This is a genomic window from Klebsiella sp. GL120222-02 (genome assembly GCF_003097195.1).
GTDB lineage: Bacteria > Pseudomonadota > Gammaproteobacteria > Enterobacterales > Enterobacteriaceae > Klebsiella > Klebsiella variicola.
Genome location: NZ_QEQO01000007.1, coordinates 21812 through 249187, shown reverse-complemented (window position 1 = coordinate 249187; position 227376 = coordinate 21812). Strand labels below are relative to the sequence as shown.

At 57.2% G+C, this 227376-nt stretch carries 220 protein-coding genes, 7 tRNA genes, 9 pseudogenes and 1 riboswitch (1 of these 237 running past the window's edge); of the genes and pseudogenes, 102 read left to right on the top strand and 134 right to left on the bottom strand.

Going from position 1 to position 227376, the window contains the following annotated elements; translation table 11 throughout:
* The 5 genes and pseudogenes from N438_RS20635 to N438_RS20615 form a co-directional block, all read right to left on the bottom strand.
* Window positions 1-609, bottom strand: partial view of an endonuclease/exonuclease/phosphatase family protein gene (locus N438_RS20635; protein ID WP_116696451.1) — the 5' portion only. Its footprint begins 300 nt before the window's first position; the window shows 609 of its 909 coding nt (coding positions 1-609); it begins with the start codon at window positions 607-609; the stop codon falls past the left edge of the window.
* 119 nt (window positions 610-728) lie between these two features.
* Window positions 729-1353, bottom strand: a pseudogene (locus N438_RS20630) (replication endonuclease); the annotation flags it as partial.
* Window positions 1354-1751: 398 nt separating this feature from the next.
* Entirely contained in the window at window positions 1752-2510 is a 759-nt protein-coding gene (locus N438_RS20625; RefSeq protein ID WP_116696450.1) for a hypothetical protein, read from the bottom strand.
* A 68-nt stretch (window positions 2511-2578) separates the two neighbouring features.
* A pseudogene (locus N438_RS20620) lies at window positions 2579-3274 on the bottom strand (DNA adenine methylase).
* A gap of 73 nt (window positions 3275-3347) precedes the next feature.
* Window positions 3348-5657 carry a replication endonuclease gene (locus tag N438_RS20615; protein ID WP_116696486.1) on the bottom strand — a complete coding sequence of 770 codons (2310 nt, stop codon included), beginning with the start codon at window positions 5655-5657 and terminating at the stop codon, window positions 3348-3350.
* A gap of 78 nt (window positions 5658-5735) precedes the next feature.
* Here N438_RS20615 and N438_RS28340 point away from each other — a divergent pair, with 78 nt between their 5' ends.
* Window positions 5736-5915 carry a hypothetical protein gene (locus N438_RS28340; protein WP_165818809.1) on the top strand — a complete coding sequence of 60 codons (180 nt, stop codon included), beginning with the start codon at window positions 5736-5738 and terminating at the stop codon, window positions 5913-5915.
* 65 nt (window positions 5916-5980) lie between these two features.
* Here the strand turns inward: N438_RS28340 and N438_RS20605 are convergent, their stop codons facing one another.
* The 6 genes from N438_RS20605 to N438_RS20580 all read right to left on the bottom strand — a co-directional run bounded on the left by N438_RS20605 (window position 5981) and on the right by N438_RS20580 (window position 8027).
* Window positions 5981-6538 carry a 3'-5' exonuclease gene (locus N438_RS20605; RefSeq protein ID WP_116696448.1) on the bottom strand — a complete coding sequence of 186 codons (558 nt, stop codon included), beginning with the start codon at window positions 6536-6538 and terminating at the stop codon, window positions 5981-5983.
* Window positions 6538-6759: a hypothetical protein gene (locus N438_RS20600; protein ID WP_116696447.1), complete on the bottom strand. Its 222-nt coding sequence runs from the start codon at window positions 6757-6759 to the stop codon at window positions 6538-6540. The genes N438_RS20605 and N438_RS20600 overlap by 1 nt, the downstream gene beginning before the upstream one ends.
* 68 nt (window positions 6760-6827) lie before the next feature.
* Window positions 6828-7100 carry a hypothetical protein gene (locus N438_RS20595; RefSeq protein WP_116696446.1) on the bottom strand — a complete coding sequence of 91 codons (273 nt, stop codon included), beginning with the start codon at window positions 7098-7100 and terminating at the stop codon, window positions 6828-6830.
* A gap of 15 nt (window positions 7101-7115) precedes the next feature.
* Window positions 7116-7502: a hypothetical protein gene (locus N438_RS20590; protein ID WP_032414424.1), complete on the bottom strand. Its 387-nt coding sequence runs from the start codon at window positions 7500-7502 to the stop codon at window positions 7116-7118.
* A gap of 16 nt (window positions 7503-7518) precedes the next feature.
* Window positions 7519-7749, bottom strand: a complete 231-nt coding sequence (locus N438_RS20585) for a DUF4761 domain-containing protein (RefSeq protein WP_243414576.1) — start codon at window positions 7747-7749, stop codon at window positions 7519-7521.
* An 11-nt stretch (window positions 7750-7760) separates the two neighbouring features.
* Window positions 7761-8027 (bottom strand): hypothetical protein, encoded by a 267-nt coding sequence (locus tag N438_RS20580; protein WP_032737939.1) that lies wholly within the window; start codon window positions 8025-8027, stop codon window positions 7761-7763.
* Between the two features lie 81 nt (window positions 8028-8108).
* On the opposite strand from N438_RS20580, the gene N438_RS20575 reads away from it, so the two are divergent.
* From N438_RS20575 to N438_RS20565, 3 genes are all read left to right on the top strand, one after another.
* Window positions 8109-8408 carry a helix-turn-helix transcriptional regulator gene (locus N438_RS20575; RefSeq protein WP_032426921.1) on the top strand — a complete coding sequence of 100 codons (300 nt, stop codon included), beginning with the start codon at window positions 8109-8111 and terminating at the stop codon, window positions 8406-8408.
* A gap of 103 nt (window positions 8409-8511) precedes the next feature.
* Window positions 8512-9441 carry a tyrosine-type recombinase/integrase gene (locus tag N438_RS20570; protein WP_207786596.1) on the top strand — a complete coding sequence of 310 codons (930 nt, stop codon included), beginning with the start codon at window positions 8512-8514 and terminating at the stop codon, window positions 9439-9441.
* Between the two features lie 327 nt (window positions 9442-9768).
* Window positions 9769-10452 (top strand): hypothetical protein, encoded by a 684-nt coding sequence (locus N438_RS20565; RefSeq protein WP_116696444.1) that lies wholly within the window; start codon window positions 9769-9771, stop codon window positions 10450-10452.
* 291 nt (window positions 10453-10743) lie between these two features.
* On the opposite strand, the gene dadX is transcribed toward N438_RS20565, so the two are convergent.
* The 3 genes and pseudogenes from dadX to N438_RS28335 form a co-directional block, all read right to left on the bottom strand.
* Window positions 10744-11814, bottom strand: coding sequence for a catabolic alanine racemase DadX (dadX, locus tag N438_RS20560; RefSeq protein WP_008804310.1), 1071 nt, complete (start codon window positions 11812-11814; stop codon window positions 10744-10746).
* Between the two features lie 9 nt (window positions 11815-11823).
* Window positions 11824-13122, bottom strand: coding sequence for a D-amino acid dehydrogenase (locus N438_RS20555; RefSeq protein ID WP_008804309.1), 1299 nt, complete (start codon window positions 13120-13122; stop codon window positions 11824-11826).
* A gap of 98 nt (window positions 13123-13220) precedes the next feature.
* Window positions 13221-13367 (bottom strand): annotated as a pseudogene (locus N438_RS28335) (hypothetical protein); the annotation flags it as partial.
* A gap of 76 nt (window positions 13368-13443) precedes the next feature.
* Here N438_RS28335 and N438_RS20550 point away from each other — a divergent pair.
* Window positions 13444-14976, top strand: coding sequence for a SpoVR family protein (locus N438_RS20550; protein ID WP_004203310.1), 1533 nt, complete (start codon window positions 13444-13446; stop codon window positions 14974-14976).
* A gap of 74 nt (window positions 14977-15050) precedes the next feature.
* Here N438_RS20550 and fadR read toward each other — a convergent pair whose 3' ends face one another.
* Window positions 15051-15770 (bottom strand): fatty acid metabolism transcriptional regulator FadR, encoded by a 720-nt coding sequence (fadR, locus tag N438_RS20545; protein WP_012541278.1) that lies wholly within the window; start codon window positions 15768-15770, stop codon window positions 15051-15053.
* 248 nt (window positions 15771-16018) lie between these two features.
* Here fadR and nhaB point away from each other — a divergent pair, with 248 nt between their 5' ends.
* The 3 genes from nhaB to N438_RS20530 all read left to right on the top strand — a co-directional run bounded on the left by nhaB (window position 16019) and on the right by N438_RS20530 (window position 18723).
* Complete coding sequence (nhaB, locus tag N438_RS20540; protein ID WP_012541276.1) at window positions 16019-17569, top strand: sodium/proton antiporter NhaB; 1551 nt, start codon at window positions 16019-16021, stop codon at window positions 17567-17569.
* A 128-nt stretch (window positions 17570-17697) separates the two neighbouring features.
* Window positions 17698-18228, top strand: coding sequence for a disulfide bond formation protein DsbB (gene dsbB / locus N438_RS20535; protein WP_022065915.1), 531 nt, complete (start codon window positions 17698-17700; stop codon window positions 18226-18228).
* Window positions 18229-18378: 150 nt separating this feature from the next.
* Window positions 18379-18723 carry a DUF1971 domain-containing protein gene (locus tag N438_RS20530; RefSeq protein ID WP_012541275.1) on the top strand — a complete coding sequence of 115 codons (345 nt, stop codon included), beginning with the start codon at window positions 18379-18381 and terminating at the stop codon, window positions 18721-18723.
* Window positions 18724-18731: 8 nt separating this feature from the next.
* Here N438_RS20530 and N438_RS20525 read toward each other — a convergent pair whose 3' ends face one another.
* The 3 genes from N438_RS20525 to N438_RS20515 form a co-directional block, all read right to left on the bottom strand.
* Window positions 18732-19178, bottom strand: a complete 447-nt coding sequence (locus tag N438_RS20525; RefSeq protein WP_008804304.1) for a YcgN family cysteine cluster protein — start codon at window positions 19176-19178, stop codon at window positions 18732-18734.
* A gap of 94 nt (window positions 19179-19272) precedes the next feature.
* Window positions 19273-19932, bottom strand: coding sequence for a fumarylacetoacetate hydrolase family protein (locus N438_RS20520; RefSeq protein ID WP_012967776.1), 660 nt, complete (start codon window positions 19930-19932; stop codon window positions 19273-19275).
* A gap of 16 nt (window positions 19933-19948) precedes the next feature.
* Window positions 19949-20230: a YcgL domain-containing protein gene (locus N438_RS20515; protein WP_004203320.1), complete on the bottom strand. Its 282-nt coding sequence runs from the start codon at window positions 20228-20230 to the stop codon at window positions 19949-19951.
* Between the two features lie 126 nt (window positions 20231-20356).
* On the opposite strand from N438_RS20515, the gene minC reads away from it, so the two are divergent.
* The 3 genes from minC to minE are packed head-to-tail and all read left to right on the top strand — an operon-like array spanning window position 20357 to window position 22167.
* Window positions 20357-21058 carry a septum site-determining protein MinC gene (minC, locus tag N438_RS20510; protein ID WP_008804301.1) on the top strand — a complete coding sequence of 234 codons (702 nt, stop codon included), beginning with the start codon at window positions 20357-20359 and terminating at the stop codon, window positions 21056-21058.
* Window positions 21059-21081: 23 nt separating this feature from the next.
* A complete protein-coding gene (minD, locus tag N438_RS20505) occupies window positions 21082-21894 on the top strand; it encodes a septum site-determining protein MinD (RefSeq protein ID WP_008804300.1) in 813 nt (270 codons plus the stop codon).
* A gap of 3 nt (window positions 21895-21897) precedes the next feature.
* A complete protein-coding gene (gene minE, locus N438_RS20500; protein WP_004103270.1) occupies window positions 21898-22167 on the top strand; it encodes a cell division topological specificity factor MinE in 270 nt (89 codons plus the stop codon).
* A gap of 77 nt (window positions 22168-22244) precedes the next feature.
* On the opposite strand, the gene rnd is transcribed toward minE, so the two are convergent.
* From rnd to N438_RS20475, 5 genes are all read right to left on the bottom strand, one after another.
* Window positions 22245-23360: a ribonuclease D gene (gene rnd, locus N438_RS20495; protein ID WP_165818813.1), complete on the bottom strand. Its 1116-nt coding sequence runs from the start codon at window positions 23358-23360 to the stop codon at window positions 22245-22247.
* Between the two features lie 81 nt (window positions 23361-23441).
* Window positions 23442-25127: a long-chain-fatty-acid--CoA ligase FadD gene (fadD, locus tag N438_RS20490; RefSeq protein ID WP_012541274.1), complete on the bottom strand. Its 1686-nt coding sequence runs from the start codon at window positions 25125-25127 to the stop codon at window positions 23442-23444.
* Window positions 25128-25332: 205 nt separating this feature from the next.
* Window positions 25333-25914, bottom strand: coding sequence for a Slp family lipoprotein (locus N438_RS20485; protein ID WP_008804297.1), 582 nt, complete (start codon window positions 25912-25914; stop codon window positions 25333-25335).
* Window positions 25915-25952: 38 nt separating this feature from the next.
* The gene (gene tsaB / locus N438_RS20480) at window positions 25953-26648 is read right to left on the bottom strand and encodes a tRNA (adenosine(37)-N6)-threonylcarbamoyltransferase complex dimerization subunit type 1 TsaB (protein WP_008804296.1); all 696 of its coding nucleotides are present in this window, start codon (window positions 26646-26648) and stop codon (window positions 25953-25955) included.
* A 145-nt stretch (window positions 26649-26793) separates the two neighbouring features.
* Window positions 26794-28704 carry an ATP-dependent DNA helicase gene (locus N438_RS20475; protein WP_008804295.1) on the bottom strand — a complete coding sequence of 637 codons (1911 nt, stop codon included), beginning with the start codon at window positions 28702-28704 and terminating at the stop codon, window positions 26794-26796.
* Between the two features lie 131 nt (window positions 28705-28835).
* On the opposite strand from N438_RS20475, the gene N438_RS20470 reads away from it, so the two are divergent.
* Window positions 28836-29180: a RidA family protein gene (locus tag N438_RS20470; RefSeq protein WP_002910910.1), complete on the top strand. Its 345-nt coding sequence runs from the start codon at window positions 28836-28838 to the stop codon at window positions 29178-29180.
* Here the strand turns inward: N438_RS20470 and N438_RS20465 are convergent, their stop codons facing one another.
* Window positions 29181-29384: a YoaH family protein gene (locus tag N438_RS20465; protein ID WP_008804294.1), complete on the bottom strand. Its 204-nt coding sequence runs from the start codon at window positions 29382-29384 to the stop codon at window positions 29181-29183.
* Between the two features lie 88 nt (window positions 29385-29472).
* On the opposite strand from N438_RS20465, the gene pabB reads away from it, so the two are divergent.
* The 4 genes from pabB (at window position 29473) to N438_RS20445 (ending at window position 34691) form a co-directional block, all read left to right on the top strand.
* Window positions 29473-30828: an aminodeoxychorismate synthase component 1 gene (gene pabB / locus N438_RS20460; protein ID WP_110242672.1), complete on the top strand. Its 1356-nt coding sequence runs from the start codon at window positions 29473-29475 to the stop codon at window positions 30826-30828.
* A gap of 3 nt (window positions 30829-30831) precedes the next feature.
* Window positions 30832-31410, top strand: a complete 579-nt coding sequence (locus N438_RS20455; protein WP_008804292.1) for a CoA pyrophosphatase — start codon at window positions 30832-30834, stop codon at window positions 31408-31410.
* Between the two features lie 162 nt (window positions 31411-31572).
* Entirely contained in the window at window positions 31573-32937 is a 1365-nt protein-coding gene (gene sdaA, locus N438_RS20450) for an L-serine ammonia-lyase (RefSeq protein WP_004151445.1), read from the top strand.
* Between the two features lie 182 nt (window positions 32938-33119).
* Window positions 33120-34691, top strand: coding sequence for an EAL domain-containing protein (locus tag N438_RS20445; RefSeq protein WP_012967761.1), 1572 nt, complete (start codon window positions 33120-33122; stop codon window positions 34689-34691).
* A gap of 33 nt (window positions 34692-34724) precedes the next feature.
* Here N438_RS20445 and yoaE read toward each other — a convergent pair whose 3' ends face one another.
* On the bottom strand, window positions 34725-36284 hold the full coding sequence (gene yoaE, locus N438_RS20440; RefSeq protein WP_008804290.1) for a CNNM family cation transport protein YoaE: 1560 nt from the start codon (window positions 36282-36284) through the stop codon (window positions 34725-34727).
* 447 nt (window positions 36285-36731) lie between these two features.
* Here yoaE and manX point away from each other — a divergent pair, with 447 nt between their 5' ends.
* The 5 genes from manX to mntP all read left to right on the top strand — a co-directional run bounded on the left by manX (window position 36732) and on the right by mntP (window position 40930).
* Window positions 36732-37703, top strand: coding sequence for a PTS mannose transporter subunit IIAB (gene manX / locus N438_RS20435; RefSeq protein ID WP_008804289.1), 972 nt, complete (start codon window positions 36732-36734; stop codon window positions 37701-37703).
* A gap of 56 nt (window positions 37704-37759) precedes the next feature.
* Window positions 37760-38560, top strand: coding sequence for a PTS mannose/fructose/sorbose transporter subunit IIC (locus tag N438_RS20430; RefSeq protein ID WP_004203359.1), 801 nt, complete (start codon window positions 37760-37762; stop codon window positions 38558-38560).
* A gap of 12 nt (window positions 38561-38572) precedes the next feature.
* Window positions 38573-39424 (top strand): PTS mannose transporter subunit IID, encoded by an 852-nt coding sequence (locus tag N438_RS20425; RefSeq protein ID WP_004145526.1) that lies wholly within the window; start codon window positions 38573-38575, stop codon window positions 39422-39424.
* A 62-nt stretch (window positions 39425-39486) separates the two neighbouring features.
* Window positions 39487-39945, top strand: a complete 459-nt coding sequence (locus N438_RS20420; RefSeq protein ID WP_080895565.1) for a DUF986 family protein — start codon at window positions 39487-39489, stop codon at window positions 39943-39945.
* Window positions 39946-40143: 198 nt separating this feature from the next.
* A riboswitch (yybP-ykoY riboswitch) is annotated at window positions 40144-40246 on the top strand.
* Window positions 40247-40363: 117 nt separating this feature from the next.
* On the top strand, window positions 40364-40930 hold the full coding sequence (mntP, locus tag N438_RS20415; protein WP_008804287.1) for a manganese efflux pump MntP: 567 nt from the start codon (window positions 40364-40366) through the stop codon (window positions 40928-40930).
* Window positions 40931-40933: 3 nt separating this feature from the next.
* Here mntP and rlmA read toward each other — a convergent pair whose 3' ends face one another.
* The 7 genes and pseudogenes from rlmA to mgrB form a co-directional block, all read right to left on the bottom strand.
* Window positions 40934-41728 (bottom strand): 23S rRNA (guanine(745)-N(1))-methyltransferase, encoded by a 795-nt coding sequence (rlmA, locus tag N438_RS20410; RefSeq protein ID WP_012541271.1) that lies wholly within the window; start codon window positions 41726-41728, stop codon window positions 40934-40936.
* A gap of 60 nt (window positions 41729-41788) precedes the next feature.
* Window positions 41789-43537, bottom strand: coding sequence for a peptidoglycan glycosyltransferase FtsI (ftsI, locus tag N438_RS20405; RefSeq protein ID WP_008804285.1), 1749 nt, complete (start codon window positions 43535-43537; stop codon window positions 41789-41791).
* A 187-nt stretch (window positions 43538-43724) separates the two neighbouring features.
* A complete protein-coding gene (gene cspE, locus N438_RS20400) occupies window positions 43725-43934 on the bottom strand; it encodes a transcription antiterminator/RNA stability regulator CspE (protein WP_001062678.1) in 210 nt (69 codons plus the stop codon).
* A gap of 85 nt (window positions 43935-44019) precedes the next feature.
* Window positions 44020-44091: pseudogene (locus tag N438_RS20395) on the bottom strand (DUF2627 domain-containing protein); the annotation flags it as partial.
* Between the two features lie 97 nt (window positions 44092-44188).
* Window positions 44189-44398, bottom strand: coding sequence for a hypothetical protein (locus N438_RS28325; protein ID WP_165818808.1), 210 nt, complete (start codon window positions 44396-44398; stop codon window positions 44189-44191).
* 284 nt (window positions 44399-44682) lie between these two features.
* Complete coding sequence (locus N438_RS20380) at window positions 44683-44973, bottom strand: YebO family protein (protein ID WP_002911374.1); 291 nt, start codon at window positions 44971-44973, stop codon at window positions 44683-44685.
* A gap of 74 nt (window positions 44974-45047) precedes the next feature.
* A complete protein-coding gene (gene mgrB / locus N438_RS20375; RefSeq protein ID WP_002911375.1) occupies window positions 45048-45191 on the bottom strand; it encodes a PhoP/PhoQ regulator MgrB in 144 nt (47 codons plus the stop codon).
* Between the two features lie 159 nt (window positions 45192-45350).
* Here mgrB and N438_RS20370 point away from each other — a divergent pair, with 159 nt between their 5' ends.
* Window positions 45351-45590 (top strand): YobH family protein, encoded by a 240-nt coding sequence (locus tag N438_RS20370; RefSeq protein WP_008804283.1) that lies wholly within the window; start codon window positions 45351-45353, stop codon window positions 45588-45590.
* A gap of 58 nt (window positions 45591-45648) precedes the next feature.
* On the opposite strand, the gene kdgR is transcribed toward N438_RS20370, so the two are convergent.
* Entirely contained in the window at window positions 45649-46440 is a 792-nt protein-coding gene (gene kdgR / locus N438_RS20365; protein WP_008804282.1) for a DNA-binding transcriptional regulator KdgR, read from the bottom strand.
* A gap of 177 nt (window positions 46441-46617) precedes the next feature.
* On the opposite strand from kdgR, the gene N438_RS20355 reads away from it, so the two are divergent.
* Entirely contained in the window at window positions 46618-47988 is a 1371-nt protein-coding gene (locus tag N438_RS20355; RefSeq protein WP_032731027.1) for an MFS transporter, read from the top strand.
* A 69-nt stretch (window positions 47989-48057) separates the two neighbouring features.
* Here the strand turns inward: N438_RS20355 and htpX are convergent, their stop codons facing one another.
* From htpX to N438_RS20335, 4 genes and pseudogenes are all read right to left on the bottom strand, one after another.
* Window positions 48058-48942, bottom strand: a complete 885-nt coding sequence (htpX, locus tag N438_RS20350; protein ID WP_008804280.1) for a protease HtpX — start codon at window positions 48940-48942, stop codon at window positions 48058-48060.
* 235 nt (window positions 48943-49177) lie between these two features.
* A complete protein-coding gene (prc, locus tag N438_RS20345) occupies window positions 49178-51226 on the bottom strand; it encodes a carboxy terminal-processing peptidase (RefSeq protein WP_008804279.1) in 2049 nt (682 codons plus the stop codon).
* Between the two features lie 19 nt (window positions 51227-51245).
* Window positions 51246-51923: an RNA chaperone ProQ gene (proQ, locus tag N438_RS20340; protein WP_022066247.1), complete on the bottom strand. Its 678-nt coding sequence runs from the start codon at window positions 51921-51923 to the stop codon at window positions 51246-51248.
* Window positions 51924-52004: 81 nt separating this feature from the next.
* A pseudogene (locus N438_RS20335) lies at window positions 52005-52518 on the bottom strand (GAF domain-containing protein).
* A gap of 132 nt (window positions 52519-52650) precedes the next feature.
* Between N438_RS20335 and yebS the strand changes: the two are divergent.
* The 5 genes from yebS (at window position 52651) to N438_RS20310 (ending at window position 58743) form a co-directional block, all read left to right on the top strand.
* On the top strand, window positions 52651-53934 hold the full coding sequence (gene yebS, locus N438_RS20330) for a membrane integrity lipid transport subunit YebS (RefSeq protein ID WP_039103966.1): 1284 nt from the start codon (window positions 52651-52653) through the stop codon (window positions 53932-53934).
* Window positions 53903-56536 carry a PqiB family protein gene (locus N438_RS20325; protein ID WP_012967755.1) on the top strand — a complete coding sequence of 878 codons (2634 nt, stop codon included), beginning with the start codon at window positions 53903-53905 and terminating at the stop codon, window positions 56534-56536. The genes yebS and N438_RS20325 overlap by 32 nt, the downstream gene beginning before the upstream one ends.
* 129 nt (window positions 56537-56665) lie before the next feature.
* On the top strand, window positions 56666-58099 hold the full coding sequence (gene rsmF / locus N438_RS20320; protein ID WP_116696443.1) for a 16S rRNA (cytosine(1407)-C(5))-methyltransferase RsmF: 1434 nt from the start codon (window positions 56666-56668) through the stop codon (window positions 58097-58099).
* A gap of 115 nt (window positions 58100-58214) precedes the next feature.
* Window positions 58215-58454, top strand: a complete 240-nt coding sequence (locus tag N438_RS20315) for a YebV family protein (protein ID WP_002911393.1) — start codon at window positions 58215-58217, stop codon at window positions 58452-58454.
* 97 nt (window positions 58455-58551) lie between these two features.
* The gene (locus tag N438_RS20310; protein ID WP_002911395.1) at window positions 58552-58743 is read left to right on the top strand and encodes a YebW family protein; all 192 of its coding nucleotides are present in this window, start codon (window positions 58552-58554) and stop codon (window positions 58741-58743) included.
* On the opposite strand, the gene pphA is transcribed toward N438_RS20310, so the two are convergent.
* A complete protein-coding gene (gene pphA / locus N438_RS20305) occupies window positions 58740-59393 on the bottom strand; it encodes a protein-serine/threonine phosphatase (RefSeq protein ID WP_008804273.1) in 654 nt (217 codons plus the stop codon). The genes N438_RS20310 and pphA overlap by 4 nt on opposite strands.
* Before the next feature lie 155 nt (window positions 59394-59548).
* Between pphA and N438_RS20300 the strand changes: the two genes are divergently transcribed.
* Complete coding sequence (locus N438_RS20300) at window positions 59549-60517, top strand: VirK/YbjX family protein (RefSeq protein ID WP_162493241.1); 969 nt, start codon at window positions 59549-59551, stop codon at window positions 60515-60517.
* Window positions 60518-60620: 103 nt separating this feature from the next.
* Window positions 60621-60764: an Ecr family regulatory small membrane protein gene (locus N438_RS28320; RefSeq protein ID WP_142762221.1), complete on the top strand. Its 144-nt coding sequence runs from the start codon at window positions 60621-60623 to the stop codon at window positions 60762-60764.
* 644 nt (window positions 60765-61408) lie between these two features.
* Here N438_RS28320 and N438_RS20290 read toward each other — a convergent pair.
* Genes N438_RS20290 through yobA form a run of 3 tightly spaced genes read right to left on the bottom strand, consistent with a single transcriptional unit; the run spans window position 61409 to window position 63011 of the window.
* Window positions 61409-61747 (bottom strand): YebY family protein, encoded by a 339-nt coding sequence (locus N438_RS20290; protein WP_008804271.1) that lies wholly within the window; start codon window positions 61745-61747, stop codon window positions 61409-61411.
* A 16-nt stretch (window positions 61748-61763) separates the two neighbouring features.
* Complete coding sequence (copD, locus tag N438_RS20285) at window positions 61764-62633, bottom strand: copper homeostasis membrane protein CopD (protein WP_012541262.1); 870 nt, start codon at window positions 62631-62633, stop codon at window positions 61764-61766.
* Window positions 62634-62636: 3 nt separating this feature from the next.
* Window positions 62637-63011, bottom strand: a complete 375-nt coding sequence (yobA, locus tag N438_RS20280; RefSeq protein WP_012541261.1) for a CopC domain-containing protein YobA — start codon at window positions 63009-63011, stop codon at window positions 62637-62639.
* A gap of 113 nt (window positions 63012-63124) precedes the next feature.
* Between yobA and N438_RS20275 the strand changes: the two genes are divergently transcribed.
* Together N438_RS20275 and exoX are read left to right on the top strand one after the other, a co-directional pair.
* The gene (locus N438_RS20275; protein ID WP_012541260.1) at window positions 63125-63355 is read left to right on the top strand and encodes a DNA polymerase III subunit theta; all 231 of its coding nucleotides are present in this window, start codon (window positions 63125-63127) and stop codon (window positions 63353-63355) included.
* Between the two features lie 78 nt (window positions 63356-63433).
* The gene (gene exoX, locus N438_RS20270; RefSeq protein ID WP_012541259.1) at window positions 63434-64093 is read left to right on the top strand and encodes an exodeoxyribonuclease X; all 660 of its coding nucleotides are present in this window, start codon (window positions 63434-63436) and stop codon (window positions 64091-64093) included.
* A 3-nt stretch (window positions 64094-64096) separates the two neighbouring features.
* Here the strand turns inward: exoX and ptrB are convergent, their stop codons facing one another.
* The 3 genes from ptrB to N438_RS20255 all read right to left on the bottom strand — a co-directional run bounded on the left by ptrB (window position 64097) and on the right by N438_RS20255 (window position 67429).
* A complete protein-coding gene (gene ptrB / locus N438_RS20265) occupies window positions 64097-66157 on the bottom strand; it encodes an oligopeptidase B (RefSeq protein ID WP_012541258.1) in 2061 nt (686 codons plus the stop codon).
* Window positions 66158-66277: 120 nt separating this feature from the next.
* Window positions 66278-66940 (bottom strand): tellurite resistance TerB family protein, encoded by a 663-nt coding sequence (locus N438_RS20260; RefSeq protein WP_012541257.1) that lies wholly within the window; start codon window positions 66938-66940, stop codon window positions 66278-66280.
* Between the two features lie 141 nt (window positions 66941-67081).
* Entirely contained in the window at window positions 67082-67429 is a 348-nt protein-coding gene (locus N438_RS20255; protein ID WP_012967680.1) for a YebG family protein, read from the bottom strand.
* 135 nt (window positions 67430-67564) lie between these two features.
* On the opposite strand from N438_RS20255, the gene purT reads away from it, so the two are divergent.
* Window positions 67565-68743: a formate-dependent phosphoribosylglycinamide formyltransferase gene (gene purT, locus N438_RS20250; RefSeq protein ID WP_012541255.1), complete on the top strand. Its 1179-nt coding sequence runs from the start codon at window positions 67565-67567 to the stop codon at window positions 68741-68743.
* A gap of 57 nt (window positions 68744-68800) precedes the next feature.
* Here the strand turns inward: purT and N438_RS20245 are convergent, their stop codons facing one another.
* From N438_RS20245 to N438_RS20230, 4 genes are all read right to left on the bottom strand, one after another.
* The gene (locus N438_RS20245) at window positions 68801-69442 is read right to left on the bottom strand and encodes a bifunctional 4-hydroxy-2-oxoglutarate aldolase/2-dehydro-3-deoxy-phosphogluconate aldolase (RefSeq protein WP_116696442.1); all 642 of its coding nucleotides are present in this window, start codon (window positions 69440-69442) and stop codon (window positions 68801-68803) included.
* Between the two features lie 38 nt (window positions 69443-69480).
* Complete coding sequence (gene edd / locus N438_RS20240; protein ID WP_008804261.1) at window positions 69481-71292, bottom strand: phosphogluconate dehydratase; 1812 nt, start codon at window positions 71290-71292, stop codon at window positions 69481-69483.
* Between the two features lie 222 nt (window positions 71293-71514).
* Window positions 71515-72990, bottom strand: coding sequence for a glucose-6-phosphate dehydrogenase (gene zwf / locus N438_RS20235; protein WP_008804260.1), 1476 nt, complete (start codon window positions 72988-72990; stop codon window positions 71515-71517).
* Between the two features lie 10 nt (window positions 72991-73000).
* A complete protein-coding gene (locus N438_RS20230; RefSeq protein WP_004145554.1) occupies window positions 73001-73150 on the bottom strand; it encodes a hypothetical protein in 150 nt (49 codons plus the stop codon).
* A 159-nt stretch (window positions 73151-73309) separates the two neighbouring features.
* Between N438_RS20230 and N438_RS20220 the strand changes: the two genes are divergently transcribed.
* Window positions 73310-74215, top strand: coding sequence for a MurR/RpiR family transcriptional regulator (locus N438_RS20220; RefSeq protein WP_162493240.1), 906 nt, complete (start codon window positions 73310-73312; stop codon window positions 74213-74215).
* 125 nt (window positions 74216-74340) lie between these two features.
* Entirely contained in the window at window positions 74341-75783 is a 1443-nt protein-coding gene (gene pyk / locus N438_RS20215; RefSeq protein ID WP_002911440.1) for a pyruvate kinase, read from the top strand.
* 62 nt (window positions 75784-75845) lie between these two features.
* Here the strand turns inward: pyk and N438_RS20210 are convergent, their stop codons facing one another.
* Window positions 75846-77180, bottom strand: coding sequence for a 2-hydroxycarboxylate transporter family protein (locus N438_RS20210; protein ID WP_012967679.1), 1335 nt, complete (start codon window positions 77178-77180; stop codon window positions 75846-75848).
* A 419-nt stretch (window positions 77181-77599) separates the two neighbouring features.
* Here N438_RS20210 and N438_RS20205 point away from each other — a divergent pair, with 419 nt between their 5' ends.
* The 3 genes from N438_RS20205 to dcuR all read left to right on the top strand — a co-directional run bounded on the left by N438_RS20205 (window position 77600) and on the right by dcuR (window position 81075).
* Complete coding sequence (locus tag N438_RS20205) at window positions 77600-78547, top strand: AEC family transporter (protein ID WP_012541253.1); 948 nt, start codon at window positions 77600-77602, stop codon at window positions 78545-78547.
* 61 nt (window positions 78548-78608) lie between these two features.
* A complete protein-coding gene (locus N438_RS20200) occupies window positions 78609-80294 on the top strand; it encodes an NAD-dependent malic enzyme (RefSeq protein WP_116696441.1) in 1686 nt (561 codons plus the stop codon).
* A 64-nt stretch (window positions 80295-80358) separates the two neighbouring features.
* Window positions 80359-81075, top strand: a complete 717-nt coding sequence (dcuR, locus tag N438_RS20195) for a two-component system response regulator DcuR (RefSeq protein WP_008804254.1) — start codon at window positions 80359-80361, stop codon at window positions 81073-81075.
* A gap of 30 nt (window positions 81076-81105) precedes the next feature.
* On the opposite strand, the gene lpxM is transcribed toward dcuR, so the two are convergent.
* The 3 genes from lpxM to znuA form a co-directional block, all read right to left on the bottom strand.
* Entirely contained in the window at window positions 81106-82077 is a 972-nt protein-coding gene (gene lpxM / locus N438_RS20190; protein WP_008804253.1) for a lauroyl-Kdo(2)-lipid IV(A) myristoyltransferase, read from the bottom strand.
* A gap of 117 nt (window positions 82078-82194) precedes the next feature.
* Complete coding sequence (gene mepM / locus N438_RS20185; protein WP_012541251.1) at window positions 82195-83514, bottom strand: murein DD-endopeptidase MepM; 1320 nt, start codon at window positions 83512-83514, stop codon at window positions 82195-82197.
* A 15-nt stretch (window positions 83515-83529) separates the two neighbouring features.
* A complete protein-coding gene (gene znuA / locus N438_RS20180; protein WP_008804251.1) occupies window positions 83530-84474 on the bottom strand; it encodes a zinc ABC transporter substrate-binding protein ZnuA in 945 nt (314 codons plus the stop codon).
* A 77-nt stretch (window positions 84475-84551) separates the two neighbouring features.
* Here znuA and znuC point away from each other — a divergent pair, with 77 nt between their 5' ends.
* Window positions 84552-85304, top strand: coding sequence for a zinc ABC transporter ATP-binding protein ZnuC (gene znuC / locus N438_RS20175; RefSeq protein WP_008804250.1), 753 nt, complete (start codon window positions 84552-84554; stop codon window positions 85302-85304).
* Window positions 85304-86089: a zinc ABC transporter permease subunit ZnuB gene (gene znuB / locus N438_RS20170; RefSeq protein ID WP_008804249.1), complete on the top strand. Its 786-nt coding sequence runs from the start codon at window positions 85304-85306 to the stop codon at window positions 86087-86089. The genes znuC and znuB overlap by 1 nt, the downstream gene beginning before the upstream one ends.
* Window positions 86090-86152: 63 nt before the next feature.
* On the opposite strand, the gene ruvB is transcribed toward znuB, so the two are convergent.
* The 6 genes from ruvB to aspS form a co-directional block, all read right to left on the bottom strand.
* Window positions 86153-87163, bottom strand: coding sequence for a Holliday junction branch migration DNA helicase RuvB (gene ruvB / locus N438_RS20165; RefSeq protein ID WP_012541250.1), 1011 nt, complete (start codon window positions 87161-87163; stop codon window positions 86153-86155).
* Between the two features lie 8 nt (window positions 87164-87171).
* Window positions 87172-87783, bottom strand: coding sequence for a Holliday junction branch migration protein RuvA (gene ruvA / locus N438_RS20160; RefSeq protein ID WP_002911454.1), 612 nt, complete (start codon window positions 87781-87783; stop codon window positions 87172-87174).
* Window positions 87784-87862: 79 nt separating this feature from the next.
* Window positions 87863-88384, bottom strand: a complete 522-nt coding sequence (gene ruvC, locus N438_RS20155; protein ID WP_008804247.1) for a crossover junction endodeoxyribonuclease RuvC — start codon at window positions 88382-88384, stop codon at window positions 87863-87865.
* 34 nt (window positions 88385-88418) lie between these two features.
* A complete protein-coding gene (locus tag N438_RS20150; RefSeq protein WP_002911459.1) occupies window positions 88419-89159 on the bottom strand; it encodes a YebC/PmpR family DNA-binding transcriptional regulator in 741 nt (246 codons plus the stop codon).
* A 27-nt stretch (window positions 89160-89186) separates the two neighbouring features.
* Window positions 89187-89630, bottom strand: a complete 444-nt coding sequence (gene nudB, locus N438_RS20145) for a dihydroneopterin triphosphate diphosphatase (RefSeq protein ID WP_002911477.1) — start codon at window positions 89628-89630, stop codon at window positions 89187-89189.
* Between the two features lies 1 nt (window position 89631).
* Window positions 89632-91419, bottom strand: a complete 1788-nt coding sequence (gene aspS, locus N438_RS20140) for an aspartate--tRNA ligase (protein ID WP_116696440.1) — start codon at window positions 91417-91419, stop codon at window positions 89632-89634.
* Window positions 91420-91686: 267 nt separating this feature from the next.
* Between aspS and N438_RS20135 the strand changes: the two genes are divergently transcribed.
* Genes N438_RS20135 through cmoB form a run of 5 tightly spaced genes read left to right on the top strand, consistent with a single transcriptional unit; the run spans window position 91687 to window position 95300 of the window.
* A complete protein-coding gene (locus N438_RS20135; protein WP_008804245.1) occupies window positions 91687-92253 on the top strand; it encodes a hydrolase in 567 nt (188 codons plus the stop codon).
* Entirely contained in the window at window positions 92250-93068 is an 819-nt protein-coding gene (locus N438_RS20130; protein WP_116696439.1) for a DUF72 domain-containing protein, read from the top strand. The genes N438_RS20135 and N438_RS20130 overlap by 4 nt, the downstream gene beginning before the upstream one ends.
* A 52-nt stretch (window positions 93069-93120) precedes the next feature.
* Window positions 93121-93516 (top strand): MAPEG family protein, encoded by a 396-nt coding sequence (locus N438_RS20125; RefSeq protein WP_008804243.1) that lies wholly within the window; start codon window positions 93121-93123, stop codon window positions 93514-93516.
* 39 nt (window positions 93517-93555) lie between these two features.
* Window positions 93556-94299: a carboxy-S-adenosyl-L-methionine synthase CmoA gene (gene cmoA / locus N438_RS20120; protein WP_008804242.1), complete on the top strand. Its 744-nt coding sequence runs from the start codon at window positions 93556-93558 to the stop codon at window positions 94297-94299.
* Window positions 94296-95300, top strand: a complete 1005-nt coding sequence (gene cmoB, locus N438_RS20115) for a tRNA 5-methoxyuridine(34)/uridine 5-oxyacetic acid(34) synthase CmoB (protein ID WP_039103987.1) — start codon at window positions 94296-94298, stop codon at window positions 95298-95300. Before cmoA ends, cmoB begins: the two co-directional genes overlap by 4 nt.
* Window positions 95301-95381: 81 nt before the next feature.
* Here cmoB and cutC read toward each other — a convergent pair whose 3' ends face one another.
* Together cutC and N438_RS20105 are read right to left on the bottom strand one after the other, a co-directional pair.
* Window positions 95382-96125: a copper homeostasis protein CutC gene (gene cutC, locus N438_RS20110; RefSeq protein ID WP_039103988.1), complete on the bottom strand. Its 744-nt coding sequence runs from the start codon at window positions 96123-96125 to the stop codon at window positions 95382-95384.
* Window positions 96126-96201: 76 nt separating this feature from the next.
* Window positions 96202-96771 (bottom strand): VOC family protein, encoded by a 570-nt coding sequence (locus tag N438_RS20105; RefSeq protein ID WP_008804239.1) that lies wholly within the window; start codon window positions 96769-96771, stop codon window positions 96202-96204.
* A 235-nt stretch (window positions 96772-97006) separates the two neighbouring features.
* On the opposite strand from N438_RS20105, the gene argS reads away from it, so the two are divergent.
* Window positions 97007-98740, top strand: a complete 1734-nt coding sequence (gene argS / locus N438_RS20100; RefSeq protein ID WP_012541245.1) for an arginine--tRNA ligase — start codon at window positions 97007-97009, stop codon at window positions 98738-98740.
* 60 nt (window positions 98741-98800) lie between these two features.
* Here the strand turns inward: argS and N438_RS20095 are convergent, their stop codons facing one another.
* Both N438_RS20095 and N438_RS20090 read right to left on the bottom strand, forming a co-directional pair.
* Window positions 98801-99940: a glycoside hydrolase family 105 protein gene (locus tag N438_RS20095; RefSeq protein WP_032730728.1), complete on the bottom strand. Its 1140-nt coding sequence runs from the start codon at window positions 99938-99940 to the stop codon at window positions 98801-98803.
* Window positions 99941-99944: 4 nt separating this feature from the next.
* The gene (locus N438_RS20090; protein WP_008804236.1) at window positions 99945-101528 is read right to left on the bottom strand and encodes an MFS transporter; all 1584 of its coding nucleotides are present in this window, start codon (window positions 101526-101528) and stop codon (window positions 99945-99947) included.
* Window positions 101529-101880: 352 nt separating this feature from the next.
* Between N438_RS20090 and uspC the strand changes: the two genes are divergently transcribed.
* The gene (gene uspC, locus N438_RS20085; RefSeq protein ID WP_116696438.1) at window positions 101881-102309 is read left to right on the top strand and encodes a universal stress protein UspC; all 429 of its coding nucleotides are present in this window, start codon (window positions 101881-101883) and stop codon (window positions 102307-102309) included.
* 23 nt (window positions 102310-102332) lie between these two features.
* Here the strand turns inward: uspC and otsA are convergent, their stop codons facing one another.
* From otsA to N438_RS20060, 5 genes are all read right to left on the bottom strand, one after another.
* The gene (otsA, locus tag N438_RS20080; RefSeq protein ID WP_008804234.1) at window positions 102333-103757 is read right to left on the bottom strand and encodes an alpha,alpha-trehalose-phosphate synthase; all 1425 of its coding nucleotides are present in this window, start codon (window positions 103755-103757) and stop codon (window positions 102333-102335) included.
* Entirely contained in the window at window positions 103732-104520 is a 789-nt protein-coding gene (gene otsB, locus N438_RS20075) for a trehalose-phosphatase (protein WP_008804233.1), read from the bottom strand. Before otsB ends, otsA begins: the two co-directional genes overlap by 26 nt.
* A gap of 161 nt (window positions 104521-104681) precedes the next feature.
* Entirely contained in the window at window positions 104682-105662 is a 981-nt protein-coding gene (gene araH / locus N438_RS20070; RefSeq protein WP_004203438.1) for an L-arabinose ABC transporter permease AraH, read from the bottom strand.
* A 14-nt stretch (window positions 105663-105676) separates the two neighbouring features.
* Complete coding sequence (gene araG / locus N438_RS20065) at window positions 105677-107191, bottom strand: L-arabinose ABC transporter ATP-binding protein AraG (RefSeq protein WP_032730730.1); 1515 nt, start codon at window positions 107189-107191, stop codon at window positions 105677-105679.
* 60 nt (window positions 107192-107251) lie between these two features.
* Window positions 107252-108232 (bottom strand): arabinose ABC transporter substrate-binding protein, encoded by a 981-nt coding sequence (locus N438_RS20060; RefSeq protein WP_002911518.1) that lies wholly within the window; start codon window positions 108230-108232, stop codon window positions 107252-107254.
* Window positions 108233-108637: 405 nt separating this feature from the next.
* On the opposite strand from N438_RS20060, the pseudogene N438_RS28885 reads away from it, so the two are divergent.
* From N438_RS28885 to N438_RS20045, 3 genes and pseudogenes are all read left to right on the top strand, one after another.
* Window positions 108638-108734, top strand: a pseudogene (locus tag N438_RS28885) (hypothetical protein); the annotation flags it as partial.
* 387 nt (window positions 108735-109121) lie between these two features.
* Entirely contained in the window at window positions 109122-109631 is a 510-nt protein-coding gene (locus N438_RS20055) for a non-heme ferritin-like protein (protein ID WP_012541238.1), read from the top strand.
* 294 nt (window positions 109632-109925) lie between these two features.
* Window positions 109926-111437 carry an MFS transporter gene (locus tag N438_RS20045; RefSeq protein ID WP_165818812.1) on the top strand — a complete coding sequence of 504 codons (1512 nt, stop codon included), beginning with the start codon at window positions 109926-109928 and terminating at the stop codon, window positions 111435-111437.
* A 37-nt stretch (window positions 111438-111474) separates the two neighbouring features.
* Here the strand turns inward: N438_RS20045 and N438_RS20040 are convergent, their stop codons facing one another.
* Window positions 111475-111726, bottom strand: a complete 252-nt coding sequence (locus N438_RS20040; protein WP_002911524.1) for a DUF2766 family protein — start codon at window positions 111724-111726, stop codon at window positions 111475-111477.
* Between the two features lie 149 nt (window positions 111727-111875).
* Here N438_RS20040 and N438_RS20035 point away from each other — a divergent pair, with 149 nt between their 5' ends.
* Complete coding sequence (locus N438_RS20035) at window positions 111876-113300, top strand: MFS transporter (RefSeq protein ID WP_008804228.1); 1425 nt, start codon at window positions 111876-111878, stop codon at window positions 113298-113300.
* A 33-nt stretch (window positions 113301-113333) separates the two neighbouring features.
* Here N438_RS20035 and N438_RS20030 read toward each other — a convergent pair whose 3' ends face one another.
* Entirely contained in the window at window positions 113334-113972 is a 639-nt protein-coding gene (locus N438_RS20030) for an RpiB/LacA/LacB family sugar-phosphate isomerase (RefSeq protein ID WP_008804227.1), read from the bottom strand.
* Window positions 113973-114214: 242 nt separating this feature from the next.
* On the opposite strand from N438_RS20030, the pseudogene N438_RS28880 reads away from it, so the two are divergent.
* Window positions 114215-114325 (top strand): annotated as a pseudogene (locus N438_RS28880) (hypothetical protein); the annotation flags it as partial.
* A gap of 57 nt (window positions 114326-114382) precedes the next feature.
* Window positions 114383-114880, top strand: coding sequence for a non-heme ferritin (ftnA, locus tag N438_RS20020; protein WP_008804225.1), 498 nt, complete (start codon window positions 114383-114385; stop codon window positions 114878-114880).
* 36 nt (window positions 114881-114916) lie between these two features.
* Here ftnA and N438_RS20015 read toward each other — a convergent pair whose 3' ends face one another.
* Window positions 114917-115156: a YecH family metal-binding protein gene (locus tag N438_RS20015; protein ID WP_004200338.1), complete on the bottom strand. Its 240-nt coding sequence runs from the start codon at window positions 115154-115156 to the stop codon at window positions 114917-114919.
* A 190-nt stretch (window positions 115157-115346) separates the two neighbouring features.
* Here N438_RS20015 and tyrP point away from each other — a divergent pair, with 190 nt between their 5' ends.
* Window positions 115347-116558 carry a tyrosine transporter TyrP gene (gene tyrP, locus N438_RS20010; protein WP_012541234.1) on the top strand — a complete coding sequence of 404 codons (1212 nt, stop codon included), beginning with the start codon at window positions 115347-115349 and terminating at the stop codon, window positions 116556-116558.
* A gap of 25 nt (window positions 116559-116583) precedes the next feature.
* On the opposite strand, the gene N438_RS20005 is transcribed toward tyrP, so the two are convergent.
* Both N438_RS20005 and N438_RS20000 read right to left on the bottom strand, forming a co-directional pair.
* Entirely contained in the window at window positions 116584-117252 is a 669-nt protein-coding gene (locus N438_RS20005; protein WP_043875061.1) for a YecA family protein, read from the bottom strand.
* Window positions 117253-117336: 84 nt separating this feature from the next.
* Window positions 117337-118218, bottom strand: a complete 882-nt coding sequence (locus tag N438_RS20000; protein WP_116696436.1) for a dihydrodipicolinate synthase family protein — start codon at window positions 118216-118218, stop codon at window positions 117337-117339.
* A 329-nt stretch (window positions 118219-118547) separates the two neighbouring features.
* Between N438_RS20000 and N438_RS19995 the strand changes: the two genes are divergently transcribed.
* Complete coding sequence (locus N438_RS19995) at window positions 118548-119438, top strand: DUF1796 family putative cysteine peptidase (RefSeq protein WP_022066263.1); 891 nt, start codon at window positions 118548-118550, stop codon at window positions 119436-119438.
* Between the two features lie 264 nt (window positions 119439-119702).
* Here N438_RS19995 and N438_RS19990 read toward each other — a convergent pair.
* The 6 genes from N438_RS19990 to uvrY all read right to left on the bottom strand — a co-directional run bounded on the left by N438_RS19990 (window position 119703) and on the right by uvrY (window position 123234).
* Window positions 119703-119789 (bottom strand) — tRNA-Leu (locus N438_RS19990).
* A 13-nt stretch (window positions 119790-119802) separates the two neighbouring features.
* Window positions 119803-119876: transfer RNA gene (locus N438_RS19985), tRNA-Cys, on the bottom strand.
* A 40-nt stretch (window positions 119877-119916) separates the two neighbouring features.
* Window positions 119917-119992 (bottom strand) — tRNA-Gly (locus N438_RS19980).
* Window positions 119993-120142: 150 nt separating this feature from the next.
* A complete protein-coding gene (gene pgsA, locus N438_RS19975) occupies window positions 120143-120691 on the bottom strand; it encodes a CDP-diacylglycerol--glycerol-3-phosphate 3-phosphatidyltransferase (protein ID WP_008804219.1) in 549 nt (182 codons plus the stop codon).
* 57 nt (window positions 120692-120748) lie between these two features.
* Complete coding sequence (gene uvrC / locus N438_RS19970) at window positions 120749-122581, bottom strand: excinuclease ABC subunit UvrC (RefSeq protein ID WP_008804218.1); 1833 nt, start codon at window positions 122579-122581, stop codon at window positions 120749-120751.
* Complete coding sequence (gene uvrY / locus N438_RS19965; RefSeq protein ID WP_002911539.1) at window positions 122578-123234, bottom strand: UvrY/SirA/GacA family response regulator transcription factor; 657 nt, start codon at window positions 123232-123234, stop codon at window positions 122578-122580. Before uvrY ends, uvrC begins: the two co-directional genes overlap by 4 nt.
* Before the next feature lie 461 nt (window positions 123235-123695).
* Here uvrY and N438_RS19960 point away from each other — a divergent pair, with 461 nt between their 5' ends.
* Complete coding sequence (locus N438_RS19960; protein WP_004122104.1) at window positions 123696-123920, top strand: DUF2594 family protein; 225 nt, start codon at window positions 123696-123698, stop codon at window positions 123918-123920.
* Window positions 123921-123987: 67 nt separating this feature from the next.
* Here the strand turns inward: N438_RS19960 and sdiA are convergent, their stop codons facing one another.
* The 5 genes from sdiA to tcyJ all read right to left on the bottom strand — a co-directional run bounded on the left by sdiA (window position 123988) and on the right by tcyJ (window position 128344).
* Window positions 123988-124710: a transcriptional regulator SdiA gene (gene sdiA / locus N438_RS19955; RefSeq protein ID WP_008804217.1), complete on the bottom strand. Its 723-nt coding sequence runs from the start codon at window positions 124708-124710 to the stop codon at window positions 123988-123990.
* Window positions 124711-125028: 318 nt separating this feature from the next.
* Window positions 125029-125781 (bottom strand): L-cystine ABC transporter ATP-binding protein TcyN, encoded by a 753-nt coding sequence (gene tcyN / locus N438_RS19950; RefSeq protein WP_116696435.1) that lies wholly within the window; start codon window positions 125779-125781, stop codon window positions 125029-125031.
* On the bottom strand, window positions 125778-126446 hold the full coding sequence (gene tcyL, locus N438_RS19945; protein WP_012967662.1) for a cystine ABC transporter permease: 669 nt from the start codon (window positions 126444-126446) through the stop codon (window positions 125778-125780). Before tcyL ends, tcyN begins: the two co-directional genes overlap by 4 nt.
* A gap of 15 nt (window positions 126447-126461) precedes the next feature.
* Entirely contained in the window at window positions 126462-127448 is a 987-nt protein-coding gene (dcyD, locus tag N438_RS19940; protein ID WP_116696434.1) for a D-cysteine desulfhydrase, read from the bottom strand.
* Window positions 127449-127543: 95 nt separating this feature from the next.
* Complete coding sequence (gene tcyJ / locus N438_RS19935; RefSeq protein WP_008804213.1) at window positions 127544-128344, bottom strand: cystine ABC transporter substrate-binding protein; 801 nt, start codon at window positions 128342-128344, stop codon at window positions 127544-127546.
* Between the two features lie 200 nt (window positions 128345-128544).
* Here tcyJ and amyA point away from each other — a divergent pair, with 200 nt between their 5' ends.
* Entirely contained in the window at window positions 128545-130032 is a 1488-nt protein-coding gene (gene amyA, locus N438_RS19930; RefSeq protein ID WP_008804212.1) for an alpha-amylase, read from the top strand.
* A 46-nt stretch (window positions 130033-130078) separates the two neighbouring features.
* Here the strand turns inward: amyA and yedD are convergent, their stop codons facing one another.
* Entirely contained in the window at window positions 130079-130513 is a 435-nt protein-coding gene (gene yedD, locus N438_RS19925) for a lipoprotein YedD (protein ID WP_074423851.1), read from the bottom strand.
* Between the two features lie 371 nt (window positions 130514-130884).
* Here yedD and rcsA point away from each other — a divergent pair, with 371 nt between their 5' ends.
* Window positions 130885-131508, top strand: a complete 624-nt coding sequence (rcsA, locus tag N438_RS19920) for a transcriptional regulator RcsA (protein WP_008804210.1) — start codon at window positions 130885-130887, stop codon at window positions 131506-131508.
* Between the two features lie 32 nt (window positions 131509-131540).
* Here the strand turns inward: rcsA and dsrB are convergent, their stop codons facing one another.
* Entirely contained in the window at window positions 131541-131732 is a 192-nt protein-coding gene (gene dsrB, locus N438_RS19915; RefSeq protein ID WP_012541227.1) for a protein DsrB, read from the bottom strand.
* A 133-nt stretch (window positions 131733-131865) separates the two neighbouring features.
* Between dsrB and N438_RS19910 the strand changes: the two genes are divergently transcribed.
* Complete coding sequence (locus N438_RS19910; protein WP_032691215.1) at window positions 131866-132087, top strand: YodD family protein; 222 nt, start codon at window positions 131866-131868, stop codon at window positions 132085-132087.
* Between the two features lie 299 nt (window positions 132088-132386).
* Here the strand turns inward: N438_RS19910 and dgcQ are convergent, their stop codons facing one another.
* Together dgcQ and N438_RS19900 are read right to left on the bottom strand one after the other, a co-directional pair.
* Complete coding sequence (gene dgcQ, locus N438_RS19905) at window positions 132387-134066, bottom strand: cellulose biosynthesis regulator diguanylate cyclase DgcQ (RefSeq protein ID WP_032740364.1); 1680 nt, start codon at window positions 134064-134066, stop codon at window positions 132387-132389.
* 115 nt (window positions 134067-134181) lie between these two features.
* Window positions 134182-135093, bottom strand: coding sequence for a DUF808 domain-containing protein (locus tag N438_RS19900; protein WP_022065152.1), 912 nt, complete (start codon window positions 135091-135093; stop codon window positions 134182-134184).
* 182 nt (window positions 135094-135275) lie between these two features.
* Between N438_RS19900 and yedA the strand changes: the two genes are divergently transcribed.
* On the top strand, window positions 135276-136187 hold the full coding sequence (yedA, locus tag N438_RS19895) for a drug/metabolite exporter YedA (RefSeq protein WP_116696433.1): 912 nt from the start codon (window positions 135276-135278) through the stop codon (window positions 136185-136187).
* Here yedA and N438_RS19890 read toward each other — a convergent pair.
* The 4 genes from N438_RS19890 to drpB form a co-directional block, all read right to left on the bottom strand.
* Window positions 136162-136656, bottom strand: a complete 495-nt coding sequence (locus N438_RS19890) for a very short patch repair endonuclease (RefSeq protein WP_023340419.1) — start codon at window positions 136654-136656, stop codon at window positions 136162-136164. The genes yedA and N438_RS19890 overlap by 26 nt on opposite strands.
* Complete coding sequence (locus tag N438_RS19885) at window positions 136637-138037, bottom strand: DNA cytosine methyltransferase (RefSeq protein ID WP_165818811.1); 1401 nt, start codon at window positions 138035-138037, stop codon at window positions 136637-136639. Before N438_RS19885 ends, N438_RS19890 begins: the two co-directional genes overlap by 20 nt.
* A gap of 76 nt (window positions 138038-138113) precedes the next feature.
* Complete coding sequence (locus tag N438_RS19880) at window positions 138114-138821, bottom strand: phosphohydrolase (protein ID WP_116696432.1); 708 nt, start codon at window positions 138819-138821, stop codon at window positions 138114-138116.
* Window positions 138822-138863: 42 nt separating this feature from the next.
* Window positions 138864-139145: a cell division protein DrpB gene (gene drpB, locus N438_RS19875; RefSeq protein WP_008804201.1), complete on the bottom strand. Its 282-nt coding sequence runs from the start codon at window positions 139143-139145 to the stop codon at window positions 138864-138866.
* A 538-nt stretch (window positions 139146-139683) separates the two neighbouring features.
* Between drpB and ompC the strand changes: the two genes are divergently transcribed.
* Window positions 139684-140829: a porin OmpC gene (gene ompC, locus N438_RS19870; RefSeq protein ID WP_008804200.1), complete on the top strand. Its 1146-nt coding sequence runs from the start codon at window positions 139684-139686 to the stop codon at window positions 140827-140829.
* A 274-nt stretch (window positions 140830-141103) separates the two neighbouring features.
* On the opposite strand, the gene N438_RS19865 is transcribed toward ompC, so the two are convergent.
* Window positions 141104-141193, bottom strand: a tRNA-Ser gene (locus N438_RS19865).
* A 90-nt stretch (window positions 141194-141283) separates the two neighbouring features.
* Here N438_RS19865 and mtfA point away from each other — a divergent pair.
* A complete protein-coding gene (mtfA, locus tag N438_RS19860) occupies window positions 141284-142084 on the top strand; it encodes a DgsA anti-repressor MtfA (protein WP_165818807.1) in 801 nt (266 codons plus the stop codon).
* 358 nt (window positions 142085-142442) lie between these two features.
* On the opposite strand, the gene N438_RS19855 is transcribed toward mtfA, so the two are convergent.
* Genes N438_RS19855 through N438_RS19845 form a run of 3 tightly spaced genes read right to left on the bottom strand, consistent with a single transcriptional unit; the run spans window position 142443 to window position 146097 of the window.
* Window positions 142443-143654, bottom strand: a complete 1212-nt coding sequence (locus tag N438_RS19855; protein ID WP_060876548.1) for an aminotransferase class I/II-fold pyridoxal phosphate-dependent enzyme — start codon at window positions 143652-143654, stop codon at window positions 142443-142445.
* A 21-nt stretch (window positions 143655-143675) separates the two neighbouring features.
* On the bottom strand, window positions 143676-145007 hold the full coding sequence (locus N438_RS19850) for an LLM class flavin-dependent oxidoreductase (protein ID WP_101139466.1): 1332 nt from the start codon (window positions 145005-145007) through the stop codon (window positions 143676-143678).
* A 4-nt stretch (window positions 145008-145011) separates the two neighbouring features.
* Window positions 145012-146097 carry an iron-containing alcohol dehydrogenase family protein gene (locus N438_RS19845; protein ID WP_060876546.1) on the bottom strand — a complete coding sequence of 362 codons (1086 nt, stop codon included), beginning with the start codon at window positions 146095-146097 and terminating at the stop codon, window positions 145012-145014.
* A gap of 365 nt (window positions 146098-146462) precedes the next feature.
* Between N438_RS19845 and purB the strand changes: the two genes are divergently transcribed.
* From purB to N438_RS19825, 4 genes are all read left to right on the top strand, one after another.
* The gene (gene purB, locus N438_RS19840) at window positions 146463-147845 is read left to right on the top strand and encodes an adenylosuccinate lyase (RefSeq protein WP_012967652.1); all 1383 of its coding nucleotides are present in this window, start codon (window positions 146463-146465) and stop codon (window positions 147843-147845) included.
* Window positions 147842-148378 (top strand): GNAT family N-acetyltransferase, encoded by a 537-nt coding sequence (locus N438_RS19835; RefSeq protein WP_008804194.1) that lies wholly within the window; start codon window positions 147842-147844, stop codon window positions 148376-148378. The genes purB and N438_RS19835 overlap by 4 nt, the downstream gene beginning before the upstream one ends.
* Window positions 148379-149563, top strand: a complete 1185-nt coding sequence (locus tag N438_RS19830) for an amidohydrolase (RefSeq protein ID WP_012541199.1) — start codon at window positions 148379-148381, stop codon at window positions 149561-149563. It abuts the gene before it with no gap.
* A 167-nt stretch (window positions 149564-149730) separates the two neighbouring features.
* Window positions 149731-151074, top strand: a complete 1344-nt coding sequence (locus tag N438_RS19825) for an MmgE/PrpD family protein (RefSeq protein WP_110220120.1) — start codon at window positions 149731-149733, stop codon at window positions 151072-151074.
* On the opposite strand, the gene N438_RS19820 is transcribed toward N438_RS19825, so the two are convergent.
* The 5 genes from N438_RS19820 to N438_RS19800 all read right to left on the bottom strand — a co-directional run bounded on the left by N438_RS19820 (window position 151069) and on the right by N438_RS19800 (window position 155527).
* Window positions 151069-151830, bottom strand: a complete 762-nt coding sequence (locus tag N438_RS19820) for an amino acid ABC transporter ATP-binding protein (protein WP_008804191.1) — start codon at window positions 151828-151830, stop codon at window positions 151069-151071. The two genes, N438_RS19825 and N438_RS19820, sit on opposite strands and share 6 nt — an antisense overlap.
* Entirely contained in the window at window positions 151823-152761 is a 939-nt protein-coding gene (locus tag N438_RS19815) for an amino acid ABC transporter permease (protein ID WP_008804190.1), read from the bottom strand. The genes N438_RS19820 and N438_RS19815 overlap by 8 nt, the downstream gene beginning before the upstream one ends.
* Window positions 152758-153654, bottom strand: coding sequence for an ABC transporter substrate-binding protein (locus N438_RS19810; protein ID WP_008804189.1), 897 nt, complete (start codon window positions 153652-153654; stop codon window positions 152758-152760). The genes N438_RS19815 and N438_RS19810 overlap by 4 nt, the downstream gene beginning before the upstream one ends.
* Window positions 153655-154051: 397 nt before the next feature.
* Window positions 154052-155011, bottom strand: a complete 960-nt coding sequence (locus tag N438_RS19805; protein ID WP_008804188.1) for a zinc-binding alcohol dehydrogenase family protein — start codon at window positions 155009-155011, stop codon at window positions 154052-154054.
* A gap of 126 nt (window positions 155012-155137) precedes the next feature.
* On the bottom strand, window positions 155138-155527 hold the full coding sequence (locus tag N438_RS19800; protein ID WP_012541196.1) for a RidA family protein: 390 nt from the start codon (window positions 155525-155527) through the stop codon (window positions 155138-155140).
* Window positions 155528-155669: 142 nt separating this feature from the next.
* Between N438_RS19800 and N438_RS19795 the strand changes: the two genes are divergently transcribed.
* Together N438_RS19795 and N438_RS19790 are read left to right on the top strand one after the other, a co-directional pair.
* Window positions 155670-156590 carry a LysR family transcriptional regulator gene (locus tag N438_RS19795; RefSeq protein WP_116696430.1) on the top strand — a complete coding sequence of 307 codons (921 nt, stop codon included), beginning with the start codon at window positions 155670-155672 and terminating at the stop codon, window positions 156588-156590.
* 304 nt (window positions 156591-156894) lie between these two features.
* A complete protein-coding gene (locus tag N438_RS19790) occupies window positions 156895-157134 on the top strand; it encodes a hypothetical protein (RefSeq protein ID WP_048271876.1) in 240 nt (79 codons plus the stop codon).
* 198 nt (window positions 157135-157332) lie between these two features.
* On the opposite strand, the gene ldtA is transcribed toward N438_RS19790, so the two are convergent.
* From ldtA to nac, 3 genes are all read right to left on the bottom strand, one after another.
* The gene (gene ldtA, locus N438_RS19785; protein ID WP_032733302.1) at window positions 157333-158274 is read right to left on the bottom strand and encodes a L,D-transpeptidase; all 942 of its coding nucleotides are present in this window, start codon (window positions 158272-158274) and stop codon (window positions 157333-157335) included.
* A 77-nt stretch (window positions 158275-158351) separates the two neighbouring features.
* Window positions 158352-159302, bottom strand: a complete 951-nt coding sequence (cbl, locus tag N438_RS19780; RefSeq protein WP_004180456.1) for an HTH-type transcriptional regulator Cbl — start codon at window positions 159300-159302, stop codon at window positions 158352-158354.
* Between the two features lie 106 nt (window positions 159303-159408).
* A complete protein-coding gene (nac, locus tag N438_RS19775; protein WP_087731556.1) occupies window positions 159409-160326 on the bottom strand; it encodes a nitrogen assimilation transcriptional regulator NAC in 918 nt (305 codons plus the stop codon).
* 330 nt (window positions 160327-160656) lie between these two features.
* Between nac and N438_RS19770 the strand changes: the two genes are divergently transcribed.
* Window positions 160657-160732 (top strand) — tRNA-Asn (locus N438_RS19770).
* Window positions 160733-160805: 73 nt separating this feature from the next.
* On the opposite strand, the gene N438_RS19765 is transcribed toward N438_RS19770, so the two are convergent.
* The 8 genes from N438_RS19765 to N438_RS19730 form a co-directional block, all read right to left on the bottom strand.
* Window positions 160806-162296 (bottom strand): cysteine desulfurase, encoded by a 1491-nt coding sequence (locus tag N438_RS19765; RefSeq protein WP_116696429.1) that lies wholly within the window; start codon window positions 162294-162296, stop codon window positions 160806-160808.
* Entirely contained in the window at window positions 162283-163227 is a 945-nt protein-coding gene (locus N438_RS19760; protein WP_008804182.1) for a family 2A encapsulin nanocompartment shell protein, read from the bottom strand. The genes N438_RS19765 and N438_RS19760 overlap by 14 nt, the downstream gene beginning before the upstream one ends.
* A 37-nt stretch (window positions 163228-163264) precedes the next feature.
* Entirely contained in the window at window positions 163265-164440 is a 1176-nt protein-coding gene (gene moeB / locus N438_RS19755; protein WP_087731555.1) for a molybdopterin-synthase adenylyltransferase MoeB, read from the bottom strand.
* The gene (locus N438_RS19750) at window positions 164437-164727 is read right to left on the bottom strand and encodes a MoaD/ThiS family protein (protein WP_008804180.1); all 291 of its coding nucleotides are present in this window, start codon (window positions 164725-164727) and stop codon (window positions 164437-164439) included. Before N438_RS19750 ends, moeB begins: the two co-directional genes overlap by 4 nt.
* Window positions 164728-164786: 59 nt before the next feature.
* Window positions 164787-165215, bottom strand: coding sequence for a M67 family metallopeptidase (locus tag N438_RS19745; protein ID WP_012541140.1), 429 nt, complete (start codon window positions 165213-165215; stop codon window positions 164787-164789).
* Window positions 165208-166113, bottom strand: coding sequence for a cysteine synthase family protein (locus N438_RS19740; RefSeq protein ID WP_116696484.1), 906 nt, complete (start codon window positions 166111-166113; stop codon window positions 165208-165210). The genes N438_RS19745 and N438_RS19740 overlap by 8 nt, the downstream gene beginning before the upstream one ends.
* Before the next feature lie 63 nt (window positions 166114-166176).
* Window positions 166177-167133: a serine O-acetyltransferase EpsC gene (epsC, locus tag N438_RS19735; RefSeq protein WP_012967641.1), complete on the bottom strand. Its 957-nt coding sequence runs from the start codon at window positions 167131-167133 to the stop codon at window positions 166177-166179.
* 428 nt (window positions 167134-167561) lie between these two features.
* On the bottom strand, window positions 167562-169196 hold the full coding sequence (locus N438_RS19730) for a Na+/H+ antiporter (RefSeq protein ID WP_012541138.1): 1635 nt from the start codon (window positions 169194-169196) through the stop codon (window positions 167562-167564).
* A gap of 559 nt (window positions 169197-169755) precedes the next feature.
* Here N438_RS19730 and N438_RS19725 point away from each other — a divergent pair.
* The 3 genes and pseudogenes from N438_RS19725 to N438_RS19715 all read left to right on the top strand — a co-directional run bounded on the left by N438_RS19725 (window position 169756) and on the right by N438_RS19715 (window position 172485).
* A pseudogene (locus N438_RS19725) lies at window positions 169756-170581 on the top strand (TetR family transcriptional regulator C-terminal domain-containing protein).
* Window positions 170472-171434 (top strand): MDR family oxidoreductase, encoded by a 963-nt coding sequence (locus tag N438_RS19720; RefSeq protein ID WP_224224414.1) that lies wholly within the window; start codon window positions 170472-170474, stop codon window positions 171432-171434. Before N438_RS19725 ends, N438_RS19720 begins: the two are co-directional and overlap by 110 nt.
* Before the next feature lie 118 nt (window positions 171435-171552).
* Window positions 171553-172485 carry a nucleoside recognition domain-containing protein gene (locus tag N438_RS19715; RefSeq protein ID WP_048268585.1) on the top strand — a complete coding sequence of 311 codons (933 nt, stop codon included), beginning with the start codon at window positions 171553-171555 and terminating at the stop codon, window positions 172483-172485.
* Here N438_RS19715 and N438_RS19710 read toward each other — a convergent pair.
* Window positions 172396-174018 carry an alpha/beta hydrolase gene (locus N438_RS19710; RefSeq protein WP_048268586.1) on the bottom strand — a complete coding sequence of 541 codons (1623 nt, stop codon included), beginning with the start codon at window positions 174016-174018 and terminating at the stop codon, window positions 172396-172398. The two genes, N438_RS19715 and N438_RS19710, sit on opposite strands and share 90 nt — an antisense overlap.
* A gap of 270 nt (window positions 174019-174288) precedes the next feature.
* Between N438_RS19710 and pmrD the strand changes: the two genes are divergently transcribed.
* Entirely contained in the window at window positions 174289-174534 is a 246-nt protein-coding gene (gene pmrD / locus N438_RS19705) for a signal transduction protein PmrD (RefSeq protein WP_008804171.1), read from the top strand.
* Window positions 174535-174664: 130 nt separating this feature from the next.
* A complete protein-coding gene (locus N438_RS19700; RefSeq protein WP_008804170.1) occupies window positions 174665-176119 on the top strand; it encodes an AMP nucleosidase in 1455 nt (484 codons plus the stop codon).
* Between the two features lie 168 nt (window positions 176120-176287).
* Here the strand turns inward: N438_RS19700 and N438_RS19695 are convergent.
* Together N438_RS19695 and N438_RS19690 are read right to left on the bottom strand one after the other, a co-directional pair.
* A tRNA-Asn gene (locus tag N438_RS19695) sits at window positions 176288-176363 on the bottom strand.
* A gap of 128 nt (window positions 176364-176491) precedes the next feature.
* Window positions 176492-177928 (bottom strand): EmmdR/YeeO family multidrug/toxin efflux MATE transporter, encoded by a 1437-nt coding sequence (locus tag N438_RS19690; protein ID WP_044613538.1) that lies wholly within the window; start codon window positions 177926-177928, stop codon window positions 176492-176494.
* Between the two features lie 193 nt (window positions 177929-178121).
* Between N438_RS19690 and N438_RS19685 the strand changes: the two genes are divergently transcribed.
* Window positions 178122-178197, top strand: a tRNA-Asn gene (locus N438_RS19685).
* Window positions 178198-178250: 53 nt separating this feature from the next.
* Here the strand turns inward: N438_RS19685 and N438_RS19680 are convergent.
* Together N438_RS19680 and N438_RS19675 are read right to left on the bottom strand one after the other, a co-directional pair.
* Complete coding sequence (locus N438_RS19680; RefSeq protein ID WP_008804165.1) at window positions 178251-178583, bottom strand: type II toxin-antitoxin system PemK/MazF family toxin; 333 nt, start codon at window positions 178581-178583, stop codon at window positions 178251-178253.
* On the bottom strand, window positions 178584-178841 hold the full coding sequence (locus N438_RS19675) for an antitoxin (protein WP_012541132.1): 258 nt from the start codon (window positions 178839-178841) through the stop codon (window positions 178584-178586).
* Window positions 178842-179368: 527 nt separating this feature from the next.
* On the opposite strand from N438_RS19675, the gene N438_RS19665 reads away from it, so the two are divergent.
* Window positions 179369-180469, top strand: a complete 1101-nt coding sequence (locus N438_RS19665; RefSeq protein WP_116696428.1) for a phosphotransferase — start codon at window positions 179369-179371, stop codon at window positions 180467-180469.
* Here N438_RS19665 and N438_RS19660 read toward each other — a convergent pair.
* The 3 genes from N438_RS19660 to N438_RS19650 all read right to left on the bottom strand — a co-directional run bounded on the left by N438_RS19660 (window position 180466) and on the right by N438_RS19650 (window position 183232).
* Window positions 180466-181437, bottom strand: a complete 972-nt coding sequence (locus tag N438_RS19660; protein ID WP_012541130.1) for a sensor domain-containing diguanylate cyclase — start codon at window positions 181435-181437, stop codon at window positions 180466-180468. The genes N438_RS19665 and N438_RS19660 overlap by 4 nt on opposite strands.
* A 205-nt stretch (window positions 181438-181642) precedes the next feature.
* Window positions 181643-182479: an alpha/beta hydrolase gene (locus tag N438_RS19655; RefSeq protein WP_008804155.1), complete on the bottom strand. Its 837-nt coding sequence runs from the start codon at window positions 182477-182479 to the stop codon at window positions 181643-181645.
* A gap of 177 nt (window positions 182480-182656) precedes the next feature.
* Complete coding sequence (locus tag N438_RS19650) at window positions 182657-183232, bottom strand: hypothetical protein (protein WP_032733307.1); 576 nt, start codon at window positions 183230-183232, stop codon at window positions 182657-182659.
* A gap of 131 nt (window positions 183233-183363) precedes the next feature.
* Between N438_RS19650 and N438_RS19645 the strand changes: the two genes are divergently transcribed.
* Window positions 183364-184278, top strand: a complete 915-nt coding sequence (locus tag N438_RS19645; RefSeq protein ID WP_023297926.1) for a LysR substrate-binding domain-containing protein — start codon at window positions 183364-183366, stop codon at window positions 184276-184278.
* Window positions 184279-184283: 5 nt separating this feature from the next.
* Here the strand turns inward: N438_RS19645 and N438_RS19640 are convergent, their stop codons facing one another.
* A complete protein-coding gene (locus tag N438_RS19640; protein WP_016161436.1) occupies window positions 184284-184619 on the bottom strand; it encodes a DUF1869 domain-containing protein in 336 nt (111 codons plus the stop codon).
* A 6-nt stretch (window positions 184620-184625) separates the two neighbouring features.
* On the bottom strand, window positions 184626-184958 hold the full coding sequence (locus tag N438_RS19635) for a DUF1971 domain-containing protein (protein ID WP_008804152.1): 333 nt from the start codon (window positions 184956-184958) through the stop codon (window positions 184626-184628).
* A 97-nt stretch (window positions 184959-185055) separates the two neighbouring features.
* Here N438_RS19635 and N438_RS28620 point away from each other — a divergent pair.
* A pseudogene (locus N438_RS28620) lies at window positions 185056-185183 on the top strand (hypothetical protein).
* On the opposite strand, the gene N438_RS19630 reads toward N438_RS28620, so the two are convergent.
* Together N438_RS19630 and N438_RS19625 are read right to left on the bottom strand one after the other, a co-directional pair.
* Window positions 185180-187090: an EAL domain-containing protein gene (locus N438_RS19630; protein ID WP_012541126.1), complete on the bottom strand. Its 1911-nt coding sequence runs from the start codon at window positions 187088-187090 to the stop codon at window positions 185180-185182. The pseudogene N438_RS28620 and the gene N438_RS19630 sit on opposite strands and share 4 nt — an antisense overlap.
* A 10-nt stretch (window positions 187091-187100) precedes the next feature.
* Window positions 187101-187562: a molybdopterin-dependent oxidoreductase gene (locus tag N438_RS19625; RefSeq protein ID WP_008804150.1), complete on the bottom strand. Its 462-nt coding sequence runs from the start codon at window positions 187560-187562 to the stop codon at window positions 187101-187103.
* Between the two features lie 342 nt (window positions 187563-187904).
* On the opposite strand from N438_RS19625, the gene shiA reads away from it, so the two are divergent.
* Window positions 187905-189224, top strand: coding sequence for a shikimate transporter (shiA, locus tag N438_RS19615; protein WP_046622939.1), 1320 nt, complete (start codon window positions 187905-187907; stop codon window positions 189222-189224).
* A 46-nt stretch (window positions 189225-189270) separates the two neighbouring features.
* Window positions 189271-190011: a lipoate--protein ligase family protein gene (locus tag N438_RS19610; protein ID WP_116696427.1), complete on the top strand. Its 741-nt coding sequence runs from the start codon at window positions 189271-189273 to the stop codon at window positions 190009-190011.
* Here N438_RS19610 and N438_RS19605 read toward each other — a convergent pair.
* The gene (locus tag N438_RS19605) at window positions 189971-190927 is read right to left on the bottom strand and encodes a LysR family transcriptional regulator (protein ID WP_087653753.1); all 957 of its coding nucleotides are present in this window, start codon (window positions 190925-190927) and stop codon (window positions 189971-189973) included. The genes N438_RS19610 and N438_RS19605 overlap by 41 nt on opposite strands.
* A 115-nt stretch (window positions 190928-191042) precedes the next feature.
* Between N438_RS19605 and N438_RS19600 the strand changes: the two genes are divergently transcribed.
* Window positions 191043-191432, top strand: coding sequence for a tautomerase family protein (locus N438_RS19600; protein WP_032730768.1), 390 nt, complete (start codon window positions 191043-191045; stop codon window positions 191430-191432).
* Between the two features lie 21 nt (window positions 191433-191453).
* On the opposite strand, the gene N438_RS19595 is transcribed toward N438_RS19600, so the two are convergent.
* On the bottom strand, window positions 191454-192185 hold the full coding sequence (locus N438_RS19595; protein WP_038421492.1) for an HPP family protein: 732 nt from the start codon (window positions 192183-192185) through the stop codon (window positions 191454-191456).
* Window positions 192186-192385: 200 nt separating this feature from the next.
* On the opposite strand from N438_RS19595, the gene N438_RS19590 reads away from it, so the two are divergent.
* Window positions 192386-193495 carry an adenosylhomocysteinase gene (locus N438_RS19590; protein WP_023340482.1) on the top strand — a complete coding sequence of 370 codons (1110 nt, stop codon included), beginning with the start codon at window positions 192386-192388 and terminating at the stop codon, window positions 193493-193495.
* 45 nt (window positions 193496-193540) lie between these two features.
* Here the strand turns inward: N438_RS19590 and cobT are convergent, their stop codons facing one another.
* From cobT to dacD, 6 genes are all read right to left on the bottom strand, one after another.
* Window positions 193541-194608 carry a nicotinate-nucleotide--dimethylbenzimidazole phosphoribosyltransferase gene (gene cobT / locus N438_RS19585; protein WP_008804143.1) on the bottom strand — a complete coding sequence of 356 codons (1068 nt, stop codon included), beginning with the start codon at window positions 194606-194608 and terminating at the stop codon, window positions 193541-193543.
* 27 nt (window positions 194609-194635) lie between these two features.
* Complete coding sequence (gene cobS / locus N438_RS19580; protein ID WP_008804142.1) at window positions 194636-195376, bottom strand: adenosylcobinamide-GDP ribazoletransferase; 741 nt, start codon at window positions 195374-195376, stop codon at window positions 194636-194638.
* Window positions 195377-195688: 312 nt separating this feature from the next.
* Window positions 195689-196012 (bottom strand): DUF496 family protein, encoded by a 324-nt coding sequence (locus N438_RS19575; protein ID WP_002911883.1) that lies wholly within the window; start codon window positions 196010-196012, stop codon window positions 195689-195691.
* Between the two features lie 167 nt (window positions 196013-196179).
* Window positions 196180-197238, bottom strand: coding sequence for an FUSC family protein (locus tag N438_RS19570; RefSeq protein ID WP_004203544.1), 1059 nt, complete (start codon window positions 197236-197238; stop codon window positions 196180-196182).
* A 98-nt stretch (window positions 197239-197336) separates the two neighbouring features.
* Window positions 197337-197810, bottom strand: a complete 474-nt coding sequence (gene sbmC / locus N438_RS19565) for a DNA gyrase inhibitor SbmC (protein WP_012967620.1) — start codon at window positions 197808-197810, stop codon at window positions 197337-197339.
* A 176-nt stretch (window positions 197811-197986) separates the two neighbouring features.
* Window positions 197987-199150, bottom strand: coding sequence for a serine-type D-Ala-D-Ala carboxypeptidase DacD (gene dacD / locus N438_RS19560; protein WP_016161444.1), 1164 nt, complete (start codon window positions 199148-199150; stop codon window positions 197987-197989).
* A 180-nt stretch (window positions 199151-199330) separates the two neighbouring features.
* Between dacD and sbcB the strand changes: the two genes are divergently transcribed.
* On the top strand, window positions 199331-200755 hold the full coding sequence (gene sbcB, locus N438_RS19555) for an exodeoxyribonuclease I (RefSeq protein ID WP_023297932.1): 1425 nt from the start codon (window positions 199331-199333) through the stop codon (window positions 200753-200755).
* 105 nt (window positions 200756-200860) lie between these two features.
* Here sbcB and fusA read toward each other — a convergent pair whose 3' ends face one another.
* Window positions 200861-202963 carry an elongation factor G gene (fusA, locus tag N438_RS19550; RefSeq protein WP_008804137.1) on the bottom strand — a complete coding sequence of 701 codons (2103 nt, stop codon included), beginning with the start codon at window positions 202961-202963 and terminating at the stop codon, window positions 200861-200863.
* A 240-nt stretch (window positions 202964-203203) separates the two neighbouring features.
* On the opposite strand from fusA, the gene N438_RS19545 reads away from it, so the two are divergent.
* A complete protein-coding gene (locus N438_RS19545; protein ID WP_008804136.1) occupies window positions 203204-203512 on the top strand; it encodes a helix-turn-helix domain-containing protein in 309 nt (102 codons plus the stop codon).
* A 16-nt stretch (window positions 203513-203528) separates the two neighbouring features.
* Here the strand turns inward: N438_RS19545 and nifJ are convergent, their stop codons facing one another.
* Entirely contained in the window at window positions 203529-207044 is a 3516-nt protein-coding gene (nifJ, locus tag N438_RS19540) for a pyruvate:ferredoxin (flavodoxin) oxidoreductase (RefSeq protein ID WP_039104100.1), read from the bottom strand.
* Between the two features lie 403 nt (window positions 207045-207447).
* On the opposite strand from nifJ, the gene nifH reads away from it, so the two are divergent.
* The 14 genes from nifH to nifM all read left to right on the top strand — a co-directional run bounded on the left by nifH (window position 207448) and on the right by nifM (window position 221042).
* Window positions 207448-208329, top strand: coding sequence for a nitrogenase iron protein (gene nifH / locus N438_RS19535; RefSeq protein WP_004203553.1), 882 nt, complete (start codon window positions 207448-207450; stop codon window positions 208327-208329).
* 16 nt (window positions 208330-208345) lie between these two features.
* Window positions 208346-209794, top strand: coding sequence for a nitrogenase molybdenum-iron protein alpha chain (gene nifD, locus N438_RS19530; protein WP_012541112.1), 1449 nt, complete (start codon window positions 208346-208348; stop codon window positions 209792-209794).
* A 55-nt stretch (window positions 209795-209849) separates the two neighbouring features.
* Complete coding sequence (gene nifK, locus N438_RS19525; protein WP_116696426.1) at window positions 209850-211412, top strand: nitrogenase molybdenum-iron protein subunit beta; 1563 nt, start codon at window positions 209850-209852, stop codon at window positions 211410-211412.
* 39 nt (window positions 211413-211451) lie between these two features.
* On the top strand, window positions 211452-211670 hold the full coding sequence (nifT, locus tag N438_RS19520; protein WP_004203557.1) for a putative nitrogen fixation protein NifT: 219 nt from the start codon (window positions 211452-211454) through the stop codon (window positions 211668-211670).
* Window positions 211671-211680: 10 nt separating this feature from the next.
* Complete coding sequence (locus N438_RS19515; RefSeq protein WP_116696425.1) at window positions 211681-212343, top strand: NifB/NifX family molybdenum-iron cluster-binding protein; 663 nt, start codon at window positions 211681-211683, stop codon at window positions 212341-212343.
* A gap of 563 nt (window positions 212344-212906) precedes the next feature.
* Window positions 212907-214280: a nitrogenase iron-molybdenum cofactor biosynthesis protein NifE gene (gene nifE, locus N438_RS19510; RefSeq protein WP_046882231.1), complete on the top strand. Its 1374-nt coding sequence runs from the start codon at window positions 212907-212909 to the stop codon at window positions 214278-214280.
* Window positions 214281-214289: 9 nt separating this feature from the next.
* Entirely contained in the window at window positions 214290-215675 is a 1386-nt protein-coding gene (gene nifN, locus N438_RS19505; protein ID WP_080895606.1) for a nitrogenase iron-molybdenum cofactor biosynthesis protein NifN, read from the top strand.
* The gene (locus N438_RS19500) at window positions 215662-216132 is read left to right on the top strand and encodes a NifB/NifX family molybdenum-iron cluster-binding protein (RefSeq protein WP_008804129.1); all 471 of its coding nucleotides are present in this window, start codon (window positions 215662-215664) and stop codon (window positions 216130-216132) included. The genes nifN and N438_RS19500 overlap by 14 nt, the downstream gene beginning before the upstream one ends.
* Window positions 216133-216326: 194 nt before the next feature.
* On the top strand, window positions 216327-217166 hold the full coding sequence (nifU, locus tag N438_RS19495) for a Fe-S cluster assembly protein NifU (RefSeq protein ID WP_023340488.1): 840 nt from the start codon (window positions 216327-216329) through the stop codon (window positions 217164-217166).
* A 15-nt stretch (window positions 217167-217181) separates the two neighbouring features.
* On the top strand, window positions 217182-218384 hold the full coding sequence (nifS, locus tag N438_RS19490) for a cysteine desulfurase NifS (protein WP_046622954.1): 1203 nt from the start codon (window positions 217182-217184) through the stop codon (window positions 218382-218384).
* Window positions 218385-218399: 15 nt separating this feature from the next.
* Window positions 218400-219542, top strand: coding sequence for a homocitrate synthase (nifV, locus tag N438_RS19485; protein ID WP_032700998.1), 1143 nt, complete (start codon window positions 218400-218402; stop codon window positions 219540-219542).
* 2 nt (window positions 219543-219544) lie between these two features.
* A complete protein-coding gene (locus N438_RS19480) occupies window positions 219545-219802 on the top strand; it encodes a nitrogenase-stabilizing/protective protein NifW (RefSeq protein WP_008804125.1) in 258 nt (85 codons plus the stop codon).
* The gene (locus tag N438_RS19475) at window positions 219799-220242 is read left to right on the top strand and encodes a nitrogen fixation protein NifZ (RefSeq protein ID WP_012541106.1); all 444 of its coding nucleotides are present in this window, start codon (window positions 219799-219801) and stop codon (window positions 220240-220242) included. Before N438_RS19480 ends, N438_RS19475 begins: the two co-directional genes overlap by 4 nt.
* On the top strand, window positions 220242-221042 hold the full coding sequence (gene nifM, locus N438_RS19470) for a nitrogen fixation protein NifM (protein WP_012541105.1): 801 nt from the start codon (window positions 220242-220244) through the stop codon (window positions 221040-221042). The genes N438_RS19475 and nifM overlap by 1 nt, the downstream gene beginning before the upstream one ends.
* A gap of 22 nt (window positions 221043-221064) precedes the next feature.
* On the opposite strand, the gene N438_RS19465 is transcribed toward nifM, so the two are convergent.
* Complete coding sequence (locus N438_RS19465) at window positions 221065-221595, bottom strand: flavodoxin (protein ID WP_008804122.1); 531 nt, start codon at window positions 221593-221595, stop codon at window positions 221065-221067.
* A gap of 319 nt (window positions 221596-221914) precedes the next feature.
* Between N438_RS19465 and nifL the strand changes: the two genes are divergently transcribed.
* From nifL to N438_RS19445, 4 genes are all read left to right on the top strand, one after another.
* Entirely contained in the window at window positions 221915-223399 is a 1485-nt protein-coding gene (gene nifL, locus N438_RS19460; RefSeq protein ID WP_008804121.1) for a nitrogen fixation negative regulator NifL, read from the top strand.
* Window positions 223396-224970, top strand: a complete 1575-nt coding sequence (gene nifA, locus N438_RS19455) for a nif-specific transcriptional activator NifA (protein ID WP_064176174.1) — start codon at window positions 223396-223398, stop codon at window positions 224968-224970. Before nifL ends, nifA begins: the two co-directional genes overlap by 4 nt.
* A gap of 164 nt (window positions 224971-225134) precedes the next feature.
* Entirely contained in the window at window positions 225135-226541 is a 1407-nt protein-coding gene (gene nifB / locus N438_RS19450; protein WP_042948757.1) for a nitrogenase cofactor biosynthesis protein NifB, read from the top strand.
* Window positions 226541-227056, top strand: a complete 516-nt coding sequence (locus N438_RS19445; RefSeq protein ID WP_064142099.1) for a nitrogen fixation protein NifQ — start codon at window positions 226541-226543, stop codon at window positions 227054-227056. The genes nifB and N438_RS19445 overlap by 1 nt, the downstream gene beginning before the upstream one ends.
* Window positions 227057-227376: the final 320 nt, after the last annotated feature.

Below are 227376 nucleotides of genomic sequence, written 5' to 3'. Positions count from 1 at the left end.
AACAAGATTTATATCTCTGGAAGCACATAATATATCAGTCAAACTTTTATTAAACGGCTCCTCGTTAAAATCTCCAAGAATTATAACATTGTTTATTTTTCTTTGCTCAATGCTAGCAAACACAGCATCCCTTAGAGCAACACTAATATAGTGTTTTTTTGTAGAATCCTCATGATCGTACAATCGACTAGACCAGTGAACCAAATATAACGTAATCGGCTCACCAGTCTCTTTTATCGTGAAATCAATTTCTTGGCCTGCATAAATATTATTTGATATATATGGCTTGCTTATTATTTCGGAGTCGTTCAATTCAAATACGTTAGATTTATAAAAAACACACAAATCAAATTTTTTTCTTCCATCCCTCATTGTTCCATCATATACAGAAAAACCAAGTTCAGAGATCCATTGAAAAATGAAAGAAATATCATCTTTAGATACTTCACATAAACATAAAACGTCAATGTTTTTTTCTTGAATCAAGCGTAATAATGTAAAGACGACATAATTTTTATGATCATCGCTAGCAGTATTTTCTTTAGAATGTGGAGACATACTTGTGTTCCACCATGCGAAGGTGATTTTTTTCTTATTTCTTGATTCCATTGCAATAAATCCCCTAAGAAAAATATAACCACCGTACTTATCAAGCACTCACTTTAAGAAGGTTGCAAATAAACGTCAATAGTAAAATATGTGATTACAAGCTTCAATCTTGCATTTACCTATTTTGGTTTCACTGCTCTGCTCCAGCGCGTGACCAAGTCACGCACTGCCCTATATTCGGAAGTTGGTTTATCTTTCTCGCCGGCGCGCCACACCTTCACCTCGCGCAACCAGCCATTGTCCGCCGCAAGCAGGCCGCCACCGTGACGAACGCGGGTACCGCCAGCGACTGATCGCACAATCTCATCACTGACAAAAATCCGGCAGCTGCGCGCCGATGCTGGCGATCACCTCTTTGGAGATGCTGTTCTTTTGCGTCGATTCCTGTTACTGCGCCTGGCGCATTGCGGCTTCGGTCTTTTTCTTCTGATATTCCGAAACCGCCGCGGCGTAGTTATCCGCGCGCCGCTCTGCCTCGATCCGCAGCTGTTCACGCCAGCGGCATTCCGCCTCTTCCGGCGTCAGGCTCATATCTTTCGCGGCGGTAACTTTTGGCCCCCACGCCAGCGCGGTTTCGTCATCAACCGACGTGCACAGGCCGCGAGCGGTACTCGTGAAGGCTTGATCTGAGCTTTCCCGGGCGGATTTTCTGAGGCTGCTAGTGATTTCCTGTCTTTACTGGCGTGAATATCGCCTCAAAACATCGATATTCAGCGGAAGTTCTGTCACTGAACTGTCGTCAGGCGCGGTTTTATCAGCTGACACCGCCGTTTCTGACGGTGTGAGACGCTATTCACCTGCAGCCTCCTTCCTTCCCATGTCGGACAACCTGTATGTCTCAGAGTCCTATTCCAATCAAACGAAGCCAGAGACATTCTGGCGGGCCCTGAACAGAAATGACCCGCCTCGTCTTAAAGCTAAACATGTATCTTTCTCTACACTTTAGCGGTCCGCCCAGGTCCCGCCAGTGCTGGTTCTGGTTCTGGTTTAGTTTCAGTTTCAGTTTCAGTTTCAGTTTCAGTTTCAGTTTCAGTTTCTGCGTAGCAAAAATACAGCTTCAAAACCTTTGCACATTTATGCACTTTTCGTGACTTCAATGACTTTATTGTCTACTAACAAAGCGAATTGGCTTAATATCTTCACTACTTAACCTTGTCGACTCCATAAAATATATATTCAACATCACTAATTTTTCTTACCACTACATTTTTATCATCAATGATAAATACAAAGTCTTTTGTTAAAGCTAGCATTTTATGCGATGAACGCAGATCACCATTTTTTGTTATAACTTGTGCTTTAACTGTATTCTCATCTCTATATGCATTCATAATAGGTATGTAAAGTATTGACATAACTATTTGAAATGGTATCGGGGACATAAAAAACAAAAAAATAGCATGTTTTATCTTTTTTTTCCTTTGAATATTCCTCACAAAAGAAAACAATGATATCGCTGAAGAAAAAAGCGCAACAAAAATTGCATACAATGCTCCTACAAGATAGTTCTTTTGCTCATATGACAAGCCATCAATATTAAGAATCGGCATCACTAAAAAACTCGACAAAGTATAAAAAAACAACAATAAAACAGACCAAGCTAGGTAATAACTTGTACTCACATCTTTATATATTTTTTTTAGAAACCTGAAGACACCCAATGCCTTTCTCTTGATCAAATACAACAAGAAAAAAAAGAAAAACATAATACAATTAACTGTCACAAGCGTAAAAACGAGTAAGGGAACGGATCTCTGAAGCCCGTCAATATATGAGAAGTAATCATAAAAATTTATTCCAAAGTATTTCCAATAAGCATAATTATACAAATAACAGTACAAACCAATTGCCAAAGTTATTACCGCCACCCATTCTGTTATTTTAAAATTTTTACTTTCCATCTGGAATATACCTCCTCTATAAAATAGCTGTAATCAATATTATTTATTTAATGTGAAACTTACGAACATTACTCTTCCAAGGAGCTTTGGGCTACCATTATTGTCATCCTCTCTGCGGAAGGTAAAGAGGCAAACGTTCCCTTCCAGCGCTGCGCTTTTCGCTTAATCCGATAACGGTCATTTTAGTCCTTACCGGCGAATGCATGCGAGTACGTGGTATCCTCCTAGTACTTCATCCAGATCTTCTCCGTTCGCACTCCGCCGCGTGTCATTGCCTGAAATTCCTTGCTGCGCTAGCCCGGTAAGGCGTTGTCATAAACCGAAGGGGGATTGCCCGATACGATTACACTCACATTTTCAGGCATCGAGCAAAAGCAATGCAGCAGACGGCAATGATCGCCAACTGTGTTTTCATGCTGATAGCCCGCGGAGCTGCTGCGCTTTTCATGGAGATAAGGCGGATCAGAATAAATTAAGACGCGGCCGGCAGAGACGTAATCGAAACAACACAAGAACTCGACGGCATCGCCAGCATCAATAAACAGGGTGTCCGCCAGTCTATCCAGAAAATCAGGGTTGCCCTGATTAAACGCCTCGACGGTTTCCGGGTCAATATCGATCCCCCAATTATGCAGCGCTGGTAGCTTGCGCAGCATCACAGCGCCGCCGCCCAAGTGCATTTCAATGTAGGTATCATGCGGCGGCATTTCGGCAATGATTTTTTTATAAACACCGCTGGCCACTTTGCTTCCCAGATAGCTCATATTCGCCAAGCCTCAAAAAATAGCTCTGCAGCACCGCCAAGAATGACGGTACTCGATAGAATATCCAGCATGGTTATTTCTGGCGGTAGCGATGACTTACACCCAACCGGCTCAACCAGCTATTAATCTGCGTTTCTGCTGAAACCGGGATCTTACCTTTTACTCGGATCAAATCACCGGCACTGGTTGCGATGTAAAAGTGACTACCCAGCCGCACGCGATGACTGGCCATCAAGGCCAAAAGTTCTCCGGTACCCAAATCGAAGCCAACCGAACTTGCAAAATCACGGAGTTTTTCTGCCTGCGGTGAAAGCACCGGCATCTCCCACTCCGACGAAAGTCTCCACATCTGCCTTTTCTCCTTCTCTTCTGCTGCCTTCGCGCTAAGCCTGCGGCCAACATCTCTCTTTTCCTGTCTCGTCATCGCGTCAAAATCGATCATGCGATCCTCTCCGTCACCACCTGCGCCCGGGACGGGCGTACAGTTATTGACAGAACTCCGAGGGGCCGCTGCGCGGCCTTCTAAGGTCAAATTCTCGCCCGACGACGGCTTACACTTCGGAACAATTTTGTAATCAGCGGTGCGGGTAAAAATGATAGATTCACGGATTGTGAAGGGGCAATAGACGCCGGTGATTTTGGCGACCGTGTCACCATAATCATTGCCATCCTCGGTATATTCGTAATTGAGACGTACGCGCACACAGTCGCGAGATACCAACGGGCCGCCCTGGGCGTGGTTGTAGCCCGGCCAGTCCGACGCGTCAGCAGCTGCGCGGGCCTCTTCGATCTCGGGATGCAAAACCAGCTCGCGATTACCTAACCGGCGCAGCTCGCGCCAGGTAGTAACTGGCGCACCGCCGATCTGTTGAAACTGGCGGATATTCCAGCGCGATGCCCACGCACGCACGCGCTTTGCCATCTCTTTAACAGGCTGGCCAGATTCGTCGTCTAACTCGCCGTCCATGCCGTAGCCGTCGATATTTTTAGAGATGTACTTCGCGATATAGCCCGTTGCAGAGCCAAATTTTTCATCAATCGGCGTAACGGTAAACCGGTGCTCCTGCGCGCCCGGCTCGTTGCCGTCCTCTTTCAGGGCGTGCTTGCGGAAAACCGCCGTTGCAAACTCCACCTCTTCCGGGTGGAGAAACAGCAACAGATGCCAGTGTGGCGTTCCATCATGGTGCGGTTCAGCAACGCGAAAACCGAATGCGCGGATCCCCTCGCGTCCCCATTTCGCACGGACACGCGCCCACACTTTGCAGAGGTATTTCTGCGTCTGGCGCGGGCTGGCGTCGCGATATTTATCGTTGCGCCTGCCTGATTTTACGTGCGTGGAGTGATATCGAGACGGCGCAGTCAGCGTATAGAACATGCCAACCAGTCCCATTTCTTTTGCCATATCCTCAAAACCGCGCATGCGCACCATCAGCTCGGCGCGGGCGTTTTTGGGGTTGGATGTGCTGCTCATAACTTTATCAAGCAGCGAAGTGCGCTCGCCGGTGTCCTGGTCTTCCAGCTCCATGGCCTGAAGAAATTCAAAGTTTGCCTTTTTCTGGGCTATCCATTCTTTGAAGCAGGGATCTGAGCAGTACGGCGACGCCACTTTACTGACGTAGCCTGCGGCGATCATGAGGTGCTCACGCCAGCGATCATGTATCCGGCGGATTTTCCCTAACCACCACTTTTCTGACTGAAGGCGGGCAACAGCACGCAGGGCCTCTTCGGCTTCCAGCTCCTCTTCGCAATACCGGCCCCATGCAGGGATCGCGATATTGAGCGTCGTCGCCTTGCTAGCGATGTAGCCGTAAGCGTAAAGCGTGGAAAACTCCACATCGGCGTTTTTCTCGTACTGGAAATCAAACTCGCGCATAAACTCGCTTTTCATCAGATTTGCAAGCTTATAGGCCAGTCGTTTCAGGCGCTTTTTATCCGCCCAGGGCAATAGGTGAAAGTCATCACGAAGGGGAACAAGGATCGCCGGGAGCGCGCTTTGTGGCAAGTATTGGGCGTTAACCGCATCGACACGGCGTAACACATGGCGCTCAAACGTGCTGAACAGCCAGCGCACGGCCTCTTTTGGGTCCTGGTGCTCGAGGGATTCCAGGCGCAAAGAGAATCGCTTACGGATAAACGCTGGCAGAGCCTGAACCCGACGGCGCAGGTAGTGAGCGCGGCCTTTACGATCGAATGCTTCCCGCGCGGCACCCTCACGCGGGCGCATGGGGGTGTGATAGACCGTATCGACCAAATCCGCATAAGCGAGCGTCTTCCGCTCGCCTTCCGGGTTAAGATACTCAATTGCGGAATCTGCGGCGTCGCCGGGGTTAATGGCCTGTCGTTTGGCGTTCCAGTTCCATGCTAAAGCGGTAGTATCAGACATCATCCACCGCTTCCGCATTTTTTATGCTGACGGTCTTTGCTTCCCTCAGTGCATCCACTGCCCCCTGGATGTATTCAGGTGATCGGTTCATTTGTGGTATTCCTTGTTGTAGGTTTCGTGGGTCATAAGTCGCCACTGCTGGCCACCGTTCTTAGTGAGAAAGCGCCAGCGGCGGCCGATGCGAATTACGAGATAGGCATGCGGTTTAACGCGGGAAAAGTTGCGCTGACCGCGGGCGAAGCATTTCAGGGCGGCTAACGCCCTGTTGCAGACTGGCAGCGGTGCGCTACAAATGACGGAGAGACGCGGATGCATGGCGGACCTCACAGCGATTCAATGTGCGGAGAAGTCAAGCGCTGCCAGATCTCGCAAACTTGCTCGGCCTGATATCGCGCATCAGTCATGGTGTAACGCACCAGAGCGCGGCGCGCGTGGGGCGCGTAGCCGGTAGCAGCAGCGAGATCGAGAAGGGAGCGAATGCAGCGGAATTTTGTACCTTCGGGGAAGATTCCAGGAACTTCTGCGCGCTCAACTGCATACTGCAGTGAAACCAGCTTTTCCGGGGTATCCTTGAACCACACAAATAAACTATCGAACCGATGCTCGGTGTTGTCGGCAATAAAGCCCGCCAGGTCGCACATCACACCTTCTTCGGACTCTGTGGCACTCATTAATTCAGCGCGCCAGTGGGAATCCTTTTTCATCCACTCAAAAGCTGTATCAACGCTGACCAGGCCTGTCGCTATCCGGATATTGATTGGAGAGTAAAAGCTTTTCCCAATCTGACCCGTTGACGGCTCAAAGAACACGGCCTCGATAGCGAGCAAAGGTGAAGACTCTTTCTCGTTGATGATTATCAAATCGACCATTAAATGATTCATTATTTATTGCCCTCGCTGATTGTTAATTCGCGGCTATCAATCCACCGCTCGACTGATAAATAAATATCTTCCGGAGTAGCATTTTCCTTTTTCAGCTGGTCGACAAAAATACGCAGCAGGCCCAGCAGATGAGCGCGTTCATGCTTCCGCGCGTTGGTGCTGATTTCCACAAACTCTGGATCGCTTATTCCGCCATCCAGCTTTATTGACTTGATCGGCATACAACCTCCTAAAAAAGGCAAAAAGAATCCCCGACAAAATAAATGCCGTTATTTTTAACGTCGATTAATTAGTGGTTGGGTCGCGGTTTTCTTTTAATCTGTTTGAATAACCTTTCGTGCCAGTAATACAAAAAGTCGATAAACGTCATTCGCGCACGCTCATGATTACCGCGAATTGTTTTCTCCAGACCGTAAATAATTAAATCTATCGACGGGCTGTCAGCGGTGACATAGACGCGAGCGCCGTTCTTCAGGTGAACGGTGAAGCCCTGCTCTGCGCTTTCCACCGCTTCGCGTATCAGCATTTCACGTTCCCACGATGTTTTCTCTTCGGTAAACATGGCGGACTCCAATGATTAATAGAGGCGTGGGCGCTTCATCTGCGCTGACACCGTGGCCGACTGTTTCAGCTGCTGAAGCATTTCTGGTGTAACTTCCACTGTTACCGCCAGCGGCTTAAAAAACATCACTGTCTTGCTTGCTGCTTCCGGTTGCTCAGCATCCATAGATGACAGGTCGTATGGCTTCGGGATATCGCCATTAGTGATCGAGATAATGATGTTGCGGAGTTCTTCCAGTGTGGTTTCATCGTTTTCGCCCTGGAGCATGGCGAAGTGATAAAGGTGGGATACGCCGTGGCGTAAAAGTTGATGTGAATAATCGTGGTTCCATTCCAGAAACTCTTTATTGAAATGGAAGCATTGCAGTAGTGAGTTAATTTTGTCGGCGTATTCTCTTTTCATTTTCGACCTCGGCTAATTAATGAATAATGAAGCGGCTGTTATTAATAATCCGGTCTATCGTTTTACGTGCTTCCGATAACGCAAAATCAATCCCGAAAGAATCACCGTCTTTCATGATTTGATAACGCTTCTTGCCTACCCTGCGCGGTAATACGCGAATGGTGAAGCCGCAACAAATCCCGGCGTGCTTATTTATCCAGGTGACTTTAGGCAAGTTATCTCGCGTAATTCCGCTCCCTTTCTGCATGACTATCCCCTTTAGTTCATTGACTCAACAAAGCGTTCAGCTTTGTAGCGGGCGTTCATGTAGATGGCGAGCAAGTTTACTTCCCGCTTTGCTCGTGGGCGCGCCTGGATGATCGGTAAGCGGCCATCATCTGCGCGGTGCTGAACTGCTTTCAGCGTCAAACCGGTACGTTTTGCATAGTCGGCCAGGGACTCAGAAACACGATCGCCGAATGGGTAATCCCCCGGCAAATCCCTGATTTCAGGTGGCGTGGTAGCTCTTCTTGCGTTTCTTGCCATGTGTTATCCTGCCTTGTTTGGGTAGTTTGGGGTTTTATTGGTTCATTAACATGAACCAACTTTAGATCATAGGAATGAACCATGTCAAGCGAGCTAAGCGAGAAACTAAAGCTGATTAGGGAAGCTGAAAATTTAAGCCAGGCAAAATTTGCCGATTTAACAGGTATTTCCATAAGCACAATTAAGAAATATGAGGTTGGGATAATGGAGCCTGGTGGGGTAACACTGAGAAAAATCACAACTCACGAGGTCTTCAAAAAGTACACCTTGTGGCTAATGAGCGATGAAACCAATGAAGCATCCGGCCAGATAGCTCCGGCTCTCTCCCCTGATGGGCAAAACGGAACATTGAGCCGCCGAAGCGCGAAGAAGGTTGGCTAACTGCTTTAAATATAATGGAAAGATGGGGTAAGGGTGGGATCTATCATGAGAGGGGGATTTTCTGGTGAGCATTAAGTCTCTTAAAGATGGCTACATGGTTGACATGCGCCCGCAGGGTCGCGAAGGCCGTCGTATACGAAAAAAATTCGCCACTAAATCCGAAGCCCAGCAGTATGAGCGGTGGATCTTGTCTTCGCAGCATAACAAGGGCTGGCTAGACAAAGCTCCGGACAAGCGCCCATTCTCCGAACTCATCGAGTTATGGTGGCGCATCAAAGGCCAGACCATGAAATCAGGCGAAAGCACACGGCGTAAGCTTGAGCGTGTTAATGAGGCGATGGGCTTCCCCGCCACCGACAAGGTAAATAAAAACACCTGGGCTGATTATCGCGCTGGCCGGTACGCCGCAGGCATAAAGGCCAAGACGCTCAATCGCGAACAGGAAACGCTTTCTTCTCTGTTCGGTACGCTCATTGAGACCGGGAATTATCACCACGAAAACCCCTTTAAAGGCGTCTCACCGCTAAAAGTACACGCGCATGAAATGGGCTACCTGCTGAAGTCGCAGATTAACCAGCTTTTGACTACCCTGCCCGAGCCGGAAAACCTCGCGGCGCGATTAAGTCTGGCGACCGGCGCCCGCTGGGGTGAGGTCGTTAAACTAAGGCGAACACATCTTGCTCATTCAAAGGCGATATTTATTAACACCAAGAACAGCAAAAACAGAACCGTGCCTGTTAGTAATACGCTGTTTGAGGAGCTATGCGAGCGGGGAATGGGCGATATTTTTGCGGACGTGGATTACGAGCTGCTGCGCCGGACGATCAAGCAGGTTGCCCCGGACCTACCGGACGGCCAGGGGGTTCACGTTCTGCGGCATACCTTCGCCAGTCATTTCATGATGAACGGCGGCAATATTCTGACCCTGCAAAAAATACTGGGTCATTCGAACATACAGCAAACAATGGTTTACGCACATCTTGCGCCTGATTACTTACAAGATGCTGTGCGGTTTAACCCTCTGGAGAACTAACCGTTGAAACTAGACGATTTTCCGCCCTTTACTGATCGCGAGCTGACCCTAACCGAGCATGAGCTTACGAAAATTTTGCAGCAAATTACACCGGTATAGGGTATGACTGGCAATCAGCAGAGCATCATCAACAATGATGCTTGTGCATTATAATGGCGAAAAAGACGCTACCGAGTGGCCAGATGAAAATCATTATCGTTATACAGCATGTAACAGCCATGATAACGCTGGTTTCCTCAGGGCCGGAACTCCATTCCGGCTCTTCGCGCATTTCACTCTGGCTAGCGTTTTAGACGATTTCAAATCACCATGAAGGACAGTAATTGGATGAATGTAAAAATTCAAAAAATTCAGATAATTCAAATAAATATATACAATTTCAATGCATTTCCTCATGACCGAATTAGAGGACTAATCAGTGAGCTCAACGTTCACTATGAGAAAATAAATAACTACCTTGAGGCGAAGGTTTCGGGGGAAACACTAAATGTAGAAGTTATTAACTCCCTAGCAAAGTTAAAGGAAATTGACAGGCTTGCGCCATTACTAATTGATAGAAATCGTCATGTTAATGACTTTAAGTTGGGTGTGGATCTACTGAACTCTGTTATTGCACTTCTCGGAACAGATGCTGGGCATCAAAGCACTAAAAGTAATCTTTTGACTTTAGGCCGGTCTCTTCTCGGTAAGCTTTACAGCATTTCTTATGACGAGCTGCTTGATTCTGCTTTACGATATCAGTGGTTAAAAAGTAAAAATTTGGTTAAAAGCCACAACATCACTCGCTGGAGAACTAATAATGGCGACTATAATTCAGCTAGAATTAAGTTTGAGCCTTCAGATTTTGAGCTAGATGATTATTTTACTAGAAATCAACAAAGAATTTTTGAGTATATGGTTTTTGAAATGACTCCAGACAAACAAGAAAGCGATCCATTTTCAAATTTGCAACATGTTGATTTCTATCATTATCATACGTTATTAAGCCAGTTTGAAAAAAAACAAGGGTAGGCAAGGTATACACCTAGCTTTACGCTGTTACAAGCGTAAAGCCCGCTGTTCGCTCGAAGCAGGCTGTCAAATTTGATTGTGTGCTGCCAGTACAAACGATGCACTTAATGCGAATAGTCCCGATTGGTATCGGGGCTATTTTGTCTTCTGGGGCGATCCACAAAGTGTCCACGCCCGCCGAGTTAGGGCGGGTTTTGGTGGGTAGATTGAGGTTATCGAAAAGCCAGAATTTCAGTAACTTATTGAAATACTGGCATATGTGATCGGCGGAGTGATCCGCCCCGGAATAGGTTACAGGGTCACAACCGGCACCCGCGGCGCCAGGGCGCACATCAGCTCATAGCCGACGGTGCCGCTGCTGGCCGCCACGTCGTCGATTTTAATCTCTTTGCCCCACAGCTCGACCGGCGCGCCGATCCCGGCCTGCGGACAAGGCGTTAAATCGACCGCCAGCATATCCATCGATACGCGTCCAACGGTAGTGGTGCGTACGCCATCCACCAGCACCGGCGTGCCGCTCGGCGCCACCCGCGGATAGCCATCGGCATAGCCGCAGGCGACGATGCCGATCCGCTGCTCCTGGCTGGTGCGGTACAGGCCGCCATAGCCAATCGCCTCGCCGGGGCGCAGGTTCTGCACGCCGATGATTTCGCTGCGCAGCGTCATGACCGGCTTCAGCCCGGTGTTCGCGATGTCCTGCCACTGCCCGGAAGGCGACGCACCATACAACACGATGCCCGGACGCACCCAGTCAAAATGCGCTTCCGGATGCCAGAGGGTCGCCGCCGAGTTGGCCAGCGAGCGCGGGCAATTCAGCCCCTCCGCCGCCTGTTCAATACGGCGCATCGGCTCGACAATCCCCTGCGGGTTCTCCGCCTCCGCGAAGTGCGACATCAGCGTCATCTCGCCGACGTTGCTTATCGCCCGCAGCTGCTGCCAGACGGTATGCACCCGCTCCGGCATAAAGCCCAGCCGGTTCATACCGCTGTTCACCTTGAGATAGATATCCAGCGGCGCGCGCAGCTTCGCCTGCTGCAGCGCCTTAATCTGCCAGTTGCTGTGGACGCTGGTGGTTAAGCGATATTGATCGAGCACCGCCAGCTCATCGGCATGGAAGAAGCCCTCCAGCAGCAGGATCGGACCTTTCCAGCCCTGCTCGCGCAGCAGGATCGCCTCTTCCAGGTTGAGCAAGGCGAAACCATCCGCCCCGCTTAACGCACTCCATACGCGCGCCACGCCGTGGCCGTAGGCGTTGGCCTTGACCACCGCCCACAGGCGCGACCCAGGGGCCGCGCGACGCACTATCTGTAAATTCTGCCGCAAGGCCAGCAGGTCGATGCTGGCCACTACCGGACGGGTCATGCAAGCTCCTTAGTTGTGTGCGCCATGCAGATGCTGCGGACGCGCCGGGGTGAACCCGGGGCTGTAGCGGGCGACCGCCAGATCGTCGTAAGGGATCGCCGGCGTGCGCCCGGAGATCAGATCGCTGATAAGCTGCCCGGAGCCGCAGGCCATGGTCCAGCCAAGCGTGCCGTGGCCGGTGTTGAGCCACAGATTTTTATACGCCGTGCGGCCGACCACCGGCGTGCCGTCCGGTGTCATCGGCCGCAGGCCGGTCCAGAACGTCGCCTGCTCCACGTGGCCGCCGCGCGGGAACAGATCGCGCACCACCATCTCCAGGGTTTCGCGACGCGGCTGCAGCAGCGCTTTGTTAAAACCGACAATCTCGGCCATGCCGCCGACGCGAATGCGCTGATCGAAGCGGGTAATAGCGATTTTGTATGTTTCATCAAGGATAGTGGAAACCGGCGCGCCGTCCTCCTGGGCAATCGGAATGGTCAATGAGTAGCCTTTCAGGGGATAGACCGGTATATCCACCAGCCCTTTAAGCATCGCCGTTGAGTAGGAGCCGAAGGCCATCACATAGGCATCGCCCTTGATAATCTCATCGCCGCATTTCACCCCGGCAATGCGATCGCCCTCCTGTAGCAGGGCGTCCACTGCGGTGTTGAAGCGGAAAGTGACCCCGGCCTGTTCCGCCATTGCCGCCAGCCGGGTGGTAAACAGCTGGCAGTCGCCGGTTTCATCATTGGGCAGGCGCAGGCCGCCGGTCAGTTTATGGCTGACTTCCGCCAGCGCCGGCTCCACCTCCGCCAGCCGCTTCGCTTCCAGCAGCTGGTACGGCACGCCGGCGTCTTCCAGCACCGCGATGTCGCGGGTGGCATTTTCATACTGTTTGGCGGTCCGGAACAGCTGCAGCGTCCCGCCCTGACGCCCTTCATACTGAATGCCGGTGGTGTCGCGCAGCGCTTTCAGGCAGTCGCGGCTGTACTCCGCCAGGCGCACCATACGGCCTTTGTTCTCCATATAGTGGCGGGTGTCGCAGTTACGCAGCATCTGCCACATCCACTTCAGCTGGAACGACGTGCCGTCAAGACCGATCGCCAGCGGCGCATGGCGCTGAAACATCCATTTGATCGCCTTCAGCGGCACCCCCGGCGCCGCCCAGGGCGCCGCATAGCCGGGAGAAATCTGTCCGGCGTTGGCCGCGCTGGTCTCCTCTGCCGGACCAGGCTGACGGTCGATAACCGTCACCTCATGACCCGCCTGACTCAAATACCACGCGCTGGCTACCCCAACCACCCCACTTCCCAGTATGACGACACGCATAGCGACTCCGTAACAGTTAAAGAACAATCATCTAATTACAAATTGATAACTCAGTTGAAAATATTATTCAACATACGCTTTATTTATGGTGACTTAACTCACAGCAAACCGCACCAGCCCTGCGCTTCGAGATTTACGATCTCATGCTGCGCTTTATTTTTACCCAGCATTAAATTCTGTAAATAAGCGCAAAAAACGGCTTTGAGATGGGGAAATCGCGAAGAAAAGAAATTGTCTGACGATACAGTTTGCCATCCGGTGTTCTATGCTTGTTTAGAGGTTTTCCGTTCAGAGAAAACCAACAACAACGAGGGCGCGCTAATGGCTACGATTGACTCCATGAACAGGGACACCACCCGTTTAAGCGATGGACCCGACTGGACGTTCGAGTTACTGGAGACCTACCTGGCCGAAGTGGACCGGGTCGCCAAGCTCTATCGTCTTGATACCTACCCGCACCAGATCGAAGTCATTACTTCCGAGCAGATGATGGACGCCTACTCCAGCGTCGGCATGCCCATCAACTATCCGCACTGGTCGTTCGGCAAGAAATTCATTGAGACCGAGCAGGCCTATAAGCACGGCCAGCAGGGCCTGGCGTATGAGATAGTCATCAACTCCAACCCCTGTATCGCCTACCTGATGGAAGAAAACACCATCACCATGCAGGCGCTGGTCATGGCGCACGCCTGCTATGGGCACAACTCATTCTTTAAAAATAACTATCTGTTTCGCAGCTGGACCGACGCCAGCTCGATCATCGATTACCTGATCTTCGCCCGCAAATACATTACCGAGTGTGAAGAGCGCTATGGTGTCGACGAAGTGGAGAAACTCCTCGACTCCTGCCACGCGCTGATGAACTACGGCGTCGACCGCTATAAACGTCCGCAAAAAATCTCCTTGCAGGAGGAGAAAGCGCGGCAGAAAAGCCGGGAAGAGTATCTGCAAAGCCAGGTGAATATGCTGTGGCGCACCCTGCCGAAGCGCGAGGAAGAAAAAGCGATTGAGTCCGCCCGTCGCTACCCTTCCGAACCGCAGGAGAACCTGCTGTACTTTATGGAGAAGAACGCCCCGCTGCTCGAATCGTGGCAGCGCGAGATCCTGCGCATCGTGCGTAAAGTCAGCCAGTATTTCTACCCGCAGAAACAGACCCAGGTGATGAACGAGGGGTGGGCCACCTTCTGGCACTACACCATCCTCAACCATCTCTATGATGAAGGGAAAGTGACGGAGCGCTTTATGCTGGAGTTTCTCCATAGTCACACTAACGTGGTGTTCCAGCCGCCGTACAACAGTCCGTGGTATAGCGGGATTAACCCCTACGCGCTGGGCTTCGCCATGTTCCAGGACATCAAGCGCATCTGTCAGTCGCCCACCGAAGAGGACAAGTACTGGTTCCCGGATATCGCCGGCTCTGACTGGCTGGAAACATTGCATTTCGCGATGCGTGATTTCAAGGACGAGAGCTTTATCAGCCAGTTCCTGTCGCCGAAGATCATGCGCGATTTCCGCTTCTTTACCGTGCTCGACGACGATCACAACAATTATCTCGAGATCTCGGCGATCCACAACGAAGAGGGCTATCGCGAGATCCGCAACAAGCTCTCGGCGCAGTATAACCTCAGCAATCTTGAGCCGAACATCCAGGTATGGAACGTTGACCTGCGCGGCGACCGCTCGCTGACCTTGCGCTATGTGCCACACAACCGCGTCCCGCTGGACAAAGGCCGGCGCGAAGTGCTGAAACATGTGCATCGTCTGTGGGGATTCGATGTGCTGCTGGAGCAGCAGAACGCCGACGGCAGCATTGAGCTGCTGGACCGCTGCCCGGCACGCCCGAACGCGCTATAACATTGCGGGACGATGAAAACGACGAAGGGGGCCACTGGCCCCCTTATTGTGTTTATCGATCGCCAATATCCGGCTTAACGCATATTCATGGCTAAATCGCCGGGCAGCGATTTCTGCATCCGGTGCCAGATCTCCCCGCTGTCATGACCGTAGCGACGGACCAGCTCATACACCTGATCGTGCAGACCGCCTTCGCACACCTTCGCCAGCTGATGATAAAACCCCAGCGCCAGGCTGCGCGCTTCCGGGCTGGAGAAATAGTGGCGGCCGATGCGGGTATACAGCCCCTTCATGCCGTTGAGGATCAGACCGTAAATCGGGTTGCCGGAGGCAAACGCCAGACCGCGGAAGATATTGTAATCGAGGTCGGCAAAGGCGTCGGCGTGATCTTCCACTTCCCGGGCGCTGTCCAGTACCGCCAGCGCTTTATCCGGATGCTGACGGAACGCGGTGCGAATAAAAATCGTGGAAATATTGGTGCGTACGGAGAGCAGGTTATCAATCAGCTGCGGCACGCTGTCGTGATCGAGGCGCGCCAGCGTTTCGAGAATATTCAGCCCGGAGGTCTCCCAGAAGTTATTCACTTTGGTGGGCTTGCCATGCTGAATGGTCAACCAGCCGTCACGCGCCAGACGCTGCAACACTTCGCGCAGAGTGGTGCGGGTGACACCGATCAGCTCAGAAAGCTCGCGTTCAGCGGGGAGAATCGATCCAGGTGGGAAGCGGTTATTCCAGATGCTCTCAATGATATACTCTTCCGCGAAACCCGCAGGGCTCTGCGCCTTAATGACCATAATAATATTTCCATTACACATTGTTGCAATTGCACTCATCATACCAGAGCCGCTATAGCGCAGATAGCATCGCAAGTGAATTAAAAAGGGATCGCTGTTTCATTTTCCGTTTTTACTTTGCGCTTTTCCTTATCTCCCGTCACCGCCGCCGCGGTGCGAAGAAAGTTGCTTCTCATTTTGCTCAACTGATACTCTTGCCAATAGTTACGCACAAAATCATGTACTAATTGACGGGGAAGGATTCTGTCGTGGAAATTTCATATGGCCGCGCGCTGTGGCGCAATTTTCTTGGCCAGTCGCCGGACTGGTACAAGCTGGCATTAATCATTTTCTTAATCGTAAACCCGCTGGTGTTTGCCGTGGCGCCGTTTGTCGCCGGCTGGCTGCTGGTGGTTGAGTTTATCTTTACCCTCGCCATGGCGCTGAAGTGCTATCCGCTGCTGCCGGGCGGCCTGCTGGCCATTGAGGCGCTGCTGATCGGCATGACCAGCCCGGCGCATGTGCGGGAAGAGATCGCCGGCAACCTTGAAGTGCTGCTCCTGCTGATCTTCATGGTCGCGGGCATCTACTTTATGAAACAACTGCTGCTGTTCGTCTTCACGCGCCTGCTGCTGGGGATCCGCAGCAAGATGCTGCTGTCGCTGGCCTTCTGCCTGGCGGCCGCTTTCCTCTCCGCCTTTCTCGATGCGCTTACCGTGGTGGCGGTGGTGATTAGCGTCGCCGTTGGGTTCTACGGCATCTACCACCGCGTCGCTTCAGCTCGCCCTGATGATAACGATCTGCTGGACGACAGCCATATCGAGCAGCACTACCGCGAGGTGCTGGAGCAATTCCGCGGCTTTCTGCGCAGCCTGATGATGCACGCCGGCGTCGGGACCGCCCTCGGCGGAGTCATGACCATGGTTGGCGAACCGCAAAACCTGATTATCGCCAAAGCGGCGGGCTGGCATTTTGGCGAGTTCTTTATCCGCATGGCGCCCGTCACCGTGCCGGTGATGGTGTGTGGGCTGTTGACCTGCCTGCTGGTCGAAAAGTATCGCCTGTTTGGCTACGGCGAACCGCTGCCGCCCACGGTACGGAAGGTGCTGCAGGACTTTGACGACCGCAGCCGCGCCCAGCGCAGCCGTCAGGAGCAGCTGCGGCTGCTGGCCCAGGCGGTGATTGGTGTCTGGCTGATCGTCGCCCTCGCCTTTCATCTGGCCGAAGTCGGGCTCATTGGCCTGTCGGTGATCATCCTCGCCACCACGTTTTCCGGGGTGACCGATGAGCACGCCATTGGCAAGGCGTTCACCGAGGCGCTGCCCTTCACCGCGCTGCTGACGGTGTTCTTTGCCATTGTGGCGGTGATCATCGACCAGCAGCTGTTCACCCCGGTCATTGAGTTTGTGCTGCAGGCCTCGCCGCACGCGCAGCTGTCGCTCTTTTACCTGTTTAACGGCCTGCTGTCGTCCATTTCGGATAACGTTTTTGTCGGCACGGTCTACATTAACGAAGCGAAAACCGCCCTCGAACATGGCGTTATCAGCCTGCCGCAGTTTGAGATGCTGGCGGTGGCGATCAATACCGGCACCAACCTGCCGTCGGTCGCCACCCCCAACGGCCAGGCGGCATTCCTGTTCCTGCTGACCTCCGCGCTGGCGCCGCTTATCCGACTCTCCTATGGCCGCATGGTATGGATGGCGCTGCCCTACACTCTCGTACTGACGCTGGTCGGCCTGCTGTGCGTCGAGTTCACCTTGATGCCGGTCACCAACTGGCTACTGGCGCACGGCTGGGTGACCACGCCCACGCTGCCCTGACCCGATCCTGGCCCGGATTCATCCGGGCCATTCAATAACCCGTTACGTAATATTTTCTGCCGGGCCGCTGGCGTCGGTTCGGTTTTCGTTTACACTGCCATGATTTAGCATCTTCCAGGGAAATGATTATGTTGCAATATTTAAACCAGTGCTCAAGGGGACGCGGTGCCTGGCTCCTGATGGCATTAACCGCTTTTATTCTCGAACTCGTTGCGCTGTGGTTCCAGCATGTGATGCTGCTGCAGCCGTGTGTGATGTGTATTTACGAACGCTGCGCGCTGTTCGGCATCATGGGCGCGGGGCTGGTCGGCGCCATCGCCCCCAAAACGCCGCTGCGCTATGTCGCCATGGTGATCTGGTTGTACAGCTCAATACGTGGACTGCAGCTGGCGTGGGAGCATACGATGATCCAGCTGCACCCTTCGCCGTTCCAGACCTGTGATTTCGCCGCCCGCTTCCCAACCTGGCTGCCGCTGGATAAATGGCTGCCGCAGGTTTTCGTCGCGTCCGGCGACTGTTCAGTGCGTCAGTGGCAATTTCTGTCGCTGGAGATGCCGCAATGGCTGGTCGGTATTTTTGCTGCCTATCTGCTGGTCGCCATCCTGGTGATCATTGCTCAGCCTTTCAAAGCGAAAAAACGCGATCTGTTTGGCCGCTAAGCCGCTGCGAGTACCGCACACAATGAAACGCCCTGCGGGGCGTTTTTTTATGTCTGCTGCGCATCGTTGCATCGTTTCCTGCCTGTGGTTGACCACAGCCCCTAAAAGGTGCATATTAAATACATCTTTTAAAGCCCCACAGGAGCTCACATGTCATCTTTACTGATCCCCGCAGACTGGAAAGTTAAACGCTCCACCCCGTTCTTTACTAAAGAGAATGTCCCCGCCGCCCTGCTGAGCCATCACAACACCGCGGCCGGCGTCTTCGGTCAGCTGTGCGTCATGGAGGGAACGGTCACCTATTACGGTTTTGCCAATGCGCAGGCGACGGAGCCGGAAAAGAAAGTGGTCATTCATGCCGGACAGTTTGCCACCAGTCCGCCGCAGTACTGGCACCGCGTCGAACTCAGTGACGACGCCCGCTTCAATATTCACTTCTGGGTGGCCGAAGAAACCGACGGTGAAAACGGGCTGTTTCACGCGAAGAAAGCGTGATCCGGCGCTTAACGCGCCCTGTCAGGCAGATTGAGGATATGATCCTGCCAGTCGACGACGGTGGACTCGGGCACCGCAATATGGCGAACAGAGATGCGTTCGCCATGCATCGCCGCTTTTGAGCCGGTCAGCAGCGGATGCCAGGCCGGCAGCGATTTGCCCTCCGCCAGCAGGCGATAGGCGCAGGTCGGCGGCAGCCATTCGAAGGTTGGCAGGTTTTCGCGGGTAAGCTTGATGCAGTCTGGCTCGTACTCGAAGCGACGTTCGTAGTTACGGCACTGGCAGGTTTTGATATTAAGCTGACGGCAGGCGACGTTGGTGAAGTAGATCTCATCGGTGTCTTCATCCATCAGCTTGTGCAGGCAACACTGGCCGCAGCCGTCACACAGCGATTCCCACTCCGCATCGGTCATTTCATCCAGTGTTTTTTGTTGCCAGAAAGGTTGTTCGCTCATCGGAGTGTCCGTCGTTGCCAGTTAAGGGTGCACCTTATAACCAGTCTGGCACGCCGATGCAAGTTTTGCCGCCCCAAAAGGCGGCAAGCAGCGCTTACAGCACGCGGGTGGTGAGCGACAGGCCGTTGAAGCCAACTTCCAGTTCGTCACCGCTGTGCAGCGGCCCCACCCCTTCCGGGGTGCCGGTGAGGATCACATCCCCGGCTTTGAGGGTAAAGAAGCGCGACATATAGGCGATCAGCGGCACAATCTTATGGATCATGTCGGCTGTGGTTCCCTGCTGGCGCACTTCACCGTTAATCTTCAGGCTTAACGGCGTATTCTGCGGGTCGCCGTGGAACTCAGCGGCCGGGATAAAGCCGGAGATTGGACTGGCGTTATCGAAGCCTTTCGCCTTCTCCCACGGTTGCCCGGCCTTTTTCATCTTAGCCTGCAGGTCGCGCAGGGTGAGATCCAGCGCGACGCCATAGCCGGCGATCCCTTTCTGCACATGCTCTTCCGTCGCCTGACGCAGCGTGCTGCCGATCAGCACCGCCAGCTCGACTTCGTGGTGCACTGAGCCCAGCCCTTCAGGAAGCACCAACGGCTGACGGAGATCGCACAGCGCGGTCTCAGGTTTAATAAACAGCACCGGCTCTTCCGGCGTCGCACTGCCCATTTCCTTGATGTGTTTTGCATAATTACTGCCGACGCAAACCACTTTGCTCACTGGATAATCCAGAAGCGCACCCTGCCAGTTATGATGTTGGTACATTATTTTCCCTCGTGGGTTAATCGGATTGTTTCCCCTGTTCCGCCAGGTGTTTCTTTAGTAGATTTTCAGATGGCGGGGGAAGTTGCAGGTAATAGCCCTGCTCGCTCAACGCCTGTTTCACTTTTTCCAGGTCGGCGTTAACCAGCTTTTTGCGCCCATCCAGCGGCAGCAGCATCGCCATTTGCGGCGTGCCGAAGCCGCGCATTAGCTCGTCAGGAACGCGTGAGAAATCGTCTTTTTTTTCGACGTATAAATAGGTTTGTTCACGTTTAGTACTTCGATAGATCACACAAAACATAGTTTTACTCGGAATTAGACCCGTGGTCACTTGCCTCAATATATGAGTGACTATAACATGCCTTTTAGTCTTCGGAATATCACCGCACTTCTGCGGTTGATAAACAGCAAATTGAGTAAGGCCAGGATGTCAAATACGCCAATCGAACTTAAAGGCAGTAGCTTCACGTTATCTGTCGTTCATTTGCACGATGCAAATCCCGAGGTTATTCGTCAGGCGTTAGAAGACAAAATCGCCCAGGCTCCCGCCTTTTTACGCCATGCGCCGGTGGTGGTGAATATCGCCAGCGTGGAGGAGGAGGTCGAATGGCGCGCCATTAACGAGGCCATCGCCGCGACCGGTTTACGCATTATGGGCGTCAGCGGATGCAAAATCCCGCGCCTGAAAACCGAAATCGATCGCGCCGGGATCCCGTTATTAACCGAAGGGAAAGAGAAAGCCCCTCGTCCGGCACCGTCCGAACCCACCCCTCCGCCGCCGCCAGTTGCTAACCAGATCACAAAAACGCGTTTGATTGATCAGCCGGTACGTTCCGGTCAGCGCATTTATGCGCCACACTGTGATCTTATTGTTACAAATCATGTGAGTGCCGGTGCGGAACTTATCGCTGACGGCAATATCCATGTATATGGCATGATGCGAGGACGCGCGCTGGCAGGCGCCGGTGGCGACAGAGACGCCCAGATATTTTGTACCCACCTTGCGGCGGAGCTGGTCTCCATCGCCGGGGAATATTGGCTGAGCGATAACATCCCGGCCGAATTTTATGGCAAAGCGGCACGCCTGCGTTTAGGTGAAAGCGCTTTGACAGTTCAACCGTTGAATTAATCCCTTTTTAACAAGGAATTTCTATGGCACGCATTATTGTTGTGACTTCGGGTAAAGGGGGCGTTGGCAAGACCACCTCCAGCGCGGCCATCGCTACAGGTTTGGCCCAGAAGGGAAAGAAAACCGTCGTTATCGACTTCGACATCGGCCTGCGTAACCTCGATCTGATTATGGGCTGCGAACGTCGCGTCGTTTATGATTTCGTCAACGTCATCCAGGGCGATGCCACGTTGAACCAGGCGCTGATCAAAGATAAGCGTACGGAAAATCTCTACATTCTCCCGGCCTCTCAGACCCGGGATAAAGACGCCCTGACCCGCGAAGGCGTCGACAAAGTTCTCGAAGAACTGAAGAAAATGGACTTCGATTTCATCGTCTGTGATTCACCGGCAGGTATCGAAACCGGTGCGCTGATGGCGCTCTATTTTGCTGATGAAGCCATCATCACCACCAACCCGGAAGTCTCCTCCGTTCGCGACTCCGACCGTATCCTTGGCATTCTCGCTTCGAAATCCCGTCGTGCGGAAAATGGCGAAGAGCCGATCAAAGAGCATTTACTGCTGACCCGCTACAATCCAGGCCGCGTCAATAAAGGCGATATGCTGAGCATGGAAGACGTGCTGGAAATTCTGCGCATCAACCTGGTGGGCGTGATCCCGGAAGACCAGTCAGTCCTGCGCGCATCCAACCAGGGTGAGCCCGTGATTCTGGATGCCGCGTCGGACGCAGGCAAAGCCTATGCCGATACCGTTGAACGTCTGCTCGGAGAAGAACGCCCTTTCCGCTTCATTGAAGAAGAGAAGAAAGGATTCCTCAAACGCCTGTTCGGAGGATAAATTATGGCTTTACTCGACTTTTTTCTCTCGCGAAAAAAGAACACGGCTAATATTGCGAAAGAACGCCTGCAAATCATCGTCGCCGAGCGTCGCCGCGGCGACGCGGAGCCGCACTACCTGCCACAGTTGCGCAAAGATATTCTGGAAGTGATCTGTAAATACGTGCAGATCGACCCGGAGATGGTCAGCGTGCAGCTAGAGCAGCGGGATGGTGATATTTCGATTCTTGAGCTGAACGTGACCCTACCCGAAACGGAAGAGTCGAAACCCTGACCTGCTGTTCCATCCCGAAAAAAAACCGGCTACGCCCTGCGCTGCCGGTTTTTTAATGGCCTGAACCAGACCGCCCGCTAGCGCGGATAGTCGTTTAACAGCGACTTCAGCCGCCCGGCCATCAGTTCGCCACGCCAGCCGGAAATCAGCTCAGGCTCACCGGCTTGCGTTTTCAACTGCCAGTGCCAGTTCAGCAACTGGTTGATCTGCCGACGCGAGGCCAGCAGTTCCGCGCTCACGCCCTTGTCGGCGCTCACTTCCTGCACCAGCGCTTTAATATCTTTAAAGGCTTTACGGTATCCCGGCATGTCAATGAGGTTCTGCAGCGGCGCCGGCAGGGCCGATTCCGGCAGCGCCTGGGCTTTCTCGACCAGGCTAATCAACGTTTTGCCGTGGAAGCGAATTTCACTGCCGGACAACCCGAGGCTGTCGAGCTCGCCGAGGCTGGTGGGCATATAGCGCGCCACGCTCCACAGATGCTCTTCCCGCACCACAAAGTTCACCGCCAGGTCGCGCTCACGCGCTTTGCGCAGACGCCACTCTGCCAGCAGCTGCAGGCAGCCCAGCTGGCGGGTACGCAGCTGCCAGGCGTTGCCGATGTCGCGCCAGGCCTCGGCCGGGTCGACCACCTCCTGACGGCGCTGCTGCATCAGACGACATTCGTCCAGCGCCGCCGACAGCCAGCCTGCGCGGTCGGTCTCCGCCATTAATTGGCTGGCGATCGGCAACAGGTACCAGACGTCAGCTGCGGCATATTCACACTGACGCTCGGTCAGCGGGCGCGCCAGCCAGTCGGTGCGGGATTCACTTTTATCCAGCGCCACCCCGGAATACTCTTCCACCATAGAGGCAAAGCCCCAGGACATCGGGCGGCCGCAGAACGCCGCCAGGACCTGGGTGTCGATCAGCGGCTGCGGCATCAGGCTGAACGCATTGAGGAAGACTTCTAAATCTTCGCTGCCGGCATGCAGATATTTAGTCACATCCTGGTTGAGCAGCAGCTCGCGCATCGGCGCCCAGTCGCTAATCGTCAAGGGATCGATCAGAGAGACCTGGGTGCCGTCGAACAGCTGCAGCAGGCCCAGCTGCGGATAGTAGGTACGGGTACGGACAAATTCCGTATCCAGAGCGACGGCGGAGGCCGCGCTTGCCGCTTCGCACACAGCGCGCAGGCCATCGTCGGTGGTGATCATCTGATAGTTCAAAGCATACTCTCTTAACTTGCGCCCATAAAAAACGCCGGCGTAGCCGGCGTCAGGCGACTCATTCGTTACTTAGCCTTTATTGTCCACTTTAGCGCGCGCTTCGTCACGCAGTTCTCGCCGCAAAATTTTCCCGACATTGGATTTCGGCAGTTCGTCACGGAATTCCACCAACTTCGGCACTTTGTAGCCGGTGAGATGGCGGCGGCAGAACGTAATCAGCGCCTCTTCGGTTAATGCGGCCTCTTTCTTGACCACGAAAATCTTCACCGCTTCACCGCTGCTGCCGGACGGCACGCCGATGGCCGCCACTTCGAGGACGCCGCTGTGCTGCATAACCACATCTTCGATTTCATTCGGATAGACGTTAAAACCCGACACCAGGATCATATCTTTTTTCCGGTCAACGATGCGCAGGAATCCCTCTTCATCCATCACCGCGATATCCCCGGTGTGCAACCAGCCGTCTTTGATAATCTCATCCGTCGCGTCAGGACGCTGCCAGTAGCCCAGCATCACCTGCGGCCCCTTGATACAGAGCTCGCCCGGCTGACCCGGCGCCACTTCGTTATCGTCGTCGTCCACCAGTTTGGCTTCAGTGGAAGGCACCGGCAGGCCAATGCTGCCGCTGTGGTAGTCGATATCGTGCGGATTGACGCTGACCAGCGGCGAACACTCGGTCAGGCCGTAGCCCTCCAGCAGATATTGTCCGGTCAGTTTTACCCAGCGCTCGGCCACCGCCTGCTGCACCGGCATCCCACCGCCGGCGGAGAGGTGCAGCGAGGAGAAATCAAGCTGCTGGAACTCTTTGTTGTTCAGCAAGGCGTTGAACAGGGTATTGACCCCGGTCATGGCGGTAAAGGGATATTTCGCCAGCTCCTTCACCAGCCCGGGAATGTCGCGTGGGTTGGTGATCAGCAAATTTTGCCCGCCCAGTTCGATAAACAGCAGGCAGTTCATGGTCAGGGCGAAAATGTGATACAGCGGCAGCGCGGTCACCACGAACTCTTTGCCGCGATGCAGCAGCGGGCCGTAGGTGGCATTGACCTGCTCGAGGTTAGCCAGCATGTTGCGGTGGGTCAGCATCGCCCCTTTGGCCACGCCGGTGGTGCCCCCGGTGTACTGCAGAAACGCCAGATCTTCTGGAACGATCTCCGGCTTCACGTACTGCATGCGGTAGCCATGCTGCAGCGCGCTGCGAAACGAGATGGCATCCGGCAGGTGGTACTTCGGCACCAGGCGCTTGATGTACTTGACCACGAAGTTCACCAGCGTGCCTTTGGCGGTGGAGAGCTGGTCGCCCATTCGCGTCAGGATCACGTGCTTAACCTGAGTTTTCGCCACCACTTTTTCCAGGGTATGGGCAAAGTTGGAGACGATGACGATCGCCGCCGCGCCGCTGTCGTTGAGCTGATGCTCCAGTTCACGCGGGGTATACAAGGGGTTGACGTTAACCACGATCATCCCGGCGCGCAGGATGCCAAACAGAGCCACCGGATACTGCAGCAGGTTAGGCATCATCAGGGCCACGCGATCGCCCTTCTGTAATCCTAACCCCTCCTGAAGGTAAGCGGCAAAGGCGCGACTACGCTCTTCCAGCTTACGGTAGGTCATCACTTCACCCATATTGATAAACGCCGGTTGGTCAGCGTAGCGGGTGGTGGCATGCTCAAACAGTTCAACCAGGGATTGATAGCGGTCAGGGTTTATCTCCGCAGGAACATCTGCGGGATAACGGTTTAGCCAAACCTTTTTCACTGCATCACCTCTGAAATAGTTATTCGTCGTCATCACAGCCCCTGGTAAATACATTTTGTTAACATTATATTAACTCAGCGTACCAGTTTATTAATTAGGCAATGAGCAGGTTGCGAAGCGCGTCACTATTTTTTTTCTTATTCGACTGAAAACAAAGAAACAGCGGACCGGCCGCTGTTTCTTTGAACTAACATAAACAACAAAATCATTCGGTTACGACGTTTCTCACCTCAGCAGGGCCGGGGTTGTACCAGCCCCAGCCGCCATAGCCGTAACCCCAGGGGCGCGGACCCAGCATCCACGGATCGATGGGCTGCGGGGGCATCACCACCTGCTGCACCACGTTCCAGCGTTTGTAACCGATGGCGTTCATCAGCATAAATTTATACGGCGTGCTGCCCACTTTGCCGTCGACCACGCCGGCAATCGGCCCGACCACGGTGACCAGCTGGCCGCGGTAGTCGACCGGATCGAGGAAGCCGTTAACGTCGGCATAGATCCGCCCACGAGACGGTTCGCCCAGCACAGGCCGTGCGCCGCTGTCCAGCGGTACGGTGGCGATTTCTAAGCGGGTTTTACCCTGCTGGTTCTGCACATTGACCACTTTGCCGCCAAAGCGTGCTTCCTGGCCAACGTACAGCTGCGGGGCGTTCATCACCCGCACTAAATCCTGCTGCGGCGTAGGGCTGGTGCCTTTGATGGCATCCGGCACTGACACGCAGCCGCTTAGCGCAACGGCAACCGCCGCGGCTAACAGCCAGCGAACGCCCTGTTTTTGACCCGCCATGATGCGACTCCTTTTCTCAGTCTTCTTGTTACTGAGATTCACTCGCGGCCTGGAAGTTTCTTCCACGCCACCTCGTTTCGCAAATAAACCGGCTCCGCTTTCTCCACGGCCACGGTTTTCCCCGCCGCCAGCAGGTAACAGGCTAACGGCAGCATATCCTCCGCCGCCGGCAATTCAATTTCGCCGCTGCTTAAGGTCAGTCCGCTCGCTTTCGCCAGATCCGGCCACGCCTGCCAGCCGGTGCCGACGGTGGCCCATTCGCCGGAAAGCTGTGCCAGCCGTTCGGCTACCGCTTCCGGTTTGAGCACCGCTTCCGTCTCTTCGCCATGCCAGACGCCCTGCTCGTCACGCTGGTACTCGGCCCAGTAGACTTCGCCCATTCGCGCGTCAATGGCCGCCAGCACGCGGGTGGCGCCGGTTTTGCGCCAGGCGCCCTGCGCCATGGTGGCCAGCGTCGAAACGCCGATCATTGGCAGCTCAGCGCCCAGCGCCAGCCCCTGAGCGATACCGATGCCGATGCGCACGCCGGTAAAGCTACCCGGACCGCGGCCAAAGGCCAGCGCGTCCAGCTCGGTCAGCGTGGCGCCGCTCTCGGTGAGGACCTCCTGCACCAGCGGCAGGATACGTTGGGTATGTTCGCGGGGACAAATTTCGAAATGAGCACTAAGGGTGCCATCATTCCACAGCGCCGCGGAGCAGGCCTCTGTGGCGGTATCGATAGCCAAAATTCGCATGGGTGGTCACGCTCTCGTTACATAGTTCAGGCCTTCAGGCAGCCTGTTTTCCGGCAAACGGCCAACCCGCCGCCATGCCGCCCGAAGTCTATTGGGAACCGCTAATTAACAAAATGGCGCGCAGCTTAACACATTTTAGTGCGGATTACCTTGCCGGCGGCACGGCGAGGAAGCGCACCGCCCGGCGGATATCGCGGGTCCGCGGCGCGGGCGGCAGGCTGGCCAGGAACACCGCGCCGTAGGGGCGCATTACCAGCCGGTTGTCGCAGATCACCAGCACCCCGCGATCGTCGATATCGCGGATCAGACGCCCCACCCCCTGTTTGAGGGTGATGACGGCTTCCGGGAGCTGCACTTCATCGAACGGATCGCCGCCGCGCAGCCGGCAATCTTCCATGCGCGCTTTCAGCAGCGGGTCGTCCGGCGAAGTAAACGGCAGCTTATCGATGATCACCAGCGACAGCGCATCGCCGCGCACGTCGACCCCTTCCCAGAAGCTGCTGGTGGCCACCAGCAGGGCGTTGCCGGCGCTGACAAACTGCTGCAACAGCTGGCCTTTGCTGGTTTCCCCCTGCAGCAGCACCGGTAGCGTCATGGTGGCGCGGAACTGCTCCGCCAGATCGCGCATCATGGCGTGCGAGGTACACAGCATAAAGCAGCGACCGTCGTTGGCCTCGATCAGCGGCTTGAGCATCGCCGCCAGGTGGCGCGCCGCGCCAGGCTGGTTCGGCAGCGGCAGATTGCGCGGCACGCAGAGCAGCGCCTGATGTTGATAATCAAAGGGGCTCGGCAGCAGCAGGGACTGCGCCTCGTCGATCCCCAGCCGGGCAGTGAAGTGATGCAGATCGTCGTTGACTGACAGCGTCGCCGAGGTAAAGATCCAGCTTCCCGACTTCTGCGCCATCACCTCTTTAAACTTCTCGGCCACGGTCAACGGCGTAAGGGCGAGAGTAAAGTGGCGCGAGGTGCACTCATACCAGTAGCTGTAGCCCGGCTGGTTAATCTCTTTCAACCGCTTTAAGCGCCCGCGATAGAGGGTGGCGCGCTCAAAGGCGGCGTCGAGCAGCGCCGAGCGGCCCAGCGAAAGTTTGGCGACGTCATAGCATAGTTCGAGCGCGTCATCGAGCAGCAGCAGCGCGCGCTGAATGTGGCTATCCGCCAGCAGTTCGCGCAGGTTGCCGCGATAGCCGGGATCCCCCAGCTGCAGGCGAAAATCCTGAGCGCTTTGCGCCAGGCGGTCGGCGCATTTTTGCAACTGCTGGGTGTCTTTCAGTTCGGTGCGGTAGGCAATGGTGATGTCTTTCGCCAGATCCAGCAGCTGGCGGCTGGAGAGCGACTGACCAAAGTACTGACTGGCGATATCCGGCAGCTGATGGGCTTCATCGAAGATCATCACTTCCGCCTCGGGGATCAGCTCGGCAAAGCCGCTCTCTTTGACCACCATATCGGCCAGGAACAGGTGATGGTTGACCACCACCACGTCGGCGTCCATCGCTTTTTTACGCGCCTTCACCACGAAGCAATCTTTATACAGTGGGCAGTCGCTACCGAGACAGTTATCGTTGGTGCTGGTGACCAGCGGCCAGGCCTGGGAATCTTCCGCGACGCTGGCGCAGGTGCTGATATCGCCATCCTGGGTTTGATTCGACCAGGAGCGCAGGAGGATCACATCGCTGAGGGTTTGCACCGGCAGATCGCCGCCTGCCAGCGCCTGCTGCTCAAGACGTTCGAGACACAGGTAGTTGGAGCGCCCTTTGAGCAGCGCCAGTTTCCCGGTGAATTTGAGCGCTTTGGCGACGGTGGGCAGATCGCGGCTATAGAGCTGATCCTGCAGCGCTTTCGAGCCGGTGGAGATAATCACCTTTTTTTTCGCCCGCAGCGCAGGCGCCAGGTAAGCGTAGGTTTTACCGGTTCCGGTCCCCGCTTCCACCACCAGCGGTCGGGAGGCCTCAATCGCTTCGCTCACCGCTTTCGCCATCTGGCGCTGCGGTTCGCGCGGCTTAAATCCCGGTATGGCTTTGGCTAACTGGCCGTCTGCTGCAAAATCGTCGATCACATTGCCCCCTGGTTATTTGGACAGTGATTATGTCAGGGAGGACGGCGTTTCGCCAGTCCAGGTAGTGACGCGAGCGGAACATTATGGCAGTCTTGCCGCAGCCGAATGGAATGCTCAAAGAGGAAAAAGAAATGACAATTACGCGTATTGATGCCGAAGCCCGTTGGTCAGACGTGGTGATCCACAACCAGACCCTGTACTACACCGGCGTGCCGGCAAATCTTGATGCCGACGCCTTCGAGCAGACCGCCAATACCCTTGCGCAGATTGACGCGGTGCTGGAAAAACAGGGCAGCGACAAGTCGCGTATTCTTGACGCCACCATCTTCCTCGCCGATAAAAGCGACTTTGCGGCGATGAATAAAGCCTGGGACGCGTGGGTGGTGGCCGGTCACGCCCCGGTGCGCTGCACGGTGGAAGCGACGCTGATGAACCCGCAGTATAAAGTTGAGATCAAAATTATCGCCGCGGTGTAATTAGTCGTCCTCATCTTCGTCTTGATCTTCATCCTCATCTTCAAAGCGCGCGACGATCTGCTCGCCGGTATGCGTTGCGCGCAGTTCTTCCGCCACCAGGGCAATCGCCTGACCGCTGCTCATCCCCTGGGCCATTAGCTCATGGATACGTTCGACCGCTTTTTGCTGTTGCTCGTGGCTCAGCGAAGGTAAACCTGCAAACATCTTTTACTCCTGCTACATTGTGGGGCGTAATTATTTCACGCTGTCCCCGCCTACGCCAGAGGGACGGCAACGTTCAGGATCGAGAAAGATGTTGTCCCCCGCGATTATTACCCTGCCCTGGCGCCCGGATGCGGCCGAACACTATTTTGCGCCGTTAAGCGCCCTGCCCTGGGCGATGCTGCTGCATTCCGGCTTTGCCGACCATCCGCATAACCGCTTTGATATTCTGGTGGCTGCCCCGCGCGCCACGCTGCTGACGCGCGGTGAACAGACGTGGGTCGATGACGGCGAAACCGCTTTTGTCTCCGCGGAAGATCCGCTGCAACTGCTTCAACAGCAGTTGGATCGTCAGCCGTTCACGCCGCAGCCCCATGACGATCTGCCGTTTCTTGGCGGCGCGCTGGGGCTATTCGGGTACGATCTGGGCCGCCGCTTTGAGCGACTTCCAGCTCATGCCCAGGCCGATATCGCGCTGCCGGATATGGCGGTGGGGATCTATGACTGGGCGCTGATTGTCGACCATCAGCGCCAGCAAATTTCGCTGCTCAGCTATGACGATCCGCAGCAGCGCCTGCAGTGGCTGCAGGCGCAATCCCGTCCGGCGATGAAACCTTTCGCCCTGACCTCTGCCTGGCAGTCAAATATGAGCCGCCAGCAGTACGGCGAGAAATTTCGCCAGGTGCAGGCCTATCTGCACAGCGGCGACTGCTATCAGGTCAACCTCGCCCAGCGTTTTCAGGCCCGCTACGTCGGTGATGAATGGCAGGCTTTCCGCCAGTTGAACGTTGCCAACCGCGCCCCCTTTAGCGCCTTTATTCGCCTCGAGGAAGGGGCGATTTTAAGCCTGTCGCCGGAGCGATTTATTCAGTTGCGCCAGGGAGAGATCCAGACGCGCCCGATAAAAGGTACTCTGCCGCGGCTCGATTCGCCGCAGGAAGATGCGCGGCAGGCTGAGAAGCTGGCGAACTCCCCGAAAGACCGCGCCGAGAATTTAATGATTGTCGACCTGATGCGCAACGACATCGGCCGCGTCGCCGTGCCGGGCAGCGTGCGGGTCCCCGAGCTGTTCGTGGTGGAGCCGTTCCCGGCGGTCCATCATCTGGTCAGCACCATCACCGCCCGCTTACCGGCGACGCTGCATGCCAGCGATCTGCTGCGCGCCGCCTTCCCCGGGGGATCTATCACTGGCGCCCCGAAGGTCCGGGCGATGGAGATTATCGATGAACTGGAACCTCAGCGACGTAACGCCTGGTGCGGGAGCATTGGCTACCTGAGCTATTGCGGCAATATGGATACCAGCATCACCATTCGCACCCTGACGGCCTGGCAGGGGCAACTGTATTGCTCCGCTGGAGGCGGTATCGTCGCGGACAGCGAGGAAGATGCGGAATATCAGGAAACTTTTGATAAAGTTAATCGTATCCTGCACCAACTGGAGAACTAGACCATGGCGGACCACGCCCTCAATCTGGATGATTTTCTGTCCCGCTTCCAGCTGCTGCGCCCCCAGCCTTCGCGCCATGCGCTCAATCAGCGGCAGGCGGCGGTGCTGGTGCCGATCGTGCGCCGGCCGCAGCCCGGCCTGCTGCTGACCCAGCGTTCGCCGCTGCTGCGCAAGCACGCCGGTCAGGTCGCCTTTCCCGGCGGCGCGGTAGATAATACCGATGCGACGCTTATCGCCGCCGCCCTGCGCGAAGCCCAGGAAGAAGTCGCGATCCCCCCGGAAGCCGTCGAGGTGATCGGCGTTCTGCCGCCAGTGGACAGCGTCACCGGTTTTCAGGTGACGCCGGTGGTGGGTATTATCCCCCCCAATCTGCACTATCATGCCAGCCAGGACGAAGTCTCCGCAGTATTTGAGATGCCCCTCGCCGAAGCCCTGCGTCTGGGGCGCTACCATCCGCTCGACATCCACCGTCGGGGCAACGATCACCGCGTCTGGCTCTCCTGGTACCAGCATTATTTTGTCTGGGGAATGACCGCCGGGATCATTCGCGAGCTGGCGTTGCAGATAGGCGCTCGACCTTAGCTATACTGATTATGAGAGGGCGCTCTCACTATTAGTAAAATCGCGGTTATCCATTAGTTTAATTCATGTGAATAGTTCAACTGGCAGCGCGCTTCCCTCTTACACTATGCGCAGTTATTACATCGTTACCGCACCCGCGGTAACCCTGTCAGGAGTATTATCGTGATTAGTCTATTCGACATGTTCAAGGTGGGGATTGGTCCCTCATCTTCCCACACTGTTGGCCCGATGAAGGCCGGTAAACAGTTCGTCGATGACCTGGTCGAAAAAGGATTGCTTAATGCGGTGACCCGTGTGGCGGTTGACGTCTACGGCTCGCTGTCATTAACCGGCAAAGGCCACCATACGGACATCGCCATTATCATGGGACTGGCGGGCAATCAGCCCGATACGGTCGATATTGACGCGATCCCGGCATTTATCCGTGACGTCGAGGCGCGCGGCCGACTGCTGCTGGCCAACGGCCAGCACGAGGTCGACTTCCCGGCGGATGACGGCATGCGTTTTCGCAGCGACAACCTGCCGCTGCACGAAAACGGCATGACCATTCATGCCTGGGCCGGCGAGAAAGAGATCTACTGCAAGACCTATTACTCGATTGGCGGCGGCTTTATCGTCGATGAAGAGCACTTCGGCAAAGAAAACGCCAACGAATTGCAGGTGCCCTACCCGTTTAAATCGGCGCAGGAAATGCTGGCGTATTGTAAAGAGACCGGCCTGTCGCTCTCCGGGATGGTGATGCAAAACGAGCTGGCGCTGCACAGCAAAAAAGAGATCGAGGACTATTTCGCCAACGTCTGGCAGACCATGCGCGCCTGTATCGACCGTGGGATGAACACCGAAGGCGTGCTGCCTGGTCCGCTGCGCGTGCCGCGTCGCGCCTCGGCGCTGCGTCGTCTGCTGGTGGCCAGCGATAAGCTCTCCAGCGATCCGATGAACGTCGTTGACTGGGTCAATATGTTCGCACTGGCGGTCAATGAAGAGAACGCCGCCGGCGGTCGCGTGGTGACCGCGCCGACCAACGGCGCCTGCGGCATCGTTCCGGCGGTACTCGCCTATTACGACCACTTTATCGAATCCGTCAGCCCGGAAATTTATATCCGCTACTTTATGGCCTGCGGGGCGATCGGCGCGCTGTACAAGATGAATGCCTCCATTTCCGGAGCGGAAGTCGGCTGTCAGGGTGAAGTGGGCGTTGCCTGCTCGATGGCGGCGGCGGGCCTGGCTGAACTGCTCGGCGCCAGCCCGGAACAGGTTTGCGTGGCGGCGGAGATCGGCATGGAACACAACCTCGGCCTGACCTGCGACCCGGTCGCCGGCCAGGTGCAAGTGCCATGCATTGAACGTAACGCCATCGCCTCCGTCAAGGCAATCAACGCCGCGCGAATGGCGATGCGCCGTACCAGCGAACCGCGCGTCTCGCTCGACAAAGTGATCGAGACCATGTACGAAACCGGTAAAGACATGAACGCCAAGTACCGCGAAACCTCCCGCGGCGGCCTGGCGATTAAAGTTCAGTGTGACTAAACTGTTCGTCCCCCCCTGCGCCCGCAAAGCGCGCAGGGGGATAACTCTGGTGACTGAAATCTCCCTGATGCGCCTTCAACGGCGCATTTTCTTTTTTCTATACCTGGCGATATTCTGCCACTACAATTGCTCTATTAAATAAGCCACGCTTAACCACTCGTCCTGTCGACAGGGTGTCGCACATGCAGACTGCACAAAAAGTCATTACGGCCTATCGTCGCAAACGCATTATTGTCTGCCTGCTGGTAGCCCTGCTAACCCTGGGTACCACCTTAGCTATCCGATTTATTTCACAGCGTAGCGTAAATGAAGAGTACATTCGCACTGCCGCCAGCCAGCGGGTCACGGCGCTGGATAACATCCTGCGTCCACTGAGCGCAGAGCGGGCGACGCTACTCTCCCTGGTCGACAAACCCTGCATGGATATTCATCTTACGCTACGCAAAATGGCGGCCTCGCTGCAGACGGTCCGCTCCGTCGCGCTGGTGGCGTCAGGGATGATCTACTGTTCCAGTATCTTTGGGCAACGGCAGGCGGATCTGCACCAGCTGCAGCCCGCGCTTCCGGCTCACCACCCCTTACTGCTCTTTTCTACCGACAACTCACTGCTCAAAGGCACACCGGTGCTGATCCAGTGGTATCCAGCCTCGGAAAGCGGCTTCGACGGCGTGATGTTAATTGTCAATATCGAACTGCTGGGGACCTTAATTCTCAAAGAAAAATCGCCCCTGATCAGCGACGTCAGCCTGCAGGTCGGCGACCATTATTTTATCAGCGGCCTCGGCCTGATTGACAAAGCGCACGCCCCGCAGGCGTCAGTGATTTATCGCCAGCGCTCCACAGAATTTCCCTTTACCATCAACATTAACGGTCCGGGCGCCGCGACTATCGCGCTGGAGGAGCTGCCCGGTGAGCTGCCGCTGGCCCTCATCTTCAGCCTGTTGATGACCGGCATCGCCTGGCTGGCCACCGCCGGCAGAATGAGTTTCTCGCGAGAGATAAGTCTCGGCATCACTGCCCGGGAATTTACCCTCTGGTGCCAGCCGCTGCAGGATGCGCGCAGCGGACGCTGCTGCGGGGTGGAGATCCTGCTGCGCTGGAACAACCCCCGCCGCGGCGAGATTTCGCCCGAGGTATTTATTCCCATCGCCGAAGGGGACAATCTGATTATTCCCCTCACCCGCTATGTGATAGCCGAAACCGCCCGCCGCCTGGACGCCTTCCCCAGCGAGCCGCATTTTCATATCGCGATTAATGTCGCTGCCCGTCACTTTGCCCACGGTTTGCTGCTGCATGACCTGCACAATTACTGGTTTAGCGTCAATCCGGTACAACAGCTGGTGGTTGAACTCACCGAACGCGATGTCCTGCAGGATGGCGACCAGCACATGGCCGAACATTTGCATTTAAAAGGGGTCCAGCTGGCGATAGATGATTTTGGCACCGGTAACAGCTCGCTCTCGTGGCTGGAAAAACTGCGGCCGGACGTGCTGAAGATCGACCGCTCGTTTACCAGTTCCGTCGGGATAGACAGCGTCAATGCCACGGTGACGGATATCATTATAGCCCTCGCCGACCGTCTGAATATCGTTACCGTGGCCGAAGGGGTGGAGACGCTGGAGCAGGAAAGCTATCTCCGGGGCCACGGCGTCGATGTGCTGCAGGGATTTTATTATGCCCGGCCGATGCCGATAGAGGCGTTTCCGGCGTGGCTGGCAGACAGAGAGGGGCAGAAAAGCGAGGGGGGAGAATAGCTCGCCGGCCACAGGGGCCGACGAGCAGGGCAATTACTCTTCTTCGTCGCTCAGCGGACGGGTGACCACCGCGCGGACCAGGTCGACCCGGTAATCATTCGCTTCCACCACGGTAAACTGCAGCGGCGGTAGCGACACGGTGTCGCCAATGCGCGGGATATGGCCATTGACGGCGATCACCAACCCGGCCACCGTGGCAATATCCTCATCTTCATTGACCAGCGCATCCAGTCCAAGCGCCTGCTGCAGCGCATGCAGGTCGGTCGAGCCTTTGATCAGCCAGCCATCGCCGTCAATGACGATCTCCGGCGTCTCATCGGCATCCGGGAATTCACCGGCGATGGCTTCCAGGACGTCCAGCGGCGTCACCAGCCCCTGTACCATGCCAAACTCGTTGGTCACGATGACAAAGCTGCCGCGCGCGCGGCGCAGAACGCCGAGCAGATTGATCGGGTCCAGCGTTTCCGGGACGACAATCGCCGGGGAGGCAGAGGCCAGCGCCGCAACGTTTTCGCCCGCCTCAAGGGCCACCAGCAACTCTTTCGCCCGCACGATACCGATGATTTCATCCAGCTCTCCGCGGCAGACCGGGAACAGACTGTGCGGCGACGAGAGCAGCTGACGACGAATTTCGTCATCACTCTGTTCGGCGTCGACCCAGCTGATTTCACCGCGCGGGGTCATAATACCGCGCAGGGAGCGCTGGGCCAGCGTCAGCACGCCGTTAATCATGTAACGTTCTTCTTCGGCAAACGCCCCTTCCGGCACCGGTATGGCTGCCGGGCTGTCGGCGTCATGGCTGACGGAGGTCTGTTTCCGGCCGCCCATCAGGCGCAGGATCGCATCCGCGGTACGGGCACGCAGCGGCAGCGTCGACTGATGTCGGACAAAGTTGCGTCGCGCCACCTGGTTAAAGAACTCGATGATGATCGAGAAACCGATCGCCGCGTACAGATACCCTTTCGGAATATGGAAGCCAAACCCTTCCGCCACCAGGCTCAGGCCGATCATCAACAGGAAGCTCAGACAGAGCACCACCACCGTCGGGTGCTGGTTGACAAAGCGCGTCAATGGCTTCGACGCCAGCAGCATCATGATCATGGCGATCACCACCGCCGCCATCATCACCGGCAGATGGTTAACCATCCCGACCGCCGTGATCACCGCATCCAGAGAGAAGACGGCGTCCAGCACCACGATCTGCAGTACCACCACCCAGAAACTGGCATACCCTTTACCGTGACCGCTATCGTGCTGGCGGTTTTCCAGCCGCTCATGCAGTTCAGTCGTCGCCTTAAACAGCAAGAAGATCCCGCCGAGCAGCATGATAAGGTCGCGCCCGGAAAAGGAGAAATCAGCGATAGTAATCAGCGGCTTCGTCAGGGTCACCATCCAGGAGATCACCGACAGCAGCCCCAGGCGCATCACCAGCGCCAGCGAAAGGCCGATCAGTCGCGCTTTATCGCGCTGCTTCGGCGGCAGTTTGTCCGCCAGGATGGCAATAAACACCAGGTTGTCGATACCGAGCACAATCTCCAGAACGATAAGCGTCAACAGGCCAGCCCAGATTGAGGGATCCATTAACAATTCCATGTACGACTCCGGTTAGCGGCAAGCTGAGTCATCGCCATGTCATGCATGGGCGCGACAATAGGTGCTGAGAGAAAAGCGTGATGCGTGGAGGTGGCAACCAGGTGCCAGAAAGTGAAAAGACGTCGATGACGGTCCATACTGCGGGCTATGCCCTATACTCCTGAGTAATTAAACGGAAGTTAAACATAGCAAAATATAGATCGAAATTGGAAAAAATTTACCTGAATTTGCAATAACTAAGGCTATTTTTTGCGCTGCAAAATTATTACCAGGCGATGCCTGATTAACGGATCTTCATCACATTAATTATTTTTTCACTGTCTAAAATAATTCGCGGTAGTAACTATTTTCTATCTTACACCCTAACTGAATCGATTTTGTCCTCAAGAGTGATTCAGGATGTATCAAAGCAGATGATGCATTCACGATAATAAAAGGAGGTAGCAAGTGACGATTGCTATTGTAATAGGCACACATGGTTGGGCTGCAGAACAGCTGCTGAAAACAGCAGAGATGCTGTTGGGCGAGCAGGAAAACGTTGGCTGGATCGATTTCGTTCCGGGTGAAAACGCCGAAACGCTGATCGAGAAATACAATGCCCAGTTGGCAAAACTGGATACCAGTAAAGGCGTGCTATTTCTCGTCGATACATGGGGAGGCAGCCCGTTCAACGCTGCGAGCCGCATTGTCGTCGATAAAGAGCATTACGAAGTTATCGCTGGCGTCAACATCCCGATGCTGGTGGAAACCTTCATGGCCCGCGATGATGACCCTTCGTTTGATGAACTGGTCGCCTTAGCGGTGGAGACCGGTAGCGAAGGCGTGAAAGCGCTGAAGGCCAAACCGGTGGAAAAAGCGGCTCCCGCGCCAGCCCCTGCCGCGGCGCCAAAAGCCGCCGCGCCGGCCAAACCGATGGGCCCGAACGACTACATGGTGATTGGCCTCGCGCGCATTGACGACCGCCTGATCCATGGTCAGGTCGCCACCCGCTGGACCAAAGAGACCAACGTCACCCGCATCATCGTCGTCAGCGACGAAGTGGCCGCGGATACGGTGCGCAAAACCCTGCTGACCCAGGTTGCACCACCGGGCGTCACCGCCCACGTGGTGGACGTCGCCAAAATGATCCGCGTTTACAACAACCCGATGTACGCCGGGCAGCGCGTCATGCTGCTGTTTACTAACCCGACCGACGTTGAGCGTATCGTCGAGGGCGGCGTGAAAATCACCAGCGTCAACATCGGTGGTATGGCGTTCCGCCAGGGCAAAACCCAGGTTAACAACGCGATTTCGGTCGATGCCAAAGATATTGAGGCGTTTAACAAGCTGAACGCACGCGGTATCGAGCTGGAGGCACGTAAAGTGTCCACCGACCCGAAACTGAAAATGATGGATCTGATCGCCAAGGTTGATAAATAACCCGGCCGATCGCGCCCCAGTTTTCACTTTAAGACTTAATCAACAGGAGAAGTACAATGGAGATTACCCTTCTTCAGATTGTGCTGGTGTTCATCGTCGCGTGTATTGCGGGTATGGAGTCGGTGCTTGATGAATTTCAGTTCCATCGTCCTCTGGTCGCTTGTACGCTGATCGGTGCCGTTCTCGGCGATATGAAAACCGGTATTATCATCGGCGGTACGCTGGAAATGATCGCTCTGGGTTGGATGAACATCGGTGCGGCGGTTGCACCTGATGCCGCGCTGGCGTCCATTATTTCCACCGTTCTGGTTATTGCCGGCCATCAGAGCATCGGTGCCGGTATCGCGCTGGCTATCCCGCTGGCGGCGGCAGGCCAGGTGCTGACCATTATCGTTCGTACCATCACCGTAGCCTTCCAGCACGCGGCAGATAAAGCGGCGGAGAATGGCAACCTGACCGCCCTGTCGTGGTTGCACGTCTCGTCCTTGTTCCTGCAGGCGATGCGTATCGCTATCCCGGCCGTCATCGTCGCCATTTCCGTCGGTACCAGCGAAGTCCAGGGCCTGCTGAACGCGATCCCTGAAGTGGTCACCAGCGGTCTGAACATCGCCGGCGGTATGATCGTGGTTGTCGGTTATGCGATGGTCATCAACATGATGCGCGCAGGCTACCTGATGCCGTTCTTCTACCTCGGCTTCGTCACCGCCGCCTTCACCAACTTCAACCTGGTAGCCCTGGGTGTGATTGGTGCGGTCATGGCTATCCTCTACATCCAGCTGAGCCCGAAATATAACCGCGTCGCCGGTGCGCCGGCTCAGGCGGCTGGTAACAACGATCTCGATAACGAACTGGACTAACAGGTGAGCGAAATGGTTGATATGACTAAAAATACCACCGAGAAAAAACTCACTCAGAGTGATATTCGTGGCGTGTTCATTCGTTCTAACCTGTTCCAGGGGTCATGGAACTTCGAACGTATGCAGGCGCTGGGCTTCTGCTTCTCTATGGTTCCGGCAATCCGTCGCCTGTACCCGGAGAACAATGATGCGCGTAAGCAGGCGATTAAACGTCACCTTGAGTTCTTCAACACCCATCCTTACGTTGCCGCTCCGGTACTGGGCGTAACCCTGGCGATGGAAGAGCAGCGCGCCAATGGCGCAGAGATTGACGATGGCGCCATCAACGGCATCAAAGTCGGTCTGATGGGGCCGCTGGCCGGCGTCGGCGACCCGATCTTCTGGGGTACCGTGCGTCCTGTGTTCGCGGCCTTAGGCGCTGGGATCGCGATGAGCGGTAGCCTGCTCGGTCCTCTGCTGTTCTTTATCCTGTTCAACGCAGTGCGTCTGCTGACCCGTTACTATGGCGTCGCCTATGGTTACCGCAAAGGCGTGGACATCGTTAAAGATATGGGCGGCGGTTTCCTGCAGAAACTGACTGAGGGGGCGTCAATCCTCGGCCTGTTTGTCATGGGGGCTTTGGTTAACAAGTGGACGCACGTGAATATTCCGATGGTGGTGTCAAAAATCACCGGTTCTGACGGACAGGTTCACGTCACCACGGTGCAAACCATCCTCGACCAGTTGATGCCGGGCCTGGTACCGCTGCTGTTGACCTTCGCCTGTATGTGGCTGCTGCGCAAGAAAGTTAACCCACTGTGGATCATCGTTGGCTTCTTCGTCATCGGTATCGCGGGCTACGCTGTCGGCCTGCTGGGTCTGTAATTTCCAGGTTGTACGCCGGGGGCTTGCCCCCGGCTTTTTTTTATCAGGAGGAACGCAAAGCAATGACATTCACGGACCTGGTGATCATCCTGTTTATCCTTGCGCTACTGGCCTACGCGGTGTATGACCAGTTCATTATGCCGAGGCGGAACGGCCCGGTGCTGCTGGCCATCCCCCTGCTTCGCCGCAGCCGCGTTGACGGTCTGATCTTTGTCGGCCTCACCGCCATTCTGATCTATAACAACATTACCCAGCACGGCACCCCGATCACCACCTGGCTATTATCTGCCCTGGCGCTGATGGGTCTCTATTTATTCTGGATCCGTACGCCGAAAATCATTTTTAAACCGCGCGGCTTTTTCTTCGCCAACGTGTGGATAGAATATCAGCGAATTAAAGAGATGAATTTATCCGAGGACGGCGTGCTGGTGATGCAATTAGAGCAACGGCGGCTGCTTATTCGCGTACAAAATATCGACGACCTGGAGAAAATCTACAAACTTCTCGTTTCAACTCAATGATTTATAAATATAGCCAGCGCTATATTTTCCAGTTTCCCTCTGGAAAAACATATAGCCATGGCTATATTTCCCTGCCTCCTCTTCCCTTTTTTATTAACTATTTATTTACTTATAAATTCAAATGAAAATCGTTATCATTTGGTTATTAAAATAGCCGTCTTCTGTTATTGTTTTATATTCTAAAAATATGTTAAGGTTGCGCCCGTCGTTGGGGAGTAGCCGATTTCCTGTTTGCCAGGAAATGTACGTGTCAACATACTCGTTGCAAAACGTGGCACGTACGGGTTGAAGTGATTCAATCAGGCGAGACCATAGATACATCACTGCTGTACGTATTGCTCAGCCATTGAGCGGCTCCGCGTATATTTACTGGGGGCAGCGATGTGTCATATGGATTATCCCCGGTCAGGACACGCACATGAATTTATCCGCTACCATTCTTCTCGCCTTCGGCATGTCTATGGACGCCTTTGCAGCCTCTATCGGCAAGGGTGCCACCCTGCACAAACCTAAATTCTCAGAAGCCGTCCGCACCGGGCTGATTTTTGGCGTGATTGAAACCCTGACCCCGCTGGTTGGCTGGGGACTCGGCATGTTGGCCAGCCAGTTTGTCCTCGAGTGGAACCACTGGATTGCCTTTATTCTGCTGGTGTTTCTCGGCGGGCGAATGATCGTGGAAGGTGTTCGCGGCGACAGCGACGAGGCGTGCGACGCGCCTCGCCGTCATGGTTTCTGGCTGCTGGTCACCACCGCCTTCGCCACCAGCCTTGACGCGATGGCCGTTGGTGTGGGTCTGGCCTTCCTGCAGGTCAGCATTGTGACCACCGCACTGGCGATCGGCTGCGCGACGTTTCTTATGTCGACGCTGGGGATCATGGTCGGTCGCTTTATTGGCCCGCTGTTGGGCAAACGGGCCGAAATCCTCGGCGGTATTGTGCTGATTGGCATCGGCAGCGAAATCCTCTGGAGCCATTTCGCCGGTTAAGCCTTACGCCTCGCGCTGCCAGCAATGGATCATGAAGTCGGTCTGGCAGCCAAACGTCGCCTGCTGACGCAGCGCGGCGTGCACCTCAGGCTTAGCCCGCCACGCGAACGGCGTCATCTGCAGCAGCGCCTGCGCTTCACTTCCCGTCAGGGTCATCGGATAGGCCAGCTGCTGCTGAGCGTCCAGGCGGAATCCCGGCATCGCTTCCGTCTTCAGCTCATGCAGGCGTACCTCATCGTAAATCAGCCCTTTTAGCTCCAGCAGATGGCGGGGTCCCGGCGTGGCGGTGATCACCCATCCGCCAGGCCGCACCACCCGCGCCAGCTCTTCGGCGTTGCAGGGGGCGTAAATGCGCACTACCGCATCGAAGCTGTTATCAGAGAACGGCAGACGCTGGCTGGAGGCGACGCAAAAACTGACCTGCGGGTAGCGTTTTGCCGCCGCGCGGATCGCTGGCTTCGACACGTCCAGCCCCCAGCTATGGCTGGCGATGGTGGCAAACGCGTGGGTGTAATACCCTTCGCCACAGCCGATATCCAGTAAATCCGCAGGGGCGTAGTGCCGCAGCCGTTCGGCGATCGCCTCCCGTAGCGGCTGATAATGACCCGCATCCAGAAACGCCCGCCGGGCCTGCATCATCTCAGCGCTATCGCCGGGATCGCGCGACCGCTTGAACTGCACCGGTAGCAGATTGACGTACCCCTCTTTCGCCAGATCGAACTGGTGCCGCTGCGGGCAGGAATAGTGGTTGTCGCCGCGGCTTAACGGCGCGTGGCAAAGGGGGCAACTGTATGACATGACGGCTCCGGTGTTGCTAAAGGGCGAAAGTGTAGCGCTATTCGCCCCTGCAGACCACTGTTACAGCGCCGGCGCCAGCGGATGGCTGTCGTGCATCACGATCAGATTCTCCGCCCCTTGCGGCATGCCGTCCGGCATGACGTTCTCCAGCCGCAGGACATCCCCCATGATCTGGCTGAAGACCGGCGCGGACACCGCCCCGCCGTAATAGGAGCCATTACTCGGATCGTTCATCACCACCACCAGCGCAAACTGTGGACGACTGGCGGGCGCCACGCCGGCGGTGTAGGCCACATATTTATCGATATATTTGCCGTCCGGACCGATTTTCTTCGCCGTCCCGGTTTTTACCGCCACCCGGTAGTCGCGCACTGCCGCTTTGGTACCGCCTCCCCCCGGGAGCGCCACGCTCTCCATCATATGCTCTACGCTGTGAACGATGTTCTCCGGCATCACCCGCGTACCTATCACCGGCGGATCGATGCGGGTTATCGACAACGGTCGTTCAATACCGAAACCGCCGATAGTCGCGTAGACGTGCGCCAGCTGGAGCGGCGTCACCATTAACCCATAGCCGAAAGCGAAGGTAGCGCGATCCAGCTGCCCCCAGTAGCGACGATGCGGCATCAGCCCGGCGCTTTCCCCGGTCAATCCCAATCCGGTCGGCTCGCCGAACCCAAATGCCTGATAGGTATCAAGCAGATGCTGCACCGGCATAGCGAGCGAGAGATGCGACACGCCGGTATCACTGGATTTTTGCAGGATCCCGGTCAGACTCAGCTCCGGATAATAGCCCACATCGCGGATGCGGTGGCCGTCGAGGACAAACGGATGGGTGTCCACCACGCTATCCGGCTGGACAATCCCCTGCTGGAGCGCGGTCATGATCACCAGCGGTTTGACGGTCGACCCGGGTTCGAAGGTGTCGCTGATGGCGCGGTTGCGGAAATCATCCAGCGTCGCGCTGTCGCGATTGTTCGGATTGAAGTCCGGGTAGCTGGCCATCGCCAGAATCTCACCGGTATCAATTTTGATCAATACCGCCGCCCCGGATTCCGCCTTATTCCAGCGAACGGCATTATCCAGCGCATCTTCGGTCACCGTCTGCAGACGTTCATCAATACTTAGCTGCAGATTATGCGCCGGGACTGGCGGCACTTCGGTAATATTTTCAATAACATTGCCATGTTTATCTTTGCGCACCAGGCGTCGTCCGGGTTTGCCGGTCAGCTGGGCATTAAAGCTTTTCTCCACCCCTTCGATGCCCTGATTATCGACGTTGGTAAAGCCCAGCAGATTGGCAGCCACATGACCAGCCGGATAGAAACGTCGCGATTCATCGCGCAGATAGACGCCCGGGAGATGCAGTTTATCAATCCACTCCGCCTGCTCCGGATTGATCTGACGCGCCAGATAGAGAAAACGGGCGTGAGGATGACTTTGTACCCGTTGGGCCAGCTCACCGAGGTTGAGATGCAGTGCTTCGGCCATTGCCTGCCAGCGAGGACCATAACCAACCCCACCCTTCTCCATGGTGGTCTGCGGGTCGATCCAGATAGCGCTGACCGGTACGCTCACTGCCAGCGGTCGTCCTTCGCGGTCGCTAATCATGCCGCGCTCCACCGCCACAGGCTCTTCGCGCAGAGAACGCATGTCTTCTTGTTTTACCAGGTTATCGGGAGAGACAATTTGCAGCCAGCCCACGCGGGCCAACAGCAGTCCCAGACAACCAAGAATGGCCACACAGAGTAACCCGAAGCGAATCGGGGTAAAGCTGGCGGCGGACTTCATTTTTTTCTTTAGCACCATAGCTCCGGCATCATTTTGCAACCATCTGATTTAACAGAAAATTAGCAAAACAGACTGCTACACAATGCTAATAAAGTTGACTATTTGCAACAAGACGCGACGGAAGGGGGTAAAATGACACGCTTTGCAATAAAAACGCAAAAGCCCCGCGCAGGCGAGGCTTTTATACAAGAAGAGTGGTCTTGTATCAGATAGCAGTTACGTTAACTGCAGCCGGACCTTTCTGGCCGTCCTGAATTTCGAACTCAACGTTCTGGCCTTCAGCCAGAGTTTTGAAGCCGTTACCCTGGATAGCGGAGAAGTGTACGAACACGTCTTTGCTGCCATCAGCCGGAGTAATGAAACCAAAACCTTTAGACTCGTTGAACCACTTAACTTGACCTTTAATCTTTGCCATTTGCAAAATTCCTTAGACTGTTTTCTTCGCCTGCTGGCGTTTACATAGATAAAACTGACACATAACTGCATGAGGCACTAATTTAAGGTTCGGCAGAGAAGCGGTATTCAACGACAACGTGTTTACTCAGGACTTCTTTACTGAAAATGCCACACATAAACAGAACTGTACCTCGTTTAACCCGAAACGTGTTATCACATACTACGTAAATAATGGCAAGCCATTTTTAAACGTGTCACGATCGTTCGCACAAATTATAAGGTAATCATTTGATCGCCTGCACATTTATGCGTCTTTGCCGCTCCTGGCAAGGCGTTATAGCATTCGCTAATATCACCTGGTTGCTGCCTCATTACTGCAACTTTTTTACCATAGCTCAACAACTTCGCTTCGTCCAGGTATGTACGTATACGAACCGCCATGCTGACGGCGCTTCGCTGAAGGTGATGAATATTGATGCGCATAATTACTCATAACAGCAGACGAAAAATCGCTAAAGCCGTACCAGTGTAGTGATAATAAAACCTGTTAGTCGTCACGCTAAAAATAGAGCTAATTCTGCACCTTAATAATGAAAAAATGATGACAGTGTCACATTCCAGGGCAATAAACGCGGCGGGAATGACTTTATTTACAGCGTGTAAAAAAGGGAATAATGCGCGGGGAAAGGAATAATGGAATAAGAATAAGCTATTACTGCCAGCTATCATGCAGGTGCGCATCTTATGATGCACACCTGTGGAGGTACTTAGCGCTCTGCCACCAGGCGGATAAACTCATCCTCTCCTTTCGCCTTGCCTGCGACGGTCGGCTCGGCCACGTCCTCTTTTTCCGGCGCATTAGCTTCGCAAAGGCGACGTAACAGCGCATTCTGCCGCTTTTGCTGATCCAGCAGCGCTTGCAGCAGTTCTATCTGCTCGTTCGCCCGCGAACTGGCGCGGTTGACGAAGAACCATAACAACAGACCGACAAGCAGCAACGCGACGGATACAGCCAGCGAAGCCAGATTTAAGATCCCAGGATTTAGTAACTCACTCATTTCACCACCTCAAAGAGAAGGCGTTCATTCTACCACCCACACCGCAGAAGGAAATCAGTCGTCAGAAAAATGTCTTACCACGGGATGAATTTATTGATAGTGCAAATGCCGCTGAAAAACTGAACATCCTGGTCGCACATTACGTTAAGCATCTGAGTCCACAGCAACAGGCAGCCTGCTATGATGACTATCAGTAAAACCCACCGTAATTTTTTCACTCCACTCTCCGCATTAGTACTTTATCTCACCAGGATAACACGGCCTTCTTAAACCGCGGCTAACTGTAATACGAACGGCAAGTTTAGGAATCATCGACTTGTTTCAAAACGTGTTCGTGTCAAAATCACGGCAAGGATCATACAAATAATGAGGCATCAATGCGATTAATCATTCGTACTATTGTCGTCGTGGCTATCTTATGGATTGGCGTATTATTAAGCGGCTATGGCGTATTATTCCACAGTGAAGAAAACGTCGGTGGTCTGGGTCTTAAGTGTCAGTATCTCACCGCCCGCGGGGTCAGTACCGCACTTTATGTGCATTCCAATAGCGGTGTGATCGGCGTCAGTAACTGTCCCATTCTGCGCAAAAGCGCAACCGTGGTTGATAACGGTTAAAATCACTCCGGCGAGCGCGACAATAGCACCGCGCTCGCCGGATGTTTCAGCTACCGCGTCAGAACGGGTAGTCGTTGTATCCCATTTGCTCAGAAATCTTGCGCGCCGCCTGATGCAGCATCGCCACATATTCATGCAAACGTTCTTCTGAGAAACGTAGCGTCGGGAAAGAGATGCTCAGTCCGGCGATAACCACGCCGAAACGATCGAACACCGGTACCCCGATGCAGCGTAGTCCCTCTTCCTGCTCTTCGTTATCTTCGCCATATCCCTGCTCGCGTACGCCATCCAGCACCTTCAGCAGCGCTTCCGTGCTGGTGATGGTCCGCTCGGTGCTGCGTTTATACTCCACGCCCTCGAGGATCTGCTCCACTTCGCTGCGATCGCGCCACGCCAGCAGTACCTTACCAATCGCGGTACTGTACAGCGGATTGCGACGGCCGATACGCGAGTACATCCGCAGATTGTACATCGAGTCAATCTTGTGGATGTAGACGATGCTGTCTTCATCCAGCGCCCCGAGGTGAATAGTCTCTTTCGTCAGCCGGGAGAGTTCGCGCATCTGAATATCGGCGCTGCGTACCAGGTCGACGTTCTGCAGCGCACGAGCGCCCAGCTCGAACAGCTTGAGCGTGAGGGAGTATTTCTCTGACTCGCCTTCCTGCGCCACATAGCCCAGTGATTTCATGGTCTGTAAAAAGCGATAAACGGTGCTTTTCGACATCATGACGCGCTGGGACAGTTCGGTAATGCCAATTTCACGCTCTTCACCCAGCGCCTGTAAGATGCCAAAAACCTTCAATACCGAAGAGACAGAATCTGGCTGTTTATCCAAATCTGCACCTGCCATTTATCACCTCGCCGTAACTGTTTTATAAAATTTAGAACCGGTTTTTATTATAAATTCGCCGCCTCTGCGCCGCAATCATTCTTCTGCCACTTCGTTACAAATCTGCGACATACTGCGGAATAATCAATGCTAAACTCATCATTCAAAAAACCGTTTCATTTAAGACTTATATTCACCATGGATAAAAATTCTTCCGATGGCGTGCCGCTGCCGCAACGCTATGGCGCCATTCTGACCATCGTGCTGGGGCTGACCATGGCCGTGCTCGACGGGGCTATCGCCAACGTCGCGCTCCCGACCATCGCCAGCGATCTTAACGCCTCGCCGGCGGCGTCAATCTGGATCGTTAACGCCTACCAAATCGCCATTGTCATCGCCCTGCTACCGCTCTCTTTCCTCGGCGATATGGTCGGCTATCGCCGCATCTATAAGATAGGCCTGGTGGTGTTTATCTTTACCTCGCTGGCCTGCGCCCTGTCGCGCAGTCTCGACATGCTGACCTTCGCCCGCGTCGCCCAGGGGCTGGGCGGCGCCGCGCTGATGAGCGTGAACACCGCGTTGATCCGCCTGATTTATCCGCAGCGCTTTCTCGGCCGCGGCATGGGCATCAACTCCTTTGTCGTCGCCGTCTCTTCGGCGGCAGGCCCGACGATCGCCGCGGCGATCCTCTCCCTCGCCTCATGGCAATGGCTGTTTTTAATTAACGTTCCCCTCGGGATCGTCGCTTTTGTTCTGGCCATGCGCTTTCTGCCACCCAACAGCGCGCGCAGCAAAATCATCCGCTTCGATCTGCCGAGCGCCATCATGAACGCCCTCACCTTCGGGCTGCTGATCACTGCGCTCAGCGGGTTCGCCCAGGGACAGTCTGTTCAGCTGGTGCTGGCGGAAGTGGCCGCCATGCTGGTGGTGGGCTTTTTCTTCGTTCGCCGCCAGCTCAGCATGCCCGTCCCCCTGCTGCCGGTCGACCTGCTGCGCATCCCGCTCTTCTCACTCTCTATCTGCACCTCCATCTGCTCCTTCTGTGCGCAGATGCTGGCGATGGTCTCCCTGCCCTTCTTCCTGCAGACGATGATGGGGCGCAGCGAAGTGGAGACCGGCCTGCTGCTGACGCCGTGGCCGCTGGCGACCATGGTGATGGCGCCGCTGGCCGGTTATTTGATTGAGAAATGCCATGCGGGACTGCTGGGGGCCATTGGGCTGCTGGTTATGGCCTGCGGCCTGTTCGGCCTGGCGCTGCTGCCCGAGTCGCCTTCCGATCTGGATATTATCTGGCGTATGGCGCTGTGCGGCGCCGGTTTCGGGCTGTTTCAGTCGCCGAATAACCACACTATTGTCGCCTCGGCTCCGAGCCATCGTAGCGGTGGCGCCAGCGGGATGCTGGGTACCGCTCGCCTGCTCGGTCAGAGCACTGGCGCGGCGCTGGTCGCCCTGCTGTTCAACCTGCTCGGCAACAGCGGCACCCATACCGCCCTGCTGCTGGCCGGCATTCTGGCGACCGTTGCCGCACTGATTAGCGGTCTGCGCGTCACCCAGCCGCGCGCGGCCTGATAAACGGCGGCAAAAAAAATCCGCAGCTTTCGGGCTGCGGATTTTTATTTTTAGCGTCGAACCGACGGATTACTTCAGATACTCACCGCTACGCAGGGCTTCAATACGTTTATCCAGCGGCGGGTGAGTCATAAACAGCTCGCTCATGGATTTCGCTTTACCATTGATGCAGAACGCCATCATGCTGCTGGCTTCCTGTGGCTCATAGCTGGTTTTCAGACGCTGCAGGGCAGCAATCATCTTCTCGCGGCCCACCAGTCGCGCCGAGCCGGCGTCAGCGTGGAACTCGCGATGACGAGAGAACCACATGGTAATAATGCTGGCCAGAATACCGAACACCAGCTCCAGCACCGTGGCGACAGCGAAGTAGATCAGCGGGTTACCATTGCTGCTCTCCCCTTCATCTTCCCGGTTGCCGCCGAGGAAACCGGCCGCAATCTGGGCAATCACGCGCGAGATAAAGATAACGAAGGTGTTCACCACCCCCTGAATCAGCGTCATGGTCACCATATCGCCATTAGCGATATGGCTGATTTCATGGGCAATGACCGCTTCCGCTTCATCACGGCTCATGTTTTGTAGCAGCCCGGTGCTGACGGCGACCAGCGAGGCGTCGCGACGCGCGCCGGTAGCAAAAGCGTTAATATCAGGCGCGTGATAGATAGCAACCTGCGGCATGGCAATGCCCGCCTGCTGCGCCTGTTGGGCGACGGTGTGCATCAGCCAGCGTTCCGTTTCGTTGCGCGGCTGCTCGATCACTTCCCCACCCACAGACTTCAGGGCCATCCATTTCGACATCATCAGCGAAACGATAGAACCACCGAAGCCGAACAGCAGGGCCATAATCAACAGACCGGTCATGCTGCTGGATTGGATCCCCGTGAGGCTTAACACCAGCCCGAACACGACCATTACTGCCAGGTTCGTCAGCAGGAAAAGCGCGATTCGCATCATAATTTTCTTTTTACCTCAATTTAACAAAACGCACTATGCGATTACCCACATCGTATGGGTCAGGCTGCAATTTTCAACCATCAACCCCCGCTAAGTCACGATAAAAACACAACTTTACATTTTGTAGCATCTTGCTGACAGCGGCCGGGCAGGTTGACATTTTGTTAGTTGAGCTGAAAGGTGATGACAAAAGCACAAAATAAAACGGGCACCCTCTGAGGTGCCCGTTTGTTATTTATTTACTGGCTGGCGGTTCCACCGCCGGGCGCGCTTTTTCAAGATGCGCCAGGTCTACCGCGATATGGACCGTTTCATCAAGATACGGATCCGGCTCCTGGTAATCCTTCGGCAGGTCATCCAGTTTTTTCAGCAGCGGTTTGCCTTCGCGTTTCAGGCGATCGTTAATCCGCGCCAGACGAATCGCATCATCCTCTTCGTTCTCTTTCTCACGCTGGGCGTAGTTCAGAGAGACGATGTTACGCTTGTCCTTCATCGCGTTATAACGGGCAATATCCTTCATGATGTACTGGAACTCTGGATCCTGCGCGATACGCTCATCATGGCGCTTGAGCAGTTCCGGTCCAAACGGGGTCAGATCCCCGGACTTCACGTAGGTGGCTGCGTTGATACTATCCCACGGCAGCGCGTTGTCTTCATACTGCTCGCCGGTCTCACGATCTTCATTACCGGTTGGCATCATGATATCCGGCGTCACGCCTTTACGCTGCGTACTGCCGCCGTTAATACGGTAGAACTTCTGGATGGTGTACTGGACGGAACCTAACGCCGGCCAGTCCGGACGCAGCATCTGATCGTAGATACGATTCAACGAGCGATACTGCTGTACCGTCCCTTTACCGAAGGTCGGCTCGCCAACGATCAGCGCGCGGCCATAATCCTGCATCGCCGCGGCGAAGATTTCAGACGCCGAGGCGCTAAAGCGGTCAACCAGCACCACCAGCGGCCCTTTGTAATAGACCACGCCGTCGTTGTCGCTGTCTTCGCGGACCTTGCCATTGTTATCACGGACCTGCACTACCGGGCCGGACGGAATAAACAGACCCGAGAGCGATACCGCCTCGGTCAGCGCCCCGCCGCCGTTGCTGCGCAGATCAATGACGATGCTGCTGACGTTCTGTTTTTCCAGCTTCTGCAGTTGCACCTTCACATCATCGGTGAGACCAACGTAAAAGCCCGGAATATCCAGCACGCCGACTTTTTCTTTACCAACGGTTTTCACCGACATCTTCACCGCACGGTCTTCCAGACGGATCCGCTCGCGGGTCAGGGTCACGATACGCGTCTTGGCCCCTTTGCCTGCCGGCAGGATCTCAAGGCGCACTTTGCTGCCCTTCGGCCCTTTAATCAGCGCGACCACGTCATCCAGACGCCAGCCGATGACATCAACCATCGGCTTCCCGGTCTGGCCAACGCCAACGATACGGTCGCCGACGCTGATCGCTTTGCTCTTCGCGGCCGGACCGCCCGCCACCAGCGAATTGATGACGGTGTAGTCATCATCCATTTGCAGGACAGCGCCGATCCCCTCAAGAGAGAGGCTCATCTCAGTGTTGAACTGCTCGGTATTACGTGGAGACAGGTAGTTGGTGTGCGGGTCGATTTCGCGAGCGAAGGCGGTCATCGCCAGCGAGAAGACATCTTCGCTGTTGGTTTGCGCCAGACGACGGATCGCGAACTTATAGCGACGCGTTAAGGTGTCGCGGATCTCTTTATCGTCTTTGCCCGCCAGCTTCAGGCTTAACTGGTCAAACTTCACCTTGGCGTCCCACAGCGTGTTCAGCTCGGCCTCATCTTTTGGCCACGGCGCTTTGGAGCGATCAAGGTTAAAATTATCGTTGCCGGTAAAGTCCATCGGACGTTCCAGCACTTTGAGCGCATACTGATAGCGCTCAAAGCGACGCTGCTGCGCCAGGTTGTAAAGGTCGTAGAAGACGTCCAGTTTCCCGGTGCGCAGTTCGTCGCCGATTTGATCTTTTTTGGCCGCAAACTTCGCCACATCGCTGGCCAGCAGCACATTGTGGCTGTAGTCCAGCAGGTTCAGATAACGGTCAAAAATCTTTGCCGAGAAGGCGTTGTCGAGATCAAACTGACGGTAGTGAGAACGGGTAAAGCGCGACGTCACGCGCTCGCTCACCGTCGCGTGCTGCGGCTCTTCTTTCAGCACGGGTATTTGATCTGCACGGGTTATTTCATCAACAGCGAAAGCATGGCCTGCTATTGCCAGCAGGCCCGCAAGCGCGGTGATTTTAAAAAATGTGTTCATGCCTGGCCCGGCCTCCGTTTCAGAACACCAGGTGTTCTGCGCGTACAATCATTGACATACCAGAAGTCAGCTGTACACGAACGCCATCTTTGGTGATTTCCAGAACGGTGGCGTCCATTGCGTTATTGCCTGCTTTTACCTTCAGCGCCTGGCCGACGGTCAGAACGGAAACATCCGAAACCGGAGTATGACGCTCTTCACGCGGGGCTTTGGCCGCAACAGGACGCGGTTTACGCTGTTCAGCGCCTTCTTTACGACGCGGCTGCTGAGGACGTGGTTTACGCTCGCGGCGACCCCCTTCATCCTGCTGACCTGCGGCGGCGGCGGCTTCGCGTTTTTTCGCCTGCTGGGCAGCGCGCTGCGTCTGAACGCGAGCTTTCGCTTCTTCCAGCTGCTGGCGCGCATGGGCAATGTGCTGTTCTTCCAGTTCGCCGCACGGGTTGCCGTCCAGGTCAACGCGGATAGCGCCGGCTTTCACGCCGTACAGATAACGCCAGCTGGACGTATAGAGACGTAATGCAGCGCGAAGCTGGGTTTTGCTGAGGTTCATCTCACCACCCACTCGCTCAACGAGATCCTGAAAAATACCAATTTTCAGGGGGCGCGCTTCGCCTTCAGCGCTAAAGCACTGCGGGAAACGTTCGGCCAGAAAGGCGATAACTTCTTTACTGCTATTCAACTTAGGTTGATTTTCCATGAAATTTCCTGATTACAACGGACGTAGCCAACAAGCCGCAGGCATGAACAGGCGACATTATAATGACGTCCTCGCTAAATGCTACGTTATCCGTTGATTATCCCACGACACGGGTAAAGATTTTTTGATAATCAGTGGCCGCGATAAGTTTTTCCAGTTGCTCGACCAGCGTGCGCAACCCCTGCTCATCTTCAGCTGTGAAGCGGCCGTACGCCGTGCTGTCGATATCCAGCACGCCGATAATCTGGTCGTTCACGCGCAGGGGAAAGACAATTTCTGAATTACTGGCCGCATCGCAGGCAATGTGACCATCAAACGCATGCACGTCCTCTACGCGCTGGACCTGGGCTTGCGCCACCGCGGCGCCGCAGACGCCGCGACCAACCGGAATGCGCACACAGGCCAGTTTGCCCTGGAACGGCCCCAGTACCAGGGTATCGCCTTCCAGAAGATAGAAACCGGCCCAGTTGACCTCGCTCAGCCGCTCGAACAGCAGCGCGCTGGTATTGGCGATCATCGCCAGAAAACTGGTTTCACCTGCCATTAATGCCTGGAAATCGCGGTTCAGATCCGCGTAAAATTCTGTTTTGCTCATTATATCTTCACTTGGTTGTCTTACTGCCTGATACGTACAGCCTACTAAAATAAGCATTAAATGCGCTTAGGCTCAAGATGAATTCATTCATAGGTTAAGATAGTGGGATACATTCATTCCTGTACGTAATAAATGCCGATAAAAACACCAACGATTAAACCTGCGAAGAAGTTGGTCGTGCATGCCGTCAGCACACCGCTTCCCTATGCGCATTATCAGCGCTGTACGCAGTGTGACATGCTCTTTCGCTTACCGGTGCTTAAACGCAACCAAAGCGCCTGGTGCCCACGCTGCAACGCCAAGGTGCGCGATGGGCGCGACTGGTCGCTGACGCGTTTGGGCAGCATGGCCGTTGCGATGCTGCTGCTCATGCCTTTTGCCTGGTCGGAGCCTCTGCTGCGCCTGCACCTGCTGGGCGTGCGCATCGACGCCAACGTCCTGCAAGGGATCTGGCAGATGACCGCGCAGGGTGACCCGCTTACCGCCGCCATGGTGCTGTTTTGCGCGGTGGTCGCCCCGGTGCTGCTGGTGGTCTCGATTAGCTATCTCTGGCTGGGCAACGTGCTGGGGATGAACCTGCGCCCGGTGCTGCTGATGCTCGGCAAGCTCAAAGAGTGGGTGATGCTGGATATCTATCTGGTGGGTATTGGCGTCGCCACCATCAAGGTGCAGGATTACGCCTTTCTGCAGCCCGGCATCGGCCTGGTGGCGTTTATCTCGCTGACGCTGCTGAGCATCCTGACGCTTATTCACATGAACGTCGAAGAGCTGTGGGAGCGTTTCTATCCTGAACGGCCGGCGACCCGCGCCGATAACAATTTACAGGTGTGCACCGGCTGCCACTACACCGGCTACCGCGACGCGCGTGGCCGCTGCCGACGCTGCCACTCCCCGCTGCATCATCGCCGGCCGCAGAGCCTGCAGCGCAGCTGGGCGGCGCTGATTGCCTCGCTGATATTTCTCTTACCAGCCAACCTGCTGCCGATCTCGATCATCTATGTTAACGGTGCGCGCCAGGACGATACGATCCTTTCCGGGATCATCTCCCTTGCCAGCAGCAATATCGCCATCGCCGGAGTGGTATTTATCGCCAGTATTTTGGTGCCATTCACCAAAGTTATAGTGTTATTTACCCTATTGGTCAGCATACAATTCAAGTGCGAGCAAGGCTTGCGCACCCGCATCCTGCTGCTGCGGCTGATAACCTGGATTGGCCGCTGGTCGATGTTGGATCTGTTTGTTATTTCACTCACCATGTCGCTAATCAATCGCGATCAGCTCCTCGCTTTCACCATGGGGCCGGCGGCGGTTTACTTCGGCGGTGCGGTAATTTTAACTATTCTTGCAGTTGAATGGCTGGACAGCCGCTTACTTTGGGACGCACATGAGTCAGGAATCGCCCGCTTCGCAGACTGAAGCCAGAATAAAAACTAAACGCCGTATTTCGCCATTCTGGCTGTTGCCGGTCATCGCGCTGCTGATTGCCGCCTGGCTCATCTGGACCAGCTTTGACGACCGCGGATCGACGATTACCATCGATTTCCAGTCCGCTAACGGCATTGTGCCGGGGCGGACGCCTATCCGTTATCAGGGGGTCGAGGTCGGCACCGTCCAGGATATTAGCCTCAGTAAAGATCTGAGTAAGATTGAGGTTTCCGCCAGCATCAAACGCGATATGAAAGATGCGCTGCGCAAAGAGACCCAGTTCTGGCTGGTCACCCCAAAAGCCTCTCTGGCGGGGGTCTCCGGGCTGGATGCGCTGGTGGGCGGGAACTACATTGGCATGATGCCTGGCAAAGGTGAGCCCGAAGATCACTTCGTGGCCCTCGACACTCAGCCGAAATACCGCATCAACAACGGCGAGCTGATGATCCACCTGCAGGCGCCGGACCTTGGCTCCCTGAACAGCGGCTCGCTGGTCTATTTCCGCAAGATCCCGGTCGGGCGCGTGTATGATTTCACCCTGAATGCCAATAATCAGGGGGTCACCATCGATGTCCTGATCGAGCGCCGGTTTACCAACCTGGTGAAAAAAGGCAGCCGATTCTGGAACGTCTCCGGGATCAAAGCCGACGTCGGCCTGAGTGGGGCAAAAGTGCAGCTGGAGAACCTTTCTGCGCTAGTGAACGGCGCTATCGCCTTCGATTCACCTGCCGATTCGCAGGTTGCGGCGCAAAACGATGACTATCATCTGTACGAAGATCTGGCGCATAGCCAGCGCGGTGTGCTGGTCACCCTCGACCTGCCGGACGGCGATGGGCTGAAAGCAGGCTCGACGCCGCTGATGTATCAGGGGCTGGAAGTGGGTCAGTTAAGTAAGCTGAATCTTAACCCCGGCGGCAAAGTGACCGGCGAGATGACGGTCGACCCGAGCGTGGTGACGCTGCTGCGTGAGAAAACGCTGATTCAGATGAAGAAGCCGAAGATTTCCCTCGATAACCCCAGCGTCAGCGCCCTACTCACCGGCAATACCTTTGAACTGGTACCCGGTGAAGGCGAGCCGCGCAACCACTTCTCCGTCATGCCAGCAGATAAAGCGCTGCTGGAGGAGCCCAACGTCGCCACCGTCACGCTCTCGGCGCCGGAAAGCTACGGGATTGACGGCGGCCAACCGCTGGTGCTGCACGGAGTAAAAGTCGGCCAGGTGCTGGAGCGCAAACTGACGGCCAAAGGGGTGACCTTCCAGGTCGCGATTGCCCCCGAATACCGCGATCTCATTCGCGGTGACAGTAAGTTTGTGGTTAACAGCCGTCTGGATGTCAAAGTCGGACTCGATGGCGTGCAGGTGCTGGGGGCCAGCGCCAGCGAATGGGTTAATGGCGGGATCCGGGTCATTCCGGGAGAAAAAGGCGAAATGCAGAGCAGCTACCCGCTGTACGCCAACCTCGAAAAGGCCCAGGAAAACAGCCTGAGCGAAGTGCCGACCACGACCTTAAGCCTCTCAGCCGAGACCCTGCCTGACGTTCAGGCCGGCTCGGTGGTGCTGTATCGTAAATTCGCCGTCGGCGAGATCATCGCCGTCAAACCGCGCAAAGACGCTTTCGATATCGATTTGCATATCAAGCCGGAGTACCGCTACCTGCTGAGCAACAACAGCGTCTTCTGGGCCGAAGGGGGGGCGAAGGTCAAACTTGACGGCAACGGACTCACCGTTCAGGCCTCGCCGCTGGCGCGCGCCATTAAAGGGGCGATCAGTTTCGATAACCTCAATGGCAGCAGCGCCAACGCGCGGCTGAATAACAAACGTATCCTTTACGCTTCGGAAACGGCGGCGCGCGCCGTGGGCGGCCAGATCACCCTGCACGCGTTTGACGCCGGGAAGATGGCGGCCGGGATGCCGATTCGTTATCTCGGCATCGATATCGGTCAGATCCAGTCCCTGGAGCTGATCACCGCCAAAAACGAAGTGCAGGCGAAAGCGGTGCTCTACCCGGAATACGTCGGTACCTTCGCCCGGGCCGGGACCCGCTTCTCGGTGATCACCCCGCAAATCTCCGCCGCGGGCGTCGAGCATCTCGACACCCTGTTCCAGTCCTATATTAACGTTGAGCCGGGACGCGGGCCGGCGCGCCGCGACTTTGAGATCCAGGATACGACGATCAGCGACTCACGCTATATCGACGGCCTGAACATCGTGGTGGAAGCGCCGGAGGCGGGGTCGCTTGGCATCGGTACGCCGGTCCTGTTCCGCGGCCTTGAAGTGGGGACGGTCACTGGCCTGTCGCTGGGGTCAATGTCCGATCGGGTGATGGTGAAACTGCGTATCAGCAAGCGCTACCAGTATCTGGTACGCAATAACTCGGTGTTCTGGCTGGCCTCGGGTTACAGCCTCGACTTCGGCCTGGTTGGCGGCGTGGTGAAAACCGGGACCTTCAATCAGTTTATCCGCGGCGGGATCGCCTTTGCCACGCCGCCGGGTACGCCGCTGGCGCCGAAGGCCCAGGATGGCAAGCACTTCCTGCTGCTGGAGAGCGAGCCGAAAGAGTGGCGGGAATGGGGCACCGCCCTGCCGCAGTAACCCTCACAACGCCTTCTCCCGCACAGGCCAACGCCGGGGGCGGGAAGATAACCAAGCGCACGCCCCGGTGTCCTGCACCGGGGCGTTTGTGCTAAACTGCGCACCCTTTTTTTCTGTGGTGCGCTGCCTGTGGCTGAAAATACTGTCTATTTCCCTGAAGCGTTTCTCGCTCAAATGCGTGCGGCAATGCCCGCGCATCTCTCTTTCGACGACTTTATCGCCGCCTGCCAGCGCCCGCTACGCCGCAGTATTCGCGTCAACACGCTGAAAATCAGTGTGGCCGATTTTCTGTCTCTGGTCGCCCCGTATGGCTGGCAACTGACGCCGGTCCCCTGGTGTGAAGAGGGATTCTGGATCGAGCGGGACGGCGACGATGCCCTGCCGCTGGGCAGCACCGCCGAACATCTCAGCGGGCTGTTCTATATTCAGGAGGCAAGCTCGATGCTGCCGGTCGCCGCTCTGTTCGCCGATAACCCGCAGCCTGAACGGGTGATGGATGTTGCCGCCGCGCCGGGGTCTAAGACCACCCAGATTGCCGCCCGAATGGGTAACGCGGGCGGCATTCTGGCCAATGAGTTCTCCGCCAGCCGGGTGAAGGTGCTGCATGCCAACATCAGCCGCTGCGGCATCAGTAACGTCGCCCTGACTCACTTCGACGGCCGGGTTTTCGGCGCGGCCTTGCCCGAAACCTTCGATGCCATTCTGCTTGATGCCCCCTGTTCGGGCGAAGGCGTGGTGCGTAAAGATGCTGACGCACTGAAAAACTGGTCGCCGGAGAGCAACCTCGACATTGCCGCCACCCAGCGCGAACTTATCGACAGCGCCTTCCATGCCCTGCGTCCTGGCGGGACGTTGGTGTATTCGACCTGTACCCTGAATCGCGAGGAAAACCAGTCGGTTGTTCAGTGGCTGCTGTCCCGTTATCCGCAGGCGGTGGAGATCCTGCCGCTGGGAGATCTGTTTTCCGGCGCGGCCGATGCCTTAACCGCAGAAGGATTTTTGCACGTGTTCCCGCAGATCTACGATTGCGAAGGCTTCTTTGTCGCTCGCCTGCGCAAGACCGCGGCGATCGATCCGCTCCCGGCGCCAGGCTATAAGGTCGGCAAATTCCCGTTTACGCCGCTGAAGAGCCGGGAGGCCGCCGCGGTAACTGCCGCCGCCAGCGCTGTTGGCCTGGTGTGGGACGCAGGTCATACGCTGTGGCTGCGGGATAAAGAGCTGTGGCTGTTCCCGCAGGCTATGGAGCCCCTGTTTGGTCAGGTGCGTTTTTCACGCATCGGCGTACGCCTGGCAGAGGTGCACAATAAGGGGTACCGCTGGCAGCATGAGGCGGTTATCGCCTTTGCCGCGCCGCAGCGCGCCTTCGAGCTGACCCAGGAGGAAGCGGAGGAATGGTATCGCGGACGCGACGTCTATCCGCAGACCGCGCCGCAGCAGGATGAGGCCATCGTGACCTTCCAGGGTGTCCCGCTGGGTCTGGCCAAGCGCGTCGGCTCCCGTCTGAAGAATAGCTACCCGCGCGAACTGGTGCGCGATGGGAAACTTTTTGCCGGCAAGGTGTGACGCCGCGCAAAAAATGCGCACTTTTTGACTGGCGGTTTTCACCCCATTGACTACGCTGAAAAATGACGGCCTCAACTGGTCGTACCACAACTCAGCTGAAAAATGGGGTGAAGCGATGAGTAAAACCAATGTCCGCATCGGCGCGTTTGAGATAGACGATGCCGAACTGCACGGTGAACATCAGGGAGAGCGAACGTTAAGTATTCCCTGCAAATCCGATCCAGATTTATGTATGCAGCTTGACGCCTGGGATGCCGATACCAGCGTGCCCGCTATTCTCAATGGCGAACATTCCGTGCTCTACCGTAAACATTACGACCGCCAGTCTGATGCCTGGGTCATGCGCCTTGCCTGACTCAAATGAACCCGTCGCCTGAGACGGGTTATTTATTTCCCCGTCCCGCCGTCATCCCCTACACTAAAGAGTATGTGAACCCGAGCATGAGGCCTGGATGTTTGCCTTGGTGTTGTTTATTTGCTATCTGGATGGCGGCTGCGAGGACATTGTGGTTGACGTCTACCGCGAGGAAACGCAGTGCTTAGTGGCGATGGAGGATCAGCGGATCCGCCACGGCGGCTGCTATCCGATAGAAGATTTTATTGATGGCTTCTGGCAACCCGCCAGCGAATACAGCGATTTTTAACCTGCCGATTGCAGCGCCACCAGCGTCAGCGTTCCGCCAAACACGGCGCCCGTATCAATATAGTGTTGATTATCGCGTTCATAAGGCGTGCGAAGCGGCGTATGGCCAAACCAGAAATGGTCTGCTCCGGCGATGGCGCCATGACGTCCCGCCAGATGTTCGCTCAGGCGATGACGGCTCCATAACACCCGCTGGGGATCCACCGGCTGCTGCCAGCGATAGACTGGCGCCGGATAATCGGCATGGGCGATCACATGCCGGGCATCTGCACACCCAACTTCAATAATCAACGGTAGCCGCTGACAACGCGCTAACAGCCGGTCGGCTTCGGCCCGCTGCTGCGCGGTGCCCCGGCCATACCAGTCGCCGCCATTCATCTGCCAGAGTGCCATATCCCCGCTCTCCAGCGCCTCCAGCGCCATCTGTTCATGATTCCCCCGAACGGCCCTGAACCAGCGGCAGCGCAGCAGGCCGAGGCAGTCAGCGCTCTGCGGTCCGCGATCGATCAGATCGCCCACGGAAATGAGCAGATCGGCCCAGGGATCAAAGCGCAGCTGACGCAGGCGGCCCATCAGTAGCGCAAAGCAACCATGCAGATCGCCCATCAGCCAGATATTACGCCAGTCGCTACCATTAATACGTTGATACATATAATTACCTCTCTGCTGTAATTATAGGTAATTGCGCCGAATCCCCGTGATTTTTATTTACACCTCAATCGATTTTAAACAAACGGGAAATATAGTCGGCCAGAGGATTAAGCTTATCAGAAGCTCGCTTTAAAATAGGAGGAAATAACAACGAGGTGTTTATCGTGACAGACAATAGCCTGCATTCAACCAGCGTGCTTGCGCCGCGCTCGCATCTTATTGCCGATCTGGTGATGGGCAGACTAATACCTGCACCTATCTGGCGGCAGAAAAATTTTCGCCTTAAATTTCTGCTGCGTACGGCGTTATTTTATAGCCCCACCAAAGCAATGCTTGAGTCGCTTAGCGCCCGTGACGATTTTAATCAGCTTCTGACCGCGCAGGCGACCTTGCCGGGGAAAGTGCACCGTCAGTACCTGACGCGCGATCTTAACGCCTGGCAGAGGGCGATGGCGGTGATAAGTCATTATCGCTACATCGATACCCTGCAGGGGTCGCTGCTGGCGCATGCCATGACCGCGGTGAGCGAGGTCCCGCTGCTGACGCTGAACGGAAAAGACGACAGCCCGTTCACTCTCTCCGCCTCCTCAGCCGGGAAGGCTGAGCGCGAGGGCGAAACCACATTATGGCTACGCGACGGCGATCACACCCTGTTGGCCAGCGCAACCTTTAGCGTGACCTGGGACGGTGAAGCCTGGCAACTGGTCATCGGCGGCCTGCAGGGGCCACGGCGCCACGTTTCCCATGAGGTGATTAAGCAGGCCACTCGCGCCTGCTTCGGCCTGTTCCCGAAGCGCCTGCTGCTGGAGTTCATTTGGCTACTGGCCGCTCGCAGCGCTATCGAGTCGATTTATGGCGTCAGCGATAACGGCCATGTGTTCCGTGCCCTGCGCTATCGTCTGAGCAAGGGCCGCCATTTCCACGCCAGCTACGACGAGTTCTGGCAGTCCATCGATGGTAAGCCGGAAAGCGCGTGGCGCTGGCGGCTGCCGCAGCGTCTGGAACGAAAATCACTGGAGAGTATCGCCAGCAAAAAACGGGCCGAATACCGGCGTCGGTTCCAGCTGCTGGATCAGCTGGCTGAGCAGGTGGACATCCTGACGCAACCGCGTCATGGTGCGTAAATGTCGCTGCGGATAGCGCCGCGCTGACACGCGGCGTTTGCTTATTCGGTCGTTATTTCGCTACTATCATGGCCCCTGGCGCCATTGGATAGTGGTTGGCATGATGAGTAAAACCGAAATTTTCCTGCTGATTATTCTTGCGGTCATTCTGCTGGGCTGCGTATGGTTTATTTTTAGCGATGAAATTTGGCTTTTGCTCTGCTATCTCGAAAGTAAGATATATCCCACCTTTAACGTCCCTGAATAATTTTAGCCGCTGTAAATAGCGGCGCATTCGCTTATTATTTTTAGCGATACGGTCGTTCATTGATAGCTAATCGCATGAATTGCCAAACCTATTAGACTTTGCTTATTTTATTTGTCATACAAATGTGTATACTAGCAGGCTTCCGATGTTGGCCCGCCAGTTAACCTGCACGCCGGGCCTGGTTAGGTGCAGGTTTTTTCTTTTCTCTTTCCACCCCAGCTTCAGATCTCTCCTTCCCGACGCAACCCTTCCTCAGGATGCGATTTGTGTGTAAATGGATTGTGTATGCTAAAAACGGTGTGCTATAACGGGACATCCAGAGACCAGCCTGGGGTTTGACTGACATGATGTCGCTGGCTATTGCGAAAGCAGAAAGATACCGATAAAAAGAGACCGAATACGATTCCTGTATTCGGTCCAGGGAAATGGCTCTTGGGAGAGAGCCGTGCGCTAAAAGTTGGCATTAATGCAGGCTAAGTCGCCTTGCACTATAAGAATAGTTTAACGCGTCAGCTTTTCCAGTCCGTGGCCAATGTGGTCGTATAATTCCTGGGAAACGGCTGTCAGCCAGTAAAAAACCGCCACTGCCGTTATCCGGCAAGGGCGGTTTTTTTTATGCTATTACAGTAAGATAACGCGGAACGCTAGCAGAGCTTCTGCGCTCGCTCGATAAATGGCGCAAGGCTCATTTTTTGTCCCGGGTGCTGCGGATCGTCGATCTGGATCACCGAGATCGGCTGCGCGGTCGTCTTGCCGGCTTTAACCTGCTGTTCCGCGACGTCATTGAGCGGATACTGGACCAGCGTACTCGGGTTGATGGCGTAAAGCGCGTTACCCGGACGGCAGGTCAACATCACCTCTTCACGGTTGAACGCCCAACTCTCCTTCCCCACTTCAAAGCGGCTCACGGTGATAATTTGCGGCGCCGCCAGAGCAGCCCCGGAGCTTGCCAGTAACAACATGGTCAGAACAATTTTTTTCATGATTTTGCCAGTTAATTCAATAAGGTTCCCAGGTGGCAAACAGACTGACGGCCAGCAGCGCCAGCGCGCCCAGCCCTATCTCAGCCTGCGTGGTTCGCAGGATCAGGCTTTCCGCCCGCGAACCGCTTGCCGACATGCGCGGTACCAGAACATACCTGTTCACTAAGGCAATTACCACCATCCCGGCGACCAGCGCACATTTGATCAACAGCATGCGCCCCCAGGGCGAGGTTCCGATCACCGCCCCCTGAATCAACAGCGCATTGACCACGCCGCTGGCAAGGGTACCGGCCACCGCCAGATGTCCATAACGCGAAAAGCGCGCCATGGTATAGACCGCAGCCTGACGCCAGCGCCCCTGCGCCAGACGCAGGCAGTAGATGAAGGGCAACAGGCCGCCGAACCAGCTGGCGACGCAGAAGAGGTGGACGGCATGATTAGTCCGCTGCAGGGCGCCGAGTAAGCCATCGTGCATAGCAGCATGCCCAACCCCGGCGGAAAGCAGCAGCTGGGCCGCCAGCAGGGCCATCAGTTGCCTGGCGCCGTGATGGGGACGGATCCACACCACGGCGAGAGCAGTCAACGCCAGCAGGATCTGCCAGATCCACACCCCGCCGAAGCGGGTTCCCGCTACCGCCTGCCAAACGGCGGGCTGCCAGACATCCGCCCAGCCGTCGCCCATTATCCCCCCCTGCAGCAGATACAGCGCCACGGTTGAGAGCGCGCCAATCAACATCAGGGGGCGTAATAGCGGATAAAAGCGGTGCATCAGCACGCGCCTCAGCGGTACCGGCGCCCACCAGGCGCCATACAGCACGCAGCCAAAAGCCAACATCAGGGTGATAAAGTGCCCAAAACGCAGCGTGATATAGAGCCCGGTCAACATCGATCACTTCACGCTAAAAGTGTATTGCCCTTTGGTTTTATGGCCGTCAACCGAGACCACATGCCATGCTACGGTGTACTCCCCCGGAGACAACGTTTCCGCCAGGGGTAAGGTGACCTGAGCGGGGTTGTCAGCGCTGCGGGTCAGTTTACCGGCGGCTACCGCGTGCTGCTGCGGACCGGTGACGGTCACGCCGCTGAAGGCCGGTTCGATCCCTTCGGAGAAACTGAGCGTCAGCGTCTGAGGGGGCGCGGTCAGTTGGGCACCCGCGGCGGGGATCTGCTGTTGCAGGTGAGCATGGGCGAAGGCGCCTGCCGCGGTTAATATACCGGCAAACGCAACGGAGAGGCGCAACGCGCGTCCAGCGAGGAGTCGCATATTCGTCATTCCCTTTTGTTATGTCTGTAGGACAGAGAATAACCCTGTATAATGGCAGAGTCGAGCTAAGCGTCAGCGCCTCGACCGGGTTTACCAGCACACTGGAGTTAATAATGGAAAGAAATCTGGCCAAAATTTCGCAAGCTGAGATGGATAAGGTCAACGTCGATCTCGCCGCCGCCGGCGTCGCCTTTAAGGAGCGATACAACATGCCGGTGGTCGCTGATTTGGTCGAGCGTGAGCAGCCCGCCCATCTGCGCGACTGGTTCCGCGAACGACTGATCGCCCATCGGCTGGCCTCTGTCTCGCTTTCCCGACTGCCCTGGGAGCCGAAGCAGAAATAATGCGCGCCCGCCTGCTCCCCATCGGTTGGCAAGACCACCCAATTCCTTTACGCTTGTTGTTTTGCTCTGGAGCGAGCCATGCTGCGCGTCATTGATACCGAAACCTGCGGCCTGCAGGGGGGCATCGTCGAAATCGCCTCGGTCGATATTGTCGACGGGCGAATCACTAACCCGATGAGCCATCTGGTGCGTCCTGATCGGCCCATCACGCCGCAGGCGATGGCTATCCACCGTATAACGGAAGAGATGGTCGCCGATAAGCCGTGGATTGAAGAGATTATTCCGTATTATCTTGGCAGCCCCTGGTATGTCGCGCACAACGCCAGCTTTGACCGCCGGGTGTTACCGGAGATGAGCGGCGAGTGGATTTGTACCATGAAGCTGGCCCGCCGCCTGTGGCCGGGGATCAAATACAGCAATATGGGGTTATATAAATCACGTAAGCTGAATGTGGCGACCCCGCCGGGGCTGCATCACCACCGCGCGCTGTATGACTGCTATATCACCGCCGCGCTGCTGCTGGATATCATCAACGTTTCCGGCTGGACGCCTGACGAAATGGCCGATATCACCGGCCGCCCGGCGCTGCTCACCACCTTTACCTTCGGCAAATACCGGGGTAAAGCGGTGGCCGAAATTGCTGAAAACGACCCCGGCTACCTGCGCTGGTTATTCAACAATCTCGACCGGATGAGCCCCGAACTGCGTCTGACCCTCAAACACTACCTCGGGGAATAATCGTCACACAGCCGCTTTTCCCGGCAGTGTCCCCTGCGCCAGGGCAATGAAAAAGGCATACTCCAGGGCCACCCCTTCATAGCTTTTAAAGCGCCCGGATTTGCCGCCATGGCCGGAATCCATATCGGTACAGAGCAGCAGCAGGTTATCGTCGGTTTTCAGTTCCCGCAGTTTGGCCACCCATTTCGCCGGCTCCCAGTATTGCACCTGGGAATCGTGCAGTCCGGTGGTGACCAGCATATGCGGATAAGCCTGCGCCCGGACGCCGTCGTAGGGGCTGTAGCTTTTCATGTAGTGGTAATAGGTTTCATCCTGTGGATTCCCCCACTCTTCAAATTCCCCGGTGGTCAGTGGAATAGATTCATCCAGCATGGTGGTCACCACATCGACGAACGGCACCTGGGCTATCACGCCATGAAACAGCTCAGGACGTTCGTTAACGGCCACGCCCATCAGCATCCCGCCGGCGCTGCCCCCCATGCCATAGCAGAGCTGCGGATCGCCGTACCCCTGGGCCAGCAGCGCGTCACAGACGTCCAGATAGTCGTTGAAGGTATTTTTCTTACACAGAAATTTGCCGTCCTCATACCACTGCTGCCCCAGCTCGCCCCCGCCGCGGACATGGGCGATGGCGTAGACAAAGCCGCGGTTGAGCAGGCTCAGCCGGCTAGCGCTGAAATCGGCATCGATACTCTCGCCATACGAGCCGTAGCCATAGACCAGCAGCGGATTGCTCCCTTTGCGGAAATGGTCGCGATGGTAGACCAGCGAGACCGGAACCTCGACGCCATCGCGGGCGGTCACCCACAGGTGTTCGCTCTGGTAGCAGCTCGTGTCCAACCCCTTCACCTCCTGCTGCTTGATAACCCGCCGCTCGCCGGTATCCATGTCCAGTTCAAACAGGGTGTCTGGCGTGGTCATGGAGGAATACCCGTAGCGCAGGCGCGACGTTTCAGGTTCCGGATTATAGGCAAGCCAGGTGACATAGGCCGGATCGTCAAAGGCGATCCCTACCACCTCCCGGGTCTTGCGGTTAATTTGCCGCAGGCTGGTCAGGCCGCGCTGGCGCTCCTCGACGACCAGCCAGTCAGTAAACAGGGTAAATCCTTCGAGCATCACGTCGTGACGCGGTGGGATCAGCGTGGTCCACTGATCTTCATCGCGCAGCACAGTACGGTAGAGGCCAAAATTCTTCCCCTCGCGGTTGGATCGCAGATAGAACGCGTGCTGATAGTGATCGAGGCTGTATTCGTGATCTTTCCGCCGCGGCAGGAAGCAGACCGGCTCGGCGTCAGGCAGTTCGGCGTTGAGCAGTAATGCTTCACTGGTGGTGGCGCTGGAGAGATAAATCACCACGAACTGCTGGGAAGTGGTCTTATGTACGCTGACGTAGAAGGTCTCATCTTTTTCTTCATAGACCAGCACATCACTCTGCGCCGCGGTACCCACCGTGTGGCGCCAGACCTGATAAGGCAGCAGCGTGGTGGGATGTTTACGCACGTACCACACAAAGCGGGAATCATTGCTCCAGGCAAACCCGGAGGTAACATTTTCCAGGATCTCCGGGTACCATTCACCGCTGCTAAGGTTGCAGAAGCGCAGGCCATACTGGCGGCGGGAAAGATAATCCTCCGCCACCGCCATCAATTGGTTATTCGGCGCGACGCCCAGTCCGCCAAGGGTGTAGAACTCACTCTTCGCCGCCCGCTGGTTGCCGTCGAGCAGGATCTCCCACTCGTCCCACTCCTCTTTGAGCACCGACTGGCGCTGATAGATGGCGTATTCACAGCCCGGCTCGTAAACCTGACGGTAGCGAAAACCATTTTTACTGTAAGGGGCGGAGACTTCCCGTTGCGGAATGCGGTCGATAATTTCTTTCAGCAGACGTTCCTGCAGGCTGAGCTGCGAATCCATCACCCGCTTGCCATAGGCGTTCTCCGCGTGCAGGTACTCCAGCACGTCAGGTCGCGCGCGCTCATCGTCGCGCAGCCAGTAATAGTTATCGATGCGTGTATCGCCATGCAAGGTCATGGCGTGAGGGATCCGTTTGGCTTTAGGTGGCATGTTGTTCTTCTGCTGCTTTATCGTGACACAAGAGCATTCAGGTCACACGGCGGCGCCTGAATGATGACGTGTCTATAAGGGTGGCAAAAGACGCGGGCGATGCAAGCGAAACGTGATAATTTAGACGCTTAGCGCTTGTTTTTGTGACTGGATATCCTGTTCTATATCGGCCCGGACATCCTTTGGCAGTGACAAAGCGTCTCCCAGCGCGTTCAGATAACTGCGTTCCATAAAGTGGTCGATATCAATGACCGCGCAGCTGACGTAGTAGATCTCCAGTGCCTCCTGCGGATCAACGATGCCCTCCGCCAGACGCTGAGGATCCAGCGGTTGGGCCAGCGCCTGGTCGATCAGCACCCGGGCCTGAACGTCGATATTGGCCGCCCGCAGCTGGGCTTCAATATTAGCCCGTTCGTGGTCATCTATATGACCATCGCTCCTGGCGGCAAAAACCAGCGCGGTGATCAGTCGCACGCTGCGCGGATCAACGTCCGCCGGCACGGCAGCCGGCGTGTTCGCCCCGGGGACAGGCGCGTTTTGAGCGCGCATCTTCTGCTGATACTTGTTCCATAACACCGTACCCGCCACCGCCCCACCGCCAGCCAGCAGCGCGCTGGTGCCGTACTTCGCCAGCAGTTTGCGTGAGGATTTACTGGCCACCAGCAACCCGGCCAGCCCGCCAATCGCGCCGGGCAGCAGTGCGCTCCCTTTTGACGACTCGCCTGTCGATGACGCGCCCTGCTGCCCAAGCAGCGACTGCAGTTGATTAAGCCAGTTAGCCATGGTTTTCCTCTCAGGTGATAAAACACTGCTATCAGCCTAAACGACGCGATGTCAGGAAATGTTAGATCTGGCTAAAGATGCGCAAAGGTGGGCGCGGCAGACAAATCCCTGCCCAGCCAGGCCATAGCTGGCTGCCGCCAGTCAGGCCACTTTCGCCTTACGCGCTTTGGTCGCTGGCGCCGCGGCGTCTTCCGCTGGAGAAGCCTCTTCTGCCGCCGACGGCGCGGGTGAGTCGTGCGCGGACGCATCCTGCTCCGGCAATCGGCCGACGCGCAGGATATGCTGCAGCGCCTCTTTTCGCTCTGCCAGCCACATCGCCATGGTGTCACGCTGGGCGTCATCCATCTCCAGCGGCGATGCCACCAGCCAGTCATTCAGCACCTCTGCCAGATCGAGCATTTTGTCGTAAGCGTCGGCCTCTTTTTTGCTGGCAAAAGACATTTTTTCCTCACCTTCGCGGATCACAACATATTTAATTTCAACCGCCATGCTGCAGCCTCTCAATACTGTATTTTTATACAGTATAACAAATTTCCTCTCCGGACTCAACTCACGCGCGTAAAGACAGACGCAAACGTTTTCGTTTATAATCGGCAGCATCTTTTTTTACTGCGGAAGAGAGTTATGACTGTATTAGGCACCGCGCTGCGCCCGGCAGCCACCAAAGTAATGCTGTTAGGTTCCGGCGAGCTGGGCAAAGAAGTCGCTATTGAATGTCAGCGTCTGGGCATTGAAACTATCGCCGTCGACCGCTACCCCGATGCCCCGGCGATGCAGGTCGCCCACCGCGCCCATGTCATCAATATGCTGCATGGCGAGAGCCTGCGCGCTCTGATTGAACAGGAAAAACCCGATTACATCGTGCCGGAGATCGAAGCTATTGCTACCGATACCCTGGTTGAACTGGAACAGGCCGGGCAGAAAGTAGTCCCCACGGCGCGGGCGGCTAAGCTCACCATGAACCGCGAAGGCATTCGCCGCCTGGCGGCAGAAGAGCTGCAGCTCCCCACCTCCAGCTATCGCTTTGCCGACAGCGAAGAAGGCTTCCGCGCGGCGGTCACCGACATCGGTTTGCCGTGCATCGTCAAACCAGTGATGAGCTCCTCCGGCAAAGGTCAGAGCTTTATCCGCTCGGCTGACCAGCTCAGCGAAGCCTGGCGCTATGCGCAGCAAGGCGGCCGCGCCGGCGCCGGGCGGGTGATCGTCGAGGGGGTGGTGAATTTCGATTTCGAAATCACCCTGCTCACCGTCAGCGCCGTCGACGGCGTGCATTTCTGCGCCCCGGTTGGCCATCGCCAGGAAGACGGCGATTACCGTGAGTCCTGGCAACCGCAGCAGATGAGCGACCTGGCCCTCGAACGTGCCCAGGCCATCGCCCGCAAGGTAGTGCTGGCGCTGGGGGGTCATGGCCTGTTTGGCGTGGAACTGTTCGTATGCGGCGACGAGGTGATCTTCAGCGAAGTTTCCCCGCGCCCACACGACACCGGCATGGTAACGCTGATCTCGCAGGATCTCTCGGAATTCGCCCTGCACGTTCGTGCCTTTCTTGGACTGCCCGTCGGCGCTATCCGCCAGTATGGTCCGGCCGCTTCCGCAGTGATCCTTCCGCAGCTGACCAGTCAGAACGTCAGCTTTGGCCAGCTGCAATCGGCCGTCGGGGCTGGCCTGCAGCTGCGACTGTTCGGCAAGCCCGAGATTGACGGTACCCGCCGCCTGGGGGTGACCCTCGCCGTTGCCGATTCGGTTGAAGAGGCCGTAGCGCGGGCTAAAACCGCCGCCGCTGCGGTCATCGTCGAAGGCTAAAGACAAAAAAACCCGGTCGCGTTGCCGCTGACCGGGTTGTCGACCCTGAGGCGCGGTTTACTTCGCGCCTTCCACCGCTTCACGCGCCAGGGTGGTGATGCGATCGTAGTCGCCGGCCTCCAGCGCGTCGGCTGGCACCAGCCAGGAACCGCCGATGCACAGCACGCTATTCAGCGCCAGGTAGTCACGGTAGTTGGCCGGAGAAATACCGCCGGTCGGGCAGAAACGAATGTGGCCGAACGGACCAGCAATCGCCTGCAGGGCTTTCACGCCGCCGTTGGCTTCCGCCGGGAAGAATTTAAACTCTTTCAGACCATACTGCATACCCAGCATCAGCTCGGAAACCGTGCTGATCCCCGGGATCAGCGGAATGGTGCCGTCTTCGGTCGCCGCTTTCAGCAGGGATTCGGTCACTCCCGGGCTGATAGCGAACTGCGCGCCAGCTTCCGTTACCGCTTTCAGTTGCTCGACGTTGGTGACCGTGCCCGCGCCGACAATCGCGTCCGGCACTTCTTTAGCAATCGCGCGGATCGCTTCCAGGGCGCACTCGGTGCGCAGGGTGACTTCCAGCACGCGCACGCCGCCCGCGACCAGCGCTTTCGCCATCGGTACCGCATGCTCCAGCTTTTTCACCACGATAACCGGGACAACCGGACCGGAGGTGAGGATTGCTTCTGCTGTTGTTTTCCAGTTTTTCATCAGGATTTTCTCTCGCCAGATCTAGAAATAAAATCGTCTTAAAAAGTGATGCAGGTTGCGCCCTGCTCCGCGCCAGAGAGCTTCTCACGCAGCGCCCCAAACATCTCCCTACCGGTTCCCACGCGCGACGCGCTGAGGTCAGGGATATGCGGCTGACGCGCCGCCAGTTCGGCATCGTCCACCAGCAGCGTCAGTTCTCCCGTCTGCCCGTTCACGCGAATCACATCGCCATCGCGCACCTTCGCCAGCAACCCACCATCATAGGCTTCAGGCGTGACATGGATTGCTGACGGGACTTTACCGGAGGCGCCAGAGAGTCGGCCATCGGTCACCAGCGCTATTTTGAAACGGCGGTCCAATAATACACCAAGTGGCGGCATAAGTTTATGTAATTCTGGCATCCCGTTCGCTTTTGGCCCCTGATGACGGACCACCACCACACAATCTTTATCCAGCAGGCCCGCTTCAAAGGCCGGCAATACGTCGTGTTGGCTCTCGAACACCACCGCCGGCGCTTCGATCACCTGATTCTCCACCGGGACAGCCGAGGTTTTCATTACCGCGCGCCCCAGGTTGCCGCTCAGCACCTTGGTGCCGCCGTGACGGGAGAACGGTTTCTCGAAGGTCGCGATGACCTGATCGTCAAGCGGCGCTGTCGCCCCTTCACGCCAGTCCAGCTCGCCGTTGTTGAGCCACGGCTCCAGGGTATAACGCGACAGACCAAAGCCAGCGACGGTGTGAACATCCTCATGCAGCAGGCCGCCTTTCAGCAGCTCGCGCACCAGTACCGGAACGCCGCCCGCCGCCTGGAAGTGGTTGATATCCGCCGGGCCGTTGGGATAGAGGCGCGCCAGCAGCGGCACCACGTCTGACAGGTCAGAGAAATCGTCCCAGTTAATGATGATCCCCGCCGCGCGGGCCATCGCCACAAGGTGCATGGTATGGTTGGTAGAGCCACCGGTCGCCAGCAGCGCCACGATGCCGTTGACCACCACTTTTTCGTCGAACATTTTCCCCAGCGGCATCCACTCGTTGCCATTGCCGGTCATGCGGGTGACCTGGCGCGCGGCGGCGGCGGTCAGCGCGTCCCGCAGCGGGGCATCCGGATGGACAAAAGAGGAGCCCGGCAGCTGCATGCCCATAAACTCAACCACCATCTGGTTGGTGTTCGCCGTCCCGTAGAAAGTACAGGTTCCCGGCGCGTGGTACGAGGCAGCTTCAGACTCCAGCAGGGCCATACGATCCACTTTACCTTCCGCGTACAGCTGGCGAATGCGGACCTTCTCTTTATTAGCCAGGCCGCTGGCCATTGGGCCGGAGGGAATAAAGACCGACGGCAGATGGCCGAAAGAGAGTGCCGCCATGGTCAGGCCAGGAACAATTTTATCGCATACCCCGAGGTATAGCGCGCCGTCGAACATGTTATGCGACAGACCGATAGCGGCGGACATGGCGATCACTTCGCGGCTCAGCAATGAGAGCTCCATACCGTCCTGCCCCTGGGTTACGCCGTCGCACATTGCCGGCACGCCACCGGCCACCTGGCCGACCGCATTGGCGCTATGCAGCGCTTTACGGATGATGTCCGGATAGTGTTCGTAGGGCTGGTGAGCGGACAACATATCGTTGTAGGAGGTAATGATGGCGATATTGTTGCGCAACATGCTTTTCAGAGAGGCTTTGTCGTCAGCCTGACAGGCCGCGAAACCGTGAGCCAGATTGCCGCAGGCCAGTTGCGCACGATGCACGGTGTCGGTTTTGGCCTGGTTAATCCTTGCGAGGTAAGCCGCGCGGGTGTCACGCGACCGTTCGATAATGCGATTTGTTACCCGTAACATTGTCGAATTCATAAAGGCTCCTCAAATTTGTATCTGTCCGGCCGCTGCGTGATGACGTATTTTTGTGCTAAAGGCCACCAACACCAGCGCTCAGGGGCAAAATGTCTGAAAGCAGTGTAATAAAAAAAGCCCCGTGGGTGAATCCTCACGGGGCTTAAAAGATTAAAAAGCGTGCGACTTTCTGCGTCAGATCATGTTACCGGTAAAATAACCCTGACGGATTAGGCTGCGAGCTTACTCGAACTCGTTCCATGAGCGGCCGTCACGGGTGATCATCGCCACCGACGCAACCGGTCCCCAGGTCCCTGCCTGATATGGTTTCGGCGCATCGCGGTCGGCAGCCCAGGCTTCGGTGATGGAATCCACCCATTTCCACGCCTCTTCCACTTCATCACGGCGGACGAACAGCGCCTGGATACCGCGCATGGTCTCCAGCAGCAGACGCTCATAAGCATCGGCCAGGTGCGTCTGGTTGAAGGTCTCGGAGTAGCTCAGATCCAGCTTGGTGATCTGCAGATTATGCTTATGGTCGAGGCCCGGCACTTTGTTCAGCACCTGGATATCCACCCCTTCGTCCGGCTGCAGACGAATGGTCAGCTTGTTCTGCGGCAGCTCCTGCCAGGTCTCTTTAAACAGGTTCAGCTCCGGAGTTTTGAAGTAAACCACTACCTCAGAGCATTTGGTCGGTAGACGTTTGCCGGTGCGCAGATAGAACGGTACGCCGGCCCAGCGCCAGTTATCGATATCGACGCGGATAGCCACGAAGGTTTCGGTGTTACTGGTTTTGTTGGCGCCCTCTTCTTCCAGGTAGCCCGGCACTTTTTTGCCCTGGGCAAAGCCGGCGGTGTACTGGCCGCGAACGGTTTTCTCACGCACGTTGGAGCGATCAATGCGGCGCAGGGATTTCAGGACCTTGACCTTTTCATCACGGATGCTGTCGGCGCTGAGATCGGACGGCGGTGACATGGCAATCATGCAGAGGATCTGCAGCAGGTGGTTCTGGATCATGTCGCGCATCTGCCCGGCCTGGTCGAAGTAACCCCAGCGCCCTTCAATACCCACCTCTTCCGCGACGGTGATTTCGACATGGTCGATAGTGCGGCAGTCCCAGTTATTGACGAACAGAGAGTTGGCAAAGCGCAGCGCCAGCAGGTTGAGGACCGTCTCTTTACCGAGGTAGTGGTCGATACGGTAGACCTGGCACTCTTCAAAAAACTCGCCGACCTGGTCGTTGATTTCACGCGAGGTTTCCAGCGAGGTACCCAGCGGTTTTTCCATCACCACGCGCGCAGGCTTGGCATTGAGCTTCGCTTCGCCCAGACCTTTGCAGATCGCGCCAAAGGTGCTCGGCGGCATGGCGAAATAGTTGATGGTGACACGGTTCTGTTGATCCAGCATCTCACCCAGACGCGTGAAGCCGCTGGTGTCATTGACGTCAAGATTACAGAACTCCAGGCGTCCGCTCAGGGAATCCCACAAACCCTCATCAATTTTTTCCTTCATGAAGGTTTCCAGCGCTTCGCGCACGACTTTGGTGTAAGCCGCTTTATCCCAATCGGCACGGCCGACGCCAATGATGCGGGTGTCGGCGTGGATCTGGCCCGCTTTTTCAAGCTGATACAGGGAAGGCAACAATTTACGTCGCGCCAGGTCGCCCTTCGCGCCGAAAATGACCAGGTCGCATGCCTGGGCCGTTTGCGTTACCGCCATGTCATTCTCCTCAGTTGATAGTCTGGTGCTTCTGCCAGGCTATATTTGTAATTTTCTTACACTGCACTGTACTGTGTTTACGTATTTCCCGAAAGCCTTCCCCTTCGTTTGCGGCGGTAAAACCGCACAGGGTGAAAACATTCGGCGATGATTTGGGCATCTGGCTGATATTGTTCGTTGTTTGTACCTGTTTCAGGTCAGTAAAATACGACTCTGATCATGTAATGAAAAAAAACAACATTATTTCACGTCATTCCTCACCGCTTGCGCTTGCGGAGGGGTATATTCTTGCTAAAACGCCCGATGATTTCACCCATTAATGAAATCGTTTCCATTGATGAGCGCCCTGTTACTAATGAACATGCTGGAAAAAATCCAGTCCCGACTGGAACACCTTAGCAAATCTGAACGCAAAGTGGCGGAAGTGATCCTCGCCACCCCCGCGCAGGCCATTCATTCGAGCATCGCCGCCCTCGCCCTTGAGGCCGGGGTGAGCGAACCGACCGTCAATCGCTTCTGCCGCAGTCTCGAAACCCGCGGGTTTCCTGATTTTAAACTGCACCTTGCCCAGAGCCTCGCGCACGGCACGCTCTATGTTAACCGGAATGTTGATGAAGACGACAGCGTTGAGTCATACACGGGAAAAATATTCGAATCGGCCATGGCGAGTTTAGATCAGGTCCACCATTCTCTCGACATGTCGGCGGTGAATCGCGCGGTGGATCTGCTGACTCAGGCCAAAAAAATCGCCTTTTTCGGCCTCGGTTCCTCGGCGGCGGTCGCCCATGATGCGATGAACAAATTTTTCCGCTTTAACGTGCCGGTCATCTATTCCGACGACATTGTCCTGCAACGCATGAGCTGTATGAATTGCGATGACGATGATGTGGTGGTGATTATCTCACATACCGGAAGAACCAAGAGCCTGGTGGAGCTGGCGCAGCTGGCCCGTGAAAACGATGCCATGGTGATCGCCCTCACCTCCGCCGGTACCCCCCTGGCCCGGGAAGCCACGCTCGCCATCACCCTCGATGTCCCGGAAGATACCGACATCTATATGCCGATGGTCTCCCGTCTCGCCCAGCTGACCGTCATCGACGTATTGGCGACGGGGTTTACGCTGCGTCGAGGGGCAAAATTCAGAGATAACTTGAAGAGGGTCAAGGAAGCGCTGAAGGAATCGCGTTTTGATAAAGAACCGTTCGTACCCAGTGATAATCAATAAAAGTTGATAACAAGCAGTACCCCATTACACCTTCGATAACGATCCGGCTGTGCGACGTTGCAGGCTGGCGCTACCGAATCCATGTTCACGCAACACCAAAGTTGTATCAGTCAACGGAGTATTACATGTCCAGAAGGCTTCGCAGAACCAAAATCGTTACTACCTTAGGCCCAGCAACTGACCGCGATAACAACCTGGAAAAAGTTATCGCCGCGGGCGCAAACGTAGTGCGTATGAACTTCTCTCACGGCACCCCGGAAGATCATCAGCTCCGTGCCGACAAAGTGCGTGAGATTGCGGCAAAACTGGGCCGTCACGTGGCCATCCTCGGCGACCTCCAGGGACCAAAAATTCGCGTATCGACCTTCAAAGAAGGCAAAATTTTCCTCAACGTCGGCGATAAATTCCTGCTCGACGCTAACCTTGGTAAAGGTGAAGGCGACAAAGAGAAAGTCGGGATCGACTACAAAGGCCTGCCGGCGGATGTCGTGCCGGGCGATATCCTGCTGCTCGACGATGGTCGCGTGCAGCTGAAAGTCCTCGAAGTTCAGGGAATGAAAGTGTTTACTGAAGTGACCGTCGGCGGTCCGTTGTCTAACAACAAAGGGATCAACAAGCTGGGCGGCGGTCTGTCTGCCGAAGCGCTGACCGACAAAGACAAGGCTGATATCGTCACCGCCGCCAAAATCGGCGTCGACTACCTGGCGGTCTCTTTCCCGCGCTGCGGCGAAGACCTGAACTACGCCCGTCGCCTGGCGCGCGATGCCGGCTGCGATGCGAAAATCGTCGCCAAAGTTGAGCGTGCGGAAGCGGTCTGCGATCAGGATGCGATGGACGACGTGATCCTCGCCTCCGATGTGGTCATGGTTGCGCGCGGCGACCTCGGCGTCGAAATCGGCGATCCAGAGCTGGTGGGTATCCAGAAAGCGCTGATTCGTCGTGCCCGTCAGCTGAACCGTTCCGTCATTACCGCCACCCAGATGATGGAGTCGATGATCACCAACCCGATGCCGACTCGTGCTGAAGTGATGGACGTGGCCAACGCCGTGCTGGATGGTACCGATGCGGTGATGCTCTCTGCGGAAACCGCTGCCGGTCAGTACCCGTCGGAAACCGTGGCCGCGATGGCGCGCGTGTGTCTGGGCGCCGAAAAAATCCCCAGCCTCAACGTCTCCAAACACCGTCTGGACGTCCAGTTTGACAACGTAGAAGAAGCGATTGCTATGTCGGCGATGTATGCCGCCAACCACCTGAAAGGCATCACGGCCATCATCACCATGACCGAATCGGGCCGCACCGCGCTGATGACCTCGCGCATCAGCTCCGGTCTGCCGATTTTCGCCCTTTCCCGCCACGAGCGCACCCTGAACCTGACCGCACTCTACCGAGGGGTGACCCCGGTGTTCTTCGACAGCCAGAATGACGGGGTAGCCGCTGCGCACGATGCCGTCAATCTGCTGCGGGACAAAGGCTACCTGGTCTCTGGTGACCTTGTGGTCGTTACCCAGGGTGACGTGATGAGCACCATCGGCAGCACCAACACCACCCGTATCCTCACCGTCGAGTAAGCCTCGGTGTCGACCTGCCAGCGATGCGCTGGCAGGTTTTTTTTTGCCCACTATCTGGCAGATTACACCACCCAGCTCAACAACAGCGTCGCGGCGATCACCGTCGACGCCCCGCCGATCCGCGTCGCAATCTGGGCAAACGGCATCAACCCCATCCTGTTTGACGCCGAGAGGATGGCCACATCTCCGGTTCCTCCAAGGCCGCTATGACAGCTGGTCACGATAGCGGCTTCCACCGGATACATATTCAGGCGAGTAGCGATAAAGAAACCGCTCAGCGCCATGGCAATAACGATGGAGCCGCAAACCACGACGTAGCCAATGGAGAAGACCGAGACCACGCTCTCCAGCGGCACATACAGCATGCCCAGGCCGATCATCAGCGGCCACACCAGCGCGGCGGAGACAAACTTGTAGCAGCTATGCGCCCCCAGCTCCATCGCCGCCGGGATAACGTTGGTATATTTGCAGAAGACGGCCGCCAGAATCATCAGCACCGGCCCGGGAATATGCACTACCTTCTCCAGCAGACCACCGACGATGAAAAATGCACAAATCATCAGCAACCCGGCGCCCATCAGCTGAAAATCGGTGGGTTGGGTACTCTGATGTTGCGCAAAGACGCTATTATCGTCATGGCTGCGGATCAGCATCCCATTGCCGGAGAGCGCCGGACGACGTGCGCCCATGCGCGCCAGAAAACCAGCGCAGATAATGGCGAAAATATTCCCAACCACCGCGGCCGGTGCCAGCTGGGCAACATAGACATCAGGTGTTTGCCCGAGAATGGCCGAATAAGCCAGCGACAAAGGCAGGATCCCTTCGCCAATGCCGCCGCCGATAATCGGCACGATGATAAAAAAGAAGGTGTGGTAAATACTGTAGCCAAATAAGCTGCCCACCAGCAGGCCGGTTAATATTGCCGCCCCGGTCCCGGCCACCAGCGGGACAAACATACGCACCATCCCCTGAATCAGAATAGTGCGGTTCATTCCCAGAATACTCCCGACAACCAGACAGGCGATGACGAAATAGAGGAGATTGGCCTCCTTCATCAGCAAATGCACGGTATCGAGCGTATGGGCTTCAAACACGCCAAAGTAGACCAATACTGAGGGCATCATCAGGCACAATATGGCCGGCCCGCCAATGTCTTTTAGTACTGGCACCATGCGGCCAATCTTAGCCAGCGCGAATCCCAGGGTCATAATGACCGCCAGTCCGCCAATCATATTTTTCGGCAGCAGGCCCGCGCTCGCAGAGAGCGCGACGATCGCAGCGATACCAATAAAGAGCGTTAACGGTACGGCACCAACGTCGATATTGGATAAAAGTCGTGTCGATTGGCCGTTCGGTTGCGTTTTATCTATCGGGTGGTTGAGTGAATTATTTTCCATATTTTTACCTGAATGATAAGGAGGTAGCGTAGGGTAGTAACGCAATATTAAAATTTGCGTAGCAACATAAATGAAATAGCACTAAACACCGGCTCACCAAAATACACTCAAAACGGTAGCACAGGCGTTTAAAACAAAAAATGACAAACGGATTTCTTCTGTTGGCTTTGTGACTAAACTATAAAATTGATTTTAAGTAATTTAATTTATCGTCATAAAGCTAAAGTTTTCATCAATGGTGAAATTTAAATGCCTTAGATACAACCCCATGATTTAACCCTGTTTTCTTTATTTGTAAGTAAAGTATCCGAGACGAAATTATTTAAAGGCAGGCGACTGTGATGACTATCACCTTTTAAATATTACGGGATCGCTAGATTGGCGACACAACAACCCGATAAAATATGTCAGGACATCTTATGCCTTCACTACTCTTACAATCTCTTTTCCCATTGGTATTTATCATGCTGCTGGGATGGCTTAGCGGTAAACTAGGCTATACCCGGCGCGAGGATGCCTCCGTTCTGGCCACGGTGGTGATCCGCTTTGCGCTTCCGTTCCATCTTTTTATCGGCGCGTTAAATACCCATCCCGATAAAATTAAAAACTTCACCTTTATGGCGGTGTTAGTCATTGGCCTGATGGGGTCCTATTTTCTCACGCTGCTGATCTCACGCTATGTTTTCCGTCATGATATTAAAACCAGCGCGATTCAGTCGCTGGTTTGCGCCTTCCCCGATATGGCCTACTTTGGCGCGCCCGTGCTGGCGGTACTGATAGGTCCGGAGGGTTTTCTCGGCGTGCTTATCGGAAACCTGGTGACCAGCGTATTGATGATCCCCCTGACTATTATCCTGATTCGCATGGGAGACAAGCACCGGAGCGCGGATGAACCCCAGCTTCACGCCGGGCAGCTGATCCTGCAAAACCTACTGAAGGCCGTGAGAAACCCCATCGTCTGGATCCCAATTTCCGGCGTATTGCTCAGCCTGGCGGGAGTCCAGCTGCCACCTATGCTCAGTATGCCTATTGAAATGGTGGGTAAAATCGCCGGCGGTCTGTCACTGTTCGCCCTGGGACTGCTGTTTTACGGCGAACGCCCGACGGTCAATATTCAAACCTGTACCAATATCAGTATCAAAAATCTGATCCAACCGGCAATGATGGCCCTGGCCGGACTGGCCTTTGGGCTCAGTCATACCTTAATGCAACAGGTTATTATCATCGGCGCGACGCCTTCCGCCATCGCGGCAGGGATGTTTGCGCTGCGCAGCGATACCTATATTGAGCCGGCCTCATCCTCTATTTTGCTGGGTACCGCCATCGGCGTCGTCACCGAAGGCATCATGATTTATCTCATTTCGTAATCACGGAAATAAACACCAAGACATCAGGCAATGTTTTAATTTGATATTCAGGAGTCCTCCAATGTTAGCCACAGAAACCTTATACACTCCCTATAACGGTGCCGTCCTGCTGGAAAATCCGTTATTAAATAAAGGCCTTGCATTTACCGAAAGTGAACGCACAGCATTTAATCTTCAGGGACTGCTACCCCATAATGTTGAAACCATTGAAGAACAAACCGAGCGCGCATGGGGCCAGTTTTGCCAGTTCAAAAAGAGTATTTCGCGCCATATCTATCTCAGGAATATTCAGGATACTAACGAGACATTATTCTATAACCTGCTGCGCAGTCATATGAAAGAAACGCTGCCGGTGATCTATACCCCGACGGTGGGTGAAGCGTGTGAACATTTCTCAGAAATATATCGCCGGGGACGCGGTTTGTTTATTTCCTGGCCCAACCGTCACCAGATTGACGAAATGCTGCAGGGATTTTCCCGCAATGATATCAAAGTCATTGTCGTGACCGATGGCGAGCGCATTCTGGGGCTGGGCGACCAGGGGATTGGTGGCATGGGGATCCCCATTGGCAAACTCTCGTTATATACCGCCTGCGGGGGCATTCACCCGGCATCCACGCTGCCTATCATGCTAGATGTCGGCACCAACAACCCGCAGCATCTGGAGGATCCGCTGTATATGGGCTGGCGCCATCCGCGCATCAGCGACGAGCAGTACCTGGAGTTTATGGACATGTTTGTCCATGCCATTCAGCAACGTTGGCCGAATGTATTACTTCAGTTTGAAGACTTTGCCCAAAAGAATGCCACGCGACTGCTCAACCGCTATCGTCACCAGCTGTGCTGTTTTAACGATGATATCCAGGGCACCGCCGCCGTGACCTCAGGGACGCTGATCGCCGCCGCGGCCGCGGCCGGGACGCCGATCCGCGACCAGCGGGTAGTTTTCCTTGGCGGCGGTTCGGCCGGATGCGGCATTGCGGAAAAAATCATTGCGCTGATGGTGGATGATGGGCTTTCGCAGGAGGAAGCACGCCGCCGTATCTTTACGGTTGACCGCTTTGGCCTGCTGACGGATGAGATGCCCAATCTGCTCGATTTTCAGCGCGACCTCGTCACGCCGCGAGCCAGTATTGCCCACTGGGATACCGAGTCCGCCCAACTGTCGCTGATGGATGTCGTACGCAACGTCCACCCTACCGTACTGATTGGCGTGTCTGGCCAGCCGGGGTTATTTAGCGAAGAGATAGTGAAGGAGATGCATCGGCACTGCCCGCGTCCGATTATTATGGCGCTCTCTAACCCCACCTCCCGGGCCGAAGCCCAGCCGAAGGATTTGCTGGAGTGGACCCGGGGAAGCGCGCTGATCGCCACCGGCAGCCCGTTCGAACCCGTCTTCTACGACGGCAAAACCTACGATATCGCTCAGTGCAACAACGCCTATATTTTTCCCGGTCTGGGGCTGGGGATCCTCGCCAGTAAAGCGCAGCGCGTCACGGAAGCGATGCTGATCACCTGCAGTAAAACCCTGGCAGCCCACTCGCCTTTGGCGAGCCGTGAAACCGGTGCTTTACTGCCGCCGGTTGAAGAGATCGAAATGATTTCCCGGGCTATTGCCGCAGAGGTCGCTCGCGCCGCGCAGCGGGACGGCGTTGCGCCGCAGATTGACGAGGCACAGCTGGCGGCGAATATCGATAAAACCTTCTGGCGAGCGCGCTACACCGCCTATAAACGATCGTCATTCTGATCGTCATTGCTCCGCTCATCTTACGGGAGGCCGGCTGGCTTCCCGCCACACCGGGGAACCACGCATGTTCAATGTGCTGATCGTCGATGATGATCCCATGGTAGCCGACCTGAACCGGCTGTTTATCAGCCGGGTAGCTGATTTTCACTGCTGCGGGGTGGCGGCGACGATCGGCGACGCCAAAGCGATGCTAAGCCATCTGGCGCAGGTCGATCTACTGCTGCTGGATGTCTATATGCAACAGGAGAATGGCCTGGACCTGCTGCCGGCGCTTCGCGCAGATGGGCGGAATATTGACGTCATCATGATGACGTCTGCCGCCGATACGCTCACGCTACAAACGGCGCTGCACTATGGCGTGGTGGATTACCTGATTAAACCGTTTCAGTTTCCGCGCTTTGAGGAGGCCCTGCAGGCATGGCGCAAAAAGCGTGAGGTGACGCAGGCGAAATCCTGTTATGCCCAAGCGGATATCGACACCCTGCTGCGCCGCGGGATCCCGCAACAGGAAAGCGCCCGCCGCCTGCCGAAAGGGCTGACGCCGCAAACCCTTCGCCTGGTGTGCCAGTGGATTGACGACCATCAGGCGCGCGATTTTTCGACAAACGAGCTGGCGGCGGCGCTGCAGATATCCAGGGTGTCATGCCGTAAATACCTGATTTGGCTGGAGCAGATAAACGTGCTCTTCACGACCAATCACTACGGTATCACTGGCCGCCCGGAGTATCGCTACCGGCTTGTCGTCGAGAACCTGATGTTACTGACGCAATATAGCCAGTGAGCCAGGAACGCCCACTGGCTCTCTTTTAGACTACTTCTTTGGGAACAGCTCTTTGCGTTTGTAGGGCTCGATTTCACCCGGCTTGCGCGTTTTCAGCAGCTTCAGGATCCAGGTGTACTGCTCGGTGTGCGGCTTAACAAACACTTCCACTTCTTCGTTCATCCGCCGGGCGATCGTCGTATCGTCTGCGTCCAGCAGGTCGTCCATCGGCGGGCGGACCAGCACCGTCAGGCGATGCGTTTGGCCATCATAGACCGGAAACAGCGGTACGACGCGGGCGCGGCATACCTTCATTAAACGGCCAATCGCGGGCAGCGTCGCCTTGTAGGTGGCAAAGAAATCCACAAATTCACTGTGCTCAGCGCCGTGATCCTGATCGGGCAGATAGTAACCCCAGTAGCCCTGGCGCACCGACTGAATAAACGGTTTGATCCCGTCGTTGCGCGCGTGCATACGCCCGCCAAAACGACGGCGCACGGTATTCCACACGTAATCAAAGACCGGGTTACCCTGGTTGTGGAACATCGCCGCCATCTTCTGCCCACCGGAGGCCATCAGCATCGCCGGGATATCCACGCCCCAGGCATGCGGAACGAGGAAAATCACTTTCTCGTTATTACGCTGCATCTCGTCGATGATCTCTTTCCCCTGCCAGTCGACGCGGGCAAGGATTTTCTGCGGATCGCGCAGGCCCAGCTCGGCCATCATCACCATCGCCTGCGGCGCCGAGGCATACATGGCGTCGATGATCGCTTCCCGTTCGTGCTCGCTTTTTTCCGGAAAACAGTACAGCAAATTAATCTGCGCCCGGCGCCGCGAGCTTTTCGCCAAACGCCCTACGAAGCGGCCGAGTTTTCCGAGGATCGGATCGCGAAAGGAAGGCGGCGTCAGCGCGATGCCTGCGAAGGCAAAGACGCCCAGCCACGCGCCCCAGTAGCGCGGCAGTAAAAAGGATTTCTCAAACTTAGGGATAAACTCAATATTATTTTTTTTCGTTTCCATGCCCAATCCGCAGGTCGACTGCTTAATCAAGATAATGGGATAGTGTAGCGAGACGTTGGGTAACCTACAAAAGAAAAAGCCGGCGCCCTGGGGCACCGGCTTTCCACTGACCGGTGGTTAGTCAAACCGCAGCTGCGGGACGACCTCTTTGACCTGCGCCAGGTAATCGGTACGGTCGGAACCGCTCAGCCCTTCGGTACGCGGCAGCTTAGCCGTCAGCGGGTTGACCGCCTGCTGGTTGATCCACACTTCATAGTGCAGGTGCGGCCCGGTAGAACGGCCGGTATTCCCCGACAGCGCGATACGATCGCCGCGCTTCACTTTCTGCCCCGGTTTCACCAGCAGCTTACGCAGGTGCATATAGCGGGTGGTATAGGTGCGACCGTGGCGGATAGCAACATAATACCCGGCAGCGCCGCTGCGCTTGGCCACTACCACTTCGCCATCACCCACTGCCAGCACCGGCGTCCCCTGCGGCATCGCGAAATCGACGCCACGATGCGGCGCGACGCGCCCGGTGACCGGATTCAGACGACGCGGGTTAAAGTTAGAGGAAACGCGGAACTGACGCGCCGTCGGGAAGCGCATAAAGCCTTTCGCCAGCCCCGTCCCGTTACGATCGTAGAATTTGCCGTCTTCGGCACGGATAGCATAGTAATCCTTACCGTCGGAGCGCAAACGCACGCCCAGCAGCTGACTTTGCTCGCGCTTGCCGTCGAGCATTTCGCGCGACATCAATACCGAGAACTCGTCGCCTTTTTTCAGCTTACGGAAATCCATTTGCCACTGCATGGCCTTGATCACCGCGCTGATTTCGGTACTGGTCAGGCCGGCATCGCGCGCGCTGGAGACAAAGCTGGCGCCGACGGTGCCCTTCAGCACATTGTTGACCCAGTCGCCTTTCTGCAGCTCGCTGCTCATTTTAAAACCGTTGTCCACACGGGTATAAGTGCGGGTTTCGCGGCGGGACATCTCCCAGGTCAGGCTCTGCAGATCGCCGTCCGCGGTCAGGGTCCAGGAGAGCTGCTGGCCAATCTTCAGATTACGCAGCTCTTTATCGGCGGAGGAAAGCTGGGCGATATCGCCCATATCGATACCGTACTGGTTCAGGATGCTGCTGAGCGTATCGCCAGTCGACACCACATATTCATGACCGCCGGCATCGGTATCGGCCTTCTCGTCGAGTTCATCCTGAGGAATGGCTTCTTCTTCCTGCGGGGCCTGGTCGATCGGCTCGGAGGCTTCCGGCAGCAGGGAACGGATCTCGCTTTTTTCCAGTTCAATGGTTCTGACGATGGGGGCGGATTCCGGGTGGTAAATGTAGGGTCGCCAGACGGCGACCGCTAAGGTAAGAACGCTAAGCGACCCCAACATGACGCGATGAGGTCGTGGCAGATTGTTGAATGCCTGAGTGACAGCGCGGGCTATCTGTTGCACGTATTCACTTCCTCGTTAATCTCCTTTCAGGCAGCTCGAATACTGATTCGCCAGCTGGGTCAGGAATTGCGGGTAACTCGCTTTACCCAACGTAATTCCAGTACCCAGCGGATCCAGGGTTCCCATGCGCACAGACGTGCCCCGGGCAACAGCTTCGATAACCGCTGGCCTGAACTGTGGCTCAGCAAAAACGCACGTGGCCTTCTGCTCAACCAGTTGTGTTCTGATTTCGTGTAAACGCTGCGCACCAGGCTGTATTTCAGGGTTGACGGTAAAGTGCCCCAGCGAGGTCAAACCGTAGTGTTTTTCAAAGTAACCGTAGGCGTCATGAAAAACGAAATAGCCCTTCCCTTTCAGCGGTGCCAGCTCATTGCTAACCTGCTTGTCAGTCGCCGCCAGCGCGGCCTCGAACTGCTGCAGGTTGCTGTCGAGTTTGGCTCGACTCTGCGGCATAAGTTCTAATAATTTATCGTGGATTGCAACCGCCGAAAGCCGCGCTATCTCTGGGGATAACCACAGATGCATATTGTAAATACCGTGATGGTGATCGCCGTCACTTTTTTCTGCTGCGCCGTGGTCATGACCATCATGATCGTCATCGTCATCCGCCCCGGTCATCAGCAGCGGCTTCACCCCTTCCAGCTCCGCGATGGTCACCTTTTTATTCGCCGCAATGCTTTGCGTCGACCTATCCATAAAGGCTTCCATTTCCGGCCCAATCCATACCACTAAGTCTGCGTTCTGTAAGCGTTTTACATCAGAAGGCCGCAGTGAATAGTCATGCTCTGAGGCGCCGTCGGGCAATAGCACCTGAGTATCTGTCACCCCATCGGCGATGGCGGCTGCGATAAAGCCCAGCGGTTTCATGGAAGTCACTACGGCGGCGCTGGCCAGCGGAACCTGCGCGAACAAAAAAACAGCGCCAAGTCCAGCGCAAAGAAGCGTATTTTTATGTAACATAATGCGTCTAGTCATCGAAACGAGTGAATGTGATGTGATATTATAACATTCACTAGCTTGTGCAACCCTAAATTACTATGACAAACCTTGTTACGCTGGAAAATGTGTCGGTGGCCTTTGGCCAACGCCGCGTGCTGTCTGACATTTCGCTGGCACTCACGCCAGGCAAAATATTAACCCTGCTGGGCCCGAACGGCGCCGGTAAATCGACCCTTGTGCGAGTGGTTCTGGGGCTGGTAGCACCAACAGAGGGTGTCATCAAGCGGGAAGACCGCCTGCGGATTGGCTACGTGCCGCAGAAGCTGCATCTTGACGCCACGCTGCCGCTGACCGTCAGCCGCTTCCTGCGTTTGCGCCCAGGTACCCGCAAAGACGACATCCTGCCGGCACTGAAACGTGTGCAGGCCGGGCATCTGATCGACGCGCCGATGCAAAAACTCTCCGGCGGCGAAACCCAGCGCGTACTGCTGGCCCGCGCCCTGCTCAACCGCCCACAGCTGCTGGTGCTGGATGAACCGACCCAGGGTGTTGACGTCAATGGCCAGGTGGCGCTTTACGATCTTATCGACCAGCTGCGCCATGAACTGGACTGCGCAGTGCTGATGGTATCGCACGACCTGCATCTGGTGATGGCCAAAACCGACGAAGTCCTGTGCCTGAACCAGCATATCTGCTGCTCCGGCGCGCCGGAGGTGGTCTCCATGCATCCGGAGTTTATCTCCATGTTCGGCCCGCGCGGCGCGGAACAGCTGGGGATTTACCGCCACCACCATAATCACCGCCACGACCTTCAGGGGCGAATTGTACTGCGTCGGGGAAACAGCCGCTAATGATTGAACTTCTGTTACCTGGCTGGCTGGCCGGGATGATGCTGGCCTGCGCCGCCGGTCCGCTGGGCTCCTTTGTGGTCTGGCGCCGCATGTCCTATTTCGGCGACACGCTGGCGCATGCGTCGCTGCTCGGCGTCGCTTTTGGCTTATTACTTAACATCAATCCGTTTTATGCGGTGATCGCCGTGACTTTGCTGCTGGCCGGCGGGCTGGTGTGGCTGGAAAAACGCCCCCATCTGGCGATCGATACCCTGCTGGGCATCATGGCGCACAGCGCACTGTCGCTGGGGCTGGTGGTGGTCAGTCTGATGTCTAACGTCCGCGTCGATCTGATGGCGTACCTGTTCGGCGATCTGCTGGCAGTGACGCCGCAGGATTTGATTGCCATCGCCATTGGCGTAGTGATTGTGATTGGTATCCTGCTCTGGCAGTGGCGACCGCTGCTGGCGATGACCATCAGTCCGGATCTGGCGTTTGTCGATGGCGTGAAGCTGCAGCGCGTGAAGTTGCTGTTGATGCTGGTCACCGCTCTGACTATCGGCGTGGCGATGAAGTTCGTCGGCGCGCTGATCATCACTTCCCTGCTGATTATCCCGGCCGCCACCGCCCGCCGTTTTGCCCGCACGCCGGAGCAGATGGCCGCCGTGGCAGTGGGCGTGGGCATGCTGGCCGTTACCGGCGGGTTAACCTTCTCGGCCTTCTACGACACCCCGGCCGGGCCGTCGGTGGTGCTGTGCGCCGCCGTGCTGTTTATTCTCAGCATGACAAAAAAAGCCGCCAGCTGAAAATGAAAAAGCCCGGTCGCGCTGCTGACCGGGCCTCATAATGAACGACACATCCGTCGCGAACTAGGGCATTTCCGGCGGCGTGATCCCGAAATGATTCCAGGCGCGCACCGTCGCCATTCTTCCCCGTGGCGTACGCTGCAGAAAACCCTGCTGAATTAAGTAGGGCTCCAGCACATCTTCAATGGTTTCCCGCTCTTCGCCGATCGCGGCGGCGAGGTTATCCAGCCCCACCGGCCCACCAAAGAATTTATCTATCACCGCCAGCAGTAGTTTACGGTCCATATAGTCGAACCCTTCCGCATCGACATTCAGCATATCCAGCGCCTGGGCAGCAATGTCGGCAGAGATGCTGCCGTCGTGGCGCACTTCCGCGAAGTCGCGCACCCGGCGCAGCAGACGGTTGGCAATACGCGGCGTGCCGCGTGAACGACGGGCCACTTCCAGCGCGCCTTCGTCGCTCATCTCCAGCCCCATATGGCGGGCGCTGCGGCTGACGATATGCTGCAGATCGGGTATCTGATAGAACTCCAGACGCTGCACGATGCCAAAGCGGTCGCGCAGCGGCGAGGTCAATGAACCGGCCCGGGTGGTGGCGCCAATCAGGGTAAACGGCGGCAGATCGATTTTGATGGAGCGCGCCGCCGGACCTTCGCCAATCATAATATCCAGCTGATAGTCTTCCATCGCCGGGTAGAGCACCTCTTCCACCACCGGCGAGAGGCGATGGATCTCATCGATAAACAGCACGTCGTGCGGTTCGAGGTTGGTGAGCATCGCGGCGAGATCGCCCGCTTTCTCCAGTACCGGGCCGGAAGTGGTGCGCAGATTCACCCCCATCTCATTGGCGACAATGTTCGCCAGGGTGGTTTTCCCCAACCCAGGCGGGCCAAAAATCAGCAGGTGATCGAGGGCGTCGCCGCGCAGTTTCGCCGCCTGGATAAAGATCTCCATCTGGGAGCGCACCTGCGGCTGGCCGACATACTCTGCCAGCAATTTTGGGCGGATGGCGCGGTCAACGGCCTCTTCTGCGCCGCTGCTGTCTGCCGATACCAGCCGGTCTGCTTCAATCATCCCTTACCTCACAACGCGGCGCGCAGCGCTTCGCGGATTAGCGTTTCACTGTTGGCGTCCGGACGGGCAATCTTGCTTACCATCCGGCTGGCCTCCTGCGGTTTATAGCCCAGCGCGACCAGCGCGGCAACCGCTTCCTGTTCGGCATCATCTGCCGTCGGGCCTGCCGGCGAGGTCAGCACCAGATCGGCCGCCGGAGTGAACAGGTCGCCGTGCAGCCCTTTGAAGCGGTCTTTCATCTCGACGATCAGGCGTTCTGCGGTTTTTTTGCCAATCCCCGGCAGCTTCACCAGCGAGGCGACTTCTTCCCGCTCAACGGCATTGACGAACTGCTGCGCCGACATGCCGGAGAGGATCGCCAGCGCCAGCTTTGGCCCCACGCCGTTGGTTTTAATCAGCTCTTTAAACAGCGTACGTTCCTGTTTGTTGTTAAAACCATACAGCAGCTGGGCATCTTCACGCACCACAAAGTGGGTAAAGACTATCGCCTCCTGACCGGCCTCCGGCAGCTCATAGAAGCAGGTCATTGGCATATGCACTTCATAGCCGACGCCCGCCGTTTCCAGCAACACCAGCGGGGGTTGTTTTTCGAGAATGATGCCTCTGAGTCTGCCTATCACGTGGGGCTCCTGCGTTATGGTCTAAGTATCTGGCGGTATCATAAAAAAAGGCTGGATAGATATCCAGCCTGATTTGCGATTATCGTAAGCGCCCTCGCGCCAGATTGAGCCGGGTCTCGCTGACCTGAGCAACATTCTGGCTGATATGGCAATGGGTGATGGCAATCGCCAGCGCATCCGCCGCATCCGCTTGCGGATTGGCAGGCAGTTTGAGCAAGGTGCGCACCATGTGCTGAACCTGGCTCTTTTCGGCGCTGCCGATCCCGACAACGGTCTGCTTGACCTGACGGGCGGCGTATTCAAACACCGGCAGCGACTGATTGGTCGCTGCAACGATCGCCACTCCGCGCGCCTGCCCAAGCTTTAACGCCGAATCGGCGTTCTTCGCCATAAAGACCTGCTCAATGGCGAAATAGTCGGGCTGAAACTGGGTGATGATCTCCGTCACCCCGGCGTAGATCAGCTTCAGCCGCGACGGCAGATCGTCCACTTTGGTGCGGATGCATCCGCTGCCAAGGTAGCTCAACTGCCGTCCGACCTGGCGGATCACGCCATAACCGGTGACGCGCGACCCCGGGTCAATGCCGAGAATAATAGCCATCACGCGCCTCCGGTTAACCGTGGATGCGACTGCATCACAGGGTGGCCGCGACCTCGTCGGAGATCTCGCCGTTATGGTACACTTCCTGCACGTCGTCGCAGTCTTCCAGCATATCGATCAGACGCAGCAGCTTCGGCGCCGTCTCGGCATCCATATCCGCTTTGGTGGACGGGATCATCGAGACTTCGGCAGCGTCGGCTTTCAGGCCAGCGGCTTCCAGCGCGTCGCGCACGGCGCCCATCTCTTCCCACGCGGTGTAGACGTCGATGGCGCCGTCGTCATAGGTCACCACGTCTTCTGCGCCAGCTTCCAGCGCCGCTTCCATAATGGTGTCTTCATCGCCTTTCTCGAAGGAGATGACGCCTTTCTTGCTGAACAGGTAGGACACGGAGCCGTCGGTACCGAGGTTACCACCGGTTTTGGTGAAAGCGTGACGCACTTCCGCAACGGTACGGTTACGGTTGTCGGACAGACATTCCACCATTACCGCGGTACCGCCAGGGCCATAGCCTTCGTAAATGATGGTTTCCATGTTCGCGTCTTCATCACCGCCGACGCCGCGCGCGATGGCGCGGTTCAGGGTGTCGCGCGTCATGTTGTTAGACAGCGCTTTATCAACGGCCGCACGCAGGCGCGGGTTGGAAGCCGGATCGCCGCCGCCCAGACGCGCCGCAGTCACCAGCTCGCGAATGATTTTCGTAAAGATTTTACCGCGTTTAGCATCCTGTGCCGCTTTGCGGTGTTTGGTGTTGGCCCATTTACTATGACCTGCCATAAAAAACTCTCCAAAAAGCGCGCCCTTTCAGGCGGCGTTAATTACAAATTCTTCAATCGCCTGCCGGTTGCTCCACGACTTGGTCAGCGCAGCGGCTTCCGTCGCGCTGACCCAGCGGTAGGCCAGATGTTCGGTGAAGGTGATCTCCCGCTCATGAGGCAGCGCAAGACAGAACCAGAATTCTGTATTGCGCTCTACACCCGGCGCATAGCGATGACGCAAATGAGAAAATATCTCGAACTCCACCGTGCGCTGACAGTCAATTAAGGTCAGTTGCTCGCAGGCAACATCAATGGCGACCTCTTCCTTTACTTCACGCGCGGCGGCCTGCAGCGCGGTCTCTCCTGCTTCCAGGCTGCCGGTCACCGACTGCCAGAACGCGGGATCGTCACGCCGCTGTAACATCAGCACCCGTTTCGTATCTTCGGCGTAAATCACCACCAGCACCGAAACGGGCAGCTTAAATGACATATTACTTGTTCTCCAGAGACGCTTTCGCCTCTTTCTCCACAACCTGAATACCCAGTTCACCGAGCGCAGCCGGATTGGCGAAGCTTGGCGCTTCGGTCATCAGACAGGCCGCGGCGGTGGTTTTCGGGAAGGCGATAACGTCGCGGATGTTATCGGTACCGGTCAGCAGCATGGTCAGACGGTCAAGACCGAACGCCAGACCCGCGTGCGGCGGCGTACCGTATTTCAGCGCATCCAGCAGGAAGCCGAATTTTTCACGCTGCTCATGTTCATTAATGCCCAGAATACCAAATACGGTCTGCTGCATGTCGCCACGGTGAATACGTACAGAACCGCCGCCGACTTCATAACCGTTAATGACCATATCATAGGCGTTCGCTACGGCCTCTTCCGGCGCAGCTTTCAGCTCGTTCGCGGTCATATCTTTTGGCGAAGTGAACGGATGGTGCATCGCCGTCAGGCCGCCTTCGCCGTCGTCTTCGAACATCGGGAAGTCGATCACCCACAGCGGCGCCCATTTGCTCTCGTCAGTCAGGCTCAGGTCTTTACCGAGCTTCAGACGCAGCGCGCCCAGCGCGTCCGCCACCACTTTCTTGTTGTCGGCGCCGAAGAAGATCATATCGCCGTCCTGCGCGCCGGTGCGTTCGAGGATCGCTTCCACGATCTCAGCGGTGAGGAATTTCGCCACCGGGCTGTTGATCCCGTCCATGCCTTTCGCACGCTCGGTCACTTTAATATAGGCCAGCCCCTTCGCGCCGTAGATCTTCACAAAGTTGCCGTATTCGTCAATCAGCTTGCGGGTCAGAGAGGCACCGCCCGGGACGCGCAGGGCCGCCACGCGCCCTTTCGGATCGTTGGCCGGGCCGGCAAAGACCGCGAATTCGACGGACTTCAGCAGATCGGCAACGTCCACCAGCTCCATCGGGTTACGCAGATCCGGTTTATCGGAGCCATAGCGACGTTCGGCTTCGGCGAAGGTCATGATCGGGAAATCACCCAGGTCGACGCCTTTAATTTCCAGCCACAGCTGACGCACCATTGCTTCCATGATCTCACGCACCTGCGGCGCGGTCATAAAGGAGGTTTCCACGTCGATCTGGGTAAATTCAGGCTGACGGTCGGCACGCAGGTCTTCATCGCGGAAACATTTAACGATCTGATAATAGCGATCGAACCCGGACATCATCAGCAGCTGTTTGAACAGCTGCGGAGACTGCGGCAGCGCGTAGAATTTGCCTTTATGCACGCGGGAAGGCACGAGGTAATCGCGAGCGCCTTCCGGGGTGGCTTTGGTCAGCATCGGAGTTTCGATGTCGAGGAAGCCATGGTCGTCCATAAAGCGGCGCACAAAGCTGGTGATTTTCGCGCGGGTTTTCAGACGCTGCGCCATTTCCGGACGACGCAGGTCGAGGTAGCGGTATTTCAGACGCGCTTCTTCGGTGTTGACGTGATTGGAGTCCAGCGGCAGCGATTCTGAACGGTTAATAATCGTCAGATCGGAGGCCAGCACTTCGATGGCGCCGGTGGCCATGTCCGCGTTGATGTTTTTCTCTTCACGCGCGCGGACGGTGCCAGTGACCTGAATGCAGAACTCATTACGCAGTTCAGAGGCTAATTTCAACGCATCCGCACGATCCGGGTCGAAAAACACCTGAACGATGCCTTCGCGGTCGCGCATATCGATAAAAATGAGGCTACCGAGATCGCGACGGCGGTTGACCCAACCACACAGAGTCACCTGCTGCCCAACGTGGGACTGTCGAAGCTGTCCGCAATATTCTGTACGCATGAGATATCCCTTAACTTAGCCGTCGGCGGATTGTCGTCTGCCCTGCAGGCGACGAGGTCGCAGCTTTAGCTGATGTCACAACTGAATGAAAAAAGGCGGCTATTATACTGGAAATTCTGTCGTTCGATAAGTCCGACGCACGATGTACGCTGCTTTGCTGCGCGCTTAACGTCTACACTCACATAAATTAACAATATTTGTTACCCTTTTGCTGAAGCCGCGCAGGTATTGTAGCCGCCTGACAACAGAAGAAGATACGGGGATACCATGTTAGAACTCAATGCAAAAAAAACGGCGCTGGTGGTGATCGATCTGCAGGAAGGCATTCTGCCTTTCGCCGGCGGACCACATCGGGCTGACGAGGTGGTGGCGCGCGCCGCTCGCCTGGCAGACAAGTGTCGACAACAGGGTTCACCGGTCATCATGGTCCGCGTCGGCTGGTCGGCCGATTTCGCCGAAGCGCTGAAACAGCCTGTCGACGCTCAGGCCGGGGCGCATACGCTGCCTGAAAACTGGTGGACCTACCCGGCCACGCTGGGTAAGCAGGAGAGCGATATCGAAGTGACCAAACGCCAGTGGGGCGCGTTCTATGGCACCGACCTTGAGCTTCAGCTGCGCCGCCGCGGTATCGACACCATTATTCTCTGCGGTATCTCCACCAACATCGGCGTCGAATCCACCGCCCGCAACGCCTGGGAGCTGGGTTTTAACCTGGTCATCGCCGAAGATGCCTGCAGCGCCGCCTCCGCCGAGCAGCATCAGGGCAGCATGACGCATATTTTCCCGCGCATCGGTCGGGTGCGCAGCACCGAGGAGATCCTCGCCGCGCTATGATTTATATTGGGCTTCCCCAGTGGTCGCACCCGAAATGGGTGCGCCTTGGCATCACCAGCCTTGAAGAGTACGCCCGCCACTTTAACTGCGTGGAGGGCAACACTACCCTGTATGCGCTGCCGAAGCCGGAGATAGTCACCCGCTGGTATGAACAAACCCATGATGACTTCCGCTTCTGCTTTAAATTCCCGGCCACCATCTCGCACCAGGCCGCCCTGCGTCATTGCGACGATTTAAGCAGTGAATTTTTTGACCGCCTGGCGCCGCTGGCCTCGCGCATCGGCCAGTACTGGCTGCAGCTGCCGGCGACGTTCGGTCCTCGCGATCTCCCCGCGCTATGGCAATTTCTCGACGGGCTGCCGAAGGATTTCACCTACGGCCTCGAGGTTCGTCACCCCGAATTCTTCGCCAAAGGCGAAGCGGAACAGCAGCTCAACCGCGGGCTGCACGAGCGCAACGTTAACCGTGTGATCCTCGACAGCCGCCCGGTCCACAGCGCTGCGGCCACCAGTCCGGCGATGATCGACGCGCAGAAAAAGAAACCCAAAGTGCCGGTACATGCGGTGATGACCGCCCGGCAGCCGATGGTACGCTTTATCGGCGGTGACGACATGGCCCACAACCGGGAACTGTTTCGCGTCTGGCTGCAGACCCTGCCGAAGTGGCATCAGTCTGGCACCCCATGGCTGTTCCTGCATACCCCAGACATTGCTTACGCGCCGACGCTGGTCGATACGCTGTGGAGCGATCTGCGCACCGCCCTGCCGGCGGCAGGAAATGCGCCGTCGATTCCGCAGCAATCCTCCCTTTTCTGATATCCTGCTATCATAATCGGAGCCATCTGCCAGAGTTAAAGGGAGTTTTCGTATGGTCAGCGCGCTGTATGCCGTTTTAGGTGCGTTATTGTTAGTGAAGTTCTCGTTCGACGTGGTGCGGTTACGCACCCAATACCATGTAGGCTACGGTGACGGCGGCTTTAGCGAGCTTCAGGTCGCCATCCGCGTTCACGGTAATGCCGTCGAATATGTGCCGATTGGCCTCATTTTGCTGTTATTTATGGAGATGAACGGCGCCCAGACCTGGATGGTGCACGTTTGCGGCATTTTATTGATTGTCGGGCGACTGATGCACTCCTGGGGTTTTCATCACCGCGTCTACCACTGGCGCCGCTCCGGCATGAGCGCCACCTGGTGCGCCTTGTTGCTGATGGTGCTGGCCAACCTCTGGTATATGCCCTGGGAGTTGGTTTTCTCCCTCCGTTAGCGCACAATACGCCGTTTTCGTTTTTTCGGGTTTAACGTTATGTCTCACCGCGATACGCTTTTTTCCGCGCCGATTGCCAGCCTCGGCGACTGGACCTTTGATGAACGGGTTGCTGAAGTCTTCCCGGATATGATCCAGCGCTCTGTGCCCGGCTATTCCAATATCATCTCGATGATCGGCATGCTGGCCGAGCGCTTCGTTCAGCCCAACACCCAGGTTTACGATCTTGGCTGTTCGCTGGGCGCCGCCACCCTCTCTGTGCGCCGCAATATTAGTCATCCGGGCTGTCGCATTATCGCCATCGACAACTCTCCCGCGATGGTAGAGCGCTGCCGTCGCCATATTGACGCCTATAAAGCGCCGACGCCGGTCGAGGTCATTGAAGGGGATATCCGCGATGTGGCCATTGAAAACGCCTCGCTGGTGATCCTGAACTTTACCATTCAGTTCCTTGAGCCGGGCGATCGCCAGGCGATCCTCAATAAAGTCTATCAGGGGCTTAATCCGGGCGGCGCGCTGGTGCTCTCGGAGAAATTCAGCTTCGAAGACGCCCACGTCGGCGAGCTGCTGTTCAATATGCATCATGATTTTAAACGCGCGAACGGCTACAGCGAGCTGGAGATCAGCCAGAAACGCAGCATGCTGGAAAATGTGATGCTGACGGACTCCGTGGAAACCCATAAAGCCCGCCTGCGTCAGGCTGGGTTTGAACATGCCGAACTGTGGTTCCAGTGCTTTAACTTTGGCTCGCTGGTGGCAGTAAAATCCGGGGAGCAGGCATGATCGACTTCAGTAATTTCTATCAGCTGATCGCCAAAAGCCCGCTATCTCACTGGCTGGAAACCTTGCCAGCTCAGGTAGCCGCCTGGCAGCGCGAGGCCCTGCACGGCAAGTTTCGCGAATGGGAGCGCGCCGTTGAGTTTCTTCCGGAATTAACGCCGTGGCGTCTGGATCTCCTGCACAGCGTCACCGCCGAGAGCGAAACGCCGCTTAGCGAAGGTCATCAGCTGCGGGTAGAAAATCTGCTTAAAAACCTGATGCCGTGGCGCAAAGGGCCTTATTCGCTGTACGGCATCAACATCGATACCGAATGGCGATCCGACTGGAAATGGGAGCGCGTCCTGCCGCACCTGTCCGATCTTACCGGGCGGACTATCCTCGACGTGGGCTGCGGCAGCGGCTATCACATGTGGCGAATGATCGGCGCCGGCGCGCATCTGGCGGTCGGCATCGATCCCACCCAGCTGTTCCTGTGCCAGTTTGAAGCGGTGCGTAAGCTGCTCGGCAACGACCAGCGGGCGCATCTCCTGCCGCTGGGCATCGAGCAGCTGCCGGCGCTGGAGGCCTTCGACACCGTGTTCTCGATGGGCGTGCTCTACCATCGCCGCTCGCCGCTGGACCATCTGTGGCAGCTGAAAGATCAGCTGGCGCCGGGAGGCGAGCTGGTGCTGGAGACGCTGGTGGTCGAAGGGGATGAAAATACGGTGCTGGTTCCGGGCGACCGCTATGCGCAGATGCGCAACGTCTATTTTATTCCCTCGGCGGCGGCCCTGAAAATGTGGCTGGAGAAGTGCGGGTTTATCGATGTGCGCATCGTCGATGCCTGCATCACCTCGACCGATGAGCAGCGGCGCACCGAATGGATGACCAGTGAATCGCTGGCCGATTTCCTCGACCCGCAGGATCAGCGCAAAACCGTGGAGGGGTATCCGGCTCCGCTGCGCGCGGTGATTATCGCCACCAAACCGGAAACGCAGCAGTCGCTGGCAAAAAAAGCGAGATAAAAAAAGGCCCCTGTTTAATGGGCAGGGGCCTGGTACGGGCAATCATCATATTGGGCGACATGATGTGCAGCAAAAAACCGTTTAACTTCTCCAGGCGGAGATAATCCCTTTCATCTCCGCCACCGCTTCGCCATTGACGGCGTAGCGCCTGTATTCGTCCGCATCGGGATCGGCTGACATCGAAACGCCTGGATGACGAAAGCGCATCTCCGATGGCAACCACTGGCCTGCAGAGCTATGAACCTCTTTCACCCCCGCCTTCAGCAACAGCGGCAGGTTCGCGGCGCGCACTCCCGCACCGGCCATAATGATTGGAGTATCCCCTGCGGCAATAAGTTCCGTAATTAATGAAATACCTTTCTCCGCCGAGGATTGCTGACCGGAAGTCAGGATACGTTTAACCCCCAGCTCACCCAGCGTCTTCCAGGCCTGACGCGGGTCGGCACACAGATCGAACGCGCGATGAAAGGTCACCGCCAGCGGCCCGGCCGCGGCCATTATTTTTTTCATCCGCGGGATATCGACCTGGCCATCGGCATTCAGTACGCCGGTCACCACCCCGGGAAAGCCGAGCTCCCGCACCATGCGGATATCGCTAAGCATCGCGGCGAACTCCTCTTCGGTGTAGCAGAAATCGCCGCCGCGCGGGCGAACGATCGGATGCACCGGGAGGGTAATCGCCTCGCGGACCGAGACCAGCACCCCATAAGAGGGTGTTAATCCCCCTTCCTGCGGCGCGGCGCAGAGTTCAATACGATCGGCGCCGCAGCGCTCAGCCTCCCGAGCGCACGCCATGCTGTAGCAACACACTTCCAGTACCGCCATTCCTCTCTCCCTGATCCAGACAACCTTTGCAGCATGTCATGATTTCACGCGGCAGACGCCGCGCGGCTTCACACTGTTACGTATCAGCTTGCTCGCTGGCGACGATTTGTTCAATCGACCACGGATGAAATTTCACCGTCACGCTGCCGTCGGTCACCGCCAGGGTGGGATTCGGCAGACGCTCATGCTGCCCTTTCGGCGAGCTGGTTTTGACGACGATCCCCGGCTGGCTGAGTCCATCATCGGCCAGCAGCGCCAGCGCGCGGGCATTTAAGGTTGCCGGATCGCCAGGCAGGACAATTTCAATATGCTCCCAGCCTTCATGGGGATAACGCTTTTCACCCGGCCACGGCAGCTCAATGATATGGAAGCGCCAGTGCGCCACGCAGACCGGCTCCGCCAGCTTGAACAGGCAAATGGGCCGGCCGTTGATCATATTCTCCGACAGCAGGGTTCCGCACTGTTCCAGACCGCGGCGCCAGCGTTCCGCCGTGGTATTCTGATGACAGCGCAGGGAGATATGGTCGGCGTCGAGCCCGGCGATCTCCAGTCCCAGTCGCGCAGTGAAGCGCTGAAGCGCATCGGAAAATCGCGGGAGATCCGCCGTAATATCGGCCAGTTGTTCAATTTGCTGCCAGTTTGCCATGGGTTTGCTCGTCAATGATGCTCGTCAGTAATGAAAAGGTAATTTACCGTGTTTCGGTCTGCGGACCAACCGCCGCCCTGCTGATGGGCAACTGAACGGCGATGGATTGCGCACGCCGCCGCGCCGCGCGCAATGCTGACGGACGGGGACAAATGCAGTATACTCCCGCCCTAATTTGTCCACATTATGGCGCTGCCTCCCTCGGGGGCAGGCGCATTACACGTAAGGTATTCCGGTGAATATTCAGGCTCTTCTCTCAGAAAAAGTCAGCCAGGCCCTGATCGCGGCAGGCGCGCCTGCCGATTGCGAACCTCAGGTCCGCCAGTCAGCAAAAGTTCAGTTCGGTGACTATCAGGCCAACGGCGTGATGGCTGTCGCCAAAAAACTGGGCATGGCGCCGCGACAACTTGCAGAGCAGGTACTGTCTCATCTTGACCTCAACGGCATTGCCAACAAGGTTGAAATCGCCGGGCCGGGCTTTATCAATATTTTCCTTGATCCCGCGTTTTTGGCGGACAACGTCAACCGCGCGCTGCAGTCTGAGCGCCTGGGCGTCACGAAACCGCAGGCGCAGACTATCGTCGTCGACTACTCGGCACCCAACGTAGCGAAAGAGATGCACGTTGGCCATCTGCGTTCGACCATCATTGGCGATGCTTCAGTCCGTACCCTGGAGTTCCTGGGTCATAAGGTGATCCGCGCCAACCACGTCGGCGACTGGGGCACCCAGTTCGGTATGCTGATCGCGTATCTGGAAAAACAGCAGCAGGAAAACGCCGGTGAGATGGCCCTGGCCGACCTCGAAGGTTTCTATCGCGAAGCGAAAAAGCACTACGACGAAGACGAAGCCTTCGCCGAGCGCGCACGTAGCTACGTGGTTAAACTGCAGGGCGGCGATCAGTACTTCCTGCAGATGTGGCGTAAGCTGGTCGACATCACCATGTCGCAAAACCAGATCACCTACGATCGCCTGAATGTGACGCTGACCCGCGATGACGTAATGGGTGAGAGCCTGTACAACCCGATGCTGCCGGGGATCGTCGCCGATCTGAAAGCCAAAGGGCTGGCCGTCGAGAGCGAAGGCGCCACCGTGGTGTTCCTTGATGAGTATAAAAACAAGGAAGGCGAACCGATGGGCGTCATCATCCAGAAAAAGGATGGAGGCTACCTTTACACCACCACCGATATCGCCTGCGCGAAGTATCGCTATGAAACGCTGCACGCCGACCGCGTGCTCTATTACATCGACTCTCGTCAGCACCAGCACCTGATGCAGGCGTGGACCATCGTGCGTAAAGCAGGCTACGTGCCGGACTCTGTGCCGCTGGAGCACCATATGTTCGGTATGATGCTGGGGAAAGACGGCAAGCCGTTTAAAACCCGCGCCGGCGGTACCGTGAAGCTGGCCGATCTGCTGGACGAAGCGCTGGAGCGCGCCCGTCGCCTGGTAGCGGAGAAAAACCCGGACATGTCGGCTGACGAGCTGGAAAATCTGGCGAAAGTGGTCGGTATCGGCGCGGTGAAATATGCCGATCTGTCGAAAAACCGCACCACCGATTACGTTTTTGACTGGGATAATATGCTGGCGTTCGAAGGCAACACCGCGCCGTATATGCAGTATGCCTATACCCGCGTGCTCTCCGTCTTCCGCAAAGCCGGCATCGACGAAAACGCGATGAACGACGCGCCGGTGGTCATCGCTGAAGATCGCGAAGCCCAGCTGGCCGCGCGCCTGTTGCAGTTTGAAGAGACCCTCTCCGTGGTCGCTCGCGAAGGGACGCCGCACGTGATGTGCGCCTACCTGTACGATCTGGCGGGGCTATTCTCCGGCTTCTACGAGCATTGCCCGATCCTCAGCGCGGAAAGCGAAGAGACCCGCAACAGCCGCCTGAAGCTGGCGCTGCTGACGGCGAAAACCCTCAAGCTGGGTCTCGATACCCTGGGTATCGAAACCGTAGAGCGTATGTAACAAACAACCCGGCGAAAGCCGGGTTAGTTTTATTCGGCGCCCCGTCAGCGGGGCCCCTGCTCAGAAATACTTGCGCAGATACTCCGTCAGACAAAGGATCGCCATCGCCTGGCCATAGGGCATCGAGGTAAGCGGGATCTGGCGATAAAAATCAAGGTCTGCCCCCATTCCGGTGCCAAACGAGGTCTGCAGCAGCTCCCCCTGCGGCGAAATATTCTGCACAATCCCGCGAATCGCTTTTTCAGCCACCCCGGCATAGTGCTGCCCGACGTAACGCTTGCGCACCGCTTTGAGAATGCCGTAGGCAAAGCCGGCGGTCGCGGAGGCCTCAAGATAAGAGTGCGGATCGTCCAGCAGGGTATGCCACAGGCCGCTGTCGTCCTGGCATTTTGCTAAGGCGGCAATCTGTGCGTCGAGTACCGTCATCAGATAACGCCGTACCGCGTTCCCCTCGGGGAGATCCACCAGCTCCAGAAAATCCGGGATCACCATGGTGAGCCAGCTGTTGCCCCGCGCCCAGCGCGCCCGGGCAAAGTTGTGCCGTCCCTCATAGTTCCAGCCGTGAAACCACAGCCCGGTCTCCCGGTCCATCAGGTTCTGCACATGGAGCAGGAACTGGTAGGTCGCCTCCTCCACATACTGTGGGCGGTGAAGCAGCTTGCCAATTTTGGCTAACGGCAGCACGGTCATCATCAGCGTGTCATCCCACATTTGCTGATGGTTCTCCTCCGCCAGGGTCATGTGCTGCATGCCGCCCTGCTCGGTGCGCGGCATCTCATGCATCGCCCACTCCGCCCAGCTCTCCAGCCACGGCAGATACGCCATCCGGCCGGTCTCTTCAAAGCGGTATGCCAGGGTCAGGAACGGGGCCATCGTATTGACGTTTTTGGTCGTTGCCCCCTCGGCGAAGCGGTCGGCAAACCAGCGGTCGATGATATCGCGCATCTCGATATCGCCGGTTTGCTGATAATACTGATAGATGCCGTACAGCCCAACCCCGTGGGTCCACTCCCAGCCGGCCCAGCCTTTGGTATCGATCACGCGCCCGTCATCGAGGCGCAGTAAAAATTGCCCGCTCTCATCCTTAATGTTCACCAGGTTTTGCGTCACGTTGCGGATCAGTGCCTGCAGTTCGCTGCGGGCGATAAAACGCTCAGGCTGACACAGTAATGGGCTATGTTTGACCGGCCAAACTTTCATGTTATTAACCTCGGGTGTATGTCGAATTTAAAGCGCCGCCCTGGGTGAGCCCCGGGGCAGCAGGTTTATGACGATTCAGATAGCCAATATTGTTATTGCCCCACAGGCAGTCGTAAGGCATCCCCGCCAGCATTTCGACCACCGCGCGGTGTTCCGCAATGGTCTGTTCCGGCTGGGCACTGCCGAGATCGCGCATTCTGAGGGTTTCACTGCGCAGGATGCTGTGGGTGTGCAGGTTGAGCTTGAAGCGTAGCGAGACGAGGAAGCCGCAGGCTAACACCACCAGAGTGCCGACGCTGAGGATCAGCAAAATGGTATGACTCACCCCTGGCGGTTGTATTTTTTGCCCGGAGACAAACCCCGACAGCTGCATGATGATACCCACCAGCATGACCGCCCCCGCCTGCGAGGCTTTGCGGGTCAGCGTCATGATGCCGGCAAAAATTCCTTCGCGGCGCTGGCCGGTGATCGCCTCGTCGACGTCGGCAATATAGGTATAGGTATTCCACGGTACGTAGTTAATCCCGCCGCGTCCCAGTCCGGCGACAGCAGAGATGAGCAGCAGTAAGGAATAGACGTCGCTCAGTCCGGCGTAATAGAGCAGCGCATACGAGAGCGAGCTCAGGCCAAACAGGACCACCACCATGCGGTAGGACGGCGCGGGACCAAAGCGAATGCACAACGGGATCATGGCGATCACCGCAATAAACTGGAAGATGGCCATCGTCCCGAGCAGATTCGAGGCGACAGAGGCTTCCTGCATCAGGACAAAAACCACGTAATAGGTAAACACGGCATTGAAGACGTCCTGGGCGATATAGCCCCCCAGATACATGCCGAGGTGCTGGCGGAAAATTTTTATCCGCAGCGTGGAGCTTAGCTCAATCACCAGGCGATTGAGGCTCTGAGCGAGGGTTAAGTTTTGTTTTTCCGCTTCCGCCCGCAGCGCCGCCTCTGACCACGCCTCACGCGGCCGTTCCCACGTGAAGCACCAGACGAAGGTCAGCATCACCGCACACAGGACCGAGAACACCAGACTGGCATAAAAGAATGAGCTGGCATTGTCTTTCCCGAGCCAGGTGAGGAGGATCCCCGGCAGAAAGGAGGCTAAAATCGCCGACATTTGCGCCATCGAGATGCGCGCGCCAGAAAATTTGGTTTTCTGTTTAAAGTCATCAGTCATCTCTGGCACCAGCGTTTCGTAGGGCACCAGAATCATGGTGTAAACCATATCAAACAGCAGATAGGTGACGAGGTAGTACCAGAAGCCCATCTCGCCGACCCACATCGCTGAATAGCTGAATACGCACGGAATGCCGAGCAGAATAAAGAATTTTCTGCGGCCGAAGCGCTTTCCGAGCCAGGTGGTGCCGAAGTTATCGGTGAGAAAGCCCATCAGCGGGCTCACCACCGCATCCAGCACGCGGGCAGCAGCAAAAATAAGCGTGGCCTCAATCGGGGTCAGTCCGCAGAAGGTCGTGTAAAAGTAGAGTAGCCATGCGGCAGTTAGCGCTGTCGTGCCGGCGCCGAGAAAATCGCCCGCGCCGTAGGCCAGGTAGTTAGCCAGTCCAATTTTTCGTGTTTTCATCGCCGTGATCCTGTGTCTTTTATTAAAAGAACGCCGACAATCGTTCCGGATTTGCCACCGGAAGGGAGTGGGTACTTGGCTACACTAAAAGCAGTGAAACGACGTTACCTTTGTGTTTTTGCCACGGAACAACTGCCGGTGGCAAAATGACAAAGAGACGATGTCTCTACTTCACTCATTTATAAAACAGCATTTCTTTTAAATAAAAAGGCAGGTTCATTTATGTGATCTTGTGGGGAAAACACGGACTGGCGAAGAGCGTCGCAAATCACGGGAGCAGCCCTTGCGCCGCTGGGGAAACAGGAGTAAAGAAGGAAAGAAAGGGTTATTCCGCGTATCTCAAGGAGGCCAGATGCCTTATTCACATCTGCTGGTTGCCGTCGCGCCAACGCCGGAGAGTCAGATATTAATTAAAAAAGCGGTGTCGATTGCCCGCCCCGTTAACGCGAAAGTGAGCTTTATCACCTTCGCCACGGATCCGGAGATGTATAACCAGTTCGCCGCACCGATGATGGAAAATCTGCGTGAGCTGATGCAGGAAGAAACGCGGGAGTTTCTCAATGAGCTGGCTCGTCAGGCGGGCTACCCGATAGAAAAAATGACCATCGCCTGCGGCGAACTGGGTCACCATGTCAAAGACTTTTGCCAGTCGCACAAGGTTGATCTGGTGATCTGCGGCAATCACAACCACTCGCTTTTCTCGCGCGCCACCTGCTCGGCGAAAAATATCGTCGGCAGTAGCGGCGTCGATGTTCTGCTGGTTTCCCTTGAAAAGGGCTAACGCCGGTTAGCCCTTTTCCTGAACTAGGCCAGTTTAGGGAAGGTGGCTATCTTCCCCCGCAGGCGGCTCTCCTCGCTGCGCGGCGAAATATGCTGCAGATCGTCGACAAAACGCGCCTGCCAGTTATGAATATCATTCTCTCTGATCACGTCCAGCATCGCGGAATGACGGGCGATACGTTCCGCCAGCGGCATGCTGAGAGCACGATCCAGCGCGGTGGCAACCTCATCGCGATCGTAAGGGTTGACGATCAGCGCGCTGGTCAGCTCCTGCGCCGCCCCGGCAAACTGCGACAGGACCAGCACCCCGGGGTTATCCGGATCCTGCGCTGCGACGTATTCTTTTGCCACCAGGTTCATGCCATCACGCAGCGGCGTCACCAGCCCGACGTCAGAGTAGCGGAAGACCTTCATCAGCAGCTTACGGTCAAAATGCTGGTTCAGGTAGTAGAGCGGGGTCCAGCCAAGCTGGCCAAACTGGCCATTGATGCGTCCGGCTGCCGTTTCCAGCTGGTGACGAATATCCTGATAGGCCTGTACATCGCCACGGGAAGTGGGCGCGATCTGAGTATAACGGATCTTGCCATGATGTTGAGGGTACTTCTCAAGCAGCGTCTCATAGGCGAGGAATCGCTCCGGCAACCCTTTCGAGTAGTCAAGCCGCTCCACGGAGAAGATATTCTTCACATTTTTCAGCTCATTCTTCAGCTGGGCCAGCTTCGGCGGCAGCGGGCCTTTGGCGTTGCGCGTAATTTCGTCCGGATCGATCCCAATCGGATAAACCTCGGTACTGAACGCCTTACCCCATGCCTGATAGCGTTTGTCCCCGAGATCGGAGAGTCGGGTCTGCATGGCAATGCTGTCAAGAAAGGCGGTTCTGTCGCTTTCGGTCTGGAAGCCCAGCAGATCGTAATCGCACAGTTGCTCCAGCAGCTCGGCATGCGGCGGTAGCGCGTTAAAAATCTCCGGCGTCGGGAATGGAATATGCAAAAAGAAGCCGATCCGGTTGTTCACTCCGCGCTTACGCAGTTCACTGGCGAAAGGCAGCAGATGGTAATCATGGATCCACAGCGTATCGTCTGGCTCGATCAGCGGCAGAAGCTTGTCCGCCAGCATCGCGTTGACCCGCAGATACCCCTCCCAGGCTTCGCGCTGGAAGCTGACCAGGTCAAGACGATAGTGGAAGGCCGGCCACAGCACGGCGTTGGAAAACTGGTTGTAATATTCATCATGGTCCCGTTCATTCAGGTTGAACGACGCCCAGGAGATATTTCCGCGGGAGACCTGCTTCAGCGGCTGCTGGTCATCGCCAATTTCGCCGCTCCAGCCAAACCACAGACCCCCCGCCGCTTTCAGTGCCCCCAGGATGCCGACGGCCAGACCGCCAGCGCTCGATTTTTTATCGTCCGGTAAGGCGATACGGTTAGAGACTACGACTAAACGACTCATGGTCATCCCTCCTTTCGGTTTGCGCGTCATACGCCAAATGTTGCAACCACGTCCTTACAGCGGCGGCATCCGCCAACCGCCAGTGCGCCTGAGTTTCCCCGGCGCCGACTTTTACCGACATTCCCTGCAGTTGATTAACCACGCTAAATCCCGCCTCATCGGTCAAATCATCGCCGACAAAAACCGGTTCGCGGCCGGCAAACGGCGCCTCCTGCATGAAGGCGCTGATCGCCTCCCCTTTGTTCACTCCGCGGGGTTTAATCTCCACCACGCATTTACCCAGCTGCAATGCCAGCAGCGGGTAGCGCTGAACGATGCGCTGAGCCAGCTCCAGTACTGCGCTCTGCTGCTGCGGAGCCTGGCGGTAGTGCAGCGCGAAGGCCATCTCTTTACTCTCCAGCTCGCAGCCGGGGAGCCCCTGCAGCGCCGAGGTCAGCTCAGTCGCGATTTCATCGCGCAGCGCCGACGGCAGAGAAACGATATAGGTTTTACCATTGATATCACGGCGTTCTGCCCCGTGCACGCCGGCCAGCGGTAGCCGCCAGGGATGGGTTAGCGCGTCAAGTTCAGCCATTGAGCGCCCTGAAATCAATGCCACCGCCCCACCCTGCTGCTGGGCCAGCGCGTTGAGCGCCTGCAACGTGTTGTCGGGTATCACCACCTGATCGGGGTGCGGTTGGATATCGGCAAGAGTACCGTCGAGGTCAAAGAAAAAAGCGTAGTTTCCGGTTAGCGCAGGCGGTACAGATATCTGGTTATCCACCCTGTTTCCTCCTTATCATGGCCAGCCGAAGCTGGTTGTTAATTATATGTTAGCCATGTAAGTATAGACAGTGTGACCAACCTCGCCATTTTTGATAGTTACCGCCAGCGAAACGGGCGCTGGCGGTAATTACTCTGTAGACTTAAAAGTTATGCCTGAAATCAGGCCGCGCGTTTGGCTTTTTGTTTGTAGCGGTCAAAAATCACCGCCGCCAGCAGGATCACACCGCGCACGACGTATTGTGAGAAAGGCGAGATGTTCAGCAGGTTCATCGCGTTCTCCACGGTCCCGAGGATCAGGATCCCGGCGACCACGTAGGAGATCTTGCCGATCCCGCCCTTCAGCGATACCCCGCCCAGCACGCAGGCTGAAATAACAATCAGCTCATAGCCAATCGAGGTCATCGGCTGGCCGCTGGTCATCCGCGACGCCAGAATGATCCCCGCGGCGGCCGATACCAGACCGGAGAGCACAAAGATAATAATCTTGGTGCGCACCACCGGGACCCCGGCCAGACGCGCCGCCTCTTCATTGCCGCCAATAGCCAGCGTATTACGGCCAAAGGTGGTTTTGTTTAGTAATAATCCGAAAACCACCAGGCAGGCGACCGTCAGCCAGATTGGCGCCGGCAGACCAAACCAGTTGGCGTAGCCGAGAGTGAAGAAGCGCTCATCTTCGATCCCCACCGCTTTCCCGTCGGAGATAATGTAGGCCAGGCCCCGGACGATTTGCATCGTCGCGAGGGTGGTGATCAGGGCGTTAATCTTCAGGCGCGCAATGACAAAGCCGTTGACCAGACCACTGACCGCGCCCAGCAGCAGGCCGGCGGCAATCCCCAGCCACAGGCTTTCGCTCAGGTTAATCACCACTGCGGTAGTGACCCCGGCACAGGCGATAACCGACGCCACCGACAGGTCAAAATCGCCGGAGGCCAGGCAGAAGAGCATGCCGCAGGCCACCATTCCGGACATCGAGATCGCCAGCCCCAGCCCCTTCATATTGACGAATGAGGCAAAGTTGGGCACAAAAATTACGCAGCCGATAAACAGCACAGCAAACACCACCAGCATGCCAAACTGATCCCAAATGCGGGCAAAGCTAAAGGCAGAGCGGGTAGCGCCAGACGTAGTCACAGATGACATCATTTACTCCTTACTCAGGCGACAGCCTGACTCACTTTTGGCATCGCAAGGCTTAACGCCTGCTGTTCATTGGCTTCGTCATGCAGCAGTTCGCCGGCGATTTGCCCTTCGCGCATCACCACGATGCGGTCAGCGACGCCCAGCACTTCCGGCAGGTCGCTGGAGGCAAACACCACGGCAACACCTGAGGCGGCGAGGCCATATATCACGTTGTAAATTTCATGTTTGGCGCCGACGTCGATGCCGCGGGTGGGCTCATCGAGCAGGATCACCTTCATCTCTTCCGACAGCCAGCGGCCAAGGATTGCTTTCTGCTGGTTGCCGCCCGACAGGTTCATGATCAGCTGTTCCGGGCCAGGCGTTTTAATGTTCAGCGACTGGATATGCTGATCGGCATTGTCTGCCTCCCAGGCGTTGTTGATCAGGCAGCCAGCGTGAATATGCTTGCGCCGGGCGCTGATATTGATATTGTCGCGTACGGAGTGAACCGGAATAATCCCCTCTGCTTTGCGATCTTCCGGGCACAGCATCATCCCGGCCTGGATGGCCTGGGCCGGTTTACGAATGTCCACGGGCTGGCCATCGATATACACCTGACCGTCGGTGATCCGAGTGCCGCCAAATAAGCCTTTCATCAGTTCGCTGCGACCGGCGCCCACCAGCCCGAACAGGCCGACGATTTCGCCACTGCGTACCGAGAGGCTGACCGGCGTACGCACGCCCGGTGCTTTGACCTCCTCCAGACGCAGCCGCTCTTCGCCATAGGGGCGAGGTTTCCAGCCGTATATATCGCCCAGATTGCGCCCCACCATCGCCTGAACCAGGGCGTCATGACTGACGCTCGGCATATCGTCAAAAGTGCAGACATAGCGGCCATCCTTAAAGACGGTGATGGCATCGCTGAGGGCAAAAATTTCTTCCATCCGGTGCGAAACATAGATGATGACTCGCCCCTCCTCCCGCAGTTCGCGGATAACGCGAAACAGGTTGTCTATCTCGCGGGCGGAGAGCGAACTGGTCGGTTCATCGAAAGCGATGATCTTGGCATTGCGCGCCAGCGCTTTGGCAATCTCCACCATCTGCCACTGGCCTATAGAGAGATACTTCAGCGGCGTCTCCGGATCGATATCCAGCCCCAGATGTTCCAGCTGCAGGCGGGCCTCATAGTTGAGCAACGATCGGTTGACGATACCGCCTCTGTGCGGTAGCTGGCCAAGATAGATATTTTCGGCGACGGTCATCTCCGGGATCAGATGCAGCTCCTGGTAGATAATCGCCACGCCGGCGTTCAGCGCCTCCATGGTATTGCTGAACGCCATCTGCTGGCCGCCGATCTGCAGGTGGCCAGCGGTCGGAATATAGTTGCCGCTGAGAATTTTCAGCAGCGTCGATTTGCCTGCGCCATTTTCACCCATCAGCGCGTGGATCTGTCCGGGGTAGCAGTCAAAACTGATATCGGACAAAGCCTTTACGCCAGGGAACGTCATGGTGATGCCGCGAAATGAGAGATAAGGGGTAGACTGTTGCATAACGACTCCGCTCTTCAGCACTCAGCCCCCGCCGCGGCGGGGGCCAGTTCAACCGGGCTGTTACAGCCCTTTTTTCGCCAGCTCTTCTTTGAAGTTATCGCGGGTAATCAGCACCACATCGGTCACCGCCGTGAACTTCGGCGGCTCAACGCCCTTAGTGACCCAGTTGTAGAGCATTTCGCTGGTTTTATAGCCATGAATATCCGGGCTTGGCAGCAGGGAACCATAGAAGCCGGTCGGTTGCGCCTTCGACAGTTCGTTGACCGCATCCACGCCGTTGATGCCGATGCCAATCACATCCGGTGCTTTAAAGCCCTGGCCTTCAGTGGCACGCACACCGCCGAGCACGGTGTTGTCGTTCATCCCCACGATCAGCCAGTGTTTCACCTGCGGGTGCTGGACCAGCATGGAGTTACCGGCGTCAAACGCCCCCGGGATATCGTTAGATTTTGTCGGCACGCGGTAGATTTGCGCGTCCGGGAAGCCGGCTGCCTTCAGGGCATCGATGGAGCCGGTGGTGCGACGACGGGCGGTGTCCAGCTCATCGGCGGTGATAGCCATCACCGCGGTGTCTTTAACATCCCAGCCGCGTTTTTGCATCTCTTTATAGAGTTCCTGCCCCTGGCGGGCGCCGATTTCGCTGGCCGCCATCATCACCAGCGGTACGCTCTCCATCGGTTTGCCTTTCGCATTGACGAACTGGTCATCGACGGTAATGACCTTCATGTCATAGCCGCGCGCTTTGGCGACAATCGCCGACCCGAGCTTGGGATCGGGGGTACAGATGACAAAGCCCTTCGCGCCGCTGGCTGCCAGGCTGTCGATTGCGTTGAGGGTTTTCTCACCATCCGGAACCGCAATTTTAATGACGTCAAACCCTAAATCTTTTCCTGCTTTATCAGCAAATTTCCACTCAGTCTGGAACCATGGCTCTTCCGGCTGCTTCACCAGAAAACCCAGTTTCAAATTTTCCGCCATAGCTGATTGTGACATAACCGCAGCGAGACCAATGGCCGCCAGCGCTTTAGTAAATTTGTGCATGGTAAACTCCAGCTTTAATTCGCTTTCATGTAGGGAAAAATCGGAATTAACAATTTTATCGGCATCAAAACAAGGCATTAGAAAAATCGCATTCCCCACTGCCGTTGTTAGAGTAGTAATACCCGGAAATTATTTCTCCATACGAGAGCATTATCACATCGCGGAATTACAGTAATTGCGTGCATACATTTAGCAAAAAATGACATAAAAAATGACACAATTGTCATACAATTTTACCGGGCTATAGCAGGATCATCTATACCACCAGCAGACTTATCCTTGTGATGTCAGAGGATGTTTAACAGAGGGTTACAGCGCTGTTATCCCCGGCGATTGCCGGCCTCGTAAAGGGCGTTTGCCTCTGTGCCTCTTAAGTGACAACAGCCCCGTATCGCCGGGCGACCGGGACCGCTTAATATCGCGAAAAAACGGATCTTTTCCGTAATTAATACCGAATTGAAAAAATATTCCGCTTCAAATAAAAGCCTGCAACAAAAAATAAAAATAATGATCATTAGCCAGAAACATTACGCTTGAAATAACTTATTCCGCTCTGTTCTACGACAAATTTCGTAGTCAAATACCTATAACTTATCACTAACGCGATGCCAGCAAGCCCCGGCCAACGGCGCATGATTTCAGTCCAGATACCCTCTAAAAATAATGGTGTAACAAAACGTAAATTACCGCGATTGAGAGTTTTCTTAATTCCGTTGAGCGAGTATTCTTAAATCGTCGGCAAATGGAAAAAATACCCGACTCATACGGAATGTGTAGAGTTTTATTATTCTGCAACAGTGCCGCGTGTCACTATTTTATCTTGTGGTTATCCGCAGGATCTGTCGACACGCATCAGTAACCCCTTCCCGGTTAATAAGGATATTTTTTTATGGCAGTTCCAGGAATGGCACAAAAGCTAAACACCCAGATGAATCTTGAGTTTCACGCCTCTAACGTTTACCTGAACTTAAGCGAGTGGTGCGCCCGTCATCGCTTCGACGGCGCCGCGACATTTTTGCGCACCCGCGCGCAAAGCAGCATTACCCTCACCATGCGCGTATTTGACTATCTGAAAAAAGCCGGCAGCTGGCCGATAGTGAATCCCGACCGCGCCTGTAATCCCGAATGCACCTCGCTGGAAGATCTGTTTACCCAAACCCTGAACGATTACCAACAGCGAAGCAGTATGCTGAGCGGTCTTGCCGAAGAAGCCAGGGCACAAAGCGACGACAACACCTGGCGATTTCTGACGCTGCTGGCGGAAGAGCAGCAACAGGATGGTCTGCTGTTGCAAAGCGTGCTTGAGGAAATCCGCAATGCCGATAAAGCTGGTCTCGGAATGGAGCAGACCGATCGGCGTCTGATGGCATTGGTCGGAGAACCACGGAAGCCGCATTAGTCAGCCATTTTCGCTCTGTCAGGGGGAGCGTGCCCACGCTGCCCCGTCTCTCGCTTTAAATCAGTTATGTCAATTTTTCCACCTCATTTATTCCCCAATAGAATAAAAAAGTTTTAACGCGATCGCATTCCCTCGTCACCGTTACCCCTTCACAGGGATTAGTGAGCTCGGTCACTTTTTATCAAGCCACAAAGAAATATAAAAACAGTGTTTCAAAAATATAAAACATGAGGTTTATTTTTTATGGCTAGATACACGGCTTCAGCCCCTGAAGGGCTGCAGGGAAGACCGATCTTGTTACGCCATCAGTTAGCTTACGGCGGTGGTAATCTGTTGGGGAGTGGCGCGCTGGCGATAAGCGGCGCCTGGCTGCTCTATTTTTATACGACTTTTTGCGGCCTGACGCTGATCGAGGCCTCATTTATCTTCTCCGTCGCCAGCATCATCGATGCTATCAGCAACCCGCTGATGGGCTATCTCACCGATTACTTTGGCAAAACGCGCTTAGGCAAGCGCTTTGGCCGCCGGCGTTTCTTTCTGCTGATCGGCATCCCCTTGATGATGTTCTACCCGCTGCTGTGGGTGGAAGGCCTGAGTTTCTGGTACTACCTCTGCACCTATGTGGTGTTTGAGATCATCTACACCTCTATCATGGTGCCTTATGAAACGCTGGCGACAGAGATGACCGATGATTTCTCGCTGCGCTCAAAACTGACCGGCTATAAAGCCATTTTCGGCAAGCTAGCCAACTTCCTTGCGGCGTTTATTCCCGGACAGTTCATTCTGCTGTATGGCAAAGATTCTGCCACCCCTTTCTTCCTCACCGGTCTGACCTACGGCGTTATCCTCATCGTCGCGATTTCCTGCCTGTGGCTTTGCAGCTGGGAACGAAAGCGCGAGGAAGAGATAGAAACCAGCGCCAGGAAAGGGCTGCTGAGCACCCTGCTGTCGCTGGCAAAAGACATGCGTTCCACCTTTTATCTGCGCGTATTCCGCAAACATCTTGGTATGTACCTGTGCGGGTTTGGCGCTGAATGGCTGTTTGCCTCCATCTTTACCTATTTCGTGATATTCGTTCTTCAGCACGACCCGGCGATGGTCGCCGGACTGAATAGCCTGAACTCGATTCTGCAGCTGATCTCTACGGCGCTGTTTATCGGCCTGTGCGTGAAAAAGGGCTTCAGCAAACCCTATATCCTGGCGCTGGGGATCGTGATTTTCGCGGTCCTGCTGTATACCTCGCTGTGGTTCTTCCATCTGCCGTCAGGCCTGGCGACGGTGCTGATGTTCGGCATTACCGTGCTGTTCGGCCTGGGTACCGGCGGGGTTTACTACATTCCCTGGACCGTTTACACCTTCCTGGCCGATGTCGATGAGATCTACACCGGACGCCGTCGGGAAGGGATCTATGCCGGCGCCATGACCTTCTCAGGGAAAATTCTGCGCTCGATTGTGGTGTTCTCGATGGGGGCGATCCTGAGCTTCTACGGTTTCCAGTCAAAAGCGCACAGCCAACCGGAAAGCGCGGTGACCGCTATCGCGGTGGTATTCTGCGTCGGGGTGATCGCGTTAGCGTTGGCCGCCATCGTCTTCAGCAAGCAGATGAAGCTGGATCGTAAAGCTCATCTGGTGGTGCTGCAGGAAGTCGCGCGGATCAAAGCGGGCGGAAAAATCAGCGATATCGCGCCGGATGTACGAGTTATCGTGGAGGATCTGGTCGGTCATCGCTACGAAGAGTGTTGGGGCAACAGCAAGTTGTTCAAAGATGCTGCCCCTGCGCCTGCGCAGACCGTCGTTTCCCATTAAAGAAGAAGGCCCCGCCGGTAAACGGCGAGGCCTGTTATTAATGCGTCTCTTCCTGCGGGGTAAACTTCAGCTCAATCAATGCGATCGCTTTTTGCACCGCGCGAAGGGTCACCGGATCGGCAGAGGCCGGATGGCTGGCGAAGTCGATAGCTTTCAACTGAGTAGTCATTTTTTCACGCACTTCCACGGGCGCAATGACGTCAATGACATCGAGGATCTGTTTGATAACCAGCTGGCAAGCAACCACATCGGAAACCAGCTCATCGTGTTCGGTAAGATGTTGAGACATTAATTACTCCTTTTTTCAGGAGCGTAATAGTACCCTAAATTTTCACAGATAAAAAAACCTGCCGTCGCAGGTTTTTTTATCTACCCTACTGGCGGCGGAACTTCTCCTGCCGCTTTGCTCAGGCTCACATTCTTGATGGCAGTGACAACATGAATACCGCGATCTCTTCCAGAGACGAACGTGCTTTTTCAGCGCCTGCGCTGCTGGTGGCCGGTGCTTTTTTTATGGAGTTTCTCGACGGGACGGTGATCGCCACCGCGCTGCCCGATATGGCGAAAGATTTTGGCGTCACCGCGGTCGAGCTGAATATCGGCATCAGCGCCTATCTGATCACCCTCGCGGTACTGATCCCGGCCAGCGGTTGGATCGCCGATCGCTTCGGCGCCCGCGCTATTTTTACCCTCGCCCTGGCGATCTTTACCCTTGCCTCGGTCTTCTGCGGCCTCTCCACCGAGGTACATACTTTTGTCGCCATGCGTATCCTGCAGGGGATCGGAGGCGCGCTGATGGTCCCTGTCGGTCGCCTGGCGGTACTGCGAACCACGCCGAAACATCTGCTGATCAAAGCCATCGCTACCCTCACCTGGCCGGCGCTGGTGGCCCCCATTATCGGCCCGCCTTTGGGCGGCTTTATCACCCGCTACGCCAGCTGGCACTGGATCTTCTTTATCAATGTCCCGCTGGGCCTCGCAGCCATCATCCTTGCGCTGCGCATTATCCCTGATATTCGCGAAACGGAACGGCGCTCCTTCGATCTCACCGGCTTTATCACCACCGCAGTCGCGATGGTCAGTCTGGTCACCGCGATGGAACGGCTCGGCGATCGCCAGCCGCAGATCTGGCCGACGCTGGCTCTCGCCGTGCTTGGCTTCGGCTGTCTGACATATGCTATACGCCACTTCCGCCGGGCGACGGCGCCCATGGTTCGTCTCGACGCCCTGCAGGTGCCAACGTTCCGGGTGACGATGTATGGCGGCTCGCTGTTCCGCTCCTCCATCAGCGCGGTCCCCTTTCTGCTGCCGCTGCTGTTTCAGGTAGGGTTCGGCATGGATCCCTTCCACTCCGGCCTGCTGGTGCTGGCGGTGTTTGTCGGCAATTTGACCATCAAACCCGCCACCACGCCGCTGATCCGCTGGCTGGGCTTTCGCCGACTGCTGTTGATCAACGGTGCACTGAACGTCTGTTCACTGCTGGCCTGTGCGCTGCTCACGCCGCAGACGCCGGTCTGGGCCATCATGTTAATCCTTTATCTCGGCGGGGTATTTCGCTCGATCCAGTTTACGGGCGTAAGCACGCTGGCCTTTGCCGATGTCCCCGCCGCGCAGATGAGTGATGCCAATACGCTGTTCAGTACCGCGTCGCAGCTGGCGGTGGGGCTGGGGATCACGCTCGGGGCGATTGGCATTCGCCTGGGCGAGCAGGTCGGCGACTGGCTGCACCTTTCCACGCTGCCAGGGATCAGCTTTCGCCTGTCGTTTGTCTTTATCGCGGTGATCTGTCTGGTAGGAATGATCGACAGCTTACATCTGGCCAAAACGGCCGGCAGCAGCGTGTCGGAGAAGAAGACAAAATGATGGAAGGGCCAGCGGCACTGGCCCTGATGACGGTTAACCGACGATCTGGCGAACGAAGGCTTCGATGGCTTTATCCTGACAGTTTTCGAAGAAGCACTGCTGGAAGCGTGGGCCGGATACCGCGGTTTTCACCAGCTCCGGATCGATGGCGCGCAGGGTGTCGAGATAGTTTTCTTTTACCACTGCCGCTTTAACCTGGTTGAGGATCCCGGCATTTCGCACCTGCGGCTCTTTGCGCTCCGGCGGATAGCCTTCGCCGTTGCGGCCGGTAAACGCTTTTTCAAAAATAAAGCGTACATTCAGCTCCGCGCCCCAGCCGAAACCTTTGGCAAACGGTAGCGACAGCGCATTACCATTGTTGATCTGAGCAAACAGGAACGCGTCCGCCGGATCGATACAGTAGCCGCAGACCACGCCCGGGTGAATATTCAGCGACATCAGCGCCCCCTGACCGGTACCGCAACCGGTGACCACGAAGTCGACCGCTTTCGAATTCAGCAGGATGCTGGCCATGATCCCGAGGTGAATGTAGGTCAGATGATGATCGTGCTCATCGCTCATGCCGACGTTGAACACCGGGAATCCTTTTTCGTCAGCAACGGCGTTAAGCTCCTTAAGGATGATGGCGTTTTTGTTCGCCTGGCTGTTCTCCATCATCAGTGCAATCTTCATGGTTTACTCTCCTGAATGCTGTGCGGGCCTGCCCGCAGAATGTCATTGGCGTTGACTGCACTCTACTACCTGGAAAACAAACTTTCAAATTTTATGAAAAGTTGTTTTAAAAATTACGCAGCGCTTCACACTTTCGCCCTCTCCGCCAGTCCAGTCGCCAGGTCCCCGCTCCCAGGCACGCCCCCTCACCTCGCGCGCTCAACCTCGCAGCCCGTTGGCCGGTCATACCATTTTCCACCACAATTAATAATAAATTAAAACCATTCTCATTTATTATTAAATTGCCAATGCGTGTTATTCCCATTAGCATTTTAAATAAAACATTTTTAAATTTACTTTTTGCAAATAATTAAATAACAAATTATAGTGGCAGCCGATAACATCTATTTTTTAATTCCAGGAGCGCGACAATGCTGAAAACGGAAATGATCGACAAACTGAATGAACAGATGAATCTTGAACTTTATTCTTCTCTTCTTTATCAGCAGATGAGCGCCTGGTGCAGTTACCACAGTTTTGAAGGGGCTGCGGCCTTCCTGCGTCGCCATGCCCAGGAAGAGATGACCCATATGCAGCGCCTGTTCGACTACCTGACCGACACCGGCAGCCTGCCGCGCATCAACGCGATCGCCTCCCCGTTTGCCGAATATGCCTCACTGGACGAGCTGTTCCGCCAGACCTATGAGCACGAGCAGCTGATCACGCAAAAAATTAATGAACTGGCGCACGCCGCCATGACCAGTCAGGATTACCCGACCTTTAATTTCCTGCAGTGGTATGTCGCTGAACAGCACGAAGAAGAGAAATTATTTAAATCGGTGATTGATAAACTGACCCTCGTTGGAAAAAGTGGCGAAGGTCTGTACTTTATCGATAAAGAACTGGCGACCCTCGACACACAGAATTAATCTTCCGCGCCGCGACACCCCCGTATCGCGGCCATTTTAATGCCGGCAAATCTTATTTTCTGCGGTAGTAAAACCTTCCTCTCTGGCAATAAATTTGCCTTTTTTCTCTAAAAACGCCACCAGCTCTGCGGCGCTTAGATTCTCTGCTGAACAGGTGTGAAACCGCGCCTCTTCGCCAAAGCGGCGGCGAATGGCGGCCTCCAGCGAGGCGACCGTCCAGGACTCACCCGAGGCGAGCATCATCTGTAAAACTTCATGACCATGAATAGAAGACATAACCCCTCCTGAAAACCACCAGCTTAGGCCAGCCATGCCATCGGCGCCTTGCGCCAGCGCAGGCTTTCGCCCCCTTAAATGCGTAAAGATAAAATTACAGAACTTGTAACCCTCATTTGACGAACGCTGTAATATCCCCTACTCTGCGCGGCATAATTTATTGTTATTAGCTGTAGGGATAGCGAAAAGCGTGAAAAACCGCACTCTGGGCAGTATTTTAATCGTAGCTGGCACCACTATCGGTGCAGGAATGTTGGCGATGCCCTTGGCCGCCGCCGGCGTCGGGTTTGCCGTCACGCTGGGTTTACTTTTCACCTTGTGGGCGTTGATGTGCTATACCGCCCTGTTGCTGCTGGAAGTCTACCAGCACGTGCCTGCCGACATGGGGCTCGGTTCCCTGGCCGCACGCTATCTGGGCCGTTACGGGCAGTGGGTTACCGGGTTCTGCATGCTGTTTCTGCTGTATGCCCTCACGGCGGCCTATATCAGTGGCGCCGGTGAATTGCTCGCCTCCAGCCTCAACCAGTGGCTGGACTGGCAGCTGCCGCCGGCGGCCGGCGTACTTTTGTTTACGGCGCTGGGCGGGGCGGTGGTGTGCATCGGTACCTCGCTGGTCGACTTATTCAATCGCTTCCTGTTCAGCGCCAAAATCATCTTTCTGGTGATTATGCTGGCGCTACTGATGCCGCATATTCATCAGGTCAATCTGTTGACGCTGCCGGTTGAGCAAGGCCTGGCCCTGTCCGCCATTCCGGTGATCTTTACCTCCTTTGGTTTTCACGGCAGTGTGCCGAGCATCGTCAGCTATCTTGGCGGCGATATCCGTAAACTGCGCCGGGTATTTATTATCGGCAGCTTTATTCCGCTGGTGGCTTATATTTTCTGGCAGCTGGCGACGCTGGGGAGTATCAACCCTCCCGCTTTTACCGCGCTGCTGGCCAAAAACGCTGGTCTTAATGGCCTGCTGGAGGCGATCCGCGAAGTGGTGGCGTCGCCGCACGTGGAGCTGGCCGTGCACCTGTTTGCCGACCTCGCGCTGGCGACCTCATTCCTCGGCGTCTCGCTCGGCTTGTTTGATTACCTGGCCGATGTGTTTCAACGCAAAAACAGCGTCAGCGGACGTCTGCAGAGCGGCGCGATCACCTTCCTGCCGCCGGTGGCGTTCGCCCTGTTCTATCCCCGCGGTTTTGTTATGGCCCTGGGCTACGCCGGGGTGGCACTCGCCGTGCTGGCCCTGATGTTGCCTGCCCTGCTGGCAATGAAGAGCCGCCGACAACATCCGCAGGCTGCCTGGCGGGTGGTCGGCGGCGCGCCGGCGCTGTGGCTGGTTCTGCTGTGCGGGATCGGTATTGTGGCGATTCAGTTCAGTATCGTCGCCGGACTGCTGCCTGCGGTGGGATAAAAAAGGGGCCGGCTGGCCCCTGGTTTTATTTTGCTAAGCAGCACTGCTTATACTTTTTTCCGCTCCCGCACGGGCAGGGATCGTTGCGTCCGACCTTCGCCTCATTTCTGACCGGCTGCGGAACCACCACCGGCAGGGGATTCGCCATCCAGTACTGGTAAAGCGCCAGCGCCGCCGGCGTGATACGCTCGATGCTGTCAATAAACTCATCCGCCGTCAGATTATCCAGCGCGGTAAACTGCGCTTCGCTGCCGTGGAGCGCGATAGCGTCCAGCGCCGGCTGAAGTTCAGCGGGCAGCGTCGACCAGTCGCTCAGCGCTACGCCGCGCAGGTAGCCAAAGCACCACTCTTCGACGATCGTCAGCTCCTGACCTTCCGCTTCGCGGGTGCCAAACAGCGGTTCGAACTGATCGGGATAGGACTCCAGGCGTTCAGCGATGTCGCTCATATGCTGCAGCGTCAGATCGACAAAGCGATCGCGCTCGCGGTCGTTGGCCCAGCGCGGCACATTATCCGCCCCGCCCCAGATCGCCACCAGCCACTGAGCTGGTTCGATATCGGTCGGCGCAGAGAGAATAGCCGTCAGCAGGCCATCCAGTTCAGACACATCCAGAATAGCGCCTTCGGTGGCGTATTTCGCCAGCGTCTCGTCCAGCCATTCCAGTTCGTTTTCGTTTAAAGGTCCGGTATTCATTCACAGGCTCGCATGGTAAAAATCGGGCCTACAGTAGCCGAATTGCCGACAGAAAGCCACCAGGCGCTGCACGGCCCATGCCCATCAGGCCAGGCCGTGCAGCGCCGCCGCCACATCGCGAATGGCCTCCTCCCCTAACGGCAGCAAGGGGCGGGGAAGGCAGTCAGGGTCGCACAGCCCCAGAATGGCCGCCGCGCTGGCGATTACCCGCAGGCTGCCGCCATAGCGGTCAAAGCATCGCCAGAGAGGGGCCAGTTGCGCATTCAGCGCCGCAACCCGTGCCGCGTCGCCAGAACGAATCGCCCTTACCAGCGCCCCTGAAAGCTGGGGAAAGAGCCCGCCGCAAACCGAGTACCAGACTTGGCAACCGGCCTGCAATCCCGCCGTCGCCAGGGCATCGCCGCTGGCGCCAAGCGTAACGCGGGCAGGAAGATGACGGCGCAGCGTTGCCACCCGCTCACTCGCCTGCGGCTCAGGCAAGCCGGGAATTTTAATCGAGGCGATGGCCGGCAAGGCAGCGATGCGCCCCTGCAGCTCATCCGCCAGCGTGACGTGAGTGGTGCGGGGATTGTCATACAGGCAAACCGGAACCGAGACGTGCCGACAGACCTCTTCGTAGAAGGCAAAGATCTCCTCCGCAGAAAGCGGCTGATAGGACATCATCGGCAGTAATAACGCATCCGCCCCGGCCTGCTGGGCATCCTCCACCAGGCGCAGCACCTCGCTGGTAGCGATCGCGCCGACGCCAACCATCATCGGGATCGACCCAACATGCGCTTTCGCCACCTGCACCACCCGCTTGCGCTGCTCACGACTCAGATACGCGTAGCTGCCGGTCGAGCCTAAGATGCCCAGAGAGTCGACTCCGGTATCGGTAAGACGAGAGAGAATACGGATAAACGCCTTTTCATCAAGATGCTGCTGATGCAGCGGCGTCAGCGGAAATACGCAAAGTCCTGTGAACATGATGCCTCCGGCAGGCTGGGATAAAAGTCCGGTTGATAGTAGCAAGGAGAGATCGTTTTGTCCTGGGACAAATGAACGATCGCCGCTGAGCGTGATGTATTCATTCGCCTGCGTGCGATGCTCTCCTCCGGGATATTTTCCCTGTCAGTTCAGGCACCAGGATCCGTAGATTCTGGCGAGCGTCTTCAATAACCGCTTCCTCTGTAGCCGCCCGTATTTCCTCGATTGCCAATATCCTGTCTATTTGACATAATCCCACATGATTTGTATGCCTACCTGTTTTAGCAGCAATAAAATAAAGAAAGACTACAGCTTCAATTGGATAAAAAATGAGATATGACATTAAAGAAAATTACTTAAAAATACATCTAATAAAAACAACCTATAAAACGCTACTCGGTCGACCGGCAGATAGCGATGGTCTGAAAAACTACCTCAACGCCATTGCTAATAAGTCACTTGCAGAATCAGCAGAATTTCTTAACTCATCGCTGATGCATAGCGACGAGTTTATTGCTTTCACGAAATCCAGAATGTCATCTGATAAATTCAGTTACACACCACAAGCGTTAACAGAGAGTGCTCCTGATGATTCAATGCACGTCAAACATATTGTCTCCCTGGGCAGCCATTGTTTAACTTCATGGACATTGAAAAAATTCAACCTGAAAAAGATATCACTGCCTTTTGACTGGCTATTTTCCTGTCCAGCGATGATTATCGACTGCCTGAGGGATGATTTTACCTCATTTTTAGATAAAAATGAGTACAGCTCATTACGTCGCCAGTCGCGAGAACCCGGAGCACACCACAATAAATACAAAGAAAAATATCGTCTGAACGATATATTCACGCATCGCGACCCAAATACTCCTGCTGATTATGAGTATTACGTCCGCGCGGTTAAAAGATTCAGAAACATATTAAAAAGCAAAGAAGGGAAGCTTTTTGTGATTTGCTGTAGAGAGGAAATAGATATAGCAAAGCAACTCCCTGAATTAGTCACTGAACTTTCTCACCACACGACTAATTTCTATCTGTTGGCTTTTGCCTTGCAGAAACCCGCCTATCTTCAACTGGAGCGTATATCTTCGGGTGAAAATTATTCACTATATAGTTTGACACCTGAGTCTGAAGAAAGATTTACCGGAAAATTCTCCTCGCTTACGGATGAGATGGTAATTATATCGAAAGTCCTTTCGTTCAACCTCGAACTCTAGAGACGGTTTCACCTCCGGCCTCTGGCACGCAGAGTATCGATTTGCCTCCCCCTGCCGGTTTGGGGGAGCGAAATCATCCCAACGACATTATTCCACGAGGCGCGACGGTTTAGCCGGGTGCGGTTATCCTGGGGGAAGAGCAAGGTGGACAAGAAAACTAGTATGAAGTGATATTATGAAATGGGTGGTTTTGAAACAAAAAAACCACCCGTAGGTGGTTTCACGACACTGCTTATTGCTTTGATTATTCTGCTTTTATCCCAATGGTACCCGGAGTGGGACTTGAACCCACACAGCGCGAACGCCGAGGGATTTTAAATCCCTTGTGTCTACCGATTCCACCATCCGGGCTCGGGATAGAAATTGGAGGCGCGTTCCGGAGTCGAACCGGACTAGACGGATTTGCAATCCGCTACATAACCGCTTTGCTAACGCGCCTTTAATACTGAAGCACCCGCTACTGCCGATGCTGTTAATCTGGAGCGGGAAACGAGACTCGAACTCGCGACCCCGACCTTGGCAAGGTCGTGCTCTACCAACTGAGCTATTCCCGCATTATCAAGTTATTTGCTAATCACTTGATTTTGTTATCGTCTGGAAGACTGTGCCGCCGTTCGATGCGTTGCATTCTACTTATCTCTCGCGGTGAGTCAACGGTATTTTTCGCAACTTTGTATCGTTTGCTGAAAATAACGGCGAAACGATCACTGATCAAGCAAATCGCCGCGCGCCGCGTTCAGATACTGCAGCATCGACCACAGCGTCAGCACCGCCGCCACGAGGAAAAGCGCGATCCCGGCCCACTCTACCCACGGATAAGGACGCCACAGCATCCATACCAGGGCGGCCATCTGTGCGGTCGTTTTAACTTTGCCAATCCACGAGACCGCCACGCTGCTGCGTTTCCCCAGCTCAGCCATCCATTCGCGCAGTGCCGAAATAATAATTTCACGCGCGATCATGGTCGCCGCCGGCAGCGTGACCCACCAGGTGTGATAGTGCTCGGCAACCAGCACCATGGCGATAGCCACCATGACTTTATCCGCCACCGGGTCCAGGAAGGCGCCAAACCGGGTGCTCTGATTCCAGCGACGAGCCAGAAAACCATCAAACCAGTCGGTCACGGCGGCGACAAAGAAAATTAACGCGCAGGCAAACGGCGCCCAGCTAAAGGGGAGATAAAACGCCAGCACAAAGAACGGGATCAGGATGACGCGAAACAGAGTAAGCAACGTAGGGATATTAAATTGCATAGTGACGGGTAACTATCTGTTGTAAGTAAAAATTAGCCCTATGTTGCTACAGAGCCCCTAATGTTTCAACGAGTAGAAGATCTTTTCTGCCAGACCGTGAGAGATGCCCGGTACTTTAGCAATTTCCTCGACGCTGGCCTGCTGCAGCCCCTGCAGCCCACCCATATACTTCAGCAGCATCTGGCGACGCTTCGGCCCTACTCCCTCGATAGTCTCAAGCGAGCTGGTGCTCTTCACTTTCGCCCGTTTTTTACGATGTCCGGAAATCGCATGATCGTGCGATTCATCGCGGATGTGCTGGATTACGTGCAGAGCGGGCGAATCCGGCGGCAGGCTAAACCCCTCGCCTTCCGGTTCAAAGAATAACGTTTCCAGGCCGGCTTTACGATCGCTGCCTTTCGCCACGCCCAGCAGCAGCGGATGATGTTTATCCCAGGGAACATCCAGTTCGGCAAACACCGCTTTCGCCTGCGCCAGCTGCCCCTTTCCGCCATCTATCAGGATCACATCCGGAATTTTATTTTCATCAATCGCTTTACCATAGCGACGGCGCAGGACCTGATTCATCGCCGCATAGTCATCGCCAGGGGTGATGCCGGTGATATTATAGCGCCGGTACTCCGCACGCAGCGGACCATTGCTGTCAAACACCACGCAGGACGCCACGGTCTGCTCGCCCATGGTGTGGCTGATGTCAAAGCACTCCATTCGCTTCACGGCCGGCAGTTCCAGCACGGTGGCCAGCGCCTGCAGGCGCTGATGAATGGTCGACTGCTGAGCCAATTTCGTGGTTAACGCCGTCGCGGCGTTGGTGCGCGCCAGCTTAAGGTAACGCGCTCTGTCGCCGCGCGGTTTAGTCTGCACATTGATTCGACGTCCCGCCAGCTCCGACAGCGACTCGGCCAGCAGCGTCTTATCACCAAGGCTGAAGTCGAGCAAAATCTCCCCCGGCAGGGTACGCATCTGGCTACCCTGCAGGTAGAACTGACCGACAAACGTCTCCACGACCTCTCCCAGCTCAGTGCCGCCCGGCACTTTCGGGAAGTAGCTCCGGCTGCCCAGCACTTTGCCCTGGCGGATAAACAGCACATGGACGCAGGCCATTCCGGCCTCAAAGGCGACGCCGATAACGTCAAGATCGTCGCCGGTATTAGAAACAAACTGTTTCTCCGTCACCCGGCGGACCGCCTGAATCTGGTCGCGAATGCGCGCGGCCTCTTCAAACTCCAGACTTTGGCTCGCTTTCTCCATTCTGGCGATGAGCTGGGTCAGGACCTGATCGTCCTTGCCGGCAAGGAACAGCCGTACATACTCAACCTGCTGAGCATACTCTTCTTCGCTGACCAGCCCCGCCACGCACGGCCCCAGACAGCGGCCAATCTGATACTGCAGGCAGGGACGCGAGCGGTTGCGATAGACGCTATTTTCGCACTGGCGGACAGGAAAGATTTTCTGCAGCAGCGCCAGGGTCTCCCGCACGGCATAGCCGTTGGGGAAAGGACCAAAGTACTCGCCTTTCGCATGTTTGGCGCCGCGATGCATCGCCAGACGTGGATGAGTATCACCGCTGAGGAAAATAAAAGGATAAGACTTATCATCGCGCAACAGCACGTTGTAACGCGGCTGGTACAGCTTGATATAGTTGTGCTCCAGCAGCAGCGCTTCCGTCTCGGTGTGAGTGACGGTCACGTCAATCTGCGCAATCAGCGCCACCAGCGCTTCGGTTTTACGCGACGCGAGATTGCTGCGGAAATAGCTGCTGAGCCGCTTTTTCAGATCTTTGGCTTTGCCAACATAGATGACGGTCCCGCCAGCATCATACATCCGATACACACCGGGCTGGCTGGTCACCGTTTTCAGGAAAGCTTTTGCGTCAAAAACATCACTCACTGGCTTGCTAACGACTCCGCATTACACAGGCCATGGCGAATTGCCAGGTGGGTCAGCTCCACATCGCCATGAATGTTTAATTTGCTGAACATTCGGTAGCGATAGCTGTTAACCGTTTTGGGACTCAGATTGAGCTGCTCTGAGATCTCATTCACCTTCTGACCTTTGGTGATCATCAGCATAATCTGCAATTCGCGTTCAGACAAACTGGCAAACGGCGATTCCGTTTTTTCCGGTTCAATCTGACTTAGCGCCATTTGCTGAGCAATATCGGAGGCAATGTAACGTTGTCCGGACGCCACGCAGCGGATCGCATTCACCACTTCCTGCGGTGCAGCACCCTTGCTAAGATAGCCCGCCGCCCCCGCCTGCATGACCTTGGCAGGTAGAGGATTCTCGGTATGCACGGTGAGCATGATCACTTTCGTGCCCGCCACGGAGCGCGCGATTTTGCGCGTGGCTTCAAGACCACCGATCCCGGGCATGTTCATGTCCATCAGGACGACATCTGCGGAATTAGCCCGGCACCACTTCACGGCGTCCTCGCCGCAACAGGCTTCGCCAGCGACTTTAATCCCTTTTATATCTTCCAGAATGCGTCGTATCCCTGCGCGCACCAGTTCGTGGTCATCAACAAGAAGAACGTTGATCAAAGGAATAATCTCCAGAATGAGGGATAACGCTACTGATACTTTATCTCCCACATATTACCGGGTTTTATTGCTAATTTAAAAGGCAAAAAAATGCCCTCACCTCGATTTGCCGCTCATTTATGGCAATGTCTGTGCACACATAGTGGAAAGTCATTGAGAACAGTCAGTTGCCGTCGTCTTATTTTTTAACAATCCTCATACAGAAAGCACAAAAAACACAACAGATTACGTAGCGCATAAATACGCAGCAAAATATGTAACAAATATTAACGTGCTAAATAGATGGAATAAATTAATGGCGGCCTGGCGGCTATTACGTATTATCCGAAGCACTGAATCATTCACAGCTCAGATGAGAGAACAGAAATTAAGCACTCCTTTTTTTCCCGTCGCTTGTGGTATACTGCGCGGCCTTCACATTGGGTAAGGCGCATTAGCGCAGCGAGTAAACGAGGATATCGATGAGCACACCAGATTTTTCCACTGCAGAAAATAATCAAGAATTGGCGCAGGAAGTCTCCTGCCTGAAAGCGATGATAACGCTGATGCTGCAGGCGATGGGCCAGGCGGATGCGGGTCGCGTGATTATTAAAATGGAAAAGCAGATCGCGCAGATGGAAGATGAGGCTCAGGCTGCCGTATTCTCCAGCACCGTTAAGCAAATTAAACAAGCTTACCGTCAGTAATCCTGTACCGGCTGAAAGTATCCCTGACAGCCGGTGTCACGTCTGGCACGCAGAACGACAGGCGCTCTCAGATTAACCCTGTCGCCACCGCGTAACAGGCTATCTGCGTTTTGTTCGGCGCATTGAATTTCCGTTGCATATTCTTCTGGTGGAAATTCACCGTATTTTCCGAAATAGAAAGAATCATCGCCACCTCCGCCGAGGTCTTCCCTTCCGCGGTCCATTTCAGAATTTCCAGTTCACGGCGGCTGAACTTCATCTCCGGCGGCATGACCATCTCATCTTCCAGACGCAGGAGCGCCAACAAGCTTAGCTCCGTCAGCATGCGCAGGCGCATCTCCAGTTCATCATCAGGATAAGAGCCCGGTAAACGGTTATTCGCGGAGACGGAGAGAAAACCCTGCGCATGGTTGGGCAACGTCAGGCACTGGGTCACCCCTTTTTTCAGTCCATGATCGCGAGCGCCGTCCCATAATGCCGCCGCATCGCGAAACAGCCCATCCTCCCATGGCAGATGGCCACGCATAAAATTCTCCGGGCGTAATACCGGATCTATCGCGAAATAATTCTCGGCCTGGTAGTGCGACATCCATGCGCGGGGATAGGTCGACTGGAAGGTGACGCGGGGGCGAGTGAAAGGCACCGGGTGGCGTACACAAAGCGTGTAGTAATCATATTCCAGCGCTTCGGTTTCTCGTTGCAGGAGATTATAAACCTCCTCACCAGCGGCCACGGACTGAAATTGATGCAGCATATCCCGCCGCCAGCTGAAAAAATCATTGTCCCTCATAGCTGTGCAAATAACTCCTGATTGATAATCATTATTATAAATACAGAAAACTAACACATAAATCTTATTTATATGTATAAAATATTGTCGGTGTCGCATTTATTAGTCTGAAGGCTTGCCTTTTTCCCGTTCTCAGCGCAGAACCTCGTGCTCACTTTCCCGTCATTTTCTACACCCTACAAGGGGGGATGGGAAGCGGTGTATACGGCCACAGGGAGAAATAGCACAAAGAGGTGACGAGGAGCGTGGCGCGCCGCAGGGAAGACAGGCTGTACGCGGCGGCCCTCCCCCGGGAAAGCCGCCACGTCAGCGCATGGTTTACTGCATCAGAAATTTTTCGAGGAACTGGCGAGTACGCGGCTGCTGCGGGGAGGCGAACAATGCTTTCGCTTCTCCCTGCTCGACAATGCGTCCTTGATCCATAAAGATGGCCCGATCGGCAACGTCGCGGGCGAAACTCATTTCATGGGTCACGATAACCATCGTGCGTTTTTCCTGCGCCAGCTGGCGGATGGTGTTGAGCACCTCCCCCACCAGCTCAGGATCGAGGGCCGAGGTTGGCTCATCAAACAGGATCACGTCCGGACGCATGGCCAGCGCGCGAGCAATAGCCACCCGCTGCTGCTGACCGCCGGAGAGGCGACGAGGATAGCTATTCTCTTTACCGCTGAGACCCACTTTCGCCAGCAGATCGCGCGCCCGCACAATCGACTCCTGCTTATCTTCACCTTTTACGATGACCGGCCCCTCAATAATGTTCTCCAGCACCGTACGGTGGGGAAACAGATTAAAGTTCTGGAAGACAAAGCCGACATGCTGGCGCAGCTGGCGAATGAGTCCTTTCTGCGGCCCCAGGCTGCGACCGGCGTCGATGGTCACATCGCCAACGCGGATGGTGCCGCTCTCCGGTTGCTCCAGCAGGTTGATGCTGCGCAGCAGAGTGGTTTTACCCGAGCCGCTGGGGCCGATGATCGCCACAACTTCCCCTTTCTGTACCTCCAGGTCGATACCGCGCAGCACCGTCTGGCCATGGAATTTCTTCACCAGGCTTTTCACTTCTATCGCACTCATTTCGGATCACGCTCCTGGCGGTTCAGCTGGTTTTCAAAATAGTTCTGCAGCGAGGAGAGGACGGTCGCCATCACCCAGTAGATCAACGAGGCCGCGAGATACATGGTGAAGACCTCAAGGGTTCGCGAGGTGATAAGCTGCGCCTGACGGAACAGCTCTGGCACCTGGATCGTCGCCGCAAGCGAGGTATCTTTGACCAGGCTGATAAAACTGTTGGACAGCGGCGGCAAAGCGACCCGTGCCGCCTGGGGTAAGATGGCCCGGCGCATCGTCTGCCACGGCGTCATGCCGATACTGGCCGCCGCTTCCCATTGCCCTTTGTCGATCGAGGCGATGGCCGCGCGCAGGGTTTCCGCCGCGTAGGCCGCCGTATTGAGCGACAGGCCGATCATCGCCGCCGGAATCGGGTCAAGCTCGATGCCAAACTGCGGCAAGCCGTAGTAGATCATAAACAGCTGGGCGATAAGCGGCGTGCCGCGAAAAATGGAGATATACATGCGCGCCAGCCATTTTACCGGCCAGAGGGGCGACATGCGCATCAGCGCCAGGACAAAGCCCAGCACCAGGCCGAAAAACATCCCGCCAATGCTCAGCTGCAGCGTAAAGACGGCCCCTTTGAGCAGAAAAGGAGCGGAATCGATGACCAGTTGGATACTTTCTTGCATGCTGTCGTTTCTGTATTAAAGGTGAGGATGATAGGCAAACAGCGCCGGCGCCCCGCCGGTATGGACGAACAAAATCGGTCCTTCATCCTTAAAACGCTTCTGCGTAATGCCGTCGATAAGCCCGGCCATCGCTTTGCCGGTATAGACCGGATCGAGCAAAATACCTTCCAGTTGCGCCAGTAGCTTCACGGCGGCCATGCCTTCCTCGTTCGGCGTACCGTAGCCTGGGGCAAAGTAATCATCCCACAGCATGATATCGGCTTTCGCCTGCAGCTCGAGGCTGTTGGCCACGGCCTGCTGGAGCGCCACCACTTTTGGCAGCTGGTCAGCGACGGAGCGCGATACCGTCACGCCAATCAGTTCCGCCTGCGGCATCAGCTGTTCGAGTCCCACAGCCAGCCCGGCATGCGTACCGGCGCTACCGGAAGCCACCACCACCGATGAGATCTCCACCGCGCCTTCACACTGCTGGGAGATTTCCAGCGCGCTTTCCACATAGCCTAACGCCCCGAGCGCATTGGATCCGCCGACCGGGATGACGTAGGGGCGATAGCCCTGCGCCTCGATGCGGGTCGCCAGCTCGTCGAGCTGTTCGGCAGGATTGGTCAGGGCATCGCACATCTCAACCTGGGTATTAAACAGATCCAGCAGCAGGCGGTTGCCATTGCTCAGATAGTTCTCCGCCCCGGTGCCAATGGGGTTTTCCAGTAGCGCCACGCAGTGCAGCCCCAGCTTCGCGGCGACCGCCGCCGTCTGACGCACATGGTTGGACTGGATCGCGCCGGCGGTGATTAAGGTATCTGCCCCTTCCCGCAGCGCATCGGCGGCAAGAAACTCCAGCTTGCGCAGTTTATTGCCTCCCATCGCCAGCGGCGTTGTATCATCGCGTTTGATAAAAATCTCGCGCCCAAGGTGATCGGACAAACGCGGCAGATACTCCAGCGGCGTCGGCGCGCCAATCAATTCCAGACGCGGAAAGCGGGTTAAATTTTGCAGTGACATGGCCCCTCCTGACTCAGTTATGCTTCATTATGCACACAGTTACGCGCTAAATAAAAAAAGGCGCTTCCAGGAGCGCCTTTTTTCACCACTGACCGTTATTTCGTCACGTCAGCGCCAAACCATTTCTCTGACAGCGCCTTCAGGGTGCCATCTTTCTGCATATCCGCGATCGCGGCGTCAATCGCTTTCAGCAGATCGTCGTTGCCTTTACGCAGCGCCACGCCGGCCTCCTGACGGGAGAATGCTTCACCGGTTACCGCCAGCGTATTGTTAGTTTTCTTCACCAGATCCAGCGCGGCCAGACGGTCAACCAGAATGGCGTCAATACGGCCTACACGCAGATCCTGGTATTTAGTCGGGTCATCATCATAGGTGCGTACATCAACGCCCTGGACGTTCTGACGCAGCCACTCTTCATAGTTAGTGCCCAGCCCGACGCCGACTTTCTTGCCTTTCAGATCCGCCGCGGTTTTAATCGCGCCTTCGTTACCTTTCTTCACCAGCGCCTGCACACCGGAGATAGTGTACGGGGTTGAGAAATCGTATTTCTTCTTACGCTCATCGGAGATAGTGACCTGGTTAATCACCACGTCAATGCGTTTGGAGTCCAGCGAGGCCAGCATACCGTCCCATTTGGTCGGTTTGAGATCGGCTTTCACGCCAAGATGTTTCGCCAGCTCGTTGGCAAACTCCACTTCAAATCCGGTCAGCTTGCCGTCATCGCCCTGGAAGCTGAAAGGAGGATAGGTGCCTTCGAGGCCCACGCGCAGGGTACCGCGCTCTTTAACCTGATTGAGCAGGTTTTCCGCTGCAAAAGTTTTCACGCTAACGCCAGCCATCAAAACAACGGCCATCGCGCCCATCAGCGCCTGACGACCCAGAAGTGCTAATTTCATAGATACCCCGAAGGTTAGGATTTTCCTGTAGTGTAAGGCGCTTAACGGCCCGGCACCAACATCGTTACGCTACATCTTATGCCAATTTATTATATATGATCCCGATTAGGGTATAGCGAAAATCAGGGCTTTCCTCTCCCGTTTTGCGGGATATCTCCCATACTGCAAAGGTCAGCCTGTTGACGTCTGGAGCATGGAAGATGAAAAACCCCACTTTGTTGCAATGTTTTCACTGGTACTACCCCGCCGGCGGCGAGCTATGGCGTGAAGTCGAAGCGCTGGCCCCCAGCCTGAATGAAATCGGCATCAATATGGTCTGGTTGCCGCCCGCCTATAAAGGCGCCTCGGGCGGTTATTCCGTCGGCTATGACACCTATGATCTCTTCGACCTTGGTGAGTTTGATCAAAAGGGCTCAGTCGCCACCAAATATGGCGATAAAGCGCAGCTGCTGGCGGCGATGAAGGCTCTGAAAGAGCATGATATCGCCGTGCTGCTGGATGTGGTGGTGAACCACAAAATGGGCGCCGATGAAAAAGAAACCCTGCAGGTGCAGCGCGTCGATGAGCACGATCGCACCCAGATTGCCGAGGAGATCATTGAGTGTGAGGCATGGACTCGCTATACCTTTCCGGTGCGGGCCGGGCAGTATTCGCAATTTGTCTGGGACTACAAATGCTTTAGCGGTATCGACCACATTGAGAATCCGACGGAAGACGGTGTGTTTAAAATCGTCAACGATTACACCGGTGAAGGCTGGAACGAGCAGGTCGACGATGAGCTTGGTAACTTCGACTACCTGATGGGCGCCAACATTGATTTTCGTAATCACGCCGTTACCGAGGAGATCAAATACTGGGCGCGCTGGGTCATGGAGCAGACCGGCTGCGATGGTTTTCGTCTTGACGCCGTGAAGCATATCCCCGCCTGGTTTTACAAAGCGTGGATCGAGCACGTCCAGGAGGTGGCACCGCAGCCGCTGTTTATTGTCGCGGAGTATTGGTCCCATGAGGTGGAAAAGCTCCAGCAGTATATCGACCTGGTCGAGGGCAAGACGATGCTGTTCGATGCCCCGCTGCAGATGAAATTTCATGAAGCCTCACGCCAGGGGCGCGATTATGACATGAGCCAGATATTCAGCGGCACGCTGGTGGAAGCAGACCCTTTTCACGCAGTGACGCTGGTGACAAACCACGATACGCAGCCGCTGCAGGCCCTCGAGGCGCCGGTTGAACCCTGGTTCAAGCCGCTGGCCTATGCGCTGATCCTGCTGCGTGAAAATGGTGTGCCGTCGGTCTTTTATGCCGATCTTTTCGGCGCATCCTATGAAGATACCGGCGGCGATGGACAAACCTACGCCATTGAGATGCCCGTTATCGAACAACTGCATGAACTGATCGACGCCCGTCAGCGCTTTGCCCATGGCGTGCAAACGCTGTGGTTCGATCACCCCAACTGTATTGCCTTCAGCCGTAGCGGCACCGACGAGGATCCCGGCTGCGTGGTGGTGATGTCCAATGGCGATGAGGGAGAAAAAACCCTGACGCTGGGCGAGAACTATGGCAATAAACGCTGGCGGGATTTTCTCGGCAACCGGGAAGAGATTGTCGAAACCGACGCTGAGGGTAGCGCGATCTTTACCTGCAACGGGGGTAGCGTGAGCGTGTGGGTGATGGAAGCCGTGCTGTAGTCAGCTGGCGATGTACCTGGCGGGCCGGAACGGGCCCGCCGGAACCTCAGCGCACGGAAGCCGGCGCGCTGACGGCCCCTGTCGTACGCGCTTTGGCCCACGCCTTTTCACACTCAGGGGTGAGGCGTTCAACGCGAGTCAACGTCATACGATCGTAGGAGAGGGTATTGCCCTCACGCTCGATTGGATAGATATCCAGGGAAGCGGTAACGTTGTAGATCTGGTTATCGCGGTTCATCAGTTTACCCGGCTGCGCGATCACGCGCTGCCACTGGCGGCAGTCGAAGGTATCCCCTTCTTTAGTGACGATCAGGCTGGCGATCGCGTCAGGGCTCATCATTTCACTCTGCGGCCCTTTCGATTGCCAGTAGCCCTCAAGGCCAGCCGGCGCCGGTGCTTTAACGACGTCATCGTAATGATCAACCTGCACACATCCGGCCAGCGCCACCACCATGCCCGCAAAAACTAACTGTTTCATCATTCATCCCACAAGCCGATAAAAAAGTATTGTGGCATTAAAGCGTTAAGCCTTCCACCCCCGCTCCCGGCGGAAAAACCGGGCAAAACAGGAACGGGCAGCACCGCCTTCATTTGAAATAAGGAAATTCCGAAAATAAAATAATGTTTGGGGCGTAACCATAGCATCTATGGGCACTTTTTGTTTTTAATCCGCTCACACTACCGGTTCTCGACTTTACTTTAAGAGTTTTCCTGGCAAATTATATGCATAGATGCGGAATAGTTTAACGGAACTAATAGGTTCTTTCGTAAACCTACTATTACTGCTCGCAAGGACTGCTTCGCACAATGCGTGTGAAGAGAATATCGTTACGTGTTGATTGAGGATGGGTCATGTCAACGATGATTATGGATTTGTGCAGTTATACCCGGTTAGGCTTAACGGGTTATCTGACCAGTCGGGGAATAAAAAAACAGGAAATCGTTGAGGTCCATTGCGCGACAGATTTGCAAAAACATTGCGCGTCGTGTTGTCCGGCAGTGGTGTTTCTTAATGAAGACTGCTTCGTGCATGATGATGAAAGTAATGGCATTATTCGCCAGATCATTACGCAAAACCCGGCGACGCTGTTTGTTATCTTTATGTCGCTGGCAAACATTCATTTTGACCGCTATTTGCGGGTACGGAAAAACCTGCTGATCAGTTCGAAATCGATAACGCCAAAAGACCTTGATGTTATTCTGGTTAATTATCTAAAATACAAAAACAGTAGCCTGGGGCAATTAAATTTACCGACGTTGTCGCTGAGTAAAACAGAATCAAATATGCTGCAAATGTGGATGGCCGGGCACGGCACGTCACAAATTTCAACGCAAATGAACATCAAAGCGAAGACGGTATCATCGCATAAAGGCAATATTAAAAAGAAAATACAAACGCACAATAAGCAGGTGATTTACCATATCGTTCGGCTGACCGAAAACGTAACTTCAGGTATTCAGGTGAATCTGCGTTGAAACAGACTGGCGGTGGTACCGCCAGTCCCGTTTTATGAGGCTTCTTTTTCGACGAAGATCCCATCCGGATGCCCTATTTCGTTGAAAAACCAGATCCCTAAAGGATAGTCTTCCAGCGAAACCAGATACATCGTCCCTTCACTAAACGACTCAATTGCCAGCACTACCCCCGATCGACGTGGGCCACCGTCGGTCTTCACCGTGACACGATCGTTCACCTGCATATTCACTCTCCTCTATTTTTCAGCCAGTGTAGAACAAAACCACGCAACTCGCAGCGTCGCGGCCCATGACTGGTGTTTTTTTAGACCGACTATACTTAAAGAGGCTTGAGCGACGCTCAGCGAGGGGGTAATGATGAAGAATCGATTGACTGGCCAGGCCGGAAATGACGTTGATGTCAACGTGGATGCGCTACTGGCAGCGATTAATGAGATTAGCGAAAGTGAAATCCATCGCACTCTGGACGACCCACAGCGCGCCAGCATTGATGGCCGCGGGTCACATACCTGGCGCGAACTGGCGGAGGCATTTGAGCTCGACATTCACGATTTCAGCGCCAGTGAAGTTAACCGCTAACGGCAGGCGAAAAAAATCCCGACTCGCAGGAGTCGGGATCAAACTTGCTAATGCAAGAAGCACTTGAAAATTCGTTACACCGGGAAATCCGATGCGTTAAAACATTATCCTCAATTATTTTGCATGACAAGCGATATTCATGACGCAAATTATTGAGAATGTTAGCGCTTTGCTTTGAGCAGGGCTGCAGGGCTGATGCGAGAAGGCTTCGCCGCAAACCGGTTTCATTCGATAGCGCGATCCCCGTCGAACACTTTAAGAAAAATCTCATTTTGCCTGATTCGGGCGAAACGTTTTGCTCACGCTTCGCTGCGAAAACAGACCTGATTGCGGCCGTTCTGCTTTGCCAGATAGAGACGACGATCGGCCACCGACTGTAAGGCTTCAAACTGATACTCCCCCTGCTCTTCGCTGGTACTGACCCCCAGTGAGGCACTGACCCGCAGCGTCACATTGTTATGTAAAAAGACCTCCCGGCCCTGAATTCGCAGGCGTAGCCGCTCTGCCACCGCCACCGCGTCCTGTAGTGTGGTATTCGGCAGCACGACACAAAACTCCTCCCCGCCCACGCGGCCCAGCAAGTCACCCTCACGAACGGTGCTGGCAAGGGTACTGGCCACCGTCGACAGCACTCTGTCACCCGCCTGATGGCCATAGCGATCGTTGATGCGCTTGAAGTGATCCAGATCGAGCTGGATCACCGACAGCGGCCGTCCACTGCGCTGGCAGGCGCTGGCTACCGCCATCGCCTGTTCAAACAGCGCCCCGCGATTGAGCAGACGGGTTAAGGCATCATGCCATGCCTGCCATTCAAGGGAGGTTTGCAGGACGCTCATATTGCGGACCATGCGGCGGATCACCAGCCAGGAGAGCAACAGCATCAAGGTGAAGAGGACCCACATCAGGGTCAGGGCGATGGTGATGGTGCCAAAATTGCCCCGCACGCCTTCCCGCAGGGTGTGGATCCGCAGCAACACGCCGTCAAAATTGCGCAGTTTGGCCCAGCTGATATAGCGCGTCAGCAAGCGCAGCCCCCCCTGGTTATCATGGACAAACGCGCGGCTGAGCAGTTCCTGTTCCCTGGGGGACAATAGCGTCAGGACATTCCCCGGCGCGGAAGAGGCCAGCAGGTTCAAATGGCTATCATAAAGCTGGTACTCCCCCTCCTGCCCGCCCTGCATGGCGCTGACCAAAAACGCTTTTATTTCACTGACCGAGAAATCCATCGCCAGCACCCCGCGCCAGTAACCGGCGAAATCCAGCGGTATCGAAGCGGTGACCACCTGCTCTTCCAGCTGCGGGTCATCGTCAGGAAAGGTTTGCCAGATAACGCCCCGCCCCGGATTATTCCGCTGGCTCTGTCGGGTAAACCAGAGGGCGCTGATGGCTTGCGAATAGTGGGTCATCACCTGCGACTCGTCCCGCAGCGGCAGGGTCGAGGTGAAAAAGCCGCTGCGAGAGATATACTGCATCCGCTCGGCGAAATCGCGGTCATGTTGCGTCAGATTCAACAGATACCCCAGCTCCAGCGTCGCCATCAACTCATCAGCCGCGAGCGGATCGTCCTTCAGCAGTATAGGGTTGTTACCGACGACGCTCCCCGAGACGCCAAACACCGGCAGCGTACGACGATTCGGCAGCGCTACTCGCCAGGCCTCCTGGTGACGCTGGCTCAGATAGCGCTGACTGGCACTACGCAATACGTCGATATCGAGCGGCTGCTCAAGGGCAGACTGCATGCCGTGGCGAAAAAACATCATCCGGTCAATATTGAACTGCAGCAACCCATCCATTTCATGGGCGACATTAGCCAGATTATTACGCTGGTTGGCCACATAGGCCTCTTCCAGGACGTTGATTTCACGCCAGATCAGTAACGTGGAGAAAAAAAGCACCACAATAAAACAAACGTTAACCACATGCGCCGGGCGAGTCAGGTGGCGGAGCTTGTTTATCTTCAACCGAAGTGGCTTATCCATCATTATCTCGCAGTACGTTGCGCAAACCTGACGACATCAGCGCCCCAGCTGGTGTCTACGCCGGGCGCGCTTTTAGCGTAGACGACGCAGCGCCGTCACGCTGCGTGCAGCCACTCTACTTCACTGACCGGCGCAGACTGCTCACCACTTTCACGCCCGCCAGCACCACTGCGCCAATGATAAAACCCAGCACCAGGTTGGCAATGACCGGCAGCAGGGAAGCCAATATCCCGCCCAGCCCCGCGCTCCAGTGCTCAATGGCATGATGCAGTGGCGCAATGCCGTGAACCACAATCCCGCCGCCGACAAGGAACATCGCCAGCGTCCCAACGATGGAGAGCACTTTCATCAGCCAGGGGGCTACCGCTAACAATCCTTTGCCCAGCCATTGCGCCAGCGCAGCGCGTTTCTCTGCCAGCCAGTAGCCCATGTCGTCCAGCTTAACGATCACCCCCACCAGACCATAGACCCCGATGGTGACCAGAATCGCGATCCCTGAGAGGATCAGGATCTGATTGAGCAGCGGCGCTTCCGCCACAATGCCGAGGGTGATGGCGACAATTTCCGCGGACAAAATAAAATCGGTGCGAATTGCCCCTTTCACTTTGTCACGCTCAAAGGCCAGCGGGTCACGTTCCGCCAGCGCCTGAAGACGCTGCTGCCGTTGCGCAGGGTCCTCCTTGTGCTTACGCGCCTCCAGGCTGTGAAGGACCTTCTCCACCCCTTCAAAACAGAGGAATGCGCCTCCCAGCATCAGCAACGGCGTAATCGCCCAGGGGATAAAAGCACTGATCAATAGCGCCAGCGGCACGAGGATCACTTTATTAATGAACGAACCTTTCGCCACGCCCCAGACGACCGGCAGTTCACGATTCGCTCGCACGCCGGTCACCTGCTGAGCATTGAGCGACAGATCGTCGCCCAATACCCCGGCTGTTTTTTTCGCCGCCAGCTTGCCCATCACGGAAATATCGTCCAGCAGCGTGGCGATATCATCGAGTAACGTTAAAAGACTACTTCCTGCCAAAATAATTTCCTTCTCTTTTCATCAATGTCTCCTTCGAGTATGCGTTAAAAAACGGCCGGTGCCCAAGGTACAATTAGTCAATATAAATTTAACAAACTCGCGCAAATTAAGCGCTCGCCAGCGCGATAGTTTTCACGTTTACTATATGTCCCCTTTCTATCTCTGCACCGTCGTGAGGAAGTATGTCTACCCGTCAGCTGTTACCGCTTATCGGGGCGCTGTTTGCGCTGTATATCATTTGGGGCTCTACCTATTTTGCCATCGCCGTCGGCGTCGCCAGCTGGCCGCCGCTGATGATGGCCGGTATTCGCTTTCTCTCTGCCGGCGTGCTACTGCTGGGCTGGCTGCTGGCCACCGGCCATAAGCTGCCAGCCCGCCGGCCGCTGCTTAACGCCGCGCTGATCGGGGTCTTGCTGCTTGCCGTCGGCAACGGCTTCGTCACTCTCGCCGAACATCAGCACGTTCCGTCAGGGATCGCGGCGGTGATGGTCGCCACCGTGCCGCTGTTCACGCTATGTTTCAGCCGCTTTTTCGGCATCGCCACCCGTAAACTGGAGTGGCTGGGCATTGCCATTGGCCTGGCAGGTATCGTCATGCTCAACAGCGGTGGCAACCTGAACGGCAACCCCTGGGGCGCGCTGCTGATCCTGATTGGTTCGCTAAGCTGGGCGTTCGGCTCGGTTTACGGGTCGCGGATTGAGCTGCCGACCGGCATGATGGCGGGGGCTATCGAGATGCTCGCCGCCGGGATCGTCCTGCTGGTCTCGTCATGGCTGACCGGTGAGACGTTAACCCATGTCCCCTCGTGGTCCGGGATCGCCGCCCTGGCCTACCTGGCTATCTTTGGCTCGCTAATCGCCATCAACGCCTACATGTTTTTGATCCGCAACGTCACCCCGGCGGTAGCCACCAGCTATGCCTATGTTAACCCGGTGGTGGCCGTCTTGCTCGGCACCGGGTTTGGCGGTGAAAGCCTGTCGCTCATTGAATGGCTGGCGCTGGCAGTGATTATTTTCGCCGTAGTGCTGGTGACGCTGGGAAAATATCTCTTCCCCGCCCGCAGCGATGCTACTCCTTGTAAGGCGGCGAAGTAAACGCCAGCTCGCGGATCCCCTGCGTATCGATCTGCGCGTCGTGCCCGGCGCCGCAGATCCACTCTTCCAGACGCTCGGTGAGCGCCTCATCATTTAGTTTCAACCGGCCGCGCAGGGCGCATTCCCAGATGATAAGCACCCGCCAGCCCTGCTCAGCCAGCTGTTGCCGGTCGCGGGCGTCACGCGCCACGTTGCCGGCGATTTTATCCAGCCAGAAAGCCGTCCGGGTGGCCGGCACCTTAAACAGATAACAGTCATGGTGATGCCAGAAACAGCCGTGAGTAAAGATAACGCAGCGGTAGTCGGGTAAGGCGAAATCGGGGCGTCCTGGCAGCGCGCGATCCTGGGCGACAAAGGTGAATCCCGCCCCGGTCAGCAGCGCCGCTATCCGCTTTTCAATCGCCGTATCGCGCGTGGCGATAGCCCGCATATTTTTACTGCGCGTGGCTTTATCGTGAACATCCGCCATCGTTATCATCCGCTTCGCGACGCGCCACCGCCTGGGCGATACGCGGCGCCAGGAGCTTCGCCACCGCGGCGAAGACCGGAACCACCACCGAGTTGCCGAACTGACGATAGGCCTGGGTATCCGACACTGGAATGCGGAACCGTGAACCCTGGGGCGATTCAAAGCCCATCAGCCGGGCGCATTCGCGCGGCGTCAACCGGCGAGGCCGCCGCTGTTGGTTCTGTGGATCGTCAAAATGCTGCTCGCCCAACGGCCGGTCCCAGCCGCGGTCGACGAGAATTTCGGCACCGTCTTTATAGTAGCGGGCAGAGAGTGTTCGAGCCACGCTGTGGGGATTACCGGGGTCTACCAGGCCATAACCAAAGCCATTACCCCGCGCCTGATGCTTGCGGGCATAACGATAGAGATATTTCCACAACACCGGCGTAAGGATAAATTTGGCATCCACCGTCGGCTCCAGCAGCTCGCCAAACGTCGGCCGCACCGCCGGATAGAGCGCAGCGATATCGCGCAGCGTAAATCCTTCATGCAGCTGCAGGTCGCGGCGGAAACCCACCAGCACGATGCGCTCCCGGTGCTGTGGTAAGAAATGGCGCCCGTCGATGACCTTAGGGTCATCCGGCCCGGTATGCCCGGCATCGGCCACCTCATACCCTAGCTCATCCAGCGTCTGCATGATGATGCGGAAGGTGCGTCCCTGATCGTGGCTTTTGAGGTTTTTGACATTCTCCAGCACAAAAATCGCCGGCTGACGCGCGGCGATAATTCTCACGACATCAAAAAATAGCGTCCCCTGGGTTTCGCAGGCAAAGCCGTGCGCGCGCCCCATGGCATTTTTTTTGGAGACGCCAGCGAGTGAGAAAGGCTGGCAGGGAAAGCCGGCCAGTAAGACATCATGCTGAGGAATCGTCTCGCGGATATGCTGCGCCGCTTCTTCATCGCTGACATCGGGGCGGTGGCTGAGCGTGGCATCGCGGATATCTTCATTAAAACGATGCTGTTGCGGATCACAGTACCAGTTGGCCTTGTAGGTACGCACCGCGTGCTTGTTCCACTCGCTGGTAAAGACGCACTGCCCGCCGATGGCTTCAAAACCGTTGCGGATCCCGCCGATACCGGCAAACAAATCGACAAAGCGGAACGCATAATGCGGGTGATGAGCTGGCGGCGCCGGCAGCAGCGTCGCCAGATGGGCGATCTCCTGCGGACGCAAACGCCCCGCCGCGCGGGAGAGCGCCGCCACGCGCTTGAGGATCGCCGCGCTCCAGTGCTGTTCGCCGACGCTTACCAGTTCGGCGACCAGCGTTTTCACATCATAGATCGTCATCAGCTGACGCAGCAGCGCCTGAGCCTCTTCCCCGGCCTGCTCAGCCAGCGGCAACGACCTGTTTTCCTTAATTAACTTTTGCGGCATATCCTCAACCAGCGCGGACGATTTTTGCAGAGAGTACCATAAATCACCGGTCGGTTGACGCCTGCGGTGCAAAGCGGCGTAAAACCGCTTCATCCAGCGCCAGCGGCTCCCCCTGCAGCTCCGCGCTAAGCTTGGCCATAAATTCGACGAGGAAGCGGGCATTGTGCTGCGCCATCTCTTTTCCTCTGGTCGTCTGCATGGTCTCCGGCAGGCGCAGGAGTTTGCACTGGAAATGGTCAAGGGCATATCTGCGGTCATCCAGCGCCCGCCGGTCAGCAAATGGATCTTCAGCATCAAACAAGATGGTATTCAGGGCGCCGGCGACGGCGAAGACGCGCGCCAGACCAATCGCCCCCAGCGACTCAAGACGGTCGGCATCCTGGACGATTTTCGCCTCCAGCGTGCGTGGCGGGATCGCCGCGCTGAAGCTGTGCGCCTCGATGGCATGGCTGACCGCCGCGTAACGCTCCACGGGAAAATCGGCAAAAGAGGACTGTAGGATCGCGAGGGTTTTCTCGGCGGCCATCATCGAGGAACGGCTTCGCTCCGGATGATTCTTCGGCAAGCTGATGATGTCATGAAAATAGCAGGCCGTGAGGAGTACCAGTCGGTCGACCTCCTCCCCGGCGGCCAACAGGGTAGCCGTGGCCCAGACGCGACGGAAATGGGACAGATCGTGTGCGGCATCATCCTGCGCGTGGTGCGTCAGTATCCAGTGCTCATATCGTTGCTGCCAGTCAACCAGGTTCATAGGCTTTCCTTTATGTGAAGGTCAGCCTCGAGCATAGCAACTTTACCGCTGATGATCCCGCTCGCCGCGAGACGGCCGGGTATACCAGACAACCGCCCCGAGGATCGCGCCAATGCCCGCAAGGACTAACATCCCCAACAGCGCACCAAGCCATTTTCCCGCTGTGGTTCCCAAATCGCCCTCCACGCTGGCGCCGGGAACGCTGTGAATTTTTCCGACCACCCACCAGTAACGCACGATGACCCAGACACAATATCCGCAAAAAGCATACAACGCCCATAACGCGAGCTTCCCTCCGGGGCTGCGTTTTGCCTGCTCTTCCATCTCATTCCTCTCCGTGACACAACACACTACCGCCACTCAAAACGTGACAAGCATCACATTATACCGCCAACCTGTGCAGCAGGCAGCAGTTTCATCCCCATCTTCTACGTCAACCTGCGACTTATGCTGCCGGTGAGCGGGCGCTGAAGTGTTTTATTTATTCTTCGCCCCATGCAAAAAATTTATTCCGGCGCGGGAGGTCGCGTGTTGCATTGATAATCTATTGATTATTTTTGCCGGCCAAAAAGCAATTTTCGTGATGAATGATGCCTTGATGTTAATTCATATAACTCATTTCATTAAGTTAACAAAATCAATCAAACCAAGTCATATCCCATTGCTATATAACAAAATAATACTCCACCAAAAATTATTCATAAATAATATAAAGAACCAAATTGAAATAAATTGAAATGTTTTATATTATTTATTTACATCTTTTATTTTAAATAAAAATGAACTTAGTCGTTAGTATCTGATAGTCATTCCGGAGGGATTGTCATAATTCATAGAAATTATTATTAAAAGGGAATATATAATGAAAAGAAAAGTACTGGCACTCATGGTACCGGCATTATTAATGGCCAATGCCGTTAATGCCGCGGAAATCTATAACAACAACGGCAACAAACTGGACCTTTACGGAAAAGTCGACGGCCTGCACTACTTCTCTGACGACACTTCAGAGGATGGCGATCAGACCTATGCTCGCTTTGGTATAAAAGGCGAAACGCAGATCGCTTCCGAGTTAACCGGCTACGGTCAGTGGGAATACAACATTCAGGCAAATACCACTGAAAAAGAAGGCGCAAACTCCTGGACCCGTCTGGCCTTCGCTGGTCTGAAGTTTGCCGACTACGGCTCACTGGACTACGGTCGTAACTACGGCGTGGTGTACGACATTGAATCCTGGACCGATATGCTGCCGGAATTCGGCGGCGATACCTACACCCAGACCGACGTTTACATGACCGGCCGTACCAACGGCGTGGCAACCTACCGTAACAGCGACTTCTTCGGCCTCGTCGACGGTCTGCATTTCGCTCTGCAGTATCAGGGTAATAATGAAAACGCCGGTTCTGGCGAAGGCACTAATAACGGCGGCAAACGTAAACTGGCGCGGGAAAATGGCGACGGTTTCGGTATCTCCAGCTACTACGATCTTGATATGGGGATCAGCGTAGGGGCAGCGTATTCGTCTTCTGACCGTACCCATAACCAGCTGGCAGAGGCTCGTAGCAGCCAGCGCTACGCCAATGGCGATAAAGCTGACGCCTGGACCGTCGGCGCGAAATATGACGCCAACAACATCTATCTGGCCGCCATGTATGCTGAAACCCGCAACATGACCTTCTACGGCAACGATAGTTTTGGTGGGATTGCCAACAAAACGCAGAACTTCGAAGTGGTCGCGCAGTATCAGTTTGACGACTTTAATTTACCGCTGCGTCCGTCTGTCGCCTATCTGCAGTCGAAGGGTAAAGATCTCTACACCTATTCTCGCTACGGCGACAAGGATCTGGTCAAGTATGTCGACGTGGGCATGACCTACTACTTCAACAAAAATATGTCCACCTATGTGGATTACAAAATCAACCTGCTGGATGAAGACGACCGCTTCTACAAAAACAGCGGTATCGCGACCGATGACATCGTCGCCCTCGGCCTGGTCTATCAGTTCTGATCCCCGTCAAAGCCCGCGTTCAGCGGGCTTTTTTATGTTCCCGCTCCGTTGAGATCACTCTTTTCGACATTGCCGCTTTCCAGGCGTACCTTCCCTCTTTATGATGCGTTTAAGCTCGTTCGGGCAAAAAGCGGCGATAAGGTCCTAAAAGGATAAAGCGCGCTACCGCGTCTCTACGCTGAAACCAGGACGATGATGATGGCGATACCCCAGCGCAGGCGTTATACCTGAAGCTAACGGTGTGATTGAAGGGGAATGGTCATTAAGAGAAAAGTGGCGGAGAGAGGGGGATTTGAACCCCCGGTAGAGTTGCCCCTACTCCGGTTTTCGAGACCGGTCCGTTCAGCCGCTCCGGCATCTCTCCGCTGTTGTGGTTGCTATAATGCCAGGATCTTTGGCATTTTAATAGCTCCCGTTTCGGTAATCGTGTTCAAGTGACGACTTTGCGAGCAATATGATGTTTAAATGGCCCTGGAAAGCAGATGATGAGTCCGGCAACGCAGAGATGCCCTGGGAGCAAGCGCTTGCCATTCCGGTTTTAGCCCATCTTTCTCCCACTGAGCAGCGCAAGCTTACTCAGTTGGCTGCCCGTTTCTTACAGCAAAAACGTCTGGTGGCGCTGCAGGGGCTGGAGCTCACCCCGCTGCATCAGGCACGCATTGCCCTGCTCTTTTGTCTGCCAGTGCTTGAGCTGGGAATAGAGTGGCTGGACGGTTTCCATGAAGTGCTGATCTACCCAGCCCCGTTCGTCGTGGATGATGAATGGGAAGATGATATTGGTCTGGTCCATCACCAGCGGGTGGTGCAATCGGGACAAAGCTGGCAGCAGGGGCCTGTAGTGTTGAACTGGCTGGATATTCAGGACTCCTTTGATGCGTCAGGCTTTAACCTCGTGGTGCACGAGGTGGCGCATAAGCTGGATGCGAGGAATGGCGATCGGGCCAGCGGCGTGCCGCTTATCCCATTACGCGAGGTTGCCGGCTGGGAGCACGATCTCCACGCGGCAATGAACAATATTCAGGATGAGATAGACCTGGTGGGGGAAAGCGCCGCCAGCATTGACGCCTATGCCGCCACCGACCCCGCGGAGTGCTTTGCCGTCCTCTCGGAATATTTTTTCAGCGCGCCCGAGTTGTTCGCGCCCCGCTTCCCCGCCCTGTGGCAGCGTTTTTGCCACTTCTACCAGCAGGATCCGCTGCAGCGGATACGTGAGAATGGCCTGCAGGATGAAGACAATCGGCGCATTGTTCACTAAAACAACGCCCTGGGCTAAATTTAGCCAGTTGAATCAGCAAGTTAATTTTAGTGTTGACACAAAAATGCGAGGCCAGTAGTATGCGCCTGTTTTTGGGAGTCCAGTCAGAGGAGCCAAATTTAAAAAAGCCTGCTTTCGAGCAGGCTTTTTGCTTTTCGGTTTTCATGCCTCTTCACGAACCTTTATACGATGTAGATTCAACAAGTTAGCGTGAAAAATTTTCCTGATGCATTTTCATTCCTTCCTCCGCATCAGGCAATATTCTGGGTCATTTCAGTTCGATTTTGCGCTGACCACCCTATGTCTTTTTGCGACACCCAATTCCGCAGTTTCAAGCCTAATGAAAAACCTTTTAAGTTTACTCAGCGGGACTGAGTTTCGCGCAGGCCGATGCAATGCGCCGCCCGGCTTCAGCTACCGTGGCGTTGTCTGTGGCAATCGATAATCGAAAATAGGGCGACAAGCCGTATGCGCTGCCGCCAACGCCGGACACGCCGTTTTCCAGCAGATAATCCAGCACGTCAGCTTCGTTTTCGATTTTCGCCCCGCCTGGCCGGTAACGTCCGATTAATCCGGCGCAGCGGCAAAAGACAAAGAAACCGCCCTGCGGCACCCGCAACTCCAGCCCGTCAATATTCGCCAGAATGTCGGTTATCACATCGCGCCGTTGCTGATAAGCCGCAACCTGTGGCGCAATAAAATCCAGCCCGCCGTTAAAGGCTGCCAGCGCAGCCGCCTGACTCACCGAACTGGCACCGGAACTGATTTGCGACTGCACCACGGTCATGGCGGCAATAAGCGCTTGTGGCCCGGCACCAAAACCAATTCGCCAGCCGGTCATTGCATAAGTTTTGGATACGCCGCCCACCAGCAGACTGCGCCCCTGTAAATCAGCGGCTACGTTGAGCAGATTCTGGTGTTCACAGCCATCAAACAGAATGTGCTCATATAAGTCATCGAGCATGACCAGCACCTGCGGATGTCCGCGCAGGACGGCGGCCAGCGCCTGCAATTCCGCGGCGGAATATACTGCGCCGCTCGGATTTCCTGGATGATTGAGCACCAGCCAGCGGGTGCGCGGCGTAATACTGGCGGCCAGCTGTTCCGGCGTCAGTTTGTAACCCTGCTCCAGATGACATTCGACCAAAACCGGTGTGCCGCCGTTAAAACGCACGCTATCCGGAAACGTCGGCCAGTACGGAACCGGCACAATCACTTCGTCGCCATCATTGAGCGTAGCGGCAAAGGCATTGAAAATGACCTGCTTGGCTCCGTTGGCAATCATAATGTCGGCAACAGGGAATGGCAGCCGGTTTTCCCGCTGTAATTTCTGTCGCACCGCCTCACGCAACGCTGGAATGCCCGGCGTCGGCGTGTATTTGGTTTCACCACCCGCAATCGCCTCGTATGCTGCCTGTTTAATGTGAGCGGGCGTATCAAAATCCGGCTCACCGGTGGTGAGATCCAAAATATCCACCCCAGCTTTTTTCAGGTCATTGGTGCGCTGTTTCGCCGCAGCATTGGCGGAAAGTGACACGCGCTGAACGCGGTCTGACAAAGAAATCGTCATCGTAATGTTCCAACGCTAAAGTTAAGACAGGCGGTTAAAGTCAGGCTCAGGCAGCCCAAGGTTTTCACGCAGCGTGCTGAATTCATACTCTTCACGGAACAACCCGCGACGGCGCAATTCGGGGATCACCAGCTCAACAAACAGCGAAAGCTGTTCCGGCATCACCGCCGGCATGATATTGAAACCGTCTGCCCCGCCTTCTTCAAGCCAGTGCTGGAAATCATCGGCGATAACGTCCGCCGTACCGACCAGTACGCGGTGCCCACGCGAACCGGCAGCAATCGCGGCCAGTTCACGCAGGGTCAGATTTTCGCGATACGCCAGATCGGTCAGCAGTTTCACTCGGCTCTGATTACCTTCACCAGCAGGCACATCCGGCACCGGTCCATCAAGCGGAAACACACTCAGATCCATATTAAAACGGGTGGAAAGCTGGCGGATGCCGTTATCAATATCCACCAGCGAATTCAGTTCACGCCAGGTTTCATGCGCCTCTTCCAGCGTGCGGCCCACGATGGGCATTACGCCTGGCAAAATCAGCACGTGATCTGGATTCCGTCCGGCCTCTTTCACCTGCTGTTTTTGCGCGCGGTAAAACGTTTGCGCTTCTTCCAGCGTGGCGGCCGCAGTAAACACGACTTCCGCCGTGGCCGCCGCCAGTTTCTGGCCGTCAGCAGAAGAACCAGCCTCAATAATCACCGGGCGCCCCTGCGGCGAACGAGTGATATTCAGCGGACCCTGTACCTGAAAATACGTGCCCTGATGATTCACCGGCTGGATTTTCTCGTTCACGAAATACTGGCCGCTGGCCTTGTCCGGCTGCACCGCCCCCTCCTGCCAGCCTTCCCACAGTTTGAACGTCGCCTCGAGAAACTCATGCGCCACGGCATAACGTTCGGCATGCGTGGGCATATCGTCGCGGCTGAAATTGCGCGCCACGTCAGTGGAAAACGACGTTACCACGTTCCACGCCGCACGGCCGTGGCTGATGTGATCAAGAGAAGAAAAGCTGCGTGCCAGATTAAACGGATCGCTGAATGTCGTTGAAGCCGTGGCGGCCAGCCCGATATGGCGTGTTTGCACTGCCAGCGCCGACAGCAAGGTCAGCGGCTCAAGCCGCGCCATGGTGGACGGCAACCGGTAGACGCTGGTCGCCAGAGCATCGCCGACGAAGAACATATCGAACTTGCCCTCTTCGGCTTTTTTGGCAATCCCCGTCAGCCAGTCGATGTCGGTCGGCGAACCAAGGTGTTCAGTTAAGCGCCAGCCACTGACGTGATGCCCGAGCGGCTGTACAAACAGACCAAGACGCAATTGACGTGTGTTTTTTGCAGAAGATGAATCAGAGGTCATGGCGTTATCCCTGTGAATAATAGTTAGTTTCGGTTTTCCGCAGGGCTTTTTCGATATTTTCCGCTGCTATTGGAAACGGTAAACGGGCGGCATTTTCGGCGGAGAATTTTACTTCGCGGGCAATGGCCGCGATGATCGCCTCCCGGTCACCATTCAGTGGCGGCAATGACAGTGGCGCGTCATATTCACGTAACAACGACAGCAACTGCACCTCGGGCTGGCCGTCATCGCTTTCCAACAGGGACTGCACCAGCAACCCGAAACCCACTTTCTCGCCGTGCAGCCAGTCATGCAATTCCGGCTGATGGGTGAAACGGTTATGGATCGCGTGCGCCACGCCCGGCGCAGGGGTTTCATCGCGCATGCTGTTAGCCATACCTGCCACCGCGATATTGGCGTCGATAACTTTCATCAGCGCCGGTGTGACTTCATGGCGGGCGTTGTCCTGCACCGCCTGAGCGCCGTATTGTTCAAAGACGTCCACCGCCAGTTTTGCTGCCTGAACTTTCAGGTTCAGCGCCAGACTGTCGTCGCTTTTCTGTTTATACGGGCGGAATTCGTACCATTTCGCCAGCGCATCCACGATGCCCGCTTTGAGATAACGCACATCGTTTTGCGCAATCACATTCGTGTCGACCAGCAGCATCAGCGGCATACGCGACAACGGCTGGCTGCGCACATGCCCGCCGAGCTCATTATAAATAATGCTGACCGGCGACCAGGCGGCACAGGTCGCGGCAACGGTCGGTATGGTCACCAGCCCGACGTGGGACAGCAGATTCGCCACCGCTTTGGCACAATCAAGCACCCGCCCACCGCCAATGCCCAGTACCAGCGTGGCGTTTTGTTCCCGCACGCTGTTCAGATGGGTTTCGATAGCCGCATCGGTACATTCCGTGGTGAGAAAATTGACCTGCCAGCGAATACCGGCTGCCTCCAGGCTGGTTTCCAGTTGCGGATTCACCGCCCGCCACGCTTTCGGGCTGGTGATGATCGCGACATCGGAGGAATGAACGGCAAGTAGCTCACCGGTGCGTGAAAGCAGGCCGGGCTGATGATGATAGGTCTGCGGTGATTTTATGGCGAACACATCGATGCCCTGTATTTGTCGTCTGGTTAAAGAGAAACTCCCCGTAATTAAACAGGAATTTGATATGGGATATATTCAAGTGTTATTAAAAGCATCCTACGAGAATTGAAAAAATTAACAAAGTGCTAAGTGGGGATCCTTATTAACTTATTCTCAATAGCATAGATTGATTTTTGCTATAGCCTATAAACCCCTTGCATGCTGTGCTGGATCAAAGAAATGATAGTGTCAGACAGGGCTAATTTAACGCAATGAAAACAGAAGCATCTGGCATCATCCCATACCTGATACGCCATTTCGATATCGTGTTTTTAATGACGATCTTAAAACAACGTTAATTATCCCTTATATAAGACGAGAGTATTATGTCCTCACATCCGATAGATTTTCTTTTACTTGGCAACAATTTTGGCACACCCGAAATGCGGGAAATCTGGTCAGAGCAAAATCGCCTGACACAGCAAATTAATGTCGAAGTTGCGCTGGCATTGGCCGAAGGTGAGCTGGGTGTGATTCCGCAACAGGCTGCGCTGAGCATTGCGGAGCTGGCCAATGCCAGCCAGCTGAATATTAAGGACATCGCCGCCTCCGGCGCGCAGATGAAACATTCTCTGATGCCGGTGCTCACCGCATTGCAACAGCAATGCGGTGACGCAGGGGAATACATTCATTACGGCGCAACCACGCAGGATATCATCGATACCGCCACCGTTTTACAGCTGGCACAAACTCTGAAAGTGATCGTCCGTGACAGCACCGCCGTGGCGAATGAGCTGAAAGCGCTGGCGCGTGAGCATCAGTACACGCTGATGACAGGCCGCACCCACGGTATGCAGGCGTTGCCCACCACGTTTGGCTTTAAAGTCGCCGTCTGGCTGGATGAGTTTATCCGTCATCTCGACCGTCTTGCCGCCATCACGCCGCGTCTGCTGACCGGTAATATCAGCGGCGCGATCAGTACCTACGCTGCGCTTGGCGAAGTGGGTCCGGAGGTAGAACGCCGCACACTGGCGCGCCTGAACCTCAGTACGCCGAATATCGGCTGGCAGGCTGCGCGTGACCGCTTTTCAGAATACGCCTCGGTGGCGGTGCTGATCAGCGGCACTCTGGGCAAAATCGGCAACGAACTTTACAACCTGATGCGCACCGAAATTAATGAAGTCGAAGAGCCGTTCAGCAGCGGGAAAATCGGCTCCACCACCATGCCGCACAAACGCAATCCCGCGGCCCTCGAAGGTCTTGCCAGCCTGACACAGCCGCTGTTGCACAGCGCATCACTGATTTATCAGTCGATGCACGTGGAGCATGAACGTGATGCGATGAGCTGGCGCGCCGAGTGGCTCGCCCTGCCGGAAATCTCGATTTATCTCTCTGCACAGCTGCAAAATGCTCAGTCGATTCTCTCCGGCCTGACGGTCAATAAAGCACGCATGCTTGCGAATTTGCAAATGCAGGACGGCCTGCTGCTGTCCGAAAAAGTGATGTTTGAGGTCGGTAAAAAACTCGGTAAACAAACCGCGCATCATCTGGTTTATGAATGCGCCATGCAGGCGTTTGAAAAACGACACGCTTTTAAAACCGTTCTGCTTGCGCATCCGGTGTTGGCGGCCTGTATTACTGAACGGGATCTTGACCACTGGTTAGATCCGGCTCATTACACCGGCTGCGCCGCGCAAAAAGTCGATGACGTCATCCGCTTTGCCGAGCAGTCCGGTCATCTGACTTCTCCTGAGGGATCTGGGTTATGACACAACATTTCAGGCGGCTGACGCTGGATGATAAACACGATTATCTGACACTGATGCTGGCCGCCTACGCGCCAATCAAAGCGCTCGGGATTCAGTTTGATGCTGCCACCGCCGATCTGGTACGCGTGACACAACACCTCGACGATCATGCGGTGTTTGCGCTCTTTGATGACCAGCGGATGGCGGCTTCGGTTACCCTGCGCTTCCCGTGGGGCGCAATGCCCGGCCCTTTGGGCCTGCCGCATATTGGCTGGTTTGGCACGCATCCAGATTACGCCGGTCAGAGCCTCGGCAAAAAACTGTTGGGCTGGCTGGAAGACAACATTCTGATCCGCGAACTGAAAGCCCCGGCTTACTCACTCGGTACCGCCACCAGCCATCCGTGGCTGCGCGATATGTACCTGAAACTGGGTTTTCAGCCGGTCTTTGAAAGAGACCTCGGCAAAGGACATATCACGCTGTACCTGAAAAAAATTCTCGATGAAAAAAGCCACGCCCGCTGGCTGGAACGTCAGCCACCTACAGGAGTTTAAATGTTAGATATCACGCAGGAACATCAGCCACTGGCGGCGTTTATTCAGGATTTTCGCCACCACCTGCACCGCCATCCGGAGCTGTCCAACGACGAATTTAACACCACTGCCAGTATCCGGGCGGTACTGGAGAAGTATCAAATCCGCGTGATAGATTTGCCGCTCAAAACTGGTCTGGTGGCAGAAATTGGCGGCATCAATCCCGGCGAACTGGTGGTGCTACGTTCTGATATCGATGCCCTGCCGATTGAAGAAAAATCCGCTGTGGATTACACCTCGCAAAATCCCGGAGTGATGCACGCCTGCGGCCACGATTTCCACACCTCGGCGGCACTTGGCGCGGCGATTTTGCTGAAAGCGCAGGAAGATTCGCTTTCCGGCACGGTGCGCATTCTGTTTCAGGCGGCGGAAGAAACCGGTCACGGTGCGCCGGCGCTGATTAGCACCGGCGCGCTCGATAACGCTGCCGTCATTTTCGGCATTCATAACGATCCCTCTTTGCCGGTTGGCGTTATCGGCAGCAAAGACGGCGCATTAACCGCCGGCGTGGATCGCTTTGCGATCGCCATCTCCGGTACCGGCAGCCACGCGGCGCGTCCACACGAAGGCAACGACCCGATTATTATCGCCGGACAGGTGATTTCCGCGCTGCAAACCCTGATCGCCCGCAACGTGCCGTCCGCACACAACGCGGTGGTTTCTATCACCCAGGTTCACAGCGGGAGCACCTGGAATGTGATCCCGGATTCCGCCTGGCTGGAAGGCACCGTCCGCACCTTTAATCAGGACACACGGGAACTGATCGAACGCCGTTTGCGGCAGGTTCTTACGGGTATCGCTGCGGCATTTGATACCGACATCAGCCTCGACTGGCAGCCAGGCCCGCCGTCAGTGGTCAATACGGCTAAATGGGTGGATTTCGCGCTGGCGCACGGTGAAGGCTCCGGCTTTGAAGCCCGTCGCGTTGAAGCCAGCCCGATAGGGGAGGACTTCGCGTTCTATCAGCAAAAATTGCCCGGCGCATTCATCATGATCGGCTCCGGAGGCCCTTACGCGCTGCACCATCCACAATTTCGCGTTGACGATCGCGCCCTGTTTCCGACTGCACATTACCTGTCGCAACTGGCGGTACAAGCGCTGCGCACTCTCAGTGCGGAAATAAACAGCAAGGATAAAAGCGCATGAATCGACAAGCAGGCACCGACTTGCCAGGCATGGATTCTCATCGTTGACCCTTGACGGGCACCCGATTTCAGACGCCCTGCTGGTGCAACTGCATGCGCTCTGCGAGCGTGAACCTTTCGTTAATTTATTATCTTCGGTCGCTCAGGCCTGAAACGGGGAATACACCGATGACATTAACGCAATCGCTGGCGAAACTTATCGTCAGCTCGTCCCCTTCCCCCGCGGCTCATGAAGCAGCACGGGAAGGGTTACTGGATTTTTTGGCGGTTACCCTGCCGGTTTTACGCGGCGACTTCCCCGATGCGGGACTGAACAGTTTGCATCAGGTTTACCGCGCTGACGATCCGCCGACCCGCGCGTTGCTGCTCGGGTATGTCGGGCACGCGCTGGATTTTGACGATTTCCATCCCGATTTTCGCGGGCACCCCAGCGTGGTGATTTTGCCCGCGCTTCTGGCGCTGGCCTCACAAAGACCCGATATCAATGGCGCACATTTTCTCGATGCGTATGTGACCGGAGTGGAAATGTCCGGGCGCCTCGGGCTGGCCGTCGGTTCTCAGCATTACACCCTCGGTTTTCACAATACCGCTACGCTCGGCACGATTGCCGCCGCCGCTGCCTGCGCGCGGCTGGTGCATGCCACGGAGCGGCAAACGGCAGTGATTTTGGGTATCGCGGCGACGCAGTCTGCGGGCTTACGTGCGCAGTTCGGCAGTGATGTCAAACCGTTGCACGCGGGCCTGGCGGCGCAGACCGCCGTCATTGCCACACAGCTCACGCTGGCAGGCTTTCACGGCCAGCCGGACAACGTGCTGGACAGCTTTTTATCGACTTATTGCGCCGGTCAGCAGCAGCCGGAAAAACTTATCTCAGGCTGGGGCGCGCCGTGGCGGATTATCTCGCCCGGTCTGGAATTCAAACCCTATCCGACCTGCGGAGGCACGCATAGCGCCGCCGATGCCGCACGAGCTCTCCGCCAGGAGTGGCTGCAAACGGGCAACGGCGCGGATGTACTGATCGCAGCCATCGAACGCATTGAAGTGTCTTTTCCGCCGGGCGGTGATATTGCGGCGTCGGTGCGAAAACCCAACACCGGCGTTGAAGCCAGGTTCAGTCTGGAATACGTGATTGCGGCATGTTTGCTGCGCGGAGAACTACGCTTAGAGGATTTCTCATCGGCGCCGGTGGCGACAGATATTGCCGCGCTGGCAGAAAGTGTGGCGCGTTGCCCGGATTTCTCCGCACCGCCGGACGAGCTGAACCCGGCCGCGCGTTTTCATCAGGTGACGGTGTTTTTGCGTGACGGTAGCGTGCTGCAACAGCGCTTCACGCGGCAGCAAAGCCTGGCGATCCCGTTTGATTTACCGGCAAAACTGCGTGCCTGTTTGCCCGGCCTCACAGACGCAAAGCGGGTGGAGCTGGTGGCGCTGAGCAGGCTGGAAAACCGCGACAGTCTGCCGCGGCTGGTTGATATGTTATTTGCGAAACAAATTAACGCAGCGTCATTATAAAACCGTCGACAGGAAATTACGGACACGGACGTTCTCCGTTTCATCGAGTACACTTTTCGTTGGCCCCGACGCCACAATCTTGCCACCCTCCATAAAGATGACGTTATCTGCCACTTCTCGTGCAAAGCCGATTTCGTGGGTGACAATCACCATCGTTATCCCGGAGTGCGCCAGCTTTTTGATCACCTGCAACACTTCGCCCACCAGTTCAGGATCCAGCGCGGAAGTGGGTTCATCGAACAACATCACTTCAGGATCCATCGCCAGCGCACGGGCAATGGCTACACGCTGCTGCTGCCCACCGGAAAGCTGCTGCGGCCAGTCATCTTCACGACTGGCTAACCCAACCTGCCGGAGCAACGCGCGGGCTTTACTGAGTACCTGCTCACGGTTTTGCTTCTTCACCCGCAAAGGCGCATCGGTAATATTTTGCAAAACGGTGCGGTGCGGAAACAGGTTAAATTGCTGAAATACCATGCCGGTACGGCTGCGCTGCGCGGCGATTCTGCGGCTGCTCAGTTCATACAATGCCTGCCCTTTCTGCTGATAACCCACCAGTTCGCCACCGATACGGATCGTGCCGCCATCCAGTTTTTCAAGATGATTGATACAACGCAGCAAGGTGGATTTCCCTGAACCGGAAGGCCCGAGGATCACCGTGACCGAGCCGGCCGGAATATCGAGGCTGATTTCATCCAGAATGGTATTACCGGAGAAACGCTTAGTGACTTTGCGAAATTCAATGGCTTCACCCATGGCTGGTTTCTCCTGCGCTGATACTGGGGGTACTGACCGCGCCGGATGCCGACGCTTTCCCGGCTTTGCGTTTTACCTTGCGGTGACTACTGCGGCTGAAATGTCGTTCAACGTAATACTGAATCACTGAAAGCAATGATGTCAGCAGCAGGTACCACAACGTGGCGACCAGCAGTAGCGGGATCACTTCATAGGTGCGCTGATAAATAATCTGCGCGGAGAACAGCACATCCTGTAGTGAAATCACCGAGACAACCGCTGTGGTTTTCAACTGACCGATCACTTCATTCCCGGCCGGAGGCAGAATGGCGCGCATCGCCTGCGGCAAAATGGTGTGGAGGAATATTTGTGCCGGGCGATAACCCAGAGCACGTGCAGCCTCGACTTGCCCGGTGCCGACGCTCTGGATCCCGGCGCGGATAATCTCTGCGGCATAGGCAGACTGATGCATGACTAATGCAATCACGGCAGCACTGAACGGGCTAATCAGTGAGTTCGCAGAAGCGCTCCAGATTTCACCAACCCACGGCAGCGAAATCGAAATAGTCGGGTAAAGCGCGGCAATGTTGTACCAGAGAAATAACTGAACCAGCATCGGCACCCCGCGGAAAAACCAGGTATACCCCCAGCTGACAGCGACCAGCACCGGATTGGATGACAGGCGCATCAGCGCCAGGATCGTGCCGCCTGCAAAGCCAAAAATCACGGAAATTGCGGTCAGTTGCAATGTCATCAGTACGCCCTGAATGATCGACGGACCGGTAAAGTTTTCGGCAATCACCGACCATTCAAAACGCGGATTGCTGAGCATGGAGTTCCCCATAGCCAGCAATATCAGCAATACGATCAGGGCGCTTATCCAGCGCCCGATATATTTTTTACCGATGATCCGCAGTTCTTCCGGCTGCTGATCGTGTGTTTCACTGCTCATCCGAAAATCTCTTCATTACGTTTTGACTCTTTGACTGCGCCAAAACCGATGGACCATTTATCGAGGATTTTCTGGTAAGTCCCGTCCTTGATCAGCGAGTTCAGGGATGCCTGCACCGCCTCTTCCAGCCCCGACTGTTTAGGGAACGCCACGGAGACAGGCGCATCATCAACATGAATAGTGCCGGTCAGCGTCAGCGGTTTGACCTGGCTAACCTGATAGGTCAGACCTTCATACGGGCCGAAGAACATCGGTACGCGACCGCTGACCACGGCCTGTACGCCTGAAGGGCGATCCGGGAATACGGCAATCTTGATCGGCGGCTTACCCGCATCAGTACAAATTTTGCTTGCAGCTTCAAGACGCCCAATCTGCGTAGTGCCCGCGCCGGCGCCCACTTCCTGCCCGCACACAGCCTCAAAAGAGGTAAATGGCGCAATATTGGCGTCTTTACGCGAGATGACCCCCAGGCGCGACGCATCGTAGTAACTGACGAAATCGACCTGCTCGAGACGTTTTTTGGTGGCGTTGATATTGGATAGTGCGACGTCATAGCGACCCGATTTCAACCCCGGAATAATATTGTCGAAACCGCCGGTATCCTGCCAGCGCACTTCCACACCGAGCCTTGCCGCCACGGCATTCATCACATCAATCTCACGCCCGGCGAGCGTTTTATTGTCTTCCTGGAAAAAAGTGGTTGGGGGCGTATTCGGATTGGTGCCTGCAACGATATATCCGCGTTTGGCGATATCCGGCGGAAGCTTACTTTTCAGCGCCTCATCAGCGGTGACATGAAAGGTGGTAGAGGACGGAACAACCTGCCCGGCAGCCCACGCAGAAGAGAGATTCCCGGCAATCAGCAAAGGAAGCAGTAATTTAGATAACGTCATAAAGAAGCCTTTTCCTGGTTAAAACCTGTAAAAACCACAAAAGAGGTGTGGTAAAAGAGGCAAGGCCATCAGAGGGGTTTTATCATTGATAGTGCAACACCCGCCCTGCCTTAGACATGATTCTGCGGGCATATGCCTTTTACTGACAAATGAGAAAAAGAGATAAAGATTTCGAAAAAATGGGAAAGTCAGGGGCGGGCTAAAGAACACTTTTCATTCAAACTCAAGGTCAGCGCCGTGGGCTCGCAGCACTCGCTGGCTCAAAAGAATGTTAAACCACTCCTTTTGATATTCTGCGGTTTTAACCGTGCGCTCACGCCTGCTATGCGTCAGGTAAATCGCCTTGATACCAGATGCAAGTCATTAGCCTGGCGCACGCGTACTGGTCAAACGCACCTCATGGCTTCATCACGACGCGGCCAAGCGGTTTCGCTGTCTCAGCGAATTCGTGGGCCGCGGCAGCGTTAGCCAGGGGGAAGATACGGTCAATGACCACCTTGATACGCCCTGCTGCTACAGCCTGCAACAGGTCGTCCACACTGGCCCGCACGCCAGGCCTTGCAAAAAGGGGGCCCATGAAGACTCCCATGAGTGTCTGGTTAGACTGCATTGGCGACCACAAGTCGACAGTCAGACTCCCCCCGCCCGCATTACCGACGAAGACGAGACGTCCTTCCGGGGCAAGTGCAGAAAGCGAAGCAGGCAGCGTCGTCCCCACCGGATCGATGACGAGGTCAACACCGGTACCCTGGGTGTACTGTCGGACACGGTCTACGATGTTGTGCTCGGCACGATCCACGACATGATCGGCACCCAGTTCAAGCAACCGACTCCTGCGCTGTGTTCCGCTTGCCACGGCGATGACCGTTGCGCCTGCTTGCGAGGCAAGCTGAACGGCCGCGAGCCCCACGCCACCCGCCGCGGCCTGAATAAGGACGGTTTCTCCGTGTCGGAGCATGCCTCGGGTGAAAAGACAATGATGCGCGGTTGCAAAAGAAATCGGTACCACCGCCGCTTCAGGCATCTCCACGCCATCGGGGATAAGCCAGGTGTGTTCCGCGGGTACCGCCCAACGTTCCGCATGTGATCCCTGCAGGTGAAAAGCAGCGACTCTGTCCCCAACCTTACGGCTACGGACATTCGATCCGACGGCAACCACTGTGCCCGCGGCCGCGTAGCCCACGACCCATGAAGGAAGCGGCGGCGGAGTTGAACGGCGGTTGATCAGATCGCCTCCTTCAATGGAGATTGCCTCGACAGCAATCAGGATATCGTCAGGCCCGGTGATCGGATCGGGGATATCGACATATTTCAGGACGCCGGGAGCGCCTGCCACGTCATAAACCGCTGCTTTCATAAATTGTCCTCTGTCCCCTCCGTTAATCCGCACCCGTCTGGCTAACTCTCCCGATCCAGCATAGACCTCCACAGGCAGCGCAGGTTGCCCTATTGAATTTTCGACTGGCGGAAAGACTCATAACGCTTAGGGCAGCTTGGCAATGACCTTTATCTCAAACGTGAATCCGTAAAGCCAGGTCACGCCGATCCCGGTCAACGTAGGGTAAGGCGCCTCCCCCCAATATTCTGGCAGAATACTCCAGATAGCGTCGAGATTTGACTCGGGATCGACGACAAAGAGGGTAACGTCTACCACGTCACCAAACGTGCAGCCCGCCGCCGCGAGCACAGCATTAAGATTATTGAACGCCAGCCTGACCTGAGCTTGCAGATCGTGCTCAGGCGAGCCGTCCTCGCGGCTACCAACCTGCCCCGAAACGAACAAAAAACCATTGGATTTGATGGCCGGTGAATAGCGATTGCGCTCATAGAGCGTCTGCCGACCGAAGGGAAAAACGGCTTCGCGTGCTGTCATGTTTTGTACCTTTATCGTGGGGCGAAATAAGCCCGGTGAATATAAAGACACTTTACAGCGGCGAGATCGGGCGGATAAACAAGCGACTTTGTCCCTCATTGTTTGTAATATCCAAACAATCGGTGAAAAGAGAGGATAAGGAATGGATCGTTTCGATGCGATGCGCGCCTTTGCTCGCGTGGTAGAGGCAGGTAGCTGCACGAAGGCTGCCCAAACGCTTCATATGAGCAAAACCACGGTGACGCAACTCATTCAGCAGCTGGAAGCGCGCCTGCGCGTCAAATTGCTCCATCGCACTACCCGCAAACTCGGTGTGACTCCTGATGGCGCGGTCTACTACGAACGCGTCATCCGTCTGCTGGCGGACATGGAGGATGCTGAAAACAGCCTGTCCAGTGCGGCGATGACGCCCAGGGGACGGCTACGGGTGGATGTACCCAGTCCGCTGGCCCGCCTTATTCTGGTGCCGGCGCTACCGGCTTTCCACGCCCGCTACCCTGATATCCAGTTCGACATGGGTGTGAGCGACCGGGTGGTGGATCTGATCGGCGACAACGTGGATTGCGTTCTGCGCGGTGGTGAAATCACCGACCAGTCCCTAATCGCACGCCATGTCGGCGATTTGCAAATCGGCGTCTACGTCGCCCCCCATTATGTGGAACGCCTTGGCGCCCCTGCGCACCCGCGAGAACTGCAAAACACCGACCATCGCATAGTAGGATTCGTGTCCTCACGCAGCCGTAAGATTGATCCTCTGGTTCTGCGCAGTGAGAGTGAACAGATTGAAATTACGGGCAATTATGTGCTTGCCGTAGATGACGGCAATGCTTACCTCGAAGCTGGATTAGCCGGGTTAGGCGTGATTGCGCTGCCAATCTATATGGCGGCAGCACATCAGGCTGTTGGCGCTTTGATTCCGTTATTTACACAATGGCGTATCAGCCCAATGCCCCTGCACCTGGCGTTTCCGCCGAACCGCCATGTCAACGGCAAACTGCGCGTTTTTATTGACTGGATCGTTGAATTGATGCAACAGCATGTCCCCATTACCAACAATAAGTAACGACATCCCAGCTCCCTGATTCGCTTATCAACGACGATGGGTGATCATTCCCGTTGTTTTGAACGAAAGTTAATAATAGAAATCGTTTTCCCAATTTAAATATTTATAACGAATCCAAGAACTATAATGCGGGATTGCCGTCCTGTTCGGGACTCGCTGGAAATTTTTCCCCTAACACTAGTCTGTTTGCCTAACTACAGTATTCATGGGATTCCCGATGAGGTACACTTTATCTTTAATATCGTCATTCCCGCACCATTCATTGTAATTATAGAAAATTGCATTTAATAAAATAAGGATATTAATTTATGAAAAAGGTATAAAAATTATCATCACGGTAGTTTTCGTGATTCTGGCATTGCTGAGCGGCATGATGAGCTTCATGATCGTCGGGATGGGGGTCAGCGGTAGTGGCTGTGGTCAGGAGTGTTTTGATAATATGGATTCTGCAAAACTCATTAGTATTATATTCTGGATATTGGCTATCATAAGCGGTATCTTCGCTTTCATGGACAATGGCAGCCAAAAAAAAGATCCTCAGTAACAATATTAAGTCCATAGATATATTTGCAGATTTTATCATCTCCTCCTGAGCATCTCCTGGCACCCTCATTAAAACGCCATCACCGCCACTGCTGATAAGTTAAGGATCGGTTTCCCGATCCTTATCCCCAACAACGTTGAATGCATCGACAGCAAAAGAGCCTTCTTACAATAACCGTTAATCAGGCTAAACGCCCCGCTACAAACTCCCCTGCACCGCTGAGGCGCTGATATTCACCGGCATGCCGGAGCGGCGCTGCAGGGTTTGCTCGGCCTGCGAAGGACTCACTCCCGGCCCTTGGGTAAACTCGCGCAGCGCCGAGGTCATCGGTAGCGGGACTTTTCTGTCGGATTCAAATTCCGCCCGATTGCGCGACAGCGGCTCGTGCACCTCCAGCCAATGGCTGCCGTCCGGCTCCACGGTGTACTTCACCGGCTGATCGATTAGCTGGACGCGCGTCCCCACCGGTACGTTATCAAACAGGAATTTAATATCGTCATTGCGCAGGCGAATGCACCCCTGGCTGACGCGCAGCCCAATGCCAAAGTTAGCGTTGGTGCCGTGGATGGCGTACAGCCTGCCGATGTAGATCGCATACAGCCCCATCGGATTATCAGGCCCGGGCGGCACCAGCGCCGGCAGGGTTTTGCCCTCTTTCGCATACTCGCGCCGGGTATTGGCGGTCGGAACCCAGGTCGGTCCCTCCTGCTTGCGCTCTACCGCCGTCACCCAGTTACGCGGGGTTTCGCGTCCGGCCTGGCCAATGCCGATTGGCAGCACTTCCACACTATTGCCCAGCGGCGGGTAATAATAGAGACGCATTTCGGCGACGTTGATGACGATCCCTTCGCGCACGGTGTCAGGCAGGATCAACTGTTGCGGAATAATCAGCGTCGAACCGGAGTGCGGCAAATAAACATCAACGCCGGGGTTGGCCTCCAGCATATTGCTCAACCCCTGGCCGTACTGGGCAGCAAAACTTTCCAGCGGTTGGGTGTTGTTCTCCGGCACGGCGATGGTAAATGCGCTGCCCACCAGACGACTTCCCTCCGGTGGCAGCGGATAACTGACGGCCAGCGCGCCGTGGCTGGCGAGCAGCATCAGCGCAGAACAAAGTAATTTCACACGCCGCATCGTCATTTTCCCTTCCTCAGTCGCGACTCTCGTGTGTGAATTATAGCGTTATTTCCTCGCCTCGATCCGCTGACCGCGATGGCTTAAATCTGATAGTCGATAGCGGCCTCTTCCGGCTCCATCGCCTGACGCTTAATTTCATCCAGCGACAGTCCGGCATTGCACAGTTCGATAAAGCGCCAGACGTAGTTACGCTGCAGCTGGCCCCGCTTCAACCCCAGCCACACGGTATTGGCATCGAACAGATGGCGAGTATCGAGACGCGTAAAGGTGTCCGCTTCCCGGGCATCTCCGGACTGCTCGGCAACCAGCCCGACGCCCAGCCCCAGCTCGACATAGGTCTTGATGACATCGGAATCCTGGGCGCTCAGCACGATATCCGGCATCAACCCCTTGCGGTTGAAGGCCTCATCGATTCGCGAACGGCCAGTGATCCCCTGGCGGTAGGTGATTAACGGCCAGCGGGCTATTGCCTCAAGCGTCAGAGGAGAAACCTGCGTCAAAGGATGATCCTTCGGCACCAGCAGGCTGTGATGCCAGCGGAACCAGGGGAAAGCCGCCAGCGTCGGGTCGTTGCTCAGGCGCTCGCTGGCGATACCGATATCCGCCCCGCCGTTATGCAGCAGCGCTTCGATTTCCTGCGGGGTGCCCTGCACCAGCTCGACGCGAACATCTGAGAACAGCTCGCGGAAGGCTTTAATCACCGGCGGCAGGCTGTAGCGCGCCTGGGTGTGGGTGGTGGCGATGGTTAAGACACCGGAGGCATCATTGGTAAAGAGATCCGCCAGCCGCCGGACGTTGCTGGCTTCATTGAGGATGCGCTCGGCAATGGATAACAGCGCTTTACCCGGCTCGGTCATGCCTAACAGGCGCTTACCGCGACGGATAAAGATCTCAATCCCCAGCTCCTCTTCCAGTTCCCGGATATGGCGGCTGACGCCTGACTGCGAGGTATAGAGCATATTCGCGACTTCCGTCAGGTTGTAATCCTGACGGGCCGCCTCACGGATAATTTTCAGTTGCTGGAAGTTCACCCTTTCCTCCGGGCCAATGGACTTAACATATCTGCTATTGTTAAAGTCTGTTGTCCCAGGTAACAAATAATAAAAACCAGCAACTTATTCCTTAAGAGAATATAGCCTAACTAACCAGCTGCAGTTCACGGTTCTCCAGCGACGGGCGGCTCACCAGAGACAGCAGGATCTCTTTCACCGCCTGCGCCTGCGGCGACAGACTGCCGCGTGCCGACATATTCAGCGACAGCGACAGGCTCATCGACGGCGTGCTAATCCGCGCCATCCAGCCGTTTGCCGCGCCGCACAGGGAGCGGGCAGCGGATTCCGGCAGGACCGTCGCCCCCATGCCGCTGGCGATAGCCGCGGTCAGAGTGGTAATGGATTCGATCTCGCCGATAATTTTCGCCGACAGACGACGCAGGGTGAACGCCTCGGTGACCCGCGCCCGTACCGCGCTGTAATCCCGCGGCAGGAACAGGTTCATCTCCGCCACCGCCGTGAGATCCACGCTCTGTCCCGGGCAGTCGCGGGTACCCACCAGGTAGAGATCCTCTTTCAGCAGCGGCTGGCTGACGATACCGGCCACTGGCGAACGCTCATACAGCACCGCCATATCCAGCTGACCCGCCACCAGCTTGTCATTCAGCGCAGTGCCGCTGCTCTCCTGCAGATAGACCATCACCTCGGGCAACTCATTACGCACCGTCTGCAGCAACGGCATAGTAATGGCAGAAGCCGCCGTGCCCGGCGCCAGGCCAATCGAGACCTGACCACGCAGCGTCTGGCCGACGTTATTGACCGCCAGCTGCGCCTGCTCACACTGGCGCAGGATGGTTCGCGCATGGGTGTAGAGAATTTTACCGGCTTCCGTTGGCGTGACCCCTCGCTTGGTGCGTATCAGCAACTGCTGGTCCATTTCACCTTCCAGGGTCGCGACCTGCTGGCTCAGGGCCGGTTGTGCGATGTGCAAGACTTCAGCGGCCTGGGTCAGACTGCCGATATCGACGATTTTCACAAAATATTTCAGTCGTCTTAAGTTCATTTTGCCTCCTGTAAGGAACGCCAGCGTCAACGCTGGAAGTATGATGTAACTGGTTCTGCAATTTGCTTGCCAGCTTTTCAATTGCGCTGCCGCTGCCCGCCAGAGGCCGTGTTATAAGGGATAGTGATAACAATCCAGCTTTTATTTGCCCGGTAAGCAGATTGTGGTATGCCCCATTAGGGGTATTTTTGCACCGCAACGGTGCGTAATGGTGAAAAAAGCGGCGCCCAGCCAGGGGTTGTTGAAATTGTCAGCAGTTGAACGCAATTCTTTGAATCAGGCTTTGACAAGGCCGGATGGCATCGTTAATATGCGCCCCGTTCACACGATTCCTCTGTAGTTCAGTCGGTAGAACGGCGGACTGTTAATCCGTATGTCACTGGTTCGAGTCCAGTCAGAGGAGCCAAATTTAAAAAAGCCTGCTTTCGAGCAGGCTTTTTGCTTTTCGGTTTTCATGCGGCCTTACGCGGTTTACGGCGTCATTGCCGCGCGGCAAATCGGGCAACCTGTTCGGCGAGAAAATCAATTTCCTGCGGCGTGTTATAAAAAGCCAGCGAAGGCCGGACGGTACTCTCATAGCCCAAACGACGCAGGATCGGTTGCGCACAGTGATGCCCGGACCGCACAGCGATGCCAACCTGACTGAGATAGCGCCCCACGGCTTCATTTTCATGCCCCGCCAGCACAAAAGACAAGACGCTGGTTTTGTTCGCCGCGGTGCCGACCAACGTCAGGCCCGGAATAGCCGACAGCTTCGCAATCCCATACTCCAGTAAGGCATGCTCATACTGCGCAATATTTTCGATCCCCAGTGAGGTCACATAGTCGATGGCCGCCCCCAGCCCGACGGCATCGGCAATATTGCCCGTTCCCGCCTCAAACTTATTCGGCGAAGGCTGATAGCGCGTCAGCTCAAAGGTCACGTCGGCAATCATGTTCCCGCCGCCCTGATACGGGCGCGCCGCTTCCAGTACCTCCTGCTTGCCATAGACGACGCCGATCCCGGTAGGTCCAAAAATTTTATGCCCGGAGAAGACAAAGAAATCGGCATCCAGCGCCGTGACGTTGGTCGGGATATGTGAGATAGACTGCGCGCCGTCGATGGCGATACGCACGCCAAAACGATGGGCGATCTGCACCAGTTCCTGAACCGGCGTCACGGTCCCCAGGGCGTTGGAAACGTGAGTGGCGGACACAAAACGGGTTTTATCGTTGAATAACCGAATATACTCCTCGACGATCAGCTGTCCGTGCTCATCAACCGGCGCAACGCGGATCGTCGCGCCCGTCTCCTGCGCAATAAGTTGCCACGGCACAATGTTGGCGTGATGCTCAAGCTGCGTGAGAATAATTTCATCCCCAGGGCGTAGCAGCGGCTTCACGTAGCTGTGCGCGATAAGATTGAGTCCCTCCGTGGTGCCGCGCACGAAGATGATATTCTCCGGGCCGCGGGCGCCAATAAAGCGCGATACTTTCTCCCGCGCGGCTTCATAAGCATCGGTGGAACGAGCGGCAAGCGTATGCGCCGCCCGATGAACGTTCGAGTTCTCGTGCAAATAATAATGGCTGATGCGATCGATAACCTGCTTCGGGCGCTGGGTCGTCGCGGCATTATCCAGCCACACCAGCGGATGCCCCTCCACCTGTTCGGCAAGGATCGGAAAATCTGCACGGATCAGCTCAACCGGGATCTGCCCAACCCGCGCCGCTGGCGCAGGCCGGGAGCCGAAAGCAGGCAATGTTGCAAACCCGCGAGGGGCGATATCCGCCCTGCTCTCCTGGCCCAGTGGCACCACCCGCGGCGCGTAGGCCGCCTCCACTCCGCGCGGACGGGCGGGCGTATCGCTCAGCAACCCTTGCAGATCCCGCGCGTCGGGCAGACCATAATCGCGTGCAGAGGGGGCGTCACCCGCCTCGCCGGGCCATCCGCCCGGCGCATAGGGAAGCGTGAATAAATTACTCGTAGTCATAATATTCACCCACTTCAACATCTTCCAGCACAGCAATGGCATCATCGGCCAGGATAGCGGCGGAGCAATAAAGTGAGAGTAAATAAGAGGCCACGCCGTTATCATCGATCCCGCGGAAGCGCACCGACAGCCCGCGAGACTGCTCGTTTGGCAGCCCTTCCTGATAAAGCCCCAGCACGCCGCGTTTACTTTCCCCGGAGCGAATCAGCAGAATATTGGTTTTCCCGCCCTGGCTTTTTGGGTTCTTCAGTCCGTCGACAAACAGTTTATCGGAAGGGATCAGCGGAATACCGCGCCACAGAATAAAAGTCCCGCCATGGAGGTTCACCGTGACCGGCGGCACACCGCGTCGCGTGGCCTCACGCTGAAAGGCGGCAATGGCCCGCGGATGGGCGAGGAAGAAGGAAGGCTCTTTCCACACTTTTGACAACAACTCATCCAGATCATCCGGCGTCGGCCGGCCGTTGCGGGTCTGAATGCGCTGCGAGTCATCAATATTTTTCAGCAGTCCATATTCATCATTATTAATAAGCTGGCTTTCCTGGCGTTCACGCAGGCTTTCGATCGCCAGCGCAATTTGCTCTGACGCCTGGTCATAGGGCGAACTGTAGAGATCGGCAATTTTGGTATCAACGTTAATAATGGTCGAGATCGAATCCAGCTGATATTCACGCGGTGTGGTCTGATACTCAATATAGCCCTGCGGTATCTCTACGCGCGAAGGATCCTGGCTGCATAATACGTCCAGCGGCGTCTCCCCCTCCACGACCTTGTTGACGCGATAAATTCCCGACTCCAGCCCTTTATAATCGAGAAAACGACTGACCCAGCGCGGAGTAATTGCCGCGAATTGCGGCGCCGTTTTGGTCACATTCGCTAACTGATACGCGGCTTCACGCCCCAGTGCATTAATACTTTTTTGTTCTGCCATGTTAAGTCCTTAGTGTTTGAAAGAGTGGAGCTGAAGGTTAGTACTGCGGTAAACGGGTATCGACATCCCGCGCCCAGGCGTTTAGGCCATCTTTTAAATTCATCACGCGCCCCTGATAACCTGCGCGCTGGAGTGCCCGAATGGCGAAAATACTGCGCTGCCCTATCTTGCACAGAAACACCGCATCGACCGTCGGATCGAATTCATCGATACGTCTGACTATCTGGCCCAGCGGCATCACTTTGGCCTGCGGAAATTTTGCGATCGCTCTTTCGTGGGGCTCACGAATGTCGATCAGTTGCAGGGGTTTTCCCTCCTCTATCCACGCATGAAGCTCAAGCGCCGTGACGCTTTCAATGGGTGCTTCTGACTCATCAGGTTTCAGCCCGCAAAACTCCTCATAGTCGATGAGCGCATGGATCGACGGATGCTCACCGCAGACCGGACAGCCGGGGTCCCTCTCCAGCCGCAGTTCACGTTGCTTCATCTGCCACACATCAAAGAGCAGCAGACGGCCGATCAGGCTCTCGCTGCCGCCGACGATAAGCTTGATGGCTTCCGCGGCCTGAATGGTGCCAATAATTCCCGGCAACACACCGACCACGCCGCCTTCCGCGCAGGAGGGCACCAGCCCCGGCGGCGGTGGCTCGGGATAAAGGCAGCGGTAGCAGGGCCCTTGCCCGGCATAAAAAACGCTGGCCTGCCCTTCAAACTGGAAGATGGAGCCGTAGACCAGCGGCTTACCCAGTAACACGCAGGCATCGTTGATCAGATACCGGGTGGGATAATTGTCCGTGCCGTCGACCACCAGGTCGTATTCGCGGATGATCTCGAGCGCGTTTTTACTACTCAGGGTGGTGTTATAGGTTTCCACCTGAATCTCGGGGTTAATTGCTTTAATCTTGTCTTTCGCCGAAGCGACTTTGGGGCGGTTAATATCTTTGGTGCTGTGAATAATCTGCCTTTGCAGGTTGGAGATATCGACAAAATCAAAGTCGACAATCCCCAGCTTACCAACCCCCGCCGCGGCCAGATAAAGCGCCACTGGCGCCCCCAACCCGCCGGTGCCAATAAGCAACACGCGGGCGGCCTTCAGACGCTTTTGCCCCTCAAGCCCGACTTCTGGCAGCAGCAAGTGGCGGCTGTAGCGGGCAATTTCAGCATGCGTCAGCTCAGACCGACGGTCGTCCGGGATAATGCTCGGTCTGCTCATATCGCCTTCCCGACGCCACCGGCAATGGCGGGAACCAGCAACACTTCCGCCCCATCGCTAACCGGCGTCTCCAGCCCACCGGTAGTTTTAATATTGTGTTCGCCCACATACAGATTGATAAAGCTGCGCAACGCGCCTGCGTCGTCATACAGATGCGGCTGAATGTCTGGATATCGCGCCGCCAGCGCCGCGACCAGCTGCCCAACGGTGTGACCTTCGAGGGTCACTTTCCCCTGACCGTCGGTGAACGCGCGTAACGCAGTGGGGATCAGTAATGTCGATGCCATAGTGATAATCTCTCCGTGTTTTGCTCTGGTTTCCGGCAACGTTGTGCCTGTTATTCACGTCATGAAACGATGTGCACTTCCTCCTGCAAAAAGCGCAGGCGGTCCTGCGTGAGCCGCCAGCTGGTCAGCGCCCCCGCCTGCCGCTGCGCGACCGCCACGATGATGTAGGCGTAAAACGGCAGGGCATGTTCACGGTCAAATTCCGATGGAATGGCCGGATGATCGGGGTGCGAATGGTAATAGCCGATGACATCCACACCTTCCGCCAGCGCAGCACGCTCCGCCCGCAAGGCGTCGTCGGCGGTGATAACAAAGCGGTGGTACTGCTCTTCCGATTCCCGCGCGTTGACGATGGGGAAAATCGCCGTCACGCGGCCATCGCCCTGCGCTGATAAATGACCAAAAAGCGCACCACAGCATTCATTGGGATAGGTCTTTTCCCCTTCAGCGCCAATCTGTCTGGCAATTTCACGAGTCAATTCAATCATGGGTTTCATTCCAGAAAGGGTCGGTCAAATAGCGGGAGCCCACATCGCACAGCAGCGTGACCACCACCGAACCAGCCGGTAGCGTGCGGGCCAGCCGTGCGGCGGCGGCAACATTGGCGCCAGATGAAATACCGACAAAAATGCCGTCCCGCCGGGCGAGGCGTCGCGCACTCGCATAGGCCTCCTCGGTGGTGACGGAAATCACATCATCAAACAGGGTTTCGTCGAGAATGCCGGGTTTAATACTGCTGCCCATATGCTTAGTCCCTTCAATGCCATGGAATGGCGAAGCGGGCTGAACGGCGAGGGTTTTCACCCGCGGATCCTCAAACTTCAGCCGCCGGGCGGTGCCGATAAAACTGCCTGACGTGCCCATCCCGGCGACAAAATGGGTGACTTGCTTTCCGCTTTGCTCCCAGATCTCTTTCCCGGTGGTCGCGAAATGCGTTTGCGGATTAACGGGGTTGTTATACTGGTCGGGATAAAAATAGCGCTCCGGGTGTGCGGCGACCTGGGCCTGGACTTCAAGATAAGCGCCATCGGAACCTTCAAGCGGATCAGTCTCCACAATCGTGGCGCCATACTGACGAATTATTTTTTTACGCTCCGGGCTGGTATTCTGCGGGAGATACAGCCGAACGTGATACCCCAGCGCGGCGCCGATCATCGCGTAAGCAATTCCGGTATTACCGCTGGTCGCATCAATAATAGTTTTATCCGGCGTCAATAACCCCCGCGCAATTCCGTCCAGTACCATCGCTTTTGCCGCGCGGTCTTTCACCGAGCCGCTGGGATTCATAAATTCAGCTTTTGCCAGCAGCGTGACACCCGATAATTCTGCAGAAAAAGAGGGCAAGGCTATTAAAGGCGTCTCGCCAATCGTTTCAAGTAAATTCATAATAATGATCACGCTGCTATTTTAATGGTACGGGAACGATAGGTTTATTTATTCTTGTAATGATTAAATGCCGTCGCCGTCGCTGAAATGTCTCTGCTGTATTCGCGCCTGTTGAACATTACTGTCCGGTGGCACATCACGGGTTAGCCAGATATTTCCTCCGATGCTGGAGCGCGCCCCAATGGTAATTCTCCCGAGGATTGTCGCGCCGGCATAAATCACAACGTCATCTTCAATAATAGGGTGGCGAGGATAATTTTTTTGCAATTGTCCGTCCTCACCGACGAGGAAACGTTTGGCCCCCAGGGTGACGGCTTGATAAATACGTACTCGTTTACCGACGATGGCGGTTTCACCAATGACCACGCCGGTTCCGTGATCGATAAAGAATCCATCATCAATCTGCGCACCGGGATGAATATCGATTCCGGTCTGGCTATGCGCCTTTTCCGTGATGATGCGCGCCAGCAGCGGAAGGTCGAGCTGATGCAGCTCATGGGCCAGCCGATAGTGCATCACCGCATGAATTCCCGGGTAGCAGAGCAGCACATCATCCATGCTGCGCGCGGAGGGGTCACCCTGATAAGCGGCGAGTATATCACCGTCAAGACGCTGACGGATGACCGGTAAACGGTTGGCAAACTGCTGAACGCGTCTGACCGCCTCCTGCAACAGGACCTCATTTTCCGCCTGCTCATCCGACTGATAATAGAGTTCCAGAAGTGCTTCTTCGGTGAGCCTGTCCAGCGCGGTGCCCAGCAAATGGCCGACGTAATAATCTTCCCCCTCTTTGCGTAAGTCCACGTCGCCTAAGCGCATCGGATAAAGCACTTTTATCAATGTATCCGCGACGGAATTAACGCTTTCCCGGGAAGGTAAACTCCGTTTATTACGATAATTATTCTTCGCGTGCTCATCGCGCCACGCCTGGCGAACGCGACGCAATTCATTGACGACATTATTTAAATGCCAGTTATTTTCTCTTTTCGGCAAGAGATACAATTCACCCGCTTCCGGCATAATAATATCCTTCATAAAAGCAAATCGATAAAATTCTTTTTGGCGTTACCTCACTTTTATGCATTACCCACATTAAAAACAAATAACCTTATTGACTTTAAATAGCTGAAAAGAATAAATAGTTAAAAATCAAGGTATTCTTCCCCCCTCACCTCGCTCAGTCGTGACATCGCGTCCCGCCTGGTCAAGCATTGTAGGCATCAAACCCCAGTGAGATGGGGAAAAGCAGGTTCCTTGCAATAAGTAGAGCCAGAGGTTTGCTTTCAGAGCAACTCGCCCCATCTGCCACTGTTCGCCAGTCCAGGCCGCCAACATAAAAAAAGCCTGCTTTTCCAGCAGGCTTTGTTTTATACCGCGGCAGAACACCTCTTCCGGAAGGCGAACCAGCCCCTTTCAGCGCTAACGCCCCGGCCCACCGGCCATGTTTGTTAGCGCAAGCTTTCTTCCTTGAGGTCTATCTCCCGCAGCACTTCATAAAAGGTCGTATCACTGATGTTATGGGCGCGCCGCAGCCGGAACAGCTCCTGGCGCTGAGCGATAATAACCTCCCTTTGCATATACTTCTCCAGCCTGGCGCGCTTCGCCAGCTCCAGCCCGACGTCCTGCTCCTCGTCACTGTCGTTATAGTGCAGCCGCCGCTGGTACGTTTCCAGCAGCATATTGCCCGCATCGACCCGCAAAGCCTGCTCATTCGGATCGTCCACCGACTCGTCCAGCAGCGCATTCAGGCGGTTAATCGCCACTTCGGTCATCACCGCACCGATATTGTCTTTCCCGGTGTCATGGGGTAAATCATCGGCCAGATACTGGGTCATGTACGGCAGGCCGACGGCCGCCACGATGAGCGACATCAGGATCACCGCCATTGAGAGAAAGATCAGCAGTTCCCGCCCCGGAAACGGCGAGCCATCCGCCAGCAATACCGGTAGTGTCAGGATACCGGCAAGGGTGACGGAACCTTTTACCCCCGCCAGCGCCATGACGGCCATAATGCTGAATCGCGGACGAATAGTGATAGCCTTGCCCCGGCGCTTGCGGCGGAAAATCGTCAGGGTCATCGACAGCCATACCCAGGCAAAGCGCATCAGGCCAAGCGCCAGGGTGATGGCCACCGCGTACAGCAGCAGATACCAGGGAGACGAGACGCCGGCCTGACTGGCCACCGCAGGAAGCGTCTTCAGCATGCGCGGCAGCTGCTCGCCCAGCATGAGAAAAATCATGCCGTTGAGGGTGGTCTGCAACATGGTCCACACCGCGCTGCTTTTCATACGCGTCGCCGGCAGTCGGGGCCCCGACAGCTGCTCATAGTGCATCGCAATGCCGGCGGCCACCGCAGCAAGAATGCCTGAGACATGGAACGCCTCGGCCAGCAGGTAGGCGGCAAAGGGGATAAGCAGGCTTATCAGGATCTGAATTGCCGGCTCCTCGCGGGTGCGCCGCACGAGAAAGTTGTTGCATTTGCCGGTGACCCACACCACCACGAGGCCACTGAGGATGCCCCCAAACGCCATCAGGAAAAACTTCACTACCGCGTCTCCCGGGGAGAAGCTGCCGGTCAGCACCGCGGCGATGGCGAAGTTAAAGGCGACAAGGCCTGAAGCATCGTTTAACAGCGACTCCCCTTCGAGAATATGCGCCATCCTTGAGGGAAGCGGTGAGCTGGCGGTCATTGCCGATACCGCCACCGGATCGGTGGGTGACAGAATAGCCGCGAGGGCGAACCCCGCGGCCACGGTGATAGCCGGGATCAGCCAGTGTATAAACAGACCAATGCCGAGGATCGTCACCATCACCAGGCCTATCGCCAGCGACAGAATCGGCTTCATATCCCTGAAAAAGGCGTCTTTGGGGATCCGCCAGCCATCGAGGAAAAGCAGCGGCGGAATAAACAGCAGCAAAAAGATATGCGGATCGAAATCGACCTGAAATCCGCCGGCGGCCAGCGCAGCGCCTGCGGCGATCTGGATCAGCGGCAGCGGCACCTTAACGGGCAGAAGATGAGACACGAACACGGTCACGACGATGGCCATCATAAAGACCAACACAATAGTAATTAGCGACATTCGCCCCCTCCTCTGACGGCAATACTCATTCTGTACATCACGCTTTTATTCCTTTCCTTGCAGGTGTTGTTTCATCGCCGGTTTATTGCTTCAGACGCCGATAATAGAGGTCAGCAATCTCTGTATGATGGCGATGTTATTTAAACTACGGTGCGCCTCATGCCGAACCAGGGGTGACAATGTGTTTTATCGTACCGCCTTTGTCAATCCGCCATCGTCTGCAAATAATTGACAATCCGCGTCTGCGACAGCGCAATGCAGGTATCTCTGGCGCTCGTCTATCCCACCTGATGGTAATCACGGATCAATATATTTTTATATTATTAGTTCTTCTTATCGTATTTCGAATACGGATATTACCAGGCAACATAATAGAATTCGCAGAGTAATATTTCACTGCCGAAAACAACGGTTATCGCCGTACAGTGCCAGAACATGCTCATGCCAGGCCGCCTTCCTGACCCTGGTTTTCGACATCCCTCTCCTCCGCCACGCTGCGCTTGCCCCATCCCGGGTTTGGGCGTACCCTGACCAACAATTAAACCACACGGTCTAAATGATGAATCCCGATACCTCCGCCGTCCTGAAGCCCCGCCGCGGTCGTCCACCCAAGGTCGATCGCCAGTTTGACGATACGCGCCAGGCGCTGATTCGCTCAGGCCTTGAAGTGCTGACCGAAACGGGCTATCTCGCGGCGGGTATCGAGGCCGTTATCAGAAATATCGATGTGCCCAAGGGATCGTTTTATCACTGCTTTAAAAGCAAAGAGGCCTTTGGCCTGGCCGTGCTTAGCGCCTATGGCGACTTTTTTGCGCATAAATTAGATAAATTCCTGCTGGACGACGCCGTGCCGCCGCTGGAACGGATGGCGGCTTTTGTGCGTCATGCCGGCCAGGGGATGGAGAAATACCAGTTTCGCCGCGGTTGCCTGGTGGGCAACCTCCTGCAGGAAGCCCCTCTGTTACCCGACACCTTTCCCGGGCGATTAAAAGCGATTCTGACGGCATGGGAGTCGCGCGTGGCCCGCTGCCTGCACGAGGCGCAGGCTGCCGGAGCGATCGCCCGCGACGCCTCACCGGACGCGCTGGCCCAGGTCTTCTGGATCGGCTGGGAAGGCGCGGTGATGCGCGCCAGGCTGTGCCAGTCCGCCGCACCGCTTCACCAGTACTGGGAATTTTTTGCGCACAGTATGACAACAAAAACACCTGCACAGGACGGCGTTAGCGCCGATAACCCCCTTCCGACGAGGAATACTCTGTCATGAAAGCATTAGTTCTGGACCAGATCGACAACCGCACCGTCGCCGCCATCAAAGCGATCGACCTGCCCGCCCTTGCCGAAGGCGACGTTCGGGTCGCTATCGACTGGTCGAGTCTCAACTATAAAGATGCCCTGGCGATCACCGGCAAAGGCAAAATCATCCGTCAGTTCCCGATGGTGCCTGGCATCGATTTTGCGGGACGGGTGAGTGAAAGCCGCGATCCGCGCTTTGCTCCCGGTCAGGACGTGATCCTGACCGGTTGGGGCGTAGGCGAAAACCACTGGGGTGGCCTGGCCACCGAAGCCTGCGTCAAAGGTGACTGGCTGGTTGCCCTGCCGGCGGCGCTCAGCGCGCGCCAGGCGATGATCATCGGCACCGCCGGCTTTACCGCGATGCTGTGCGTTGATGCCCTCGTCAATGCGGGCGTCACTCCGGAAAGCGGGGATATCCTGGTTACCGGCGCCAGCGGCGGGGTCGGCAGCACCGCCGTGGTGTTGCTGAAAGCGCTGGGCTACCGGGTGACGGCGGTATCGGGCCGGGAATCGACGCACGATTACCTGCGTCAGCTGGGCGCCGATGCGATCCTGCCGCGCAGCGACTTCGCGGAGACCCGTCCGCTGGAGAAACAGCTGTGGGCGGGCGCGGTGGATACCGTTGGCGGCACGATGCTGGCCAAAGTGCTGGCGCAGACGCAATACCGCGGCTGCGTTGCCGCCTGCGGTCTGGCCGGGGGCTTCGATCTGCCGACCACCGTGATGCCGTTTATTCTGCGCAACGTGCGCCTGCAGGGGGTGGACTCGGTGATGGTGCCGACCGCTGAACGCGACGCCGTCTGGCAGCGTCTGGCCCAGCTCCTGCCGGAAAGCTACTACCAGCAGGCGGCCACCGAAATCACGCTGGAGCAGGCGCCAGCGTATGCCGCAGATTTTCTCAGCAACACGATTCACGGCCGGACGCTGGTCAATATCGGCCAGTAATCCTCTTCTCCCGGCGCCCGTGGGGCGCCGGACTTCGAGAGGATCAAGGCATATCATTTCCTTCCCCACGGGATTATGATGACGCGAACCGATGCCTTTGCGAGTGGTAAAAAAGTAAATGGATGTCATAAGCATCATTATGGCGGCGGGTAAATCATCCGTTGACGTTGCGCTGTATACGCTGTTGCCGATTATGGTGATCATGCTGATCATCATGAAATATCTGGAGGTCCGCGGCATCCTCGATGTGATTGTTCGCTGGGTTGCCCCGCTGCTGAAGCCCTTCGGCTTAACCGGGATGAGCGCCTTCGCCCTGATCCAGATTAACTTTGTCAGCTTTGCCGCCCCGCTTGCGACGCTGTCGATTATGGACAAACGCGGCGTCTCGGACCGGCAAATGGCCGCCACGCTGGCCATGGTGTTCGCCATGGGGCAAGGCAACGTCTTTTATCCCCTCACCCCTTTTGGTCTGCACTGGCTGGCCTCGATCGTTATCTCGGTGGTCGGCGGGCTGTGCGCGGCCGCCGTCGCCTGGCACGTCACCGGACGGCGCTTATCGGTCGCCGAGAATCCCCGCGCGGAAGCGCTGCCCAACGCCGAGCAAAACAGCCAGGGCATACTGGCGGTGATCAACAGCGCCGGCTCCGACGCCATCCGCCTGGCGCTCGGCGCAGTCCCGATGCTGATCCTGTCGTTAACCATCGTCGGACTGCTGCAGGGCGCCGGGGCCATTGACCTGCTACAGCAGGCGCTGAAGCCGGTACTTGGCTGGCTGCATATCCCGCAGAACTTTGTGCTGCCGGCGCTGGTGAAGTGCGTCGCCGGGGGCACCGCCTACTTTGGCGTCATTTCTGAGCTGATCCAGCAGGGCAAAGTGACCGTCAGCCAGGTCAACGCCTCGGCCGGCCTGCTGATCCAGACCTTTGACCTCCCCGGTATCGGTATTTTTCTCGGCATCAGCTCACGGTTTGTCCGCCTGTTTCGCTTTGTCGTTCCCGCGGCGATCGTCGGCATCCTGCTGCGTACCGTTCTGCACCTGATCCTGTTTTAACGCCTCTGCTCTGGCCTGCGCTTTCAGGCAGGCCGTCACCGCCGCCTGCTCGCCGCAGGTGATATGCTCATCGACGCGCGCCAGCATCCACGGAAAGAAAGGATTGGAGGTGACGCGCATTAACGTCTCCAGCCCCACGCTCAGCGTTCCGGTTTCCCCTCGCAGTGAAATGGTGCCCAGGCTGATGCCGTAGCGGTTCTTCTCCTCCGGCTCGCGACCATACAGCGAGTCGCTCAGGGGAAACGGCACCGCCACATGCGACAGAGAGTACATATCCGCCGGCCAGGCGAGATGCAACGGATAACGATGCTCATCCCGCTCCTGCGCCAGCGTGGTACGGGCGATGGTCTGCAGCGTGTGCGCCGTCGCGTTGGTCACCACCGTGGTGGTATAGGCCCGCGGCGCCGGGGGCAGCAGCGTATTGACTGCCGCATAGAGCGCGGGACGGAACAGGACCCGGAGATCCGCCGCCTGGTTAATATCGAACACCACCAGCTCGCTGCCGTTATCCGGCAGGTAGCGATACAGGGACTCCACCACCGCGCGGGTGCTGACCGTGGAATCCATCACCGACTGAAAGGTCAGGACCGGCGGCAGCGCTTTCAGCTCGCCCTGACGGGACGCGCGGATAATCTGCTGCTGCAGCGCCTGGCTCAATAACCAGGACTGTCTTGCCGCCTTGACCGGAAAGGAGTTGTACTTGAAGGGATTAAACTCAGGCGCCACGTTCAGCCAGGCCGCGCGGGCGAACGCCGGGAAGATGGACGGCAGCCCGGCGAGGCCAGCGAAACGGGCAAACGCGGTCACACCGATCATCGGCGACAGCAGGATAATCTGCTGCGGCTGGCGCAAGTGATTGTCTTCCAGGCTATCAAGAGCATACTTGAGCGCCAGCGCGCCGCCGTTAGAGTAACCGACCAGATGCAGCGGCACGTCCGCCCCGGCCAGGCGCGTCGCTTCGCGCACTGCCAGACGCGTCGCCGCCAGCCAGGTCTCCCAGTCCACCGCCGTTAACGCCCCCGGCGCGGTGCCGTGTCCCGGCAAACGCGGCACCACCGCCACATAACCCCGCTGCTGCCAGAGTTGCGCCAGATAGCGCACGCTGTAGGGCGAATCAGTCAGGCCATGGAGCAGCACCACGCTGCCGCGCGGCTTGCCCTGCGGCAACAGCACAAAAGAACGATTCCAGTCCTGCTTAAACTGCCCCGGCCAGACCCGGCTGTGACGATAAAAGCGGTTGACCGGGGTTTTATCTTCCTCCGGCAAAGCCTCTGTCACCTCGCGCTGGAGATCGGCGAAAATCGTCTTCTCCCGCGCCAGATACTGGGCAAAGGTCGCCTGGTCGATCTCTTCGGCCGACATCTCGTTGGCGCTCCAGGTATGCCAGCGATGCAGGGCCGGGCCACGCTGGGACTCATAGATCCGCCCGGCGAGAAAGACCACCAGCAGCACCAGTACCGCAATGATCCCTTTTTTTAGCAGTGAGCCAATCACGGCGCCCGACGTTCGCCAGTGGCGTAAAACATGCTTCATGACGCTCCCTCTTATATTTTTCGCGTAGCCGAACTCATCTGCCCTATTCCTGACAGGCTATTTTCACTGTCTGCTTCTCAGCATAGTCATCGGTTCCGGCAAATTAAACCCGGCAGATCATTCATGTTCGGTGAAAAAAAGCCTACCGATGAGATCAACGTTCGGTCGCGTATTTTTAAACACTGTATAAACCAAGGGGATAATCTTATTGTCAGACCTTGAGGAAACATGAATTATCGGCAGGGACGCGATCAGGACAGGAAGATATAGATGGAGTGGTGGGTAAAAAAAGTACGAAAAAATTCAATGACCAGCTCCTGCTGCGTCGTGCTGCAGAGCGGTGCGCTGGAGATGATTGCGGAAATTGAAGCTTGTCGCCTCCACCTGCAGGAAGGCGATAAACTCACTCCGCTGGCCAATGCTCGTTATTGTCTGAATAATAACCCGGCGCAGACGTTGAAGATCCTCAAAGCCACTCATTATAGCAGTGAGCGCTGGGCCAAACTCGGCGGATAAAGAGCACGTCCGGCCCTTAGCCAGTTATAGTCTCAGTATCTTCGCATCCAATATATAAATTCCCCTTCGTCCTTTTCACGCTGTGACATACTATCGGGAATGTCAGCAGACCTGAAACAAGGAGCGAATAATGAATCACAAGGCCGCCAGTCTGACCCCGGAACAAGCGCTTGCCGAGCTGGAAGCGCGCTATGAAGCCTCGGTCACGGCGTTACGCAAGGCCATCGGCGACTATATCGACCATAATACGCTCCCTGATACCGAAGCCCGTGCGGAAGGCCTTTTTGTCTACCCGCAGCTGTCGGTCTCCTGGGACGGCGCCGATCATAAAGCCCTCAAAACGCGCGCCTGGGGACGTTTCACCCATGCCGGTTGCTATACCACCACCATTACGAATCCGAAACTGTTCCGCCACTATTTGCTGGAACAGCTGACCCTGCTGTATCAGGACTATGGCGCGCATATCAGCGTCGAGCTGTCGCAGCATGAGATCCCCTATCCTTATGTGATAGATGGCTCCACCCTGACCCTCGACCGCTCGATGAGCGCTGGTCTGACGCGCTATTTTCCCACCACCGAGCTGTCACAGATTGGCGATGAGACCGCGGATGGCCTGTTCCACCCTACCGAGTTCTATCCGCTGTCGCACTTTGACGCCCGCCGCGTCGATTTTTCGCTGGCGCGTCTGCGTCACTACACCGGCACGCCGGCGGAACACTTCCAGCCCTACGTGCTGTTCACCAACTATACCCGCTATGTGGATGAGTTCGTCAGCTGGGGCTGCAGCCAGATCCTCGATCCCGACAGCCCCTATATCGCCCTCTCCTGCGCCGGCGGGATCTGGATCACTGCGGAAACGGAAGCGCCGGAACAGGCCATTTCCGATCTGGCGTGGAAGAAGCACCAGATGCCAGCCTGGCATCTGATCACCCACGACGGCAAAGGGATCACCCTGATTAACATTGGCGTCGGCCCGGCTAACGCCAAAACCATTTGTGACCATCTGGCGGTACTGCGCCCCGATGTCTGGCTGATGATTGGCCACTGCGGCGGCCTGCGTGAAAGCCAGGCTATCGGCGACTATGTGCTGGCCCACGCCTATCTGCGCGACGACCATGTGCTGGATGCGGTACTGCCGCCAGATATTCCGATCCCCAGCATTGCCGAAGTGCAGCGTGCGCTGTACGACGCCACCAAGCAGGTGAGCGGGATGCCCGGCGAGGAGGTGAAGCAGCGGCTGCGTACCGGAACGGTGGTCACCACCGACGACCGTAACTGGGAGCTGCGCTATTCTGCTTCGGCGCTGCGCTTTAATCTCAGCCGCGCGGTGGCTATCGATATGGAGAGCGCGACCATCGCCGCCCAGGGCTATCGCTTCCGCGTGCCTTACGGCACGCTACTCTGCGTCTCGGACAAGCCGCTGCACGGTGAAATCAAGCTACCGGGCCAGGCCAACCGCTTCTACGAGGGGGCTATCTCCGAGCATCTGCAGATAGGCATCCGGGCGATCGACCTGCTGCGCGCCGAGGGAGATCACATGCACTCGCGTAAGCTGCGTACCTTCAACGAACCGCCGTTCCGCTAACCGGTGACGCAGAGATAAAAAGGAAACACGCTGGCGTTCCCCGCAGGGGATCGTCAGTGCCGGGATGAGCGAAACGAACGGCCCGGCGAGAACTTTGGATGTGCGTCCACAGGGAAGCGTGGCGCGCAGAAAAGCAAAAAGCCTGCTCGAAAGCAGGCTTCTTAAATTTGGCTCCTCTGACTGGACTCGAACCAGTGACATACGGATTAACAGTCCGCCGTTCTACCGACTGAACTACAGAGGAATCGTGTGAACGGGGCGCATATTATCGATGACGCCCGGCGCTGTCAAAGCCTGTTTTCAATAAAATGAATCGTTTGCCGAATTATTCTTCACTTTGCGCAAAAAATGGCGTTCATCCCCGCAAACGGCTCAGGTTTCCTTCGACGTGGCCTTCACGCGCGGGTACTTCCACAGCCAGCGACCGCTCACCATGCGGAAGTAAAACAGCACGCCGCGCACCGCCCAGTCGAGCACCATCCCCAACCACACGCCTATCACGCCCATCCCCAGCACGATACCCAGCGTATAGCCCGCCACCACCCGGCAGCCCCACATGCCCAGCATCGACACCCACATGGTATAGCGAACGTCGCGGGCCCCCTTAAACGCGCAGGGTAAGGTCCACGACAGCGACCAGATTGGCATAAACAGGGCGTTGAGCCACAGCAACTGCTTCACCACCTCTTTCACGTCGTCTTCATGGGTATAGAACGAGGCGATAAAGCCGGCGAACGGGGCGCTGCCCCAGGCGATCAGCGTCAGAATGATCGTCGACAGCCAAAATACGTGCCAGGCCTGGAATTCAGCCTGACCAATCTGCCCTTTTCCCAGCCGCTTACCGGTGATGATCGTCGAGGCGGAGCCGAGGGCGTTGCCCGGCAGGTTAATCAGCGAGGCCACTGAAAAAGCGATAAAGTTGCCGGCGATAACGTTGGTACCCATCCCGGCGACAAACATTTGGGTCAGCAGCTTGCCGCCATTGAACAGGACCGATTCGATACTGGCCGGGATGCCGATCCCCATCACCTCCCAGATAATGGCGAAGTTAAAGGGTTTGAAGTAGCCCTTCAGCGACAGCCGCAGCGCCGGATTGAGACCCACCATCAGCACCCAGATAGTGGCTATCGCGCCAATATAGCGGGCAATGGTCAGCCCAAGACCGGCGCCGACAAACCCCAGCCCCGGCCAGGAGAAGATGCCGTAGATGAGCACGCTGCTGATTAAGATGTTGAGGATATTCATCCCGCCATTGATCAGCAGCGGGATTTTGGTGGTTCCGGCGCCGCGCAGTGCACCGCTACCGATCAGCGCAATCGCCGCCGCCGGATAGCTCAGCGCCGTCAGCTCCAGATAGGTCAGGGCCAGGGCCTTGACCTGCGCAGTGGCGTCACCGGCGACAAAATCAATAATCTCCTGCCCAAAGGCATGGATCACTCCCGCCAGCAAAATGGAAAACAGCGTCATAATGGCCAGCGACTGACGTGCGGCCGCTCTCGCCCGCCGCCGATCGCGCTTGCCAAGGCTAAAAGCGACCACCACCGTGGTGCCAAGATCGATGGCGGCAAAGAACGACATGATCACCATGTTAAAGCTATCGGCCAGCCCCACCCCGGCCATGGCCTCTTTTCCCAGCCAGCTGACAAGGAAGGTGCTCAATACCCCCATCAACAGCACACAGGCATTTTCCAGCAGAATGGGGACAGCGAGAGGGCTGATTTCGCGCCAGTACAGCACACGATAACGCTGACGTTTTTTAAACCAGGATGTTCGTTCGACGGCCTGGCGTACGGCGGAGGTGACGTTCAAGAGAGACCTTAGTGAGAGATGTTGAAACAACATTTCAAATGATGATTGAGAAATGGATATCCTGCAAAGTATTTTTCCTGAATAATTGTCGGAAATGACAACAAATTGTTGATGGAAGCGGCAGTTGCACCTGAACAGGCGAATTGATGTTTGACAAAAGATTTTTCGCCGCTAAGATACGACTCCACACGATTCCTCTGTAGTTCAGTCGGTAGAACGGCGGACTGTTAATCCGTATGTCACTGGTTCGAGTCCAGTCAGAGGAGCCAAATTTAAAAAGCCTGCTTTCGAGCAGGCTTTTTGCTTTTTTGCGTCGCTGACGTTAACTGAGAATCGCATCCAGCCTGGCAAGCACTTCATTGACAACGGCGTCAGGTATGCGTTCCAGACGCTTGCCGTTCCGGGCCGCCATATCGATAGTTCTGGGCTGGTCGCAGCGAATAACGCCTGTTGTTTTGGTCCCCGCCTCTTCCAGTGAAACCGTGAAGCCTGCTGTACGTGCAAAGTTTCCACCGCTGGTGACGGGAACCACGACCGGTAGCCGGGTCAGCTTGTTAAACGATGCCTTCGATACAATGAGGACCGGACGTTTTCCACTTTGCTCGTGGCCAGCAATCGGATCCAGTGAAACAAGCCAGATTTCCCCTCTGTCCATTTACAGAATCTCCTTGCCCACCGCAGGCGCATCAATCCATTCCCGATCCTCTTCGCTCATTTCGGCGTGCGGATCGCACTGCGCCAACAGTTCCTCAAGCGAATAATGGGGCCGTTTCTGCGGTTCAATAATCAGGCAGCCATTATCTATAGTCATACCCACTTCGCTGTCTGTCGACAGCTCCAGCGCTTTCAGCACGGCGGGAGGAACCGCCAGCATGATGGATCCGCCAACCTTTTTCAGGCGAGTTTTGTACATAAAGGACCTCCGAATATTATATTTTAATATAACATCCAGGGTGGATTGTGCACTATTACTCATCAGATTCATGGTGATTTCCTTAGCGTAATAAACCGCAATCCATCGAAGGACAGATCCCAGTTTTCAGCGGTGTGATGACCTGTAAAACGGCGACCATCCTGATACATCGGGCACTTCTTGCAGGTCAGGAAGCATTGTGTGCAGGCGAGAACTGATTTCGTTGTAAGAAGGCGATAATAGAAAACTGATTCTGGGGTTCAAAGGATTATGGCGAATCAGATAAACAAAATGCGGCGCAGCTTCCGTATCCGGGTTGCGCCGGAGGGATATCAGCGGTAGCGCGAAGGCCAGATTTGCTCAGGCGCGATGCCCTTCCCTGCCGCCTCCCTACTCCCCGAGTATCTTCCGTGAACGCCCCCCAGCTCAGCCTGAAAAAGCCCCCGCCAGTAGGATGAATTCACTGCCGCTTGCGGGTGAGATAGCGTGGATTATCCACGCTATCTAACGTTATACCCGGAGGCACCATGAACCTCAGACAACAGCAACAGCAGGCGTTCGATCGCAGCGGAGAACCCCTTATCGTCGGCGACGTCAGCCACTGCCCGCGGCCACCCGAAACCCTCGCCGCACTGGGCCCCGATTCCCCTTATGTGGTGCAGGTATACGGCTCAGGCCTGACCGGGGAGGTTTACCGGTTGCGCATCGCCGGCAAGGAGTACAATTTAAAAAAACGACGCGCCGTCGCCGGCGTCGCCAACCTCAACGGCCAGCTGTCGTTTTTAAATGAAGTGCAGCGCCGGCAAGCGTTGCAACGGCTGAAGGATAACCCGGTCACCGCCCCGCGCTTCACCCACATCGTCCCAACGCTGTATGCCGATTATCGCCTCGGCATCCTGCTCTCGCCGTGGATCGATGGCGAGCTGATTCACCATCTGACCCCGCCGCTGATCGCCCAGCTATTTACGACCCTGGAAGCCTGTGAGGAACAGGGGCTGATGGAGTGGGATCTCTGTCGTGGAAATCTGCTGGTGGACCATCAGGAGCAGCTGTGGCTGTTCGATTTTGGCTACATGTATCCCTTCGATCCGCTCAGGGAATTCAACAGCAACGGTCTGGCCGATCCGCTGTTCCACTTTGTCGAGCGCTTTGAGACCCGCTTCTTTTTTAGCTGGCTGATGACCCAGGTTCCCGGCGCGGAGCAGCAGCTGGCGCACTATCGCGATCTGAAGCGGCTGGCGCTCGAAAGCTACCGGCGCAAGCTCGCCTGGCTCCGCGCCCGACAGGCCGCCCCGCAGGTGCAGGCCCATTTTCAGCAGATAACGGCGCGCTGGGCGTCGGCGCTGGCGGACCCAGCCGCGCTGAGCCGGTTATTTGCTGTGGAGGCTTTCCGCTCCCACGTGCTGGATATCGAAGACGATCTGCATGGCCAGTCGTGTACCTTACTCACCCTGCAACGCATCGACTGGGTGATAGGCCAGCTGGAACAGCATTATCGCTTTATCGCCGACGAAGGCGGTCTGTTTTACGATAACGAAGGCAAATCACAGCAGGCGCTGCTCAGCAGCTATGCGCAGAAGTGGCAGCAGGCGCAGCGGTACCTGCAGAACGCCTCCACGCCAGGTTAGCGACGCTCGCGACCCTGCTTCTGCTTCGCCTGGTACATCAGCCGGTCAGCGGTGGCCACCAGCGCGTTGAGACTGGGATGGCTGGCGGGATCGTACTCGACGCAGCCCCAGGAGAACGCCAGCTGCCAGGGGTGAGCCGCCTGCTGGTTGAAACGGGCCACGTTGTGACTGAGCGTCTCCATCGCTGTCGCGGCATCGTGGCGGCTGGTATTGGCGAACAGAATGATAAATTCGTCCCCACCCTGCCTGGCGAGGATATCGGACTCACGGAAGGCCGCTTTCATCAAATCGGCGATGGCGATCAGCGCGCGGTCGCCCTCTTCATGCCCCCAGGTATCATTGATGTGCTTGAAGCGGTCGAGGTCGACAAAGGCGAGGCTTACCGGCTCCTGGCGGCGCTGGGCCGTCAGCAGGGCATACTCGGCCAGGGTGAGGAATCCCCGGCGATTAAACAGTCCCGTCAGCTCATCAGAGGTTGCCGCATCCAGCACCTTGAACTCATCCTCCACGATCGCCGCCAGATCGCTTAAGATCTGCATTTCATGGGCGGAAAACGAACGCGGCTGATGGTCCATCAGACAAAAAGACCCGACGGTCGCGCCATCCGGCAGTTGCACCGGATACCCGGCGTAAAAGCGGATATACGGCGCCGCAATGACCAGCGGGTTATCGTGAAAGCGCTCGTCCTGCTGCATGTCGTTGACGATAAGCGGGTCGGTTTGCAGGATGGTATGGGCGCAAAATGAAATATCTCTCGGCACCGTGTCCACATCGAGGCCGGCACAGGACTTGATATGCAGGAGATCTTCCCCCACCAGACTGATGGACGCCACCGGCAGGTTATACAGCGAACGGGCAAGCCTGGTCAGGCGATCGAAGCGTTCTTCTTTTCCGCTATTCAACAGCCCGGAAGAGCGTAGCGATTGCAGGCGACGCTGCTCGTCGGGATGAAGTCCGGCTAATTTCATTGTCTCTCTCTTGTCTCTTGCGCAGAATTCTGCCGGGTTTCCACAGAGAAACCCGGCGTTTTATCCTGCCAGGGGGAAATTGTCGTCAGGTATCCCATGAGTTAAGCAGATTTCCCCTGCTCGTCAACCAGCGCGCCCCGGCGACTGGCGACCAGGGCGCTGGCGGAATGCCATTAACGGCACTCTGCCCGGCAAAGGGGGAAGATCAGGCGCGGATAAACGCCAGCAGATCGGCGTTGATGGTATCGGCGTGAGAGGTGTGCATCCCGTGCGGGAAGCCAGGATAAATGATTAGCTGGCTGTTCGGCAGCAGTTTGTCCTGCAGAATGGCTGCATTTTTATAGGGAACCACCTGGTCGTCATCCCCCTGCATCACCAGCACCGGCAAGGTGATCGACTTAAGGTCTTCCGTCTGGTCAGTCTCTGAAAACGCCTTGATACCTTCATAATGGGCCTTGGCGCTGCCGATCATTCCCTGTCGCCACCAGTTCTGGATCGTCCCCTGCGACACTTCTGCCCCGTCACGATTGAAGCCATAGAACGGGCCAGAGGCGACGTCGAGATAGAACTGGGCGCGGTTCGCCGCCAGCGCTTTGCGGAAACCATCAAACACCTCGATCGGCGTACCGCCCGGATTCTGCTCGGTTTTCACCATCAGCGGCGGGACGGCGCTAATTAACACCGCTTTCGCCACCCGCCCCTGCGGCTGGCCGTAGCGGGCGACGTAGCGGGCAACCTGGCCGCCGCCAGTGGAGTGCCCGACGTGGACCGCATTGTGCAGATCCAGATGTTCCACCACCGCCGAAACGTCCGCCGCGTAATGGTCCATATCGTGCCCCTCGCTAACCTGATCGGAGCGGCCATGACCCCGACGGTCGATAGCGATGACCCGAAAACCTTCGGCAAGGAAAAACAACATCTGGTTATCCCAGTCGTCGGCGCTCAGGGGCCAGCCGTGATGAAAGACAATCGGCTGAGCTTCCTTTGGACCCCAGTCTTTGAAGTAAATGTTGACGCCGTCTTGGGTGGTGACAAATGCCATGTTACAGACTCCTCTTTCAGGATAACCAGCCTGCAGGCCCGTGCCTGGGCTGAACGCCGACGGCGGCCGGCAGGAGTGCCGACCGCACAGGAATGTGATGCCTGTAACAGTGTAGAAGAAATTTGTCACCACGCCGGGTGACTTACCCCGTCTCGCTTCATTTGCCGCCGGACTCCGTTACGCCGCACTCTCCTGCTGCCTGATACGCACGATCAGCGCGCCGAGCAGCGACAGGTCCAGCAGCACGGCGAAGGCGAAGCACACGCCGCTGCGCCCGGCCCCGGCGGTATGTTGGGCCAACAGCGTCGCCGCGATGACAACGACCACGCTCAGCAGCGTTGCGCCATCGACTCTGGGCCCACACTGCGCCGACCGTCCCGCCGCAATCCGCCAGGCGACAGCCGCCCCCGCCCCGCCGCACGCCACGCCCGGCAGCATGGCGGACCAGTCCTGCCCGCCATACCAGGCCACCAGCGCCAGCAGCCAGCCGGCCGCCGACAGCAGAAAGGCCCAGCGCGTCGCCGCCAGGGGCGAGCGATAGAGCCAGGACTGCCCACGTGTGGATCCCCACCCGGCACCGAAGGCGGCGCTCAGTGCCGTCAGCAGACTCAGCATGCCGGTCACGCCGATAACGGGAACCATGTTTAACAGCAAGACTCCGGCGGCAAAAGCCACGCTCAGGGCGATGGCGCGGCCACGCGGCTCGATAATCCCCGCCGCGTCCGCGGCGGTGTAGCGGCTTACAACGTGCATAATTGACTCCTGACAGGCGAAGCAGCATGAATTTAATTCATGCCACTGTCTTTACATGCCCGTAGCCTAGCGCCACTATATTGCCTTACACAAACGCATAGTTTTCAGCCATAGATGAGAAAAACTCAGCCATGAGAACACCCCGTCTACCGCCGCTGGGGGCGCTGCGCGCCTTTCATGCCGTCGCCCGCCACCGCAGTTTTAAACAGGCCGCCGGGGCGCTCGGCGTCAGCGCGACGGCGGTCAGCCATCAGATTAAACTGCTGGAGTCGGTGCTGGAGTGCCGGGTGTGCGAACGCAGCGCACAGGGGGTCAGTCTGACTGCCGATGGCGAGATCCTCTACGCCGCCACGCAGCGCGCTTTTAGCGCCCTGGAACAGGCCGTCGTCCAGATCGCTCATGCTCGCCAGCCACCATCCTTAACCGTCACCACCACCTCCAATTTTCTCACCCACTGGCTGGTGCCACGGCTGGCGGACTTTACCGCTCGCTTTCCGGCTATCGACCTGCGTCTGCACACCAGCGTCGAACGGGTGGATCTACAGTTGGGTACCGTGGACGCCGCGATTCGCTATCGTGAAACGCCGGAACCAGACCTGTGCTGTACGCTGCTGTATGAGGATCGTTTTATCGTGGTCGCCAGCCCGTCCCTGGGCCTCGCCCGGCCTGAAGATCTGCAGCGGGTGACGCTGTTTCACGTCGCCAACCGCCGCGTGCCGGCCGACTCGCCAAACTGGGAGAACTGGCGCCGCCGCTATGGGCCGTCGACGCTGAATATTGATGCGGGGTTAACCTTTAGCGATGAGACCCATGCCCTGCAGGCGGCGGTGGCCGGCCAGGGGGTGGTGATCGCCAGCGAACTGCTGGCACGGGATCTGCTGCAGCGCGGGGTATTGTCCGCGCCGTTTTCCTGCGCATTACCGGGCGCCTGCTACTACCTGGTCACCACCGAGTCAGTGGCGCAGCGCGCGGATATTATCGATCTACGGGAGTGGCTGGTCGGCCAGATGGCATTAGGTGACGGTCGCCATCCGGCGGAAGAGTAGCGGGCTTACCAGCCGCAAACGTTGGTCTCTTCATCGGACTCGTAGCCGCGAACGATATTGATCAGATCCTTCACCGTATCAGCGGCGGTGAGCGGGTCGCGCAGCGCCGCCAGCGAGGAAAAGGTTTTATCAACCGAGACGCCGTTATTATTATTGGTGACGGTTAACACCCACTCCTCTTCTTCATTGCCAGCTGGCAGGTCATCCAGCAGACTATTTACCGCCTCCACCGCGTGCTGCGGAATATAAAGCGCCATCGGTTTGAGATATATTTTTTCGCGTTTTTCCTGACGCTGGCCATTCTCAACTGCCAAGGCATAGCCTTTATTTTCGCTGTTCATCTCTTGTTATCCCTCGATGAGAATTTTCGGATCGACGTAAAAGTCGACATTAAAAACCGTGTCCTCGCTGAGCGCCTCAATACAGTGCCATTTCTCCGGCGGAAAAACGCCAAACTGCCCGGCTTCAATGGTCAGCGTTTCAACAGGCTCGGGGCTGGTTTCATCAGCATAGCCGAGATAGCGGATCGCCCCCTGCATCACCGAGAGACGAGGATAGACGCCCTGCCGGGTGCCGGCATCCAGATGGCGACGCCAGATAGAGGCCGGGGCGGTCTCCCTGGTCCACAGCGGCGTGCTGCGGGTGTGAACGTAATGGGTGGGAATAATGATTCGCTGCATGATGGTGCCTCACTTTACCGTCTCAAATGCGACGTTCAGAAATAGCCTATATGATGCATATCATATACCCCTTTTAAACGATAAGGATATTATTTTGTTGCTGCTTTTACCGTCTACTCCTTTTTATACCTCTCAGGGATTAGCGACGCGGTAAAATAAAAAAGGCGATTTCAGGATCCTGAAATCGCCCGGAGAATAAAAGTAAACGCGTTAAAAATTTGTTAGCGCAGCGGACTCGGCTTGCCGATTAAATACCCCTGGACCAGGTCGCACCCCAGCGCCTGCAGCGAGGTCAACTGCTCTTCGGTTTCCACGCCTTCCGCCACAATACGCATATGCAGACTCTTCCCCATACTGATAATCAGGCGAACGATATCCAAATCGTCTTTTTGCTCCGGAATATTGATAACAAACGAGCGGTCAATTTTGATTTTATCGAACGGGAAGTAGCTTAAACGGGACAGGGAAGAATAGCCGGTACCAAAGTCATCAATGGAAATCTGAATGCCCTGCTCGCGCAGCTGGCTGAGAATTTCCAGCGAACGGGTATTCTCATTGAACACATCCGACTCGGTGATCTCCAGATCCAGACGTCGCGGATCGAGGCCGGTCTGCTGCAGCACGCCGATAATGGTATCGGTCAACGACGTGTTCATCAGTTGAATCGGCGAAACGTTGACCGAGACTTTTAGCGGCGTCGCCCAACTGGCCGCTTCGGCGCAGGCGGTTTTCAGCACCCACTCGCCGAGGGTATTGATCAGGCCGATTTTCTCCGCGACGGGAATAAACACCGTCGGCGGCACAGCGCCGCGCACGGGATGGAACCAGCGAACCAGCGCTTCATAGCCGTAGATTTCACGCGTGACGGTATCGGCGATCGGCTGGTAGTAGACTTTAAATTCGTCATGGGCCAGCGCCTGCAGCAGGTCATCTTCGAACGATTTATTCTCCTGCAGGCGCTGCAGCATGCCCGGCCGGAAAATTTGCACATGACCGCTGCCCTCTTTTTTCGCCTCGTACAGCGCAAGGTCAGCACACTTGTACAGATAATCGGTCCGGCTTTCGCCGTCAGAGATAACGATCCCGATGCAGGCGTCGATATTAATCTGCGCATCGTAGATCTGATAGGGCTGGCTGATCTTCTCCCGGATAACATTGGCGCGCTCAAGGGCCATCTCTTCAGTCAGATCGTAAGAGAGCATCGCGAACTCATCGCCGCCAAGGCGATACAGCGTCTCGGAGGTTTTACGGAAAAAAGAGAGACGACTGGCCAGATCCTGCAGCAGCTTATCGCCAGCATCATGGCCGAGGGTATCGTTCACATCCTTAAAGCTGTCGAGGTCGAACAGCATCACCACCGCGCACCCCTGATAGGGGCGCACCTGGTTGACAATCTCCTGCAACCGCTGCCAGAAAGAGAGACGATTCGGCATACCGGTCAGCGAATCATGGTAGGCATCGTACTGCAGTCGGCGGTTCTGTACCTGCAACTTCTCTTTCGAGGCCTGCAGATCGTTGGCCAGCGTCTTCATGCGCACATGGGCGCGACGCAGGTTATTATTCTGCCGGAGCATCAACAGGCCGAGGGTAATACACATGGCGATCAGCAGAATGGAGATCACCGAGTAGATATAATAAAGATGCTGGATTTTATCATGCGTGATATTAACGATATTAATATCTTGCGTCAGGGTGGCGGCGGCCATTGAGGTCAGGGGGCCATCCAGTTCACTCAACACCGGCAGGATCTGTTTGACCTGCTCCGGCGTCATGGTATCAACTTGTTTATCAAGCAGATGAAGATTACGAATCAGCGTCGCGACCACCGCCTTCCGCTGTTCGCTTTTATTAATAAATTTACCCAGATCGCCCTGCTGCAGGAGTTCGATCTGGCTCATCATGATCTCCAGGCGCAGGCGCACCTCATCGTGGTCCGCCCCTTCGGCCCCGATCGCCATTCCCGCCAGACGAGACTCCAGTCGCATATATTCCGACACCATCTGCGACATTGACCACGAGTCTGTATAGCGGGTAAATTTTTGCAACTCACTTTGTCGCTCATGCACCAGATAGGTAATATATCCGGTAACAATAAATAACGACAAAATAATAGCCGTGAGTATTCGATTCAAGATCCAACCCTTACTCTATAATAATCTTAGAAACTTGCCAGGCCGATCGGGAATAATAGATCTGGTTTTGTAATTCAGTGCTGCTGTCGTAAGGGTAGACGATAAATAATGGACCTTTATCACGAACGCGCATATATTCGCCGTTCATTTTTAAGGCCATAATGACCGGGAATTTATAAAAATCATCAATCGGGATAATGGTGGTGTAGTCGTTAAGCGCCAGCACGCGCGCGGATTTGCCCTTAGCGCCGACTAAATCCATGAGTTTATTAAGGGGAATGCCATCGAAACGAACCTTACCGGTGTACCAGGGGGTGGTGGTTTCCACCGTTTTCATCCCCAGTTTTTCCAGCGCCGCGAGGTCAAAAACGGCTTTGTCACCGACGTTCGTATTCCCGATTTTTCCGGAAATGGTCAGTACAGGTTTTCCTGTCGGCGCAGGCAGTTTTTCAGCGTAAGCGGAAGGCAACATGACAGAACAAAATAACACTGCAAGAAGTAGACGCATTTAACTCACCATTCCAGAGAAGGAGACATGTTAAGTGTAAACCATTTACGTCAATTCTTAAAAGGTGTCCCTCTTTGTTATCCGTTGATTTAATTAAAAGTATAAGCTGGCTGGCAAATTGCCAGATTGTTTAGTACAGGGTGTGATTTAGCCCGCCTTTCCCGTCGCTTCTTTTTTGCGCCATCTCCCCGCTTAGCAGGCAAACTACTTTCCTCCACGGCCGCTGCGCGGTAGTCTCAACGCTGACGCAACAGTAAAAGCGTCTCATTCCAATAACGACAAATTATGTGACAGACAGGACAGGGTATGGATTCAACAATAAGCGTGCAGCCCGCCGAGGCGCCAGATTCACTGCTTCGCGCCCGGCGGGCGGCATGGGGCAGTTTTGCCGGCGCGGTGGTCGACTGGTACGATTTTCTTCTCTATGGCATTACCGCCGCGCTGGTCTTTAACCGCGAGTTTTTCCCGCAGATCGGCCCGGCGATGGGGACGCTTGCCGCCTTTGCCACCTTCGGCGTCGGGTTTCTCTTTCGCCCGCTCGGCGGGATTATCTTTGGCCACTTCGGCGACCGCCTCGGGCGCAAACGGATGCTGATGATGACCGTCTGGATGATGGGTATCGCCACCGCCTGCATCGGCCTGCTCCCCTCGTTCAGCCAGATCGGCTGGTGGGCGCCGGCGCTGCTGGTGTTCCTGCGGGCCGTTCAGGGGTTTGCCGTCGGCGGGGAATGGGGCGGCGCGGCGCTGCTCTCGGTGGAGAACGCCCCGCAGGGGAAAAAAGCCTTTTACAGCAGCGGGGTGCAGGTAGGCTACGGCGTCGGCCTGCTGCTCTCCACCGGACTGGTATCGCTGATCAGCAGCCTGACCACCGACGAGCAGTTCCTCAACTGGGGCTGGCGCTTACCGTTCCTGTTCAGCGTGGTGCTGGTCCTTATTGCGCTGTGGATCCGTAACGGCATGGCGGAATCGCAGGAATTTGAAGCGCAGCAGAGCCAGGCCAACCTTCAGCCGGAGAAAAAGCGACTACCGGTGGTGGAAGCCCTGCTTCGCCATCCGGGAGCGTTTTTACTGATTATCGCCCTGCGGCTGTGCGAACTGCTGACGATGTATATCGTCACCGCCTTCGCCCTCAACTATTCCACGCAAAACCTCGGCCTGTCGCGCGAGCTGTTTCTCAACATCGGCCTGCTGGTGGGCGGACTCAGTTGCCTGACTATCCCCTGCTTCGCCTGGCTGGCAGACCGCTTTGGTCGACGACGGATCTATATCACCGGCGCGCTGATCGGCACGCTGAGCGGTTTTCCGTTCTTTATGGCGCTGGAGAGTCAGTCTGTTTTCTGGATCCTGTTCTTCGCCCTGATGCTGGCCAATATCGCCCATGATATGGTGGTCTGCGTCCAGCAGCCGATGTTTACCGAGCTGTTCGGCGCCAGCTATCGCTATAGCGGCGCCGGCGTCGGCTACCAGGTGGCGAGCGTGGTCGGCGGCGGTTTTACGCCGTTTATCGCCGCGGCGCTGGTCACCTTCTCCGGCGGTTCATGGCACAGCGTGGCCCTCTATCTGACCGCGGGATGCCTGCTGTCGGCGCTCACCGCCCTGCTGATGAAAAAACAGACCGTCCACTGACCCACCAGCGGAGGGCGTGACCCGCGCCCTCCGGTAAGGAGAATGCATGTCTCTGTTATCGCTGGCCGACTGCTGGCCTCGCCGTTTTACCCCCTCCTCGCTGGCGCTGCAGTTTTACGAGGACCCCACCCAGGCGGAACAGCCGCTGTTTGCCAAAGCCAGCGCCGGGGAGGCCGTCGCCCAGCTCTGGCAGGCGCCGCAGGGATTTGTGGTGCCCGGGAGCTATCGTCAGTTTGCGGATCTGCCGGCAGTCAGCGCGCATTTTGCCGCGCGCGGCTGGCCGGTATGGCTTCGCCGCTCCGGGGGCGGTCTGGTGCCTCAGGGGCCGGGCATTATCAACCTTAGCCTCGCCTGGCCGGTGCAGCAGTCGCTCGGCGAGGCCGCCGAACCCATCTATCACTCGCTGTGCGCGGTGCTGCAGCGCACCCTCGCGCGCTTCGGCGTTGCCAGCCACGCCCGGGCGGTAAACGGTTCCTTTTGCGATGGCCGGTATAACCTCGCCTGCGGGGAGGGCGAGGCGGCGCGCAAGATTGTCGGTACCGCCCAGTACTGGCGGCCGCTGGCGGCAGGCCGCGGCCATGTGGTGCTGGCCCATGCGGTGATCCTTATTGACGCTGATCTTACCGCGGCGCATCAGGCGGCGAACGCCTTCGAAGCGCAGCTCGGCAGCGAGCGGGTCTATTGCGCCGACAAAACCGTCACCCTCGCGCAGCGGCTTCCCGGCGAGCGCCATCTGCTGCCCCGCTTTAGCGAGGCGCTGGCGCAGGAACTGGACGCGGCTCGCTGAAGGTCGCTTTCAGGTAGCGGCTGAAGGTTTCCACCGCGCGCGACACGCGCGGGGTATAGGGCCGGATGACGTACAGCTTATCGGCAAACACCTCCACCGGCTGCCACGCCGGGAGCAGCTCCTGCACCAGCCCGCGGCCAATGGCCTCCCGGGCGCTGAAATCCGGCAGCAGCGCCACCCCAAGCCCCGCCAGCACGGCATCACGTAGCGACTCGCTGTTATTCGTGGCGAAGGGCCCCTGCACGTTGATGGTCACCCGTTCATCGGGCGTCTGGCGGGAGGCGAACGTCCACTGCGGGCGCTGTGGCCCACGGGGATAGGTCAGGCACTGGTGGTGGCGCAGATCGTCGGGGGTCTCCGGGCGGCCATGGCGGCGAATATAGTCGGCGGACGCGACGATCAGCGTCGCGGTGTGACACAGCGGCCAGGCAACGTGGGTGTCCGGGAGCGCCTCGCGCCGACAGTGGCGGATGGCAAGATCGAACCCTTCGCTGGCCAGAGAGACCAGCCGGTCGGTCACCTCAAGCTGCAAATGCAGCTGGGGATGCTGATGTAAAAACGGCGCGATCGCCGGGACCAGCTGCTGGCGGGAAAAGGCCACCGGCGCGGTCAGGCGCAGCGTTCCCCGCAGCGGCCCGCCCTCATCGCAGGCGCCGGTGAAAATATCCCGCAACTGACCAAACGGCTCGTTGAGCTCCGCCACCAGCCGCAGCCCGTCGTCGCTGAGGCTCACGCTGCGGGTAGTGCGATGGACCAGGGTTTTGCCGGTCACCCGCTCCAGCTCGCTGATTTTCTGGCTGATAGCCGACTTACTGATCCCCAGCTTTTCCGCGGCCCGGGTATAGCTTTTTTGCTCTTCCAGCACCGTCAGCCAGTACAGATGAGCCCAGTAACTCTCCGGACGACTCTCGCTCATGTGATTGTTCACCAGTAAAAACAATGTATTCAACTATAGCGGTTTTTGCCCGCGACGGCATCGGCTAGCATCCTGTTCAGCCCGTCATTATTCCCTAACGATAAGGAACACCTGCATGCCATTACTGACATTTGACCTGATTGAAGGCCGTACGGAACAGGAGATCAGAACCCTGCTGGATGCCGCCCATCGCGCCGTGCTGCGTGCCTTCGAGGTACCGGAACGCGACCGCTACCAGATTGTTCACGAAAACAAAGCCCACCATATGGTGATTGACGATACCGGCCTCGGACTGACCCGCTCGCGGGATCTGGTGGTGGTGCGGGTCTATACCAGCCCGCGCAGCGAGGCGCAGAAGCAACGCTTCTTCGCCCTGTTGCAGGAGGAGCTGGCGGAGCACTGCGGCCTGAGCGGCGATGATGTGATGGTGTCGATTATCAGTAATCAGAAAGGTGACTGGAGCTTTGGCCGCGGGGTCGCGCAGTATCTTACCGGCGATCTGTAACCCGCAGCCCGAAGCGCGCCCTTAGCGGCGGGCAGCCGTCGCGATGCGCTGGCGCGCCTGCTGCTCGATATTCTCCAGCAGTTCCTGGACATCGTCTTCATCAATGTCGAGGAACTGGCCTTCCAGCAGCGCGGCGTGAATATCCTCCCGGGTGACCGAGATGCCCATTGGCACCGCCCGGGGCTTGACCTCCTCCGCCGCCAGCGGATGCGGATAGCGGCGGCCAACCAGGTTATTAAACACGATGGCCAGCAGCGCCAGCATCAGCGAGTTGAGCAGCACCGGCGTCAGTACAAAGTGATAGCCTTCGCTGTGCACCCCGGCGCCGCCGAGGATCGCCGTCAGGGCCACCGCGCCGCCGGGGGGATGCAGACAGCGCAGAAAATACATCCCGGCGATCGCCAGCGCGGCCGCCAGCCCGCAGGCCAGCGCCGGGTCGGGAACCAGCATGCCCACCGTGACGCCGATCAGCGCCGACAGCACATTACCGCCGACAATCGACCACGGCTGCGCCAGCGGGCTGCTCGGCACGCCAAATAACAGCACCGCCGACGCGCCCATGGGGGCAATAAACCACAAATTGACTTCGCCGAGCAGCCAGTGGCTGAACATGCTGGTCACCGCCAGCCCGGTGCCGGCGCCAATGGATCCCAGCACGATATGCCGGCGGGCCACCGGTAGCGCGTGCGGCTTCAGGCGCCCAAGGAAAATCCGCAGCCGTGAAAACAGCCCCGCAGAAATGACACTCAACATCGCTTTATCGCTTAGGTCATAGGAATTACTTATATTTTATTTTCTTTTTTTAACCTTACATTAACAACCATGTATTTCACAGGGGGATAGCGTAGGCAATATCGTCCAGAGGGCACAGGGCTGTGAATTCTCGCGTGGGCTGATAGAATCCCTTTTCTGTCAGGGGGATACCCCTTTTGCGAACTGAAGGTCATAACCCAGTGAATAATAAAATCTCTTTAGCGAAAGAAGTGGCATGGGCCAGTCAGAATATGCCGCGTACCCTGCGTCAGGTCGCCGCCCTGCCCGACCTCAGCGGCGTGCGCCTGGCCTGCTGTATGCACCTCGACATGAAAATGATCCCGCTGGTGCAGGGGATCCTCGACAAGGGCGCTCAGGTCTTTTTAACCACCTGTAACCCCACCACCGTGCAGGACGACGTGGTGGCCTGGCTGGTGGAGCGCGGCGCCGAGGCCTGCGCGTGGCGCAATATGAGCGACGCCGACTGGCAACAGTCATGGGAAAAAGCGATTGCCTGGCAGCCCACTCACCTGTGCGAGATGGGCGCCGATATCACCACCCTGCTCCACCAGCGCGGCGAGTTCGGTAACATCGTGGCGGGTCTGGAAGCCACTGGCTCGGGCGTCAATCGGCTGGGCGATATTCAGCCAGGCTATCCGATCTTTAACTGGGACGATCTGCCGGTCAAAGAGGGGCTGCACAACCGCCATATGGTCGGTCTCACCGCCTGGCACACCTTCTTCCAGACCACTCATCTCACCCTGCATGAGAAAAAAGTGCTGGTGATCGGCTACGGCCTGGTCGGCCAGGGCGTCGCGGCGGCGGCAAAAGCCTTTGGCGGTCAGGTGATGGTGGCGGAGATCGATCCTGCCCGTCGTCTGCAGGCGGCCTACGACGGCTGGCACGTGGTGGATCTGCAGGAGGCTATCGCCTCGGCGGACGTGGTGGCCACGGCGACAGGCGGGAAAAACGTGGTTAATCGCCAGGCGCTGGAGCGCGCGAAAGCGGGAGTCTTTATCCTTAACGTCGGCCACGTGGCGGAAGAGATCGACGGCGAGTACCTGCGCCAGTACCCTCAGGAAGAGGTGATGCCGTATATCAACGCCTACCGCATGGCCGACAAAACCATCTATCTGCTGGCCAATGGTTCGATGCTCAACCTGACCGCGGGCTTCGGCGACAGCCTGAACGCTTTTGACGTCACCCTGGCGGTGATGGCCAGCGGCATCCGCCATATTGTCACCGACGGCATGCGCGCCCCGGCGCAGGTTTACCTCCTGCCCCAGGCGATCTGGCAGCAGGCGCTGTAAACGCAGCGCATCGTCCCCCCATCGTGGAGACGATGCGCTCTACCATCAGGACGACGGCGCGGTATTGGGCAGCACAATGTTGCTCTGCGCCAGCGTTCCCATCTGGTTGTACATCACGCTGGCGGCCTCCAGCAGGTGCATGGCCAGCGCGGCGCCGCTGCCCTCTCCCAGGCGCATGTCCATATCGAGATAGGGCCGCAGACCCAGCGCGTCCAGGGCGATCTGCGCCCCTTTCTCCGCCGACAAGTGCGAAGGGACAAGATAAGGATGCGCCGTCGGGGCCATGCGACACGCCGCCAGGGCAGAGGCATAGGAGAGGAAGCCATCCAGCACCACCGGCAGGCCACAGGAGGCCGCCCCGAGGATCACCCCGGTCATGCCCACCAGATCGTAACCGCCCACCTTCGCCAGGACATCCAGCCCCTCTTCCGGGTTCGGCTGGTTAAGGGCTATCGCCTGGCGCACCACCGCCACCTTATGGCCCCGCTGCGCCAGCGGCAGATTGGCCCCACAGCCCACCACGGCGTCAGGATCGCTGCCCGTCAGGACACTGATCACGGCTGCGGCCGGGGTGGTATTGGCCATTCCCAGTTCGCCGACGCCAAAAACTTTCACCCCGTCGGCGGCGAGCTGGCGGGTGAGATGCATGCTGGCCAGCAGCACCGTCTCCGCCTGCTGGCGACTCATCGCCGCCGTCCGGGCGATATTCCCGCTACCGCGGGCCACCTTGAGGTTAATCAGGCCCGGCAGCGGGTCGGCATCGATGCCGACATCCACCACCTGCACCCTGGCCCCGGCCTGCGCCGCCAGCACGCAGACGCCGGTGTTGCCCCGCACCATATTGCCGGCATGAATGGCCGTCACCACCTGCGGCGAAGGCGTCACGCCTTCATGCCAGACGCCATGGTCGGCGCACATGACCACTATCGCCTTCTCCGCCAGCGCCAGCTGCCCCTGCAGCCCCGGCAGACCAGCCAGTTGCACGGCCAGGGTCTCCAGACGGCCAAGGCTACCGGGCGGCTTTAACAGGCCATCAATATGCTGCTGAGCGCGCGCCATGCCCGCCACATCGGGCTGCGGAATGGCAGCCAGTAACGCAGAAAGTGTTTCCATTCTGTTCCTCACCGTTGGCGCCAGGCCTTACAGCAGCGCCAGTAAAAAGAGTAATTCACCCAGCTCAATCGCCGCCCCGAGAGTATCCCCGGTCTGCCCGCCGAGGGTTCGCTTCAGCGCCCATCCCAGACCCCAGATCAGCACCAGGGTGATCAGCGCGGCGCGCAGGCCCTGCAGCCCCAGCAGGACGGTGGCCAGCGCTACCCCCATCGCCATCGTCACCAGCGTCTGCTGCAGGCTAACTTTGCCAATAAACAGATTGCCCAGCCCCTTTTCCCGCGCGTAGCGATGACGATACATCAGCAGCACCGCCATTCCGCGACCGACGGCGCAGGCCGCCGCCAGCGCGGCGATGGGGTGGGTATCGCGCAGCAGCAGCTCGCCGACCACCAGCACTTTCGCCACCAGCACGAAGATCAGCGCCAGCCCGCCGTGGGTGCCCAGCCGGCTGTCGCGCATGATCTCCAGCATCCGATCGCGGGTGCGGGCGGAGAAGATGCCGTCGCAGGTATCAGCCAGCCCGTCAAGGTGAAATCCGCCGGTGAGCAGCGCCAGCGCCAGCACGCCGAACAGCGCCGCCAGCGGGACGCCGCACCACGGCTGCAGGAGGAGCGCCACTGCGCCGGCGATGGCGCCGAGCAGTAAACCGACCAGCGGAAAGGTGACGATACTGCGCTGGTACTGTTCGATCTCCAGGCCCTGAGATAACCGCGCCGGGACCGGCAGGCGGCTGATAAACGAGAGTGCAGCAAAGAATGACTTAATCACGTGAGGTTGACTCCTGTCGGCGAAAGCAGCGGAAGAGTTCGGTCGCGCCCGGTCAGCACCTGAGTTTGTCTTCTGGCGAATCGATCGTCGGAGAGGTGAGAGGTGTTGAGATATCGCTCTGACGCCGCTGCGTCAGATGCCCGGCCAGGATGAGAGAAACCTTTCCGATATCAATACGTTTTCGCGGGGCAGTATAGCAAAGAGTCGGTGAGGAGAGTCAGTTGCCGGGACAAAGTTTTGCAGAAAAAGAGACGAATGGGGAGGTAGAGCAGAACAGCCCGGCGACGTCGATCGCCGCCGGACCGGCAGGGATTAGCCTTCAACTTTGGCTTCGCCCATCACTTTCAGTTTTTTGGAGATGTCGCGGCGCTCTTTGGACAGCTCGGCATTTTTGATGATGTAATCATCAACGCGATCTTCGTAATCGCTCTTCATGCTGGCGATGATGCCCTGGATAGCTTCCACGCTCATGCCCGGTTTGATGTAGTCGCTGAGGTTGTCCAGCAGCAGAACACGCTTCTGGTTATCACGGATCTTTTTCTCAACGTCCTGAATTTCACGCTGCAGTTTGTTCTTACGACGGTACAGACGAACAAACTCCAGTACGTCCTGGAAAGAAGGCTTAGTTGTTTCCATTTTTACACCCCTAATAATTGAGATTCGGATTCGTAAAGCGACTGCGTTATAGGGCTAACATAACTGCTAGCAGTCGCTGATGACAATGTTTTTTCCTTTGCGTTTATCATAACCCTAAACGCTGCTGAATCGAAACAACCCATGCAGTTACCCGGTGCATCTGGTGCTTATTTGCGCAACGCGCGGCAGATCAGATGCGACAGCAGCTCCAGCTGGCGCGCCAGTTCAATCGAGAGCCAAACATAGCCATGAATTGGGGTTTCCGCCAGGCTGTCGTCCCCCTGCTCTTTCATCAGCTGGCGCAGTTCGAGGACAATTTCATTCAGCTTTTCATTGTTGGCGCGCACAGGCTGAGGGTTCCCTTCATACAAGGCGTGGGCGATGGCCAACAGCGTCTGCTGGGTCATCTGCTGCGTCTCCCGCAGGGTGTGCGCATTGAGCATCACAAAATGACCCGGACGGGTGGCCCACCAGGCGTTGATCTGCAGCTCCAGCATGCAGACGAGGTTGCGGCTGACGGTCTGGATAGCCTCGAAGATCGCCTTCTGGATGTGCGTCTCTTTGCTGGCGGGGGTGATCAGCCCGCGCATTTTGACGACGTCGTTCAGCGCCTGTTGGAGATGCTTTTCCAGCCGCGGCCGATCCACCAGATTTGGCGAGAAGCCGGCCTGGTAGAGGCGGTTAAAGTTGGTGACATAGCTGGCCATCTGGATGCGCCAGTGGATGAACGCCCGCTGCGGCCAGATACCGGTAAACAGCATCGCCAGCAGCGAGCCGAAGATCACGTCGCCGCTTCGCCACAGCGCGGTATGCATATCGCCGGGCGGCGCCCCGACCACCACCGACAGGGTAATGCCGATCAGCAGTGCCTGATAGGGTTTCTTGCCCAGCGCCAGCCAGCCGCAGAGGAACATCGCCGCCGCGCACCAGAGGACCATCAGCGGCAGGGAGATGAGCTCAAGCTTCAGCGCCACCAGCCCCAGCGCCGAGCCGAGGATCGTGCCGCCGATGCGCTGAAACGCCCGCGGCACGACGTTGCCCCAGAAGGAGATCGGACCCATCACCACCACCAGGGTGATGAGAGGCCAGGTCCCCTCAGGCACGTTCAGCAGCCGCACCAGCAAAAAAGTGAGCACAAAGGCCAGCGCAATCCGCACGCCATGCACCACCCGATAATGGCGATACAAGCGGATCTCAAATGGCTTGAGTGATTTATCAGCGCGCACAACCCTCTCCGGCAAAACGAAAAGGCCAATTGTAACTGCTTTTTCGCCCGGAGCGTGCCGGGAATGTAAAAATCCTTGTCCGGAACAGGGGTAAACCGCTACGACGCTACGCGCTCAACGGGGACATACATGTCGATATCCCAGTAGCCGTCGTGGTTGCCGTCGTTGAGATAGATCTCAAAACAGGGCCTGGGGGCCACGCGATACGTTGTGCTCTGCAGCAGGCTGTCGAAAAACTGCATCCACGGGGTGGCAAAATCGTAATCCACCACCCGCGCGCGGGCGCAGGCGTAATCCCCGCCGGCAACCGCCGCCAGTATCACCCCTTCGCTGTTGGCGGGAATGACGTAATCCTCGTCAACGGCGACCACGGTGGCGCAGCGCAGTTTTTCCGCCGGCACTTCCTCCGGGTTATCGTAGTAGACGGCAAGCCATTCACGGGCGGGCACCTGATGGTTCTCAACCCACATCATCAGTTGCTCAAACCCCTGCTTGACCGTTTGATCCCAGGGCCCGACCAGATGGAAACCGGCAATGGTTTTCTTGCCGAGGGTGGTGATACTGTAGTTCATCTTGCCTCCTTTGGGGATAAATGACTGTATGAATATACAGTTAATTTAACAGGAGATCCCCCCTCAGTATGTGCGCGAATTCACAGAGTCGCCATCACACTGCTGAAAAAACAGGCGCCCCGCCAGCAGGAGCGACAGACGAAAAAAAACCGCCTGCAAAGAGGCGGTTATCATGGTTACAGCTCGTGGTGCAGGTAATCGCTCATTCGCGAGAACACCCCGCCTTTATTGATGCTTTCGAGGGTGACCAGCGGATAGTGCCCCACCACCTTGTCGCCGTCATACAGCGAAATCTCGCCGACCCGCTGGTTGGCGGCGATCGGCGCCTCCAGATCCTTCTTATCCAGCACATATTTCGCTTTAATCCGCGACACTTCCGCCTTAGGCAGCGCTAACCAGAAATCCTGATCGGTGCCGAGCTTAATCTGCTCTTTATCGCCGTACCAGATGCGTTCGGTGCCGACCTTCTGGCCCTTCTGCAGCACCTGCACGGTGTCGAAGTTCTGCTGCCCCCAGTGCAGTAGTTTAGCGGCCTGCTGCTCGCGGCCTTTCGGACTGTCCGCCCCCATCACCACGGCGATCAGCCGGCGCTGGCCATCCACCGCCGAGGCGATCAGGTTGAACCCGGCGCCCGAAGTGTGGCCCGTTTTCAGGCCATCGACGTTCATGGTTTTATCCCACAGCAGACCGTTACGGTTTTGCTGGGTGATCCCGTTCCACGTCAGGCTTTTCTGGCTGTACATGTGGTAGACGTCAGGTTCGCCATGAATAATCGCCCGCGACAGCACCGCCAGGTCATAGGCCGAACTGTGCTGGCCCGGGGCGTCGAGGCCGTGGACGGTTTCGAAATGGGTGTCCCGCAGGTGCAATTTTTCGACATACTGATTCATCAGGGCGACAAACTGCGGCTGGCCGCCGGCGACATAATCGGCCAGCGCGACGCAGGCGTCGTTACCCGAGTCGACAATCAGCCCACGGCTGAGGTCGCGGACGCTGACCCGATCCCCTGGTTTTAAGAACATCAGGGATGACCCGTCGAACACCGGGTTGCCCTTCGCCCAGGCGTCTTTACCCACGGTGACGATGTCGTCAAAGGTGATACGATGGCTGTCGATGGCGCGATCGACCACGTAGCCGGTCATCAGTTTGGTCAGACTGGCAGGATTGCGCTGCTGATGTTCGTTACCCGCGGTCAGGACCTGACCGGTGGTGTAATCCATCAGCACCCAGGAGCCAGCCTGAATAGCCGGTGGCGCGACCGTAGCAGGGAAGTCGACGGCAAATGCGCAGGAAACGCTCGAAGCGAGCAAAGATACAGCAATAAACAAACGGCCTTTCAACGGCATATCCTCTAGATTTACAGATCCGCCGTCCTTTTTACGGAACTTCGCGTTTCATATCAGGGTTTAATTGCAAGAAAATATGACACAGCAGAGGAAGTTGCTTGCCGTTACCCTTCTGATGACCGGGCAAATCGTTTACCATACCGGTCGCACGCCACCACGGATAATGAACAGACTATGCAAGATAGCGTCAACCAGCCCGGATTTTTATTCCACGATTATGAAACCTTCGGCACCAGCCCTTCCCTCGACCGGCCGGCGCAGTTCGCCGCCATCCGCACCGACGCGGAGCTGAACGTGATCGGCGAGCCCGAGGTGTTTTACTGCAAGCCCGCTGACGATTATCTGCCGCAGCCGCAGGCGGTGATGATCACCGGGATCACGCCGCAGGAAGCGCTGGCCAAAGGGGATAATGAGGCCGCGTTTGCCCGCCGCATCCACGATCTGTTCACGGTGCCGCAAACCTGCATCGTCGGCTATAACAACGTGCGCTTTGATGACGAAGTGACGCGGAATATCTTTTATCGCAACTTCTATGACCCTTATGCCTGGAGCTGGCAGCACGATAACTCGCGCTGGGATCTGCTCGACGTGATGCGCGCCTGCTATGCCCTGCGTCCGGAAGGGATCACCTGGCCGGAGAATGACGAGGGTTTGCCCAGCTTCCGGCTTGAACATCTGACCGTCGCCAACGGTATTGAACACCAGAACGCCCATGACGCGATGGCCGATGTGTACGCCACCATCGCCATGGCGAAGCTGGTGAAAACCCGGCAGCCGCGGCTGTTTGATTATCTCTACAGCCACCGCAATAAGCGCAAGCTGGCGACGCTCATCGACGTGCCGCAGATGAAACCGCTGGTGCATGTCTCCGGCATGTTTGGCGCCGCGCGCGGCAACACCAGCCTGGTGGCGCCCCTGGCCTGGCATCCGGAAAACCGCAATGCGGTGATTATGGTCGATCTGGCGGGCGATATGGCGCCGCTGCTGGAGCTCGACGCCGATGCCCTGCGCGAGCGGCTTTACACCCCGCGCGCCGAGCTTGGCGATCTGCCGGCGGCGCCGATCAAGCTGGTGCATCTCAATAAATGTCCGGTGCTGGCTCAGGCCAATACCCTGCGCCCGCTGGATGCCGACCGGCTGGGGATCTCCATTCAGCGCTGTCTGGAGAATGCCCAGCTGCTGCGGGCGAATCCGCAGGTGCGCGAGAAAGTGGTGGCGGTCTATGCCGAAGCCGAGCCGTTCGTGCCGTCCGAAAACGTCGACGCCCAGCTTTACAATGGGTTCTTTAGCGATGCCGACCGCGCGGCGATGAAAATCGTGCTGGAAACCGAACCGCGCAATCTGCCGGCGCTGGATATTACCTTCGCCGATAAGCGTATCGAACGCCTGCTGTTTAACTATCGGGCGCGCAACTTCCCCGGCACGCTCGATGAACATGAGCAGCAGCGCTGGTTAGAGCACCGTCGTCAGGTGTTTACGCCAGAGTTTTTGCAGGCCTATGCCGATGAGCTGCAGATGCTGTATCAACAGTATGCGGATGATAAAGAGAAGCTGGCGCAGCTGAAGGCGCTGTGGCAATACGCACAGGATATTGTCTGATTGGCTGACATTCCCGGGTTGCGGCTAACGCCTTACCCGGGCTACAAACGATGGCTGGACTCGTAGCCCGGGTAAGACGCCTCGCGTCGCACCCGGGAACGTTGCTTAGCTTTTCGCGCGGCTGGCGATGATTTCATCCGCCACATTACGCGGCGCTTCCGCGTAATGGTGGAACTCCATGCTGTAGGTTGCCCGTCCCTGCGACATCGAGCGCAGCGTGGTGGAATAACCAAACATCTCCGCCAGCGGCACGTCGGCGCGGATGATCTGGCTGCCGAAGCGCTCTTCCATCCCCTGCACCATCCCGCGACGGGAAGAGAGATCGCCCATAATATTCCCGGCGTACTCTTCCGGCGTCTCCACCTCGACGTGCATCACCGGCTCAAGGATCACCGGATCCGCTTTGCGCGCGCCTTCCCGGAAGCCAAAGATCGCCGCCATGCGGAACGCCATCTCCGAGGAGTCCACGTCGTGGTACGACCCGAAGGTCAGGGTCGCTTTCACGTCAACCACCGGATAACCCGCCAGCACGCCGGTGCCCATCGCTTCGCGCAGCCCTTTCTCCACGGAAGGGATGTACTCGCGTGGCACCACGCCGCCTTTGGTGGCGTCCTCGAAGACGAAACCGCTGCCCGGCTCCAGCGGCTCCAGGGTCAGCACGACGTGCCCGTACTGCCCTTTTCCGCCGGACTGGCGCACAAATTTGCCTTCCACGTCCGTCACTTTCTTGCGCAGGGTTTCGCGGTAGGTGACCTGCGGACGACCAATGTTGGCCTCGACGCCAAACTCGCGCTTCATCCGGTCGACAATGATCTCCAGATGCAGCTCGCCCATGCCGGAGATAATCGTCTGGCCAGACTCTTCATCGGTATGTAGACGGAACGACGGATCTTCCGCCGCCAGCCGCTGCAGCGCGATGCCCATTTTCTCCTGATCCGCTTTGGTCTTCGGCTCGATGGCCAGCGAAATCACCGGCTCCGGAAACTCCATCCGTTCGAGGGTAATGATCGCATCCGGATCGCACAGCGTATCACCGGTGGTCACATCCTTCAGACCGACGCAGGCCGCGATATCCCCGGCGTGCAGTTCGTCAACTTCATGGCGGTCGTTGGCCTGCATCAGCACGATACGCCCGATGCGCTCTTTCTTGCCCTTCACCGGGTTCCACACCGCATCGCCTTTCTTCAGCGTCCCGGAGTAGACGCGGATAAAGGTCAGCTGGCCGACGTAGGGGTCGGTCATCAGTTTAAACGCCAGCGCCGACAGCGGCTCATCGTCGCTCGGATGGCGTTCCGCCGGCTGGCCTTTCTCATCAACGCCTTGTATCGCCGGAATATCCAGCGGCGACGGCATCAGCTCCACCACCGCATCGAGCATGCGCTGCACGCCTTTGTTTTTAAAGGCGCTCCCGCAGAGCACCGCCTGGATTTCCCCCTTCACCGTGCGCTGGCGCAGACCGGCAACGATCTCCGCCTCGTCCAGCTCACCGGTTTCCAGGTATTTATCCATCAGCTCATCGCTGGCTTCCGCCGCCGCCGAGACCATTTTCTCCCGCCACTGCTGTGCCGTCGCCAGCAGATCGTCAGGGACAGGCCCATAGCTGAAGGTCATGCCCTGGGTGGCGTCATCCCACAGGATGGCGCGCATTTTCACCAGATCGACAACGCCGGTGAAATGCTCTTCGGCGCCAATGGGGATCACAATCGGCACCGGGTTGGCCTTCAGGCGGTCGATCATCATCTGCACCACGCGGAAGAAGTCCGCGCCGGGGCGGTCCATCTTGTTGACGAAGGCCAGCCGCGGAACGTGGTATTTATTTGCCTGGCGCCAGACGGTTTCCGACTGGGGCTGCACCCCACCGACGGAGTCATACACCATCACCGCGCCGTCGAGCACGCGCATGGAACGTTCCACCTCAATGGTGAAATCCACGTGCCCCGGGGTGTCGATGATATTGATCCGGTGCGGCTCGAAGCTGCGGTCCATACCCGGCCAGAAGCAGCTTACCGCCGCCGAGGTAATGGTGATCCCGCGCTCCTGCTCCTGGGCCATCCAGTCGGTGGTTGCCGCGCCATCGTGTACTTCACCCAGCTTATGGCTCATCCCGGTGTAAAACAGGATGCGCTCGGTGGTGGTGGTTTTACCGGCATCGATATGCGCGGAGATACCGATGTTGCGATAACGTTCGAGGGGGATGGGTCGGGGCATGATGCGTCCTTAGTCGTTTTGACTGTCAGTCTGCGGTCAGAATGATCCGCAGTTCATTTAACTGCCGCCTATCATAGTACAACTGTACGAGTATATTCGAACTATTTTTGCTATTATTACGATTGGTCAGGTTGCGGCGGCGCGCGTGGCATCAGAACCGGAGTTTGGGTATAGTAGCCGCCAGCCGCCGATATGGGCTGCGGCTGCCATGCGCCGCGCCACCGCCGACACAGGATTATTATGATCGCCAATCACCCCGAACGAGAACAAATTCGCCTGGAAAATGTCCTTTCCGCGCTCGGTAACCCACTGCGACTGGAGATCATCCGCACGCTGGCCGACGGCAGCGAGCTGAGCTGCAACGCTCTGCGCCAGGAAGAGGTGGCCAAGTCCACCATGACCCACCACTGGCGCGTCCTGCGCGACAGCGGTGTGATCTGGCAACGGCCTCAGGGACGGGAGAACATGATTTCGCTGCGCCGGGAAGATCTGGACGCCCGTTTTCCCGGCCTGCTGGATACGCTGCTGAACGTGATGCAGCAGCCGTGAATCGCTAACCGACAGCCTACTCCTCTCCCGCCAGCCGCTGATACTGCCTGAAACGGGCCCGGGCATCGTCCTCCGTTTGCCGGAACAGCGCGTCCGCCAGATCCGGCGTGGTTTTATGCAGCGCGGCATAGCGCACCTCGCCGAGCAAAAAGTCGCGGAAACTCTCTTCCGGCTCTTCGGAGTCCAGTATAAACGGCGTTTTGCCCTCGGCTTCCCGCTGCGGATGATAGCGCCACAGGTGCCAGTATCCCGCCTCCACCGCCCGCTTCGCCTCGCGCTGACTGCAGCGCATCCCGGCTTTCAGGCCGTGGTTGATACAGGCGGCATAGGCGATCACCAGCGACGGTCCCGGCCAGGCCTCGGCCTCGGCGATGGCCCGCAGGGTCTGATCTTTATCGGCGCCCATGGCGATCTGGGCAACGTAAACATTGCCGTAGCTCATCGCCATCATGCCGAGATCTTTTTTACGCGTGCGTTTCCCCTGAGCGGCAAATTTGGCGATCGCCGCCACCGGGGTCGATTTGGACGACTGGCCGCCGGTGTTGGAGTAGACCTCGGTATCAAACACCAGAATATTGACGTCTTCCCCACTGGCCAGCACATGATCGAGGCCGCCGAAGCCGATATCGTAGGCCCAGCCGTCGCCGCCGAAGATCCACTGCGAACGCCGGACGAAATAGTCGCGGTTCTGCCAGAGCTGCTCCAGCAGCGGGACGCCCTCTTTTTCCGCCGCCAGTAACGCACTGAGGCGGTCCGCGCGCTCGCGGGTCCCCTCCCCCTCATCCTGCTGCGCCAGCCACTGCCGCATCGCGGCGTGAAGCGCGTCGCTGACTGGCAGCGCCAGCGCGGCGGTCAGCTCCTCGGCGATCTGTTGGCGGATCGCCTGGCCGCCAAGCATCATGCCGAGACCGAACTCGGCGTTATCCTCAAACAGCGAGTTTGCCCAGGCCGGCCCGTGGCCGCGATGGTTGGTGGTATAGGGCATCGAAGGCGCGCTGGCGCCCCAGATCGAAGAGCAGCCGGTGGCGTTGGCGATCAGCATCCGGTCGCCAAACAGCTGGGTGATAAGCCGGGCATAGGGCGTTTCTCCGCAACCCGCGCAGGCGCCGGAAAACTCCAGCAGCGGCGTTTCGAACTGGCTGCCTTTGACCGTCGTTTTGCGAAACGGGTTATCTTTTGGCGCCAGTCCCAGGGCGTAATCCCAGACCGGAGCCATCGCACGCTGGCTGTCGAGGGAGACCATCTGCAGCGCCTTGCCGCGCGACGGGCAGCTCTCCACGCAGTTGCCGCAGCCTGAGCAGTCCAGCGGCGAGATGGCCAGATGATAGTGATAGTCTTTGGCCCCCTGGGCGGGTTTACTCAGCAGCCCGGCGGGAGCCGTGTCCTGCTCTTCAGCGCTCAGTAACGCCGGGCGGATCGCCGCATGCGGGCAGACAAAGGCGCACTGGTTACACTGGGTACAGCCGTCAGGCTGCCAGACCGGCACCTCCAGCGCGATGCCGCGCTTCTCCCAGGCGGCGGTGCCGGAGGGAAAGGTGCCGTCTTCCATCCCGGCGAAGGCGCTCACCGGCAACAGGTCGCCACGCTGGCGGTTCATGGGCTGCAGGATATCGCGGATGAAGTCCGGCATCAGGGCGCTCGCCTGCGGTGCCGGCGCCTCGAGGGTCGCCCAGTGGGCGGGTACCGTCACCCGGTGCAGCGCCGCCATCCCCAGCTCGATAGCCCGCTGGTTCATCTCAATGACGCTCGCCCCTTTGCTGCCATAGCTTTTCTCCACCGCCTGCTTGAGATAGTCCGCCGCCGTTTGCGGATCGATAATCGCCGTCAGCTTAAAGAACGCCGCCTGCATCAGCATGTTAAAGCGCCCGCCGAGGCCCAGCTCGCGGGCAATGTCCACCGCATTAAGGGTATAAAAGTCGATCTTTTCCTGCGCCAGATAGCGCCGGACGCTGACCGGCAGGTGCTGCTCCAGCTCTGCCTCGGACCAGCTGCAGTTGAGCAGAAAGGTGCCTCCCGGCTTCAGCCCCTCCAGCAGGTCGTAGCGGTCGACATAGGATTGCTGAGAGCAGGCGATAAAATCGGCCCGGTGGATCAGGTAGGGCGAGGTGATCGGCCGGTCGCCAAAGCGCAGGTGCGAAACGGTGATCCCCCCGGACTTTTTCGAGTCGTAGGAAAAGTAGGCCTGGGCGTAGAGTGGCGTGTTATCGCCGATGATCTTGATGGCGCTTTTGTTCGCCCCGACGGTGCCGTCCGAGCCCATCCCCCAGAATTTACAGGCGGTGATCCCGGCATGGGAGACCGCCAGCGGTTCCTGCCGGGCGGGCAGCGAGGTAAAAGTGACATCATCGACAATACCCAGGGTAAAGCCGTCCTTCGGCTGCGGCTGCCTGAGGTTGTCAAACACCGCGGCGATATCGTTGGGCAGCACGTCCTTACCGCCGAGCGCGTAGCGTCCGCCGACGATCAGCGGCGCATCGTCGCGTTGATAGAAGGCGTTCTTGACGTCGAGGCACAGCGGTTCCGCCTGCGCCCCCGGCTCTTTGGTGCGGTCAAGGACGGCAATACGCTGCACGCTGGCGGGCAGTTGCGCGAAAAAGTGCGCCAGCGAGAACGGCCGATAGAGATGGACGCTGAGCAGCCCCACCTTCTCCCCCGCCGCATTCAGCGTCTCCACCACCTCCTGGACGGTGTCGCACACTGAGCCCATGGCGATAATCACCCGCTCGGCATCCGGCGCGCCGTGGTAATTAAACAGGTGATATTCCCGCCCGGTCAGCGCAGTGATCTTCGCCATATAGCTTTCCACCAGATCGGGCAGTGCGAGGTAGAAGCGGTTACCGGCCTCCCGCTCCTGGAAGTAGATATCCGGATTTTGCGCGGTGCCGCGGATCACCGGATGATCCGGGTGCAGCGCCTGCCGACGAAAGCGCTCCAGCGCCGGGCGGTCCAGCAGCGTCGCCAGTTGCTCATACGCCAGCACCTCAATCTTCTGTATTTCGTGCGAGGTGCGAAAGCCGTCGAAAAAGTTGATAAACGGGATCCGCCCGGCGATCGCCGCCAGGTGCGCCACCGCCGACAGGTCCATCACCTGCTGAACGTTATTCTCTACCAGCATGGCGCAGCCGGTCTGGCGTACCGCCATCACGTCCTGGTGATCGCCAAAAATATTCAGCGAATTGGTCGCCAGCGCCCGCGCGCTGACGTGAAAAACACCCGGCAGCAGTTCACCGGCAATTTTGTACAAATTGGGGATCATCAGCAGCAGCCCCTGCGACGCGGTGTAGGTGGTGGTGAGCGCTCCCGCCTGCAGCGCGCCGTGCACCGCCCCGGCGGCACCGGCTTCGGATTGCATTTCCATCAGGCGCACCGGCTGGCCAAACAGATTCTTTTTCCCCTTAGCGGCCCATTCATCGACATTTTCCGCCATCGGCGTGGAGGGGGTGATGGGGTAGATGGCCGCCACGTCGGTAAAGGCGTAGGAGATCCAGGCCGCCGCCGTGTTGCCATCCATTGTTTTCATGTTTCCGGACATCGTTCAATCCTCAAAGGTGAGCGTTCTCTTTACCGCGGCAGCCCGCGGCAAACCCTGTCACCTCTCCAAGCACAGCCTGTGCCAGCTCGCGAATTGCCGCCTGTCACTCATCAATTCAACAGGTTAAGGGAAGAAACGCACAGGCCCGTCCGGCGGGATTGCGGGGAATAAGACACTGTGCGCGACAAGCTGTTGAACAGGTGACAAAGCGCCGCGCCGGGCCCGTGGCGGGAAATTGTTCTGTTTCGCACATTTGGTAGCGTTATTGTGCCGTTTGCTCAGCCTCCCGGCGCGGCCGTTTTACAAAAAACACTTATTGATCAAATAACTGAGCAAAAATTCGCAGCTGGTACGTTCCCTGCACTTCTCTGCTGGCAAACACTCAACAACAGGAGAAGTCACCATGACCATGCGTCAATGCGCTATCTACGGTAAAGGCGGTATCGGTAAATCCACCACCACCCAGAATCTCGTCGCGGCCCTCGCCGAGATGGGTAAGAAAGTGATGATCGTCGGCTGCGATCCGAAAGCGGACTCCACCCGTCTGATCCTTCACGCTAAAGCCCAGAACACCATCATGGAGATGGCGGCGGAAGTGGGCTCGGTCGAGGATCTGGAGCTCGAAGACGTTCTGCAAATCGGCTATGGCGATGTCCGTTGCGCCGAATCCGGCGGCCCGGAGCCAGGCGTCGGCTGCGCCGGACGCGGGGTGATCACCGCCATCAACTTCCTCGAGGAAGAAGGCGCCTATGAAGAAGATTTGGATTTCGTCTTCTATGACGTCCTCGGCGACGTGGTCTGCGGCGGCTTCGCTATGCCGATCCGCGAAAACAAAGCCCAGGAGATCTACATCGTCTGCTCCGGCGAGATGATGGCGATGTATGCCGCCAACAATATCTCCAAAGGGATCGTGAAGTACGCCAAATCCGGCAAGGTGCGCCTCGGCGGCCTGATCTGTAACTCGCGCAAAACCGACCGGGAAGACGAACTGATCATCGCCCTGGCGGAGAAGCTTGGCACGCAGATGATCCACTTCGTTCCCCGCGACAACATTGTGCAGCGCGCGGAGATCCGCCGGATGACGGTGATCGAGTACGACCCGACCTGTCAGCAGGCGAATGAATATCGTCAACTGGCGCAGAAGATCGTCAATAACACCAAAAAAGTGGTGCCAACGCCGTGCACCATGGACGAGCTGGAATCGCTGCTGATGGAGTTCGGCATCATGGAAGAAGAAGACACCAGCATCATTGGTAAAACCGCCGCTGAAGAAAACGCGGCCTGAGCACAGGATCCTCACCATGACCAACGCAACAGGCGAACGTAACCTTGCGCTCATCCAGGAAGTCCTGGAGGTGTTTCCCGAAACCGCGCGCAAAGAGCGCAGAAAGCACATGATGATCAGCGATCCGCAGATGGAGAGCGTCGGCAAGTGCATTATCTCGAACCGTAAATCGCAGCCCGGGGTGATGACCGTGCGTGGCTGCGCCTATGCGGGCTCGAAAGGGGTGGTGTTTGGGCCAATCAAAGACATGGCCCATATCTCGCACGGCCCCATCGGCTGCGGCCAGTACTCGCGCGCCGGACGGCGCAACTACTATACCGGCGTCAGCGGTGTCGACAGCTTCGGCACCCTGAACTTCACCTCTGATTTTCAGGAGCGCGATATTGTTTTCGGCGGCGATAAAAAGCTGACCAAACTGATCGAAGAGATGGAGCTGCTGTTCCCGCTGACCAAAGGGATCACCATCCAGTCGGAGTGCCCGGTGGGCCTGATCGGCGATGACATCAGCGCCGTGGCCAACGCCAGCAGCAAGGCGCTGGATAAACCGGTGATCCCGGTGCGCTGCGAAGGCTTTCGCGGCGTATCGCAATCGCTGGGCCACCATATCGCCAACGACGTGGTGCGCGACTGGGTGCTGAACAATCGCGAAGGGCAGCCGTTTGCCAGCACCCCGTATGATGTTGCCATCATTGGCGATTACAACATCGGCGGCGACGCCTGGGCCTCGCGCATTCTGCTGGAAGAGATGGGGCTGCGCGTAGTGGCGCAGTGGTCCGGCGACGGCACCCTGGTGGAGATGGAGAACACCCCATTCGTTAAGCTTAACCTCGTCCACTGCTACCGTTCGATGAACTATATCGCCCGCCATATGGAGGAGAAACATCAGATCCCGTGGATGGAATATAACTTCTTCGGCCCGACCAAAATCGCCGAATCGCTGCGCAAGATCGCCGATCAATTTGATGACACCATTCGCGCCAATGCGGAAGCGGTGATCGCCAAATATGAGGGGCAGATGGCGGCCATCATCGCCAAATATCGCCCGCGGCTGGAGGGGCGCAAAGTGCTGCTGTATATGGGGGGGCTGCGGCCGCGCCACGTCATCGGCGCCTATGAGGATCTCGGGATGGAGATCATCGCCGCCGGCTACGAGTTTGCCCATAACGATGATTACGACCGCACCCTGCCGGACCTGAAAGAGGGCACCCTGCTGTTTGACGATGCCAGCAGCTATGAGCTGGAGGCCTTCGTCAAAGCGCTGAAACCTGACCTCATCGGCTCCGGGATCAAAGAGAAATATATTTTCCAGAAAATGGGGGTGCCGTTCCGCCAGATGCACTCCTGGGACTATTCCGGCCCCTATCACGGCTATGACGGCTTCGCCATCTTTGCCCGCGATATGGATATGACCCTGAACAATCCGGCGTGGAACGAACTGACTGCCCCGTGGCTGAAGTCTGCGTGATTGCCCCTTCACTGTCCCGTCAGTCCACCGATTTGTGGCGCGGGAGGAGAACACCATGAGCCAAACGATCGATAAAATTCACAGCTGTTATCCGCTGTTTGAACAGGATGAATACCAGACCCTGTTCCAGAATAAAAAGACCCTTGAAGAGGCGCACGACGCACAGCGTGTACAGGAGGTTTTTGCCTGGACCACCACCGCCGAGTATGAAGCGCTGAACTTCCAGCGCGAGGCGCTGACCGTCGACCCGGCAAAAGCCTGCCAGCCGCTCGGCGCCGTACTCTGCGCGCTGGGGTTCGCCGGCACCCTGCCCTACGTGCACGGCTCCCAGGGCTGCGTCGCCTATTTTCGCACCTACTTTAACCGCCATTTTAAAGAGCCGGTCGCCTGCGTCTCCGACTCCATGACCGAGGACGCGGCGGTGTTCGGCGGCAACAACAACATGAATCTGGGCCTGCAGAATGCCAGCGCGCTGTATAAACCCGAGATTATCGCCGTCTCCACCACCTGTATGGCCGAGGTGATCGGCGACGATCTGCAGGCGTTTATCGCCAACGCCAAAAAAGAGGGATTTGTTGACGACCGCATCGCCATTCCTTACGCCCATACCCCCAGCTTTATCGGCAGCCATGTCACCGGCTGGGACAATATGTTCGAAGGGTTCGCGAAGACCTTTACCGCTGACTACGCCGGGCAGCCGGGCAAAATGCAAAAGCTCAATCTGGTGACCGGATTTGAGACCTATCTCGGCAACTTCCGCGTGCTGAAGCGGATGATGGCGCAGATGGATGTCCCGTGCAGCCTGCTCTCCGACCCATCAGAGGTGCTCGACACCCCCGCCGACGGCCATTACCGGATGTACGCCGGCGGCACCAGCCAGCAGGAGATCAAAACCGCGCCGGACGCCATTGACACCCTGCTGCTGCAGCCGTGGCAGCTGGTGAAAAGCAAAAAGGTGGTTCAGGAGATGTGGAACCAGCCCGCCACCGAGGTGGCCGTTCCGCTGGGCCTGGCCGCCACCGACGCGCTGCTGATGACCGTCAGTCAGCTGACCGGCAAACCGATCGCCGACGCTCTGACCCTGGAGCGCGGCCGGCTGGTCGACATGATGCTGGATTCCCACACCTGGCTGCATGGCAAAAAATTCGGCCTCTACGGCGATCCGGATTTCGTGATGGGGCTGACGCGCTTCCTGCTGGAGCTGGGCTGCGAGCCGACGGTGATCCTCAGCCATAACGCCAATAAACGCTGGCAAAAAGCGATGAAGAAAATGCTTGATGCCTCGCCGTACGGTCAGGAAAGCGAAGTGTTCATCAACTGCGACCTGTGGCACTTCCGGTCGCTGATGTTCACCCGTCAGCCGGACTTTATGATCGGTAACTCCTACGGCAAGTTTATCCAGCGCGATACCCTGGCAAAGGGCAAAGCTTTCGAAGTGCCGCTGATCCGTCTGGGCTTTCCGCTGTTCGACCGCCATCATCTGCACCGCCAGACCACCTGGGGCTATGAAGGCGCAATGAACATCGTCACGACGCTGGTGAACGCCGTGCTGGAAAAACTGGACCACGACACCAGCCAGTTGGGCAAAACCGATTACAGCTTCGACCTCGTTCGTTAACCATCAGGCGCCCCGCCGCAGGCGGGGCCAGGAGGGAGTATGCCCATCGTGATTTTCCGTGAGCGCGGCGAGGCGCTGTATGCCTATATCGCCAAACAGGATCTGGAGGCCCGGGTGCTCCAGGTCGAACATGACGAGACGGACCGCTGGGGCGGCGCGATTGCCCTCGAAGGGGGACGTCGCTACTACGTCAATCCGCAGCCGGGGCGACCCGTCTTCCCGATAAGCCTGCGCGCCACCCGCAGCACGCTACTATAAGGAGCTGGAAATGTCCGACAACGATACCCTTTTCTGGCGTCTGCTGGCGCTGTTCCAGACGCTGCCGGAGCTGCAGCCGGTGCAAGTCGTTGACTGGCTGGCGCAGGAGTGCGGCGATACGTTGACCCCGGCACGGTTAACCACCCTGACGCAGCCTCAGCTGGCCGCCAGCTTTCCTTCGGCGACGGCGGTGATGTCCCCGGCCCGCTGGGCGCGGGTCATCGCCTGCCTGCAGGGGGTGCTGCCCGGCCATTTGCGCATCGCCCGCCCCCCTCAGCGAACGCCGCAGCTGCGGGTCGCTTTTTGCTCGCAGGATGGCCTGGCCATCAATGGTCATTTTGGCCAGAGCCGGCTGTTTTTTATCTATGCCTTCGATGACCAGGGCGGCTGGCTGGAGGATTTGCGCCGCTATGCGTCTTCTTCTGCGGCGTCGGACGCCAGCGAGATGCGCGCCAGGCTGCTGGAGGATTGCCATCTGCTGTTTTGTCAGGAGATTGGCGGGCCTGCCGCCGCGAGGTTGATCCGCCATCAGATCCATCCGATGAAAGCGCCGCCGGGCACGACGATTCAGGCTCAGTGCGACGCGGTAAGCGCGATGCTGGCAGGTCGGCTGCCGCCGTGGCTGGCGAAGCGCCTCAACCGGGATAACCCTCTGGAGGAACGTGTTTTTTAATCGTTGTGTTGTGCTTGTTGCCCGCCGACCCCGCGGGCCTTTTTTTGTCCTGGTTATCGCGAACCACTGCCGCACGAAGGCAAAAAAATTCTGTTTAACAGAAGGTTCCGTTCACATTCACTCCTTAGTCATAATTAAACTTCTCAACAGGTGAACGGCATGGGGGGCGTTTCGCTCGCCCCCCATGACCCCCGGCATTGCGCTGAAAATTGCCGCTGCGCGGTACGCTCCACTCCGGCTTCATCTGGCGGGACGGGCGGACTCGACATCCCTGTCTCGACCGCCCTCTGGCCGCCGTCCTGGCGGCCAGCCCTTGATGTGCGCCTGCGTTCTCGCCAATTTTCTTTACGCGCCCCAACCCCCTCGCGGCGAGTCATTCGCCAATATGCGGCAATACTGTCGCGGTAAATCCAGTTATCAGCGCGATAAATCATGCCTTCCCCCTGTTTGATTGTTGCCTTTGTCGCAAAACCCACAACCCTTTTCCCTTAAAAATCAATCTCCCTCTCCCTGGAGCGCGAATTGCATCACCTCTCCGGTCTCCCACCGTCAACGAGGTCACTATGAAGGGAAAGGAAATTCTGGCGCTGCTGGACGAACCCGCCTGCGAGCACAACCAGAAGCAAAAATCCGGCTGCAGCGCCCCTAAGCCCGGCGCTACCGCCGGCGGCTGCGCCTTCGACGGCGCGCAGATAACGCTCCTGCCCATCGCCGACGTCGCGCACCTGGTGCACGGCCCCATCGGCTGCGCGGGCAGCTCGTGGGATAACCGCGGCAGCGTCAGCGCCGGCCCGGCCCTCAACCGGCTCGGCTTTACCACCGATCTTAACGAACAGGATGTGATTATGGGCCGCGGCGAACGCCGCCTGTTCCACGCCGTCCGTCACATCGTCGACCGCTATCATCCGGCGGCGGTCTTTATCTACAACACCTGCGTACCGGCGATGGAGGGGGATGACCTGGAGGCCGTCTGCCAGGCCGCACAGACCGCCACCGGCGTCCCGGTCATCGCCATTGACGCCGCCGGTTTCTACGGCAGTAAAAATCTTGGCAACCGAATGGCAGGCGACGTGATGCTCAGGCAGGTGATTGGCCAGCGCGAACCGGCCCCGTGGCCAGACAACACGCCCTTTGCCCCGGCCCAGCGCCACGATATCGGCCTGATTGGCGAATTCAATATCGCCGGCGAGTTCTGGCAGGTCCAGCCGCTGCTCGACGAGCTGGGGATCCGCGTCCTCGGCAGCCTCTCCGGCGACGGCCGCTTTGCCGAGATCCAGACCCTGCACCGGGCGCAGGCCAATATGCTGGTGTGCTCGCGCGCGCTGATCAACGTCGCCCGGGGGCTGGAGCTGCGCTACGGCACGCCGTGGTTTGAAGGCAGCTTCTACGGGATCCGCGCCACCTCCGACGCCTTGCGCCAGCTGGCGACGCTGCTGGGGGATGACGACCTGCGCCGCCGCACCGAGGCGCTGATCGCCCGCGAAGAGCAGGCGGCGGAGCAGGCGCTGGCGCCGTGGCGCGAGCAGCTCCGTGGGCGCAAAGTGTTGCTCTACACCGGCGGCGTGAAATCCTGGTCGGTGGTATCAGCCCTGCAGGATCTCGGCATGACCGTGGTGGCCACCGGCACGCGGAAATCCACCGAGGAGGACAAACAGCGGATCCGTGAGCTGATGGGCGACGAGGCGGTGATGCTTGAGGAGGGCAATGCCCGCACCCTGCTCGACGTGGTGTACCGCTATCAGGCCGACCTGATGATCGCCGGCGGACGCAATATGTACACCGCCTGGAAAGCCCGGCTGCCGTTTCTCGATATCAATCAGGAGCGCGAGCACGCCTACGCCGGCTATCAGGGCATCATCACCCTCGCCCGCCAGCTCTGTCTGACCCTCGCCAGTCCCGTCTGGCCGCAAACGCATACCCGCGCCCCGTGGCGCTAGGAGAACACCATGGCAGACATTATCCGCAGTGAAAAACCGCTGGCGGTGAGCCCGATTAAAACCGGGCAACCGCTCGGGGCGATCCTCGCCAGCCTCGGGCTGGCCCAGGCCATCCCGCTGGTCCACGGCGCCCAGGGCTGCAGCGCCTTCGCCAAAGTTTTCTTTATTCAGCATTTCCATGACCCGGTGCCGCTGCAGTCGACGGCCATGGATCCGACCGCCACGATCATGGGGGCCGACGGCAATATCTTCACCGCGCTCGACACCCTCTGCCAGCGCCACAGCCCGCAGGCCATCGTGCTGCTCAGCACCGGTCTGGCGGAAGCGCAGGGCAGCGATATCGCCCGGGTGGTGCGCCAGTTTCGTGAGGCGCATCCGCGCCATAACGGCGTGGCGATCCTCACCGTCAATACCCCGGATTTTTTTGGCTCTATGGAAAACGGCTACAGCGCGGTGATCGAGAGCGTGATCGAGCAGTGGGTCGCGCCGACGCCGCGTCCGGGGCAGCGGCCCCGGCGGGTCAACCTGCTGGTCAGCCACCTCTGTTCGCCAGGGGATATCGAATGGCTGGGCCGCTGCGTGGAGGCCTTTGGCCTGCAGCCGGTGATCCTGCCGGACCTCTCGCAGTCAATGGATGGCCACCTCGGTGAAGGGGATTTTACGCCCCTGACCCAGGGCGGCGCCTCGCTGCGCCAGATTGCCCAGATGGGCCAGAGTCTGGGCAGCTTCGCCATTGGCGTGTCGCTCCAGCGGGCGGCATCGCTCCTGACCCAACGCAGCCGCGGCGACGTGATCGCCCTGCCGCATCTGATGACCCTCGACCATTGCGATACCTTTATCCATCAGCTGGCGAAGATGTCCGGACGCCGCGTACCGGCCTGGATTGAGCGCCAGCGCGGCCAGCTGCAGGATGCGATGATCGACTGCCATATGTGGCTTCAGGGCCAGCGCATGGCGATGGCGGCGGAGGGCGACCTGCTGGCGGCGTGGTGTGATTTCGCCCGCAGCCAGGGGATGCAGCCCGGCCCGCTGGTCGCCCCCACCAGCCACCCCAGCCTGCGCCAGCTGCCGGTCGAGCAGGTCGTGCCGGGGGATCTTGAGGATCTGCAGCAGCTGCTGAGCCACCAACCCGCCGATCTGCTGGTGGCTAACTCTCACGCCCGCGATCTGGCGGAGCAGTTTGCCCTGCCGCTGATCCGCGTCGGTTTTCCCCTCTTCGACCGGCTCGGTGAGTTTCGTCGCGTCCGCCAGGGGTACACCGGCATGCGAGATACGCTGTTTGAACTGGCCAATCTGCTGCGCGACCGCCATCACCACACCGCCCTCTACCGCTCGCCGCTTCGCCAGGGCGCCGACCCCCTGCCGGCTTCAGGAGACGCTTATGCCGCCCATTAATCGTCAGTTTGATATGGTCCACGCCGACGAGTGGTCGATGAAAGTCGCCTTCGCCAGCTCCGATTACCGCCACGTCGATCAGCATTTCGGCGCCACGCCGCGGCTGGTGGTCTACGGCGTCAAAGCCGACCGGGTCACCCTGCTGCGGGTGGTGGAGTTCCCGGTCGCCAGCGGTCACCAGACCGAGAAGATAGCCGAGCGCATCCACGCCCTTGAGGATTGCGTCACCCTGTTCTGTGTGGCGATTGGCGAGGCGGTTTTTCGCCAGCTGCTGCAGGTGGGCGTCCGCGCCGAACGCGTCCCTGACCAGACCACCATCCTCGGCTTGCTGCAGGAGATCCAACTCTCCTGGTATGAAAAAGCGCAGCGCCGCAGCGCGCGGCAACGCGATCCGCAGCGCTTTAACCGCCTGCTGGAGGAGCCGGCGTGGCGGGAGGAGCCCGACCCGCTCCCCTGATCCTGTCGTTTATGTGACAAAGCCCACAAAACGCCACAACAGTGTCGGCCCTGTCGGGGGCGCTTAACCCGTCAGGTCATTAACAAATAAGGTTTTTATGCGTTGGTATCGCAATTGCTTGGGGGTCAGTACCACCGCCAGTCTGCGGTGTACCGCGCCCCGGCGTTTTCGTCATCATCCCTGGAGCTGACAGCATGTGGAACTACTCCGAGAAAGTGAAAGACCATTTTTTTCATCCCCGCAACGCGCGCGTGGTCGACAACGCCAACGCGGTGGGCGATGTGGGTTCATTAAGCTGCGGCGATGCGCTGCGCCTGATGCTGCGGGTTGATCCGCAGACCGAGATCATCGAGGAGGCGGGCTTCCAGACCTTCGGCTGCGGCAGCGCCATCGCCTCCTCTTCCGCGCTGACGGAGCTGATTATCGGCCACACCCTGACCGAAGCCGGGCAGATCACCAACCAGCAGATCGCCGACTACCTCGACGGTCTGCCGCCGGAAAAAATGCACTGCTCGGTGATGGGCCAGGAAGCGCTGCGTGCGGCCATCGCCCATTTTCGCGGCGAAAGCCTTGAGGAGGAGCATGAGGAGGGCAAGCTGATCTGTAAGTGCTTCGGCGTCGACGAAGGGCATATTCGCCGGGCCGTGGTGAACAACGGCCTGACCACCCTCGAAGAAGTGATCAACTACACCAAAGCCGGCGGCGGCTGCACCGCCTGCCATGAAAAAATTGAGCTGGCGCTGGCGGCGATCCTCGCCCAACAGCCGCCAGCCCCCCTGCCGGTGGAGACGGCCCACGATGCGCACTGGCAAAGCGTGGTCGATACCATCAACGAACTGCGCCCGCACATTCAGGCCGACGGCGGCGACATGACGTTGCTCAACGTCACCCCGCGTCAGGTGACCGTCAGCCTCTCCGGCAGCTGCAGCGGCTGCATGATGACCGACATGACCCTCGCCTGGCTGCAGCAAAAGCTGATGGAGCGTACCGGAACTTACATGGACGTGGTGGCGGCCCCGGCCGCGGTTAACTAACCCAAGGGGGATACGATGAAACCTGTTTATCTCGATAACAACGCCACCACCCGTCTCGACCCGATGGTTCTCGACGCGATGATGCCCTTTTTAACCGACTTTTACGGCAACCCTTCGTCGATACACGATTTTGGTCTGCCGGCGCAGGCGGCCCTTGAACGGTCGCACCAGCAGGTGGCCGCCCTGCTCGGGGCCGACTACCCCAGCGAGATCATCTTTACCTCCTGCGCCACCGAGGCCACCACCACCGCTATCGCCTCGGCGGTGGCCCTGATGCCGGAGCGGCGCGAAATCATCACCAGCGCGGTCGAACATCCCGCCACCCTGGCGGTGTGCGAACAGCTGGAGCGCCAGGGATACCTGATCCACCGTATCGCCGTGGATCAGCAGGGCGCCCTGGATATGGCGCAATTTCGGGCGGCGCTTAGCCCGCGCGTGGCGCTGGTCAGCATCATGTGGGCCAATAACGAAACAGGCGTCATGTTCCCGGTGCCCGAACTGGCGGAGCTGGCTCATGAGCAGGGCGCGCTGTTTCACTGCGACGCGGTGCAGGTGGTGGGCAAAATCCCGATGACGCTCAGCCAGACGCGGATCGATATGCTCTCCTGCTCGGCGCATAAATTCCACGGCCCCAAAGGGGTGGGCTGCCTCTGGCTGCGGCGGGGAACGCGTTTTCGCCCGCTGCTGCGCGGCGGCCACCAGGCGCATGGCCGGCGGGCCGGTACGGAAAATATCAGCGGCATTGTCGGGATGGGCGCCGCCAGCGAGCTGGCGCAGGTTCATCTGCCGGGCATGGCGCAGATTAGCCAGCTGCGCGATCGTCTTGAACAGCATCTCCAGGCCACTATCCCGGCGGTGACGGTGATGGGCGGCAGCCAGCCGCGGGTGCCCGGCACTCTCAATCTGGCCTTCGAGTGTATCGAGGGCGAGGCAATCCTGCTGCTGATGAATCAGGCCGGGATCGCCGCCTCCAGCGGCAGCGCCTGCACCTCCGGCTCGCTGGAGCCGTCGCACGTCATGCGGGCAATGAATATCCCCTACACTGCGGCCCACGGCACCATCCGCTTCTCCCTCTCACGCTATACCCGGGAAAAAGAGATCGACTACGTCATCGCCACCCTGCCGTCGGTTATCGACCGGCTGCGCGCCCTGTCGCCCTACTGGCGACAGGGTCAGCCGCACCTGCAGGATGGCGCCTTCACGCCGGTCTACGGCTAAGGCGGGGAGACAATGATGGGACGCGTACTGATTAACGACACTACCCTGCGCGATGGTGAACAGAGTCCCGGCGTGGCCTTTCAGGCCAGCGAAAAGATCGCCATCGCCGAGGCGCTGTACGCGGCGGGGATCGAGGCCATGGAGGTCGGCACCCCGGCGATGGGCGAGGAGGAGTGCGCCCGCATCCGGCAGGTGCGCCGTCAGCTCCCGGGCGCCACGCTGATGACCTGGTGCCGGATGCAGGCGGGAGAAATTCGCCAGAGCGCCGACCTGGGCATGGACTGGGTGGATATCTCCATCCCCGCCTCCGACAAGCTGCGGCAGTACAAACTGCGCGAAGGCTTACCGCTGCTGCTGGAGCGGCTGGCGGCCCTGATCCACCTCGCCCACACCCTTGGCCTGAAGGTCTGCATTGGCTGTGAGGACGCCTCGCGAGCCAGCGACGCGACGCTGCAGGACATTGCCCACCTGGCCCGGGAGGCGGGAGCCACCCGTCTGCGCTATGCCGATACCGTCGGTATCCTCGACCCGTTCACCACCGCGGCGCAGATCGCCGCCCTGCGCCGCGTCTGGCCCGGCGAACTCGAGATGCACGCCCATAACGATCTGGGCCTGGCTACCGCCAACACCCTGGCGGCGGTGCGCGCCGGGGCCACCAGCGTGAACACCACCGTGCTGGGCCTGGGCGAACGCGCGGGCAACGCGGCGCTGGAGACCGTGGCGCTCGGACTGGAGCGCTGCCTGGAGGTCAAGACCGGCGTGCGTTTCACCGCCCTGCCGGCGCTGTGCGAACAGGTGGCCCTCGCCACCCGCCGCCCGGTGGATCCCCAGCAGCCGCTGGTGGGTGAGCTGGTCTTTACCCACGAATCCGGCGTGCACGTTGCGGCGCTGCTGCGCGACAGCGAGAGCTATCAGGCGATCGACCCCGCCCTGCTGGGCCGCGGCTATCGGCTGGTGCTGGGCAAACACTCCGGTCGCCAGGCGGTTAACGGCGTCTTCGATCGGATGGGTTATCACCTGACATCAGCGCAAATTGACCAGCTGCTGCCAGCGCTCCGTCGCTTTGCCGAAAACGGCAAACGCAGCCCGCGGGATGATGAGCTGGCGGCAATCTACCACGCGCTCTGCAGCGCCGAAACGCTGCAGGCCAGGGGGTGAGTATGGAGTGGTTTTATCAGATCCCCGGCGTGGGCGACCTGCGCTCCGCCGATGCGTTCTTTCAGTTTTTCGCCGTTCCCTATCAGCCCGAGCGCCTGGCGCACTGCAGCCTGCCGGTGCTGGCCACCTTTCACCGCAAGCTGAAGGCGGAAGTGCCTCTGCTCAACCAGCTGGAGGATAACCCGCGCGCGCACTGGCTGCTGGCGCGCCGACTGCTGGCGGAGAGTTATCAGCAACAGTTCGAGGAGAACACGCCATGAGACCCCGATTTACCTTTAGCGAAGCGGTCCGCGTCGTGCGCGCCATCCGTAACGATGGCACCTATGCGGGCCTGCCGTCCGGCGCCCTGCTGGTGCGCCGGGGCAGCATCGGCTATGTCCGCGACTGGGGAGTATTCTTGCAGGACCAGATCATCTACCAGATCCACTTCCCGGACTGCGACCGGGTGGTCGGCTGTCGCGAACAGGAGCTGATTGCCGGCGATCGGCCCTGGCTGGCCGGCAATCTGCAGTATGGCGATAGCGTAATCTGTCAGACGGCGCTGGCGATGCAGGGCGAGATGGTGGTCAGCGTCGGTCAGTTGGGGCGCATCGAAGCCACCGACCGGGGCGAGCATGGCGACGGCTATATCGTCGACTTCGGCGGCCGCTGGTTCCAGGTCCCGGTAAGCGCGCTGGCGCTGGCAGAGGAGGAAGAATAATGGAGCCCTGGCAACGATTTGGCCGGCAGCGGCTGGCGCAGAGCCGCTGGAACTGCGAGCCGGCGGCCATCGCCGCGGTCGACCGGCAGGCCTTCGAGGCGGCCTGGCAGCGCCAGGCCCAGATGGAGCAGGTTATTGTCGCCCAGATTGCGCCGGAGGCGATCCCCGCCGCGCTGCAGGAGGGCCTCGCCACTTCGCTGGGCGCCTGGCTGGATGAGGGAGGATTTACGCCAGCGGAGCGGGCGGCGATCGTCCTGCACCACGCCCGGCTGGAAACCGCCTTCGCCGGGATTGCCAGCCAGGCGCCGCGGCCGGATCCCGCCACGGTGCAGGCCTGGTATCTGCGGCATCAGGCGCAGTTTATGCGCCCGGAACAGCGCCTGACCCGCCATCTGCTGCTCACCGTCGATGGCGACGACCAGACGGTTTACTCGCGCATACGGGAGCTTCATGGGCAAATCGAAGCCTCCCGCGAGGCGTTTGCGCCGCTGGCCCAGCGACACTCCCACTGCCCGAGCGCGCTGGACGGCGGACTGCTGGGCTGGATCGGCCGGGGGCTGCTCTATCCGCAGCTGGAGGAGGCGCTGTTTGCGCTGGCGGAAAATGCGCTGAGCGCGCCGGTGGCCAGCGAGCTCGGCTGGCATCTGGTCTGGTGTGAGGCCATTCGCCCTGCCGCGCCGATGACGCCTGAGCAGGCGCTGGAAAGCGCCCGCGATTACCTCAGTCAACAGAGCCAGCGCCGCCACCAGCGCCAGTGGCTGGCCGAGATGCTAGCGCGCCAGCCGGGGCTGTGCGGGTAGCCGACAGGCTACCCGCCATCGCCTACAGCAGATGCGGTTTAATCTCCTCAAGCCAGGTCGCCAGCCGCGCGTCGGTCTCGTCGAACTGGTTATCCTGGTCCAGCACCAGTCCGACAAAGCGATCCCCCTCCAGCGCCGATGAGGCGCTGAACTCATATCCCTCGTTCGGCCAGCTGCCGATCATCGTCGCCCCGCGGGCACGCAGGGCGTCGTACAGCGGCCGCAGCCCGCTGGCGAAGTTATCCGGATAGCCACGCTGATCGCCGAGGCCAAACAGCGCCACCGTTTTCCCCTGCAGGCTAACGTCGCCGAGGTTGCGGATAAACTCGGCCCACGACTCGCTCTCGCCCCCGGCCTCAAGGCCCGGCAGCTGGCCGTCGCCCAGCGTCGGCGTCCCCAACAGCAGGGCCGGGTAGGCCAGCAGGTCCGCCAGCGTGGCGCGGTTAATATTGACCGGGGCGGCGGCGGCCTCCCCCAGCTGCTTGTGGATCATTTTCGCGATCTTGCGGGTTTTACCGGTATCGGTACCAAAGAAAATGCCAATGTTCGCCATAGTACGCTCCTGTCGGAATGGTGTTGAAAAAAGGAATGACGACAGAGGTATTGCGAAGGCTGTGCCAGGTTGCCCTGCACCGCGACGGCCCATCCCTGCCCCATCAGGATCGCTTCGCATCACGATGCCGCGCGCCAAAGGCGCACCCGGCGGGGCGAAAGGTAAAAATCCGTGAATTTTCCCCCTGTCGGATCAATGTTTCGCGTGGTCGCTCCGATAAGGGCGCACACTTTGCATGGTTATCCGGGTTCGGCTTACCCCGCCGCGTTTTGCGCACGGTGTCGGACAATTTGTCATAACTGCGACACAGGAGTTTGCGATGACCCTGAATATGATGCTCGATAACGCCGCGCCGGAGGCCATCGCCGGCGCGCTGATTCAACAACATCCGGGGCTGTTTTTTACCATGGTGGAACAGGCCTCGGTGGCCATCTCCCTCACCGATGCCAGCGCCAGGATCATTTACGCCAACCCGGCGTTTTGCCGCCAGACCGGCTATTCGCTGGCGCAATTGTTAAACCAGAACCCGCGCCTGCTTGCCAGCAGCCAGACGCCGCGCGAGATCTATCAAGAGATGTGGCATACCCTGCTCCAGCGTCAGCCCTGGCGCGGTCAGCTGATTAATCAGCGTCGGGACGGCGGCCTGTACCTGGTGGAGATTGACATCACCCCGGTGCTTAGCCCGCAAGGGGAACTGGAGCATTATCTGGCGATGCAGCGGGATATCAGCGTCAGCTACACCCTCGAACAACGGCTGCGCAACCATATGACCCTGATGGAGGCGGTGCTGAATAATATCCCCGCCGCCGTGGTAGTGGTGGACGAGCAGGATCGGGTGGTGATGGACAACCTCGCCTACAAAACCTTCTGCGCTGACTGCGGCGGCCGGGAGCTGCTCACCGAGCTGCAGGTCTCCCCTGGCCGGATGACGCCCGGCGTGGAGGCGATCCTGCCGGTGGCGCTCCGCGGGGCCGCGCGCTGGCTGTCGGTAACCTGCTGGCCGTTGCCCGGCGTCAGTGAAGAGGCCAGCCGCTACTTTATCGACAGCGCGCTGGCGCGGACCCTGGTGGTGATCGCCGACTGTACCCAGCAGCGTCAGCAGCAGGAGCAAGGGCGCCTTGACCGGCTGAAGCAGCAAATGACCGCCGGCAAGCTGCTGGCGGCGATCCGCGAGTCGCTGGACGCCGCGCTGATCCAGCTGAACTGCCCGATTAATATGCTGGCGGCAGCCCGTCGGCTGAACGGCGAGGGAAGCGGGAATGTGGCGCTGGAGGCCGCCTGGCGTGAAGGGGAAGAGGCGATGGCGCGGCTCCAGCGCTGTCGCCCATCGCTGGAACTCGAAAACCCCGCCGTCTGGCCGCTGCAGCCCTTTTTCGACGATCTGTGCGCCCTCTACCGTACCCGCTTCGATCCCGACGGGCTGCAGGTCGACATGGCCTCACCGCATCTGATCGGCTTTGGCCAGCGCACCCCGCTGCTGGCGTGCTTAAGCCTGTGGCTCGACCGCACCCTGGCCCTCGCCGCCGAATTGCCCTCCGTGCCGCTGGCGATGCAGCTCTATGCCGAGGAGAACGACGGCTGGCTGTCGCTGTACCTGACTGACAACGTACCGCTGCTGCAGGTGCGCTACGCCCACTCCCCCGACGCGCTGAACTCGCCGGGCAAAGGCATGGAGCTACGGCTGATCCAGACCCTGGTGGCGCACCATCGCGGGGCCATTGAGCTGGCTTCCCGACCGCAGGGCGGCACCTGCCTGACCCTGCGTTTCCCGCTGTTTAACACCCTGACCGGAGGTGAAGCATGATCCCTGAATCCGACCCGGACACCACCGTCAGACGCTTCGACCTCTCTCAGCAGTTCACCGCCATGCAGCGGATAAGCGTGGTGCTGAGCCGGGCCACCGAGGCCAGCAAAACGTTGCAGGAGGTGCTCAGCGTATTGCACAACGATGCTTTTATGCAGCACGGGATGATCTGCCTGTACGACTGCGAGCAGGAGATCCTCAGTATCGAAGCGCTGCAGCAAACCGGCCAGCAGCCCCTCCCCGGCAGCACGCAGATCCGCTATCGCCCCGGCGAGGGACTGGTGGGGACCGTGCTGGCCCAGGGGCAGTCGCTGGTGCTGCCCCGGGTCGCCGACGATCAGCGTTTTCTCGACCGCCTGAGCCTCTACGATTACGATCTGCCGTTTATCGCCGTACCGTTGATGGGGCCCAACGCCCGGCCAATAGGGGTGCTGGCGGCCCAGCCGATGGCGCGCCAGGAAGAGCGGCTGCCGGCCTGCACCCGTTTTCTCGAAACCGTCGCCAACCTCGTCGCCCAGACCATCCGGCTGATGATCCTTCCGGCCTCACCCGCCCTGTCGAGCCGCCAGCCGCCGAAGGTGGAACGGCCGCCGGCCTGCTCGTCGTCCCGCGGCGTGGGCCTTGACAATATGGTCGGCAAGAGCCCGGCGATGCGCCAGATCGTGGAGGTGATCCGTCAGGTTTCGCGCTGGGACACCACCGTGCTGGTGCGCGGCGAAAGCGGCACCGGGAAAGAGCTGATCGCCAACGCCATCCATCACCATTCGCCACGGGCTGGCGCCGCCTTCGTCAAATTTAACTGCGCGGCGCTGCCGGACACCCTGCTGGAAAGCGAACTGTTCGGCCATGAGAAAGGCGCCTTTACCGGGGCGGTGCGTCAGCGTAAAGGACGTTTTGAGCTGGCGGATGGCGGCACCCTGTTCCTCGATGAGATTGGTGAAAGCAGCGCCTCGTTCCAGGCCAAGCTGCTGCGTATCCTCCAGGAGGGGGAGATGGAGCGGGTCGGCGGCGATGAGACCCTGCGGGTGAATGTCCGCATCATCGCCGCCACCAACCGTCACCTGGAGGAGGAGGTCCGGCTGGGCCATTTCCGCGAGGATCTCTACTATCGTCTGAACGTGATGCCCATCGCCCTGCCCCCGCTGCGCGAGCGTCAGGAGGACATCGCCGAGCTGGCGCACTTCCTGGTGCGCAAAATCGGCCAGCATCAGGGACGCACGCTGCGGATCAGCGAGGGCGCGATCCGCCTGCTGATGGAGTACAGCTGGCCGGGTAACGTTCGCGAACTGGAGAACTGCCTCGAACGATCGGCGGTGATGTCGGAGAGTGGCCTGATCGATCGCGACGTGATCCTCTTCACTCACCAGGATCGTCCCGCCAAAGCCCTGCCTGCCAGCGGGCCAGCAGAAGACAGCTGGCTGGACAACAGCCTGGACGAACGTCAGCGACTGATCGCCGCGCTGGAAAAAGCCGGCTGGGTGCAGGCCAAGGCGGCACGGCTGCTGGGGATGACGCCGCGCCAGGTCGCTTATCGGATCCAGATCATGGATATCACCCTGCCGCGTCTGTAGGCCGCGGTGTCAGGTTCAGGACATTGTCGTCAGTGCGGCAGGAACGCGACAATGTTGTGCCGCAGGGATGCGGGATAACGCTTTATTTTTCAGCCAGATAAAAAATTCGTCACTGGTACGTCGTTTGCAGCAGGAAGGTATCGCCCAACCATGAAGGTACGACCATGACTTCCTGCTCTTCTTTTTCCGGCGGTAACGCCTGTCAGTCGGCGGACGCCAGCGCGTTAGCGCCGCGGGTGGCCGACAAGGTCGCCGCGCACCCCTGCTACTCCCGCAGCGGGCACCACCGTTTCGCCCGGATGCATCTTCCGGTCGCCCCGGCCTGCAATCTGCAGTGCAACTACTGCAACCGTAAATTCGACTGCAGCAATGAGTCCCGTCCCGGGGTGTCATCGACGCTGCTGACCCCCGAGCAGGCGGTGTTGAAAGTGCGCCAGGTGGCCCAGGCCATCCCGCAGCTGTCGGTGGTCGGCATAGCCGGGCCCGGCGATCCGCTGGCCAATATGACCCGCACCTTCCGCACCCTGGAGCTGGTCCGCGACCAGCTTCCGGACCTCAAATTATGCCTGTCAACCAACGGGCTGATGCTGCCCGACGCGGTCGATCGCCTGCTGGAGGTCGGCGTGGATCACGTCACGGTGACCATCAATACCCTGGATGCCGATATCGCCGGGCAAATCTATGCCTGGCTGTGGCTCGACGGCGAACGCTACTGCGGCCGGGAAGCCGGGGAGATCCTGATTGCCCGCCAGCTTGAAGGAGTCCGCAGGCTGACCGCCGCGGGAGTGCTGGTCAAGATAAACTCGGTGCTGATCCCGGGGATCAACGACGGCGGCATGGCTGAGGTCGGCCGTCGTTTGCGGGAAAGCGGCGCGTTTATTCACAATATTATGCCGCTGATTGCCAGACCGGAGCACGGCACGGTCTTTGGTCTCAACGGCCAGCCGGAGCCGGACGCCGGGATGCTCGCCGCGATCCGCAGCCAGTGCGGGGAGGTGATGCCGCAGATGACCCACTGCCACCAGTGCCGTGCCGACGCCATCGGCATGCTGGGCGAAGATCGCAGCCAGCAGTTCACCCGGCTGCCGGACCCGGACAGCCTCCCCGACTGGCTGCCCATCCTCCACCAGCGCGCCGAACTTCATGCCAGCCTCGCCACGCAGGGGGAGTCGGACGCGGATGACGCCTGTCTGGTGGCCGTGGCCTCCCGCCACGGCGAGGTCATTGACTGTCATTTTGGCCATGCCGACCGCTTCTCGATCTACAGCCTGTCGGCCGCCGGTATGGTGCTGGTGGGCGAGCGCTTTACACCGAAATATTGCCGCGGCGAAGAGGAGTGTGAGCCACAGGAGAACGAGGCCAGACTGGCGGCGCTGCTGGCGCTGCTAGCCGACGTAAAAGCGGTGTTCTGCGTGCGTATCGGCCATACGCCATGGCAGCAGCTGGAATTGCAGGGCATTGAGCCGCAGGTGGACGGCGCGTGGCGTTCGGTCGCCGAGGTGCTGCCTGCCTGGTGGCAGCGGCGGCGCCAGAGCCTGGCGGCATCGCGTCTGCGTCAGGGGGTCGCCTGATGGCGCCGGTCGACTGGTTGACCCGCCTGTGGCGATTGTATCACGCCGGAAAAGGCTGCTTTCCGCTGCGGATGGGGCTGACTCCCGGAGCGTGGCGGGCGCTGCAACAGCGGCTGGGCGAGGTGGCGACGCCGCTGGACAGCGCGACGCTGAGCCGCCGTCGGCTGATGACCGAGCTGAATGCTACCCGCGACGAAGAGCGTCGGCAGCTGGGGCAGTGGCTGACGGAGTGGATGGCGCCGGGGGCTGAACCGATGGCGCAGATCGTTGCCGAGGTGGCGCTGGCGTTTAACCATCTGTGGGAGGATCTGGGACTCGATTCGCGGGCGGAACTGGGCCGGCTGATGAGCGACTGCTTTCCGCAGCTGGTGGTGCAGAACGTCCACCATATGCGCTGGAAAAAGTTCTTTTACCGCCAGCGCTGCCTGCAGTCGCAGGGGGAGATTGTCTGCCGATCGCCAAGCTGCGACGAGTGCCTGGAGCGCAGCCTCTGCTTCGAACCGCCGCCGCTATAAACAAGCCGCAGCCCCCTGCGGCTGACCCAACCACACTCGCGTTTTAGCGCTTTACGCGGGTTTCTGCCGGGTGGCGCTTCGCTTACCCGGCCTACAAAGACATTTACATATCAAAAAATTACTCAACACCGTAGGCCCGGCAAGCGCCGCGCCGCCGGGCAATATATCAGGCTCCGTGTCCAACATGTTGCCGGGTGGCGGCTACGCCTGACCCGGCCTACAGTTCCAAATCACCACTGGATCAGGGGCCGCTGAAACTGCCGGTGCTGGCGGCCTCAAAATCGCTGAGACGTTCCCGGCAGGCCGGGGCAGCCCGCATG

What these genes read in the sequence shown, in the direction of transcription:
- N438_RS20625 (WP_116696450.1), bottom strand. Translation starts at nt 2,510, where the DNA reads ATGGAAAGTAAAAATTTTAAAATAACAGAATGGGTGGCGGTAATAACT.
- N438_RS20615 (WP_116696486.1), bottom strand. Translation starts at nt 5,657, where the DNA reads ATGTCTGATACTACCGCTTTAGCATGGAACTGGAACGCCAAACGACAG.
- N438_RS20605 (WP_116696448.1), bottom strand. Translation starts at nt 6,538, where the DNA reads ATGAATCATTTAATGGTCGATTTGATAATCATCAACGAGAAAGAGTCT.
- N438_RS20600 (WP_116696447.1), bottom strand. Translation starts at nt 6,759, where the DNA reads ATGCCGATCAAGTCAATAAAGCTGGATGGCGGAATAAGCGATCCAGAG.
- N438_RS20595 (WP_116696446.1), bottom strand. Translation starts at nt 7,100, where the DNA reads ATGTTTACCGAAGAGAAAACATCGTGGGAACGTGAAATGCTGATACGC.
- N438_RS20590 (WP_032414424.1), bottom strand. Translation starts at nt 7,502, where the DNA reads ATGAAAAGAGAATACGCCGACAAAATTAACTCACTACTGCAATGCTTC.
- N438_RS20585 (WP_243414576.1), bottom strand. Translation starts at nt 7,749, where the DNA reads ATGCAGAAAGGGAGCGGAATTACGCGAGATAACTTGCCTAAAGTCACC.
- N438_RS20580 (WP_032737939.1), bottom strand. Translation starts at nt 8,027, where the DNA reads ATGGCAAGAAACGCAAGAAGAGCTACCACGCCACCTGAAATCAGGGAT.
- N438_RS20575 (WP_032426921.1), top strand. Translation starts at nt 8,109, where the DNA reads ATGTCAAGCGAGCTAAGCGAGAAACTAAAGCTGATTAGGGAAGCTGAA.
- N438_RS20570 (WP_207786596.1), top strand. Translation starts at nt 8,512, where the DNA reads ATGCGCCCGCAGGGTCGCGAAGGCCGTCGTATACGAAAAAAATTCGCC.
- N438_RS20565 (WP_116696444.1), top strand. Translation starts at nt 9,769, where the DNA reads ATGAATGTAAAAATTCAAAAAATTCAGATAATTCAAATAAATATATAC.
- dadX (WP_008804310.1), bottom strand. Translation starts at nt 11,814, where the DNA reads ATGACCCGTCCGGTAGTGGCCAGCATCGACCTGCTGGCCTTGCGGCAG.
- N438_RS20555 (WP_008804309.1), bottom strand. Translation starts at nt 13,122, where the DNA reads ATGCGTGTCGTCATACTGGGAAGTGGGGTGGTTGGGGTAGCCAGCGCG.
- N438_RS20550 (WP_004203310.1), top strand. Translation starts at nt 13,444, where the DNA reads ATGGCTACGATTGACTCCATGAACAGGGACACCACCCGTTTAAGCGAT.
- fadR (WP_012541278.1), bottom strand. Translation starts at nt 15,770, where the DNA reads ATGGTCATTAAGGCGCAGAGCCCTGCGGGTTTCGCGGAAGAGTATATC.
- dsbB (WP_022065915.1), top strand. Translation starts at nt 17,698, where the DNA reads ATGTTGCAATATTTAAACCAGTGCTCAAGGGGACGCGGTGCCTGGCTC.
- N438_RS20530 (WP_012541275.1), top strand. Translation starts at nt 18,379, where the DNA reads ATGTCATCTTTACTGATCCCCGCAGACTGGAAAGTTAAACGCTCCACC.
- N438_RS20525 (WP_008804304.1), bottom strand. Translation starts at nt 19,178, where the DNA reads ATGAGCGAACAACCTTTCTGGCAACAAAAAACACTGGATGAAATGACC.
- N438_RS20520 (WP_012967776.1), bottom strand. Translation starts at nt 19,932, where the DNA reads ATGTACCAACATCATAACTGGCAGGGTGCGCTTCTGGATTATCCAGTG.
- N438_RS20515 (WP_004203320.1), bottom strand. Translation starts at nt 20,230, where the DNA reads ATGTTTTGTGTGATCTATCGAAGTACTAAACGTGAACAAACCTATTTA.
- minC (WP_008804301.1), top strand. Translation starts at nt 20,357, where the DNA reads ATGTCAAATACGCCAATCGAACTTAAAGGCAGTAGCTTCACGTTATCT.
- minD (WP_008804300.1), top strand. Translation starts at nt 21,082, where the DNA reads ATGGCACGCATTATTGTTGTGACTTCGGGTAAAGGGGGCGTTGGCAAG.
- minE (WP_004103270.1), top strand. Translation starts at nt 21,898, where the DNA reads ATGGCTTTACTCGACTTTTTTCTCTCGCGAAAAAAGAACACGGCTAAT.
- rnd (WP_165818813.1), bottom strand. Translation starts at nt 23,360, where the DNA reads ATGATCACCACCGACGATGGCCTGCGCGCTGTGTGCGAAGCGGCAAGC.
- N438_RS20485 (WP_008804297.1), bottom strand. Translation starts at nt 25,914, where the DNA reads ATGGCGGGTCAAAAACAGGGCGTTCGCTGGCTGTTAGCCGCGGCGGTT.
- tsaB (WP_008804296.1), bottom strand. Translation starts at nt 26,648, where the DNA reads ATGCGAATTTTGGCTATCGATACCGCCACAGAGGCCTGCTCCGCGGCG.
- N438_RS20470 (WP_002910910.1), top strand. Translation starts at nt 28,836, where the DNA reads ATGACAATTACGCGTATTGATGCCGAAGCCCGTTGGTCAGACGTGGTG.
- N438_RS20465 (WP_008804294.1), bottom strand. Translation starts at nt 29,384, where the DNA reads ATGTTTGCAGGTTTACCTTCGCTGAGCCACGAGCAACAGCAAAAAGCG.
- pabB (WP_110242672.1), top strand. Translation starts at nt 29,473, where the DNA reads ATGTTGTCCCCCGCGATTATTACCCTGCCCTGGCGCCCGGATGCGGCC.
- N438_RS20455 (WP_008804292.1), top strand. Translation starts at nt 30,832, where the DNA reads ATGGCGGACCACGCCCTCAATCTGGATGATTTTCTGTCCCGCTTCCAG.
- N438_RS20445 (WP_012967761.1), top strand. Translation starts at nt 33,120, where the DNA reads ATGCAGACTGCACAAAAAGTCATTACGGCCTATCGTCGCAAACGCATT.
- yoaE (WP_008804290.1), bottom strand. Translation starts at nt 36,284, where the DNA reads ATGGAATTGTTAATGGATCCCTCAATCTGGGCTGGCCTGTTGACGCTT.
- N438_RS20430 (WP_004203359.1), top strand. Translation starts at nt 37,760, where the DNA reads ATGGAGATTACCCTTCTTCAGATTGTGCTGGTGTTCATCGTCGCGTGT.
- N438_RS20425 (WP_004145526.1), top strand. Translation starts at nt 38,573, where the DNA reads ATGGTTGATATGACTAAAAATACCACCGAGAAAAAACTCACTCAGAGT.
- N438_RS20420 (WP_080895565.1), top strand. Translation starts at nt 39,487, where the DNA reads ATGACATTCACGGACCTGGTGATCATCCTGTTTATCCTTGCGCTACTG.
- mntP (WP_008804287.1), top strand. Translation starts at nt 40,364, where the DNA reads ATGAATTTATCCGCTACCATTCTTCTCGCCTTCGGCATGTCTATGGAC.
- rlmA (WP_012541271.1), bottom strand. Translation starts at nt 41,728, where the DNA reads ATGTCATACAGTTGCCCCCTTTGCCACGCGCCGTTAAGCCGCGGCGAC.
- ftsI (WP_008804285.1), bottom strand. Translation starts at nt 43,537, where the DNA reads ATGGTGCTAAAGAAAAAAATGAAGTCCGCCGCCAGCTTTACCCCGATT.
- cspE (WP_001062678.1), bottom strand. Translation starts at nt 43,934, where the DNA reads ATGGCAAAGATTAAAGGTCAAGTTAAGTGGTTCAACGAGTCTAAAGGT.
- N438_RS28325 (WP_165818808.1), bottom strand. Translation starts at nt 44,398, where the DNA reads ATGCGCATCAATATTCATCACCTTCAGCGAAGCGCCGTCAGCATGGCG.
- N438_RS20380 (WP_002911374.1), bottom strand. Translation starts at nt 44,973, where the DNA reads ATGAGTGAGTTACTAAATCCTGGGATCTTAAATCTGGCTTCGCTGGCT.
- N438_RS20370 (WP_008804283.1), top strand. Translation starts at nt 45,351, where the DNA reads ATGCGATTAATCATTCGTACTATTGTCGTCGTGGCTATCTTATGGATT.
- kdgR (WP_008804282.1), bottom strand. Translation starts at nt 46,440, where the DNA reads ATGGCAGGTGCAGATTTGGATAAACAGCCAGATTCTGTCTCTTCGGTA.
- N438_RS20355 (WP_032731027.1), top strand. Translation starts at nt 46,618, where the DNA reads ATGGATAAAAATTCTTCCGATGGCGTGCCGCTGCCGCAACGCTATGGC.
- htpX (WP_008804280.1), bottom strand. Translation starts at nt 48,942, where the DNA reads ATGATGCGAATCGCGCTTTTCCTGCTGACGAACCTGGCAGTAATGGTC.
- prc (WP_008804279.1), bottom strand. Translation starts at nt 51,226, where the DNA reads ATGAACACATTTTTTAAAATCACCGCGCTTGCGGGCCTGCTGGCAATA.
- proQ (WP_022066247.1), bottom strand. Translation starts at nt 51,923, where the DNA reads ATGGAAAATCAACCTAAGTTGAATAGCAGTAAAGAAGTTATCGCCTTT.
- yebS (WP_039103966.1), top strand. Translation starts at nt 52,651, where the DNA reads ATGCCGATAAAAACACCAACGATTAAACCTGCGAAGAAGTTGGTCGTG.
- N438_RS20325 (WP_012967755.1), top strand. Translation starts at nt 53,903, where the DNA reads ATGAGTCAGGAATCGCCCGCTTCGCAGACTGAAGCCAGAATAAAAACT.
- N438_RS20315 (WP_002911393.1), top strand. Translation starts at nt 58,215, where the DNA reads ATGAGTAAAACCAATGTCCGCATCGGCGCGTTTGAGATAGACGATGCC.
- N438_RS20310 (WP_002911395.1), top strand. Translation starts at nt 58,552, where the DNA reads ATGTTTGCCTTGGTGTTGTTTATTTGCTATCTGGATGGCGGCTGCGAG.
- pphA (WP_008804273.1), bottom strand. Translation starts at nt 59,393, where the DNA reads ATGTATCAACGTATTAATGGTAGCGACTGGCGTAATATCTGGCTGATG.
- N438_RS28320 (WP_142762221.1), top strand. Translation starts at nt 60,621, where the DNA reads ATGAGTAAAACCGAAATTTTCCTGCTGATTATTCTTGCGGTCATTCTG.
- N438_RS20290 (WP_008804271.1), bottom strand. Translation starts at nt 61,747, where the DNA reads ATGAAAAAAATTGTTCTGACCATGTTGTTACTGGCAAGCTCCGGGGCT.
- copD (WP_012541262.1), bottom strand. Translation starts at nt 62,633, where the DNA reads ATGTTGACCGGGCTCTATATCACGCTGCGTTTTGGGCACTTTATCACC.
- yobA (WP_012541261.1), bottom strand. Translation starts at nt 63,011, where the DNA reads ATGCGACTCCTCGCTGGACGCGCGTTGCGCCTCTCCGTTGCGTTTGCC.
- N438_RS20275 (WP_012541260.1), top strand. Translation starts at nt 63,125, where the DNA reads ATGGAAAGAAATCTGGCCAAAATTTCGCAAGCTGAGATGGATAAGGTC.
- exoX (WP_012541259.1), top strand. Translation starts at nt 63,434, where the DNA reads ATGCTGCGCGTCATTGATACCGAAACCTGCGGCCTGCAGGGGGGCATC.
- ptrB (WP_012541258.1), bottom strand. Translation starts at nt 66,157, where the DNA reads ATGCCACCTAAAGCCAAACGGATCCCTCACGCCATGACCTTGCATGGC.
- N438_RS20260 (WP_012541257.1), bottom strand. Translation starts at nt 66,940, where the DNA reads ATGGCTAACTGGCTTAATCAACTGCAGTCGCTGCTTGGGCAGCAGGGC.
- N438_RS20255 (WP_012967680.1), bottom strand. Translation starts at nt 67,429, where the DNA reads ATGGCGGTTGAAATTAAATATGTTGTGATCCGCGAAGGTGAGGAAAAA.
- purT (WP_012541255.1), top strand. Translation starts at nt 67,565, where the DNA reads ATGACTGTATTAGGCACCGCGCTGCGCCCGGCAGCCACCAAAGTAATG.
- N438_RS20245 (WP_116696442.1), bottom strand. Translation starts at nt 69,442, where the DNA reads ATGAAAAACTGGAAAACAACAGCAGAAGCAATCCTCACCTCCGGTCCG.
- edd (WP_008804261.1), bottom strand. Translation starts at nt 71,292, where the DNA reads ATGAATTCGACAATGTTACGGGTAACAAATCGCATTATCGAACGGTCG.
- zwf (WP_008804260.1), bottom strand. Translation starts at nt 72,990, where the DNA reads ATGGCGGTAACGCAAACGGCCCAGGCATGCGACCTGGTCATTTTCGGC.
- N438_RS20230 (WP_004145554.1), bottom strand. Translation starts at nt 73,150, where the DNA reads ATGCCCAAATCATCGCCGAATGTTTTCACCCTGTGCGGTTTTACCGCC.
- N438_RS20220 (WP_162493240.1), top strand. Translation starts at nt 73,310, where the DNA reads ATGAAATCGTTTCCATTGATGAGCGCCCTGTTACTAATGAACATGCTG.
- pyk (WP_002911440.1), top strand. Translation starts at nt 74,341, where the DNA reads ATGTCCAGAAGGCTTCGCAGAACCAAAATCGTTACTACCTTAGGCCCA.
- N438_RS20210 (WP_012967679.1), bottom strand. Translation starts at nt 77,180, where the DNA reads ATGGAAAATAATTCACTCAACCACCCGATAGATAAAACGCAACCGAAC.
- N438_RS20205 (WP_012541253.1), top strand. Translation starts at nt 77,600, where the DNA reads ATGCCTTCACTACTCTTACAATCTCTTTTCCCATTGGTATTTATCATG.
- N438_RS20200 (WP_116696441.1), top strand. Translation starts at nt 78,609, where the DNA reads ATGTTAGCCACAGAAACCTTATACACTCCCTATAACGGTGCCGTCCTG.
- dcuR (WP_008804254.1), top strand. Translation starts at nt 80,359, where the DNA reads ATGTTCAATGTGCTGATCGTCGATGATGATCCCATGGTAGCCGACCTG.
- lpxM (WP_008804253.1), bottom strand. Translation starts at nt 82,077, where the DNA reads ATGGAAACGAAAAAAAATAATATTGAGTTTATCCCTAAGTTTGAGAAA.
- znuA (WP_008804251.1), bottom strand. Translation starts at nt 84,474, where the DNA reads ATGTTACATAAAAATACGCTTCTTTGCGCTGGACTTGGCGCTGTTTTT.
- znuC (WP_008804250.1), top strand. Translation starts at nt 84,552, where the DNA reads ATGACAAACCTTGTTACGCTGGAAAATGTGTCGGTGGCCTTTGGCCAA.
- znuB (WP_008804249.1), top strand. Translation starts at nt 85,304, where the DNA reads ATGATTGAACTTCTGTTACCTGGCTGGCTGGCCGGGATGATGCTGGCC.
- ruvB (WP_012541250.1), bottom strand. Translation starts at nt 87,163, where the DNA reads ATGATTGAAGCAGACCGGCTGGTATCGGCAGACAGCAGCGGCGCAGAA.
- ruvC (WP_008804247.1), bottom strand. Translation starts at nt 88,384, where the DNA reads ATGGCTATTATTCTCGGCATTGACCCGGGGTCGCGCGTCACCGGTTAT.
- N438_RS20150 (WP_002911459.1), bottom strand. Translation starts at nt 89,159, where the DNA reads ATGGCAGGTCATAGTAAATGGGCCAACACCAAACACCGCAAAGCGGCA.
- nudB (WP_002911477.1), bottom strand. Translation starts at nt 89,630, where the DNA reads ATGTCATTTAAGCTGCCCGTTTCGGTGCTGGTGGTGATTTACGCCGAA.
- aspS (WP_116696440.1), bottom strand. Translation starts at nt 91,419, where the DNA reads ATGCGTACAGAATATTGCGGACAGCTTCGACAGTCCCACGTTGGGCAG.
- N438_RS20135 (WP_008804245.1), top strand. Translation starts at nt 91,687, where the DNA reads ATGTTAGAACTCAATGCAAAAAAAACGGCGCTGGTGGTGATCGATCTG.
- N438_RS20130 (WP_116696439.1), top strand. Translation starts at nt 92,250, where the DNA reads ATGATTTATATTGGGCTTCCCCAGTGGTCGCACCCGAAATGGGTGCGC.
- N438_RS20125 (WP_008804243.1), top strand. Translation starts at nt 93,121, where the DNA reads ATGGTCAGCGCGCTGTATGCCGTTTTAGGTGCGTTATTGTTAGTGAAG.
- cmoA (WP_008804242.1), top strand. Translation starts at nt 93,556, where the DNA reads ATGTCTCACCGCGATACGCTTTTTTCCGCGCCGATTGCCAGCCTCGGC.
- cmoB (WP_039103987.1), top strand. Translation starts at nt 94,296, where the DNA reads ATGATCGACTTCAGTAATTTCTATCAGCTGATCGCCAAAAGCCCGCTA.
- cutC (WP_039103988.1), bottom strand. Translation starts at nt 96,125, where the DNA reads ATGGCGGTACTGGAAGTGTGTTGCTACAGCATGGCGTGCGCTCGGGAG.
- N438_RS20105 (WP_008804239.1), bottom strand. Translation starts at nt 96,771, where the DNA reads ATGGCAAACTGGCAGCAAATTGAACAACTGGCCGATATTACGGCGGAT.
- N438_RS20095 (WP_032730728.1), bottom strand. Translation starts at nt 99,940, where the DNA reads ATGAAAGTTTGGCCGGTCAAACATAGCCCATTACTGTGTCAGCCTGAG.
- N438_RS20090 (WP_008804236.1), bottom strand. Translation starts at nt 101,528, where the DNA reads ATGAAAACACGAAAAATTGGACTGGCTAACTACCTGGCCTACGGCGCG.
- uspC (WP_116696438.1), top strand. Translation starts at nt 101,881, where the DNA reads ATGCCTTATTCACATCTGCTGGTTGCCGTCGCGCCAACGCCGGAGAGT.
- otsA (WP_008804234.1), bottom strand. Translation starts at nt 103,757, where the DNA reads ATGAGTCGTTTAGTCGTAGTCTCTAACCGTATCGCCTTACCGGACGAT.
- araH (WP_004203438.1), bottom strand. Translation starts at nt 105,662, where the DNA reads ATGTCATCTGTGACTACGTCTGGCGCTACCCGCTCTGCCTTTAGCTTT.
- araG (WP_032730730.1), bottom strand. Translation starts at nt 107,191, where the DNA reads ATGCAACAGTCTACCCCTTATCTCTCATTTCGCGGCATCACCATGACG.
- N438_RS20060 (WP_002911518.1), bottom strand. Translation starts at nt 108,232, where the DNA reads ATGCACAAATTTACTAAAGCGCTGGCGGCCATTGGTCTCGCTGCGGTT.
- N438_RS20055 (WP_012541238.1), top strand. Translation starts at nt 109,122, where the DNA reads ATGGCAGTTCCAGGAATGGCACAAAAGCTAAACACCCAGATGAATCTT.
- N438_RS20040 (WP_002911524.1), bottom strand. Translation starts at nt 111,726, where the DNA reads ATGTCTCAACATCTTACCGAACACGATGAGCTGGTTTCCGATGTGGTT.
- N438_RS20035 (WP_008804228.1), top strand. Translation starts at nt 111,876, where the DNA reads ATGAATACCGCGATCTCTTCCAGAGACGAACGTGCTTTTTCAGCGCCT.
- N438_RS20030 (WP_008804227.1), bottom strand. Translation starts at nt 113,972, where the DNA reads ATGAAGATTGCACTGATGATGGAGAACAGCCAGGCGAACAAAAACGCC.
- ftnA (WP_008804225.1), top strand. Translation starts at nt 114,383, where the DNA reads ATGCTGAAAACGGAAATGATCGACAAACTGAATGAACAGATGAATCTT.
- N438_RS20015 (WP_004200338.1), bottom strand. Translation starts at nt 115,156, where the DNA reads ATGTCTTCTATTCATGGTCATGAAGTTTTACAGATGATGCTCGCCTCG.
- N438_RS20005 (WP_043875061.1), bottom strand. Translation starts at nt 117,252, where the DNA reads ATGAATACCGGACCTTTAAACGAAAACGAACTGGAATGGCTGGACGAG.
- N438_RS20000 (WP_116696436.1), bottom strand. Translation starts at nt 118,218, where the DNA reads ATGTTCACAGGACTTTGCGTATTTCCGCTGACGCCGCTGCATCAGCAG.
- N438_RS19995 (WP_022066263.1), top strand. Translation starts at nt 118,548, where the DNA reads ATGAGATATGACATTAAAGAAAATTACTTAAAAATACATCTAATAAAA.
- pgsA (WP_008804219.1), bottom strand. Translation starts at nt 120,691, where the DNA reads ATGCAATTTAATATCCCTACGTTGCTTACTCTGTTTCGCGTCATCCTG.
- N438_RS19960 (WP_004122104.1), top strand. Translation starts at nt 123,696, where the DNA reads ATGAGCACACCAGATTTTTCCACTGCAGAAAATAATCAAGAATTGGCG.
- sdiA (WP_008804217.1), bottom strand. Translation starts at nt 124,710, where the DNA reads ATGAGGGACAATGATTTTTTCAGCTGGCGGCGGGATATGCTGCATCAA.
- tcyN (WP_116696435.1), bottom strand. Translation starts at nt 125,781, where the DNA reads ATGAGTGCGATAGAAGTGAAAAGCCTGGTGAAGAAATTCCATGGCCAG.
- tcyL (WP_012967662.1), bottom strand. Translation starts at nt 126,446, where the DNA reads ATGCAAGAAAGTATCCAACTGGTCATCGATTCCGCTCCTTTTCTGCTC.
- dcyD (WP_116696434.1), bottom strand. Translation starts at nt 127,448, where the DNA reads ATGTCACTGCAAAATTTAACCCGCTTTCCGCGTCTGGAATTGATTGGC.
- tcyJ (WP_008804213.1), bottom strand. Translation starts at nt 128,344, where the DNA reads ATGAAATTAGCACTTCTGGGTCGTCAGGCGCTGATGGGCGCGATGGCC.
- amyA (WP_008804212.1), top strand. Translation starts at nt 128,545, where the DNA reads ATGAAAAACCCCACTTTGTTGCAATGTTTTCACTGGTACTACCCCGCC.
- yedD (WP_074423851.1), bottom strand. Translation starts at nt 130,513, where the DNA reads ATGATGAAACAGTTAGTTTTTGCGGGCATGGTGGTGGCGCTGGCCGGA.
- rcsA (WP_008804210.1), top strand. Translation starts at nt 130,885, where the DNA reads ATGTCAACGATGATTATGGATTTGTGCAGTTATACCCGGTTAGGCTTA.
- dsrB (WP_012541227.1), bottom strand. Translation starts at nt 131,732, where the DNA reads ATGCAGGTGAACGATCGTGTCACGGTGAAGACCGACGGTGGCCCACGT.
- N438_RS19910 (WP_032691215.1), top strand. Translation starts at nt 131,866, where the DNA reads ATGAAGAATCGATTGACTGGCCAGGCCGGAAATGACGTTGATGTCAAC.
- dgcQ (WP_032740364.1), bottom strand. Translation starts at nt 134,066, where the DNA reads ATGGATAAGCCACTTCGGTTGAAGATAAACAAGCTCCGCCACCTGACT.
- yedA (WP_116696433.1), top strand. Translation starts at nt 135,276, where the DNA reads ATGTCTACCCGTCAGCTGTTACCGCTTATCGGGGCGCTGTTTGCGCTG.
- N438_RS19890 (WP_023340419.1), bottom strand. Translation starts at nt 136,656, where the DNA reads ATGGCGGATGTTCACGATAAAGCCACGCGCAGTAAAAATATGCGGGCT.
- N438_RS19880 (WP_116696432.1), bottom strand. Translation starts at nt 138,821, where the DNA reads ATGAACCTGGTTGACTGGCAGCAACGATATGAGCACTGGATACTGACG.
- drpB (WP_008804201.1), bottom strand. Translation starts at nt 139,145, where the DNA reads ATGGAAGAGCAGGCAAAACGCAGCCCCGGAGGGAAGCTCGCGTTATGG.
- ompC (WP_008804200.1), top strand. Translation starts at nt 139,684, where the DNA reads ATGAAAAGAAAAGTACTGGCACTCATGGTACCGGCATTATTAATGGCC.
- mtfA (WP_165818807.1), top strand. Translation starts at nt 141,284, where the DNA reads ATGATGTTTAAATGGCCCTGGAAAGCAGATGATGAGTCCGGCAACGCA.
- N438_RS19855 (WP_060876548.1), bottom strand. Translation starts at nt 143,654, where the DNA reads ATGACGATTTCTTTGTCAGACCGCGTTCAGCGCGTGTCACTTTCCGCC.
- N438_RS19850 (WP_101139466.1), bottom strand. Translation starts at nt 145,007, where the DNA reads ATGACCTCTGATTCATCTTCTGCAAAAAACACACGTCAATTGCGTCTT.
- purB (WP_012967652.1), top strand. Translation starts at nt 146,463, where the DNA reads ATGTCCTCACATCCGATAGATTTTCTTTTACTTGGCAACAATTTTGGC.
- N438_RS19835 (WP_008804194.1), top strand. Translation starts at nt 147,842, where the DNA reads ATGACACAACATTTCAGGCGGCTGACGCTGGATGATAAACACGATTAT.
- N438_RS19830 (WP_012541199.1), top strand. Translation starts at nt 148,379, where the DNA reads ATGTTAGATATCACGCAGGAACATCAGCCACTGGCGGCGTTTATTCAG.
- N438_RS19825 (WP_110220120.1), top strand. Translation starts at nt 149,731, where the DNA reads ATGACATTAACGCAATCGCTGGCGAAACTTATCGTCAGCTCGTCCCCT.
- N438_RS19820 (WP_008804191.1), bottom strand. Translation starts at nt 151,830, where the DNA reads ATGGGTGAAGCCATTGAATTTCGCAAAGTCACTAAGCGTTTCTCCGGT.
- N438_RS19815 (WP_008804190.1), bottom strand. Translation starts at nt 152,761, where the DNA reads ATGAGCAGTGAAACACACGATCAGCAGCCGGAAGAACTGCGGATCATC.
- N438_RS19810 (WP_008804189.1), bottom strand. Translation starts at nt 153,654, where the DNA reads ATGACGTTATCTAAATTACTGCTTCCTTTGCTGATTGCCGGGAATCTC.
- N438_RS19805 (WP_008804188.1), bottom strand. Translation starts at nt 155,011, where the DNA reads ATGAAAGCAGCGGTTTATGACGTGGCAGGCGCTCCCGGCGTCCTGAAA.
- N438_RS19800 (WP_012541196.1), bottom strand. Translation starts at nt 155,527, where the DNA reads ATGACAGCACGCGAAGCCGTTTTTCCCTTCGGTCGGCAGACGCTCTAT.
- N438_RS19795 (WP_116696430.1), top strand. Translation starts at nt 155,670, where the DNA reads ATGGATCGTTTCGATGCGATGCGCGCCTTTGCTCGCGTGGTAGAGGCA.
- ldtA (WP_032733302.1), bottom strand. Translation starts at nt 158,274, where the DNA reads ATGACGATGCGGCGTGTGAAATTACTTTGTTCTGCGCTGATGCTGCTC.
- nac (WP_087731556.1), bottom strand. Translation starts at nt 160,326, where the DNA reads ATGAACTTAAGACGACTGAAATATTTTGTGAAAATCGTCGATATCGGC.
- N438_RS19765 (WP_116696429.1), bottom strand. Translation starts at nt 162,296, where the DNA reads ATGACTACGAGTAATTTATTCACGCTTCCCTATGCGCCGGGCGGATGG.
- N438_RS19760 (WP_008804182.1), bottom strand. Translation starts at nt 163,227, where the DNA reads ATGGCAGAACAAAAAAGTATTAATGCACTGGGGCGTGAAGCCGCGTAT.
- moeB (WP_087731555.1), bottom strand. Translation starts at nt 164,440, where the DNA reads ATGAGCAGACCGAGCATTATCCCGGACGACCGTCGGTCTGAGCTGACG.
- N438_RS19750 (WP_008804180.1), bottom strand. Translation starts at nt 164,727, where the DNA reads ATGGCATCGACATTACTGATCCCCACTGCGTTACGCGCGTTCACCGAC.
- N438_RS19745 (WP_012541140.1), bottom strand. Translation starts at nt 165,215, where the DNA reads ATGATTGAATTGACTCGTGAAATTGCCAGACAGATTGGCGCTGAAGGG.
- N438_RS19740 (WP_116696484.1), bottom strand. Translation starts at nt 166,113, where the DNA reads ATGAATTTACTTGAAACGATTGGCGAGACGCCTTTAATAGCCTTGCCC.
- epsC (WP_012967641.1), bottom strand. Translation starts at nt 167,133, where the DNA reads ATGCCGGAAGCGGGTGAATTGTATCTCTTGCCGAAAAGAGAAAATAAC.
- N438_RS19730 (WP_012541138.1), bottom strand. Translation starts at nt 169,196, where the DNA reads ATGTCGCTAATTACTATTGTGTTGGTCTTTATGATGGCCATCGTCGTG.
- N438_RS19715 (WP_048268585.1), top strand. Translation starts at nt 171,553, where the DNA reads ATGGATGTCATAAGCATCATTATGGCGGCGGGTAAATCATCCGTTGAC.
- N438_RS19710 (WP_048268586.1), bottom strand. Translation starts at nt 174,018, where the DNA reads ATGAAGCATGTTTTACGCCACTGGCGAACGTCGGGCGCCGTGATTGGC.
- pmrD (WP_008804171.1), top strand. Translation starts at nt 174,289, where the DNA reads ATGGAGTGGTGGGTAAAAAAAGTACGAAAAAATTCAATGACCAGCTCC.
- N438_RS19700 (WP_008804170.1), top strand. Translation starts at nt 174,665, where the DNA reads ATGAATCACAAGGCCGCCAGTCTGACCCCGGAACAAGCGCTTGCCGAG.
- N438_RS19680 (WP_008804165.1), bottom strand. Translation starts at nt 178,583, where the DNA reads ATGGACAGAGGGGAAATCTGGCTTGTTTCACTGGATCCGATTGCTGGC.
- N438_RS19675 (WP_012541132.1), bottom strand. Translation starts at nt 178,841, where the DNA reads ATGTACAAAACTCGCCTGAAAAAGGTTGGCGGATCCATCATGCTGGCG.
- N438_RS19665 (WP_116696428.1), top strand. Translation starts at nt 179,369, where the DNA reads ATGAACCTCAGACAACAGCAACAGCAGGCGTTCGATCGCAGCGGAGAA.
- N438_RS19660 (WP_012541130.1), bottom strand. Translation starts at nt 181,437, where the DNA reads ATGAAATTAGCCGGACTTCATCCCGACGAGCAGCGTCGCCTGCAATCG.
- N438_RS19655 (WP_008804155.1), bottom strand. Translation starts at nt 182,479, where the DNA reads ATGGCATTTGTCACCACCCAAGACGGCGTCAACATTTACTTCAAAGAC.
- N438_RS19650 (WP_032733307.1), bottom strand. Translation starts at nt 183,232, where the DNA reads ATGCACGTTGTAAGCCGCTACACCGCCGCGGACGCGGCGGGGATTATC.
- N438_RS19645 (WP_023297926.1), top strand. Translation starts at nt 183,364, where the DNA reads ATGAGAACACCCCGTCTACCGCCGCTGGGGGCGCTGCGCGCCTTTCAT.
- N438_RS19640 (WP_016161436.1), bottom strand. Translation starts at nt 184,619, where the DNA reads ATGAACAGCGAAAATAAAGGCTATGCCTTGGCAGTTGAGAATGGCCAG.
- N438_RS19635 (WP_008804152.1), bottom strand. Translation starts at nt 184,958, where the DNA reads ATGCAGCGAATCATTATTCCCACCCATTACGTTCACACCCGCAGCACG.
- N438_RS19625 (WP_008804150.1), bottom strand. Translation starts at nt 187,562, where the DNA reads ATGTTGCCTTCCGCTTACGCTGAAAAACTGCCTGCGCCGACAGGAAAA.
- shiA (WP_046622939.1), top strand. Translation starts at nt 187,905, where the DNA reads ATGGATTCAACAATAAGCGTGCAGCCCGCCGAGGCGCCAGATTCACTG.
- N438_RS19610 (WP_116696427.1), top strand. Translation starts at nt 189,271, where the DNA reads ATGTCTCTGTTATCGCTGGCCGACTGCTGGCCTCGCCGTTTTACCCCC.
- N438_RS19605 (WP_087653753.1), bottom strand. Translation starts at nt 190,927, where the DNA reads ATGAGCGAGAGTCGTCCGGAGAGTTACTGGGCTCATCTGTACTGGCTG.
- N438_RS19600 (WP_032730768.1), top strand. Translation starts at nt 191,043, where the DNA reads ATGCCATTACTGACATTTGACCTGATTGAAGGCCGTACGGAACAGGAG.
- N438_RS19595 (WP_038421492.1), bottom strand. Translation starts at nt 192,185, where the DNA reads ATGTTGAGTGTCATTTCTGCGGGGCTGTTTTCACGGCTGCGGATTTTC.
- cobT (WP_008804143.1), bottom strand. Translation starts at nt 194,608, where the DNA reads ATGGAAACACTTTCTGCGTTACTGGCTGCCATTCCGCAGCCCGATGTG.
- N438_RS19575 (WP_002911883.1), bottom strand. Translation starts at nt 196,012, where the DNA reads ATGGAAACAACTAAGCCTTCTTTCCAGGACGTACTGGAGTTTGTTCGT.
- sbmC (WP_012967620.1), bottom strand. Translation starts at nt 197,810, where the DNA reads ATGAACTACAGTATCACCACCCTCGGCAAGAAAACCATTGCCGGTTTC.
- sbcB (WP_023297932.1), top strand. Translation starts at nt 199,331, where the DNA reads ATGCAAGATAGCGTCAACCAGCCCGGATTTTTATTCCACGATTATGAA.
- fusA (WP_008804137.1), bottom strand. Translation starts at nt 202,963, where the DNA reads ATGCCCCGACCCATCCCCCTCGAACGTTATCGCAACATCGGTATCTCC.
- N438_RS19545 (WP_008804136.1), top strand. Translation starts at nt 203,204, where the DNA reads ATGATCGCCAATCACCCCGAACGAGAACAAATTCGCCTGGAAAATGTC.
- nifJ (WP_039104100.1), bottom strand. Translation starts at nt 207,044, where the DNA reads ATGTCCGGAAACATGAAAACAATGGATGGCAACACGGCGGCGGCCTGG.
- nifH (WP_004203553.1), top strand. Translation starts at nt 207,448, where the DNA reads ATGACCATGCGTCAATGCGCTATCTACGGTAAAGGCGGTATCGGTAAA.
- nifD (WP_012541112.1), top strand. Translation starts at nt 208,346, where the DNA reads ATGACCAACGCAACAGGCGAACGTAACCTTGCGCTCATCCAGGAAGTC.
- nifK (WP_116696426.1), top strand. Translation starts at nt 209,850, where the DNA reads ATGAGCCAAACGATCGATAAAATTCACAGCTGTTATCCGCTGTTTGAA.
- nifT (WP_004203557.1), top strand. Translation starts at nt 211,452, where the DNA reads ATGCCCATCGTGATTTTCCGTGAGCGCGGCGAGGCGCTGTATGCCTAT.
- N438_RS19515 (WP_116696425.1), top strand. Translation starts at nt 211,681, where the DNA reads ATGTCCGACAACGATACCCTTTTCTGGCGTCTGCTGGCGCTGTTCCAG.
- nifE (WP_046882231.1), top strand. Translation starts at nt 212,907, where the DNA reads ATGAAGGGAAAGGAAATTCTGGCGCTGCTGGACGAACCCGCCTGCGAG.
- nifN (WP_080895606.1), top strand. Translation starts at nt 214,290, where the DNA reads ATGGCAGACATTATCCGCAGTGAAAAACCGCTGGCGGTGAGCCCGATT.
- N438_RS19500 (WP_008804129.1), top strand. Translation starts at nt 215,662, where the DNA reads ATGCCGCCCATTAATCGTCAGTTTGATATGGTCCACGCCGACGAGTGG.
- nifU (WP_023340488.1), top strand. Translation starts at nt 216,327, where the DNA reads ATGTGGAACTACTCCGAGAAAGTGAAAGACCATTTTTTTCATCCCCGC.
- nifS (WP_046622954.1), top strand. Translation starts at nt 217,182, where the DNA reads ATGAAACCTGTTTATCTCGATAACAACGCCACCACCCGTCTCGACCCG.
- nifV (WP_032700998.1), top strand. Translation starts at nt 218,400, where the DNA reads ATGGGACGCGTACTGATTAACGACACTACCCTGCGCGATGGTGAACAG.
- N438_RS19480 (WP_008804125.1), top strand. Translation starts at nt 219,545, where the DNA reads ATGGAGTGGTTTTATCAGATCCCCGGCGTGGGCGACCTGCGCTCCGCC.
- N438_RS19475 (WP_012541106.1), top strand. Translation starts at nt 219,799, where the DNA reads ATGAGACCCCGATTTACCTTTAGCGAAGCGGTCCGCGTCGTGCGCGCC.
- nifM (WP_012541105.1), top strand. Translation starts at nt 220,242, where the DNA reads ATGGAGCCCTGGCAACGATTTGGCCGGCAGCGGCTGGCGCAGAGCCGC.
- N438_RS19465 (WP_008804122.1), bottom strand. Translation starts at nt 221,595, where the DNA reads ATGGCGAACATTGGCATTTTCTTTGGTACCGATACCGGTAAAACCCGC.
- nifL (WP_008804121.1), top strand. Translation starts at nt 221,915, where the DNA reads ATGACCCTGAATATGATGCTCGATAACGCCGCGCCGGAGGCCATCGCC.
- nifA (WP_064176174.1), top strand. Translation starts at nt 223,396, where the DNA reads ATGATCCCTGAATCCGACCCGGACACCACCGTCAGACGCTTCGACCTC.
- nifB (WP_042948757.1), top strand. Translation starts at nt 225,135, where the DNA reads ATGACTTCCTGCTCTTCTTTTTCCGGCGGTAACGCCTGTCAGTCGGCG.
- N438_RS19445 (WP_064142099.1), top strand. Translation starts at nt 226,541, where the DNA reads ATGGCGCCGGTCGACTGGTTGACCCGCCTGTGGCGATTGTATCACGCC.